The organism is Acidovorax sp. BL-A-41-H1 (assembly GCF_051942715.1).
Genome location: NZ_JBPVJQ010000003.1, coordinates 1,595,616 through 1,793,363, shown reverse-complemented (window position 1 = coordinate 1,793,363; position 197,748 = coordinate 1,595,616). Strand labels below are relative to the sequence as shown.

At 64.5% G+C, this 197,748-nt stretch carries 172 protein-coding genes, 1 tRNA gene, 1 rRNA gene, 1 pseudogene and 1 other annotated feature (1 of these 176 cut by a window edge); of the genes and pseudogenes, 71 read left to right on the top strand and 104 right to left on the bottom strand.

The window, feature by feature from the left end; all coding sequences use genetic code 11:
- From ACTPOI_RS08980 to surE, 23 genes are all read right to left on the bottom strand, one after another.
- A 16S ribosomal RNA gene (locus ACTPOI_RS08980) occupies positions 1–1,504 on the bottom strand; the annotation flags it as partial.
- Positions 1,505–2,082: 578 nt separating this feature from the next.
- Positions 2,083–2,607 carry a phosphoribosyltransferase gene (locus tag ACTPOI_RS08975; protein WP_440108233.1) on the bottom strand — a complete coding sequence of 175 codons (525 nt, stop codon included), beginning with the start codon at positions 2,605–2,607 and terminating at the stop codon, positions 2,083–2,085.
- A gap of 41 nt (positions 2,608–2,648) precedes the next feature.
- On the bottom strand, positions 2,649–4,025 hold the full coding sequence (locus ACTPOI_RS08970) for an adenylosuccinate synthase (RefSeq protein ID WP_440108232.1): 1,377 nt from the start codon (positions 4,023–4,025) through the stop codon (positions 2,649–2,651).
- A gap of 12 nt (positions 4,026–4,037) precedes the next feature.
- Positions 4,038–5,201, bottom strand: a complete 1,164-nt coding sequence (locus ACTPOI_RS08965) for an ATP phosphoribosyltransferase regulatory subunit (protein WP_440108231.1) — start codon at positions 5,199–5,201, stop codon at positions 4,038–4,040.
- 220 nt (positions 5,202–5,421) lie between these two features.
- A complete protein-coding gene (gene hflC / locus ACTPOI_RS08960; RefSeq protein ID WP_440108230.1) occupies positions 5,422–6,336 on the bottom strand; it encodes a protease modulator HflC in 915 nt (304 codons plus the stop codon).
- Positions 6,337–6,345: 9 nt separating this feature from the next.
- Positions 6,346–7,725, bottom strand: a complete 1,380-nt coding sequence (gene hflK / locus ACTPOI_RS08955; RefSeq protein WP_440108229.1) for an FtsH protease activity modulator HflK — start codon at positions 7,723–7,725, stop codon at positions 6,346–6,348.
- Between the two features lie 51 nt (positions 7,726–7,776).
- Positions 7,777–8,943 (bottom strand): GTPase HflX, encoded by a 1,167-nt coding sequence (hflX, locus tag ACTPOI_RS08950; RefSeq protein ID WP_440108228.1) that lies wholly within the window; start codon positions 8,941–8,943, stop codon positions 7,777–7,779.
- A gap of 59 nt (positions 8,944–9,002) precedes the next feature.
- Complete coding sequence (gene hfq, locus ACTPOI_RS08945; RefSeq protein WP_440108227.1) at positions 9,003–9,257, bottom strand: RNA chaperone Hfq; 255 nt, start codon at positions 9,255–9,257, stop codon at positions 9,003–9,005.
- 106 nt (positions 9,258–9,363) lie between these two features.
- Positions 9,364–10,707, bottom strand: a complete 1,344-nt coding sequence (der, locus tag ACTPOI_RS08940; RefSeq protein ID WP_440108225.1) for a ribosome biogenesis GTPase Der — start codon at positions 10,705–10,707, stop codon at positions 9,364–9,366.
- 15 nt (positions 10,708–10,722) lie between these two features.
- Positions 10,723–11,862: an outer membrane protein assembly factor BamB gene (gene bamB, locus ACTPOI_RS08935; protein ID WP_440108302.1), complete on the bottom strand. Its 1,140-nt coding sequence runs from the start codon at positions 11,860–11,862 to the stop codon at positions 10,723–10,725.
- A gap of 29 nt (positions 11,863–11,891) precedes the next feature.
- The gene (locus ACTPOI_RS08930; RefSeq protein ID WP_440108224.1) at positions 11,892–12,578 is read right to left on the bottom strand and encodes a YfgM family protein; all 687 of its coding nucleotides are present in this window, start codon (positions 12,576–12,578) and stop codon (positions 11,892–11,894) included.
- Between the two features lie 14 nt (positions 12,579–12,592).
- A complete protein-coding gene (hisS, locus tag ACTPOI_RS08925; protein WP_440108223.1) occupies positions 12,593–13,858 on the bottom strand; it encodes a histidine--tRNA ligase in 1,266 nt (421 codons plus the stop codon).
- A 137-nt stretch (positions 13,859–13,995) separates the two neighbouring features.
- Entirely contained in the window at positions 13,996–15,279 is a 1,284-nt protein-coding gene (ispG, locus tag ACTPOI_RS08920; protein ID WP_440108301.1) for a flavodoxin-dependent (E)-4-hydroxy-3-methylbut-2-enyl-diphosphate synthase, read from the bottom strand.
- Between the two features lie 6 nt (positions 15,280–15,285).
- Positions 15,286–16,197 carry a helix-turn-helix domain-containing protein gene (locus ACTPOI_RS08915; protein WP_440108300.1) on the bottom strand — a complete coding sequence of 304 codons (912 nt, stop codon included), beginning with the start codon at positions 16,195–16,197 and terminating at the stop codon, positions 15,286–15,288.
- Between the two features lie 34 nt (positions 16,198–16,231).
- A complete protein-coding gene (gene pilW, locus ACTPOI_RS08910; protein WP_440108222.1) occupies positions 16,232–17,071 on the bottom strand; it encodes a type IV pilus biogenesis/stability protein PilW in 840 nt (279 codons plus the stop codon).
- Between the two features lie 36 nt (positions 17,072–17,107).
- Positions 17,108–18,232 carry a 23S rRNA (adenine(2503)-C(2))-methyltransferase RlmN gene (rlmN, locus tag ACTPOI_RS08905; RefSeq protein WP_440108221.1) on the bottom strand — a complete coding sequence of 375 codons (1,125 nt, stop codon included), beginning with the start codon at positions 18,230–18,232 and terminating at the stop codon, positions 17,108–17,110.
- Positions 18,233–18,319: 87 nt separating this feature from the next.
- The gene (ndk, locus tag ACTPOI_RS08900; RefSeq protein ID WP_069105307.1) at positions 18,320–18,745 is read right to left on the bottom strand and encodes a nucleoside-diphosphate kinase; all 426 of its coding nucleotides are present in this window, start codon (positions 18,743–18,745) and stop codon (positions 18,320–18,322) included.
- An 83-nt stretch (positions 18,746–18,828) separates the two neighbouring features.
- Entirely contained in the window at positions 18,829–20,418 is a 1,590-nt protein-coding gene (locus tag ACTPOI_RS08895; RefSeq protein WP_440108220.1) for a pseudouridine synthase, read from the bottom strand.
- Positions 20,418–21,143, bottom strand: coding sequence for an SMC-Scp complex subunit ScpB (gene scpB, locus ACTPOI_RS08890; RefSeq protein WP_440108219.1), 726 nt, complete (start codon positions 21,141–21,143; stop codon positions 20,418–20,420). Before scpB ends, ACTPOI_RS08895 begins: the two co-directional genes overlap by 1 nt.
- A gap of 144 nt (positions 21,144–21,287) precedes the next feature.
- Positions 21,288–22,271 (bottom strand): RluA family pseudouridine synthase, encoded by a 984-nt coding sequence (locus ACTPOI_RS08885; protein ID WP_440108299.1) that lies wholly within the window; start codon positions 22,269–22,271, stop codon positions 21,288–21,290.
- A 62-nt stretch (positions 22,272–22,333) separates the two neighbouring features.
- Positions 22,334–23,242, bottom strand: coding sequence for a peptidoglycan DD-metalloendopeptidase family protein (locus ACTPOI_RS08880; protein ID WP_440108218.1), 909 nt, complete (start codon positions 23,240–23,242; stop codon positions 22,334–22,336).
- 15 nt (positions 23,243–23,257) lie between these two features.
- Positions 23,258–24,019, bottom strand: a complete 762-nt coding sequence (locus ACTPOI_RS08875) for a protein-L-isoaspartate(D-aspartate) O-methyltransferase (RefSeq protein ID WP_440108217.1) — start codon at positions 24,017–24,019, stop codon at positions 23,258–23,260.
- Positions 24,019–24,807 (bottom strand): 5'/3'-nucleotidase SurE, encoded by a 789-nt coding sequence (gene surE / locus ACTPOI_RS08870; protein WP_440108216.1) that lies wholly within the window; start codon positions 24,805–24,807, stop codon positions 24,019–24,021. Before surE ends, ACTPOI_RS08875 begins: the two co-directional genes overlap by 1 nt.
- A gap of 122 nt (positions 24,808–24,929) precedes the next feature.
- Here surE and ACTPOI_RS08865 point away from each other — a divergent pair, with 122 nt between their 5' ends.
- The 9 genes from ACTPOI_RS08865 to ACTPOI_RS08825 all read left to right on the top strand — a co-directional run bounded on the left by ACTPOI_RS08865 (position 24,930) and on the right by ACTPOI_RS08825 (position 38,730).
- Complete coding sequence (locus tag ACTPOI_RS08865) at positions 24,930–25,904, top strand: NADPH:quinone oxidoreductase family protein (protein ID WP_440108215.1); 975 nt, start codon at positions 24,930–24,932, stop codon at positions 25,902–25,904.
- A 129-nt stretch (positions 25,905–26,033) separates the two neighbouring features.
- The gene (locus ACTPOI_RS08860) at positions 26,034–27,572 is read left to right on the top strand and encodes a GGDEF domain-containing protein (protein WP_440108214.1); all 1,539 of its coding nucleotides are present in this window, start codon (positions 26,034–26,036) and stop codon (positions 27,570–27,572) included.
- A 138-nt stretch (positions 27,573–27,710) separates the two neighbouring features.
- Positions 27,711–29,288 carry an alkaline phosphatase D family protein gene (locus tag ACTPOI_RS08855; RefSeq protein WP_440108213.1) on the top strand — a complete coding sequence of 526 codons (1,578 nt, stop codon included), beginning with the start codon at positions 27,711–27,713 and terminating at the stop codon, positions 29,286–29,288.
- Positions 29,289–29,472: 184 nt separating this feature from the next.
- The gene (locus ACTPOI_RS08850; protein ID WP_440108212.1) at positions 29,473–31,311 is read left to right on the top strand and encodes a gamma-glutamyltransferase family protein; all 1,839 of its coding nucleotides are present in this window, start codon (positions 29,473–29,475) and stop codon (positions 31,309–31,311) included.
- A gap of 77 nt (positions 31,312–31,388) precedes the next feature.
- Positions 31,389–32,384 (top strand): LysR family transcriptional regulator, encoded by a 996-nt coding sequence (locus ACTPOI_RS08845; RefSeq protein WP_440108211.1) that lies wholly within the window; start codon positions 31,389–31,391, stop codon positions 32,382–32,384.
- Positions 32,385–32,554: 170 nt separating this feature from the next.
- A complete protein-coding gene (locus ACTPOI_RS08840) occupies positions 32,555–34,168 on the top strand; it encodes an AMP-binding protein (RefSeq protein ID WP_440108298.1) in 1,614 nt (537 codons plus the stop codon).
- 170 nt (positions 34,169–34,338) lie between these two features.
- Complete coding sequence (locus ACTPOI_RS08835; RefSeq protein ID WP_440108210.1) at positions 34,339–35,565, top strand: acyl-CoA dehydrogenase family protein; 1,227 nt, start codon at positions 34,339–34,341, stop codon at positions 35,563–35,565.
- A 74-nt stretch (positions 35,566–35,639) separates the two neighbouring features.
- Positions 35,640–36,632, top strand: a complete 993-nt coding sequence (locus tag ACTPOI_RS08830; protein ID WP_440108209.1) for a tripartite tricarboxylate transporter substrate binding protein — start codon at positions 35,640–35,642, stop codon at positions 36,630–36,632.
- Between the two features lie 133 nt (positions 36,633–36,765).
- On the top strand, positions 36,766–38,730 hold the full coding sequence (locus ACTPOI_RS08825) for an alkyl/aryl-sulfatase (RefSeq protein ID WP_440108208.1): 1,965 nt from the start codon (positions 36,766–36,768) through the stop codon (positions 38,728–38,730).
- A gap of 128 nt (positions 38,731–38,858) precedes the next feature.
- Here the strand turns inward: ACTPOI_RS08825 and ACTPOI_RS08820 are convergent, their stop codons facing one another.
- Positions 38,859–39,419, bottom strand: coding sequence for a carboxymuconolactone decarboxylase family protein (locus ACTPOI_RS08820; RefSeq protein ID WP_440108206.1), 561 nt, complete (start codon positions 39,417–39,419; stop codon positions 38,859–38,861).
- Positions 39,420–39,572: 153 nt separating this feature from the next.
- On the opposite strand from ACTPOI_RS08820, the gene ACTPOI_RS08815 reads away from it, so the two are divergent.
- Positions 39,573–40,514 carry a cupin domain-containing protein gene (locus ACTPOI_RS08815; protein ID WP_440108205.1) on the top strand — a complete coding sequence of 314 codons (942 nt, stop codon included), beginning with the start codon at positions 39,573–39,575 and terminating at the stop codon, positions 40,512–40,514.
- Between the two features lie 198 nt (positions 40,515–40,712).
- Here ACTPOI_RS08815 and ACTPOI_RS08810 read toward each other — a convergent pair whose 3' ends face one another.
- Genes ACTPOI_RS08810 through ACTPOI_RS08800 form a run of 3 tightly spaced genes read right to left on the bottom strand, consistent with a single transcriptional unit; the run spans position 40,713 to position 43,289 of the window.
- Positions 40,713–41,309, bottom strand: coding sequence for a hypothetical protein (locus ACTPOI_RS08810; RefSeq protein WP_440108204.1), 597 nt, complete (start codon positions 41,307–41,309; stop codon positions 40,713–40,715).
- A 27-nt stretch (positions 41,310–41,336) separates the two neighbouring features.
- Complete coding sequence (locus tag ACTPOI_RS08805) at positions 41,337–41,633, bottom strand: hypothetical protein (RefSeq protein ID WP_440108203.1); 297 nt, start codon at positions 41,631–41,633, stop codon at positions 41,337–41,339.
- 9 nt (positions 41,634–41,642) lie between these two features.
- Positions 41,643–43,289: an acyl-CoA synthetase gene (locus tag ACTPOI_RS08800; RefSeq protein ID WP_440108202.1), complete on the bottom strand. Its 1,647-nt coding sequence runs from the start codon at positions 43,287–43,289 to the stop codon at positions 41,643–41,645.
- A 163-nt stretch (positions 43,290–43,452) separates the two neighbouring features.
- On the opposite strand from ACTPOI_RS08800, the gene dnaG reads away from it, so the two are divergent.
- The 4 genes from dnaG (at position 43,453) to ACTPOI_RS08780 (ending at position 51,267) form a co-directional block, all read left to right on the top strand.
- Positions 43,453–45,531, top strand: a complete 2,079-nt coding sequence (dnaG, locus tag ACTPOI_RS08795) for a DNA primase (protein ID WP_440108201.1) — start codon at positions 43,453–43,455, stop codon at positions 45,529–45,531.
- Between the two features lie 260 nt (positions 45,532–45,791).
- Positions 45,792–48,167, top strand: coding sequence for an RNA polymerase sigma factor RpoD (rpoD, locus tag ACTPOI_RS08790; RefSeq protein WP_440108200.1), 2,376 nt, complete (start codon positions 45,792–45,794; stop codon positions 48,165–48,167).
- 381 nt (positions 48,168–48,548) lie between these two features.
- Positions 48,549–49,586 carry a Bug family tripartite tricarboxylate transporter substrate binding protein gene (locus tag ACTPOI_RS08785; protein ID WP_440108199.1) on the top strand — a complete coding sequence of 346 codons (1,038 nt, stop codon included), beginning with the start codon at positions 48,549–48,551 and terminating at the stop codon, positions 49,584–49,586.
- Between the two features lie 85 nt (positions 49,587–49,671).
- Positions 49,672–51,267: a methyl-accepting chemotaxis protein gene (locus ACTPOI_RS08780; protein WP_440108198.1), complete on the top strand. Its 1,596-nt coding sequence runs from the start codon at positions 49,672–49,674 to the stop codon at positions 51,265–51,267.
- A 203-nt stretch (positions 51,268–51,470) separates the two neighbouring features.
- Here ACTPOI_RS08780 and ACTPOI_RS08775 read toward each other — a convergent pair whose 3' ends face one another.
- From ACTPOI_RS08775 to ACTPOI_RS08765, 3 genes are all read right to left on the bottom strand, one after another.
- Entirely contained in the window at positions 51,471–52,538 is a 1,068-nt protein-coding gene (locus ACTPOI_RS08775; RefSeq protein WP_440108197.1) for a tripartite tricarboxylate transporter substrate binding protein, read from the bottom strand.
- 65 nt (positions 52,539–52,603) lie between these two features.
- Complete coding sequence (locus ACTPOI_RS08770) at positions 52,604–53,743, bottom strand: CaiB/BaiF CoA transferase family protein (RefSeq protein WP_440108297.1); 1,140 nt, start codon at positions 53,741–53,743, stop codon at positions 52,604–52,606.
- A 200-nt stretch (positions 53,744–53,943) separates the two neighbouring features.
- On the bottom strand, positions 53,944–54,966 hold the full coding sequence (locus tag ACTPOI_RS08765) for a hydroxymethylglutaryl-CoA lyase (protein ID WP_440108196.1): 1,023 nt from the start codon (positions 54,964–54,966) through the stop codon (positions 53,944–53,946).
- 145 nt (positions 54,967–55,111) lie between these two features.
- Between ACTPOI_RS08765 and ACTPOI_RS08760 the strand changes: the two genes are divergently transcribed.
- From ACTPOI_RS08760 to ACTPOI_RS08750, 3 genes are all read left to right on the top strand, one after another.
- Complete coding sequence (locus ACTPOI_RS08760; protein ID WP_440108195.1) at positions 55,112–56,020, top strand: LysR family transcriptional regulator; 909 nt, start codon at positions 55,112–55,114, stop codon at positions 56,018–56,020.
- 216 nt (positions 56,021–56,236) lie between these two features.
- A complete protein-coding gene (locus tag ACTPOI_RS08755; protein ID WP_069105288.1) occupies positions 56,237–56,545 on the top strand; it encodes a winged helix-turn-helix transcriptional regulator in 309 nt (102 codons plus the stop codon).
- 172 nt (positions 56,546–56,717) lie between these two features.
- A complete protein-coding gene (locus ACTPOI_RS08750) occupies positions 56,718–57,077 on the top strand; it encodes an FKBP-type peptidyl-prolyl cis-trans isomerase (protein WP_069105287.1) in 360 nt (119 codons plus the stop codon).
- A 107-nt stretch (positions 57,078–57,184) separates the two neighbouring features.
- Here the strand turns inward: ACTPOI_RS08750 and ACTPOI_RS08745 are convergent, their stop codons facing one another.
- From ACTPOI_RS08745 to ppsA, 4 genes and pseudogenes are all read right to left on the bottom strand, one after another.
- Positions 57,185–57,664, bottom strand: coding sequence for a hypothetical protein (locus ACTPOI_RS08745; protein WP_440108194.1), 480 nt, complete (start codon positions 57,662–57,664; stop codon positions 57,185–57,187).
- A 233-nt stretch (positions 57,665–57,897) separates the two neighbouring features.
- Positions 57,898–59,997: a VC_2705 family sodium/solute symporter gene (locus ACTPOI_RS08740; protein ID WP_440108193.1), complete on the bottom strand. Its 2,100-nt coding sequence runs from the start codon at positions 59,995–59,997 to the stop codon at positions 57,898–57,900.
- Positions 59,998–60,103: 106 nt separating this feature from the next.
- Positions 60,104–60,430 (bottom strand): annotated as a pseudogene (locus tag ACTPOI_RS08735) (DUF4212 domain-containing protein); the annotation flags it as partial.
- A 50-nt stretch (positions 60,431–60,480) separates the two neighbouring features.
- Positions 60,481–62,874 (bottom strand): phosphoenolpyruvate synthase, encoded by a 2,394-nt coding sequence (gene ppsA / locus ACTPOI_RS08730; RefSeq protein ID WP_440108192.1) that lies wholly within the window; start codon positions 62,872–62,874, stop codon positions 60,481–60,483.
- A 192-nt stretch (positions 62,875–63,066) separates the two neighbouring features.
- Here ppsA and ppsR point away from each other — a divergent pair, with 192 nt between their 5' ends.
- Positions 63,067–63,888 carry a posphoenolpyruvate synthetase regulatory kinase/phosphorylase PpsR gene (gene ppsR, locus ACTPOI_RS08725; protein WP_300458768.1) on the top strand — a complete coding sequence of 274 codons (822 nt, stop codon included), beginning with the start codon at positions 63,067–63,069 and terminating at the stop codon, positions 63,886–63,888.
- Between the two features lie 32 nt (positions 63,889–63,920).
- On the top strand, positions 63,921–64,643 hold the full coding sequence (locus tag ACTPOI_RS08720; protein WP_440108191.1) for a formylglycine-generating enzyme family protein: 723 nt from the start codon (positions 63,921–63,923) through the stop codon (positions 64,641–64,643).
- 179 nt (positions 64,644–64,822) lie between these two features.
- Here ACTPOI_RS08720 and ACTPOI_RS08715 read toward each other — a convergent pair whose 3' ends face one another.
- The 9 genes from ACTPOI_RS08715 to ahpC all read right to left on the bottom strand — a co-directional run bounded on the left by ACTPOI_RS08715 (position 64,823) and on the right by ahpC (position 74,238).
- The gene (locus ACTPOI_RS08715; RefSeq protein ID WP_440108190.1) at positions 64,823–65,644 is read right to left on the bottom strand and encodes a heme ABC transporter ATP-binding protein; all 822 of its coding nucleotides are present in this window, start codon (positions 65,642–65,644) and stop codon (positions 64,823–64,825) included.
- The gene (locus ACTPOI_RS08710) at positions 65,641–66,729 is read right to left on the bottom strand and encodes a FecCD family ABC transporter permease (protein WP_440108189.1); all 1,089 of its coding nucleotides are present in this window, start codon (positions 66,727–66,729) and stop codon (positions 65,641–65,643) included. Before ACTPOI_RS08710 ends, ACTPOI_RS08715 begins: the two co-directional genes overlap by 4 nt.
- On the bottom strand, positions 66,726–67,610 hold the full coding sequence (locus ACTPOI_RS08705) for a heme/hemin ABC transporter substrate-binding protein (protein WP_440108188.1): 885 nt from the start codon (positions 67,608–67,610) through the stop codon (positions 66,726–66,728). Before ACTPOI_RS08705 ends, ACTPOI_RS08710 begins: the two co-directional genes overlap by 4 nt.
- A 19-nt stretch (positions 67,611–67,629) precedes the next feature.
- Complete coding sequence (locus ACTPOI_RS08700) at positions 67,630–68,751, bottom strand: hemin-degrading factor (RefSeq protein WP_440108187.1); 1,122 nt, start codon at positions 68,749–68,751, stop codon at positions 67,630–67,632.
- Entirely contained in the window at positions 68,748–69,125 is a 378-nt protein-coding gene (locus ACTPOI_RS08695) for a hypothetical protein (RefSeq protein ID WP_440108186.1), read from the bottom strand. Before ACTPOI_RS08695 ends, ACTPOI_RS08700 begins: the two co-directional genes overlap by 4 nt.
- 146 nt (positions 69,126–69,271) lie before the next feature.
- The gene (locus tag ACTPOI_RS08690; protein ID WP_440108185.1) at positions 69,272–71,434 is read right to left on the bottom strand and encodes a TonB-dependent hemoglobin/transferrin/lactoferrin family receptor; all 2,163 of its coding nucleotides are present in this window, start codon (positions 71,432–71,434) and stop codon (positions 69,272–69,274) included.
- Positions 71,435–71,688: 254 nt separating this feature from the next.
- Entirely contained in the window at positions 71,689–71,841 is a 153-nt protein-coding gene (locus ACTPOI_RS08685) for a hypothetical protein (RefSeq protein ID WP_440108296.1), read from the bottom strand.
- Between the two features lie 6 nt (positions 71,842–71,847).
- Positions 71,848–73,464 (bottom strand): alkyl hydroperoxide reductase subunit F, encoded by a 1,617-nt coding sequence (ahpF, locus tag ACTPOI_RS08680; protein WP_440108184.1) that lies wholly within the window; start codon positions 73,462–73,464, stop codon positions 71,848–71,850.
- Positions 73,465–73,662: 198 nt separating this feature from the next.
- A complete protein-coding gene (ahpC, locus tag ACTPOI_RS08675) occupies positions 73,663–74,238 on the bottom strand; it encodes an alkyl hydroperoxide reductase subunit C (protein WP_440108183.1) in 576 nt (191 codons plus the stop codon).
- Between the two features lie 567 nt (positions 74,239–74,805).
- Here ahpC and ACTPOI_RS08670 point away from each other — a divergent pair.
- The 3 genes from ACTPOI_RS08670 to ACTPOI_RS08660 all read left to right on the top strand — a co-directional run bounded on the left by ACTPOI_RS08670 (position 74,806) and on the right by ACTPOI_RS08660 (position 77,600).
- Positions 74,806–75,606: an FTR1 family iron permease gene (locus tag ACTPOI_RS08670; protein WP_440108182.1), complete on the top strand. Its 801-nt coding sequence runs from the start codon at positions 74,806–74,808 to the stop codon at positions 75,604–75,606.
- A 157-nt stretch (positions 75,607–75,763) separates the two neighbouring features.
- Positions 75,764–76,240 carry a bacterioferritin gene (gene bfr, locus ACTPOI_RS08665; protein ID WP_440108181.1) on the top strand — a complete coding sequence of 159 codons (477 nt, stop codon included), beginning with the start codon at positions 75,764–75,766 and terminating at the stop codon, positions 76,238–76,240.
- Between the two features lie 334 nt (positions 76,241–76,574).
- Complete coding sequence (locus tag ACTPOI_RS08660; RefSeq protein WP_440108180.1) at positions 76,575–77,600, top strand: TerC family protein; 1,026 nt, start codon at positions 76,575–76,577, stop codon at positions 77,598–77,600.
- 78 nt (positions 77,601–77,678) lie between these two features.
- Here ACTPOI_RS08660 and ACTPOI_RS08655 read toward each other — a convergent pair whose 3' ends face one another.
- On the bottom strand, positions 77,679–78,173 hold the full coding sequence (locus ACTPOI_RS08655) for a hypothetical protein (RefSeq protein WP_440108179.1): 495 nt from the start codon (positions 78,171–78,173) through the stop codon (positions 77,679–77,681).
- A 73-nt stretch (positions 78,174–78,246) separates the two neighbouring features.
- A complete protein-coding gene (locus tag ACTPOI_RS08650) occupies positions 78,247–79,683 on the bottom strand; it encodes an NAD-dependent succinate-semialdehyde dehydrogenase (RefSeq protein ID WP_440108178.1) in 1,437 nt (478 codons plus the stop codon).
- A 130-nt stretch (positions 79,684–79,813) separates the two neighbouring features.
- On the opposite strand from ACTPOI_RS08650, the gene ACTPOI_RS08645 reads away from it, so the two are divergent.
- A complete protein-coding gene (locus tag ACTPOI_RS08645; RefSeq protein ID WP_440108177.1) occupies positions 79,814–80,992 on the top strand; it encodes a pyridoxal phosphate-dependent aminotransferase in 1,179 nt (392 codons plus the stop codon).
- A gap of 269 nt (positions 80,993–81,261) precedes the next feature.
- Here ACTPOI_RS08645 and ACTPOI_RS08640 read toward each other — a convergent pair whose 3' ends face one another.
- Positions 81,262–82,140, bottom strand: coding sequence for an alpha/beta hydrolase fold domain-containing protein (locus tag ACTPOI_RS08640; RefSeq protein ID WP_440108176.1), 879 nt, complete (start codon positions 82,138–82,140; stop codon positions 81,262–81,264).
- Positions 82,141–82,308: 168 nt separating this feature from the next.
- Between ACTPOI_RS08640 and ACTPOI_RS08635 the strand changes: the two genes are divergently transcribed.
- Together ACTPOI_RS08635 and ACTPOI_RS08630 are read left to right on the top strand one after the other, a co-directional pair.
- Positions 82,309–83,226 (top strand): LysR family transcriptional regulator, encoded by a 918-nt coding sequence (locus ACTPOI_RS08635; protein WP_440108175.1) that lies wholly within the window; start codon positions 82,309–82,311, stop codon positions 83,224–83,226.
- Positions 83,227–83,264: 38 nt separating this feature from the next.
- Positions 83,265–83,639 carry a VF530 family DNA-binding protein gene (locus tag ACTPOI_RS08630; protein WP_440108174.1) on the top strand — a complete coding sequence of 125 codons (375 nt, stop codon included), beginning with the start codon at positions 83,265–83,267 and terminating at the stop codon, positions 83,637–83,639.
- A 43-nt stretch (positions 83,640–83,682) separates the two neighbouring features.
- Here the strand turns inward: ACTPOI_RS08630 and ACTPOI_RS08625 are convergent, their stop codons facing one another.
- From ACTPOI_RS08625 to ACTPOI_RS08610, 4 genes are all read right to left on the bottom strand, one after another.
- On the bottom strand, positions 83,683–84,642 hold the full coding sequence (locus tag ACTPOI_RS08625; protein WP_291516938.1) for an alpha-E domain-containing protein: 960 nt from the start codon (positions 84,640–84,642) through the stop codon (positions 83,683–83,685).
- Entirely contained in the window at positions 84,636–84,791 is a 156-nt protein-coding gene (locus ACTPOI_RS08620) for an alpha-E domain-containing protein (RefSeq protein ID WP_440108173.1), read from the bottom strand. The genes ACTPOI_RS08625 and ACTPOI_RS08620 overlap by 7 nt, the downstream gene beginning before the upstream one ends.
- Complete coding sequence (locus ACTPOI_RS08615) at positions 84,785–86,311, bottom strand: circularly permuted type 2 ATP-grasp protein (protein WP_440108172.1); 1,527 nt, start codon at positions 86,309–86,311, stop codon at positions 84,785–84,787. The genes ACTPOI_RS08620 and ACTPOI_RS08615 overlap by 7 nt, the downstream gene beginning before the upstream one ends.
- A gap of 218 nt (positions 86,312–86,529) precedes the next feature.
- Positions 86,530–89,091: a DNA internalization-related competence protein ComEC/Rec2 gene (locus ACTPOI_RS08610; RefSeq protein ID WP_440108171.1), complete on the bottom strand. Its 2,562-nt coding sequence runs from the start codon at positions 89,089–89,091 to the stop codon at positions 86,530–86,532.
- A 152-nt stretch (positions 89,092–89,243) separates the two neighbouring features.
- On the opposite strand from ACTPOI_RS08610, the gene ACTPOI_RS08605 reads away from it, so the two are divergent.
- On the top strand, positions 89,244–89,702 hold the full coding sequence (locus tag ACTPOI_RS08605; protein WP_440108170.1) for a RidA family protein: 459 nt from the start codon (positions 89,244–89,246) through the stop codon (positions 89,700–89,702).
- 288 nt (positions 89,703–89,990) lie between these two features.
- Here ACTPOI_RS08605 and ACTPOI_RS08600 read toward each other — a convergent pair whose 3' ends face one another.
- The 4 genes from ACTPOI_RS08600 to ACTPOI_RS08585 form a co-directional block, all read right to left on the bottom strand.
- Entirely contained in the window at positions 89,991–91,775 is a 1,785-nt protein-coding gene (locus ACTPOI_RS08600; RefSeq protein WP_440108295.1) for a methyl-accepting chemotaxis protein, read from the bottom strand.
- Between the two features lie 296 nt (positions 91,776–92,071).
- Positions 92,072–94,429, bottom strand: a complete 2,358-nt coding sequence (parC, locus tag ACTPOI_RS08595; RefSeq protein WP_440108169.1) for a DNA topoisomerase IV subunit A — start codon at positions 94,427–94,429, stop codon at positions 92,072–92,074.
- Complete coding sequence (locus tag ACTPOI_RS08590) at positions 94,426–95,274, bottom strand: lytic transglycosylase domain-containing protein (RefSeq protein ID WP_440108168.1); 849 nt, start codon at positions 95,272–95,274, stop codon at positions 94,426–94,428. The genes parC and ACTPOI_RS08590 overlap by 4 nt, the downstream gene beginning before the upstream one ends.
- A gap of 34 nt (positions 95,275–95,308) precedes the next feature.
- Complete coding sequence (locus ACTPOI_RS08585) at positions 95,309–97,291, bottom strand: DNA topoisomerase IV subunit B (protein ID WP_440108167.1); 1,983 nt, start codon at positions 97,289–97,291, stop codon at positions 95,309–95,311.
- Between the two features lie 121 nt (positions 97,292–97,412).
- Between ACTPOI_RS08585 and ACTPOI_RS08580 the strand changes: the two genes are divergently transcribed.
- The 6 genes from ACTPOI_RS08580 to ACTPOI_RS08555 all read left to right on the top strand — a co-directional run bounded on the left by ACTPOI_RS08580 (position 97,413) and on the right by ACTPOI_RS08555 (position 102,538).
- A complete protein-coding gene (locus tag ACTPOI_RS08580; protein WP_440108166.1) occupies positions 97,413–98,630 on the top strand; it encodes an MFS transporter in 1,218 nt (405 codons plus the stop codon).
- Positions 98,631–98,671: 41 nt separating this feature from the next.
- On the top strand, positions 98,672–98,851 hold the full coding sequence (locus ACTPOI_RS08575; protein ID WP_440108165.1) for a hypothetical protein: 180 nt from the start codon (positions 98,672–98,674) through the stop codon (positions 98,849–98,851).
- Between the two features lie 81 nt (positions 98,852–98,932).
- Positions 98,933–99,484 carry a class I SAM-dependent methyltransferase gene (locus ACTPOI_RS08570; RefSeq protein WP_440108164.1) on the top strand — a complete coding sequence of 184 codons (552 nt, stop codon included), beginning with the start codon at positions 98,933–98,935 and terminating at the stop codon, positions 99,482–99,484.
- Positions 99,485–99,518: 34 nt separating this feature from the next.
- On the top strand, positions 99,519–100,415 hold the full coding sequence (gene dapA, locus ACTPOI_RS08565) for a 4-hydroxy-tetrahydrodipicolinate synthase (RefSeq protein ID WP_440108163.1): 897 nt from the start codon (positions 99,519–99,521) through the stop codon (positions 100,413–100,415).
- A 51-nt stretch (positions 100,416–100,466) separates the two neighbouring features.
- Positions 100,467–101,570, top strand: a complete 1,104-nt coding sequence (gene bamC / locus ACTPOI_RS08560) for an outer membrane protein assembly factor BamC (protein ID WP_440108162.1) — start codon at positions 100,467–100,469, stop codon at positions 101,568–101,570.
- A 188-nt stretch (positions 101,571–101,758) separates the two neighbouring features.
- Positions 101,759–102,538, top strand: coding sequence for an MBL fold metallo-hydrolase (locus ACTPOI_RS08555; RefSeq protein WP_440108161.1), 780 nt, complete (start codon positions 101,759–101,761; stop codon positions 102,536–102,538).
- A gap of 110 nt (positions 102,539–102,648) precedes the next feature.
- On the opposite strand, the gene ACTPOI_RS08550 is transcribed toward ACTPOI_RS08555, so the two are convergent.
- From ACTPOI_RS08550 to ACTPOI_RS08540, 3 genes are all read right to left on the bottom strand, one after another.
- Positions 102,649–102,918 carry a hypothetical protein gene (locus tag ACTPOI_RS08550; RefSeq protein ID WP_440108160.1) on the bottom strand — a complete coding sequence of 90 codons (270 nt, stop codon included), beginning with the start codon at positions 102,916–102,918 and terminating at the stop codon, positions 102,649–102,651.
- Between the two features lie 316 nt (positions 102,919–103,234).
- Positions 103,235–103,768 carry a hypothetical protein gene (locus ACTPOI_RS08545; protein ID WP_440108159.1) on the bottom strand — a complete coding sequence of 178 codons (534 nt, stop codon included), beginning with the start codon at positions 103,766–103,768 and terminating at the stop codon, positions 103,235–103,237.
- Positions 103,769–103,777: 9 nt separating this feature from the next.
- Complete coding sequence (locus ACTPOI_RS08540) at positions 103,778–104,902, bottom strand: JmjC domain-containing protein (RefSeq protein WP_440108158.1); 1,125 nt, start codon at positions 104,900–104,902, stop codon at positions 103,778–103,780.
- Positions 104,903–104,952: 50 nt separating this feature from the next.
- Here ACTPOI_RS08540 and ACTPOI_RS08535 point away from each other — a divergent pair, with 50 nt between their 5' ends.
- The gene (locus tag ACTPOI_RS08535) at positions 104,953–105,477 is read left to right on the top strand and encodes an FKBP-type peptidyl-prolyl cis-trans isomerase (RefSeq protein ID WP_440108157.1); all 525 of its coding nucleotides are present in this window, start codon (positions 104,953–104,955) and stop codon (positions 105,475–105,477) included.
- Positions 105,478–105,543: 66 nt separating this feature from the next.
- Here the strand turns inward: ACTPOI_RS08535 and ACTPOI_RS08530 are convergent, their stop codons facing one another.
- The 5 genes from ACTPOI_RS08530 to coaBC all read right to left on the bottom strand — a co-directional run bounded on the left by ACTPOI_RS08530 (position 105,544) and on the right by coaBC (position 109,957).
- Positions 105,544–106,092 carry a glycine zipper 2TM domain-containing protein gene (locus ACTPOI_RS08530; protein WP_440108156.1) on the bottom strand — a complete coding sequence of 183 codons (549 nt, stop codon included), beginning with the start codon at positions 106,090–106,092 and terminating at the stop codon, positions 105,544–105,546.
- A gap of 196 nt (positions 106,093–106,288) precedes the next feature.
- Positions 106,289–107,514, bottom strand: a protein-coding gene (locus ACTPOI_RS08525) for an IS3 family transposase (protein WP_440108155.1) whose coding sequence is annotated in 2 segments (ribosomal slippage) — positions 106,289–107,226 and positions 107,226–107,514 — 1,227 coding nt in all. Because the reading frame shifts where the segments join, the coding sequence is not laid out codon by codon here.
- Positions 107,120–107,236, bottom strand: a sequence feature (AL1L pseudoknot). It overlaps the preceding gene by 117 nt.
- A gap of 86 nt (positions 107,515–107,600) precedes the next feature.
- On the bottom strand, positions 107,601–108,047 hold the full coding sequence (gene dut / locus ACTPOI_RS08520; protein ID WP_440108154.1) for a dUTP diphosphatase: 447 nt from the start codon (positions 108,045–108,047) through the stop codon (positions 107,601–107,603).
- A gap of 11 nt (positions 108,048–108,058) precedes the next feature.
- Positions 108,059–108,538, bottom strand: coding sequence for a hypothetical protein (locus tag ACTPOI_RS08515; protein WP_440108153.1), 480 nt, complete (start codon positions 108,536–108,538; stop codon positions 108,059–108,061).
- 207 nt (positions 108,539–108,745) lie between these two features.
- Positions 108,746–109,957: a bifunctional phosphopantothenoylcysteine decarboxylase/phosphopantothenate--cysteine ligase CoaBC gene (gene coaBC, locus ACTPOI_RS08510; RefSeq protein WP_440108152.1), complete on the bottom strand. Its 1,212-nt coding sequence runs from the start codon at positions 109,955–109,957 to the stop codon at positions 108,746–108,748.
- Between the two features lie 247 nt (positions 109,958–110,204).
- Between coaBC and ACTPOI_RS08505 the strand changes: the two genes are divergently transcribed.
- From ACTPOI_RS08505 to ACTPOI_RS08480, 6 genes are all read left to right on the top strand, one after another.
- Positions 110,205–111,863 carry a CTP synthase gene (locus tag ACTPOI_RS08505; protein ID WP_440108151.1) on the top strand — a complete coding sequence of 553 codons (1,659 nt, stop codon included), beginning with the start codon at positions 110,205–110,207 and terminating at the stop codon, positions 111,861–111,863.
- Between the two features lie 10 nt (positions 111,864–111,873).
- Positions 111,874–112,731, top strand: coding sequence for a 3-deoxy-8-phosphooctulonate synthase (gene kdsA / locus ACTPOI_RS08500; protein WP_440108150.1), 858 nt, complete (start codon positions 111,874–111,876; stop codon positions 112,729–112,731).
- Between the two features lie 3 nt (positions 112,732–112,734).
- Positions 112,735–113,025: a DUF1330 domain-containing protein gene (locus tag ACTPOI_RS08495; protein ID WP_056061699.1), complete on the top strand. Its 291-nt coding sequence runs from the start codon at positions 112,735–112,737 to the stop codon at positions 113,023–113,025.
- Between the two features lie 149 nt (positions 113,026–113,174).
- Positions 113,175–114,461: a phosphopyruvate hydratase gene (gene eno, locus ACTPOI_RS08490; RefSeq protein WP_291516915.1), complete on the top strand. Its 1,287-nt coding sequence runs from the start codon at positions 113,175–113,177 to the stop codon at positions 114,459–114,461.
- A gap of 179 nt (positions 114,462–114,640) precedes the next feature.
- Positions 114,641–114,919 carry a septum formation initiator family protein gene (locus ACTPOI_RS08485; protein ID WP_440108149.1) on the top strand — a complete coding sequence of 93 codons (279 nt, stop codon included), beginning with the start codon at positions 114,641–114,643 and terminating at the stop codon, positions 114,917–114,919.
- Position 114,920: 1 nt separating this feature from the next.
- Complete coding sequence (locus tag ACTPOI_RS08480; protein ID WP_440108148.1) at positions 114,921–115,577, top strand: hypothetical protein; 657 nt, start codon at positions 114,921–114,923, stop codon at positions 115,575–115,577.
- Between the two features lie 165 nt (positions 115,578–115,742).
- Here ACTPOI_RS08480 and ACTPOI_RS08475 read toward each other — a convergent pair whose 3' ends face one another.
- From ACTPOI_RS08475 to ACTPOI_RS08465, 3 genes are all read right to left on the bottom strand, one after another.
- Complete coding sequence (locus tag ACTPOI_RS08475) at positions 115,743–116,231, bottom strand: CZB domain-containing protein (protein ID WP_440108147.1); 489 nt, start codon at positions 116,229–116,231, stop codon at positions 115,743–115,745.
- A gap of 299 nt (positions 116,232–116,530) precedes the next feature.
- On the bottom strand, positions 116,531–117,523 hold the full coding sequence (hslO, locus tag ACTPOI_RS08470) for an Hsp33 family molecular chaperone HslO (RefSeq protein WP_440108146.1): 993 nt from the start codon (positions 117,521–117,523) through the stop codon (positions 116,531–116,533).
- 27 nt (positions 117,524–117,550) lie between these two features.
- Positions 117,551–118,075: a gamma carbonic anhydrase family protein gene (locus tag ACTPOI_RS08465; protein ID WP_440108145.1), complete on the bottom strand. Its 525-nt coding sequence runs from the start codon at positions 118,073–118,075 to the stop codon at positions 117,551–117,553.
- A gap of 109 nt (positions 118,076–118,184) precedes the next feature.
- Between ACTPOI_RS08465 and ACTPOI_RS08460 the strand changes: the two genes are divergently transcribed.
- From ACTPOI_RS08460 to ACTPOI_RS08450, 3 genes are all read left to right on the top strand, one after another.
- The gene (locus tag ACTPOI_RS08460; protein ID WP_440108144.1) at positions 118,185–118,988 is read left to right on the top strand and encodes a ferritin-like domain-containing protein; all 804 of its coding nucleotides are present in this window, start codon (positions 118,185–118,187) and stop codon (positions 118,986–118,988) included.
- Positions 118,989–119,074: 86 nt separating this feature from the next.
- Entirely contained in the window at positions 119,075–120,343 is a 1,269-nt protein-coding gene (locus ACTPOI_RS08455) for an EAL and HDOD domain-containing protein (RefSeq protein WP_440108143.1), read from the top strand.
- Between the two features lie 94 nt (positions 120,344–120,437).
- Positions 120,438–121,718, top strand: coding sequence for an EAL and HDOD domain-containing protein (locus ACTPOI_RS08450; RefSeq protein ID WP_440108142.1), 1,281 nt, complete (start codon positions 120,438–120,440; stop codon positions 121,716–121,718).
- 165 nt (positions 121,719–121,883) lie between these two features.
- Here ACTPOI_RS08450 and ACTPOI_RS08445 read toward each other — a convergent pair whose 3' ends face one another.
- The 3 genes from ACTPOI_RS08445 to ACTPOI_RS08435 form a co-directional block, all read right to left on the bottom strand.
- The gene (locus ACTPOI_RS08445; RefSeq protein ID WP_440108141.1) at positions 121,884–122,870 is read right to left on the bottom strand and encodes a Bug family tripartite tricarboxylate transporter substrate binding protein; all 987 of its coding nucleotides are present in this window, start codon (positions 122,868–122,870) and stop codon (positions 121,884–121,886) included.
- 62 nt (positions 122,871–122,932) lie between these two features.
- Positions 122,933–123,832 (bottom strand): site-specific tyrosine recombinase XerD, encoded by a 900-nt coding sequence (xerD, locus tag ACTPOI_RS08440; RefSeq protein WP_440108140.1) that lies wholly within the window; start codon positions 123,830–123,832, stop codon positions 122,933–122,935.
- A 75-nt stretch (positions 123,833–123,907) separates the two neighbouring features.
- Entirely contained in the window at positions 123,908–124,873 is a 966-nt protein-coding gene (locus tag ACTPOI_RS08435; protein WP_440108139.1) for a tripartite tricarboxylate transporter substrate binding protein BugE, read from the bottom strand.
- Between the two features lie 124 nt (positions 124,874–124,997).
- Here ACTPOI_RS08435 and ACTPOI_RS08430 point away from each other — a divergent pair, with 124 nt between their 5' ends.
- Both ACTPOI_RS08430 and ACTPOI_RS08425 read left to right on the top strand, forming a co-directional pair.
- Positions 124,998–125,903 (top strand): AEC family transporter, encoded by a 906-nt coding sequence (locus tag ACTPOI_RS08430; RefSeq protein WP_440108138.1) that lies wholly within the window; start codon positions 124,998–125,000, stop codon positions 125,901–125,903.
- Positions 125,900–126,586: a GDSL-type esterase/lipase family protein gene (locus ACTPOI_RS08425; RefSeq protein ID WP_440108137.1), complete on the top strand. Its 687-nt coding sequence runs from the start codon at positions 125,900–125,902 to the stop codon at positions 126,584–126,586. The genes ACTPOI_RS08430 and ACTPOI_RS08425 overlap by 4 nt, the downstream gene beginning before the upstream one ends.
- 149 nt (positions 126,587–126,735) lie before the next feature.
- Here the strand turns inward: ACTPOI_RS08425 and queG are convergent, their stop codons facing one another.
- On the bottom strand, positions 126,736–127,824 hold the full coding sequence (queG, locus tag ACTPOI_RS08420; RefSeq protein ID WP_440108136.1) for a tRNA epoxyqueuosine(34) reductase QueG: 1,089 nt from the start codon (positions 127,822–127,824) through the stop codon (positions 126,736–126,738).
- A 12-nt stretch (positions 127,825–127,836) separates the two neighbouring features.
- Between queG and tsaE the strand changes: the two genes are divergently transcribed.
- From tsaE to ACTPOI_RS08405, 3 genes are all read left to right on the top strand, one after another.
- On the top strand, positions 127,837–128,373 hold the full coding sequence (tsaE, locus tag ACTPOI_RS08415) for a tRNA (adenosine(37)-N6)-threonylcarbamoyltransferase complex ATPase subunit type 1 TsaE (RefSeq protein ID WP_440108135.1): 537 nt from the start codon (positions 127,837–127,839) through the stop codon (positions 128,371–128,373).
- Positions 128,374–128,489: 116 nt separating this feature from the next.
- Positions 128,490–129,926, top strand: coding sequence for an N-acetylmuramoyl-L-alanine amidase (locus ACTPOI_RS08410; RefSeq protein WP_440108134.1), 1,437 nt, complete (start codon positions 128,490–128,492; stop codon positions 129,924–129,926).
- 173 nt (positions 129,927–130,099) lie between these two features.
- Positions 130,100–130,330 (top strand): glycine zipper 2TM domain-containing protein, encoded by a 231-nt coding sequence (locus ACTPOI_RS08405; protein WP_440108133.1) that lies wholly within the window; start codon positions 130,100–130,102, stop codon positions 130,328–130,330.
- A 179-nt stretch (positions 130,331–130,509) separates the two neighbouring features.
- On the opposite strand, the gene ACTPOI_RS08400 is transcribed toward ACTPOI_RS08405, so the two are convergent.
- Positions 130,510–131,163, bottom strand: a complete 654-nt coding sequence (locus ACTPOI_RS08400; protein WP_440108132.1) for a DedA family protein — start codon at positions 131,161–131,163, stop codon at positions 130,510–130,512.
- Between the two features lie 104 nt (positions 131,164–131,267).
- Between ACTPOI_RS08400 and mutL the strand changes: the two genes are divergently transcribed.
- The gene (mutL, locus tag ACTPOI_RS08395; RefSeq protein WP_440108131.1) at positions 131,268–133,325 is read left to right on the top strand and encodes a DNA mismatch repair endonuclease MutL; all 2,058 of its coding nucleotides are present in this window, start codon (positions 131,268–131,270) and stop codon (positions 133,323–133,325) included.
- Positions 133,326–133,499: 174 nt separating this feature from the next.
- Here the strand turns inward: mutL and ACTPOI_RS08390 are convergent, their stop codons facing one another.
- On the bottom strand, positions 133,500–134,669 hold the full coding sequence (locus tag ACTPOI_RS08390; protein ID WP_440108130.1) for a glycerophosphodiester phosphodiesterase: 1,170 nt from the start codon (positions 134,667–134,669) through the stop codon (positions 133,500–133,502).
- A gap of 246 nt (positions 134,670–134,915) precedes the next feature.
- Between ACTPOI_RS08390 and gdhA the strand changes: the two genes are divergently transcribed.
- The 13 genes from gdhA (at position 134,916) to ACTPOI_RS08325 (ending at position 150,769) form a co-directional block, all read left to right on the top strand.
- Entirely contained in the window at positions 134,916–136,259 is a 1,344-nt protein-coding gene (gene gdhA / locus ACTPOI_RS08385) for an NADP-specific glutamate dehydrogenase (RefSeq protein ID WP_440108129.1), read from the top strand.
- 111 nt (positions 136,260–136,370) lie between these two features.
- Entirely contained in the window at positions 136,371–137,249 is an 879-nt protein-coding gene (locus ACTPOI_RS08380; protein WP_440108128.1) for an alpha/beta hydrolase, read from the top strand.
- 133 nt (positions 137,250–137,382) lie between these two features.
- Entirely contained in the window at positions 137,383–138,624 is a 1,242-nt protein-coding gene (locus tag ACTPOI_RS08375; protein ID WP_440108127.1) for a multidrug effflux MFS transporter, read from the top strand.
- Entirely contained in the window at positions 138,611–139,621 is a 1,011-nt protein-coding gene (miaA, locus tag ACTPOI_RS08370; RefSeq protein WP_440108126.1) for a tRNA (adenosine(37)-N6)-dimethylallyltransferase MiaA, read from the top strand. Before ACTPOI_RS08375 ends, miaA begins: the two co-directional genes overlap by 14 nt.
- Positions 139,618–140,295, top strand: a complete 678-nt coding sequence (locus tag ACTPOI_RS08365; protein WP_440108125.1) for an ABC transporter ATP-binding protein — start codon at positions 139,618–139,620, stop codon at positions 140,293–140,295. The genes miaA and ACTPOI_RS08365 overlap by 4 nt, the downstream gene beginning before the upstream one ends.
- Positions 140,296–140,369: 74 nt before the next feature.
- Positions 140,370–141,566, top strand: a complete 1,197-nt coding sequence (locus ACTPOI_RS08360) for an AAA family ATPase (RefSeq protein WP_440108124.1) — start codon at positions 140,370–140,372, stop codon at positions 141,564–141,566.
- Between the two features lie 35 nt (positions 141,567–141,601).
- On the top strand, positions 141,602–142,123 hold the full coding sequence (locus ACTPOI_RS08355; protein WP_440108123.1) for a DUF4276 family protein: 522 nt from the start codon (positions 141,602–141,604) through the stop codon (positions 142,121–142,123).
- A gap of 16 nt (positions 142,124–142,139) precedes the next feature.
- Complete coding sequence (locus tag ACTPOI_RS08350) at positions 142,140–144,893, top strand: FtsX-like permease family protein (RefSeq protein ID WP_440108122.1); 2,754 nt, start codon at positions 142,140–142,142, stop codon at positions 144,891–144,893.
- A 213-nt stretch (positions 144,894–145,106) separates the two neighbouring features.
- Positions 145,107–145,820, top strand: a complete 714-nt coding sequence (locus tag ACTPOI_RS08345; RefSeq protein ID WP_440108121.1) for an IPTL-CTERM sorting domain-containing protein — start codon at positions 145,107–145,109, stop codon at positions 145,818–145,820.
- A gap of 830 nt (positions 145,821–146,650) precedes the next feature.
- Complete coding sequence (locus tag ACTPOI_RS08340) at positions 146,651–147,304, top strand: tail fiber protein (RefSeq protein ID WP_440108120.1); 654 nt, start codon at positions 146,651–146,653, stop codon at positions 147,302–147,304.
- Between the two features lie 76 nt (positions 147,305–147,380).
- A complete protein-coding gene (locus ACTPOI_RS08335) occupies positions 147,381–148,430 on the top strand; it encodes a glycosyltransferase (protein ID WP_440108119.1) in 1,050 nt (349 codons plus the stop codon).
- Between the two features lie 42 nt (positions 148,431–148,472).
- Positions 148,473–149,537: a PLP-dependent cysteine synthase family protein gene (locus ACTPOI_RS08330; protein WP_440108118.1), complete on the top strand. Its 1,065-nt coding sequence runs from the start codon at positions 148,473–148,475 to the stop codon at positions 149,535–149,537.
- A gap of 86 nt (positions 149,538–149,623) precedes the next feature.
- The gene (locus ACTPOI_RS08325) at positions 149,624–150,769 is read left to right on the top strand and encodes a lipocalin-like domain-containing protein (protein WP_440108117.1); all 1,146 of its coding nucleotides are present in this window, start codon (positions 149,624–149,626) and stop codon (positions 150,767–150,769) included.
- A 172-nt stretch (positions 150,770–150,941) separates the two neighbouring features.
- Here the strand turns inward: ACTPOI_RS08325 and ACTPOI_RS08320 are convergent, their stop codons facing one another.
- From ACTPOI_RS08320 to ACTPOI_RS08300, 5 genes are all read right to left on the bottom strand, one after another.
- Positions 150,942–151,946 carry a branched-chain amino acid ABC transporter permease gene (locus ACTPOI_RS08320; RefSeq protein WP_440108116.1) on the bottom strand — a complete coding sequence of 335 codons (1,005 nt, stop codon included), beginning with the start codon at positions 151,944–151,946 and terminating at the stop codon, positions 150,942–150,944.
- 14 nt (positions 151,947–151,960) lie between these two features.
- Positions 151,961–152,845 (bottom strand): branched-chain amino acid ABC transporter permease, encoded by an 885-nt coding sequence (locus ACTPOI_RS08315; protein ID WP_440108115.1) that lies wholly within the window; start codon positions 152,843–152,845, stop codon positions 151,961–151,963.
- Between the two features lie 146 nt (positions 152,846–152,991).
- Positions 152,992–154,188 (bottom strand): ABC transporter substrate-binding protein, encoded by a 1,197-nt coding sequence (locus tag ACTPOI_RS08310; protein WP_440108113.1) that lies wholly within the window; start codon positions 154,186–154,188, stop codon positions 152,992–152,994.
- 68 nt (positions 154,189–154,256) lie between these two features.
- Positions 154,257–154,970: an ABC transporter ATP-binding protein gene (locus tag ACTPOI_RS08305; RefSeq protein ID WP_440108112.1), complete on the bottom strand. Its 714-nt coding sequence runs from the start codon at positions 154,968–154,970 to the stop codon at positions 154,257–154,259.
- On the bottom strand, positions 154,970–155,740 hold the full coding sequence (locus ACTPOI_RS08300; protein ID WP_069105217.1) for an ABC transporter ATP-binding protein: 771 nt from the start codon (positions 155,738–155,740) through the stop codon (positions 154,970–154,972). Before ACTPOI_RS08300 ends, ACTPOI_RS08305 begins: the two co-directional genes overlap by 1 nt.
- Positions 155,741–155,938: 198 nt before the next feature.
- On the opposite strand from ACTPOI_RS08300, the gene ACTPOI_RS08295 reads away from it, so the two are divergent.
- On the top strand, positions 155,939–157,888 hold the full coding sequence (locus ACTPOI_RS08295) for an ABC transporter transmembrane domain-containing protein (protein WP_440108111.1): 1,950 nt from the start codon (positions 155,939–155,941) through the stop codon (positions 157,886–157,888).
- Between the two features lie 471 nt (positions 157,889–158,359).
- On the opposite strand, the gene ACTPOI_RS08290 is transcribed toward ACTPOI_RS08295, so the two are convergent.
- The 23 genes from ACTPOI_RS08290 to ribD all read right to left on the bottom strand — a co-directional run bounded on the left by ACTPOI_RS08290 (position 158,360) and on the right by ribD (position 180,925).
- Positions 158,360–158,899 (bottom strand): DUF1178 family protein, encoded by a 540-nt coding sequence (locus tag ACTPOI_RS08290; RefSeq protein WP_440108110.1) that lies wholly within the window; start codon positions 158,897–158,899, stop codon positions 158,360–158,362.
- A gap of 36 nt (positions 158,900–158,935) precedes the next feature.
- Positions 158,936–159,241 (bottom strand): DUF2818 family protein, encoded by a 306-nt coding sequence (locus ACTPOI_RS08285; RefSeq protein WP_440108109.1) that lies wholly within the window; start codon positions 159,239–159,241, stop codon positions 158,936–158,938.
- 181 nt (positions 159,242–159,422) lie between these two features.
- The gene (gene nuoN, locus ACTPOI_RS08280; RefSeq protein ID WP_069105214.1) at positions 159,423–160,916 is read right to left on the bottom strand and encodes an NADH-quinone oxidoreductase subunit NuoN; all 1,494 of its coding nucleotides are present in this window, start codon (positions 160,914–160,916) and stop codon (positions 159,423–159,425) included.
- Between the two features lie 29 nt (positions 160,917–160,945).
- Positions 160,946–162,421, bottom strand: a complete 1,476-nt coding sequence (locus tag ACTPOI_RS08275) for an NADH-quinone oxidoreductase subunit M (protein WP_440108108.1) — start codon at positions 162,419–162,421, stop codon at positions 160,946–160,948.
- A 12-nt stretch (positions 162,422–162,433) separates the two neighbouring features.
- The gene (gene nuoL, locus ACTPOI_RS08270; RefSeq protein ID WP_440108107.1) at positions 162,434–164,473 is read right to left on the bottom strand and encodes an NADH-quinone oxidoreductase subunit L; all 2,040 of its coding nucleotides are present in this window, start codon (positions 164,471–164,473) and stop codon (positions 162,434–162,436) included.
- A gap of 31 nt (positions 164,474–164,504) precedes the next feature.
- Positions 164,505–164,813 carry an NADH-quinone oxidoreductase subunit NuoK gene (gene nuoK, locus ACTPOI_RS08265; protein ID WP_069105211.1) on the bottom strand — a complete coding sequence of 103 codons (309 nt, stop codon included), beginning with the start codon at positions 164,811–164,813 and terminating at the stop codon, positions 164,505–164,507.
- Positions 164,810–165,478 carry an NADH-quinone oxidoreductase subunit J gene (locus ACTPOI_RS08260; RefSeq protein ID WP_440108106.1) on the bottom strand — a complete coding sequence of 223 codons (669 nt, stop codon included), beginning with the start codon at positions 165,476–165,478 and terminating at the stop codon, positions 164,810–164,812. The genes nuoK and ACTPOI_RS08260 overlap by 4 nt, the downstream gene beginning before the upstream one ends.
- Before the next feature lie 50 nt (positions 165,479–165,528).
- Positions 165,529–166,041 (bottom strand): NADH-quinone oxidoreductase subunit NuoI, encoded by a 513-nt coding sequence (gene nuoI / locus ACTPOI_RS08255; protein ID WP_291519228.1) that lies wholly within the window; start codon positions 166,039–166,041, stop codon positions 165,529–165,531.
- 12 nt (positions 166,042–166,053) lie between these two features.
- A complete protein-coding gene (nuoH, locus tag ACTPOI_RS08250) occupies positions 166,054–167,136 on the bottom strand; it encodes an NADH-quinone oxidoreductase subunit NuoH (RefSeq protein WP_440108105.1) in 1,083 nt (360 codons plus the stop codon).
- Entirely contained in the window at positions 167,133–169,268 is a 2,136-nt protein-coding gene (gene nuoG, locus ACTPOI_RS08245) for an NADH-quinone oxidoreductase subunit NuoG (protein WP_440108104.1), read from the bottom strand. Before nuoG ends, nuoH begins: the two co-directional genes overlap by 4 nt.
- Before the next feature lie 14 nt (positions 169,269–169,282).
- On the bottom strand, positions 169,283–170,641 hold the full coding sequence (gene nuoF / locus ACTPOI_RS08240; protein WP_440108103.1) for an NADH-quinone oxidoreductase subunit NuoF: 1,359 nt from the start codon (positions 170,639–170,641) through the stop codon (positions 169,283–169,285).
- On the bottom strand, positions 170,641–171,156 hold the full coding sequence (nuoE, locus tag ACTPOI_RS08235) for an NADH-quinone oxidoreductase subunit NuoE (RefSeq protein ID WP_440108102.1): 516 nt from the start codon (positions 171,154–171,156) through the stop codon (positions 170,641–170,643). Before nuoE ends, nuoF begins: the two co-directional genes overlap by 1 nt.
- Positions 171,153–172,406, bottom strand: coding sequence for an NADH-quinone oxidoreductase subunit D (locus tag ACTPOI_RS08230; protein ID WP_440108101.1), 1,254 nt, complete (start codon positions 172,404–172,406; stop codon positions 171,153–171,155). Before ACTPOI_RS08230 ends, nuoE begins: the two co-directional genes overlap by 4 nt.
- Positions 172,407–172,433: 27 nt before the next feature.
- Complete coding sequence (locus ACTPOI_RS08225) at positions 172,434–173,042, bottom strand: NADH-quinone oxidoreductase subunit C (RefSeq protein ID WP_440108100.1); 609 nt, start codon at positions 173,040–173,042, stop codon at positions 172,434–172,436.
- A gap of 10 nt (positions 173,043–173,052) precedes the next feature.
- Positions 173,053–173,532 carry a NuoB/complex I 20 kDa subunit family protein gene (locus ACTPOI_RS08220; RefSeq protein ID WP_007849129.1) on the bottom strand — a complete coding sequence of 160 codons (480 nt, stop codon included), beginning with the start codon at positions 173,530–173,532 and terminating at the stop codon, positions 173,053–173,055.
- Between the two features lie 24 nt (positions 173,533–173,556).
- On the bottom strand, positions 173,557–173,916 hold the full coding sequence (locus tag ACTPOI_RS08215) for an NADH-quinone oxidoreductase subunit A (protein ID WP_069105203.1): 360 nt from the start codon (positions 173,914–173,916) through the stop codon (positions 173,557–173,559).
- Positions 173,917–173,989: 73 nt separating this feature from the next.
- Positions 173,990–174,074: transfer RNA gene (locus tag ACTPOI_RS08210), tRNA-Leu, on the bottom strand.
- A 113-nt stretch (positions 174,075–174,187) separates the two neighbouring features.
- On the bottom strand, positions 174,188–174,556 hold the full coding sequence (gene secG, locus ACTPOI_RS08205) for a preprotein translocase subunit SecG (protein WP_440108099.1): 369 nt from the start codon (positions 174,554–174,556) through the stop codon (positions 174,188–174,190).
- Between the two features lie 41 nt (positions 174,557–174,597).
- Entirely contained in the window at positions 174,598–175,347 is a 750-nt protein-coding gene (gene tpiA, locus ACTPOI_RS08200) for a triose-phosphate isomerase (protein WP_440108098.1), read from the bottom strand.
- Between the two features lie 16 nt (positions 175,348–175,363).
- On the bottom strand, positions 175,364–176,350 hold the full coding sequence (locus ACTPOI_RS08195) for an NAD(P)H-quinone oxidoreductase (RefSeq protein WP_440108097.1): 987 nt from the start codon (positions 176,348–176,350) through the stop codon (positions 175,364–175,366).
- 107 nt (positions 176,351–176,457) lie between these two features.
- A complete protein-coding gene (gene pnp / locus ACTPOI_RS08190) occupies positions 176,458–178,698 on the bottom strand; it encodes a polyribonucleotide nucleotidyltransferase (protein WP_440108096.1) in 2,241 nt (746 codons plus the stop codon).
- Positions 178,699–178,905: 207 nt separating this feature from the next.
- Positions 178,906–179,172, bottom strand: coding sequence for a 30S ribosomal protein S15 (gene rpsO, locus ACTPOI_RS08185; protein ID WP_005793232.1), 267 nt, complete (start codon positions 179,170–179,172; stop codon positions 178,906–178,908).
- A 637-nt stretch (positions 179,173–179,809) separates the two neighbouring features.
- A complete protein-coding gene (gene ribD, locus ACTPOI_RS08180) occupies positions 179,810–180,925 on the bottom strand; it encodes a bifunctional diaminohydroxyphosphoribosylaminopyrimidine deaminase/5-amino-6-(5-phosphoribosylamino)uracil reductase RibD (protein ID WP_440108095.1) in 1,116 nt (371 codons plus the stop codon).
- Positions 180,926–181,019: 94 nt separating this feature from the next.
- Here ribD and pilV point away from each other — a divergent pair, with 94 nt between their 5' ends.
- From pilV to ACTPOI_RS08140, 8 genes are all read left to right on the top strand, one after another.
- Positions 181,020–181,676, top strand: coding sequence for a type IV pilus modification protein PilV (gene pilV / locus ACTPOI_RS08175; protein WP_440108094.1), 657 nt, complete (start codon positions 181,020–181,022; stop codon positions 181,674–181,676).
- 2 nt (positions 181,677–181,678) lie between these two features.
- Positions 181,679–182,695: a PilW family protein gene (locus ACTPOI_RS08170; RefSeq protein WP_440108294.1), complete on the top strand. Its 1,017-nt coding sequence runs from the start codon at positions 181,679–181,681 to the stop codon at positions 182,693–182,695.
- A gap of 1 nt (position 182,696) precedes the next feature.
- Complete coding sequence (locus ACTPOI_RS08165; RefSeq protein ID WP_440108093.1) at positions 182,697–183,329, top strand: pilus assembly PilX family protein; 633 nt, start codon at positions 182,697–182,699, stop codon at positions 183,327–183,329.
- A gap of 7 nt (positions 183,330–183,336) precedes the next feature.
- Positions 183,337–187,743 (top strand): pilus assembly protein, encoded by a 4,407-nt coding sequence (locus ACTPOI_RS08160; RefSeq protein WP_440108092.1) that lies wholly within the window; start codon positions 183,337–183,339, stop codon positions 187,741–187,743.
- Positions 187,744–187,747: 4 nt separating this feature from the next.
- Complete coding sequence (locus ACTPOI_RS08155; RefSeq protein WP_440108091.1) at positions 187,748–188,266, top strand: type IV pilin protein; 519 nt, start codon at positions 187,748–187,750, stop codon at positions 188,264–188,266.
- Complete coding sequence (locus tag ACTPOI_RS08150; RefSeq protein ID WP_440108090.1) at positions 188,263–188,865, top strand: GspH/FimT family pseudopilin; 603 nt, start codon at positions 188,263–188,265, stop codon at positions 188,863–188,865. The genes ACTPOI_RS08155 and ACTPOI_RS08150 overlap by 4 nt, the downstream gene beginning before the upstream one ends.
- A 575-nt stretch (positions 188,866–189,440) precedes the next feature.
- On the top strand, positions 189,441–190,643 hold the full coding sequence (locus tag ACTPOI_RS08145; protein WP_440108089.1) for an ammonium transporter: 1,203 nt from the start codon (positions 189,441–189,443) through the stop codon (positions 190,641–190,643).
- Between the two features lie 210 nt (positions 190,644–190,853).
- Positions 190,854–192,899, top strand: a complete 2,046-nt coding sequence (locus ACTPOI_RS08140) for a phospholipase D-like domain-containing protein (RefSeq protein WP_440108088.1) — start codon at positions 190,854–190,856, stop codon at positions 192,897–192,899.
- A gap of 85 nt (positions 192,900–192,984) precedes the next feature.
- Here ACTPOI_RS08140 and ACTPOI_RS08135 read toward each other — a convergent pair whose 3' ends face one another.
- Positions 192,985–193,938 carry a tRNA dihydrouridine synthase gene (locus ACTPOI_RS08135; RefSeq protein WP_440108087.1) on the bottom strand — a complete coding sequence of 318 codons (954 nt, stop codon included), beginning with the start codon at positions 193,936–193,938 and terminating at the stop codon, positions 192,985–192,987.
- Positions 193,939–193,950: 12 nt separating this feature from the next.
- Positions 193,951–194,199 carry a hypothetical protein gene (locus ACTPOI_RS08130; RefSeq protein ID WP_440108086.1) on the bottom strand — a complete coding sequence of 83 codons (249 nt, stop codon included), beginning with the start codon at positions 194,197–194,199 and terminating at the stop codon, positions 193,951–193,953.
- 16 nt (positions 194,200–194,215) lie between these two features.
- On the opposite strand from ACTPOI_RS08130, the gene ACTPOI_RS08125 reads away from it, so the two are divergent.
- Complete coding sequence (locus tag ACTPOI_RS08125) at positions 194,216–194,875, top strand: hypothetical protein (RefSeq protein WP_440108085.1); 660 nt, start codon at positions 194,216–194,218, stop codon at positions 194,873–194,875.
- 245 nt (positions 194,876–195,120) lie between these two features.
- Here the strand turns inward: ACTPOI_RS08125 and ACTPOI_RS08120 are convergent, their stop codons facing one another.
- The 3 genes from ACTPOI_RS08120 to ACTPOI_RS08110 form a co-directional block, all read right to left on the bottom strand.
- The gene (locus tag ACTPOI_RS08120) at positions 195,121–196,284 is read right to left on the bottom strand and encodes a methyltransferase (RefSeq protein ID WP_440108084.1); all 1,164 of its coding nucleotides are present in this window, start codon (positions 196,282–196,284) and stop codon (positions 195,121–195,123) included.
- A gap of 13 nt (positions 196,285–196,297) precedes the next feature.
- Positions 196,298–196,816 (bottom strand): GNAT family N-acetyltransferase, encoded by a 519-nt coding sequence (locus ACTPOI_RS08115; protein WP_069105191.1) that lies wholly within the window; start codon positions 196,814–196,816, stop codon positions 196,298–196,300.
- A 360-nt stretch (positions 196,817–197,176) separates the two neighbouring features.
- A protein-coding gene (locus ACTPOI_RS08110) for a hypothetical protein (protein ID WP_440108083.1) crosses the window boundary here: on the bottom strand, positions 197,177–197,748 show its 3' portion. Its footprint extends 88 nt past the window's final position; the window shows 572 of its 660 coding nt (coding positions 89–660); the start codon falls outside the window, past its right edge — the gene reads right to left on this strand; its stop codon occupies positions 197,177–197,179.

Below are 197,748 nucleotides of genomic sequence, written 5' to 3'. Positions count from 1 at the left end.
TACGGCTACCTTGTTACGACTTCACCCCAGTCACGAACCCTGCCGTGGTAAGCGCCCTCCTTACGGTTAGGCTACCTACTTCTGGCAGAACCCGCTCCCATGGTGTGACGGGCGGTGTGTACAAGACCCGGGAACGTATTCACCGTGACATTCTGATCCACGATTACTAGCGATTCCGACTTCACGCAGTCGAGTTGCAGACTGCGATCCGGACTACGAATGGCTTTATGGGATTGGCTCCCCCTCGCGGGTTGGCGACCCTTTGTACCATCCATTGTATGACGTGTGTAGCCCCACCTATAAGGGCCATGAGGACTTGACGTCATCCCCACCTTCCTCCGGTTTGTCACCGGCAGTCTCATTAGAGTGCCCAACTAAATGTAGCAACTAATGACAAGGGTTGCGCTCGTTGCGGGACTTAACCCAACATCTCACGACACGAGCTGACGACAGCCATGCAGCACCTGTGTTATGGCTCTCTTTCGAGCACTCCTCTATCTCTAAAGGATTCCATACATGTCAAAGGTGGGTAAGGTTTTTCGCGTTGCATCGAATTAAACCACATCATCCACCGCTTGTGCGGGTCCCCGTCAATTCCTTTGAGTTTCAACCTTGCGGCCGTACTCCCCAGGCGGTCAACTTCACGCGTTAGCTTCGTTACTGAGTCAGTGAAGACCCAACAACCAGTTGACATCGTTTAGGGCGTGGACTACCAGGGTATCTAATCCTGTTTGCTCCCCACGCTTTCGTGCATGAGCGTCAGTACAGGTCCAGGGGATTGCCTTCGCCATCGGTGTTCCTCCGCATATCTACGCATTTCACTGCTACACGCGGAATTCCATCCCCCTCTACCGTACTCTAGCTATACAGTCACAAATGCAGTTCCCAGGTTGAGCCCGGGGATTTCACATCTGTCTTATATAACCGCCTGCGCACGCTTTACGCCCAGTAATTCCGATTAACGCTTGCACCCTACGTATTACCGCGGCTGCTGGCACGTAGTTAGCCGGTGCTTATTCTTACGGTACCGTCATGGACCCCAGGTATTAACCAGAGTCTTTTCGTTCCGTACAAAAGCAGTTTACAACCCGAAGGCCTTCATCCTGCACGCGGCATGGCTGGATCAGGCTTTCGCCCATTGTCCAAAATTCCCCACTGCTGCCTCCCGTAGGAGTCTGGGCCGTGTCTCAGTCCCAGTGTGGCTGGTCGTCCTCTCAGACCAGCTACAGATCGTCGGCTTGGTAAGCTTTTATCCCACCAACTACCTAATCTGCCATCGGCCGCTCCATGAGCGCAAGGCCTTGCGGTCCCCTGCTTTCATCCGTAGATCGTATGCGGTATTAGCAAAGCTTTCGCTCCGTTATCCCCCACTCTCGGGCACGTTCCGATGTATTACTCACCCGTTCGCCACTCGTCAGCACCTTGCGGCCTGTTACCGTTCGACTTGCATGTGTAAGGCATGCCGCCAGCGTTCAATCTGAGCCAGGATCAAACTCTACAGTTCGATCTTGATTTTTTTCGCTCTTTCGAGCAACTCATAATTAAGAATTGAAGTGAACTTCACTTCTCTCTCATGAGCGTTTGTAGTGCTAAGCACTAGTTCCAAAGAACTTGGCACTCGCCATCAAACGCCCACGCTTATCGGCTGTATGTTTTTAATGAACCGGATCACATTTCAGACCGAAGTCTTTCTTTGCTTTCCTGACTTAGCTGCGATCAGCTAAGCCTTGAATTCTAGCACGGTTTTTAAAGCACCGTCAAAACTTTTTTCTTTCTCTTCAGATTTTTGATCCCGTCGCAAGCCGCCGTAGCAACCCAAAACAACACCAAACATCCGCTGAGCGAAGCCTTGAATTATATACCGGTTTTTATCCCGCTTGCAACTCAATCGCTTCCTTTTTTGCACCACCGCCAGACAAGGACTGACTTCAGCACAACCACCGAACACGCCCCGGAATCAAGCCCCAGAGCACCTTCAGCAGCCCCGCCGCTTTGATCAACCCTTGCAGGTAGCTCTTAGTAGCGAAGCCCTCGACTATAGCACTGAAATTGTCTTTCGCTGTGCCAAGGCCAGAAATTTTTTCAGAGCCGCCATTTTTCCAGAAGCTTCTCCGGTCCTAGGCTGTCATAGCTCTCGAACGGCTGGTGGATCCAGGGGTTGGACGGCAAGAACTCGACTGAGTAGTCTGCTGTAAACGAGGAAATGCCCTTGGTCCAGATGACCGCACTCCGCAACTCGCTAATGGGCGCGTAGTTGGTCTTCAACATGTCAATCACTGCATGCAAGGTGTGACCGGAATCAGCCAAGTCATCTACCAGCAAAACCCTGCCAGCGATCTCGCCCTTAGGAGTGGTTATGAATCGAGCGATGTCGAGGTGCCCTTGGACAGTCCCCGCCTCAGCTCGGTATGAACTGGTAGACATGATCGCCAGAGGTTTGTCAAAAATACGACTGAGAATGTCTCCAGGACGCAGGCCGCCCCTGGCCAGGCATAGGATGGTGTCGAACTCCCAACCCGACTGGTAGACCTTGAGCGCAAGCTTTTCGATCAAGCTATGGTACTCATCGTAACTAACGTAAAGGTGCTTGCCGTCTTCGGTCAACATGTGGGCTCCGTATCAAGTGAACTGCAGTAGCGACGTGCGGTTCAAACCGCTACGTATGGATGACGCATCATGATGGTGTGATCGCGATCCGGACTCGTCGAGATCATGTCAATGGGAACACCAGTAACCTGTTCAATGCGTTCAAGGTAGGCACGGGCCGCGTGCGGCAGCTTGTCATAGTCAGTGATGCCAACGGTAGAGTCAGACCAACCAGCAAGAACTTCGTACACCGGCTTGCATCGCGCTATGTCCTCAGCCCCCATGGGCAGCAGATCAATGCGTTCGCCATCCAGCTCGTAACCCGTGCAGAGCAACAGTTCTTGAAGACCGTCAAGCACGTCCAATTTGGTGATGCACAGGCCCGAAAGGCCGTTCACCTGAGCACTACGTTTGAGCAAAGCTGCATCAAACCATCCGCAGCGACGACTTCTGCCAGTGGTCACGCCCTTTTCGGCCCCCACGGTACTCATGTGATAACCCGGAGTGCCGGGGCTTTCCCAATCAAGCTCTGTCGGAAACGGGCCACCGCCTACCCGCGTACAGTAAGCCTTTGTGATGCCGAGTACGTAGTGAAGCATTCCGGGCCCAACGCCTGCACCTGCAGCCGCATTGCCCGCCACACAGTTGCTAGAAGTCACATAAGGGTACGTACCATGATCGACATCCAGCAAGGTGCCCTGCGCGCCTTCGAACAGCAGATTAGCTCCCGCTGCATTTGCCTCATTCAACTCCCGCGATACATCAGCCATCATTGGCTTGAGCAGCTCCGCGTGACGCATTGCCTCCGAGTACACTGCCTCGAATTGCACCCGCCCTTCAACGATGTAGGGGCGAAGCGCATCGCCAAAAAGGAACGCGCCGGAATTCAGGTACGTAGTCAGGACGTGGTTGTGCAGGTCCAGCAGCTCTTTCAGCTTTGCCGCAAAGCGGTCTGGATACTTGAGATCCTGAACACGCAACGCACGACGCGCGATCTTGTCCTCATATGCTGGACCAATACCTCGACCGGTGGTACCAATCTTCTCGGTGCCGCCCTGCTCGCGTGCGGCCTCCCGCGCCACATCGATCGCTGCATGAAAAGGCAGGATCAGAGGACACGCCTCACTGATACGAAGACGTGAACGCACCTCCACGCCCGCCTTCTCCAAGCCTTCGATTTCCTCAAACAGCTTGGCGGCAGACAGAACCACGCCGTTCCCGATGTAACACTTCACCCCGGGACGCATGATCCCGCTCGGTATGAGATGCAAGGCCGTCTTCACGCCATTGATAACGAGCGTATGACCAGCGTTGTGACCACCTTGAAACCGCACAACACCTTGCGCACTTTCGGTCAGCCAGTCGACAAGCTTGCCTTTGCCTTCATCGCCCCACTGCGTGCCCACCACAACAACGTTGCGACCTTTGGTTGCTTTCATCTCAAACCCAATTCAGTTTTCAAAACAATCGATTGGCTGGACCACCCATTGGCCGGCCTTACAAACAAGTTCGCGGTCGTAGCAGAATTCGTCCACTTCGCTTTCCCTTCCAGGAAGCACACACACAACGGTCTCCCCGGATTTACGCAATACGGCAATTGCGGCACTTGTACCAGCGTCTTCGCCCCATGGCGCCCGAATGGCCGCGCGTAACGCCCTCGGCGCAACAACAGATACCAGCTGCTTGATATCGAGGCTGAAACCAGCCGCAGGACGATTGCGCCCAAAAACAGCACCTACCTCGTCATACCTTCCGCCCCGCACCAAAGCGTCACTAGCGCCCGGTGCATAGATCGCAAAGCGAGCGCCGCTGTAGTACGCGTAACCACGCAGATCCGCCAGATCGAAACTGACCGTCGCACCTTCAAGGCGAGACGCGAGCCACCTTAGATTCGACAGTACGACCTCGACGCCAGGGATATCTTTCAAAACTTTCTGCGCTTCGTCGAGCACAGAAACATCGCCATAAAGCTGGGGTAGCGCCAAAAGCGCCTCCCTGGAATGGCGAGGAAACTCCTTGGCCAGCTCGGTTAGCGCAGCGGTGTCCTTGGCGGCCAGCGCGCTGTGGATACTTGCAATATGACTAGCCGGAAGAACCACCTCCTCAAGCAGCGCACGAACAATGCGAACGTCTGCAAGATCAATCGTGGTTTCATAAACGCCGGCGATACCCAGACACTCACGTGCCAGCTGCAGGGCCTCTAGGTCTGCCTCCAACCCGGAATGCCCGTATATCTCTGCACCAAACTGAAGAGGCTCCCTGGTCGCATGTGGTCGGTCGGGGCGGGCATGTAAAACAGGGCCGCAATAACAAAGCCGGGTAACACCTTTGCGATTGAGCAGATGAGCGTCAATGCGTGCAACCTGAGGCGTCGTATCAGCACGCAACCCCATAGATCTGCCAGAAAGCTGATCGACCAGCTTGAAGGTCTGCAGATCCAACGCTTCACCCGTACCCGTCAGCAACGACTCCAGATGTTCAAGCAGCGGAGGCATGACGAGTTCATAGCCATAACAGCGGGCTGTGTCTAGCAGCCCGCGGCGCAATTCTTCGATGTGCCTTGCTTCAGAAGGAAGCACATCGGCAATGTGATCCGGAAGGACCCAAGCGGACATGAGAAATGGGGAGCTGTTAAAACCGCGATTCTACCGGTAGCCGGCAGTAGCTGCGGGAGCGCCGAGCGCACACGCGCTAGGTTACAGGCGGCCAGCCCAACCCGCTCCGAGCAAGAGGACGACCCCATGTGCTAAGGCGGCGGCGCTGCTGTGCAGCACAACAACCTCTCGAACTATAGGGCAACAATCCGACCCGAGACGGGTCGGATAGAGCGCTCAGTTACTTGCGAACGGCGGCGGCGGAGTTCCCACCAGAAGGAGCGGCGCCCCGAAAAGTCTTAAAGAACTCGGATGTCGAAGGATCCACCACCATGACATCCCCCTTCTTGCTAAAGGTCGTCTTGTAGGCTTCAAGGCTACGGTAGAACTGCGCAAACTGAGGGTCCTTACCAAACGCCTCCGCGTAAATCCTGGCCGCCTCAGCATCACCCTCACCCTTGAGCTTTTGCGCGTCGCGATATGCGTTGGCAATAGTGATTTCGCGCTGGCGGTCTGCATCGGCCCGAATCTTCTCGCCCTCTGCCGCGCCCGTAGAACGGAGCTCGTTCGCCACACGCTTGCGCTCAGCTTCCATCCGGCGGTAGACAGATTCAGTGATCGATTCGACGTAGTCCACTCGCGTAATCCGCACATCAACCACATCAACGCCCCACGGTTTCTCACCGCGCACGGTTTCGAGCACCTCACGCTTGACGTCAGCCATCAAGGCTTCGCGCTTCGCGGAAAGCAGCTCATTTACGGTACGCTTATTGATCTCTCCCTGAAACGCATTACGAACGACCCGGTTAAGTTGCATTGCACCGGCGCTCTCATCCAGGCCGACGTTGCGAATGTATTCAGTGGGTTCCGAAATCCGCCACCGTACATACCAGTCAATCACGACGCGCTGCTTTTCTGCGGTCAGCATTGGCTCCGTATCGCTGCTGTCGAGCGTCAGCAGACGCTTATCGATGTAGGAAACGTTTTGAAAAGGCGGCGGGAGCTTGAAGTTCAAACCAGGCTCGGTGATGACTTCCTTGATCTGGCCGAGTGCATACAACACCCCAAACTGACGCTGGTCGACAACAAAGAGCATCGAGCTCATGAGGGCGAGGGCCACCAGGAAGGTGGTCGCGATAAATCCAAGTCTGTTCACAAGTAGCTCCTATCGCGACTCACGGTCACGGGTCCGGCTGCTGTCGCGCGCACGGGAATCATTGGGTATCGGGGGTGCAGGGAGGGCGATCGTGGGACCTCCACTCACTCCTAAGCTCGAGCCCGCAGCATCAGTGGGGGTGCCGGCAACGGCGCTTTGCATAATTTTGTCCAAGGGCAGATACAGCAGGTTTGAACCCTGTCGAGACTCCACCAAAACCTTGGTCACATTGCCATATATTTGCTGCATGGCGTCCACATACATACGATCCCTCGTCACCTGCGGCGCCCGCTGGTATTCGGCAAGAATCGAGGAAAACCGCTGCGCATCACCCTGCGCCTGCGCAACGATCCGGGCCTTGTAGGCCGCAGCCTCCTCATTCAGCCGCGCGGCTGAGCCAACTGCACGCGGAATCACGTCGTTCGCATAGGCCTGAGCCTCATTCTTGGCACGCTCACGCTCTTGCCCAGCCTTCAGCACATCATCGAAGGAAGCCTGAACCTGCTCCGGCGGACGCACCCCGCCCTGTTGCAGATTGATACCGACCACCTCGACGCCTACCTTGTAGCGATCCAGGATGGTCTGCATCAAAGCACGTACACGAGGGGCAATCTGGTCACGCTCTTCGGCAAGGGCCGTGTCCATGCGCATTTTTCCGACGACCTCCCGAACGGCGGTCTCTGCTGCCTGAACAACTGCCGCCGATGGGTTCTTGCTCTCAAAAAGCCAGGCTCGCGCGTCATTGAGCCGGTACTGAACAGCAAACTTGATCTCGACGATGTTCTCGTCTTCGGTGAGCATGGCTGATTCACGGAGACCCGTACTCTTGATCACCGTATCACGCCCCACGTCAGCAGAACGGATCTGCGTTACGAATACGAGCTCATGACGTTCGATCGGATACGGCAAGCGCCAATTAAAGCCGGCGCCCACAGTGCTTTTATATTTACCGAACTGAGTGATGACAGCCTGCTGGCCTTCCTGAACGATGAAAAATCCAGTGCCCATCCAGATCAGGAACGCGATACCAGCTATCACACCAATACCAAGCCCTGCGCTTTTCATGTCAGGCTGAAACCCGCCACCCGAGTTGCCGCCGCCTGGCCCGTTACGACCTCCTCCACCACCGCCCTTGGTACCAAAAAGCCCACCCAGCTTGCGATTTAGATCTCGCCACAGTTCGTCGAGGTCAGGCGGCTGCCCTCCGTTGTTGGGCCTCTGCTCGGTCCCACGCTGACCTCCTACAGGTCCTGTAGGACGGGGGTCGGTCTTGGAATCGTCCTCGGACTTTTCGTCACCGCGTCCCCAGCGGGGATCATTCAGGTTGAACATGCCCCGAATACGCGCTGGGAGCAACGCCAGACGTGGGAAACTGTATGGAAGATTCATGCGCGATTCTCTGGTTTTCTATCTGCGTCTGGAGGCTACCATTGTGCCTAATCAAGGCTCGTCGGCAGCCAATTCAGTCTCTTGGGATGGGGGCATGCTGGTAGCCGACATCAAAGCCCGGCCAGACAATACATTTCTCAGTACATCCAAACCTGCGCCCGAACGAGCGCTGACAAAAACGCGCGGCGTCGGATTGCCATCAACGTCAAACTCATCAAGCGGCTTGAGAGGACGCTGGCTCAATTCAAGCGAATCAATCTTGTTGAATACCAACAGCTGCGGGACATCTGCCGCCCCTATCTCGTGCAAGACCCGCATTACCTGCGCCATCTGCTCAGGGAATGCCTGATTGGATGCATCAACCACGTGTAGCAACAGGTCTGCATCGACGGCCTCCTGTAACGTTGCCTGAAACGCATCCACCAAACCGTGTGGCAGGTCACGAATGAACCCCACCGTATCCGACAACGAAACCGATCTTCCCGCACCAGCGAGATATAGCTGACGCGTGGTCGTATCCAAGGTGGCAAACAGCTGGTCAGCCGTATAAGCCTGTGCTTTCACAAGCGCGTTGAAGAGTGTCGACTTGCCTGCATTCGTATAACCGACCAAGGAAATATTGAACGTCTCACGTCTATCTCGCTGCCGACGCTGAGTCGAGCGCTGACGCTTGACCTTGACCAATCGTTCACGGGTGCGTTTGATTGCTTCACCAATCATCCGACGGTCCAGTTCAATCTGCTTTTCCCCAGGGCCGCCTCGCGCTCCAATACCGCCCGTCTGGCGCTCAAGGTGAGACCAGCGACGCACGAGGCGCGTACTAAGATACTGCAGCCTAGCAAGCTCGACCTGCAACTTGCCCTCGTGGCTACGCGCCCTTTGTGCGAATATCTCAAGAATGAGCAGCGTCCTGTCGTTGACAGGGAGTTCAAGATGGCGCTCCAAGTTGCGCTGCTGAGCCGGACTGAGCGATTGATCGAAAAGCACTTCGGTCGCCCCGTGCATGTGAGCAAGTGTGCGGATCTCATCTGCTTTCCCACTGCCCACAAACAACGCTGCATCAGGGGCCTTGCGCTTGCAGGTGAGTCGGGCTACAGGGTGCATGCCAGCCGTTGCAGCTAACAAACCCAATTCTTCCAGATCCCCGTCAAAATGGGAGGCGCCAAAGTCGACGCCCACTAGCAGCACTGGCGCCGTACCTGGCCCCGGGACATTCATCGGGAAGCCCCCAATACCGAACGAGGCAGCCCGTCAATTGCCCAAGACAACGGCGCCACCTAAGCGCCGCCGCCTTCGGCTTCCGAACTGTCAGTCGTCGCGAAATTCACCGCACGACCTGGAACAATTGTGGAAATCGCATGTTTGTAGACCATCTGGGTCACGGTGTTGCGAAGCAAAACCACGTATTGGTCAAACGACTCAATTTGCCCTTGAAGCTTGATGCCATTGACTAGGTAGATGGAAACTGGAACGTGCTCCCGACGAAGAGCGTTCAGGAAGGGGTCTTGCAAAAGCTGGCCTTTATTGCTCACGATATGCTCCGTGTTCAGAATGTTGTTGTAAAACGTCACCTTACCACAGCGATCTACGCTCTTCGCTGAACTGGACGATGTCCCTGCCGGACGCGCGACTTTGAGCCTAATCGCTGTCTTTTTCAGCGAAGGGGTTGCTCGACGTTTTCATTTGTATCCGAAGCGGTGTCCCTACCAAGTCAAACTCTTTCCGAAAACGACCTTCGAGAAATCGTTTGTAGGCTTCTGTCACGTGTTCTAGAGAATTACCGTGGACGATGATCACCGGCGGGTTCATGCCACCCTGATGGGCATAGCGCAGCTTTGGGCGGAACATGCCTGCCCTCTTCGGACTTTGAAACTGCACGGCTTCCAGCAAAAGCCTCGTCAACACGGGAGTCGACATCTTGCACGTGGCCGCACGGTGGGCTTGGGCAATGGAACTCCACAAAGGACCGAGCCCCTGTCGCTTCTTGGCAGAGATGAAGTGCATGGAAGCGAACTTCAGAAAAGCAAGTCGCGTCTCGATAGAACGCTCAAGCAATTGGCGCTGGTATTCGTCCACCGCGTCCCACTTGTTTACAGCTACGACGACCGCCCGACCACTCTCCAGGATGTAACCTGCGATGTGCGCATCCTGATCAGTGACCCCTTGGGTAGCATCCAGCAGTAACAAGACCACGTTGGCCGACTCGATCGCCTGGAGTGTCTTGACCACCGAAAATTTTTCGATAGCCTCAAACACTTTGCCTTTGCGCCGCAGGCCGGCAGTGTCTACAAGCTCGAATCGCTGCCCATCACGCTCAAAAGGCACGGTGATTGCATCGCGCGTGGTCCCGGGCATATCGAAGGCAACCAGGCGCTCCTCGCCCAGCCACGTGTTGATCAACGTTGACTTTCCAACGTTGGGTCTGCCCGCCACGGCCAGCTTGATAACGCTTTTGTCGACAGAAGTGTTCTCTTCGTCAGGGTCTGGCAAATGAAGAGGCTCAAGCGCAACATCGACCAGCCCGCGAATACCCTGCCCATGCGCCGCCGAGACCGGATACACGGCTCCCAGTCCCAGTTCGTAGAACTCGGCAAGCTGAACACCTTCAATCATGCCCTCTGCCTTGTTGGCAACCAGCACGCAGGGTTTGCCTAGCCGACGCAGATAGTTGGCAATGTCGTGGTCCTGCGCAGATACGCCAGCCCGTGCGTCGACCACAAAAACTACGACATCAGCCTCTGCAACCGCCTGCTGCGTCTGCTTGGCCATCTCGCGGTAGATGCCGCTCGACGCATCTGGCTCGAACCCCCCGGTATCAATCACGATGTACTCGTGCTTGCCCTGCTTCCCGTTGCCGTAATGGCGGTCTCGAGTCAACCCTGCAAAGTCGGCAACGATGGCATCGCGTGATTTGGTCAGGCGATTGAAAAGCGTGGATTTCCCGACGTTGGGACGCCCCACGAGTGCGATAACTGGCTTCATTGGATAACCAACCGATCAATCAGGACGGAATCCGTAGACACTGCCATTACGAGAAACAACCACCAACGTATCCGACGCCACTGCGGGTGCAGCGGCAATGCCAGATCCATCGGTCGAGATGCGATTCAGAGGCGCGCCATCATCACGCGACACGAGGTGTACCGTTCCTGAATCGTCACCAAAAACGATTGAACGCCCCAGGAGCAGCGGAGCCGTCAGCTTGCGATGCTTGTAGCGGTCCATGGACCACAGACGCGATCCATCCACCCTGCTCCAGGCCGTTACCACACCATTGCCTTCCGTGCCGAACACGGCACGGTCGTCGCCGTGGATACCTTCCGAGCCACTGGCTACCTGGGTCCACGCGACGGCACCACGCGCAGTGTTGACACATCCCACGGATGCCTGGAACGCGCGCGCGCAAACACTATCGCCAACGCGGCTGACGCGCCCCACCAGCTCCACCAGACGTTCGACATCATTGGTACCGCGTGGCGACGCAAGCGGGAGCTCCCACTGCGTGACGCCCGTATTGGGATTCATCCCGACCATACGGCCCGAAAGCCCCACTACCAGCGTATCCCCCAACGCCAAGAGGACACCCGCCTGCCGAAGCACAAGCGGCTCCCCCGGGCGTTGCTGAGTCCAAAGACGGCGACCTGTGGCTCCGTCATAGGCAGCCACAGAGCGATCGGAGGACAGCACAAAGACACGCCCTCCAGCCACAAGAGGCGGCGTGAATACCTGCGCTGGAAGCTGCTGACGCCATTTTTCCCTGCCCGATTCGAGCGCGACCAACGCATTGGCGCGAGTCACCACCGCAGCGGTCTTGCCATCACTCCCCGGGCCGGTCGACAATGGTTCGCCCAGCATCGCACGCCATACATCACTCCCCGTCTTTGCATCCAAAGCTGCAACGACCCCATCCGATGACGCAAGGGTGACAACGTTGCCATTCACGTGGAGCTCGAGCGGCAACTCGATCTTGCCCACCCGCGCCGTCCACGCCTGACGTACGCCAAGTACAGCCACGTTGGGCCCGAGTTCCGCGGCAACCGGTTTTGCGGCGCGCCCGCCCCAGAGCGAGCACGCAGACACCGACGCAACGAGCACTGCAGCGGCCACCGACCGCAGCAAGACCGATCGACACACCATTTGCACTCCAAAACGCCGTATCGCCATGCTTATCGCACTCCCTGGACAGAAGAGACCTTCTCCAAGACGGACGCTTGCGGCGACACGCCCAGCGCTCCCAGCTTGATTTCCACGAGCCGACGATATTCAACCTTTTCGTCCATGGTCTTGTACGCTTTCGTGTACTCAGCAATCGCTTCTGCTCGCTTGTCCTGAAGCATCAGGATGTCACCACGGCGATCTGCAAACACGGCCTCAAACTCAAGCGGAGCGCTGGCAGAAAGCTGCTTCAGCGCTTCGTCAAAATTCTTCTGATCCAGCAACAGACCCGCGAGCCTCAACCTTGCGATCGCCTTGAGGCCCTCATCGCGAGCATTCATGCCGACCCAGGTCAATGCCTCTTTCGCGCCGTCAAGGTTGCCTGCATCCACCATGGCCTTGGCGACCGCAAGACCAGCCTGTGCAGCCTGCGCGGTCCCGGCATACTTGTCTCGGATATCGCCAAAAGCCTGAGCCATGCGCGCCTGGTCACCACCGCGCACTGCAACATCCACAGATTCGAAGAGCGCCGCCGCCTGACTGGCCTGGCGGTTTTGCCAGAACTGGTAGCCATTCCAAGCCGCCACGGACCCGGCAACTACGATGACTACGCAACTGATGAGCGTGCCCCAGGTGTTCCAAAAATGCTTGAGCTGGTCAAGCTGTTCCTGTTCTTCGAGATCTAGATGTTTTGCCATGAAATAACCTGTGCTTATCCGTTGGATTGTAGGGTTGGCGCCCATTGATCGATGGAAGCCAATGGATGTTCGGATTGGGCGCCCGCGCCGTCCCGCAATGCCTTGACCGTAACCATCCCTCGCGACAACTCGTCGTCGCCGAAGATCAGGGCGCGAATTGCACCGCTGGCATCCGCCTTCTTGAACTGCGATTTCATGCTGCCCATGCCCTCCACGCCGGCAGCCGCAGCATGCATTTGCACAGAAATGCCCGCGCGACGCAGTTGCTCAATCACTTTCATTGCAGCCGGCACCACAGCGGAAGAAGGTATGACGGCATAAACATCAGCACACACCCGCGGTTCATCGCTGGCCTGCTCCTTGAGCAACTCAAGTACTCGCTCAACACCAAGCGCCCATCCGACTGCTGGAGCCGGCTTGCCGCCGACCTGCTCGATCAGGTAGTCATACCGCCCGCCTCCGCAAATGGTGCCCTGTGACCCGAGTTGATCCGTCACGAACTCAAAGACAGTGAGGTTGTAGTAATCCATCCCTCGGACAAGCCTGGGATTGAAGCTCCACTGCACACCATTTGCTGTCAAGATGGCTTTCACGCCATCAAAATGTGCAATCGATTCAGGCCCGAGGAAATCAACAAGGCGCGGGGCGGCATCAACAATCGCCTGCATAGCCGGGTTCTTGGTGTCCAGAATACGCAGCGGATTGCTATGCAACCGCCGACGTGCATCATCGTCCAGTTCATCGGCATGTTGCTCAAGATAAGCGATCAGTGCTTCACGATGAGCCATGCGCTCATGGGGCTCTCCCAGACTGTTGAGTTCCAGACGCACACCCTTAAGACCCAGCTCCCGCCACAGGGCGTCAGCGAGCAGGATGAGTTCGGCGTCCACTTCAGGGCCAGGAAAACCAAGCGCCTCTGCACCTATCTGATGAAATTGCCTGTACCGTCCGCGCTGTGGCCGCTCGTGCCTGAACATGGGCCCCATGTAGTAAAGGCGCTTACCGCCCTCGTAGAGCATGGAATGCTCCACCACTGCGCGCACCACTCCCGCGGTCGACTCCGGGCGAAGTGTCAAGTGTTCACCGTTGAGCCGGTCCTCGAAGGAATACATTTCCTTTTCGACGATGTCTGTCACCTCCCCAAGGCCGCGGACGAAAAGCGCGGTGGGTTCTACGATCGGCGTACGAATATTGCGGTATGCATACTGCGCCATCAGACGGCGGACCTTATCCTCAAGCCACTCCCACCGCGCGGACTCCGGCGGAAGAATGTCGTTCATGCCTTTCACGGCTGTCAGCTTGCCCGCCTTTTGGAAGGGAGTGCTCTTATCGTTGCTCACAAGTGTTACGTTCCTGCATGGTGATTGCGGAGGTCTTCCGTGGTGCACAACAGACCACGGCAAAACGAGGTCCGAGATTACGGCGTTGGCTCGGATGTACGTAGCGCACCGAAGCGTCGCTCGACATACTGCTCAACAAGCTGGTGAAATTCTTCTGCGATGCGATCGCCACGCAAGGTCATCGCTTTCTCACCGTCAATGAATACAGGCGCTGCGGGCGCCTCTCCGGTACCGGGAAGACTGATACCAATATCGGCATGTTTGCTTTCGCCCGGCCCGTTAACGATGCACCCCATCACGGCCACGCGCAAAGTCTCGACTCCTGGATATCGCACACGCCAGACAGGCATCTGCGCACGCAAAAAGTCATCAATCTGCTTGGCCATCTCCTGGAAGGTGGTGCTGGTCGTTCGCCCGCAACCCGGGCACGCGGTGACGCTGGGTACAAAAACGCGCAGGCCTAGCGACTGCAGTATCTCTGACGCAACGACCACCTCCTGCGTCCGGGCTTCGCCTGGCTGGGGCGTCAGCGAAACACGGATCGTGTCACCGATGCCCTCCTGCAACAAAACCGACAGCGCTGCAGCAGAAGCGACTGTACCCTTTGTCCCCATTCCAGCCTCGGTCAGCCCCAGGTGCAGTGCGTAGTCACAGCGCCGCGCCAGTTCCCTATAGACAGAGATCAGATCCTGCACACCACTGACCTTGCAGGAAAGGATGATCTGGTTGCCATCAAGGCCCATGCCCTCGGCACGACGCGCAGACTCGATCGCTGAGGTGATGAGCGCCTCGTACATAACCTGGCGGGCATCCCAGGGCGCTGCGCGTCTGCTGTTCGCATCCATCAGCTCAGCAAGCAGCTCCTGGTCGAGGCTGCCCCAGTTCACGCCGATCCGTACGACCTTGTTCCAGCGCATCGCCGCATCAATCATCTGGCCAAACTGGCGGTCGCGTTTGTCGCCTTTGCCCACGTTGCCTGGATTGATGCGGTACTTGGACAGCGCCTGCGCGCAGTCTGGGAAGTCCGTCAGAAGGCGGTGGCCGTTGTAATGAAAGTCCCCCACCAATGGCACGGTCTCGCCCATCCGGTCAAGTTGCTCCCGGATGTAGGGCACCGCCGCCGCTGCTTCTGGCGTGTTGACGGTGATCCGGACGAATTCGGACCCGGCCTGCGCAAGCTCCTTGACCTGAATCGCCGTTGCGATGGCGTCCACCGTATCGGTATTGGTCATCGACTGAACCCGAACAGGAGCGTCACCGCCCACAGTCACGATCCGCGATCCCCAAACTACTTTCGCTTGACGCGAGCGCCTCGGCAGCGGGGACGAAATGGCGATTGGTGCACCGCTGTGGTCTTGGATTTCCACTTATTTCACCTCGAAACGCGCCACGTTTTCACGCGATACCGGTACCAGATCAAAGGCTTTGCCACCCACGAACACGTCCGTGGCATCTGCCCGCCCCACCACCACAGCCATCGGCAGCGGACCGGAAACATCCACAGTCTCACCGGCAGACAACTTGCGTTGCAAGGCCAGCGCCCCGGTGGCATCGCGAACCTGGACCCATGACTCTGCACGGGCACGCAAGGTGAGTGGGCCAACTGAACCATTGGACGCCAGGGGAGCACTCGTCGCGGCGGCGGCGGGCGCAGCAGCGGCGGCGGGCGTGGCAGAGGCAGCGGGCGTGGCAGAGGCAGCGGGCAAAACCAACGCAGCCGCGGCATTCCCCTGGGCTGCCGGCGCATCCACCGGGGTCGAGGGAGGAACAGTCGTCGTAAGGGCCGACTCGCCTGCGGTTGCTACCGGGTTGACAGGCATCGCTGCCGTTTCTGCGCTTTGCGAATCGGGTGGCGGCGGCGACGACTGCAGTCCGGCCACATCAGGTATAGCCGGGACTCGACCCCGAGGGAAATAGAGCACAGCCAAGGCACCCAGCAAAAGCGCGCCCACCACCATCACTACGGACCGCGGAATAGCTGCGCCACCAACACCCGAACCTGCTGTACGAACGCTTGTGCCTTTCACCGGAGCGTTGAGCCCGGCACTATCACTGGCAAGGCTTGGGCTCTTGCTCTGCGGCAGCAGCGACAACACTTGTGCCGGATCGATTTTGAGTGTCCGACAAATACTTGATGCCAGAGCCCGGACAAATACGGTATCGGGCAACGCGTCATAGTCATCAGACTCCAGCGCTTCCAGCTTGCTCACCGGCACTTTCAGCGCGACAGCCAAGGCTGCAATATGCAGTCCACTCGCCTGTCGGGCTTGCCTGAGCATTCCCCCCGCAGTCATTACGACCGACTCCACCGCCTCACTCATTGAAAGCTCCACGCTCGTATGCGCCCATCTCGCGCGACTCGGGAAAACGCCGACGCAGCTGGTCGGCAAGTTGACGCATGGCGACCGTATCACCCAGCGCGCGCTCCACCTTGATTCCCAGCCACAGGGATTCCGAATTGGCGAACTGACTGTTGTTCAGGCGCCGAATATAAAACTGGGCACGCGAAAGCTCGCTGCGCCGCAGCAGCAGGGCCGCCATATGGTAGGCCACCACTGGATTGGCAGCATCGAGTTCGTAGGCCCTGGTCAGCGACTGCTCCGCCTCTGCAAAGTGGCCCGCTCCGGACTGGCAAAGACCCCGTGCCATGAGTGTCTTGGCTCTTGCGCCGTAGGCCGGGTTAGCCAGCGCTTTCACGAATTGCTGGTCTGCATCTGCGTACTTTTTTTGCTGACAGAGCAACCATCCGTAATTGTGAAGCACGTTCGAGTCGCCAGACTTGAGCGCCAGCGACCGCCTGAAGCTCTCCTCCGCCTGGCCGAAATCATTGACCCGCATGTAGATGAGTCCGCGCAGGTTGAATGCATCCGCGTAAGTCGGATCAGACGCCAACGCCTGCTTCACTTCATCCAACGCCACCGCCGTCTGGCCGTTCTCAAAATAATTGGCAGCCAGCTCGAGGCGAATGCGGGCCCGCCGCCGGGATTCAGGCTCATCTGACGGGGTTATCAAACCTGCATCGGCATCCCGGTCCACGGAAGTGCTGCTGCCAGAAGTTGCACAGCCTTGCAGTGCGGCACTCGCTACAACGAGACCACATGCCATGAGCGCGCAACGGCCCGCATGCCGCCAGCTATCGATCAAACCTGCCATGTGGTGTCTCCTTGTTTTTGCCGCCAGCCCCGAAGCTCAGAAGATCGGCTTGAGGGGGATTGTCCGCTGCTTTGCCATGCGTTCCGCGGCTCGCGTCCTGTCTTTCACGTCCCCTGCAAGCTGGCCGCAGGCAGCGTCAATGTCGTCGCCTCGGGTCTTTCGAACCGTCGTCACGATACCGGCGTCGCCGAGCATCTTGGCAAAGGCGAGAACGCGATTTTGAGGCGAACGCAGCAGACCCGACGCAGGGAAGGGATTGAAAGGGATGAGGTTGAACTTGCAGCGCACGCCAGTACGCCCTCCAGGTTTTACGAGCCTGATCAGTTCCTCGGCATGCTCTGGCTGATCGTTGACGCCGTCCAGCATGCAGTATTCAAACGTGATGAAATCCCGCGGCGCGTGCTCCAGATACCGGTTGCAGGCCTCCAACAGTTCGGCCAGAGGGTACTTGCGGTTCAGAGGAACCAGGTTGTCCCGCAGCGGATCATTCGGCGCATGCAGCGACACCGCCAGCGCCACCGGACAGTCGTCGCCAAGACGGTCGATCATCGGGACTACGCCCGAAGTAGAGACGGTCACCCGCCTGCGCGACAGGCCGTAGCCATGGTCGTCAAGCATCGCCTTGAGGGCCGGCACGAGCGCCGAGTAGTTCTGCAGCGGCTCGCCCATTCCCATCATGACCACGTTGGAAATAACTCGCTCGTCCAACTGGAGACGTTTGCGCAGCGAGTGCTCTGCGAACCAGAGCTGGGCAATGATCTCGCCCGTGGTCAGATTGCGGCTGAAGCCCTGGTGCCCCGTAGAGCAAAACCGACAGCCCACGGCACAGCCGGCCTGCGAGGAGATGCACAGGGTGCCTCTATCGTCCTCGGGGATGAACACCGATTCGACCGCATTTCCATCGCCCACATCGAACAGCCACTTCACCGTGCCGTCCGAAGAAACATGTTCCGAGACCACCGGCAGAGCCTGCACATGCGCACAGCCCTTGAGCTTCTCACGCAAGCTCTTGGCGAGGTCGCTCATTGCATCGAAGTCGCTGGCACCCCGCTGATGAATCCAGCGAAAAAGCTGCGTGGCTCGGAAGCGCTTCTCGCCCAGCCGCTCGCAAAAGGCTGCGAGGCCGTCGAGATCAAATTCCAGAAGATTCGTCGCGGTCATCAGAATGACCCCGGGATCTGCCGCGCGGGCACCCCCTGCGACTCAGGCATCCTCAACGAGGCCGGCGTGAGCAGGGGGTAAGTCATCTCAACGCGAGTAGACGTTCATGCCAGGGAAGAAGAATGCGACTTCTGCCTGGGCGGTTTCTGCGGCGTCGGAGCCGTGCACAGCGTTGGCGTCAATGCTGTCAGCGAAGTCAGCGCGGATCGTGCCGGCTTCAGCCTTCTTGGGATCAGTGGCGCCCATCAGCTCACGGTTCTTCAGGATCGCGTTTTCACCTTCCAGCGCCTGGATCATCACCGGGCCGGAAATCATGAAATCCACGAGATCCTTGAAGAAAGGACGCTCTTTGTGCACTGCGTAGAACTGCTCAGCTTCCAGGCGCGACAGGTGAGCCATGCGCGCAGCCACAACCTTCAGGCCGGCAGCTTCAAAACGGGCATAGATCTGGCCGATGACGTTCTTGGCCACTGCGTCAGGCTTGATGATGGAGAGAGTGCGTTCGATTGCCATGTTGATTCCTCAATGGTTGTTGCTGTAATTCGTTTGCCCGGCAGGCAAAGCCTTTGATTCTAACCGGGCGCCGATGGCCCCACTCAGCGGCCGCCACCGCGGCGCGGACCGCCGGGCGGGCGCTTCTTGGCGTCCTGACGGTGTCGCGTGAGGCTGTCCACCCCGATGTAACCGACAGAGGTCTTCATGGGGTCCGGCTGGCTCGACCGCTGCCTGTCCGCGTTACCGGCACCCTTGCCACGTGCGCCCTGCCCCTGGGTCGTGCCATCGCGGCGCGGCTTGTTTCCACGCGCTGCTCCCGGCTGCCCCGGGGCGCCATCGCGACGGAAGCCGTCACCGGCCGAGCGCTGGCCACCACGCCCGCGATCGCCCTGACGACCTCCCGATCGAGCATCTGCGCCCTGTCGGGTTTCCTGACCGGCTTCGGATGGGACGGAATTCGCACGTCCTGCGCTGGCAGCCTGTACCAGCGCACGGATATCACTGTCATCCAGCTCCAGCCATGCGCCACGCTTCAGGCCGCGGGGCAACATCATGGCGCCGTAGCGGATGCGGATAAGACGGCTGACCGCGTGGCCCACGGCCTCCAGCATGCGGCGCACTTCGCGATTACGCCCTTCGGAAATCGTAACGCGATACCAGCAATTCGACCCCTCGCCGCCGCCGTCCTCAATGGAGCCGAACGACGCCATGCCGTCATCAAGCCGTACGCCGTCAAGCAGCCGCTGCTTCTCTTCGTTGCTCAGCGCGCCCAGCACCCGCACTGCGTACTCACGCTCCAAGCCAAAGCGTGGATGCATGAGCTTGTTGGCCAGCTCGCCCGAACTGGTAAACAGAAGCAAGCCTTCGGTATTGAGGTCAAGGCGCCCTACCGACTGCCACTTGCCCTGCATCAGCCTGGGCAGCTTGCGAAACACCGTCGGTCGGTTTTGCGGGTCATCGTGCGTGACCACCTCGCCCACAGGTTTGTGATACGCGATCACGCGTGCCGGCGGGGGATCGATGCGGTAACGGATAGGCTTGCCGTTGACCTTGACCTGGTCACCGAACTGGATGCGCTGGCCGATGTGTGCGGGTTCGTTGTTGACCGAAATGCGCCCTTCCAGAATGAGCTGCTCCATCTCCAACCGCGAACCAAGACCCGCCTGCGCAAGTACCTTGTGCAGCTTGGGCGTTTCGACCTGCGGCAAGAGCACGCGCTTTGCCGGTACAGCTTCGGGGGATGTTTCATCCTCGTCGAACCGCCCTGACACCACATCTTCGAAGTGGTAACCCTCCACAACGGGCGAAGACCCGCGCTTTGCGCCACCATCGGCTCTCGGGCGCGGAGCACCAGTCCTGCCGTCACGACCTCGCGCCTGAGCGCGCGGTTCACGATCCCCATGCGTACGCGGCTGTCGCTCCGCTTCGACAGCAGGGGCTGCCTGGGCTGCCTCAGCACCCACTACCACTAGCGCGTCTGAAGTAGCAGGACCTGACACCTTTTCATTCGCCGTCTCTTGCGCCGCAGCCGCGTGCAAAGGCTTTTCGGCCGTTTGATCGACGACGTCCGGAACTGGCTCCGCCTTCTTGCGCGGCGCGCGTTTGGCCGGCGCCTTCTTTGGCACCAGCGCTGCATCAACTTCGGCGGGCTGCGACTGTCCTGCTGTCGCTTCGGAGGCTGAATCGTTCATCAAGTAGTTCCCTCGATACCGCCTGGGGTATCACTGTTCGTATCGTCGTTGCGAAGCTCAGTCTCCGCATTTTCAAAAAGTGCCCCGTCAGACAACGAAGCCATTGCACCGCCCTGAACATCGTCGCCCGCGGCTGCAATCGCAGCCTCGGGCTCGGGCTCAATGACGCCTTGTGCGGCTGCTGCCATGGCCTCCAGCGCGTTGGCACTGCCTGACGGGTCGTCCAGCACCGGCAGCTGGTCCAGCGACTGCAGGCCCATGTCGTCCAGGAACTGCCGCGTGGTGGCAAACAGCGATGGTCGCCCGACCGTTTCGCGATGCCCGATGACCTCCACCCAGCCGCGGTCCTCGAGCTGCTTGATGATCAGACTGTTCACCGTGACGCCCCGGATATCTTCAATGTCCCCCCGGGTGACTGGCTGGCGGTAAGCAATGATGGCCAGCGTCTCCATCGTGGCCCGCGAGTAGCGGGGCGGCTTTTCAGGGTGCAACCGGTCCAGGTACTCGCGCATCTCCGGCCGGCTCTGGAAGCGCCAGCCGCTGGCCACCTGAACCAGTTCGACACCGCGCTGCGACCACTCGAGCTGAATATCCTGCAAGAGCAACTTGATCGTGTCGGAACCCAAGGCGTCCCGGAACAGCACGCGCAGCTCTCGCAGGGGCACGGGCTGCTGGGCGCAGATCAGCGCGGTTTCGAGGACCCTCTTGGCATCCACCGTGTTCATGGTTCAATGATTCCTGGAAAGTGCCACGCGTCGCAACGCGGGTCACGTCAACAGCAGGTGCAATCAGTGGTGCGCGGTGCAGAACTGCAGCGCTGCGCGAGAGCCCGGCGGGAATCCGTCTTCGGGCTGCGGCCTGTCGGGCCGTTATGCCGGATTGTAGCTGAGGCCCCATGAAGCCAACGCACCGCGCATGTCTGCGGGCACCGGGGCAAAAAACTCCAGGGGCGCGCCAGAGACCGGATGATCAAAGGCAAGCCGGAACGCGTGAAGCGCCTGGCGCTGCATGCCTTCCAGCGGCGCCCCGCCGTACAGGGTATCGCCCACCAGCGGATGGCGAAGCGTTGCCATGTGCACCCGGATCTGGTGCGTGCGTCCAGTGTGCAGCGTGCATTTCACCCAGCAACCCTGATCGGCACCATCGAGCAGCAGCACGTCGGTACGGGCCGACTTGCCCGCGTGCGACGCCAGGTCCACCACCGCCATGCGCAGCCGGTTCCTGGGGTCACGGCCGATCGGTGCGTCTACCGTCACCGACTTTTGTCCCGTCCAAGCGCCATGCGCCAGGGCAACATACTGGCGCTGCACCTTGCGCGCCGCAATGAGGGCGACCAGCGCATCCATGGTCGCGCGATCACGGGCCACAACCATCAGGCCGCTTGTATCTTTATCCAGCCGGTGCACGATGCCAGCACGCGGCACCAGCAAGGCCTTGGTGTCACGCGCCAGCAGCCCATTGAGCAGCGTCCCGCTCCAGTTTCCCGGAGCCGGGTGCACCACCAGCCCGGCAGGCTTATTCACAATCAACAAATGCTCGTCCTCGTAGACGATGTCGAGCGCCATGGCTTCCGGACAAAACGCCTGGCTCTGCAGCGTAGGCCGCATCTCCAGCGTCACCTGATCGCCCACCTTGACCTTGGTAGACGCCTTGGTTGCAGGGCGGCCTTGCAGGGTCACGCAACCCAGTGCCATCAACTGCTGCAGGTAGCTGCGCGACAGCTCGGGGACGAGGTCGGCCAGGGCGCGGTCCAGCCGCTGCCCATGCTGGACCTCCCCCATCGTCATGGAACGGAGTTCACTGGCGCCAGCGTCTGCCGGCTCCTCGGACTCTTCCTCGGCCCAGCCCTCCAGCGCGCGGGCAGTCGGCTCGGACAGCGCCTCGGGCGGCGCTTCCGGGTGGTCGGGCCTGGAGATCAACGTGCGGGCAGGTAGCGCGATGGATCCACCGGCTTGCCCTGGCGGCGGATCTCGAAATGCAGCTTCACCCGGTCTGCATCGGTACTGCCCATCTCGGCGATCTTCTGCCCCTTGCGCACCGCCTGGTCTTCCTTTACGAGCAGCGTCTGGTTGTGCGCATAAGCGGTGAGGAAGGTGTTGTTGTGCTTGAGGATCACCAGGTTGCCGTACCCGCGAAGGCCGGCACCCGCGTACACCACGCGTCCGTCAGCAGCGGCCAGCACGGGGTCGCCTGCCTTGCCTGCGATGTCGTAGCCCTTGTTGCGGGCCTCGTCAAAACCGGCAATAAGCGAGCCCGAAGCCGGCCAGATGAAACCCAGGTCGTCGTCGCCCGCGGCAGCAGGCGCTGCAGCGGGCGCTGCCACGGCGGAGGCAGCAGGCTTGGCGCCACTAGCAGCGGGCAAGGGCGCGCTGGCAGGGCTCGACGCGGCACCGGCAGCAACCGGCGACGAGGTCACGGGTCGCGTTACCACACCTGTATCAGAAGCCACCACCTGCGATGGCGGCGCAGGGGGTAGCACGCGCAGAACCTGCCCCACCTCAATCAGGTTGGCGTTTTCCAGGTTGTTCCACCGGGCGATGTCTTTCCAGCTCTGGCCTGATTCGAGCCCGATGCGAATGAGGGTATCCCCCTGCTTGACGGTGTAGTAGCCGGGCTTGCCGGCGTTCTCGGCACCGGGCAAGGGCTTGATGGGTGTGACCACGACCTCGCCGCTGTGCGACGCCGCAGGCGCTGCCGGAGCTGCAGAGGTGGATGTGCCTCGATCTTCCACTGGTGCCCTGTTCAGACGGGTGCCACAGCCGGTGAGCGCCAGGCCCGCCAGTGCAACAGTCAACCCGACCACAAGACCACGCGATACGAACATAAGCATTCTTCCCCTTTAGGCAATCCCCGATTTTAGGGGGACAAAATGCACGGGCTCGAGCACGTTTTGTTTCAATCCGTGCGGGGTTTTGTCGATCACAAGCAACATTTGCTGCCCGCCCGAGACCGCCATGGGGGCCACCAGCCGGCCGCCAACGGCCAATTGGTCGCACCACTCCTGGGGCACAGCCTCACCACCGGCGGCTGAAATGATGGCTGCATAGGGCGCGCCCTTGGCATAACCGATCATTCCGTCACCCAGCAGAAGATGCACATTGGCCAGCCGAAACGGCCGCAGGTTGTCGCGTGCCTTGTCGTGCAGCGCTCGGAGGCGCTCCACCGTGTAGACCTCGCGGGCCAGGTGGCTGAGCACGGCCGCCTGGTAGCCGCATCCGGTACCGATCTCCAGCACACGACCCAGCCCCTGGGCCCGAGCCGATTCAGCGCCCAGCAGTAATTCGCACATGCGAGCCACCACGCTGGGCTTGGAAATTGTCTGCGCCAGCCCGATGGGCAGACTGGTGTCCTCGTACGCCTGGTTCACCAGCGCACTGTCCACAAAACGGTGCCGCTCTACCGCGGCCATGGCCTGCAGCACCGCAGCCGACGTGATGCCGCCTGCCGCCAGCTTGCTGATCATGCGCGCGCGGACCGCAGCAGAATCCAGCCCCACACCAGACGGCGCGGCCGACGCAACGACCAGCGCTCCGGAAGCCCGCGCGGGTGCAGGGGCGCCAGCACCCGGCAGGCGCGCAGGAAAGCCGGGGCGTCGCTGCATTAAGCAGCCGGGGCGGCTACCGCCCCCGAGGCAATGGCCGACGCAGTCTGGGCCCAGTACCCCAGGTTGTCGTGGTCGGTCAGATCCACCTTCAACGGCGTGATCGACACGTGGCCCTGCGCCGTGGCATGAAAATCAGTGCCTTCGGCATCGTCCTTGGCCGCACCCGCGCCACCGATCCAGTACATGGCCTCGCCGCGCGGGCTTTCCTGCACGATCACGCGTTCTGCCGCATGGCGCCGCCCCAGGCGGCACAGCTTGATGGGCTGCATGGCCGCGAGCGGCATGTTGGGGATGTTCACATTCAGCAGCCAGGGGGTTTCGCCGATGAGGCTCTGGGCATGCATCTGCGACACGATCTCGCGTGCCTTGGCTGCAGCCGCCTCCAGTTCTCCCCAGCCTTTGTCCACTTGCGAAAACGCAATGGCGGGGATGCCAAACAGGTAGCCTTCCATCGCAGCGCCCACGGTGCCTGAATAGATGGTGTCGTCACCCATGTTGGCGCCGTTATTGATGCCCGAAACCACCAGGTCGGGCCGGTAGCCCAGCAGGCCCGTCAGTGCAATGTGCACGCAATCGGCCGGGGTGCCATTCACGTAGCGAAAACCGTTGGCAGCCTTGTGCACATACAGCGGCGAGTGCAGCGTGAGCGCGTTTGACTTGGCGCTGTTGTTGTGCTCGGGTGCGACCACCTCGACCTCGACGCCGGGCAGCGTTTTAAGCGCGTCATGCAGCGCCACGATGCCGGGCGCCTGGAAACCGTCGTCGTTGGAGATCAGGATTTTCATGGGTGATGCAGAAGGTTGCAACGGATTGTAGGTGCGCCCTGCCGCAGTCGTCGCCCGTGGGACATTGCCTGCCGGAGGGCCGCGCCTATCATGCCGACCACCACAGACAGGAGACTTTTTCCATGCACGCTTGGCTTTGCACAGACCCTACGGGTGTCGACGCACTCAACTGGACAGAACTGCCCACCCCGACCCCGAAGGCCGGCGAAGTGCTTATCGAGATCAAGGCCGCCAGCCTGAACTTCCCCGACCTGCTGATCGTACAGAACAAGTACCAGATGAAGCCGCCGCTGCCGTTTGTGCCCGGCTCCGAATATGCGGGCGTGGTGGTTGCCGTGGGCGAAGGCGTCAAGCACCTGCAGGTGGGCCAGAACGTCGCCTGCCTGTCGGGCACGGGCGGTTTTGGCACGCACACCCTTGCGCCTGCTGCGCTGTGCATGCCTTTGCCAGAAGGCTTCTCGCATGTGGATGCGGCCGCATTCATCATGATCTACGCCACCTCCCACCACGCGCTGGTCGACCGGGCGCAGCTCAAGGCGGGCGAGACAGTGCTGGTGCTGGGCGCAGCGGGCGGCGTAGGAACAGCCGCCATCCAGATTGCCAAAGCCATGGGCGCGCGGGTGATTGCCGCCGCCTCCAGCGACGAAAAATGCGCGCTGTGCACCTCCATCGGCGCCGACGCAGTCATCAATTATTCGAAGGAAAACCTGCGCGAAGCCATCAAGGCCCTGACCGACGGCAAGGGCCCCGACGTGATCTATGACCCGGTGGGCGGTGACTTTGCCGAGCCAGCCTTCCGCTCCATTGCCTGGCGCGGCCGCTACCTGGTGGTGGGCTTTGCTTCGGGCCCCATCCCCGCCCTGCCGTTCAATCTGGCATTGCTCAAGGGCGCGTCCATCGTGGGCGTGTTCTGGGGCGACTTTGCCAAGCGCGAACCCAACGCCAACGCCGCCATGATGGCCGAGCTGGCCCGGTGGTATGCCCAGGGCAAGATCAAGCCCGTGATCGACCGCACCATGCCCATGGCCGAGCTGCCGGCGGCCTATGCCCACATGGGATCGCGCGGGGTGATGGGCAAATTAGTGATGGTGAACTGACCGACAGTGCGCGGCTTGCAGGGCGCCCACACCCTCTGCAGGCCTGCGTGCCCCCCGGGCCAACCCGCGCCGCACGGTGCGTAACGCTGTGTCACACTCGCGTTTTCGCTCCGATCTTGCTGTCTGCACATGGCCGACCGACCACCTTCCGAAATCGCCCGCGAGACATTGAAGCAACTGGCTGCGCGCCGCTTGCCGCCTACGCCCGACAACTATCTGGCGATCTACGACGAAATCGCAGGTACCCGCAGCGCCCAGCCGTTCCCCGACGGCCCGCTGCACCACATCCTGCGCATCCTGCCCGGGCAGACACCCGCCCAGAAGCGGTTGCTCGGCCAGTTTGAACGCGCCGTCAATCAAAAGGACTGGTCCGCCCTGCAGAGCGTGCTGGTCGGCTATGCCAACCTGGGATTGAACCCCGCGGCCGGAGCCGCTGCAGACAAGGCGGCCGAAGGCACGACGCAGCCCGCTGGCGTGATCCCGGAAGAGTTTGCCCAGACCCTCGCCCGCGTGATCGACAACACGCTGCCTGCCCTGGGCGAAGACGATCCCCGCGTCATCGACATGGCGCAGCAGCTCATCACCTTCCTCAAGGACCCGTCACCGCCCATCAGCACGGCACAGCTCATGCTGGGCAACTTTGCCTACCGGCTGTCGTTTGCCACCGAAGAGCAGGCCGCCATCCGCGCCAGCCTGTTGCAGCTGCTGCAGATGGTGTTCGAGAACATTGCAGTGCTCAGCGCTGAAGACCGCTGGCTGCTGGGCCAGGCCGAAGCGTTGATGGCAGCCTCGACCCCGCCACTCACGCTGCGTCGGCTCGACGACGTACAGCGCCGCCTCAAGGACGTGATCTTCAAGCAGACAGAGGCCAAGGCCCGCACCGTCGAGGCGCAAGAGCAGATGAAGGAAATGCTGGCCGCGTTCATCGAGCGCCTGGCCCGCATCACGGCCTCGAGCACCACCTACCAGGGCACCATGGAGCGCTGCGCCGAACTCATCGGCAAGGCCAGCTCACTGGAGGAGATTGCCCCCGTTCTGCAGGAAGTGATGGGCGCCACGCGCGCCATGGCGCTCGACAGCCGGGTGGCGAACGAAGAACTGAGCGACCTGCGCGAGCGCACCGAACTCAAGCGCGCCGAAGTGGAACGCCTGCAGCAAGAGCTGGACCGCGCCAGCGCCCAGGCCCGGCACGACCCGCTCACCGGCTCGCTCAACCGCAAGGGGCTGGACGAAGCCATGGAGCGCGAGATCGCCCGCGCCCGCCGCCTGGGCTCGCCGCTGTGCGTGGCACTGCTCGACGTGGACAACTTCAAGACCATCAACGACCGCTTGGGTCATGCCGGTGGCGACGCGGCCCTGCAGCACCTGGCAGAGGTGACACGTTCGGTCATGCGCCCGCAAGACCTGCTGGCCCGCTACGGCGGCGAGGAATTCGTGCTGGTGCTGCCCGACACCACGGTGGAAAGCGGCGTGGCAGCCATGACGCGATTGCAGCGCGAGCTGACCACAAAGTTCTTCCTGCAGGGCGCCGAAAAAGTGCTGATCACGTTCAGTGCCGGGGTCGCCCAGATCCACGACAGCGAAGACAGCAGCGATGCGATACGCCGGGCCGACCAGGGCATGTACCTGGCCAAGCGCTCGGGGAAGAATCGGGTCACGGCTGCATGACCAGAAGCCCCCCTGAGTCGCCTGCGGCGCCTTCCCCCGAGGGGGACGCCGCCAGCGCGGCGGGGCGGCCCTTGCGCGGCGGCCGCGCGCCTGTGCCGCGCCGGTTTTGACCGCCGTGCCCGGCAGCGACCTCCCACGATGACCCCGGCGCAAAGACGGTCCTTTCTCCAGCGCGCAGCTTGGGCCGCAACTGCAGCCGCCCTGCCCCGCTGGGCGTGGAGCAACCCGCCCGCGCTGCAATCCAACCCGTTTGCACTGGGCGTGGCCAGTGGCGACCCGGCCCCCGATAGCGTGGTGCTGTGGACGCGGCTGCTGCTGGCCGACCCGGCGCAGATGCAGACCCCGCACACCGTGCGTTGGGAGCTGGCGCACGACGCGCGATTTGCGCAGATCGTGCAGAAAGGCCAGGCCACCGCCAGCCCTGGCCTTGGGCACAGTGTGCATGTGGAGGTGGCGGGCCTGGCGCCCGACCGCTGGTACCACTACCGCTTCATGCTGGGCGATGCCGTGAGCGCCACCGGGCGCACGCGCACTTCGCCGACTGCCGATGTCCTCACCCAGAAACTCCGGGTGGCGTTCGCGTCTTGCCAGCGCTGGGAGCACGGGCACTATGCCGCGTGGCGGCACCTGGTAGCGGATGAGCCCGACCTGGTCCTGTTTCTGGGCGACTACATCTACGAATACGCCACCCCGCGCAACACCGAGGGCCTTGCCCGCACGCACAGCCTGCGCCACGCCAGCACGCTGGCCGACTACCGCGACCGCTACGCATTGCACAAGAGCGACCCGCACCTCCAGGCGGCCCACGCTGCCTGCCCCTGGGCGGTGACATGGGACGACCACGAAGTGCAAAACGACTACGCCGCCGACGCAGAGCGCGCCAGCGACCCTGCCACCTTTGGCGCGCTGCGCAGCGCCGGGTGGCAGGCGTTTTACGAAAACATGCCGTTGCGTACGGCCTCGCTGGCCAGCGCCGCAGGCGGCCCGGCGTGGAACACCCTGCAGGTGTACCGCCGCCTGCGCTGGGGCCGGCTAGCGCACATCCACCTGCTGGATGCACGCCAGTACCGCAGCTGGCAGGCCTGCCGCCAGCCGGACACCACAGGCGCAGGAGCAGTGCGCCCCGCAGACTGCCCTACGCTGGCCGACCCGGCACGCACACTGCTGGGCACCGCGCAGGAGCGCTGGCTTGATGCCGGCCTGGCCGCGGATGCGCGCACCACCGATGCCACGCGCTGGAGCGTGATCGCGCAGCAGACGCTGTTCTCGGCCCGCCAGTACCCCTCGGGCCTCGTCCCCACCGACAGCTGGGACGGCTACCCCGCCGCCCGCGCACGCATGCTGCAGTCGGTCGCGGCCCATGCGCCGCGCAACACGGTGCTGCTGGGCGGCGACATCCACCAGAACTACGTCTGCCGCGTGCAGGCCGAGCCACTGCGCGCTGGCTCGCCGGTGCTGGCCAGCGAGTTCTGTGGCACTTCCATCAGCTCCCGCGCGGGCACCACGCAGGACAAGGTCGACGCCATTGCCCGCCTGAACCCCCATGTGCTGCTGGCGCGGCCCGACCAGCGTGGATATGGCCTGGCCGACATCACCCCCGCCCGCTGGACCACCACCCTGCGCGTGGTGGACGATCCGCTGCGCGCCGGCAGTGGCGTGAACACCCAGGCGCGCTTCGTGGTGGAAGACGGCCACGCAGGCCCCGTGGCTGCCTGATCCACATCTATTGCTATCATTTAAATAGCAACCAGGGCAATCAATACCCGGACCTCAGGCCAAAAACACCTGAAAAGATCCAAAAAGATCCAAAAACCGTGCCCTGTATGTTGGTGTAACTCGCCCGGCCGCCAACCCAGCCCCGCTTACGATGACCGCTTCCGCCATTGAAGGAGACCTCCCCATGCCGAAGAACAACCCCCACCTGCCCACCACTTCCCTGCGCATGACCGCCCCGGTCGTGCTGGCCATCGCGGCCGTGCTGGCCGGCTGCGCCAGCGCCCCCGCCACGGCACCGTTTGCCTACACCGTGCCGGCCCAGCCCGAGGGCTCGTCGGGCTACACCGAAAAGCCGGGCTGGGCCACTGAAACGTTTGCCGTGGCTGCCGCCAACCCGCTGGCCACCGATGCCGGCTACCAGATCCTCAAGGCCGGCGGCTCGGCAGTGGATGCGGCCATTGCCGTGCAGATGGTGCTGACGCTGGTGGAGCCGCAGTCCAGCGGCATCGGTGGTGGCGCCTTCCTGTTGCACAGCAGCGGCAAGGCCGTGCAGGCCTACGACGGGCGCGAGACTGCACCTGCTGCTACCGATGAAAAACTGTTCATGGGCGCCGACGGCAAGCCCATGCCCTTCATTGATGGCGTGGTGGGCGGCCGCTCGGTGGGCGTGCCCGGCACTGTGCGCATGTTGGAGCTGGCCCACAAGGAACACGGCAAGCTGCCCTGGGCCACGCTCTTCCAGCCGGCCATCACGCTGGCGGAAGGCGGCTTCAAGGTCAGTGCGCGGCTCCACACCCTGGTCAAGGCCGACGCCCACCTCAAGAAGGACCCGGTGGCCGCCGCCTACTTCTACAAGCCCGATGGCGACGCGCGCGACGTGGGCTTCAACCTGCGCAACGCCGAGCTGGCGGCCGTGCTGCGCCGCATTGCCACCGAAGGCAGCAAGGCCCTGCACGAAGGCGAGATCGCCCAGGCCATCGTCGACAAGGTGCAAAAGCATCCCATCAACCCCGGCAAACTCAGCATGGCCGACCTGGCCGGTTACCAGCCCAAAAAGCGCGATGCCCTGTGCCACGACTACCAGGTGCAGACCAAGGACTACCGTGTGTGCGGCTTCCCGCCCCCCAGCTCGGGCGCCATCGCTATCGGTCAGATCCTGGGCATCCTGAAGAACACCGACGCGGCCGCCAAGCCCTTGCAGGACGGCATCCCCAGCGCTGACTGGCTGCACCTGTACACCGAGGCCGCACGCCTGGCCTTTGCCGACCGGGGCCTGTACGTGGCCGACCCCGACTTCGTGCAGCCCCCGGGCGGCAGCTGGACCAGCCTGCTGGCCCCCGCCTACCTGGCCGAGCGCGCCAAGCTCATCGGCACGCAGAGCCTGAAGGTGGCCCAGCCCGGCAACCCCGGCGCCGTCAAGACCAGCTACGCCCCCATGCCCGACCAGCCCGAGTACGGCACCAGCCACATCAGCATCGTTGATGCATATGGCAATGCGGTGGCCATGACCACCACCATTGAGGACGCCTTTGGTGCGCGGCAAATGGTCAAGGGCTTCCTGCTGAACAACGAGCTCACCGACTTCAGCTTCGCCCCCACTGACGCCCAGGGCCAGCCCATTGCCAACCGCGTACAGCCCGGCAAGCGTCCTCGCTCGTCCATGGCCCCCACGCTGGTGTTCGACAAGGCCACTGGCGAGCTGCTGATGAGCGGTGGCAGCCCCGGCGGCGCGGCCATCATCCACTACACCGCCAAGACGCTGTACGGCGTCTTCAACTGGGGCCTGATGCCCCAGCAAGCGATCAACCTGCCCAACTTCGGCTCCATGAACGGCCCCACGCTGCTGGAAGAAAAGCGCTTCCCGCCCGCCACCGTCGAAGCCCTGCGCGCCCGCGGCGCCGAGGTGCGCGAACAGGCCATGACCAGCGGCCTGCAGGCGATCACGCGCGGCAATGCGCACGGCAAGAAGCTGTGGATGGGCGGGGCCGACCCGCGGCGTGAAGGCGTGGTGATGGGGGATTGAGCAGTTCCACTGCCTGGCGGGCTGCAGCTTTCGCGCGGGCCCGCCGCGAACAGGGGTCGGCCCGCTAAAGTCGCGCCATGGATTTAAGAAGCCTGCGCTACTTTATCGCCGTGGTCGAAGCCGGCAGCCTCTCGCGGGCGGCCGGCAGTCTGTACATCGCGCAGCCTGCCCTCACCGCCCAGATCAAGAAACTGGAATCGGAGCTGGGCGCGCAGTTGCTGGAGCGGTCGCACGCAGGCGTGACGCCCACACAAGCGGGTGTGCTGCTGTACCAGGACGCGCGGCGCCTGCTGAGCGATGCGGTGGCGATGCGCGAGCGGTTCCGGCGCCTGCCTGATGGGCTGGAGGGCTCGGTCACCATTGCCGTGCCGTTTTTGCTGTCGTCGCTGCTCATGGGCCCCTTGCTCGCGCACCTCAAGGACACCCATCCGCGCATCCGCGTGTTCGTGCTCGACGATCTCAGCCTCATGGTCCGGAAGGCCATGCTCGACCGGCGTGCCGACATCGGCCTTCTGGTCGATACGCCGCAGGTCGAAGGGCTGGCATGCCGCCCCTTCGCTCACGAATCCATGTATTTCTGTGGGCACGACCCGGATGGCCGCGTGCACGCGCTACTCCAAACGCCACCGCCCGCGGGCTCTGGCGCCCGCCCTGACATCGACTTCGCCGTGGCGGCGGCGCAGCCACTCGTGCTCCAGTCACGCCGCTACTCCATCCGCCAGCAGGTAGAGGACGCCGCATCCCGACGCGGCACCCCGCTTAACATCGTGCACGAGCACGACTCCGCCCGCGTGATCCGGTCCCTCTACGCCTGCGGCGCGGGCTTCACCTTCACCCCGGCCTGCGCGATGGGCGACACACCCGCCATGGGGCCGGACTGGCTGGTGGCCCGCGTGGTCAACCCCCAGATGACCCGCATGTACACCCTGGCCACAGCCCCCGATCGCGACCGCGACCCCGGCGGGAGCGGCGTGCTGCATGCCGTCTTGCAAACCCTGGCCGAAGTGACGCAACGCCTGGTGGCCACCGGCCGGTGGGACGCCGAGATCGCCGACGCCAGTCCATCCCCTTGATGCGGGCGGGTGGCGCGCGCCAGCCGCTCCGCCAGGGCGAGCCCCCCAGGCTGGGCACTTGGCGTCAGTCATCAATCCGATTGATAGGCGCCGATCAGCAAACCGTATTTCCCTGATACCCCCGTCTTCTGGAACAGTGACCCCATGCCCCGCACCCGACGGGGCAGGTGATCCAGGAGACAGCCATTACCACCTCGCTACCCATTCCCCCCCGCGTGATCGCCAACGTCGGCGCCCTGGTGGCCCGCAGCGCGCGTGCCCATGCCCGCCGCATCGCCGTCAAGAGCCCCGCGCGCAGCATCACCTACGCCGAGCTGGAGCAGCGCTCCAACCGCCTGGCCAACGCCCTGCTCGGCATGGGTCTGTCGCGCGGTGACCGCGTGGGCATCTACCTGCCCAACTGTGTCGAAGTCGTCGAGATCGAGATCGCCTGCTACAAGGCCGGGCTGGTCAAGGCACCGTTCAACGCACGCCTCTCCCCCGCCGAAGTCGGTGCCATCGCGGACAACAGTGGCGCCGCGCTGATCGTGACGACCACCGGCCGGGCAGAGGCCATCCGCCCGCATGTGACGCAGAGCATGCCCGATGCAGTGCCGCGCCTGCTGCTCACCGACGACGCAGGCTCCGCAGGCTATGAATCGGCTCTGGACCGTGCCCTCGACACGTTTTCCCCGGTGGCTGTGTATGAGGACGAAGTGGCCGTGCTGCACTACACCTCGGGCTCATCCGGTGTGCTCAAAGCGGCCATGCAGACCTTTGGCAACCGCCTCGCGCAGCTTCGCAAGTTCCTCACGCGCTCGGACGGGCAGCAGCCCGGGCACATCCTGGGGCTGGTGGGGCCCATCACCCACGCCTCGGGCATGCAGATGGTGCCTGCGCTGTGCCAGGGCGTCACGATCCGGCTGTTCAACGGCTTCGAGCCCGCGCGCTTTCTTGCCGACATGCGGGCCGACCGCGTGACGCATACCTTCATGGTGCCCACCATGATCAACATGCTGCTGACCGAGCTGGAAGGCCAGTACCGGCCCCTGCCCGACCTGCTGCGCCTGGGCTACGGCGCCGCCCCCATGGCGCCCGCGCGCATCCTTCAGGCCATGGACGTGTTCGGCCCCATCCTGCAGCAGGGCTACGGCGCAGGGGAGACCACCTCGGGCGTTTGTGGCCTGTCGGTGGAGGACCACCTGTTTGCGCGCGCCGCGCGGCCAGAGCGGCTGGCCTCGTGCGGACGTCCGTTTCTGGAATGCGATGTGCAGATCCTCGGTGACGACGGCCAGCCCGTGGCCACCGGCGAGATCGGCGAAATCGTGGTGCGTGGCGACGACATCTTTGCGGGCTACTGGCGCGCCCCCGAGCTCACGGCCGAGGTGCTCAAGGATGGCGCCTACCACACGGGGGACCTGGCCCGCATGGACGACGAGGGCTACGTCTACATCGTGGACCGCAAGAAGGACATGGTGATCAGCGGCGGCTTCAACGTGTACCCGTCCGAGGTGGAGGCAGTGCTGTACCAGCACGAGGCCATTGCAGACGCCTGCGTGTTTGCCGTGCCCGATGACAAGTGGGGCGAGGCCGTGGCCGCGCACGTGGTGCTCAAGCCCGGCCGCGCGGCCGGTGCCGACACCACCGCCGCCATCGACGCGTTCTGCGTGCAGCACCTGGGCGGCTTCAAGCGGCCCCGGCGCATCGAGTTCGTCTCCGCCCTGCCCAAGAACCCCAACGGCAAGGTGATGCGCCGCGCCGTGCAGGCCCCGTACTGGGAGGGGCGTGGGCGGATGGTGAACTAGAGGGCATCCCCCTGAGCGGCTTGCCGCTTCCCCCTTCTCTCTTAGCGCTGCGCGCTGCGGGAAGGGGGACGACGCCATCGCTGCGGGGCGGCCCTTGCTCGGCGTCTCTCGCCGGGGCCTGCGCCAGTCTCCACGGCCCGCTGTCACAGCCAACGACAAGGAATCCTGACATGAACAACGACATCACATCGCCCCTCCCCGCGCCGCTTTTTCCCGGCATGCCTTTTGAGGGTTCGCCCCAGGCGGCCGAGCTGATCGGGCGCATCAACGAGTTTCTGTACGGCGAGCTGGCCGCCCTGGCGCGCGAGCACGGCATCGACCATGAGCACGCGCCCGACAAGGCCCTGCTGCAGCAGGTGTGGAAGCGCTCGCACGCGCTGGGCTTTTACGGCATGACGCTGCCGCAGAAGATGGGGGGCCTGGGCCTGTCCACGCTGGACCACGTGCTGGTGAAGGAAGCCATCTACGCCAGCGGCTCGCCCTTCGCGCCGCATGTGTTCGGCGAGCTGAGTGGCCCGCCGCGCGTGGGTGCGCTGGCGCGCATGGCCACGCCGCACCAGATGCAGCACTTCATCCTGCCGGTGGCCCGGGCCGAGATGGCCATCTGCTTTGCGCTGACCGAGGCCGAGGCCGGATCGGACGCGGGCAACGTGCAGACGCGCGCCGTGCGCGACGGCGACGACTACGTCATCACCGGTACCAAGCGATTCATCTCGGGCTCGCCCTTTGCCGACTACGCAGTGCTGATGGCTTCCACCGCCACGCATGACGACCCTGATCCGAAAAAGCGCGAGGTCACCGCGTTCTTTGTGGACCTGCACGCGGCCGGGGTGCGCGTGGAATCTGACTACAAGACCATGGCCGGGCAGACGAGCACCGGCAACATCGTGCTGGAAGGCGCGCGCGTGCCCGCCGCCAACCTGATCGGCGAGCCCGGGCGCGGCCTGGCGCTGGCGCTGGGCCGCATCAGCGTGAACCGCCTGCTGCACTGCCCCGCCATGCTGGGCCTGGCCCAGGTGGCGCTGCGCGATGCGCGGGACTATGCCCAGCAGCGCCACCAGTTCGGCCGCGCCATTGGGCAGTTCCAGGCCATCCAGCACATGCTGGCCGACATGGCGACCGACTGGGCCGCTGCACGCGGGCTGATGCTGGCGACGGCCCGCGCTATCGACGCCGGTGCCGAGCCGCGCGCCGAGTCGTCGATGGCCAAGCTGTTTTGCTCGGAGGCCGCGTTCCGCATTGCCGACCGCGCCGTTCAGATCCACGGCGGCGAAGGCATCGTGCAGGGACGGCGCGTGGAGTTTCTCTTCCGCATGCTGCGCATGTACCGGGTGCTGACCGGCACCAGCGAAATCCAGCGCAACACCATTGCCAAAGAACTGCTGGCATCCCCCTGAGCGGCTGAACGGCCGCACGCGCTTAAGAGCCATCAAGACCGCATACCTAAAAGACAATTACCAGGAGACAAGACATGACACACCACTGCACCCCATCTCTGCGCCGCCGCACCCTGCTGGCCGCAGGCCTGCTTCCGCTGCTGACCGCGGCCCCTGCCCTGGCCGCCGATGCGTGGCCGGTACGGCCCATCAAATGGGTCGTTCCCTACCTGGCCGGCACGGGGCCTGACACCACGGCGCGCATCATGGCCGAGGCGGTCTCCAAGGAGCTGGGCCAGCCTGTGGTCATCGACAACAAGGGCGGCGCTGGCGGCAACCTGGGCGCACGCCAGGCGGCCAAGGCGGCGCCCGATGGCTACACCTGGGTCTACGCCGGGTCACCCATGGCGGCCAGCATGCGCATGTACCGCCAGCCTGGCTACGACGCCCTCAAGGACTTTCGCCATGTGATCGGGCTGACCAGTTCCGACACGGTCGTCGTCGTCAACGCACAGAGCGACATTCGCAACCTTGCGGATCTGCTGGCGCGCATGCGTGCGCAACCTGGCAAGCTGGACTACGCGTCGGGCGGCGTCGGCACGCCCTCGCACCTGGGGGTGGAGATGATGCTCAGCGTCAGCCATGCACAGGCCACGCATGTGCCGTACAAGGGTGCGTCTGAAATCGTCAACGCGGTGCTGGGCCAGCAGGTCACGTTTGGCGCTCCCATCACGGCTGTGGCCTACTCGAACATCATGGCTGACAAGCTGCGCCCGCTGGCCGTGACCGGGCCGGCGCGCAACCCCAAGCTGCCCAACGTGCCCACGCTGGCCGAGGCGGGCCTGCCCGGCGTGGAGCTGACCTCCTGGGGCGGCGTATCCGTGCCTGCAGGTACGCCCGATGCCATCGTTTCGCGCGTGCGCACCGCGTTCGAATCCGCCCTGCGCCAGCCCGCCGTAGTGGCGGCACTCGAGGAGCAAGGCGGCATGGTTCACCTGCAGGACAGCGACACGTTCACGCGCGCGTTCGTCAAGGAAATCAGCTTCACCGAAGGCATGATGAAGCGCATCAAGCTCGAACCCATGTAAGGGGCGCCCTGGCCAGCGCCTGCCTGTATCAGCCTGCGGGCAGGCACCACCATCACGTCAATTTTGATAGCTGCTAGCGCTTTCACCGCAAGCGCCTGGTGCTGTTTTGACTCTTAACATAGAGATATCTCCCATGCGAACCCTTCCAACGTGGGCGGCGATCGCCCTGCCGCTCTTGCTGGGCCTGGCCCCTGCGTCCCACGCAGCCGATGCCCGCCAGGACGCCACGGCTGTCACCCGTGCCCGCCAAGCTGCCAGCCTGGGCACCCTGGACGTGAACGCCCCCGAGAGCTTCGAGGACGCGCGTCGCGGCCTGATCGCCGCACCCAGTGGCCAGGTGCGCAATGCCCAGGGCCAGGTGGTGTGGGACTTTGACGCACTGCAGTTTGCGCAGGGCGACGCACCCGCCACGGTACACCCCAGCCTGTGGCGGCAGGCGCGCCTGAACCAGACGCCCGGCCTGTACCGGGTGCGTGAGGGCATCTGGCAGTTGCGGGGGTTCGACCTGGCCAACCTCACGCTCATCCAGGGGCGCACCGGCTGGATCGTGGTGGACCCGCTCACCACGCAGGAGACCGCGGCCGCCGCGCTCGCGTTCGCCCGCCAGCACCTGGGTGCACAGCCCGTGTCGGGCCTGGTGTTCACACACAGCCATGTCGATCACTTTGGTGGCGCCCTGGGTGTGCTGACCGCACAGGACGCAAAAGCGCGCGGCGTGCCCATCGTGGCGCCTGTGGGCTTCATGGAGGAAGCCACCAGCGAGAACATCCTGCTGGGCCCGGCCATGTCGCGCCGCGCCAGCTTCATGTACGGCAGCCATTTACCGCGCGATGCGCGCGGCGTGGTGGACAACGGCCTGGGCATGGCCGTGGCAACCGGGCGCATCGGCATCCTGCCGCCCACCGTGCTCATCGACCAGCCCGTGCAGTCGCTGGACATCGATGGCGTTCGCTTCGTGTTCCACAATGTTCCGGGATCCGAAGCACCGGCCGAGATGACCTTCGAGCTGCCCGACCTGCGTGCCTTTGGCGCGGCCGAACTGGTCTCGCAGACGATGCACAACCTGTACACCCTACGCGGCGCGAAAGTGCGCGACGCGCTGGCATGGTCGCGCTACATCGACAGCGCCATCGAGCATGCCGGCCGGGCCGATGTCGTGTTCCTGCAGCACGGCTGGCCCGTGTGGGGCCGCGAACGCATCGACACCTTCATGACCACGCAGCGCGACACCTATCGCTACCTGCACGACCAGACGGTGCGCCTGCTCAACGCCGGCCTGACACCGGGCGAAATCGCCGAGACGGTGCAACTGCCGTCCACGCTCGCCGCGCAGTGGGCGTCGCGCGGGTACTACGGCACCGTCAGGCACAACGTGCGCGCCGTGGCGCAGTTCTACCTGGGCTGGTTTGACGCGCACCCCGCCACGCTGGACCCGCTGCCCCCGGTGGAGGCCGCACGCCGCTACGTGGCGCTGGCTGGTGGCACGGACAAGGCCGTGGCCGCCGCACGCCAGGCCCACGACGCGGGCGACTACCGCTGGGCGGCCGAGCTGCTGCGCCACGTGCTGCTGGCCGACGGCAAGAACGCGGCCGCCAGCAACCTCATGGCGCGCAGCTTCGAGCAGCTGGGCTATGCCGCCGAATCCGCGCCCTGGCGCAACTTCTACCTGACTGGTGCGCAGGAACTGCGCCACGGTGTCGCCGCCCGCCCATCCGCCGCGCGCGGTGCGCTGGCCGACATGCTCATGCAGACGCCCGTCCCGCAATTCCTCGATGCCATGGCCGCTTCGCTCAACGGCCCGCGCGCCGACGGGGTGCGCCTGGCCGTAGCGCTGCGCCTGCCCGACGTGGACGAGACACACAGCCTGTGGGTCGACAACGCCGTGCTCCACCACCGCCGCGGCATGCCGCCGCAAGCACCGGCCGCCACGCTGGTGCTCAACAAGCCGGCCTTCCTGCGACTGGTCAACGGGCAGGCCTCGGCGCAGGAGTTGGTCACATCGGGCGTCTTGCGCATCGAGGGCGATGCCGAGGCCGTGGCCAAACTGATGGCCCTGCTGGACAAGCCGGCGCGCGACTTTTCCATCATGACGCGCTGATGCGGATGGCTTCTGCCAAGCGAAGCCATCGGGGAGATCACGCCCGCCACGCATCCCCTGCCCGGGGTCAAGCAGCCGCTACGCGGACGGGCCGTGGCGCCTGCGCCGCTCAGGCGAGCGCAGCGCCTTCAGCGCGCAGCCCTCAGCGCCACACCCGGGAAGTCCACTGGCACCGTCAGCGCTACGTTCACGTAGTTTGTGAACAGGTTCAGCGCCACATGCGCCACGATCTCGACGATGTACTCATCGGTAAAGCCCTCTGCGCGCAGCGCCTGCACGTCGTTTGCGCTCACCTGGCCGCGCGCCTCGACCAGCCTCAGTGCGAAGCGCAGCGCGGAGGCGGTGCGTGGGTCGGATGACTCGCCCAGCTGCGCCGCTGCGAGGGCCTCGCCGCTGACGCCGGCTTTGCGGCCCAGCGCGGTATGCGCCGCCAGGCAGTAATCGCATCCATTGCGGTTGGCCACGGCCACGGCGATCTGCTCGCCCAGTGCCGCGCCGATCACTCCGCCGCCCAGCGCACCAAAGGCGCTCCACATGCTTTGCAGCGCAGCCGGCGAATGGGCCACGGCGCGAAACATGTTCGGGATGGTGCCGAAGGCGCCCTGGATCTGGTCGAGCAGCGCGCGGGCCGGGCCGGTGGCAGCGGTTCGGTCTACAAGGGCTACGCGGGGGGTGTTGCTGTGGGACATGGTGATTCCTTCAAGGTTGGTCAAATAGATAAACGCAAGGTGCCGGTGGCCTGGACCGCGCCGGCTGTGCTGTCTGGCACCGCTGAACTTTCCGCTTTACGGTTGCACCATTGGTCATTAATAATCCACGTTTGATACCCAATCGTCCATATCATGCTCCCACCGACTGAACCCGCTGCGCCGCCCTCCTCTGCAGCCAAGGCGGCGACAGACCCGCAAACCCGCGATGGCGCCGCCGCCAGCTTCGACCGGCTTTCGTCGCTGCTGGAGCGGTTTCGGGTGCGCGCCCACCTGTTCCACAGCGGCCCGCTGTGTGGGGTCACGCACTACGCGGCGGCGCCGGGCCGGGGCTTTTTGCACGTGCTGCGGCGTGGCGAGATGGTGGTCACGCACCAGCCGCACGCGGGCCCGCCGGAGCGGCTGGAAGTGTGCGAGCCCAGCCTACTTTTTTATCCCCGCCCGCTGGAGCACTACTTTCACAGCGCCCCTGCGGAGGGCTCCGACTTCACCTGCGCGGCGCTGGACTTCGACGGCGGTGCCAGCCACCCGCTGGCCCGCGCACTACCCGCCTTGGTAGTACTGCCACTGCATGCGGTGCCGGGCCTTCAGCAGTCACTGGACCTGCTGTTTGCCGAGACCGACCGGCTGCGCTGCGGCCATCGCGTGCTGGCCGACCGGCTGTTTGAGGTGGTGCTGCTGCAGCTGCTGCGCTGGCTGCTGGACCACCCGCAACAGGCACAGATGCCGCCGGGCCTGCTCACCGGGCTGGCCGACCCGCAACTGGCCCGGGCGCTGACAGCCCTGCACGACGCACCGGGCCAGCCATGGAGCCTGGCGCAGATGGCGGCTACGGCGGGCATGTCGCGCAGCGCGTTTGCCGCACGCTTCAAGGCCGCCGTGGGCGACACCCCCGCCGACTACCTGGCGCACTGGCGGCTGACGCTGGCGCAGTCGCACCTGCGCGCGGGGCGCTCGCTCAAGTCGATTGCGGGGGAACTGGGCTACGCCAACCCGTCAGCGCTGTCGCGCGTTTTTGCGCAGAAGCTGGGGATGCCGGTACGGGCGTGGCTGGCGGCGCAGGATCTACGCCCCTGAGCGACGTGGGCCACGTTTAGCGGAAGCGGCCCCGCAGACGTACTTGACTCCAATATTGCGCACCAGAGGCTGTTCACGGCACTTGGTGCGCCCCGCTTCGTGGGTTACAACACCGCTCCGCAGATTGGAACCATCGCTGACGGCTCCGGCTGCAACCGCATCCAAAGCGTCAGTAGCATGGCCGGCTCAACCCTGTGCCTACAGGCCCGCCCTGCCCAGGACATCGCGCAGTACGTCCTTGGACACCCGCGTGGTTTCCTCGGGCATCGACACCGGCATCCCAAACCAGTGCGCAAAAGGCGTCTCAAAAGCAAACTCCACGGCCTTGTCATGGCGCGTGTCCTGAAAGGCTGCGCTGCTTTCGACGGCTTTCCAGGTGTCCTCAAACGCGGCCAAAGCAACGGGCAGGTTCTCAATGCGCAGGGTTCCGATGGAACGCCAGGCGTTCACACAGCCCAGTTCAGCAAAAGACACCGATGACTGGCACCTTGGCAAGTGCAGATGCTCGTACAGCACCGTGAGAAATCGGGGCGACCTGTCGGCGTGCATCGCCCGGACGCACTGCAGCGCAAACCACTCGACCTCTCGCGGCTGTCCGGTCATGCGCGCACCGAAGAAGCTGGGGCCAAAGAACGCCTCGAAGGCCACCTCGGTACTGCCGCCGAGATACTCGCGGACCGCGTCCTCGCTGGGCAGCGCATCCGGCGAAAAACTCCACGCAGATTCCCACGCGCCGCCCTTTGCGAATTGGCCTGATGTGGGGCTGCGGCTGAACTGGGGTGAATCAATAAGCAAGGCACACTCCGAAAATTTGCGAGCGGCTCACTGCACCTTCGCAGGGTAGATGAAGAATTGATCGTGCGTGGCGATCACGCCAAACCTGGCGCGAGCGACTCCCGCGATCACAAGCCCGAGAACCGCGTCCACAGCCACGGCAGACAAGACAACCGCCCCGGCATGACCGCTGGCCCGCTCAGGAATGCCGGCAACAGCTGTGGCGCGATGATCCGGGGGGGCCTGCACAAAGCACAGCAGTGTCCCAAGCACCGAAACCATCTCAAGAGCGAATCGATCGGCCAGGAGTGTACGGGCGGGCACCCGCGCCAGGCCGCCGGGCACGCAAACCTCTCACACATCAATGGCTGCGGCCGACCCCGCCTGCTTGCGCAGTTCGAACTTCTGGATCTTGCCGGTGCTGGTCTTGGGCAGCTCGCCAAACACCACGGCGCGCGGCACCTTGAAGCCGGCCAGGTGCTTCTTGCAGTGCGCCACGATGTCTTCGGGCGTGGTCTGCGCGCCGGCCTTCAGCTCTACAAACGCGCACGGCGTCTCGCCCCACTTGGCATCGGCCTTGGCGACCACGGCGGCGGCCAGGACGTCGGGGTGGCGGTAGAGCACGTCTTCCACCTCGATGGACGAGATGTTCTCGCCGCCCGAGATGATGATGTCCTTGCTGCGATCCTTGATCTTGATGTAGCCGTCAGGGTACTGCACGGCCAGGTCACCGCTGTGGAACCAGCCGCCGGCAAAGGCCTCTTCGGTGGCCTTGGGGTTCTTCAGGTACCCCTTCATGGCGATGTTGCCCTTGAACATGATCTCGCCCATGGTTTCGCCGTCCTGCGGCACGGGCTGCATGGTTTCGGGGTCGAGCACGCGCACGTCGCGCTCCAGGTGGTAACGCACGCCCTGGCGGGCGTTGAGGCGGGCACGCTCGCCAATGTCGAGCGCATCCCACGCCTCGTGTTTGGCGCACACGGTAGCGGGGCCGTACACCTCGGTCAGGCCGTACACGTGGGTCAGGTCGAACCCCATCTTTTCCATGCCTTCGATCATGGACGCGGGTGGCGCGGCGCCCGCCACCATGGCCTTCACGCCCGCGGGCACGCCCTCTTTCATGGCGGCCGGCGCATTGACCAGCAGCCCATGCACGATGGGCGCGCCGCAGTAATGCGTGACGCCATGGTGGCGGATGGCGTCGAAGATGGCCTGCGCGTCCACGCGCCGCAGGCACACGTTGACGCCCGCACGGGCCGCCACCGTCCACGGGAAGCACCAGCCGTTGCAATGGAACATCGGCAGCGTCCACAAATACACCGCGTGCTTGGGCATGTCCCACTCCAGCACGTTGCTGATGGCATTGCTGGCCGCGCCGCGGTGGTGGTAGACGACGCCCTTGGGGTTGCCGGTGGTGCCGCTGGTGTAGTTCAGGGCAATGGCGTCCCACTCATCGGCCGGCAGCTCCCAGGCAAACTGCGGGTCGCCGCTGGCCACGAAGTCCTCGTATGCGGTGGCGTCCAGCGCCTGCGCGGGCGGGCCGTACAGGTCGTCGTGCACCTGCACGATGAAGATGGGTGCAGTGGACTGGCGCAGCGCCAGCGCCTTGGCCATGGTGCCGCTGAACTCAGGGTCCACGATCACGGCCTTGGCCTCGCCATGGTCGAGCATGAAGGCGATGGTTTCCGGGTCAAGCCGGGTGTTCAGCGCATTGAGCACAGCGCCCGCCATGGGCACGCCAAAGTGCGCCTCGACCATGGGGGGCGTGTTGGGCAGCATCACGGCCACGGTGTCGTTCTTGCCGATGCCGGCGCGCTGAAGGGCGCTGGCCAGCTGGCGGCAGCGGGTGTACGTCTGCCCCCAGGTCTGGCGCAGGCTGCCGTGCACGATGGCCAGGCGGTCGGGGTAGACCTCGGCCGTGCGTTCGATGAAGCCCAGCGGCGACAGCGGCGCATGGTTGGCCGCGTTGCGGGGCAGGTTCTGGTCGTACATGGAGGTCATGGCACTGGTCCTCTGAAAAACGGGGTTGCGCGGCATTACAACGGCCGGGGCTGACTGCGTGCTGAACGGGCCACCTGTGGCTCGCAATGCATCGCAGCTTGCAGTTGCGCAGGTTTTTGCTCCACCCGCCCGGCAAGCGCCGGCAGTGGTCCAAAATACGCCGGTGTCCATTCCCCAGTCATTCATTCAAGAGTTGCTCTCGCGCATCGACGTGGTCGAGATCGTCGGGCGCTACGTGCAGCTCAAGAAGGGCGGGGCCAACTTCATGGGGCTGTGCCCCTTCCACGGGGAGAAGTCACCGTCGTTCAGCGTCAGCCCCTCCAAGCAGTTTTATCACTGCTTCGGTTGCGGAAAGAACGGAAACGCCATTGGCTTCCTGATGGACCATGCGGGCATGGGCTTTGTCGAGGCGGTGCAGGACCTGGCCCAGCAGGTGGGACTGCAGGTGCCCGACGACGATATCTCGCCCCAGGAAAAGGAACGCGCCGCCGCCGCCCGCCAGAAGCAGGCCACGCTCACCGATGTGCTGGAGAAGGCGGCCGACGCTTACCGCCGCCACCTGCGCGAATCGCAGCGGGCCATCGGCTACTTCAAGGCTCGGGGCGTGTCGGGCACCGTGGCCAAGCGCTACGGCCTGGGCTACGCCCCCGAGGGCTGGCGCAGCCTGGCCAGCGTGTTCCCGCATTACGACGACCCGCTGCTGGAAGAAAGCGGCCTGGTGATCGTGAGCGAGGACGACGGCGGCAAGCGCTACGACCGGTTTCGCGACCGCGTGATGTTCCCCATCCGCAACGTCAAGGGCGAGTGCATCGGCTTTGGCGGCCGCGTGCTGGGCGACGAAAAACCCAAGTACCTGAACTCGCCCGAAACGCCCGTGTTCCACAAAGGGCGCGAGCTGTACGGCCTGTTCGAGGCGCGCACTGCCATCCGCGAAGCCGGCTATGCGCTGGTGACCGAGGGCTACATGGACGTGGTGGCGCTGGCGCAGCTGGGTTTTCCCAACGCGGTGGCCACGCTGGGCACAGCCTGCACGCCCGACCATGTACAAAAGCTGCTGCGCTTTACCGAGTCGGTGGTCTTCAGCTTTGACGGCGACGCCGCTGGTCGCCGTGCCGCCCGCAAGGCACTGGACGGCGCCCTGCCCCACGCCAGCGACACGCGCAGCATCAAGTTTCTGTTTCTGCCGGCCGAGCACGACCCCGACAGCTTCATCCGCGAGCACGGCACCGACGCGTTTGCCCGCCATGTGAGCGATGCCGTGCCGCTGAGCCGCTTCCTCATCGAGGCCGCCAGCGACGGCTGCGACCTGGCCACCGCCGAAGGCCGTGCCCGCATGGCCAGCCAGGCGCGCACCCTGTGGACAACCCTGCCCGACGGCGCGCTCAAGCGCCAGCTGCTGGGCGAGCTGGCCCAGCTCACCCAGCTCAAGGCGCAAGACCTGTCCGACCTGTGGGGCCAGGCCGCCGCACGCGAGGCACCGCGCGTGCCGCAGCAGCCGGCAGCGAGCATGGGGCAACGGCCCACACAGCAGTACAGCACGGCACCGACCGGCAGTGGCGCCATGCAGGATGGCCCGCCCGACTGGGGCGACATCCCGCCCGACATGGGGGCTCCATCCAGCCACTGGCAGCCCGAGCCCGCGGGGGGCTACGGCGCCTACGCCGCCTACGGCAAGCCGCCGTTTCGCAAAAGCTCCGACTGGAAAGGCAGCGGCGGCAACTGGAAAAAGAAGGACCGCGACGCCCCCTGGCCGCCGCAGCCGCGCCTGCCACGCACCCCGGCCGTGAGCCGCGCCGACCATGCCGCGCGCCTGCTGCTGTCGCACATGGCGTTTCTGGAGGACCTGACCCACGACGACCACGATGCCCTGTGCGCGCAGCCCGCGCCCCACGGCACGCTGTTTGCCTGGCTGGAAGCGCAGTTCCACGAGCACGGCCCCCTGGCCTGGGCCGTGCTCCGCGAAAGCCTGCGTGACCACGAGTGCGAGGCATTTGCCGTGAAGATGATGACCGGCTCGCACGCCCAGACCGAGGGCGACCTGGCCGAGCTGCGCCGCGAGCTGCGCGACCTGCTGTGCCGCATGCAGATCGAGGCCATTGAAGAGCAGCAAAAGGTGCTGGTGCTGCAGGCCGAGCAGGACCCCACCGCGCTCGACCGTTACCGCGCCATGGAACAAAAACGCACGGTTTTGCGCGCCACGTTGCGCGATGGACTAGACAAGAACCTGTCGAAGACCACTTGAAATCACCCCGCGCGGTATAATGTAAGGTTAGTTATCGGCAAGAGCGACAGCAGCACCTCCGAGCCGGGCCACCGTGACACACGCGCACACAGAGCCCAACCATCGCAAGGACTGCACACCAAATGTTCGCCCAGACATCTTGCCCCTGAGGACCTCTCCTCAAAGCGCGAAGCCCGTTGTTCAGCTTCGCGTCGCCACCCGCGCCGGGACCCAAGGCGCTTGCGTTTTCTTTGTGTCCGTTTTTGATTCTGAGGTTGCCCATGCCCGCTCAAAAGTCCGCGAAGCCACTCAAGTCAACCCCGGGAACCGCCGCCAAGGCTGTGTCCACCCCTGCTGCCAAGGCCCCCGCCAAGGCCGCGCCCAAGAAGGCCGCGCCTGCGCCCGCTGCAGCAGCCAAGAAAGTCAAAACCGTGTCCGTGAAAAGTTCTGCCGAGCTGACCAAAGCTGCCGATGAATTGCTGAAGAAAAAGCCTGCCCGTGCCAAGGCAGTTGCTGTGTCTGACGAAGAAGAAGCCCCGAAGAAAAAGCCTGGCCGTCCGGCCAAGGCCGCTTCCGCCACTGGCGAAGCCAAGGTGCCTGCCAAGCGCGGCCGCAAGCCCAAGGCAGCCGCCGGCGATGACGTGAGCTCTGACGATGCCGATCTGTCGGACATCGAAGCCGACCTGGAAGGCGAAGTCGAGGAAACCACCGAGGTGGCGGCCACGGTCGAGAAGGTCAAGCCCCTGCGCATGAAGATCAGCAAGGCCAAGGAACGGGCCTTGATGAAGGAATTCGGCCTGGACGAGACCGTCCTGTCCGAAGAAGACATGCAAAAGCGCCGCCAGCGCCTGAAGGCCCTGATCAAGCTGGGCAAGACCCGCGGCTACCTCACGCACGTTGAAATCAACGACCACCTGCCCGACAAGCTGGTCGATGCCGAAACCCTTGAAGCCGTCATCACCACCCTGAACGACCTGGGCGTGGCGGTGTATGAGCAAACACCTGATGCCGAAGCGCTGATCATCACGGACAACGCCCCCGCTGGCGCCACCGAGGAAGAAGCCGAAGAAGCCGCCGAAGCCGCACTGTCCACCGTGGACTCGGAATTCGGCCGCACCACCGACCCCGTGCGCATGTACATGCGCGAAATGGGCACCGTGGAGCTGCTGACGCGCGAAGGCGAAATCGAGATCGCCAAGCGGATTGAAGGCGGCCTGATGGCCATGATGGAGGCGATCAGCGCATCGCCCGCCACCATCGCCGAGATCCTGAACATGGGCGAGGACATCCGCGAAGGCAAGGTTGTCATCTCGACCATCGTCGACGGCTTCTCCAACCCCAACGAGGCCGACGACTATGTGGCCGAAGAAGACTTTGACGAGTTCGACGAAGCTGACGATGACGACGGCAAGGGCGGCAGCAAGGCCCTGACCAAGAAGCTCGAAGAACTCAAGAAGCAGGCGCTGGAGCGCTTTGACAAGCTGCGCGAGCTGTTTGAAAAAGTGCACAAGGTGTACGACAAGGAAGGCTACGGCACCCCTGCGTACGTGAAGGCCCAGCAAGCCCTGTCGGCCGAGCTGATGACCATCCGCTTCACCGCCAAGACCATCGAGAAGCTGTGCGACATGGTGCGCGGCCAGGTGGACGACGTGCGCAAGAAAGAGCGCGAGCTGCGCCGCATCATCGTGGACAAGTGCGGCATGCCCCAGGAAACCTTCATCAAGGAATTTCCGCCCAACCTGCTCAACCAGAAATGGGTCGAGAAGCAGGCCGCCGCCGGCAAGCCCTGGAGCACGGTGATGGCGCGCAACATCCCGCCCATCCAGGAACTGCAGCAAAAGCTGACCGACCTGCAGGCGCGCGTGGTGGTGCCCCTGGCCGAGCTCAAGGACATCAACAAGCGCATGAACGAGGGCGAAGCCACCTCGCGCGATGCCAAGAAGGAAATGATCGAGGCCAATCTGCGCCTCGTGATCTCCATTGCCAAGAAGTACACCAACCGCGGCCTGCAGTTCCTGGACCTGATCCAGGAAGGCAACATCGGCCTGATGAAGGCGGTGGACAAGTTCGAATACCGCCGCGGCTACAAGTTCTCGACCTATGCAACGTGGTGGATCCGCCAGGCCATCACAAGGAGCATTGCCGACCAGGCGCGCACCATCCGTATCCCGGTGCACATGATCGAGACGATCAACAAGATGAACCGCATCAGCCGCCAGCACCTGCAGGAGTTTGGCTTTGAGCCCGACGCGTCCATCCTGGCCGCCAAGATGGAGATCCCGGAAGACAAGATCCGCAAGATCATGAAGATCGCCAAGGAGCCGATCTCGATGGAAACGCCCATCGGTGACGACGACGACAGCCACCTGGGCGACTTCATCGAGGACGGCGCCAACACCGCCCCCATCGAAGCCGCCATGCAGGCCGGCCTGCGCGACGTGGTCAAGGACATCCTTGATGGCCTCACGCCGCGCGAAGCCAAGGTGCTGCGCATGCGCTTCGGTATCGAGATGACCAGCGACCACACGCTGGAAGAAGTGGGCAAGCAGTTTGACGTGACGCGCGAGCGCATCCGCCAGATAGAAGCCAAGGCGCTGCGCAAGCTCAAGCACCCCTCGCGCTCGGACAAGCTGCGCAGCTTCATCGATTCGCTGTAAGCAACGTCAAGCCAGGCCCACGGCCTGCGCCTGATCAGCCCGCCTCTGCATTGCACGGGCGGGCTTTTTTACGCCTGTGCAACAGCGCGCAGGCGTGGCGCGAATCGCTGCACTGCCGCGGGCACTGCGGCAGTGCCGTCATCTCCGCGTCGTGGGCCACCTTCATCATGGCCTGCTGGTTAACCCTGAGACCAGCGACAGCGCTTTGACAGTTTGAACCTCGACCATCGGCCCCACGGGTACGTAAAAGCACTTATTCCGGCTCCAGAAGCCGGCCGCCGTGCAGCACTGCAAAGGCAACGACCCGGTTTGCCAGCAAGCCCCGCAGGCCCGTGCACGGCTGGCGCGGCCCCCCAGCGACCTTTCACCACAAGGCTTTCCATGACCTCCATCGACCGCCGCAAGGCACTGACCTTCGCAGCTCTCGCGGCAACCGCGTGGGGCACCGCCAGCCCCCTGGCCTGGGCACAGACGCCGGCCGCTGCCGCGCCGCAGCGCACGGGCGCAGCACCGTCTGCGGCCAAGGCCCCGCGCCTGGCTGGCACGCTGCGCATCGTCATCCCGGCCAACCCCGGGGGCGGCTGGGACCAGACCGGCCGCGCGCTGGGCGCCGCGCTGCTGGCCGTGGGCGCGGCCGAGCAGGTGGAATACGAAAATATCGGCGGCAAGGGCGGCACCATCGGCCTGGCCAAATACGCCGAGAAGTACAGCAACGATCCCAACACCCTGCTGATGGGAGGCATGGTGATGGTGGGCGCGGTGGCGCTGCAAAAGCCCGCTGTAGATATGACGCAGGTGCAGCCGCTCGCGCGCCTGACCAGCGACTACCTGGTGGCTGCGGTGGCAGCCAACTCCCCCATCAAGACCGGCAAGGACCTGGCCGATGCCATGCGGGCCGACCTGAAGGCGATGCCCGTGGCCGGGGGCTCCGCGGGTGGTGTGGACCACATGTACGCCGGCGTGCTGGCGCGGGCCGCCAAAGCCAGCCCCGAGGCGCTGGTCTACAAGCCCTTTGCTGGCGGTGCCGAGGTGGTCGAGGCCGTGGTGTCGGGCAACGCGGCGGTGGGCCTGTCGGGCTACAGCGAGTTCGCCGATGCCATCGCGGCTGGCAAGCTGCGGGCTGTGGGCGTATCGTCCCGCCGGGCCGCGTTTGGCATACCCGCGCTGCGCGATCAGGGTGTGGATGCGGTGATGGCCAACTGGCGCGGCGTGTTCACCGGCAAGGGCGTGCTGCCTGCGCGCACGGCCGAGATGCTGGCCGCCATCGACGCAGCAGCGCGCCACGAGTCGTGGGCCCGCACGCTCAAGCAAAACCGCTGGGAGCCATCATGGCTGACCGGCAAGGACCTGGCGGAGTTCATGGAGCTGGACCTGACCACCGCGCGGGTGATGGTGTACCTGCTCAAGCTGAAGGCCTGAACCCGGCGGCGGCCACCGCGTGTGGCCCCGCTCAAGAGCCAGCGCCCGGCTGGCGCCCCCTTCCCTGCAAAGCGAGGAGCTTTTGATGAACATCATGTCCAACCATTCCATTGGCGCCCGCATGGCGACCGCGCTGGGCCTGGTGCTGGCCCTGCTGCTGGGTGCCGCCCTGTTCGGCATTGCGGCGCTGTACCGCAGCCTGAACACGTACGACACCACCGTGCAGCAGCGTGTGGCGCAGGAGCGCGCCGTGAGCCGCATGGAAAGCGACTTCAAGACGCAGGTGCTGGAGTGGAAGAACACGCTGCTGCGCGGCGAGGACTCGCGCAAGCGTGAACTGCACTGGGCGGCCTTCCAGGCCAGCGAAAAGCGCGTGGCCGATGCCGCCAGCGCCCTCAAGCCGCAGCTGGCCGACCCCGCCGAGCAGGCTGCGCTGCAAAAATTCACGGCGGCGCACGCCGACATGGCCCAGGGCTACCGCAAGGGCTTTGAGGTGTTCCAGTCGCTGGGCTTCGTGCCCGCCGCAGGCGATGCCGACGTGGCCGATATCGACCAGGGTCCGGCGCGGCTGCTCACGGCACTGAGCGAGCAGGTGGCGGCCAGCAGCGCCGCCATTGCCCGCGATGCGGCGCGCGATGCGCAGCGTGCGCTGGTCAGCAGCCTGGTGGCGCTGGCGCTGGTCACCGCACTGGGGGCCGTGGCGGGCCTGCTGCTCACGCGTTCGGTGGTGCGGCCGCTGCGCGTGGCGGTGTCGCTGGCCAACAAGGTGGCTGCGGGCGACCTGACCACGACCATTGTGGTCAACGGCAACGACGAGCCGGCCCGCCTGCTGCAGGCGCTGCGCGCCATGCAGGACAACCTGCAGAATGTGGTGTCGGGCGTGCGCATCAGCGCCGAGGGCGTGGCCAGTGCCAGCGCCGAGATCGCACAGGGCAATGCCGACCTGAGCCACCGCACCGAAGAGCAGGCCTCGTCGCTCGACGAAACCACATCGTCCATGCAGCAACTGCAGTCCACAGTACAGCAGAACGCATCGAGCGCCCTGCGCGCCAATGAGCTGGCCCGCAACGGTGCGCAGGTAGCGCAACGCGGCGGCAGCGTGGTGACGCAGATGGTGGAGGTGGTGCAGGGAATCCAGGACAGCTCGCGCCGCATTGCCGACATCATCGGCGTGATCGACTCCATCGCGTTCCAGACCAACATCCTGGCGCTGAATGCTGCCGTGGAGGCTGCGCGTGCTGGCGAGCAGGGCCGCGGCTTTGCCGTGGTGGCCAGCGAGGTGCGCAACCTGGCCACGCGCAGCGCCGACGCTGCCCGCGAGATCCGCCAGCTCATCCAGACCAGCGTGGAGCGCGTGCAGGCGGGCTCCGACCTGGCGCGCAACGCGGGGACCACCATGGCCGAGGTGGTCACGTCCATCCAGGGCGTGAGCGCGCTGATGGAAGAGATCAGCCAGGCGAGCGCCGAGCAGACGCGCGACATGCTGCGCGTGACGCAGGCCATCGTGCGCATGGACGAAACCACGCAGCAGAACGCTGCGCTGGTGGAAGAAAGCGCTGCCGCCGCAGGCAGCCTGAGCGGGCAGGCCCGCCAACTGGTGCAGGCCGTACAGGTGTTCCGCCTGCGCCAGGGCGCTGGCGCCCCCGCCCTGCCGCCGCCCTCACAGTCGTCACCCGGGTAGTCGGGCTAAACCCTGCGGCATACCCGGCCTGCAAAGCCGCGCGGGCATGCACTGGGAGCGTGGCGCGGCCGGTCAGGGCAGCGCCCTGCGGGCACCCCGCAGCCTGATTTCAAGCGTTTTAGTGCTGAGGTGCTAGTGGAATCATGCCTGACAGCTATTATTTTTATAGCATTTACACCGACTGTAAGGTACGCACCCATTCCTCAGTCGATCTTCAGCCCTGACTGCTTGACTAGCCGCGCCATGCGCGCCACTTCGGTCCGGAAAAACGCCGCCGTGGGCTCGGGCGCGGTGGCCTGCAACTGGTAGCCCTGGGCCAGCAGCGCATCGCGAATCTCGGGCACAGCCAGCGCAGACACCACGGCCTGGTGCACGCGCTCGGCCTCGGCCTTGGGCAGCCCCGCGGGGCCGACCATGGCCACCCAGCCATCCAGCGCGTATTGCGGCAGGCCTTGCTCGGCAATGGTGGCCAGGTCGGGCAACAGCGGCGAGCGCGTGGTGGACGACAGCCCGATGGCCTTGAGCGTGCCCGCCTTCACATGCGGCGCGGCCACGGCCACGGCAATGAACGCCATCTGGATCTGCCCGCCCAGCACGTCGGCCGTGAGCGGGCCCATGCCACGATAGGGGATGTGCTTGATGTCCACCTGGGCCTCGTGCACAAACATCTCGGCCGCCAGGTGCAGGATGGTGCCGTTGCCCGACGAGCCGTAGTTGAGCGTGCCGGGCTGCGCCTTGGCCAGTGCGATCAGCTCGCGCACGTTTTTCGCGGCCACCGAGGGGTGCGCCACGAGCACGAACGGGGTCGCCCCGATGACGGTGATGGGCGTGATGTCCTGCACCGCGTCGTACGGGATGTTCTTGTAGACACTGGGGTTGACCACATGGTTGTTGGACACCATGCCCAGCACCGATCCGTCCTTGGGTGCCTTGACGATCACCGACGTGCCGGTGATGCCGCCCGCGCCCGGAAAGTTTTCGATCACCACGCCGCGGCCCAGCGCCTTGCCCAGGCCCGGCCCGAACGCGCGGGCCAGCCCGTCCACCCCCGAGCCGGCGCTGACGGGCAAGACCAGGCGCAGCGGGCGGTCGCTGGCGGCCTGGGCCCAGGCTGCACCAGGGGCGGCCAGGCCGGCTGCCGTGGCGGCCAGCGTTGCCAGTACCGTGCGTCGGTGCAGCGTGCCAGCGCCGCTCGCAGGGGCGGCTGGCCCCGGGTGGCATGGCGAAGATTCAGTGAGGAAACGCTGCGAGAAATCGGTGGTGCGTGGCATTGGGTTTGTCTCCGTTGTCGTTGTGGTGTCGGATCGCGGCGCTGTGGGCGCCGCGTGGGCGCTGGTCAGGCCACGGCGCGGCTGCTGCGCAGCGCGGCCACCTGCTCGGGGGTGTAACCCAGCTCCTGCAGCAGCTCGGCGGTGTGCTGCCCCAGCACGGGCGGATGCAGGCGCACGCCCAGGCGCCGGCCGTCCATGGCCACGGGCAGCAGCGTGGTGCGGGCGGTCTGCCCGGCGCGCTCGCCATCGGGCAGCGTGATGTCGGCCAGGCCGCCGGTGGCGTTCAGGTGCGGGTCGTCCAGCAACTGCTCGGGCCGCGAGATGGGAGCAAAAGGCAGACCGTGCTTTTCAAACACGGCGGCCAGCTCGGCTGCGCTGTAGGCGGCCAGGCGCGCACGCAGGTCGGGCATCAGCGTGGGGCGGGCGCGCACACGGTCGTTGTTGGTGGCCAGCCGCCGGTCGGCCTTCAGGTCGGCAAAGCCCAGCGCATCGCAGAAGGTGACCCACTGCGCATCGCTCACCGCGGCCAGAAAGATCTGTTCGCCGTCCTTCACGCTGAACACGTCGTACAGCGCCCACGACGAGATGCGGTCGGGCATGGGCGCCGCAGGCTGGCCCGTGACGGCGTACTGCATCATGTGCTGGCCCACCAGGAACACGTTGTTCTCGAACAGGGCCGAGTCCACCTCCTGCCCGCGCCCGGTGATGCCACGCTGCATCAGTGCGGCCATGGCGCCGATGGCACCGAACATGCCGCCCATGATGTCGTTCACGCTGCTGCCCGCGCGCAGCGGGTCGCCGGGCCGGCCGGTCATGTAAGCCAGGCCGCCCATCATCTGCACCACTTCGTCGAGCGCCGTGCGGTGCTCGTAGGGGCCGGGCAGAAAGCCGGTGTGGTTCACGTAGATGAGGCGCGGATTGAGGGCGCTCAGCGCGGCGTAGTCCAGGCCGTACTTGGTCATCACGCCGGGCTTGAAGTTCTGCGCCACCACATCGGCCGACGCCGCGAGCTTGCGCGCCACCTCTAGGCCTTCGGGCCTTCGCAGGTCCAGCGCAATGCTCTTCTTGTTGCGGTTGAACATGGGGAAGAACCCCGCGCCCGCGCCCAGCAGATGGCGCGTGCGGTCGCCCTCCACTGGCTCCACCTTGATGACTTCAGCCCCCAGGTCGGCCAGCACCATGCCGCAGGTGGGGCCCATCACCATGTGGGTGAACTCGACCACGCGCAGGCCAGCCAGCGGCAGCGCGCGTGGCGGAGCAGCGTCAGCACCCAATGTGGACGAAGGCGTTGAAGTGAAGGGGGTTTCTGAAGCGTTCATGGATGGACAGACGGGTTGGGTGCGTGGCGCGGGTGCAGGGCCTGATCAAGCGATGACAAGGCAAGCCGTGCCGTACGGATGTGCGTTCAGTGTGCCGCTTCGCAGGGCTGCGCAATGGCGGCCACCCCTTGCAAGCGCGGCAGGCCCGCCTGCCAGAGTGCGCCGTGCAGGGTTTCGCCCGCCAGCCAGCGAGCCACGCGGCTGCGCAATGCCAGCAGTGCCGAGACGTCGATGCCGGTGGCCACGCCCATGCGTTCGAGCATGTAGACCAGGTCTTCAGTGGTGACGTTGCCGCTGGCACCCGGCGCGTGCGGGCAGCCGCCGATGCCGGCCAGGCAGGCATCAAACCGCGTGACGCCGGTCTGCCAGGCAGCGTAGGCATTGGCCAGCCCCATGCCGCGCGTGTCGTGGAAATGTGCGCAGCACAGACGGTCGCCCACCAGGGCACGGGCGGCGGTGAACAGGCGGTCCACCGATGCTGGGTCGGCAAAGCCCACGGTGTCGGCCAGGCTCACGCGGTCGGCGCCGGCATCCAGCAGCGCCTGCATCAGGCGCAGCACCTCGGCCTGGGCCACCTCGCCCTGCAGCGTGCAGCCAAACGCCGTGCCCACGCCACCCTCGATCAGCGTACGGCTGCCGCTGGCATCGCGTACGGCGCGGATGCGCGCCACCTCGGACACCACCTCGTCCGGCGTCTTGCGCAGGTTGGCCACGCTGTGCGCGTGGCTGGCCGACAGCGGCACCACCATCAGGTGCGCGCCACCGGCCATGGCGGCTTCGGCACCGCGCAGGTTGGGCACCAGCACCGATGCCTGCAGGCCCGGCAGCGTGAGGGCATGGGCCAGCACCTCGGCGGTGTCGGCCAGCTGGGGCAGCAGCCGGGCGGGCACGAAGGAGCCGACCTCGATCTCGCGCTGGCCTGCGGCGTAGGCCGCATCGACCCACGCCAATTTGTGGGCGGTGGCGACCACAGTCGCAATGCTCTGCAGTCCGTCGCGCAAGCCTACTTCGCGCACCACCGCCGCGCTGGGTCCGGCGGGAGCGCGCACCGGCGCGGCTGCTCCATCAGCGGTGGAGAAGGAGGATGCTGGCGATGGCGTCGATGTCATGGGCGGCAGACGGGCAAAGGGTGATGGGCGAACGTGCAGCGAGAGGGTTTGAACGTATTCACGGATTTTAGAAATTCCCAAACCTGCGCGTAACGATATTTGGGAAGCCTTAACATTCCCAACCGGAACATCTAATCTGCCAGCCATGCGCGACCTTGACCTGCTGACCCTTCGCCTGTTTGCCGCCGTGTGCGAGCAGCGCAGCATTGCCCGCGTGGCCGAGCAGGAGGCCATTGTGGGCTCGGCCATCAGCAAGCGGCTGGCGCAGTTGGAAGACGCGGTGGGCACGCCGCTGCTGGTGCGCAAGCGCCGCGGCGTGGTGCCCACGCCGGCGGGCGAAACACTGCGTGAACACGCGCTGGCCATGCTGGCGAGCGCCGCACAGATCGAGCGCGACATGGCCGCCTATGCCACCGGCACGCGGGGCCATGTGCGCATGCTGGTCACCGCATCCGTCATGGCCGAATCGCTGGCCGATGACGTGGCTGCCTTTTTGCAGAACCCGGCCCACCGCGACATCCAGGTGAGCATGGAAGAACGCGTGAGCCCCGACGTGGTGCAGGGCATTCGCGACGGCAGCGCATCGGTGGGCATCTGCTGGGACGCGGCCGACCTGTCGGGCCTAGCCACCTGCGGCTACCGGCACGACCACCTGGCCGTGGTGGCGCACGCATCGCACCCTGTGGCGCAGCTGGCATCGGTGCGCTTTGCCGATGTGCTGGACCATGAGTTCGTGAGCATGCCCGCCCTGAGCGCCGTGCAGGTGCTGCTGGCCCGCGCGGCGGCGGTGGAGGGCAAGCTGCTCACGCACCGCGTGCTGGTGTCCAACTTCGACGCGGCGCTGCGCGTGGTGCGGGCCAACCTGGCGATCAGCGTGGTGCCTGCGGAGGTGGCACAGCCGTTTGCCGACACCGCACCGGTGCGCGTGGTACCGCTGAGCGACGCCTGGGCCCAGCGGCGCTTTGCCATCTGCTACCGCGATGCGCAGGCGCTGTCGCCCGCGGCCCGGCTGCTGGTGGAGCACCTGCGGCGGGCGGGGCACAGCAGCGTTTAGCAGCCCAGGGGCCCGCGCCCATGCCCCCGTGGCCGAGTTGCAACAATTTGCAGCCAGAGATTGTCAATTTCAGGGCTTCACGCATGTGTGGTGTGTGTTCCGAGCTACCAAACTTGTAGCAAAATCGGTTCCGCGCTATAGTCGGAACGCACTAGCGGGCGCGGCACGGGCCACCCGAATGAACATGACCCAACACTTGCGATAGGAGAAGCGTCCATGAGCTCCAAAGAGAATGCCGCCATCAACCAGTTGTTTGAGCGGCTCGAATGCCGCTACGCGCTGCGCGTGCTCTGGGCCCTGAAGGACGGCCATCCCCAGACCTTCCGCCTGCTGCAGGACAGCGTCGGCGGCATCACGCCCAACACCCTGAACACCCGCATCAAGGAACTGCGCGAAGCCGGTTTCCTGGACCACGGCAGCGACGGCTACACCGTCACGCCGTCGGGCACAGACCTGCTCAAGCGCCTGTCGGACGTGCAGGCCTTTGCCACCCGCTGGGTGGCAGGCCGGGCCAAGAAGGCCTGAGCCAGAGCCGGCGCCCCGCCCTCCGGTGTAGGGGCCGCAGCCGGCGTCCAAAGGGCCTTCCAGGTCCTTTTTTACGCCAAATGTGCTCCAGGCGCACGTCTCATAAGCACTGGTAGCTATCAATATTGCAGCAGTCGCTGCAGCATCCATTTTTTGAAAAGAAGACACCACCATGGCAATCCAGACCACAGCCTCCGGCCTGCAATACGAAGACACCGTTGTCGGTGAAGGCGCAGAAGCCACCAAGGGCCAGAACGTGTCGGTGCACTACACCGGCTGGCTCTACAACGACGGCCAGCAAGGTGCCAAGTTCGACTCCAGCCGCGACCGCAATGACCCGTTTCAGTTCTCGCTGGGCGGCGGCATGGTCATCAAGGGCTGGGACGAAGGCGTGCAGGGCATGAAGGTGGGCGGCCAGCGCACGCTGATCATCCCTGCCGCCCTGGGCTACGGCGCCCGTGGCGCTGGCGGCGTGATCCCGCCCAATGCCACGCTGAAGTTCGACGTGGAACTGCTCAAGGTCGGCCGCTGAACGGCGGCGCCTGCGGCGCCAGACCCCATGAAAAAAGCGGCTTCAAGCCGCTTTTTTCATGGGTGCACGTTATCTAGCGCGCCGCAGGGCAATGGAAGCCCCCAGGCTCATCCAAACAGCGCTTTTTCCAGCCGGGCAAACTTTGCATCGCCCACGGCCTCGCGGATCTTGGGGGCCAGGGCCGACAGGTCTGAAAAGCTGCCAGCGCCCTCCACCGCCAGGTTCAGGCGGAACCCGCGCAAGCCCAGTTCGGCGGTGAGTGCGGTGGCAATCGGGTACGCGTCCTTGTAGCGGTCGACGGCCGACCGGCCCGAGTCACCGGCATCGCTGCCGACGGCGGGAGCGTCTGCCCCGCTGGCGGCAGGTGCCGGTGCAGGCGGCTGACCCGACAGCGACACCAGCAGGCCCTGGTCGATCATGGCCTGCACATCGGTCTGCGTGATGCCCATGGCCGCAGTGGCCGCCAGGATCTCGGCCGTACTGCGCTTGCCATCAAAAAGGATAAAGGCCGAGCGTTGACGCGAACTGAGACTTCCGTGCCGGTCTTTGAGCGCTTCCTGTCCAGCCTGGGTCTTGACGAGAACCATGAGTCTCCTGAATGTGAGCAATGGTGGGTGCTGCCACGATAACAGCGTTCCACGCCAAGAATCCCATGTTTGTGCCGCCGTGCAAATCCGGGTTTACACATAACGGCGCGCAGGGCACCCAGTGCAGGGAATGCGCGGTAACCAAGGCGGTGCAACCGCTTTGCCAACGCACGCACCGGTAGGGCTTGCACCACGCGCTAACAGCGCCGTGCAGCCTGCGCATCAGTGCGGTGCTACATCTCCAGGCGTATTGCCGGTTGCGGTGGCGCAGGCCGTGTGATCCAGCTCACCAGCAGCGTGAGCGCCACGCCGCAGGGCACGCCAAAGACGCCTGCAGATATCGGCTGTATGCCAAACCACAGCCCGTCGGCCATCAGCCAGCGGGGCAGAAATTGCAGCGCCTGTACGTGCGACAGCATGTAGTACACCGCAATGCCCAGCCCGCCCAGCATGCCCGCCACCGCGCCTTGCCGGGTGGTGCCGCGCCAGAAGATGCCAAGCACCATGGCAGGCACAAAGGCCGAGGCTGCCAGCGAGAACGACGCCGACACCATGGGCAGGATTTCGGACGGCTTGAGCGCCGCCACGAACGCGGCCGACAGCGCCACCGCGAGCAGTGTGAACTTGGTCAGGATCACGCGCTGCTCGGGCGACGCGCGGCGCTGCGGGTCGTGAAAGTACAGGTCGCGCACCAGGGCGTTACTGATGGTCAGCAGCAAGCCATCGGCCGTGGACAGCGCCGCAGCGAGCCCGCCTGCGGCCACCAGCCCCGACACCACATACGGCAGGCCGCCCAGCTCGGGCGTGGCCAGCATGATGAGGTCGGCGCCCAGCCGGATCTCGCCAAACTGCACGATGCCGTCGCCGTTGACGTCCTCCACCGACAGCAGCGAGCTGTCCACCCGGGCCCACTGCGCCATCCAGGTCGGCAAGGCCTCAAAGCTGCTGCCCACCAGGTTCTGCATGACCTCGAACTTGACCAGCACGGCCAGCGCCGGCGCGCTGAGGTACAGCAGCGCAATGAAGAACAGCGACCACCCCACCGACGCCCGCGCGCCCGAGACCGTGGGGGATGTGTAGTAGCGCGTGAGCAGGTGCGGCAGGCCCGCCGTGCCCACCATCAGGCAGAACATCAGCGCCAGAAAGTTGCGGCGCGAGAGCTCGTAGTCGCTCTGCTCCTGGGGCGTACCGTTGGGGTCACCGGCGTAGGCCTGGCTGTGCTGCGGCAGGCCGCCCAAGGGGCGCGCCCGTTCGTAGTTCTCGCGCATCTCGCGCGTCCAGCGCTCTCGGGCAGCGGCAGCATCGCGTGGCAGCGAGCTCAGCTCGCGGCTGGCCGTGACGATGAGGCCCACCTCTGCATTGGCAGCACGCAGTGCGCGGATGCGCTCGCGGCCCTTTTCTCGCTCGCGCTCCAGCGCCAGCTCCACGTCCATCAGGCGCTCTTCCAGGTCGCGCGCGCGCTGCAGGTACGTCAGCATCACCTGGTGCTCTGCAGCCGAGTCGAGCAGTTGCGCCTCCAGGTCGGCGATCTTGCCGATCTGGGTGCCGTAGACCAGCGGGGCGAGCGGGTTGCCCAGCTGCTTGTACGCCAGCCACGACACCGGGATCAGGAACGCCATCAACAGCACCACGTACTGCGCCACCTGCGTCCAGGTGATGGCGCGCATGCCCCCCAAAAACGAGCACAGCAGCACGCCGCCCAGCCCCAGCATGATGCCGATCTCAAACTGCACGCCCGTCAGGCGCGATGCGATCAGCCCCACGCCATAGATTTGCGCCACCACATAGGTGAACGAGCACAGCACCGCCGCCAGCGCAGCAATGATGCGCGGCCAGCGCCCGCCAAAGCGCACATGGAAGAAGTCGGGCACCGTGTAGAGCCCCATGGCGCGCAGGTGCGGCGCGATCAGCATGGCCACCAGGCAAAAGCCCCCCGTCCACCCCAGCAGGTAGGCCAGCCCGCCCGCCTGCCCCGGCGTGCCCGCAAAGCCTTGGAGGTACAGCGCGCCCGAGAGGCTGATGAACGACGCCGCGCTCATCCAGTCGGCGGCAGACGCCATGCCGTTGTACACGGGCGGTATGCGCCGCCCGGCCACGTAGTAGTCCTCCGGGTCGGACGTGCGGCCGTACACGCCGATGCCGGCGTAGACCATCACGGTCAAAAACAGAAAGATTGGTCCGATCCAGTGGCGCGACAGGCCCTGGCGCTCGGCCCAGGTCATCAGCGCCAAAAAAGCGAGCACGCCCACTACATAGAGTGCCAGGATGCGGTGCAGGCGCCACATGTATGCGCGCTCCTCATCCTTCACGGTGGCGGGCCGGCGCTCACGCATCACGCCGGACCTTGCGGGATGCCAACAGGGCGTCGGGATCGACGCTGCCATCGCCTTGCATGACGGCAGATTGCGCTGCTGCTGCAGCAGCCTCGGCATCCGCCAGCGCAGCCGCCGCAGCGGCCTCCTCGGCGGCGCGGCGGGCGTCCTGCCGCTCGAAATGGTTCATGGCCCAGGCGTACACCACCACGATGGCTATAAACACCAGCACGGCCCCCTGGGCGGCCACCCAGTAGCCAAAGGGCCAGCCACCGGCCATCACAAACTGCAGATCGCGCGCAAAGTAGGCCGCCCCGAACGACACCACCGCCCACACCAGCAGCAGCCACGCCTTCAGGCGCAGGTGCCGCACGTCATGCAGGTCGGGTGGAAACGGCCCCGCCATCTCCGCGTCGTGCGACTGGCGGAGCAGCGTGGGCGCGGGTGGTGGCATCGCGGGCACCAGGGCGGCGAAAGCTTTGCGCGTGGCAGGCAGTGCTGCGGTCAGCCCGCAGCCAGTTGCTGCCAGGTCGCCATCACGCTGTCGGGATTGAGCGAGATCGACGAAATGCCTTCCTTGGCCAGCCACTGTGCAAAGTCGGGATGGTCGCTGGGGCCCTGACCGCAGATGCCCACGTACTTGCCTTGCGCAAGGCAGGCCTTGATGGCCTGGTGGATCAGCGCCTCCACGGCTGGGTCGCGCTCATCGAAGTCCTGCGCCAGCAGCTCGAGGCCCGAGTCGCGGTCCAGGCCCAGGGTAAGCTGGGTCAGGTCGTTGGAGCCGATGGAGAAGCCGTCGAAGAATTCGAGGAAGCGGTCGGCCAGGATGGCGTTGCTGGGCACCTCGCACATCATGATGACCTTGAGGTCGTCCTTGCCGCGTTGCAGGCCGTGGGCGGCCAGCAGATTGGTCACGCGCTCGGCCTGGCCCAGCGTGCGCACAAACGGCACCATCACCTGCACATTGGTCAGGCCCATGTCATTGCGCACGCGCTTCAAAGCCTCGCATTCCATCGCAAAGGCTTCGCCGAAGTCTTCGCTGATGTAGCGTGCCGCACCGCGGAAACCCAGCATCGGGTTTTCTTCCTCGGGCTCGTAGCGGCTGCCGCCAATCAGCTTGCGGTATTCGTTGGACTTGAAGTCCGACAGGCGCACGATGACGGGCTTGGGCCAGAAAGCAGCGGCAATGGTGGCCACGCCTTCGGCCACCTTGTCCACGTAGAAAGCGCGCGGGCTGGCATGGCCACGGGCCACGGATTCCACCGCCTTCTTCAGGTCAGCGTCGATCTGCGGGTAGTCGAGGATGGCCTTGGGGTGCACGCCGATGTTGTTGTTGATGATGAACTCCAGCCGGGCCAGGCCCACGCCTTCGTTGGGCAGCTGGCAGAAGTCAAAAGCCAGCTGGGGGTTACCCACGTTCATCATGATCTTGGTCTTGATGGCGGGCATTTCGCCGCGCTGGACCTCGGTCACTTCGGTTTCGAGCAGACCGTCGTAGATCTTGCCCGTGTCGCCCTCGGAGCAGCTCACGGTGACCAGCGTGCCGTCTTTGAGCAGCTCGGTCGCGTCGCCACAGCCCACCACTGCCGGGATGCCCAGTTCGCGCGCAATGATGGCCGCGTGGCAGGTACGCCCGCCGCGGTTGGTGACGATGGCGCTGGCGCGCTTCATCACGGGTTCCCAGTTGGGGTCGGTCATGTCGGTCACCAGCACATCGCCAGGCTGGACCTTGTCCATCTCGGAAATGTTGTGCACGAGGCGCACGGGGCCGGTGCCGATCTTCTGGCCGATGGCGCGGCCTTCGGCCAGCACGGTGCCGTGGCCCTTGAGCTTGTAGCGCAGCTCGGCCTGGCCCTTGGCCTGGCTCTTCACGGTCTCGGGCCGGGCCTGCAGGATGTACAGCAGACCGTCGGTGCCGTCCTTGCCCCACTCGATGTCCATGGGGCGGCCGTAGTGCTGCTCGATCACCAGCGCGTACTGGGCGAGCAGTTCCACATCGGCGTCCGTCAGCGAGTAGCGGTTGCGCTGCTCGGTGGGCACATCAATGGTCTTGACCAGGCGGCCAGAGGCGGCCTTTTCTTCGGGCGTGGAGAACACCATCTGGATCAGCTTGCTACCCAGATTGCGGCGGATCACGGCCTTCTTGCCGGCCTTGAGCATGGGCTTGTGCACGTAGAACTCGTCGGGGTTCACGGCGCCCTGCACCACGGTTTCTCCCAGGCCGTAGCTGCTGGTGATGAACACCACGTCTTCAAAACCGCTTTCGGTGTCGATGGTGAACATCACGCCTGCGGCGCCCAAGTCGGAGCGCACCATGCGCTGCACGCCGGCCGACAGGGCCACCACGTCGTGCTCGAAGCCCTTGTGAACGCGGTAGGAAATGGCGCGGTCGTTGTACAGCGACGCGAACACTTCCTTCATCTTGTGCATGACTTCCTCGATGCCCACCACGTTCAGGAAGGTCTCCTGCTGGCCGGCGAACGATGCGTCGGGCAAATCCTCAGCCGTGGCAGACGAGCGCACGGCAAACGATGCGCTGGGGTTGCCCGCGCTCAGCTTGGCAAACTCGTCGGCAATGGCTTTTTGCAGGTCGGCCGGGAAAGGCTGGGCCTCGACCATGGCGCGGATCTCGGCGCCCACTTGCGCCAGGGCACGCACGTCTTCGGTGTCCAGGCTCTTGAGCTTGGCGCTGATGCGGTCGGCCAGGCCGTCGTAAGCCAGGAATTCGCGGAACGCGTGGGCGGTGGTGGCAAAACCCGTGGGCACGCGCACGCCCTGGGGCAGCTGGGAGATCATCTCGCCGAGGGAGGCGTTTTTGCCGCCTACCGACTCGACATCGGTCATTCTCAGGTTTTCAAACGGTACGACCAGGGCGGTCGGGCTGAAAAGTGCAGACATGGGAAAGCTCCAGAAGTTGAAACCGGGTCTGCGTGCCGGGCCCTGGATGGCCTCTGGCAGGCGGCCATGCACGGCCTGGGGCTTTGTCGTTGTGGTTGTGGGCCGACGCGGTGCATGGTAAGAATTTGGATAATCGAGGCATTGTAGGCCCGGGCTTCTGGCAGCGGGCTGACGCTTTCAAAAAGGGGCCCCATGCACTCGCGCACCGTATTTTTCGTCTCGGACGGCACCGGCATCACCGCCGAAACCTTCGGCAACGCCATCCTGGCCCAGTTCGAGATGAAGCCTCGCCATGTGCGGCTGCCCTTCATCGACACGGCCGACAAGGCCCACCAGGCCGTGCGCCAGATCAACCACACCGCCGAGGTCGAGGGCAAAAAGCCCATCGTGTTCACCACGCTGGTCAATATGGAAGTGCTCAAGGTCATCCAGGAAGGCTGCAAGGGCATGCTGCTGGACATGTTCGGCACCTTCGTGCACCCGCTGGAGGAAGAGCTGGGCATCAAGTCGCACCATCGCGTGGGCCGCTTTTCGGATGTGAGCCGCAGCAAGGAGTACACCGACCGCATCGAGGCCATCAACTTCAGCCTGGCCCATGATGATGGCCAGAGCAACCGCGACCTGGCCGGTGCCGACGTGATCCTGGTCGGCGTGAGCCGCAGCGGCAAGACGCCCACCAGCCTCTACCTGGCCATGCAGTGCGGCCTGAAGGCGGCCAACTACCCGCTGATTCCCGAAGATTTCGAGCGCCGTCAGCTGCCACCGGCGCTGGTACCGTTCCAGAAGAAAATTTTCGGGCTGACCATCAGCCCCGAGCGGCTGTCGGAGATCCGCAGCGAGCGCCGGCCCAACTCGAAATACGCGGATCTGATCAACTGCCGCAACGAAGTGGCCGAGGCCGAGGCCATGATGCGCCGCGCGGGTATCCGCTGGCTGTCCACCACCACCAAGTCGATCGAAGAGATCGCCACCACCATCCTGCAGGAGATCCGGCCCGAGCGGCTGGTGTACTGACCCCCGCGCCACATTCCGAGGGCCTTGCCTCCATGAACGCACCCCGACTTGCCACGGCACTGGCCTGCTGCGCTGCGGCACTGGCCGCCCTGCCCGCGCTTTCCGCCACCGCACGCGATGCCGTGGCCCTGCCCGGCTTTGCCATCGACCGCAATGAGGTCAGCATCGCGCAGTTTGCCGAGTTTGCCCGCGCCACCGGCCGCACCACGGCGGCAGAGCGCGAAGGGGGCGGCTTTGAATGGGGCCAGGGCTGGGAGCGCCGCCCGGGCTGGACCTTTCGCCAGCCCTTTGGCGAGGCGCCTGCCAGCCCGCAGTGGCCCGCCGTGCATGTGAGCTGGCAGGAAGCCAGCGACTTTTGCCGCCACGCCGGCGGCCGCCTGCCCACGCGCGCCGAATGGACGCTGGCCGCCTACACCGAACAGGGCCCGGGCGTGGCCGGTGGCTTGAAGGCGGGCCAGACCTACCCCTTCCCCACCGGCGGCACGCCCGCGGGCGCCAACACCAGCGGCAGCGACCCCTGGCCCCGGCTGGCCCCCGTGGCCACCACGCGGCGCGGTGTGAACGGCCTGCACGACATGGGCGCCAACGCGTGGGAGTGGCTGGCCGACCGGGAGGCCGACAAGGCGCTGACGGCCGGAGGCTCGTGGTGGTACGGCCCTGAGCAAATGCGCGCGGCCGGCATGCAGTGGAAACCCGCCGACTTCTACGTGGTCTACATCGGCTTCCGCTGCGCCTACGACAACGCCGCCAGATAAGGCCCCGGCGTGCCACGCAGGCCGGACCGGGTGAGCCCGCCGATCGGATTGCTATTATTTATATAGCATCAGGGGCAATCAAAACCTGGACTTCAGGCCTAAATGACCCCAAATTGCACCCACCGGCATCCACTGGCATCGACACGGGCCTGCGCAACGCCCCACCCGGGCTTCCTGCATCACGCTGCCGCGGCAAGGGTTGAGGCCGTCATGAGGAGCTGACGCACCCCATCGGCCGACCGCACCGGCGTGCACTGCACTTGCCAGATGCGGGCCACGGCGTCCGGCGTCAGGATGTCATCCACAGGCCCCGCCACACCACCCTGGGCCGCGAGCAGCAGCACATCGTCGGCATAGCGCAGCGCCAGGTTCAGGTCGTGCAGAACGGCCACCACGCCCACGCCCTGCTCCAGTGCCCAGCGGCGCACCAGCTGCATGGCATGGTGCTGGTGCGCCAGGTCAAGTGCGGCGGTGGGCTCGTCCAGCAGGAGCCAGCGGGCGGTGCCATCCGGGCGCGGCTCCCACACCTGCGCCAGCGCGCGGGCCAGGTGCGTGCGGGCGCGCTCGCCCCCCGACAGGGTGTTTACGCTCTGCCCCGCCAGGTGCACCACCCCGGTGGCCTGCATGGCATCGCGCACGATGCGCGCCTCGTGCGGGCTGGGTGCGTGGCGGTGCGGGTAGCGGCCCATGTCCACCACCTCCTGCACCGTGAAGTCGAACGCCACCGCGGTGTCCTGCGCCAGCACGGCCCGCTGGCGCGCCAGCTCCAGCACGGGTAGCCGGTGCACGGGCTGACCGCCCATCAGTACCCGCCCGGCGCGCGGCGTACGCTGGCCCGACAGCATCGACAGCAGCGTCGATTTGCCCGCCCCGTTCGGGCCCAGGATGGCGGTCACGCGCCCGGCCTGCAGCTGGGCATGCACGGTGGCCAGCAGCGGCAGGCCCGGCAAGCCCACGGCAACCTGGTCGCACTCCAGCATGTTTGAATGCACCGGCTTCATACCTTGCCCCTGAACTGCCGCAACATGGCCAGAAACAGCGGCACCCCAATGCAGGCGGTGAGCACACCCAGGGGCAGTTCGGCCGGCTGCACCGCCGTGCGCGCCACTGCATCGGCCGCCAGCACCAGCGCCGCGCCCAGCAGGGCCGAGCCCGGCACCACCACCCGGTGATCGGGCCCGGCCACCAGGCGCACCCAGTGTGGCGCCACCAGGCCAATGAAGCCGATGATGCCGGTGGCCGCCGTCACGGCACCCACGGCGAGTGCCGTCACCAGCACCGCCAGGCGCTTGGTGAGCTCCACCGGCACGCCCATCAGCTCGGCCTGCGCCTCGCCCAGCGCGATGGCGTTGAGCGGCCGCGCCAGCGCCATACCCGCCGCCACCGCCGCGGCCACCACGGTGCTCACCAGTGCCACCGCGCTCCAGCGCGCGCCGCCCAGGCTGCCCATCAGCCACATCTGCAGGTTGCGCAACTGTTCGTCGGTGGAAATGAAGTTGAGAAAGCCCAGGCCCGACATGGCCAGCGCATTCACCGCCACACCGGCCAGCAGCATCAGCCCCATGCGGGTGGTGCCGCCCACCTGGGCCAGCGCGTGGATGAGCGCCGTCACGGCCAGACCGCCGGCAAAAGCCATGGCCACCAGCGTCCAGCTGCCCAGCGTGCGTGGCAGCTCAGGGAACCACTGGGCCCCGAGCACGATGGTGACGGCTGCCGCCAGCGCCGCGCCGCTGCTCACGCCGATGAGCCCCGGGTCTGCCAACGGGTTGCGAAACAGCCCCTGCATCAGCGCACCGGCCAGGCCCAGGCCCGCGCCGGCTGCCACGCCCATCAGCAGCCGCGGCAGGCGGATGTTCATGAAGACCAGGTATTGCGCCGGCGGTTCTGCCGCCGCATCGCTGGCGCCCACCGCCTGCAGGCCCACCTGCCACAGCTCGGGCAGCGTGATGGCATAGGCGCCGCGCGTGCTGGCCCAGCCCAGCGCCAGCAGCACCAGAGCGACGCCAGCCAGCAGCGCCGTGCGTGGCGCCAGCCGCGACAGGCGCCGCGCTGGCGAACGTGGCTCGCCCAACACGGCCGTGCTCATGCGACCAGTGCCTGCATGCGCGCGTGGAGCTCGCCCACTGCGCCGGGCAGGCGCGGGCCAAAGCCCAGCAGGTGGCTGGCCTCCATCGACACCAGAGCCTTGCGCCGGAAGGCGGGTGCCAGCGAGAGCTCAGGGCGCTGCCAGAAGGCCTGCTCGCCACCCAGCGCTGCGATGCCTTGCGCGGTGTTCACCAGCACCTGCGGCGCCGCCTGCGCCATGGCTTCGGCGGTCAGCGGCCGGTAGCCTGCAAACTGCGTGATGGCGTTCACGCCACCCGCAAAGCGGATCAGCGCGTCGGCCGCGGTGCCGGTGCCCGCCACCATCGGGCTGCCGCCGTGCGACAGGATGAACAGCGCCCGCGGCCTGCGACCCGTGGCAGCCACCGCCTGCTGCACGCGCTCCCACTCGGCATCCAGCCGCGCCTGCAGCGCCTGCGCCTGCCGTTGCCGCCCCGTGACCCCGCCCACCAGAGCCACCTTGCGCCGCACCTCGTCCCACGAATGGTCGGCCGCGACCAGCTCCACCCGCACGCCGGCGCTGCGCACCTGGTCGAGCACCACGGCGGGCCCGGCCTCGGTCGTGCCCATCACGGCATCGGGCCGCAGCGACAACAGCCCCTCGGCCGACAGCTGGCGCATGTAGCCCACCTTGGCCGTGCGCTGCGCCGCATCGGGGAACAGACTGGTGGTGTCGGTGCCCACCAGCTGGCCCTCTGCGCCCAGCAGGTAGACCACCTCGGTCAGCGCGCCGCCCAGCGCCACGATGCGCGCGGCGGGCACCGGCGAAGGCGTTGCCGCGCGGGCTGCAAGCGCCGTACCCAGCGGCCAGGACGCCAGCGCGCGCAACACTGCGCGCCGCTGCCTTGCGTGCGCTGGCGCCATCCCGCGCGCGCCGGGTGCATCACGCCGCATGTTCCACCTCCCGCTCGCCGGGCAGCCGCGCCACCAGGTCGCGCCAGCCTTGCAGTTCCGCCTGGCCGGGCTTGCGCGCGCCAAAGAACATGGCCATCAGCTCGCCGTCTGTGTCGAACACCTCCACCGAGGTCACCACGCCATCGGCCGTGGGCTTTTGCACCACCCAGGCATGGGCCACCAAGTCGCTGCGCAGGTGCAGGTTGAAGCCCTCGTCCAGCACATTGATCCACTGCGCGCCGGGCGTGTCCATGGGCTTGATGTGGCGTACGGGCCCGGTGTGGATCTGGATGCAGCCTGCGCTGCCCACAAACACCATGATGGGCAGGCCCTCCATCGCGGCCTCGTCCAGCAGCAACGTGACTGCATCGCGCGAGGTGCGGTGCGCAAACTCGCCTTCGACCAGGCGCAGGCTCTGCTGGCGCTCGGCACCAAACCTGCGCAGCAGGCCGAAGAATTCGTGCGTGTCCTGCATGGCCGCCCAGGCGGCGCGCAGGCCGGGCGCATCGATGGTGGCGTCGGGTTGAGGCGCAGTGCGCGGTGCGGGCGCCGTGAACACATAGCCCGCACCCGGCTGCGCAAACTGCGCGACCACGGCATCGAAGGCCGCGCGGTCGGTGGCCTCTCGCACAAACACCTTGTGCACCGCCAGGCCGCTCGCATCAAAGAACTGCAGGCTTTGCGCCGGAGGTTGTCCTGCGTTGGCTGCAGCCTCGCTCACGGCAAAGCCTGCGTGCCAGTAGCTGAAGAACAGGCGCAGGTCGATGTCGTGCCCCAGGGCGATGCCCATGGTGGCCGAGCCCGACACGTTGGCATACACGCCCGTCTTCTCGTGCACCACGCCGTTGTTGCGGGTCAGCGCCATCAGCGGGCCGCAGAACTCCAATGCCTGCAGCAGCGCCAGCCAGTCGCAGCGCAGCGGCACGACCTTCAGCGGCTCGGCATGCTCGCCTGCGTGGGCGGCAACCACTGCGCCTTCAGAAAGGCCCAGGCTGTGCGCCGCGTCGCGCGCGCGCAGGCCGCTGGCGCGGGCTGTGGCAAACCGGGCGCGGATGCCGGGCGCGCCGTGCAGGGCTGCGCCGGGGGTTGGAGTGAGCAGCGCGGCGGTCATTGCACCACCTCCGGGGCGGGAACCCACAGCGCACGGCGCTGCTCGGCCGCCGACAGCGCGCGGGCGGGCGCATCATGCGCTGCCCCGGCGTCGGGCCGCGCATTGCACGCGAGTGCACTCCAGCGGTCCTGCAGGTTGCGCAGCATGGTGCCAAAGTGCGGCGTGAACATGCCCGTGTGGGCCAGCACCTGCAGGTTCGACACGATCTTGCGCCCCATGGCCTGGCGGTGCGTGTCGCAGCAGGCCTGGGCGTGGCCCGTCATCAGGGCCAGCGTGCCGGCCAGCAGCGCTTCGGCGCGGGGCAGGCTGTATTCCTCGTCGAGCAGTGCGTCGTGCACGTCCGGTGCGCCGGTGGGCGGCAGTGGGTGGGTCATGGTGTGGTCTCCCGGGGTCAGAGTGAAAAAGATGCAGGTGTCAGGCCTGCCAGTTGCCGTTCGGACTGAGTCCCACGCAGACCTGCGCAGCGCTTGGGCAGGCTCAGCGTGAACGGCTGGTGTGTTTGTTTGAAGGCGGCCAGGGCTCAGAAGTCAGCCACCAGCGACACGCGCACGGCGCGGCCGGGCTGCGTGTACGCATCGGTAAAGCTGGCGTTCGCAGCCAGCCCGCGCACATCGGCCCAGCGCCAGTGCTTTTTGTCGGTGAGGTTGTAGATGCCCGCGTTCAGGCGCAGGTCCTTGCGGATGCGCCACTGGCCCGCCAGATCGAGCACCGTGTACGAAGGCGCCAGGAACTGCGATGCACCCGTGGCCACGTACACGTCGCTCCCCTTCTTGGCCGCGCTGTGCGTGGCGTCCAGCCGCACATGCCAGCCCGCGGTTTCATAGCGCACCCCGGCCATCAGGCGCTCTGGGTCCACCGAGTTGACGGGGCGGCCCGTGGCGCTGTCACGCCCGCGCGTCTGCCCGTAGGCAAAGGGCGTGCTGATGCGCCCGCCAGCCCAGTCGCCCCAGTCCATGCGGCCCTTGACCTCGAACCCGCTGAGCGTGACGCGGCCGATGTTGACGGACTGGAACACCAGCGGGTTGCCCGGCGCGCCCGTGCCCGCCACCTGCTGCAGGTCTTCGATGAAGTCCTTGTAGCGGCCGGTGAAGACTGCGGCCTCAATCTGCAGCGCCTGCAGGCGGCCGCGCACGCCCAGTTCCAGGTTCTGGCTTTTTTCGGGGCGCAGGCTGGCATTGGGAATGGTGCGGTAGTTGCCCACCGGGTTTTCAAAGAATGCGTTGACCTGCCCTGCATTCGGCGCACGGAAACCCGCGGCGTAGTTGCCGAACAAGGTCCACGCATCGGTGGCGCGGTACAGCACGCCCAGCTTGGGCGACGTGGCATGGCCCGACAGCGACACGGCTGTGGCACCAAAGCCCGCCTGGTCGGCACGGATGCGGTAGCTGTCGAAGCGCAGGCCGGGCGTTACGCTCCACGAGCCGTGCATGACTTCGTCCTGCAAGTACAGCGCGGTGCTGGTTTCGGTGGTGTCGGGAAAGCGCTTCAACGGAAAGGTCTCGCCCACCGGCGGCGTCACGCCCGTCTGCAGGTTCTTCACCTCGGCGGAGGTGTGGTCGAGCCCGTAGGTGAGCTTGTGCGCCCAGGCGCCATCGCCTTGCCCCATGCGCAGCAGCTTGCTGCCCTGCAGGTTGGCCTGCCAGGTGCGCTCGTCGTAGGTCACGTCACGCACACGGTCGGCGGCGGTATTGCGGTCTTCGGTGATGTACTCGCGCGAGTGGGCGTCCTGGTAGCTGAGCACGGCCTTCACGTCGTCGGCCCAGGCGGTATTCACGCGCCAGCTGCCTTCCCAGGTGCCGCGGGTGCGCTGCATGTCGGTAAAGGATGTGGACGCCAGCGTGGAGGTGGCGGCCAGCGGCGGCTTGGCGCGGGCCGACAGCAGGTCGTAGTCGGCGGTCTTGTCGACATGCTCCAGCGTGAACACATGGCGTTGGCCGCCGCCGGGCGTGAGCACCACCTTGCCCAGCACCGCACCGCTGCGGTCCTTTTGCGGATTGGGGCGGGTGCGGTCGACATTGGCCGCACCGTTGGTGCCCATGTTGTCCAGCTCGCTGGAGCGCGAGGCGCTGGCGCCCAGCAGCCACTGCACCGTGTCGCTAGTGCGGCCCGCCAGCGTGGCGCCCAGCCGCGCGCCCTGGTCATCGCCGTCGTAGCCGACGCTGGCGCGGCCCCCGAAGGTTTTTCCGTCTGCCAGAAACGACGATGGATCGGCTGTGATGAAGTTGACCAGCCCGGCCATGCCGTCCGAGCCGTACAGCGCCGACGTGGCACCGCGCACCACCTCGATGCGCTGCAGCAGGCCGATGTCGAGGTAGTCGCGCCCGAACGCATTGGCGCTGAAGGCGTAGCTGCGTGGCAGGCGGATGCCATCGACCAGCATCAGCACGCGGTTGCCCTCCAGCCCGCGGATGTTGAACCCCGCGTTCTGGTCGCGCCCCGTGGAGCCACTGGCCAGCGAGAAGCGCGCCGGCGAGCGCGTGACCGACACATTGGGCAGCTCGCGCGCGGCATCGCGGATGTCGCGCACCTGGCCCTCTTCCAGCGCCTGGGTGTTGATGACGTCGATGCTCATCGGCAGGTCCTCGGCGTGCTGCTCGCTGCGCGAACCGCTGATGACGACTTCCTTGAGCGCGGGGCCGGCAGCGATCACCACGGGCGCATCGGCACCGGGCTGGGCGGCCATGGCCGCGTGGCCGCAGGCACAGGCGGCAAGCCATGCCAGCGGCCGCAGTGCAAAGCGCGCAGAGGCCGAAACCAACAAAGGGGGAAATGCAAAAACCTGCGCCACAGCAGCTGTCCTTCTTTTGAAACGACGGTGAAAAACCGAAAAGCACGTGAGCTGGCTCGGTGATCACGGACATCGCTCCTGCGGGCAGAAGGCGCCGGTGTGGCTGGCTGACGAGAATTATTGTATGCGAATAATTCTCAATACGAAAATTATTTGACGCAGGTCAGGCACGGGTTTTCTGCCCCCCGGCACCAGCGCCCGACAAGTCCAAAACAAAAAGCGCGCAGCCACCGAAGTCGCTGCGCGCTCTTGAATTGATAGCTGCTAGCGCTTTTTATACAAGCGCTACACCCCGTTTTGATCTCTGATCAGGCCGGCACTGCCACCCGCTCCGCTGCGGGCGCCGCTGCCGAAGCCGCGGGCACCGCGGGCTGTCGGATGAGGTGGTCGAACGCGCTCAGCGCCGCCTTCGACCCATCGCCCGCCGCGATCACGATCTGCTTGTACGGCACCGTGGTGCAGTCGCCCGCCGCAAACACGCCCGGCACGTTGGTGTGGCCCTTGGCGTCCACCACGATCTCGCCGAACTTGCTCAGCTCGACCGTGCCCTTGAGCCACTCGGTATTGGGCACCAGGCCGATCTGCACGAAAACGCCTTCCAGGGGCACCAGGTGTTCCACGTTGGTCGCGCGGTCCCTGTACTTGAGGCCGTTGACCTTGCCGTCGGCGCCGGTGATCTCGGTGGTCTGCGCATTAGTGTGGATGGTCACGTTGGACAGGCTCTTGAGCTTGTTGACCAACACGGCGTCGGCCTTGAGCTGGTCGGCAAATTCAATCAGCGTGACGTGGGCCACCACGCCGGCCAGGTCAATGGCCGCCTCGACACCCGAGTTGCCGCCGCCGATCACGGCCGTGCGCTTGCCCTTGAACAGCGGGCCGTCGCAGTGCGGGCAGTAGGCCACGCCCTTGTTCTTGTACTCGGCTTCGCCGGGCACGTTCACATTGCGCCAGCGCGCGCCGGTCGACAGGATCACCGTCTTGGCCTTGAGCGAACCGCCGTTGGCCAGCACCACCTCGGTCAGCCCGCCGGGCTGGGCCGGGGGGATGATCTTGTCGGCGCGCTGCAGGTTCATGATGTCCACGCCGTAGGAGCGGGTCTGCGCCTCCAGTGCAGCAGCGAACTTGGGGCCGTCGGTTTCCTGCACCGAGATGTAGTTCTCGATGGCCAGCGTGTCGTTGGTCTGCCCGCCAAAGCGCTCGGCTGCCACGCCCACGCGGATGCCTTTGCGGGCGGCGTACACGGCCGCTGCAGCGCCTGCGGGGCCACCGCCCACGATGAGCACGTCGTACGGGTCCTTGGCCGACAGCTTGGCGGCTTCACGGGCGGCAGAGCCGGTGTCCAGCTTGGCCACGATCTCCTCGATGGTCATGCGGCCCGAGCCGAATACCTGGCCGTTGAGGAACACCATGGGCACGGCCATGATCTCGCGGTCGGTCACCTCCTGCTGGAACGCGCCGCCTTCGATCACGGTCGTCTTGACCTTGGGGTTGACGATGGCCATGAGCGACAGCGCCTGGACCACGTCCGGGCAGTTGTGGCAGGTCAGGCTCATGTAGACCTCGAAATTGAAGTCACCATCGAGGACCTTGATGGAGTCGATCACGTCCTGCTCGACCTTGGGCGGGTGGCCGCCCGTCCACAGCAGGGCCAGCACCAGCGAGGTGAACTCGTGGCCCAGCGGCAGGCCCGCAAAGCGCAGGCTGTTGGTGGCGCCCACGCGCTGCAGGCTGAACGATGGCTTGCGCGCATCGTAGCCATCGGTGCGCAGCGTGATCTTGTCGGCACGCAGCGACTGGATGGTTTCCAGCAGCTCGCGCATGTCGCGCGCCGTCTCGCTGTCGTCCAGGGAAGCCACCAGTTCAAATGGCTGCTGCACGCGTTCGAGGTAGGCAGAGAGTTGCGATTTGAGTTGGTCGTCGAGCATGGTGGCTTCCTTTGGTGATATTCGAATGTTGATGCATCAGGGCGGTGGGCAGTTGTGCTGCAGGTCAACCCCGGCTGAATCAGTGGCCCGGATTGCGGGCGAAAAAAAGCCGGACGGCATGGCGCGCACGCGCCATGGCCCTGTCCGGCCGGGGAGCGCCGCACCGCGTGCGTGCGCTCAGCCGAAGCAGCGTACTGCTTAGATCTTGCCGACCAGGTCCAGCGAAGGCGTCAGGGTCTTGGCGCCTTCCTTCCATTTGGCGGGGCAGACCTGGCCAGGGTTGGCGGCGGTGAACTGAGCAGCCTTGAGCTTGCGCAGGGTTTCCGACACGTCACGGGCGATTTCGTTGGAATGCACTTCCATGGTCTTGATCACGCCATCGGGGTTGATGACGAACGTGCCGCGCAGTGCCAGACCTTCTTCAGCGATGTGCACGCCGAAAGCGTTGGTCAGCTGGTGCGTTGGGTCGCCAACCAGGGGGAATTTGGCCTTGCCCACGGCGTCGGACGTTTCGTGCCATACCTTGTGCGAGAAGTGCGTGTCGGTGGTCACGATGTAGACCTCGGCACCAGCAGCCTGGAAGGCTGCGTAGTTGTCGGCAGCGTCTTCGATTTCGGTGGGGCAGTTGAAGGTGAACGCGGCTGGCATGAAGATCAGCACGGACCACTTGCCCTTCAGGTCGGCTTCGGTCAGGTCGATGAACTCACCCTTGCCGCTGCGGTTGACGAAAGCGGTGGTCTTGAAGGGCTGGACTTGCGTGTTGATCAGGGACATGGTTGTTTCCTCTTGGTGGTTTGTGAACAGAACGAAGCGAAGTTTAGGTCGGGCAGGGCCATCAATCCAATTAATTGATTTGATACAACCAATTGATTCAGGCTATAGCAAGCCAAAGGTACCGGGCGAACCCGCAGCTGCACGCACTGTTCTTAGATGGGGTCGATCGTCGCGGGCACAAGACGAGAGAACGGCCGCACCGGCAGCGGTCCCGCTTCGGGCGCAGGTTCGGCACACGCTAACCCAGCCATTTGCACCCGATCTGCACACAGTAGATTTGCGAAGGATCAATAACATCAATGATATTGATTCGCATTTGTGCCTATGATCGCCCAATGCAAACCTCGCTGCCCCCGCCCGGCCCGCGGCGCTTGCGGCGCAACGGTCCGTTCCGTCGCGGCGCGCCCCTAGGCGGCGCTCGGCTGCGCCACCGTCCGGCCACGGGGTGCGCCAAGCGGGCCAGTTATTGGCCAAAACCGGCTGTAGCGCTTGTTTTGATTGCACTGATAGCTATTCATTAAGTAGCACCCACCACCTCTACCCTCACGCCTGTCCCGGCCAACTTCCATGTTCCAGACCTTCCTCATCTGTTTCCGCGAGGGGCTTGAAGCCCTTCTGGTGGTGGCCATTGCCACCCTGTACTTGCGCAAGACCGGCCGCCTGCAGTTGCTGCTGCCGCTGCGCGCCGGCGTCGCCCTGGCGGTGCTGATGTCGGTCGTGCTGGGCTGGGTGCTCTCGCGCGTGGGGGCCCTGTCCCCGGCGGCCGAGGGCACCATGGCGCTCGTGGCGGCAGTGGCGGTGGCCTGGTGCGTGGTCCACATGCAAAGCGCGGGCAAGGGCATGGGCAGCGAGATCGCCCAGCGCATGGACCGCGCCAGCCTGCTGCAGGGGCCACGCGCTGCTGCCACCGTGTTTCTGTTTGCCCTGTTCATGGTGGGGCGTGAGGGCGTGGAGACGGCCACCATGCTGGCGGCACTGGCAAGCAGCGCCGAGCTGGCGTACATGGCCTGGGGCGGCCTGGCCGGGCTGGTCGTCGCCAGCGCCATTGCCTGGGCCTGGACGCGCTACGGCCGCGCCGTGAACCTGGGGCGGTTTTTCCGCGTGACATCGTGGTTCATGGCCGTGTTTGCCGTGCAGCTGGTGGTGTACGCCTTCCATGAATTCACCGAAGGCGGTCTGGTACCCGGCGTGGACAACGCCTGGTGGCACGCCGCCACCGAAGACCTGGCCGAGGGCGCGGTGGCGCAGGCCCTATCGCTGGCGCTGGTGCTGGTGCCCACACTGTGGCTCGGCGTAGCCCACTGGCGCGACCGGAGCGGCGCGCAAGCCGCACCCGGGGCCACCGGCGCAGCCAGCACTGCCCGCTGACAGACGACGCCGCGGCCGCCGCTGCGCGCGACGCGGATGCGAACCGCAATCAGCATCACACGCAGCCCGTCCGCGCCTGCATGGCTTTGTGTTGCCTTCGCGGACCCGCGTCACTCACAATCGGGCTCGAATCAACGCAACGAACAAGGAGTCCCCCATGAAAGGCGACGCACAGGTCATCGGCCATCTTCAGGCCCAGCTCAAGAACGAGCTCACCGCAATCAACCAGTACTTCCTGCACTACCGCATGCTCAAGCACTGGGGCTTCGACAAGCTGGCCAAGAAGGAGTACGAGGAATCCATCGGCGAGATGAAGCACGCCGACTGGCTGATGGACCGCATTTTCATGCTCGACGGCCTGCCCAACCTGCAGGACCTGGCCAAACTGCAGGTCGGCGAGGACGTGCCCGAAGTGCTGGCATGCGACCTGCGCTCCGAGCTGGGCGCCCAGGCCACCATCAAGGAGGGCATTGCCCACTGTGAAACGGTGCGTGACTACGTCTCGCGCGACCTGCTGCAAAAAATCCTGGACGATACCGAAGAGCACATCGACTTTCTGGAAACCCAGATCGATCTCATCGGCAAGGTGGGCCTGCAGAACTACCTGCAGTCGCAGATGGGTGACGCCAGCTGAAGGGCCGGGTGACGGTTTGGACGGGCTGCTTCGGCAGCCCTTTTTTTTGGCCAGGCGGGGACAGCAGCACCCAGGTTCGGCCGGGCCGATGTGTGGTTCACAAAAACAGTGCTTTGCCGGTGGGAGCGCTGGTTTCACATTTGGGGCTCATCACCACAAGGAGCACCATGCCACCGCATTGAGACGCCAGCCACCCACCCCGACGAAGGCCTGCCGCCGAATGCAGACCGACAGAGGGGCCGGTGCGGGCCCGGCCCCGGCCACCGATCCGCCGCAGGCGCTGCGACGACACCGCCGCCCTGCGACCTCTCGTGCATAGAGACACCGCAAAACCATGGACACATTCACTCCCTTTCTGCTTGCCGATTTCATGGGGCACCCGGCCTGGATATGGCTGGTGTTCATCACCATCGTCGTCGCCCTGCTGGCTTTTGACCTGGGCGTGCTCCACAAGGACGACCACGAGATCGGCGTCCGCGAGAGCCTGCTGCTGTCGTCCGGCTACATCAGCGTCGCACTGCTGTTCGGGGCGTGGGTCTGGTGGTACCTGGGTGCCCAGAGCGGCATGGACTACTACACCGGCTTCATGATCGAGAAGTCGCTGTCAATGGACAACGTGTTCGTCATCGCGCTGATCTTCACCTATTTCGCCATTCCGCGGCAGTACCAGCACCGGGTGCTGTTCTGGGGCATCCTGGGAGTGATCGTGCTGCGCGCCATCATGATTGGGCTGGGTGCTGCGCTGGTCAGCGAGTTCAGCTGGGTGCTGTACCTGTTTGGCATCTTCCTGGTGTTCACCGGCATCAAGATGTGGATCATTGCCGACCATGTGCCCGACATTGCCAGCAACCCGCTGCTCAAGTTCCTCAAGCGGCGCATGCGGGTGACCGAAGGGCTGCGGGGCAATGCCTTCTGGGTGCGTGAGCCCGACCCGGCCACCGGCAAGGTCGAACGCTTTGCCACCCCGCTGTTCCTGGCACTGGTGCTGGTGGAGGCTGTCGACCTCGTGTTTGCCGTGGACTCGGTGCCCGCGATCTTCGCGATCACGGACGACCCGTTCATCGTCTACACCAGCAACATATTTGCCATCCTGGGCTTGCGGGCGCTGTACTTTGCGCTGGCAGCCATGATCCACCGCTTCAAGTACCTCAAGTACGCGCTGGCCCTGGTGCTGGTGTTCATCGGCAGCAAGATCTTTCTGGTGGGCATCATCGGCAAGATCCCGCCGGTGATCTCGCTGAGCGTGACCTTCGGCCTGATTGCTGGGGGGGTTGCCGTCTCGCTGTGGAAGACACGGGGCCAGGCGGGCGACGCACCGGCAAGCCTGCCGCCACCCGCACCGTCCAGCACCAAAGGCTGACCGGCGCCCTCGGCCCCGGCATTGACGAAGGCCCGCCCACTGCGCACCGCGGTGGGCGGGCCTTTTTTTCGGATGCCTTCAGGGCTGCGGTGGCCCGCTGCTGCGCGGCACAGCACCCGCAGCGGCCGCCACCAGCAGGCCCAGAAACAGCACACCGCCCCACAGCATCCACAGCAGATACGCAGGCGGTTCCACCTCGATGTGCACAGCACCAGGCTGCCCTGCTGCAAACAGCGTGTTGAGCTGCTCCGCCGCCGCCTGGGCCTGCGTGTAGGCATCGGTGCCTTCAAACTCGGCGGCAAACACCTCGTGAGGCGGCGAAACCAGGTAGAGCAGGATACGGTCTGGTCCGCGGCGCACGGGCTGCACGCGCACATCGGCTCTCGCAGGCGAAGCCAGTGCAAACGAATGCGACGTAACCCCCGATGATGTATCGCGCCCCAGGGTGCAGGTGATGCGGGCCTCTTTCGCGCAGCGCACGTCGTAGCCCCGCACCGGCCCCCAGAACGCCAGTGCAGCCGCCCCCGCCAGCAGCGGCACCAAAAGCACCAGGGCCACATGGCGCATGGTCAAGCGCACAGCCCTCGCGCCCTTGCAGGCAGGCGCCGCGTGCGCGTTGCAGCGAGCCGCACGGCAGCAGCCCTGGCTACACGTTCATGATGGACACGAGGCGCGTGTTCAGGTGCGCCTCGATGGCCTCGGGCCCACCTTCCGACCCATAGCCCGAATCCTTGAGCCCGCCGAACGGCAGCTCGGCCGCAGGTGCGGCAGCCTGGTTGATCCAGAGCATGCCCACTTCCAGCCGCTGGGCCAGCAGGTGCGCGTTTTTCAACGACCGCGTAAAGGCATAGCCCGCCAGGCCGAACGGCAGGCGGTTGGCTTCGGCGATGGCGTCTTCGATCTTCTCGAACCCGCGCACGGCGGCCACGGGGCCAAAGGGCTCTTCATTGACGATGCGAGCCGACAGCGGCACGTTGTCGAGCACCGTGGGCTGGAAAAAATTGCCTTCGCTGCCGATGCGTTCGCCGCCGGTGACCAGCGTGGCGCCCTGTTGCACGGCATCGGCCATCAGGTCGGCCATGGCGGTGATGCGGCGCGGGTTGGCCAGCGGGCCCATCTGCGTGCCGGCGGTCAGGCCGTCGCCCACCTTGAGGCCCTGGGCGTATTTGCCGAACGCGGCCACGAACTCGGCGCGAATGCTTTCGTGCACCAGGTAGCGCGTGGGCGAGATGCACACCTGCCCGGCGTTACGGAACTTGGCGCCGCTGCCGATCTTGATGGCCAGCTCCAGGTCGGCGTCTTCGGCAATGATGACCGGGGCATGGCCGCCCAGCTCCATCGTCACGCGCTTCATGTGCTTGCCCGCCAGCGCCGCCAGCTGCTTGCCCACGGGCGTGGAGCCGGTGAAGGTGACCTTGCGGATGACGGGGTGCGGGATGAGGTAGCTCGAGATTTCGGCCGGGTCGCCATACACCAGGCCCACGGTGCCTGCGGGCACGCCCGCGTCGGCAAACGCGCGGATCAGCTCGGCCGGGCTGGCGGGCGTTTCCTCAGGCGCCTTGACGAGGATGGAGCAGCCTGCGCCCAGCGCGGCGCCCAGCTTGCGCACCACCTGGTTGATGGGGAAGTTCCACGGCGTGAAGGCCGCCACGGGGCCCACCGGGTCCTTGAGCACCATCTGCGTGGCCTTGAGGTTGCGCGACGGCACGATGCGGCCATACACGCGCATCGACTCGTCGGCAAACCATTCAATGATGTCGGCCGACGCCATGGTTTCCACCTTGGCCTCGGCCAGCGGCTTGCCCTGCTCCTGCACCATGATGGCGGCAATCGACTCGGCCCGTTCGCGCATCAGCGCAGCGGCGCGGCGCATGGTCTTGGCGCGCTCGGCGGCGGGCATGTCGCGCCAGGCTTCAAAGCCCTTTTGCGCGGCGTCCAGGGCACGGTCCAGGTCGGCCTTGCTGGCATGGGCCACGCGGCCAATTTCCTTGCCGGTGGCGGGGTTGTGCACGGCAATGGTCTTGCCGTCTGCGGCGTCCTGCCATTGGCCTGCGATGAAAAGCTGGGTGTTGGGGTACGTCATGGATGGGTAGCTGAGCGGGTGGACAAAGATGCTTTTGACTATACGCCCGCACGATTTTTTGTGCTGCCAACCGGCGACACCCCGCCGCGGTTCATAGGATGATGTGCACCATTGATCCCAAGGAGATTGCATGAGAGCCGTGGTCGAAAGCCTGGAAGAGTCCCGCATCCGCGAGGTGGCCAATGAGGGCCTGGGGCGCAGCGATGTGCTGAAGTTCTGGTTTGGCGAGAGCGACGAGGTCACGCCCGATTTCATCCGCGAGGCCGCCATTGCATCGCTGCAAAAAGGCGAGACGTTCTACGCGCACAACCTGGGCCTGCCCGAGCTGCGCCATGCCATTGCCGGCTACATGCACGGCCTGCACCCGCAGCAGCACACCGATGCATGGTTTGACCGCATCGCGGTCACCTCCGGCGGCGTCAATGGCCTGATGGTGGCCGTGCAGGCGCTGGTGGATGCGGGCGACGAGGTGGTGCTGGTGACGCCCGTGTGGCCCAACCTGGTGGCACAGCCGCGCATCCTGGGCGCGCGGGTACGCACCGTGCCGCTGGTGGCCGATGCGAGCGGCGCGTGGCGGCTGGACATGGATGCGCTGCTGGGTGCCATCACGCCCGGCACGCGCCTGCTGATCGTCAACGCCCCCAACAACCCCACCGGCTGGACGCTGACGCGCGAGGAGCAGGCCACCATCCTGGCGCACTGCCGCTCCACCGGCACCTGGGTGCTGGCAGACGAGGTCTACGAGCGGCTGTACTACGCGCGCGACACGGCCAATGGTGCTGCGCCCAGCTTTCTGGACGTGGCCGAGCCCGAAGACCGGCTGGTCGTCACACACAGCTTTTCCAAGAGCTTCCTCATGACGGGCTGGCGTCTGGGCTGGCTGGTGCTGCCGCCCTCGCTCACGCACGCGGTGGGCAAGCTGATCGAGTTCAACACCTCGTGCGCGCCAGTATTTGTGCAGCGCGGCGCCACGGTGGCGCTGCAGCGCACCGATGAGCTAACGCCTGCGCTGGTGGCCCACCTGAAGACCTGCCGCGACACGCTGGTGCCCTTGCTGGCTGCCGTGCCCGGTGTGTCGGTGGCCCTGCCCCGGGGCGGCATGTACGCCTTCTTTCACATCGACGGCCACGACGACTGCCTGACGCTAGCCAAGCGCCTGGTGCGCGAGGCGGGGCTGGGCGTGGCGCCCGGCAGCGCCTTTGGGGGCGAGGCGGCGGGCTGGCTGCGGTGGTGCTTTGCCAGCCAGGATCTGGGGCGGCTGAAGGCGGGGGTGGATCGGTTGCACGGCTGGCTGGCTGCGCAGCAGTGAGCCGGGTCGCCGTGAGGGGCATTTGGCGCGTTTTCAAGCGTTTTCAAGCGTTTTCAGCCTGTAGCCCCCGTTTTATTTGCCTGATTAGCTATTATTTATATAGCAAACATCGATTCTACTGGGTAAGCGGTGTACAGCCGCTTTCAGGCAGAGCGCGACCGCCAAAGGCCTGCGTTTGAGGGTACACGCGGGTGCGCGGTGGGCTGGGCTGGGGCCTTGATGCATAACAACTGCCGGTGGCCCGCCGTGCCCACCGCCCGCGCCTCTCCTCAGACCGGTTCGGCCGTGCGGGTCGCTTCAAAAAACAGCTCGAACTGCGCCTGGGCTGCGCCTGCGCACGGGCACCCAGCCGGTGCGGGCTGCTGCTGCAGCAGCGCGTCGGGCCAGGTGGCGTTTTTGCTGAAGACGTGCTGCGTGACCGGCAGGCCCGCTGCGCGCAGCCGGGCCGCATAGGCCAGCGCCTCGTCGTGCATCGGGTCGGTGTCGCCGACCAGGATCAGGGTGGGCGGAAGGCCGGCAAGGCGCTGCGCGGCCGCGGGCACGGCATAGGGGTGCTCGGCATCGCGCGGGCTGCGCAAGAACTTGCGCCAGCCCTCGGCCCACTTGCATCCCGTGGCGTCACCCGTGGCCTCGCGCAGCGATGCGGTGCCGGCGCAGGGGTCCAGCATGGGGGACAGCAAAATCTGCCCGGCCAGCGGCGGGTGCAACTGGTCGCGTGCCATCAGCGACACTGCGGCGGCCAGGTTGCCGCCCGCTTCTTCCCCCGCCAGGTATAGCAGCGCGCCCTGCCCGGCCAGCCGGGCTCGGTTGCGGTACGCCCACTTGAGCACGCCGTAGCCGGTGTCCACCGGCTGCGGAAACGGGGTGAGCGGGTATGCCACCGACACCACCAGCGCACCCGCGCCCTCCAGCAGCGCAGCCACGGTGCACCCGTTGTCTAGCCCGCCCGAGGTGAAGGCGCCGCCATGGAAATGCACGACCAGCGGCAGGCGCTGCCCCGGCTTCTTGCGGCCATACAGGCGCACGGCCACATCCTGGCCCGGCGCCACCTCAATGGTGGAATCACAGGGCTGTGCGGCTGCCGCGCCAGGCGCGGCCTGCGGCAGGGAGTCAGGAGACAGAGACAGGGAATCGGGCGGCAAGGCCATGGCAATACCCAGGTGGGTGGACGATGGAGAGACTGTAGTACCTGCCGGCTACGGAATAAAGCCTTGCCCGGGCCCTGCAGTGTTTCCAAAACGCCAACAATGGCGATGCCCTTGCGTGTGAGAATTCTTCGGCACCCACTGGTGGGTGCCGAGATTCAAGGAGAAGCCATGGACCAGATACAGGCCATGCGCATATTCGTGCGGGTGGTGGAGGCCGGCACGTTCACCCGCGCGGCAGATTCGCTGTCATTGCCCAAGGCCACCGTCACCAAGCATGTGCAGGCCCTGGAGGCGCGCCTGCGCGTGAAGCTCCTGAACCGCACCACGCGCCGCGTGACGGTGACGCCCGATGGCGCTGCCTACTACGACCGCACGGTACGCCTGCTGACCGATCTGGACGACATCGAGGCGAGCATGACCAACGCGCGCGCCAACCCGCGCGGCCGCTTACGGGTGGATGTGGGCACAGCCGTGGCACAGCTGCTCATCCTTCCACACCTGGCGGACTTCCATGCGCGCTACCCCGACATCCAGGTGGACCTGGGCGTAAGCGACCGCATGGTCGACCTGATCGGCGACAACGTGGACTGCGTGATCCGCGGCGGCGAGCTGACCGACCAGTCGCTGGTGGCGCGGCGCATTGGCAGCCTGGAGTTCATTACCGTGGCATCGCCCGACTACCTGGCGCGCCATGGCACGCCCGCCCATCCGCTGGAGATCGAGCAAAAGCACATGAGCGTGATCTACTCGTCGCCCCAGACCGGCCGCCACTACCCGCTGGAGTTCCACAAGGGCGATGAATCCATCGAGATCACCGGGCCCTACCGGCTGAGCGTGAACGAGAGCAACGCCTACCTCACGTCGCTGGTGGCGGGCCTGGGCATTGGCCAGATCACCACATTCCAGGCGGTGCGCCATTTCGAGGCTGGCACGCTGGTGCAACTGCTGCCGCAGTGGACGCAACCGCTGCTGCCCGTGTACGTGGTGTACCCGCCCAACCGCCACCTGAGCGCCAAGGTACGGGCGTTTGTGGACTGGGCTGCCGAGCTGTTCGAGCGCGAGGCCAGGCGCCAGGGCATGCGCTGACCCGCAGCACAACGCGTGGCAGCGATATGCTTGCAGCCATGAACCCATCGACCGAGCCCCCGGCCCCAGCGGCCCCACTGCCCGATGCGCCGCCGCAGGCCGACGCGTCTGCCAATGCAGCGCCCGCGGCCACGGCAACGCCTGCTGCCACCGGCGTGACCAGCGCCCCGTCCCGCCGCAGCCAGCCCCACAACCCCCTGCACGGCGTGACACTGCAAGCCATGGTGGAGGCGCTGCACGCCTACTTCGGCTGGGAAGAGCTGGGCCGCCAGATTCCGGTGCGCTGTTTCCAGATCGACCCCAGCGTGGGCTCCAGCCTGAAGTTCCTGCGCAAGACCCCATGGGCGCGCGAGAAGGTCGAGAGCCTGTACCTTTTCATGCTGCGCGACCAGCGCCGCAACGCGGGGGGCTGAGGCCCCCGCCGTGTGCAAACCGCGGTCCGCGCGGTCTGGGCAATCAGTCGCCCGAAGCGACCAGAAAGTCGCGACTGATGCCGCCACCCAGGTCGTTCACCCGATCCAGGAACTGCGTGAGGAAGGCATGCAGCCCGGTGGCCAGGATCTCGTCGATGCGACCGTATTGCAGGTCGGCCAGCAGGCGGCCTGCGCGGCGCTGCGTCTCTTTGGACTGGTCGTTGGCGACCACGGCCAGGTTCTCCACCACCTCCAGCAGACAGGCATGCAGTGAGCGCGGCATGTCGCGCCGCAGGATCAGCAGCTCGGCCACGCGGCCGGGGGTGATCACGTCGCGGTAGACCTTGCGGTAGATCTCGAAGGCCGACACGCTGCGCAAAATGGCGCTCCAGTGATAGAAGTCGTTTTCCTGGTTGCGCTCGCTGGCGCGGCCGAAAAAGTCGTTCTTGACCGCGTGGAACTTCACGTCCAGCAGGCGCGCGGTGTTGTCGGCCCGCTCCAGGAACGTGCCCATGCGCAGAAAGTGAAAAGCCTCGTCTTGCAGCATGGTGCCCAGCACCACGCCGCGCGAGAGGTGCGAGCGGTACTTCACCCATTCAAAGAACTGCCCCGGGTCGCGCTCGAAGGCACCGGCTTCGAGCTGGCGATGCAGTTCCAGCCAGGTCTGGTTCTGGGTTTCCCACAGCTCGGTCGTGAGTGCACCGCGCACGGCACGGGCGTTTTCGCGGGCGGCGCGCAGGCATGACAGGATCGACGACGGGTTGTTCCCGTCGCGCACCATGAACTCCAGCACGTTTTTAGGCGTGACCTCGCCATGGCGCGCGGTGTAGGCCGGGATGAGCTCGCTGATGGACAGCAGGCCTTCCCAGCCCTTTTGCGCGACGTCGGCAGACTGGGGCAGCAGCGATGTCTCGTAGCTCACGTTGAGCATCCGGGCGGTGTTCTCTGCCCGTTCTGTGTAGCGAGACATCCAGAACAGGTGGTCGGCAGTACGGCTCAGCATGCGGCCTCCTTGATCGAACAGGGCAGAGAACCCCGCGCGTGCTGCGCACGCTGGCTGTGTTGTGGCGAATCTCCGCCTGCGGAGGCGGTTTCTGCCCGTTCGGTGTATCGGGACATCCAGAAAAGATGGTTGGCAGTGCGGCTCAGCATCTCAATATCCCCCCTGTGTTTGTGTCATACCGCCCATCGACTGGCTTTGGGTCTGCGACTGCGTCTGCTGCGTTGCACTCGCCCAGCACCCAGGTGTCCTTGGTACCGCCCCCTTGCGATGAATTGACCACCAGCGAGCCCTCCTGCAGCGCCACGCGCGTGAGGCCGCCGGCCACCATCTGCACTTCGCGGCCGCTCAGCACAAAGGGGCGCAGGTCGATGTGGCGCGGGGCGATGCCGCTCTCGACATACGTGGGGCAGCTCGACAGGCTGAGCGTGGGCTGCGCGATGTAGCCCGCGGGGTTGTCCAGCAGCGCGCGGCGGAAGTCCTCGATCTCGGCGTGCGTGGCCGCGGGGCCGATCAGCATGCCGTAGCCGCCTGCACCGTGCACTTCCTTGACAACCAGGTCCTTGAGGTTGGCCAGCACATACTGCAGGTCGTCCTGCTTGCGGCACATCCAGGTGGGCACGTTCTTCAGGATGGGCTCCTGGCCCAGGTAGAAGCGGATCATCTCGGGCACGTAGGGGTACACCGACTTGTCGTCGGCCACGCCGGTGCCCACTGCGTTGCAGATGCCCACGTTGCCGGCGCGGTAGGCCTCCATCAGGCCGTAACAGCCCAGCGTGGAGTTGCGGCGGAAAGCCTGCGGGTCCAGGTAGTCGTCGTCCACGCGGCGGTAGATCACGTCCACACGCTGCAGGCCGCGCGTGGTGCGCATGTAGACGAACTTGTCCTTGACCACGAGATCCTGGCCCTCGACCAGCTCCACGCCCATCTGCTGCGCCAGGAAGGCATGCTCGAAGTAGGCGCTGTTGTGCATGCCCGGAGTGAGGACCACCACCGTGGGTTCATCTGCGGTGGGTGGTGCGCTGGCGCGCAGGGTATCGAGCAGCATGTCGGGGTAGTGGGCCACGGGCGCCACCTTGTGCAGGCTGAAAAGCTCGGGAAACAGCCGCATCATCATCTTGCGGTTTTCCAGCATGTAGCTCACCCCGCTGGGCACGCGCAGGTTGTCCTCCAGCACGTAGTACTCACCCTCGCCCTGGGCGTTGGGGGCGCGCACGATGTCGATGCCGGCGATGTGCGCGTAGATGTTCTTGGGCACGTTGACACCGGCCATCTCGGGGCGGAACTGTGCGTTGTGCAGGATGAGATCGGCAGGCACGATGCCGGCGCGAATGATGTCCTGCCCGTGGTACACGTCGTGGATGAAGCGGTTGAGCGCCGTGACCCGCTGGACCAGGCCGGCCTGCATGCTTGTCCACTCGTGGGCCGGGATGATACGGGGGATCAGGTCAAACGGGATCAGCCGCTCGTTGCCAGCCCCTCCCTCGTCCTTGGCGCCGTACACGGCAAAGGTGATGCCCACGCGTCGGAAGATCATCTCCGCCTCGGCCCTTCGGGCCTGCATCACATCGGCGGGCTGCTGGGCGAGCCACTGGGCGTAGCGCTTGTAGTGTTCCCGCACATCGCTGCCATCAAAGGGCAGCATGGCGTACATCTCATCGAATTTTTGCATCAACGGCCTCCTGGTTACAGGATAGCAAGTTGTGCGCCTGCGGCCGCGCAACCAGCGGGCGTCTGACGCAATTCCTACAGGTCCACGCGCCGGCTGCGCACGCAGCGGCCCCTGGCGCCAAGGTGTGCCGGGGCGCGGCAAATCCTGCAGCGCTGCAAGCATCAATGCAGCGTGGCCTCGCTGGCTGCCCATCCGGCAACGTTTCGGCTTTGCCCCGCTCAGGGACCTGCCTGATGGTGCCAGTAGCGGCGCGCGCGATCACGCTCGCAGGCCTGCAAAGCCGGCTCGGCAGATCGCCAGGTGGCGGCGCCGCACACCGGCGACTCGACCAGCGCAATGCCCCGCTCGCGATAGCGTGCTGCAACCTCGGGCGCGGGATGGCCGAAGCGGTTGCGGTAGCCAGCTTGCACCAATGCGGTGCGTGGTTGCACGGTATCCAGAAAGCCTGCGGACGACGATGTCTTGCTGCCGTGGTGCGGCACGAGCAGCCAGTCGGCGCGCAGCCGCGGCGCGTTTCGGGCCAGCAGTGCGGCCTCTTGCGGCGCCTCGATGTCGCCCACCAGCAGAGCGGTGCTGCCGCGCCCGCCGTCGGCCGCAATGCGCAGCACGCAGCTCAGCGCATTGGGCTTGCCAGCCAGCGCTGCATCGCCCTCGCGCGGGTGCAGTACCTCAAACTCCACGCCGTCCCAGTGCCAGCGCTGGCCTGCCAGGCAGGGTGCCACCGGGCGCAGCGACTGCAGGGCGTTGTCTGCCTCGATCGAACCGGTGACCCGGGCCAGCGGCTGCTGCGCCAATACGGCCGCCGCGCCGCCGGTATGGTCGGCATCCCGGTGGCTGAGCATGAGCACATCCACCTTTTCGCCCAGGGCACGCAGCAGGGGCACCACCACCCGGTGGCCGGCATCGCTTTCACGGCTGAAGCGGGGCCCGGCGTCGTACAGCAGGGTGTGCTTGGCCGTGCGCACCAGCACCGCATTGCCCTGGCCAATGTCGGCCGCCAGCAGTTCGAACTGCCCGGGGGCCGGGCGTGCCGGCTGCCAGCCGATCACCGGCATCAGCAGCGGCAGTGCCAGCAGCCGCAGTTGCCACGGCAGGCGCATCGCCAGAATCACCCCCGCCGCCACCGCCGCCACGCCGGCCCACCAGGGCGCCGCAGGCACAAAGACCACCGCCCAGGGCCACTGCGCCAGCCATTGCAGCAGCGCGGCCAGCGGCTGCAGGCTCAGCGCCGCCAGGCTCCACAGCGGAGCCCAGACCACGCCGCCCAGCGCCAGCGGTGTGACCACCAGCGTCACCCACGGTATGGCCACCAGATTGGCAGCAAAGCCCACCACAGACACCTGTCCGAACAGCAGCAGCGTGAGGGGCGTGAGGGCCAGCGTCACCACCCACTGTTCGCGCAAAAGCGCATGAAAATGCCGCAAGGCGCTTGTATTTATTGCCCCTGTTGCTATCGAACCCGTAGCAAACAGGATCCCCACCGCCACAAAGCTCAGCCAGAACCCCGCCTGGGCCAGCGCCCACGGGTCGGCCACCACCACCGCAGCGCAGGCCAGCAGCCATACTTGCGGCCACGGCCAGCGGCGCCCGCTGAGCGACAGCAGTGCGATGGTGGCCAGCATGATCACCGTGCGCTGGGCCGGCACGCCCCAGCCGCTGAAGACGGCATACGCCGCCGCCAGCGCCACCCCGGCCACCAGTGCGGCCGCGGGCGCAGGCACCGCCAGACACAGCCGCGTGGACCGACGCCACAAAGCGCCCACGCACAGCGCCGCCAGCCAGGCAAACAGCGTGATGTGCAGGCCTGAAATGCTCATGAGGTGGGCCACGCCGGTGGCACGGAACACATCCCAGTCCGCCCGGTCGATGGCGCGCTGGTCTCCCGTGACCAGGGCGGCCACCACGCCGGCGATGCGGGCACGGGCGGTGTCATCGGTATCGCCCGCATGTACCAGGCGCTCCACGATGGCGTCACGTACCGACTGCCGCGCCTGCTCGACCGGATGCTGCCAGGTGGCGGCCAGGCGCACCGGCGCTGCATCCCTGGCACCGGCCCGCACATAGCCGGTGGCCTGTACGCCCTGCTCCCAGGCCCACAGCTCAAAGTCAAAGCCGTGCGGGTTGCGCAGGCCGTGCGGCGCCTTCAGGCGCACTGTCATCTCCCAGCGCTCTCCGGCTCGCAGCGGCTGGGGCTGCCGCTGCAGCGCAACCTCGCCAGCGGCTTCGCGCCACACCCCGGCATACCAGGCCACATCGATCAGGGGTGGCAGGCGCACGGGCACTCCGTCCAGCTGCGCCGCACCCACCCGCAGCCGCAGCCGCGTGCCCGCCTCGCTGACCTGCGGCATGGCAGCCACCACGGCCGAAATACGGATGTCGCGCCCCTCCAGCGCGGGGTCCAGCCGGTCGGCCAGGATGCTGTGCGCGCGCAGGCCGCACACGGCGAACATCAGGACCAGGCCTGCGAGCGCAGCCAGGCCGTGTACCGCGTAGCGCCATCGCGGTGCGCCCCGGGTGCGCGCCGCCGCACGGCACGCCAGTGCCCCTGCGGCACCGGCGGCCACCAGCGCCCCATACGCAGATTCCCGCCAGAGCATAGGCTGCTGCAATTGGAGCCCGGCTCCCACCACCAGGCCCGCCAGCCAGGCCGACACAGGCCAGATCGGCCAGGCTGCGTTTTCCGGTGCATCGCCGGCGTCTTGCCCTGTGGCCGCCGTGGCCCCGCTACCGCCCACAGATGCGAGGGTGGTCAGCTCATTAGGCGCACTTATGGGAGACATGGGCTGATGCTAATGCGCCGACCTGCAGCGCCGGGATGCCCGGCCCGAAGGCTGCTGTGTAACACTCGCGAGCGTTGCCCCTCAGAGCGCTGCCCAACCGTGGCAACGCCCCGGACGGGCCCACATCTACCCCGCACCCTCCAAGGAAAATCATGAGCGTTTACGACAAGCTGAATGAACTCGGCATCACCCTGCCCCCCGTCTCCGTGCCCGCAGCGGCCTACGTGCCCTACGTGCAGACCGGCAAGCTGGTGTTCCTCTCCGGTCACATCGCCCGCAAGGACGGCAAGCCCTGGGCAGCGCAGTTTGGCCGCGACATCAGCACCGAAGAAGGCAAGGTCGCTGCGCGCGCTGTGGCTATCGACCTGATGGGCACGCTGCAGGCGGCCTGCGGTGGCGACCTGAACAAGGTGCAGCGCATCGTCAAGGTGATGAGCCTGGTGAACTCCACCGGCGACTTCACAGAGCAGCACCTGGTGACCAATGGCGCCAGCGAACTGCTGGGCCAGGTCTTCGGTGAAAAGGGCGTGCACGCACGCAGCGCCTTCGGCGTGGCGCAGATTCCCATGGGTGCGTGTGTGGAAATCGAACTGATCGCCGAACTGGCCTGATCCCCCGGCCAGCCAGGCGCTGGCCCCAGGCCCCTGCAGCGCGGCAGCAGTGCCCGGCAGGGGCTTTTTCATGGGCGGGTGCAGCGCGTAGCCGGACGACGACAGCGGGCGCGACCCTGGACACCCGTCAGGCCCCGGGCAAGGCCTTGATGCCGCATCGACACGCTGGCCTGACTGTGGACATCCGGGTTGCCGTCGTTGTCACAGGCGCCGCCATAGCGCCAGCAAGCGTTGCCTCCATGCCCCCAGCGCACTGCGGCGCAAGATGGGTCAGAGGCTTCGGGCGCGTCAGAATGACTCCCAGTCGGCATCTGCCCCGGCTGCCGGTGCGGCGCGCTGGGCGCTGCCACCGGCCGATGCGGGTGGTGCCGTGATCGCCGCAGGGGCCGGCGCGGCTGCCGCTGTCTTGCCGGCGGCTGGAGCCGCCTTGGCCCGCAGCCCTGGCAACGTCTTTGGCGATGGCTTTGCCAGGCTTGCGGCAGGCCGGGACGGCGGGGGCGCCACCGACGAGGCTGGCGCCGGCGCAGCACGTGCAACGCCGTAGCCCGATGCATCGACCTTGAAGCGGGAAACCACCTGGGCCAGCTGCTCGGCCTGTTCGCGCAGGCTCTGTGCTGCCGCGGCGCTTTCTTCGACCAGCGCGGCATTTTGCTGCGTCATCTGGTCCAGGTTGCCAATGGACTGGTTGACCTGCCCCACGCCCGCGCTCTGCTCGGACGATGCGGCCGTGATCTCGCCGATCATGTCGGTCACACGCTGCACCGACTGCACGATGTCATTCATGGTCGTGCCCGCATCGGTCACCAGGCGCGAACCGGTTTCCACCTTTTCCACCGACGCGTTGATCAGCTGCTTGATCTCCTTGGCAGCATCGGCACTGCGCCCGGCCAGGCTGCGCACTTCGCTGGCCACCACCGCAAACCCCCGGCCCTGCTCGCCCGCACGGGCGGCTTCCACCGCGGCGTTCAGGGCCAGGATGTTGGTCTGGAAAGCGATGCCGTCGATCACGCCGATGATGTCCGAGATCTTCTTGCTGCTGTGGTTGATGTCCTCCATGGTGGACACCACCTGGGTCACCACTTCGCCCCCGCGGCGGGCGACGCCTGTAGCACCGGCCGCCAGGCTGCTGGCCTGCTGGGCGCTGCTGGCGCTTTGCTGGATGGTGCTGGTGAACTGCTCCATGGCAGCAGCCGTCTGCTGCAGGTTGCTCGACGTCTGCTCGGTGCGGACCGACAGGTCGTGGTTGCCGGTGGCGATCTCCGCACTGGCGATGGCGATGCTGTCAGTGCTCTGGCGCACCTGGTGGACCATGCGGCCCAGCGCGTCGCTCATCTGGTACAGGGCGCGCAGCAGGTCACCAAACTCATCCCCGCGCGTGACGGTATCCCGGGCACTCAGGTCACCCTCGGCAATCCTCGCGGCCAGCCCGCTTGCCTGCTCCAGGGGCCGCTGGATGCTGCCAATCAGGAAATAGGCGCCGCCCACAATGGCCAGCAGCATCAGCAATACGGCGGCTGCTCCGACCTTTACCGTCCACATGCGCGATGCGGCAATTTCTTTCTGGATCGCCTGGGCCGTATCCTGCTGCTGCTTCACAAAGTCGCGCAGCGTGGCAATGTAGGCCGCCACTGCAGGGTTGTATGACTGCTTGACCAGCGCCACGGCCTGGTCCTGCTGATTGTCCGCCTTGAGCTTGCGCGCCTGGCCGCGCAGGTCCACCATGAGCTTGCGCGCCTCGGCAATCTTGGCCATCTGGGCCTTGTCTGCGTCGGACAGGGCCATGGACTCCAGCGACTTCTGCACTTCCGTGATCTGGGCCGAGGTCGAGGCGATCAGGTCCTTGAATTCGGCCTCGACCGCTGGGTCGCTGCTGACGATGAGTGCCAGCGTGCGGGCTGCGTTGGTTTCGGTCAGGCCCGTCCAGCGCAGGGCGGCCTGCACCCGCGCATCCATGTCGCGGTTGGCCGCATCGGCCTGGGCCTGGACTGCCGCAGAACGGTACGCGGCAAAGCCCACCACGGCTACCTGCATCACCACGATGAGCACCACGGCCAGCCAGAGTTTCTGGGCCATTCGAAGGTGTTTGGGCACGGTTGCCTCCTAGGAAAGTGTTGCAAACAAAGTGTTACGAAAAGCCCACTATCGCACGGCGACGGTCTCGCAACACGAGGGGTTATCCCAAAGGACGCATGCGGCTTCCACGGTGCCGCGCAGGCACAAATGGCTTTCCTAGAGCCGCTGCGAGCCCAAAGCGGGCCTGCAGCAGTCCGCAACGACAGGTAGCGCGCGATGGATGGCCGCAGCGCGCGGGTCCATGGTCGCACTGCCGCCCTGCACCGCCCTCCGCTCCAGCGGCGGAGGCCGCGGTATCACTCTACCCGTGACACCGCCGCGGGTTTGAAGCCCAGGTCCGCCGCCTTGCCCTTGCGGCCGCGCAGTGCGCGGGCGTTGTTCAGCGAGCGGATCTCAAGCGTCTCATCGCGCTCCTTGCCGCCACGGCCGATGCCCTCGATGCGGATGCTGCGCGTGTAGGCCGCAGCACCCGCCAGCGTGTCCTTGGGCTCCAGGTCGATCAGCATCAGGCCGCGCCCGCCGTTGGCCAGCGTCTTGAGCTCGCTGATCTCGAACGTCAGGATACGACCGCCGGTGGAGGCACAGGCCACATGCGTGGCCGGTGCCAGCGGCTGGCTGCCGGTGGTGCCGGCGGCGTGCGATGGCGCACACAGCGTCTCGCCCTCGCCCAGCGTCACAAAGGCCTTGCCACCCTTCTGGCGCGAGACCATGCTTTCGACCGCTGCCACAAAGCCATAGCCCGCCGAGCTGGCCAGCAACAGCTGGGCCTGCGCGGGGCCCGCAAAATAGTGCAGCAGTTGTGTGCCCGACTCCAGCTCGATCAACGTGGTCACGGGCTGTCCGTCGCCCCGCCCGCCTGGCAGCGCTGCAACGGGCACCGAATACACGCGGCCGTTGCTGCCAAACACCAGCAGCGTATCGATGGTGCGGCACTCGAACGTGCTGTACAGGCCATCGCCCGCCTTGAAGGCAAAGCTGGCGGCCTCGTGGCCATGGCCGTTGCGTGCGCGCACCCAGCCTTTTTGCGAGACAACCACCGTGACGGGCTCGTCCACCACCTTCACTTCTGCCACGGCCTTTTTCTCGGCCTGGATGAGCGTACGGCGCGGGTCGGCGAAGGTCTTGGCGTCGGCCTCAATCTCCTTGACCATGGTGCGGCGCAGCGAGCCGGGGTTATTCAAAATATCTTCGAGCTTGCCCTGGCTTTCGCGCAGCTCTTTCAGCTCCTGCTCGATCTTGATGGCTTCGAGCCGCGCGAGTTGGCGCAGGCGGATTTCAAGAATATCTTCGGCCTGCCGGTCGCTCAGGTTGAAGCGCGCGATCAGGGCGGCCTTGGGCTCCTCGGCCGCGCGGATGATGGCGATCACCTCGTCAATGTTGAGCAGCACGGTCTGCCGCCCTTCGAGGATGTGGATGCGGTCCAGCACCTTGTCGAGCCGGTGCTGGCTGCGCCGGGTGATGGTGGTCTGGCGGAAGGCAATCCACTCTTCCAGCATCTGCCGCAGCGACTTCTGCACCGGCTTGCCGTCGAGCCCCACCATGGTGAGGTTGATGGGCGCCGACGTTTCCAGGCTGGTGTGCGCCAGCAGCGCGGTGATCAGCTCCTGCTGCGGGGTCTTGCCCGTCTTGGGTTCGAACACCAGGCGTACCGGTGCATCCTTGCTCGATTCGTCGCGCACCACGTCCAGCACGGCCAGCATGCTGGCCTTCAGTTGCGTCTGGTCCTGGCTCAGCGCCTTCTTGCCGGCCTTGACCTTGGGGTTGGTGATCTCCTCGATCTCTTCCAGCACGCGCTGGGTGCTGACGCCGGGCGGCAGCTCGGTAACCACCAGCTGCCACTGGCCGCGGGCCATGTCCTCGATTTTCCAGCGTGCGCGCACCTTGAGGCTGCCGCGGCCCGTGCGGTACGCATCGGCAATGTCGCCAGGGCTGCTGATGATCTGGCCGCCGCCGGGGTAGTCGGGCCCGGGCACGATGGCCAGCAGGTCTTCGGGGCTGAGGGACGGCGTCTTGATCAGCGCGATGCAGGCGTCGGCAATCTCGCGCAGGTTGTGGCTGGGGATCTCGGTGGCCAGGCCCACGGCAATACCGCTGGCGCCGTTGAGCAGCGCGAACGGCAGGCGCGCGGGCAGCTGGCGCGGCTCCTGTGTGCTGCCGTCGTAGTTGGGCATGAAATCGACCGTGCCTTCGTCGATTTCGTCGAGCAGCAGGCTGGTGATGCGCGACAGGCGGGCCTCGGTGTAGCGCATGGCGGCGGCACCATCGCCATCGCGGCTGCCGAAGTTGCCCTGGCCATCGATCAGCGGGTAGCGCTGCGCAAAATCCTGCGCCATGCGCACCAGCGCGTCGTAGGCAGACTGGTCGCCGTGCGGGTGAAAACGGCCGAGCACATCACCCACCACGCGGGCGCTTTTCACGGGCTTGGCCGCCGTGTTGCGCGTGGGGCCGCTGTACCCCAGGCCCATGCGGTCCATCGAATACAGAATGCGCCGCTGCACGGGCTTCAAGCCATCGCACACATCGGGCAGCGCGCGGCCCTTGACGACCGACAGCGCGTATTCTAGGTACGCACGCTGGGCGTAGCCCGCCAGGCCCAGGGAGTCGCCTCCGTCATCGCCGGCGGTCGTGAAGTCGAGAGTGGGTTGGTCGCTCATTCGTTTGTTACGGTTCTTGAATCACGTTCACGGAAAGGCACGGAGCCCTGTAGCGCCGGCACGGCTCCCGGCAGGTTGCCACGGTTGGCGGCGCCGCCCTGCAGTTCCATGCGTACGCGGCCGGTGGCGGCGCGCTGCGCCTGTACGGCAGCCGGCGGCTTGAGCTGGGCATACAGGCCCATCACGGTGCGCACATAGTTCTGCGTTTCCTTGAAGGCCGGGATCTGGTTGCCCGCCCGCTGCACAGCGCCCTCGCCCGCGTTGTAGGCGGCCAGGGCCAGGTCGGTGCGGCCGGGAAACAGGTCCAGCAGGTAGCGCAGATAGCGCGTGCCCGCCGGCACGTTCACTGCGGGGTCGGCCAGCTTTTGCTCGACCGTGCGGCGGGCGTCGGGGCTCACGCCAAAGCGGCTGGCCGTTGCGGGCATCACCTGCATCAGCCCCACGGCGCCCTTGGGAGACACTGCGCTGGCATCGAAACCCGATTCGGTCGCAATCACGGCCTGCAGCAGTTCGTAGTCCACCCCATGCTGGCTGGAGGCGGCCCGCAGGTGGTGTTTGACGCGCTTGTAGCCCGGCGCCACATCGAAAAACGCCAGCAACTGCGCCCCCGCTGAGGGCACCGACAACGCCCTGGAGCTGGGGCTGGCCGCGAGGTCGCGCGTCGAGTCGAACTCGGTGCCCTTGAAGAACAGCTGGTAGCGGCTGTCCACCTGCTCGGCCGCGAAATGCGTCACGCCGCGCTCATCCACACGCGCCCACAGGTCTGCCCAGGCCAATTGCTGCGAAAAGCATAGCAACAAGCCCAGACAAATCGTGCGACAGAGGCGGTTTTCAATCAAATTCATCAGGCAAACAGGCCGGTGAGGCCCAAGCGGTGGTTCAGATGTCCACCTCGACGTCGTCGCCGTGCAGCTCCATCAGCTCGCGGCGAGCTGCCGCCTCGCCCTTGCCCATCAGCTTGGTGATGAGGCCTTCGGTGGCAGCAAAGTCCATGTCGCCCAGCTGTACCGGCAGCAGGCGGCGGGTGTCAGGGTTGAGCGTGGTTTCCCACAATTGTTCCGCGTTCATTTCGCCCAGGCCCTTGAAGCGGCTGATCTGGCACTTCTCCTTGGGCACGCCGTCCTTGGCGCATTTGTCGAGGATGGCGGTGAGTTCGCCCTCGTCCAGCGCATACATCTTGGCGGCCGGCTTCTTGCCGCGGGCGGGCACGTCCACCCGGAACAGCGGCGGGCGAGCCACGTAGATGTGGCCCGTCTCGATGAGCTTGGGGAAGTGGCGAAAGAACAGCGTGAGCAGCAGCACCTGGATGTGCGAGCCGTCCACGTCAGCGTCACTCAGGATGCAGACCTTGCCGTAACGCAGGCCGCTCAGATCCGGCGTGTCGTTGGGGCCGTGCGGATCCACGCCGATGGCCACCGAAATGTCGTGAATTTCGTTGTTGGCAAACAGCCGGTCGCGCTCGACCTCCCAGGTGTTGAGCACCTTGCCGCGCAGCGGCAGGATGGCCTGGCTTTCCTTGTCGCGGCCCATCTTGGCGCTGCCGCCTGCCGAGTCGCCCTCGACCAGGAAGACTTCGTTGTGGGCCAGGTCGCGGCTTTCGCAGTCGGTGAGCTTGCCAGGCAGCACGGCCACGCCCGAGCCCTTGCGCTTCTCGACCTTCTGGCCGGCCTTCTGGCGCGTTTGCGCGGCCTTGATGGCCAGCTCGGCCAGCTTCTTGCCGTAGTCCACATGCTGGTTCAGCCACAGTTCGAGCGCCGGGCGCACAAAGCCGCTGACCAGGCGCACCGCGTCACGCGAGTTCAGCCGCTCCTTGATCTGGCCCTGGAACTGTGGATCCAGCACCTTGGCGGAGAGCACGTAGCTGGCGCGGGCAAACACGTCTTCGGGCAGCAGCTTGACGCCCTTGGGCAGCAGGCTGTGCAGTTCGATGAAGCTCTTGACGGCATTGAACAGGCCGTCACGCAGGCCGCTTTCGTGGGTGCCGCCGGCGCTGGTGGGGATCAGGTTGACGTAGCTCTCGCGCACGGGCTGGCCGTCTTCGGTGAAGGCCACGCACCACGAGGCGCCCTCGCCTTCGGCAAAGCTCTCGTTGTTGCGGTCGGCAAAGCCCTCGCCTTCAAACAGCGGGATGACGGGCTCACCGTTCAGCGTCTGCATCAGGTAGTCGCGCAGGCCGCCCTTGTACTGCCAGGTCTGGGTGTCGCGCGTCTTCTCGTTGATGAGCGAGACCGAAACGCCGGGCATCAGCACCGCCTTGCTGCGCAGCAGGTGGGTGAGTTCGCCCATGGGCAGCGCACTCGATTCGAAGTATTTCGCGTCGGGCCACACACGCACCGTGGTGCCCTGCTTGCGCTCGCCGGCCTCCAGCGGGCGCGCCACGAGCGGCTCGATCACATCACCGGCGGAGAACACCAGGCGCGCCGACTGCCCTTCGCGGTGGCTGGTGGCTTCGAGCCGCGTGGCCAGTGCGTTGGTCACGCTCACGCCCACGCCGTGCAGGCCGCCCGAGAAGCTGTACGCCCCCCCCTTGCCCTTGTCGAACTTGCCGCCCGCGTGCAGGCGGGTGAACACCAGCTCGATCACCGGCGCCTTCTCTTCGGGGTGCATGCCGAACGGGATGCCCCGTCCATCGTCCTCGATGCCCACCGAGCCATCGGCATGCAGCGTGACCTTGATCTTCTTGCCGTGGCCGGCCAGGGCCTCGTCGGCGGCGTTGTCCAGCACTTCCTGGATGATGTGCAGGGGGTTGTCGGTGCGGGTGTACATGCCCGGGCGCTGCTTGACGGGCTCCAGGCCCTTGAGCACGCGGATCGAACCTTCGGAATATTCGCTGGCAGAAACAGAAGACGGTTTGGCAGACATAGCGGCGGATTGTAGTGCTGCAGCGCTCCAAAGGCTGGATAAAACAACAGCCTGCAGGGCGCCTGGCCGCTGTGGGGATGCCGTCAGGCAAACCGCAGCCATATTCGCTACATTCGTGCGTATGCATACGAATCCTCCCAAACTGTCCATGTTCCAGGTGCTGGCATGCGGCGCAGCCATCGTCACGCTGTCCATGGGCATCCGCCATGGTTTCGGGCTGTGGCTCCAGCCCATCACGCAGGAAATGGGCTGGACCCGGCAGTCCTTCGCCCTTGCCATTGCCATCCAGAACCTGTCCTGGGGCCTGATCGGCATCTTTGCCGGCATGGTGGCCGACCGGTTTGGCGCCTTCCGCGTGTTGATGGGCGGAGCGGTCCTGTACGGCCTGGGGCTCGCGGGCATGGCGCTGTCGCCCACGCCGTTGCTGTTTGCCCTGACGGCCGGCGTGCTGATCGGCGCGGCGCAGGCGGGCACCACCTATGCCGTCATCTACGGCGTGCTGGGGCGGCAGATTGCCCCCGAGCGCCGGTCGTGGGCCATGGGCGTGGCCGCGGCCGCGGGTTCCTTTGGCCAGTTCCTGATGGTGCCGGTCGAAGGCTGGCTGATTGCCGGCCTGGGCTGGCAGCAGGCCCTGCTTGCGCTGTCGCTGATGGTGCTGCTGATCGTGCCGCTGGCCTTTGGCCTGCGCGAACCCGGTTTCAAGGGCACGGCGCCCCCTAAACGCGAGCAGACCATCACGCAGGCGCTGGGCGAGGCCTTCCGCTATCCCAGCTTCAACCTGCTGATGGCGGGGTACTTTGTGTGCGGGTTCCAGGTGGTGTTCATCGGCGTGCACATGCCCAGCTACCTCAAGGACAACGGTCTGTCGCCCCAGGTGGCCAGCTACGCGCTGGCCCTGATCGGGCTGTTCAACGTGGTGGGCACTTACGTGGCCGGGTCGCTGGGCCAGCGCATGCCCAAGCGGCATATCCTGGCGTTCATCTACTTCGCGCGGGCCGTGGCCATCAGCATCTTCCTGATCGTGCCGCTCTCGCCGTTGTCGGTGTACATCTTTTCGGCCGTGATGGGCACCCTGTGGCTCTCCACCGTGCCGCCCACCAACGCCACCATCGCGCAGATCTTCGGCGTGCAGCACCTTTCGATGCTGGGCGGGTTCGTGTTCTTCAGCCACCAGATCGGCAGCTTCCTGGGCGTGTGGCTGGGCGGCTATCTGTATGACGCCACGGGCAGCTACGATGTGGTGTGGTACATCGCAATCGCGCTGGGCGTGTTTGCCGGGCTGGTCAACCTCCCGGTCAAGGAAAGCCCTATCCAGCGCGGTGCGCCGCAGCCAGTCTGACACCACCACTCGCCTTAAGCACGCTTTCCATGGGCACCTGCATGATCAACACCGCCACCGACCCTGCTGCCACCTCAACCGCCCCAGCCGCACCCGTGCCGCGGGCGTTGCGCTGGGCTGCGTGGGTGTTGGCCACGCTGGTGTGCCTGCTGGTGTTTGGCATGTACACCGCGCCCGACTTCATGGTGATGCTGGCCGACCAGATGTGGGCGTGTTTCTGAGCATTGCAGCCATTTTCCAAGCCTTTTTGGCCGCAAGCCCTTTATCCAAAATACCTGACAGCTATCATTTTTGACAAAAACATGCACGGTACCGAAGCCCCGTCCGACTGGGTACGCCGCTGGACGCCGCTGATTCCTGCCGATGGCGCGGTGCTGGACGTGGCTTGCGGCGCGGGGCGCCATCTGCGCTGGCTCCATCAGAGGGGCCACCAGGTCGTGGGCGTGGACCGGTCTGAACCTGCGCTGGCCGCCTGCGCCGGGCTCGGCGAGCTGGTCTGTGCCGACATCGAGAACGGCCCCTGGCCGCTGGCGGGCCGGCAATTCGACGGGGTCGTGGTCACCAACTACCTTTGGCGACCGCTGTGGCCCACGCTTGTTCAAAGCGTCGCGCCTGGCGGCGTGCTGATTTACGAAACCTTTGCCAGCGGCAACGAAACCGTGGGCCGGCCGGCACGGGCCGACTTTCTGCTGCAGCCCGGGGAGCTTTTGCGCGTCTGCGCGGGGTTGCGTGTGGTGGGCTATGAAGACGGGTTTCTGGACCACCCCGCCCGTTTCGTGCAGCGTATTGCCGCTGTGCGGGAACTCCCTCAGCCAGCGGCGCCTGCGCGGTATCCGCTGCCGCTGAATGGCTAGTTAGAATGCCCCTTTACCGTTTTTCACCGCGGACATGACCTCTTCCTCCGTCGCCCTCACGGGCAGCATCGTCGCCCTCGTCACCCCCATGCACGAGGACGGTAGCGTGGACTACCCGGCGCTGCGCAAACTGATCGACTGGCACATTGCCGAAGGCACCGATTGCATCGGCGTGGTGGGCACCACGGGCGAGTCGCCCACGGTCAATGTCGAAGAGCACTGCGAGATCATCCGCGTGGCGGTAGAGCAGGCCGCCAGGCGCGTGCCCATCATGGCCGGCTGCGGTGCCAATTCCACAGCCGAAGCCATCGAGCTGGCGCGGTTTGCCAAGAAGGTCGGTGCCGACAGCCAGCTGCAGGTGGTGCCCTACTACAACAAGCCCACGCAAGAAGGCCAGTACCAGCACTTCAAAGCGATCGCCGAAGCCACGGGCGAGCTGCCCGTCATTTTGTACAACGTGCCCGGCCGCTCGGTGGCCGATATGCAGCACGACACCGTGCTGCGCCTGGCGCAGGTGCCCGGCGTGATCGGCATCAAGGAAGCCACCGGCAACATCGAGCGCGCGCAATGGCTCATCCGCGATGTGCCCCAGGGTTTTGGCGTGTATTCCGGTGACGACCCGACCGCGGTGGCACTGATGCTATGCGGCGGCCATGGCAACATCAGCGTGACGGCCAACGTGGCACCGCGCCTGATGCACGAGCTGTGCGTGGCAGCCCTGGCCGGCGATGTGCGCCGCGCCATGGACATCCAGCTCAAGCTCATGCCCGTGCACAAGAACCTTTTCATCGAAGCCAACCCCATCCCCGTGAAATGGGCGCTGTCCCGCATGGGCCTGTGCGGTGGCACGATGCGACTGCCCATGACGCCGCTTTCCGGCAGCAACGAGGCGGCTGTCGAGGCCGCCCTGCGCACAAGCGGCCTTCTCTGATCCGGGCCCAGCCCGATCTTTCCGACTGAGACACTCTCCAAGGATTTCCGCGTGAAAGCTGCATCCAACCGTCTGGGCCTGCTGGCCCTTGCCGTCGCCCTGACGGGCTGTGCCGCCCTGGAAGGCGACAAGATCGACTACAAGAGCGCCGCCAAGGGCTCCACCCTGGAAGTCCCGCCCGACCTGACCCAGCTGTCGCGCGAGACGCGCTATGCGATTCCGGGCGGCACGGTGTCGGCCGCTGCCATGCAGGCCGGCCAGGCCGCTGCGCAGCCCACGGGCACGGCCAACGCGGCGGCCGTGGCGCTGGGCGATGTGCGCATCGAACGCAATGGCACGCAGCGCTGGCTGGTCGTGAACCGCCCGGCAGACAAGCTCTGGGAGCCGGTGCGCGAGTTCTGGCTGGACAACGGCTTCACCCTGGCGCAGGCGGAAGCCAACGTGGGCATCATGGAAACCGACTGGGCTGAAAACCGCGCCAAGTTGCCGCAGGACATCATCCGGTCCACCCTGGGCAAGCTCATCGACTCGATCTACTCCACGGGTGAACGCGACAAGTTCCGCACCCGCCTGGAGCGCAATGCCAGTGGCGGCACGGAGATCTACATCACCCACCGTGGCATGCAGGAGGTGTACAGCACGATCACCAAGGACACCACCGTGTGGCAACCTCGCGCGGCAGACCCCGAACTCGAAACCGAATTCCTGCGCCGACTCATGGTCAAGCTGGGTGTCAGCCAGGAGCAGGCCAAAGCCGTCGTGGCGGCTGCCCCCGCAGCAGCCGCTGCGCAAGGTGCGCGCATGAGCACTGTGAACGGCGTCCCCGTGGTGCAGCTGGCCGAAGGCTTCGACCGCGCATGGCGCCGCGTGGGCCTGGCGCTGGACCGTACGGGTTTCACGGTTGAGGACCGCAACCGCAATGAAGGTACGTACTTCGTGCGCTACGTGGCACCCGACACCAACAAGAAGGAAGCCGGCTTCTTCGGCAAGCTGTTCAGCGGCTCTTCGCCTGCCACCCCTCCGCTGAAGTACCGCATTGTTGTCCGCAGCCAGGGCGAAGCAACGACAGTGTCTGTGCTCAACGAAGCAGGCGCGCCGGAATCGTCGGCCAATGCAGAACGCATCGTGCGGGTGATTGCAGACGACATGAAGTGACCCGGGGGGCAGGCGCTACGCGGTTGCACGCCCCGCGCGCGCTCCCGCGAGGGCCAGGCCGCCATTGAGTGCGCTGTGCCCTCCTTGGGCGCCCGACGCTGCGTATCGTCTGCAAAGGCGTGGCCCAGCCCCATCCCCACACCTGCGGCCACCGCTCGGCGGCCCATTCACCGCACATCCCCCCGACCATGCTGCGCTTCAAGAACCTGGGCAGCGGCAGCACGGGTAATGCCACGGTCGTCGAAGGCGGCAGCGGCAGTCAGGCGCGAAGGCTCCTGATCGATTGCGGTTTCGGCATCCGCCAGCTTCAGTGGCGGCTGGAGGCAGCCCAGCTCGGGTACGCCGACATCCACGCCATATTCATCACACACGAGCATTCGGACCACATTGGCTGTGCCCAGACCATGGCCGTGCGCCACCGCATTCCGGTGTGGATGAGCGAGGGCACCCACGCTGCGCTAGGCGCTCCCGATTTCGACGGAATGCTGCGCATTGCACACGACATGGAAGCGATCGACATGGGCGAATTCAGCGCCCTGCCCTTCACCGTGCCCCATGACGCACGCGAACCGCTGCAACTGCGGTGTTCGGATGGCGCAGCGCATCTGGGTGTGCTGACTGACCTTGGGCATGCCAGCGCCCATGTGCTGACGCAGCTGGCAGCGTGCCATGCACTGCTGATCGAGGCCAACCATGACCCGGCGCTGCTGGAAGCCTCACGCTACCCCACCTTCCTCAAGCGCCGTGTGGGCGGCCCCTACGGCCATCTGGCCAATGCCGCCACGGCAGAGATACTGCGGGCGGTGCGCCACCCAGGACTGTCGCGCGTGGTGGCGGCCCACCTCAGTGCCCAGAACAACCTTCCAGCACTCGCACAGGCTTGCTTGGCGGACGCATTGGGCTGGTCCGATGACGCCGTCACTGTCGCAAGTCCCACGGAGGGGACCCGCTGGATCGACGTGGGCTGATCCGTCCCGGCCAAACGCTCTGGCCATAAAAAAAGCCCCGTACCGTGAGGTCGGGGCTTGTCGGCTGACCGGGCCAGCATGCGCTGGCTCAGGCGGCGCGAAAAATTCGCTTACTTGGCAGCAGATGCGCCCGTTGCAGCAGCAGCAGCGGCGTCAGCAGCAGCCTTGGCAGCGTCAGCAGCAGGAGCTGCGTCGGAAGCAGCTGGAGCAGCTGCAGGAGCAGCAGCGTCGGAAGCGGCAGGAGCAGCTGGCTCAGCAGGTGCAGGAGCAGGTGCAGCCACGGGAGCTGGTGCAGGTGCAGGTGCAGCTTCTTCCTTCTTGCCACAGGCGGCGAGTGCAGCAGCGGCGATCAGGGTAGCCAGTACGAGCGAGTTCTTCATTTTGATTTCCTAATAAGTGAGACAAACAAGAGAGACAAACCTGAGAAGCCACGGCGCAAGTCCTGAAGCAAAGTACTGGCGCCGTTGGCACCTGTCACTTGACTTGCACCTTTCTGGCGCAGCCACTGATTATATTGGCATTTAGTCAATACTGACTAACACTGACGAAACCATTACGTCCCGGGCCGGAATTGGCCTGGGAGCAACGCTCGAACCACTCGCCACGGTGTGTGCGCCAGTTGCAAGCCGGACGCGGCACCTTGGGCCGGTCGCCGAGCGCAGGGGAAGCGGCACGCGCAGCACTATGCCGCCGCGGTCAAAGGCCCAGGGTGGTGGAGGGGAAACCCGGTGCGCTTTTGCTGCGTGCCCACTCCTGAAGGGTTTCGCGGAGCAGCACACGACGGTCTGCCTCGACGCCCGACACACCCACGCAGCGCTCCGGATCAAGGCGGTGCATGACCCATCCGGGGGACCACAGCGCGCTTGGCAAGTCAAGCGGATCGGCACTGGGGCTCCGTCGGCAGGTGATGATGTGGTCCCACGTTCCGCGCCAGCGCACAAAGCGAGCGTGACGGCGAATCACTTCGTCATAGCTGCAGGCCAGCATGGTGAAACGGCGGCCACCGCGGGCCCACGCCTGAAGCGACTCGGTCACGGCACGCTCACCTAGCGGCCAGTCGTGAAAGTTGGCGTCGCTGATGAAGATTTCCTCCCAGCCCTCGCGCGCGGCCGTGGCAAAGGCGTCGCGCACCATCTGCTGGAAGAACTCCCGCCCGGTGAACCGCCCTGCAGGCAGCTCGCCTGAAGGTTGCGGCGATGCCGCGCCAGCCATACTGGAAGCATCCGTCATGGCAGTTGCCTACGCTTTCCAGGAATGGGCCCAGCCTGCATCGCACCACGACGAGAGCAGCTCCAGTGCATCGTCGCTGGCGCGCGCCAGTTCGCGGGCCGACAGCTGGCGCTGGTCGGCCAGCTGGCGCATCAGCGTGGCGTCGCGGCCGCCTGCACGATAGCTTTCGCCATTGATGAACACATGGTGGGTGTCGTACATCATGCGGCTGCGCCGGTCCAGGCGCACGCCTTCCAGCATCACGCCCGCAGCACCAGGCTCGAACCAGACGTTTGACTTGGGCTCGGTGAGGTATTCACCCAGCGCGCGCTCCAGCACCAGCGGCTGGGCCAGCGCGCGCGCCAGCGCTTCGCGTGCAAAGTCCTGCAGCTGCGCCGGGATGGCGGCGGGCTGCGCCACGGCGGCCTGGGTGGCGTCGCGGTACATGAGCGAAGGGCCTTCTTCCCCGGCATCTTCCGCAAGGCGCCCGAGCAGTTCCTGCGCCAGCTCCGCCCGTGCCGGCGACCGGAAACCGATGGAGTAGGTCATGCACTCGCCCTCGGCAATCCCGTCGTGCGCATAGCGCGGCGGCAGGTACAGCATGTCGCCGGGCTCCAGCACAAACTCCTCTTCAGGCTCGAATTGCGCCAGCACTTTCAGCGGAATGCCTTCGCGCAGCGTCAGGTCCTTTTGCCGCCCGATGCGCCAGCGGCGCTTGCCATGGGCCTGCAGCAAAAACACGTCATAACTGTCGAAGTGCGGCCCCACACCGCCGCCATGGCTGGCGTAGCTGATCATGAGGTCATCCAGGCGCGCTTCAGGCACAAACCGGAACTGCTGCATGAGCGCATGCACCGCGTCGTTGTGCAGATCCACCCCCTGCACCAGCAAGGTCCAGTCCGGCGTCTGCAGACCCGGCAGCGACCGGCGCTGGAATGGCCCGTGACGCAGCTTCCAAGCGCCCTTGGCCAGTTGCACCAGGCGGGATTCAACCCCTTCCTGCGCGGCCAGCGCAAACAGATCCTGCCGCCCCACAGGAGGCTTGAACTGGGGCATCGCCTGGCGTACCAGCAAGGGCTTTTTTTGCCAGTGGCGGCGCATGAACTGCGCAGGAGTAAGGCCGCCGAGCAGCGCCAGGGGTTGCTGGATATCCATGGAAGATCGAGCCCGCAGGGCCGTGTTGGTCAAACTGCGACAATTCTCCTATGGAAATTACCGAACAATGTGTGGTCGCGCTGACCTGGACGCTCAAGGACACCCTGGGCGAAGAACTGGACGTGCTGGACGAGCCCGTGGAGTTTCTGGTGGGGGGCAATGACCTGCTGCCGAAGATCGAAGAGGCCCTGCAGGGTTACGCGGCAGGCGCGTCCCTGTCATTGCATCTGGAGCCCGAAGATGCGTTCGGCGACTTTGATGACCAGTTGCTTTTTCTGGAGCCTCGCGATCTGTTCCCGGCCGAAATCGAGGAAGGCATGACCTTCGAAGGCTCTGCGCTGCCAGAAGGTTGCAACCCCGATGCACCCCGCACAGCGCTCTACACCGTGGCCGAAATCTATCCCGAGCATGTGGTGCTGGATGGCAACCATCCGCTGTCAGGCATCGCGCTGCGCCTGCATCTCACGGTGCAGGGCGTGCGTGAAGCCACCGAAGAGGAAATTGGCCGGGGCACCACCGGCACCGGTTTTTTCCGGGTGCAGCCGCAGGCACCGGGCAACAACTTGCTGCATTGAAAAAGGGCCTCCACGCGGAGGCCCTTTGAGCCCCTTCCAGAACGGGGCATCGTTCAAATACGCGCCTTACAGGCGAGAGATCTGCCCGTTGTACAGCCGTACGCGATCGCCCACGCGCAGGTCACCGGGATTGCTCACGTCGTAGGCGCGGTAGCCGCCTTGGTCCAACTGGATGGACACACGGTACCCCTGTTCCACATTCTGGTTATTGTTGCGACCTTCTACCGCGTTGCCGGCAACAGCTCCACCCAGTACACCCACGGCAGTAGCCGCAGCGCGGCCAGAGCCCTTGCCCACCTGGTTGCCCAGCACACCACCCACCACGGCGCCGATCACGGCGCCTGCGCCGCTGGTTCCACCCTGCGCGCGGCCCTGGAGCATTTCAATGTTGGATACCCGGCCGTATTCGGTACCCACGGGATTGTTGGGGTAGGCCGGAGCGGGCGCTGGCGTCTGGTAACCGCCGCCGTAGCCATACTGCGGGCCGGGGGGCGCCTGGTTGTACCCGCAGGCACCGAGTGTGATGGACAGCGCCACGGTGCCGATCACGGCCAGAGAACGCGTGAGGCTATGGGAGCGGGTGGAACGGTTGAGGCGGGCGGTTTGCAGTTGCATGCGGTTCTCCTTAAGTCGTTGAGGGCGCGCAGAGCTGGCAAATGACCGGCCCGCTGCGCAATATGCCCTCATTGAACAACGCCCGGCGCGGATCAAAGGTAGACCGGTGGAGTGCGAAGTTGTAAGCCAAAGTACGCTGCCGCTGTGGGACAACTGAACCGCCCCGGGTTTCGCGGAGGCTGTTTGGTTTAAGTGCTCATGCCACTGCAGCTGATTGCTCGACGAGTTGGCGGTAGTAGTTTGCCTCAGCTTCAGCAGGCGGGATGTAGCCCAGCGGCCCCATCAGACGATGGTTGTTGAACCACGAGACCCACGTCAGCGTGGCGAGCTCGACTGCCTCGCGGGTCTTCCAAGTCCGTCGGTGGATCACCTCGGCCTTGTACAGGCCGTTGATCGTCTCGGCCAGGGCGTTGTCGTAGCTGTCGCCTTTGCTGCCCACAGACGGCTCGACCCCTGCCTCTGCCAAGCGTTCCGAGTACCGAATCGAAACGTACTGCGAGCCGCGATCCGAGTGGTGAATGAGGCTGCTGTCGCGCTCGGGTTGCCGCTCGTACAGCGCTTGCTCCAGAGCATCGAGAACGAAGTCCGTGGTCATCGATGTGCTCACGCGCCAGCCCACGATGCGCCTGGCGAAGACGTCAACGACGAATGCCACATAGAGCCAGCCCTGCCAGGTAGAGACATAGGTGAAGTCCGAGACCCACAGCTGGTTCGGCCGCTGTGCATGGAACTGCCGATTCACCTTGTCCAGCGGGCACAGTGCCTTACGGTCACTGATGGTCGTGCGAATCACCTTACCGCGTCTGACACCCTGCAGCCCCATTCGCTTCATCAGGCGCTCGACCGTGCACCGAGCAACGACCTCGCCCTCGCGGTTCAGCTGCATCCACACCTTGTCGGCGCCGTAGACCTGCAAGTTGGCGTTCCACACCCGCTCGATGGTCGGCATCAACACCGCATCGCGCCGGGCCCTGTGGCTGAGCAGGCCGGTGTCGCGCAACCGGGCTGCATGCCTGCGATAGGCCGACGGGGCGATCTGCAGCAGCCTGCACATCGGCTCGACCCCGTGGACTTCGCGGTGTTCGTCCACGAACCGGTACATCACTTCAACCGGCGGTCGAGCTCCGCCTGGGCGAAAAACGCGCTGGCCAGCTTCAATATCTCGTTGGCCCGGCGCAATTCTTTGACCTCGCGTTCCAGCTCCTTGACCCGTTGGGCTTCGGCCGTGGTGACACCTTCTCGCGTACCTGCATCAACTTCGGCGCGTTTGACCCATTCGTTCAGTGTCTGTGGCACGCAGCCAATCTTGGCGGCGATGGACTCGATGGCGGCCCACAGTGAAGGGTACTCCCCGCGCTGCTCCTGCACCATCCTCACTGCGCGCTCACGCACCTCAGGCGAGAACTTGTTCGTCTTCTTCATGGCTCAATCCTCTCAGAGTGTTGAGCCTCCTCGAAACCCGGGGCGGTTCACAACCGCTACCTCCCCATCCATCGCCGCGTCTTGCCTCAGGCCTTGCCAGTGGATCCGTACCCGCCCTCACCCCGCTCCGTGGCCACGAACTCCTCCACCACATTAAATTGGGCCTGCACGACGGGCACGATCACCAGTTGCGCCAGTCGCTCCATGGGTTGGAGCGTGAAAGCCACCGGGCTGCGGTTCCAGGCGCTCACCATGAGCTGCCCCTGGTAATCGCTGTCGATCAGCCCCACCAGATTGCCCAGCACAATGCCGTGCTTGTGGCCGAGCCCCGAGCGCGGAAGGATCAGCGCGGCATGGCCTGGGTCCTTGATGAACACCGCGATACCAGTAGGCACCAGTTGCCAGGCATTCGGCTGCAGGGTCAACGGCTCGTCAAGGCAGGCACGCAGGTCCAGCCCGGCACTGCCGGGCGTGGCATAAGCGGGCAACTGGTCCGCCATGCGCGGGTCCAGAATCTTCACATCAATCTTCATGGTCTTCCTGTTCAACGCTTGTCTGAAGGGCGCGCCGCACCCGTCTTCGGTGCTCCGGCTGCCGCGAGCTGCAACGCGGGGGCCAGACGGGCAGCGATTGTCCCCAAACCCCACCACATGGCCATGGTCACCATCAGCCACCACAGGGAACCCTGGCCGAAAACCAGGGCCACACCGTTGGCTAACGCCAGCAGCAAAAGCACCGCGCGCGCAGGGCGGATGAGGGCGCCCAGCGGCGCCAGCACCTGCGCCAGCTCGGGAGGCGCCTGAACGACTGCGTCGGCAAAGCCCTTGCCCATGGCGCGCTTTAGCCCGGCAGGCGCAATACCCGTGGGGGCGGGCGATGCAGGTGTCCGCGCCTCCACGGCAACCGCACGATGCGAGACCGTTTTTGCGCGGGTGTCCGGCGCAGCGGTCAGCCGCTCGACATAGCTCGCAAAATCGCCGTCGGCCGGGGTGTCCCAGTCGGGCCTGTGGGGGCCTTGTGTCATCGAAACCTCCTCGCACAGCGCAGCGATGGCCGCGCGCAACCGTTTCTAGTGTGGTGTTGCACGCTTGACGGCACATGCAAAACCGATGGATTTTTGGTCAGGGCAAGGCGCAAACCACAGCGATACCTGTAGGTATCGCGCGGATTTGCAACGTAGCCCGGGCCGAAAAGACGCGGTTTTAAGTGCCGGATAGCGCGCAACACCACACTATCGGCAACGCGCCGCAATGTCTTCGATCAGCTGCCGGGCCAGCACACGCTTGGATGCGCGTGGCAGCTCGCGATGGCCATCTGCATCGACCAGCAGCAAGGCGTTGTCGTCCTGCCCGAAGGTGGCCGGCCCGATGTTGCCTACCAGCAGCGGCACTGCCTTGCGCGTGCGCTTGGCCGTGGCATGCGCCAGCAGGTCGTGGCTTTCAGCCGCAAAGCCCACGCAAAAGAGCTGGCCTGCCAGGGCGCGCTCCGATCGGGCAACCATCGCCAGGATGTCGGGGTTTTCGACTAAAGCCAGACTCGGCGTGGCGCCAGTGCCGTCTTTCTTGATTTTCTGGTCGGATGGCGCCGCGGGGCGCCAGTCGGCCACAGCCGCTGTTGCTATGAATACAGTAGCTAACGGGGCATGTGATTGAACCGCTGCGGCCATTTCGAGAGCAGATTTGACATCCACACGACGTACACCGCGGGGGGTGCCCAGGTGCACAGGCCCGGCGACCAGCGTCACATCGGCACCGGCCTCGCGCGCGGCGCGTGCGACCGCAAAACCCATCTTGCCGCTGGAGAGGTTGGTAATGCCGCGCACCGGGTCGATCGCCTCAAACGTAGGGCCTGCCGTCACCAGCACCTTGTGGCCCGCCAGCACCTTGGGCGCGAAGAACGCCACCAGCTCGTCCACCAGCTCATGCGGCTCCAGCATGCGGCCGTCACCGGTTTCACCACAGGCCTGGTCACCATTTCCCACGCCCAGCACCACCGCACCATCGCGCGCGACTTGCTGCAGGTTGCGCTGCGTGGCCGGGTGGGACCACATCTCGCGGTTCATGGCGGGCGCCAGCAGCAGCGGCACGCTGGCCGCGGGCCGCGCCAGGCACAGCAGGCTGAGCAGTTCATCGGCCCGGCCCTGCGCCAGGCGCGCCACAAAGTCGGCGCTGCAGGGCGCGATGACGACGGCATCGGCCTCGCGGCTCAGGTTGATGTGGGGCATGTTGTTGGGCTCGCGGGCGTCCCACTGCGAGCCGTACACGGCGCGACCAGACAGGGCCTGCATCGTGACCGGCGTGATGAACTGCTCGGCAGCCTCGGTCATCACCACCTGCACGGTGGCGCCCTCCTTGATGAGCTGGCGGCACAGGTCGGCCGCCTTGTAGCAGGCCACGCCTCCGCTCAGGCCCAGGACGATGTGTTTTCCAGCAAGCTCATTCATCCGGCGAATTTAGCAGACGGGCTGCAATGGCTCGCGGTCGCGCCGAGGCCGCCATCTATAATCCCAATTTCCCACCACCAGGGGGCCTCTCGAAACCTGTAGCGACAGCAAGCGCTGCGGAACGGGATGGGCTGCTAGGCGCAAACCACAGCAATGGCCCTGCCATTGCGAGGATTTGCAACGCCGCAGACCGCACGAATCCGCAGATGCTCGCGTCGCTACAGGTTCCGAGAGTCCCCCTTTCGACATGACCAAATTTGTCTTCGTCACCGGCGGTGTGGTGTCTTCCCTGGGCAAGGGAATCGCCTCAGCCTCCCTTGCCGCGATCCTCGAATCGCGCGGACTCAAAGTCACCCTCATCAAGCTAGACCCGTACATCAACGTGGATCCGGGCACCATGTCGCCGTTTCAGCACGGCGAGGTGTTCGTGACCGATGACGGCGCCGAAACCGACCTAGACCTCGGCCACTATGAGCGTTTCATCGAAACGCGCATGAAGAAAACCAACAACTTCACCACCGGCAAGATTTATCAGTCCGTGCTGGAGAAGGAACGCCGCGGCGACTACCTGGGCAAGACCGTGCAGGTCATTCCCCACGTCACGAACGAAATCCAGGAGTTCATCAAGCGCGGCGCCGGCATCGGCACGCCCGATGCCGTGGATGTGGCCATCGTTGAAATCGGCGGCACCGTGGGCGACATCGAGTCGCTGCCGTTCCTGGAGGCAGTGCGCCAGATGAGCCTGCGCATGGGCCCCAACAACGCGGCCTTTGTGCACCTGACGTATCTGCCGTGGATTGCCGCAGCCGGCGAGCTCAAGACCAAGCCCACCCAGCACACAGTGCAGAAGCTGCGCGAGATCGGTATCCAAGCCGACGCCCTGCTGTGCCGCGCCGACCGCCGCATTCCGGAAGAAGAACGCGCCAAGATCTCGCTGTTCACCAACGTGCCCGAATGGGGCGTGATCAGCATGTGGGATGTGGACACGATCTACAAGGTGCCGCGCATGCTGCACGAGCAGGGCCTGGATGGCCTGATCTGCGACAAGCTGCGTCTGAACACGCCGCCCACCAGCCTCAAGCGCTGGGACGATCTGGTGTACGAAACCGAACACCCCAAGGGCGAAGTACGCATCGCCATGGTGGGCAAGTACGTGGAGCTGTCCGACAGCTACAAGTCCGTCAATGAAGCCCTGCGGCACGCCGGCATGCGCAACCATGTGCGCGTGCGCATCGACCACCTCGACTCCGAAGCCATCGAAGGGCAGGAAGCCGACAAGCTGGCGCAGTACGACGCCATCCTGGTGCCCGGCGGCTTTGGCTCGCGCGGCGTGGAAGGCAAGATCTGCACTGCCAAGTACGCACGGGTGCACAAGGTGCCCTACCTGGGCATCTGCCTGGGGATGCAGGTGGCCACCATCGAGTACGCCCGCCATGTGGCCGGCCTGCCCGGCGCCAATTCGACCGAATTCGACCCGTCCTGCAAGCACCCCGTGATCGCGCTGATCACCGAGTGGAAGGATGCCGACGGCACCATCAAGACGCGTGACGAGAACTCCGACCTGGGCGGCACCATGCGCCTGGGCGCGCAAACCTCCGATGTGGCCAAGGACACGCTAGCCCACAGCATCTACGGCGACGTGGTGACCGAGCGCCACCGCCACCGCTACGAAGCCAACGTGAACTACCTGGACCAGCTGCGCAAGGCGGGCCTGGTGATCTCGGCGCTGACGCAGCGCGAGCAGCTCACCGAGATCGTCGAGCTGCCCCAAAGCGTGCACCCGTGGTACATCGGCGTGCAGTTCCACCCCGAGTTCAAGTCCACGCCCTGGAACGGCCACCCGCTGTTCAATGCCTTCATCAAGGCGGCGGTGGAGCACCAGCAGGCCGCAGCGGCCAAAGCCTGAGGACGTGACGATGCAACTGTGCGGATTTCCGGTCGGGCTCGACCAGCGCTTTTTCCTGATCGCGGGCACCTGCTCCATCGAAGGCCTGGAAATGTCACTCGATGTGGCGGGCCAGCTCAAGGAAGCGTGCACCGCGCTGGGCATTCCTCTGATCTACAAGGGGTCGTTCGACAAGGCGAACCGGTCGTCGGGCACCAGCAAGCGCGGCGTGGGCATTGACGCGGGCCTCAAGATCCTGGACGAGGTACGCCGCCAGCTGCAGTTGCCGATCCTGACCGACGTGCACGACACCTCGCATGTGGCCGAAGTGGCCAGCGTGGTCGATGTGCTGCAGACCCCCGCCTTCCTGTGCCGCCAGACCGATTTCATCCGCGCGGTGGCGCAAAGCGGCAAGCCGGTGAACATCAAGAAGGGCCAGTTCTTGGCCCCTTGGGACATGAAGAATGTCATCGACAAGGCCCGCGACGCTGCGCGTGAAGCAGGCCTGTCTGAAGACCGGTTCCTGGCGTGCGAGCGCGGTGTGAGCTTTGGCTACAACAACCTGGTGGCCGACATGACCAGCCTGGCCGAGATGCGCAACTCGGGCGCGCCCGTGGTGTTCGACGTGACGCACTCGGTGCAAAAGCCCGGCGGCCTGGGTGCGGTAAGCGGCGGTGCGCGCGACATGGTGCCGGTGCTGGCCCGTGCTGGCGTGGCTGCAGGCGTGGCGGGGCTCTTCATGGAGACCCACCCCAAGCCTGCCGAAGCCTGGTCCGACGGTCCCAACGCCGTGCCCCTCAAGCACATGAAAGCGTTGCTGGAAACCCTGGTGGCGCTGGATGACGTCACGAAGAAAAGCGGATTCCTCGAAAACAATTTTGGAGCCTGAAACATGAGCAGTGGTTACGTCATCGCATCGGTCACCGTCACCAACCCCACGCAGTACGACGAGTACCGCAAGTGGAGCACGCTGGCCATGCAGGCCCACGGCGCCGAAGTGTGCGTGCGCGGCGGCAAGGTCGAGGTGCTGGAAGGCGACTGGAACCCAGGGCGTACCGTGATCCTGAAGTTTCCGAGCTTCGAAGCGGCCCGCGCCTTCTACGACACCCCCGAGTACCAGAAAGCCAAGGCCGCCCGCGAAGGCGCGGCCGTGATGCGCATGGTGTGCGTCGAAGGCGTCTGACGGCTTGTCGGGTTGTACCCGGTTCGTACCTGTCTGCCGGTTTACTATCAAATCGGTAGCATAAAATGACGACAGACGTGCCCTGGCGGGATATCTAGCGCAAAGAAGCCCGCCCGTCTGGATGAATTTCAAAAACCTGAAGGAAGACCATGAGTGCCATTGTTGACATCGTAGGCCGCGAAGTGCTGGACAGCCGCGGCAACCCCACCGTCGAATGCGACGTGCTGCTGGAATCGGGCGTGATGGGCCGCGCTGCGGTGCCATCGGGCGCATCTACCGGCAGCCGCGAGGCCATCGAAATGCGCGATGGCGACAAGAGCCGCTACCTGGGCAAGGGCGTGCTCAAGGCCGTGGAGCACATCAACACCGACATCTCCGAAGCCGTGCTGGGCCTCGATGCATCCGAGCAGGCCTTCCTGGACAAGACGCTGATCGACCTGGACGGCACCGACAACAAGAGCCGCCTGGGCGCCAATGCCATGCTGGCCGTGTCGATGGCCGTGGCCCGCGCTGCGGCCGAAGAGTCTGGCCTGCCGCTGTACCGCTACCTGGGCGGCATGGGCAGCGTGCAGTTGCCCGTGCCCATGATGAACGTGATCAACGGCGGCGCACACGCCAACAACAGCCTGGACCTGCAGGAGTTCATGATCATCCCGGTGGGTGCTCCCACCTTCCGCGAAGCCGTGCGCTGGGGCGCCGAGGTGTTCCACGCCCTCAAGAAGATCATTCACGACAAGGGCATGAGCACTGCCGTAGGCGACGAGGGCGGCTTTGCCCCCAGCGTCGAAAACCACGAAGCGGCCATCCAGCTCATCCTGCAGGCCATCGACGCTGCCGGCTACACCGCTGGTGAGCAGATTGCCCTGGGCCTGGATTGCGCGGCCAGCGAGTTCTACAAGGACGGCATGTACGTGCTGGAAGGCGAAGGCGGCCTGAAGCTGAGCGCCGAGCAGTGGACAGACATGCTGGCCACCTGGGTCGACAAGTACCCGATCATCAGCATCGAAGACGGCATGCACGAAGGCGACTGGGACGGCTGGAAGCACCTGACGGAACGCCTGGGCGACAAGGTGCAGCTGGTGGGCGACGATCTGTTCGTGACCAACACCAAGATCCTCAAGGAAGGCATCGACAAGGGCATCGCCAACTCGATCCTCATCAAGATCAACCAGATCGGCACGCTCACCGAAACGTTTGCCGCCATCGAAATGGCCAAGCGCGCCGGCTACACCGCCGTGATCTCGCACCGCTCGGGCGAAACCGAAGACAGCACCATTGCCGATATCGCCGTGGGCACCAATGCTGGCCAGATCAAGACCGGCTCGCTGTCGCGCTCGGACCGCATCGCGAAGTACAACCAGCTGCTGCGCATCGAAGAAGACCTGGGCGAGATCGCCCACTACCCTGGCCGCGCGGCGTTCTACAACCTGAAATGACGCTCCCCCTGAGCTGCGTCGCGTCTTCCCTCTCTCCTGCGGGAGGGGGACGCACCCGATGGCCCGGCCAAGCCGGCTCCATGGGTGCGATGGCGTGGAGTGCGCCCAGTGCGGACGACTGGGGCGGCGGTGAAACCCCCTTGGTCATGCGACGGCGATTGCACGACTGACCCGCCGCCATGGTCTCCCGCGTCGTACCCGTCATCTTGCTGGCCTTGTTGGCGGCATTGCACGCCCAGTTGTGGCTGGGGCGGGGCAGCGTGCCCCGCGTCAACGAGATGCAGCGCCAGATCGACGTGCAAAAAGCTGCGAACGAGCAGGCGCGCCAGGTCAATGCGCGGCTGACCTCCGAGGTTCAGGACCTCAAGGAAGGCCTCGACATGGTCGAGGAAAAGGCCCGCAGCGAGCTGGGCATGGTCCGCCCGAACGAGGTGTACGTGCACTTCACCCCGCGCTGACGTGCAAGACGCTGACGGCGCGCCGGCCCTGGCGCGGCACTCCCCTCCTCCTGAAATTTCCAGCTTGCCCGGCACTGCGCCGGCGGTGGTGACCATCACGGGCGCGCCCGGTACCGGTGTGGCCGAACTTGCCGCTGCCTTGCGCGCTCGGTTGGGTCCTGCAGTCACCATTGCCTTGGCTGCGCAGGCCGACGACAGCGCAGCGGAGCCAATGCCCGAAGCCGCCTCCGTAACAGGCGCGGCCGCGGCGCCTGTAGAGATGCCAGAGGCGGTCGCGGCTTCCGTGCACGCCGTGGGCACGCTGACGTTGCTGACGGGGCTGGACATCCACTGCCCCCCTTTCGCCCGGGCTGAACAGGAGGCTGCCGATGCCGCCCTGCGTGCAGCGCTTGCGCGCGCGGGCACGGACTTCCGGGTGGTTTACGGCACCGGTGAGCAGCGCATCGCACATGCCCTGCGCGCTATCAAATCCATTGCAGGAGAGGCATGTATATCAAGCGCTACAGGCCTTTTTGATGCAAAAATGTGCCCAGCGCCGCCCTTTGCGCAACCCCGGCGCGCCGCGTGGTCTTGCGAGAAATGCAGCGATCCGGAATGCGAGCACAAGCTCTTCACGTCGCTCATGGGTCGCGCTGCGGGCACCGAAGGCCTGACTTAGCTTTGCTGACGCGGCTTGCCCACCAGCCGAGCCCCAGCCCTGATGCACGGCCCACCCATGGTCCTGTCGGGAGGCCGGGACTTATTGAAACAAGGCACCAGGCGAGACTGTCACGACCTGAAAGGTGCCCAGAGCCGTCTGCGTCAACAGAGCTCCCCCCTTGCCTCAGGACTGCAGCGCCAGGCTCCGCTTGAGTTCCTTGAGCAGCAGTACCACCTGGCTGGACCCAAAACGGTAGCCGCCGTTGAGCACCTGCACGGCCTGGTCCCACTTGCCCTGCTGGGCCAGCTCGACCAGATCGCCGGCCTGTTCGTGAAAATACTGGTGGCGCGCCATCAGGAGCGGGTAGGCAGGCTGGTCGCCCAGCACTTCGGCGCCCACGCCGTGCAGCCAGCGGCCCAGCGCATCGTGGTCAGAGCGGCGCACCAGCTCCGGGTCCAGGCCAACCTTGCTGCGGCCTTCCAGGTAGTCCATCAGGCGTGTCTTCCAACGCTCGTGCGCCACGATGGCGGCTTCAATGTCGAGCGTGGCCAGGTAGGTGTCGGCGCGCACCGAATCCGGACCAGAGCGGCTGTCGCCGTACGCCAGCGCAGGCTGTTCCACAGGCAGGGGTACGGGGCGCCGGGGTTTGAGCGCCCGCCATAAGAATTCCATCTCTCGATCTCCGTGGGGTCGGGCTCAACGAGCATTGCAGCGAAATGAACGCGGCAGGTGCGGCGGCCGCGCGGTCACGGCAGGCACTCGACTCAAGAAAAACCCGGTGTCCCGATCTTAGGGATTGCCCGCGGTTTTGAATGTCAACGATGTTGAGCGAGCCTGCGCACGTCGGTATCGCTCCCGAACGCGCCAGACACCGTCCCGGACGGATGCCGCGGGAGGCACAAGAACGTGCAGGCGCGCCACGAGCGGATCCGACGGCAAGGCCAGAGCCGCCGCTGCGCTTTGGGTCACCCCTACTGGATGTTGGTCGGCCCGGGTGGCTGGCTCACCGCAGGCGAGACAAAAATCTGCGCGGCGTCCACCGCGTCAAATCGGTATTGCTGGCCGCAGAACTCGCAGCCGACTTCGATGTCCTCGCGCTCGGCCAGGATGCTCTCGGCCTCTTCCGCTCCCAGGCTGCGCAGCATGTTGCTCACACGCTCGCGGCTGCAGGTGCAGGCAAAGCGTGGGCCGCTGGCACCCTGCTGGGGCTCAAAGCGCAGCACCTTTTCTTCCCAGAACAGGCGGCGCAGGATGGTGTCCACGTCCAGCGTCAGCAGTTCCTCGCGGCTCAGGCTGGAGGCCAGGTGGGCGATGCGGTTGTAGTCCTCGTTGCGGCCGATCTGGTCTTCGTTTTCGCGGTGCGTCAGGCTGGCCGCCAGGTTGCCCTCGCCCTTGACGGGCATGCGCTGGATCAGCAGGCCGGCAGCGACCTGGTCGTTGGCGGCCAACACCAGCACGGTGTCGAGCTGTTCGGACTGCAGCATGTAGTGCTGCAGCACGTCAGAGAGCCGGTCGAGCTTCTCGCCCCGGTCGCCGTGCAGCGGCACCACGCCCTGGTAGGGCTGCTGGCCGGGGTGGCGGTCCTTGGGGTCCAGCGTGATGGCGCAGCGGCCGCCGCCGCCCACATTCACCATGTCGCTCAGCCGCGCGCCTTCGGCGACTTCACTGTTGAACGTGGCGGTGGCGCGCAGGCTCAGGTCGGACTGCACCTCGGCCACGGCCAGCTTCACGGGCCCGTCGCCAAACACCTGCAGCACCAGCGCGCCGTTGAACTTGATGTTGGACTGCATCAGCACGCCGGCAGCAGCCATCTCGCCCAGCAGTTCGCGCACCGGCGCCGGGTAGGCACCCGTGCTGGTGTTGCTCGCGCGGCGGCGCAGGATGTCGGTCCAGGCGTCAGTCAGGCGCACGATCATGCCGCGCACAGGCAGCCCATCAAAAAGAAACTTGTGGAGTTCAGACACGCAAGGGGTTCCCGGGGAATTCGGCCATCAGCCGATTTTGCGCAGGCCGTTCTTGAAGCGGCGCGCGTTGTCAATGTAGTGCTGCGCGCTCTGGCGCAGGCCTTCGATCTGCTCGGGCGTGAGCTCACGCACGGCCTTGGCAGGGCTGCCGATGATCATCGAGCCATCGGGGAACTCCTTGCCTTCGGTGACCAGCGCACCGGCACCCACCAGGCAGTTCTTGCCGATGCGCGCCCCGTTGAGCACTACGGCGCCAATGCCGATCAGCGATTCATCGCCAATGGTGCAACCGTGCAGCATGACCTGGTGGCCGACTGTCACGCGTTCGCCCACCACCAGCGGCTTGCCGATGTCGGCATGCAGCACGCTGGCGTCCTGGATGTTGGAGCCCGCGCCAATGGTGATGCTCTCGGTGTCGCCACGCACCACGGTGCCAAACCACACGCTGGCGTCTTCGCCCAGCACCACGTTGCCCATCACCTGGGCGCTGTCGGCCACCCAGGCGCTTGCTGCCATTTGGGGCGCCACGCCGTCAAGTTCATAAATCGCCATTGCCCACCTCTTTAGCCGAGATCAATTGGTTACCACCAGAATGCCGCCCTGGGCCGGCTCAGCCACGAGGGCAGCCGGCCCGCCCACCGAAACGGCCTAGAATTGTAGGATGGAGCTTCGCCACTGTGCCCTGCAGGCCCTGCGCCTGGCAGACCCTGAACAAAAAGTGGCTGCAGCGCTTGATTTGCATGCGCTAGCAGCTACAACTTCAATAGCGGATTCATCCCCCGAAGGCCCGAGCGACCCGGCCGAACTCCCGGGGCGCCCGGACCGCCCCGAACTGCTGGCCCACACCGCCGTCGCACGCCGCTCGCCCGCCACTCCTGCCGGCCGTGCCATCCTGATCCACGCCATCGCACACATCGAGTTCAACGCCATCAACCTGGCGCTCGATGCAGTGTGGCGGTTTGGCGGCATGCCCTGCGCCTACTACCTCGACTGGGTGCGCGTTGCTGCCGAAGAAGCCACGCATTTTCAGCTTTTGCGCAACCATCTGCGCGCGCAGGGGCATGACTATGGCGACTTCCCGGCCCACCAGGGACTGTGGACCATGTGCGAGAAGACCCGCCACGACATCGTGGCCCGCATGGCGCTGGTGCCCCGCACGCTCGAAGCCCGCGGGCTCGACGCCACGCCGCAGATCCAGGCCAAGCTGCGCAATGCCGGTGCACCCGATGCGGTAGCGGCCGCCGCCATCCTCGACACCATCCTGCATGACGAGGTCGGGCATGTGGCCATTGGCAACCACTGGTACCGATGGCTGTGCGACCGCGAGGGCATCGACCCCGAGGCACACTATGGACATCTGGTGCGGCAATACGAGGCCCCTCGCCTCAAACCGCCCTTCAACGACGCGGCCCGCCGCAAAGCCGGCTTCACAGAGACCGAACTTCGCTGGCTCCAGCAGGTCTGACACAGGGTCGCGGTCGCGCTACGATGCCTGAAAGCGTGCTTTTGGCGCCTACATCACCCACCGCACACCTGACGAAGCCCCATCCCATGAACTCCCCCACTGCCCATGAGTCCCCTTCCACACCACCGCCTGCCAGCGGCCCGTCACCCGTGGCCATGATCGCCCGCCAGGCCATCGTCAATGCGCAGCAGGTGGTGGTGGGGTACGAGCTGTTCAACCGCTCCCGCACCGCCAACGCGCACACGGCTGCGACCGACGTCACCCTCGTATTCAACGCCCTCTCGCACGCGGGAAGTGAAGAGCTGGTGGGCAAAAAGCTCATCTTCGTGAACTGCACCCACGAAAGCCTTGCCGGCGGCCACCTGGAGCTGCTGGACCCCGACAAGGTGGTGCTCGAGATACCCCCGCTGGGCCACGCCGCCAGCGAAGAAGTGGCCACGCGCACCCCCATCCTGACCGGGCTGCGCAACCGCGGGTTTCACCTCGCGTTCAACCACACGGTGCTGCAGTCGGCCTACGCGCCCTGGCTGCCGCTGGCCGACTACATCAAGCTCGATCTCTCCGTGCTCGCTCCCGACCAGCTGGCGGTCCTGATCAGCTATGCCGGGCGCCACTGCAAGGCAGAGCTGATTGCCGAAAAAGTGGAAACCGCACAGCAGTACGACATGGTGTCGACCCAGGGCGTGCAGCTGTTCCAGGGCTACTGGTTTGCGCGGCCCTCGCTGGTGGAGACCAAGCTTCTGGCACCGGCGCAGGCCAGCATCATCGAGCTCATCAACCACGTCCGCAACCAGTCGAGCACCGACGACATCGAGCAGGTGCTCAAGAAAGATGCCGGGTTGGCGTTCAACCTCATGCGGCTGATCAACTCGGCCGGCTTTGGCCTGAACCGCGAGATCACGTCCTTCCGCCAGGCGGTCATGCTGCTGGGGCTCAAGAAGCTGTTCCGCTGGGCTGCCCTTCTGCTCACCGCCTCGCGCACCGGCGGTGCGCCCTCTTCCCTGGGCCAGACGGCCGTGGTCCGCGGGCGGCTGATGGAACTGCTGGCCCTGGAAACCCTGCCGCCCGAGGATGCCGACCAGGCCTTCGTGGTGGGGATCTTCTCGCTGCTAGATGTGATGCTGTCGATGCCGATGGACAAGGCGGTGGGACTGCTGAACGTACCCGACGCCGTCTCGGCTGCCTTGCTGCGCCGTGAGGGCTTTCTGGGCGATCTGCTGACCCTGGCGGAGGCCTGCGAGTCCAGCGACGATGCAGTCTTCAACCGTACTGCCGGGCTGCTGCACCTCACCAGCCAGCAGATCAACCTTGCGCATCTGCAGGCGCTGGCCTGGGCGGACCAGTTGGGGGACTGAGCAGTTCGTTACCGCTGTATCAGAGAGTTCGCTTTGGTAACCTGCGGGTCTAGAATCGGACTCCCGTCCAGACCTTACCCCTAGCGAACCCTCCATGTCGAGCACACCCGAACACGTTGCCCCGGAAGTCACCCTGCCTGAGGTCGCACCGGTGGACGAGAACCTTGCCGTCATTGCGCGCCAGGCCATCGTGGACGAATCGCGCGCCGTGTATGGCTATGAGCTTTTCGACCGCTCCACTGCCTCCCAGACCCACACGGCGGCCAGCGATGCAGCACTGCTGTTCAATGCGCTCTCGTACGCAGGCACCGAGGCACTGGTTGGCAAGAAGACCGTCTTCATCAACTGCACGCACGACAGCCTTTCGGGTGGTCACCTGGAGCTGATCCACCCCGAGAAGGTGGTGCTTGAAGTACCCCCGCTGCCCGACACGGCCACCGCCGACGAGATCGAGGGCCGCGTGCCCACACTGCAGGCACTGCGCACGCGGGGCTTTCGCCTGGCGTTTGACCAGCAGGCGCTGCGCCGTGCTTACACCAGCTGGCTGCCGCTGGGTGCATTCGTCAAGTTGGACATGCAGGCCTTCAAGCCCGAGATGGCCCCGGCCCTCGTGAAGTTCGCCACCACTCATAGCCAGGCCACGCTGGTGGCCGAGAAGGTGGAAACTGCCGAGCAGTACGAGCTGATGCGCGACCTGGGCGTGAAACTGTTCCAGGGCTACTGGTTTGCCAAGCCAGCGCTGGTCAAGGCAACCACCATTCGGCCCTCGCAGGCGACCATCATCCAGCTGATCAACCTGGTGCGCAAACAGGCCAGCACGGCCGAGATCGAGGACCTTCTCAAGAAGGACCCTACGCTTTCCTTCAACCTGCTGCGGTTCATCAACTCGTCGGGGTTCGGCCTGTCGTGCGAGATCACGTCGTTCCGCCACGCCGTGATGATCCTGGGGCTGAAAAAGCTGTTCCGTTGGGCTGCGCTGCTGATGACCACCTCCAAGGCCGGGGGCGCACCACCCGCCGTGGGCCAGACCGCCGTGGTGCGGGGCCGCCTGATGGAACTGCTGGCCGCGGAACTGCTGGAGCCCGAAGATTGCGACAACGCCTTTGTGGTGGGCGTGTTCTCGCTGCTCGACACGATGTTGGGTGTGCCGCTGGAAAAGGCGCTGGAATCTGTGGCCCTGCCCGAACCCGTGATGGATGCCCTGCTGCGCGGCACCGGGGTGTTCGCGCCGTTCCTGGAGCTGACCAAAGCCTGCGAAAGCGGGGATGAAGTCGCGTTTGCCCGTTCGGCCAACGCGCTGCACCTGTCGAACCGCCAGGTCAACTGGGCCCACCTGCAGGCACTGACCTGGGCGGAAACCCTGGACGGGGAGTAAACACAGGGCGCCCACAGCGCCGCTCTCCCGCCCCGCCAAAGGCCCTGCCACGCAGGGCCTTTTTCATGGCCGCGTCGGTGTCATCACCATCGGCTTATGCCCTGCCACACGCGCCGGCAGCGCGATCACCTCGCAGCATCCGGGGCTGGGAGCCAGCGCGGCGACTCAATTCCCCTGGATGCCCGCCGCGCGGATGATGCGGGCGTTGTTGTCCGACTCGCGCGCGATCTGCCGCGCAAACTCGGCTGCACTGCCGCCCGTGGGCACGTTGTCGGTCGCGTCCAGCCGCGCCTTCACATCTGGCAGGGCCAGGGCCTTGTTCACCTCGGCGTTGATGCGGTCCAGTACGGCTGGCGGCGTTCTGGCCGGGGCGAACAGGCCGAACAGCGACGACAGGTTGGCGGCGGGCTGTCCCAGCTCGGCCAGTGTGGGCACTTGCGGCAGCGAATCGAGCCGCGCTGGCGCGCCCACCGCCAGAGGCCTGAGCTTGCCCGCCTTGATGTGCTGCAGCAGCGCAGGCCCCGCGTTGGTGGAGAGCACCTCGAACTGCCCGCTCAGCGCGTCGGTCATCTGCTGGCCGCCGCCTTTGTAGGGGATGTGGGTGATCTGCACCTGGCTCTTGCCCGCGATCTGCTCCAGCATGATGTGCCCCAGCGATGCCTGCCCTGAGGTAGCCCAGCGCACCAGCCCCGGCTGCGCACGGGCGCCGTCGACCAGCGCGGCAAAGTCCGCGGCCTTGGTCGCAGGCGTGGCCAGCAGCACCACGGGCGAATACATCACGCTCACCACGGGCGCGATGTCCTTTTCCGGGTCAAACGGAGACTTGCCCAGGTGCGGGTTCAGCGCCAGCGGGCTGATGGCGGCAAACCCCAGCGTATAGCCGTCTGCTGGCGCCTTGGCCACGGCATCCACGCCGATGCTGCCGCTGGCGCCCGCCTTGTTCTCGATAACGACGGGCGTGCCCAGCTGCACGGCCAGCTTGTCGGCGAGCGCGCGGGCCACGTTGTCGCTCACGCCACCGGCCGGGTAGGCCACGATGATGCGGATGGGTTTGGCGGGCCATGCCTGGGCCAGTGCTGCGGCCGGCAACGCTACAGCGAGGGCGGCAGCGGCGGCCAGGTGGTGAAAGCGGCGTCGGTCGATGGAGCGCATGGAAAACCTTGAAAACGTCATGGGGAGTAGAGGGCCACCGGGCGGCTGCAGTTCTGCGCCCGTCAGCCCCGGGGATGATGCTGGGCGTGCAGCGTCTTGAGCCGCTCGCGCGCCACGTGGGTGTAGATGGTGGTGGTGGAAATATCGGCATGCCCCAGCAGCAGCTGCACCACGCGCAGGTCGGCGCCGTGGTTGAGCAGGTGGGTGGCGAACGCATGGCGCAGGGTGTGGGGTGACAGCGGCGCATGGATGCCCGCCACCTGCGCCCATTTCTTGACGATCATCCAGAACATCACGCGTGTCATGCCGCTGCCGCGTTGCGTCACGAACAAATCGTCCGTCTGCTGCCCACCCAGGATGGGCCCGCGCGCTTCGGCCAGGTAGCGCTCCAGCCACTGGCGCGCCACCTCGCCAAACGGTACCAGGCGCTCCTTGCTGCCCTTGCCCATCACGCGCAGCACGCCTTCGTTCAGGCCCACCTGAAATGTTTTAAGCGTGACCAGTTCCGTCACACGCAGGCCGCTGGCATACATCAGCTCCAGCATGGTGCGGTCGCGCAGGCCGAGCGGCGTGGCCACATCGGGCGCGTCCAGCAGGGCTTCCACCTGCGCCTGCGACAGTGTCTTGGGCACGCGCAGTGGCTGGCGCGCGGCCTGCAGCCGCACCGTGGGGTCGGCTGCAATGCGCCGCTCGCGCAGGGCCCAGTGGAAATAACGGCGCAGCACCGTGAGCCGCCGGTTGGCCGACGTGGCGCGGGTCTGCGCATGGCGGGCCGCGAAATAGCCGTGCAGGTGGTGTTCAGCCGTGCCGTCTAGCCCCAGCGGTTCGGGTTGCTCCGCCAGCCACTGCGCGTACAGCGTGAGGTCGCGACGGTAGGCCGCCAGCGTGTTGCGCGAGAGCCCGTCCTCCAGCCAGACGGCATCGACAAACTGATCAATCGCACTCAGGCTTGCGTTCAACATGCAAAACCATAGCACGTAAAAAAACCGCCCGGTAAGGGGCGGTCTTGCGTGGGGAGATGGTGGCTACCCGCGCGGTCACTCCAGCGTGAGCTTCTGCTTGGCAACCACATCCTTGTACACGGCCAGTTCGGCCTTGATCTGCTCGGCGAACTGCTCGGGCGTGTTGCCCACCACCAGCGAGCCAGTGTCTTCGATGCGCTTTTTCACGGCCGGGTCTTCCAGCGCCTTGCGCACGCCCGCGTTGATCTTGTCGACCACTTCCTTGGGCAGGCCCTTGGGGCCGACGATGCCGTAGTAGGCCATGCGGTTCACCGGCTCCAGGCCCAGTTCCTTGAACGTGGGCACATTGGGCAGGGCTGCCACGCGCTGGGGGGCTGCCACGGCAATCGCCACCAGGCGGTTGTCCTTGATGAACGGCAGGGCCGACGGGATGTTGTCAAAAATGATCGGCACCTGGCCGGCCACGGTGTCGTTCAGGGCCGGGCCCGCGCCGCGGTAGGGGATGTGCGTGACGAAGGTGCCCGACAGGTTCTTGTACAGCTCCATCTGCAGGTGGCCGATGCCGCCCGTGCCCGACGATGCGTACGAATACTTGCCGGGGCTCTTTTTCACCTCAGCCACGAACGACTTGTAGTCCTTGGCCGGAAAGCTGGGGTTCACCGCAATCAGGTTGGGCGTGGCCGCAATGTTGATGATGGGCGTGAAGTCCGTCAGCGGGTTGTACGGTGTCTTGGGGTTGATGGCGGGGTTGGCCGCCGTGGTGGACACGGTGGCCACACCCAGCGAGTACCCGTCGGGCGTGGCGCGGGCAGTCTCGGATGCGCCCACGACGCCACCGCCACCGGCCTTGTTCTCCACGATCACGGTCTGGCCCAGGGCCTTGCCCAGCGGGTCGGCAATCACGCGGGCGATGATGTCGGTGGTGCCACCGGGGGCAAACGGAACCACCAGGCGGATCACCTTGTTGGGGTAGGCCTGGGCGGCTGCAGTACCGGCAGCAGCTGCCAGAACGGTCAGCGCGAGCCATTGACGACGGTGCATGGAGTCTCCTTACAGTGGGTTCACAGATGTCGCAAATGGTAGGGGCAACCGGGCCGTTGCAGCACTGCGGATTCCACATAAGGGCTAACCCGCATGACTGACGAGCATCAAGTATTCTCGGCCGGTGAATTACGCCCAGCTCCTGCTTCCTGATTTCTCGCTCATCCTGCTCGGCTACCTGCTGTGCCGCTTCACCGCCCTCAACCGCGCCGTGTGGCAGCCGGTGGAGGCACTGGTGTACTACCTGCTGTTTCCGGTGCTGCTGTTCCAGTCCATCGTGCGCAGCCCGATGGACATCCAGGCCGCGTCGGGGCTGATTGGCGCGGGGCTGCTGTCGGGCATTGCGGGTATTGCGCTGGCTTACAGCCTGCCGTACTGGCCCTGGCTGGGACGGCAGTTTGACCGGCGCGACCACGCGGCCAGCGCGCAGGTGGCGTTTCGGTTCAACTCGTTCATTGGCCTGGCGATTGCCGAGCGGCTGGCGGGCGCGCAGGGGCTGCTGATGATTGCCGTGCTCATCGGCGTGTGCGTGCCGCTGTTCAACGTGGCCGCTGTGTGGCCCATGGCGCGCCATGGCCAGCAGGGATTTCTGCGCGAACTGGTGCGCAACCCGCTCATCATTGCCACGGCCTCAGGCCTCACGGCCAACCTGCTCGGGTTTCAGATGCCGGTGTGGGCCGAGCCCACCGTCACCCGCATCAGCGCTGCATCCCTGCCGCTGGGGCTCATGGCGGCCGGCGCGGGCATGCAGTTTGGCCTGCTCACGCAGAGCAAGGCGCTGGGCACCTCGGTGCTGGCCATTCGCCACCTGGTGCAGCCGCTGATTGCGCTGGGCATGGCACGGCTGTTCGGCCTCAGCGCCGCGCAGACCACCGTGCTGCTGGCATTCTCGGCCCTGCCCACCGCTTCCACCTGCTATGTGCTGGCTGCGCGCATGGGCTACAACGGGCCGTACGTGGCGGGCCTGGTCACGCTGTCGACTTTGCTGGGCATGGCCAGCTTGCCGTTTGCCCTGGGGGTCCTCCAATGAACCACATCACCACGCCACCTCGCACCGACCGCAGCCGTACCCATTCCCGCCGCTGGCTGCTGCTGGCCGCACTGACTGCCGTCACCGTGGCCCCCTTGGCGGCCTGCAAGGGCAAGCCCCCGAAGGCCAGGGCCGTGCCCGCGGGCGCCACGGTCCTGGCGCTGGGCGATTCGCTCACCTCGGGCGTGGGCGCCACGCCCGACACGGCCTACCCTGCGCGGCTGGCACAGCTCACCAGCTGGAACGTGGTCAATGCAGGCGTGTCGGGCCACACCTCCGCTCAGGCGCAGGAGCGGCTGGCCGCGCTGCTAGCGCAGCACAGCCCCGCGCTGGTGATCGTGAGCATTGGCGGCAACGATTTCCTGCGCCGCCAGAGCGCTGCCGACACCCGCGCCAACGTGCGGCGCATCTGCGCCGAGGCCCTGGCCAGCGGCGCACAGGTGCTGCTGGTGGCCGTGCCCGAGCTGTCGCTGCTGGCCGCAGCGGGCAGGCTGAGCGACCACGCGATGTACGAAGAGATCGCGGGTGAACTCAAGATACCGCTGCACCGCAAGGGCTGGGCTGGCGTGCTGGCCAACGAAAGCCTGAGGGCAGACAACGTGCATGCCAACGCGGCAGGCTACGAGCAGTTTGCCCTGGGGCTGACCGAGACGCTAAGGGAAACGGGGCTGCTGGTACGATGACGAAATTGCTATATATTTAATAGCTATCAGGCATTGATTTACCTGCACCTGCGGCACTTTTGACCTGAAAACGCCCCCTGAAGGCGGTTTGAGCACCCCGACGGGCAGCACGCACCCTGCACCGTGCAGACGCCGCCCGGGCAATACGGCTACGCAGCCTGCGCACCTTGTGCCAGCGCCCACGCCACGTGCTCCCGCACCAGCGCGCTTTCGTCCTCAGCGCGTGCCTGCAAGGCCGCGCGCAAGGCGTGCACATCAACCACACCGGCCGACCCCCGATCGACAGCCGCACGCAGTGCATTGCCCAGCGCGACTGCAACGTTGCGCAACCAGCGCTCGTGCCCGATGCGGCGGATCGGCCCGCCCTCTGTCATGCGCAGGAATGTGGCCTCGTCCCACGCAAAAAGATGCACCAGCTGCTGGCCCGCCAGCCCCTGGCGCTCGTCAAAGTCGGGCAGGCGGCTCACCTGCGCAAACTTGTTCCACGGGCAGATCAGCTGGCAGTCGTCGCACCCATAGATGCGGTTGCCCATCAGCGGCCGCAGCTCCAGCGGGATGGGGCCGGCATGTTCGATAGTGAGGTAGGAGATGCAGCGCCGCGCATCCAGCCGGTGCGGCGCAATGATGGCCTGCGTGGGGCAGATATCGATGCAGGCGGTGCAGCTACCGCAGTGGGCCGTGACGGGCTCGCTTTCGGGCAGCGCCATGTCCACATAGATCTCGCCCAGGAAAAACATCGACCCAGCCTCGCGGTTGAGCACCAGCGTGTGCCGCCCGCGCCAGCCCTGCCCGCTGCGCGCGGCCAGTTCGGCCTCCAGCACGGGGGCCGAGTCGGTGAACACGCGGTGACCAAACGGGCCCACCTCGGCGGCAATCCGGTCGCTGAGCTTTTGCAGGCGGGCGCGCAGCACCTTGTGATAATCGCGACCCCGGGCATAGACGGAAACAATGCCCTCACCCGGCCGGGCGAGGCGCCCCAGCTCGAACGCCTGCCAGCTGTCAGGCGCACGCTCGCCCGTGTGGCGCGGCAGGTAGTCCATGCGGGCGGTGATCACGCTCACGGTGCCGGGCACCAGTTCTGCCGGCCGTGCGCGTTTGAGGCCATGCGATGCCATGTAATGCATGTCACCATGAAAACCCTGCGCAAGCCATGCCGCAAGGCCCGGCTCTGCGGCAGACAAATCGACCCCTGCCACGCCGATTTGGGAAAATCCCAGTTCGCGGGCCCACTCCTGCATTTGAGGAACGAGTTGACTGCTGCACCACATATCCCTCCGATTGTAGAAACGCCCCCCGCCGCTGATGCCGCAAAACCGGCACGCACCCTGTCGTGGCATACCGAGGACGACACCGCCGCCTTCGCACAGCGGCTGGCCGCGCAGCCCGGGCTGGCCCACGCATTCATCACGCTGCATGGCGCCCTGGGCGCGGGCAAGACGACGCTGGTGCGCCACCTGCTGCGCGCGCTGGGCGTGCAGGGCCGCGTGAAAAGTCCGACGTATGCAGTGGTCGAACCGCACGAGGCTCCGGGCCTGGCGCCGCATGCCACCACGGTGTGGCACTTCGACTTCTACCGCTTTGACGATCCGCGCGAGTGGGAAGACGCAGGCTTCAGGGACATCTTTGCCAGCCCCGGCCTCAAGGTGGCAGAATGGCCAGAAAAGGCCGCAGCGCTTATCCCGCCTGCAGATCTTGCTATACACATTGAAGCAATTGATGACAACCAAAGACGCGTCACGCTGCAGGCCGGCACCGCCGCAGGGCGCCGCCTGCTCGTGGGGCTCTGAGTGGTTGCCCCGCGCTGCACCATGCACTGCTGCCTTGTGATGACACGCTCGCTGTTCCCCCGCCCCGGCACGCGTGCCCCGTTCTCTGCTGGCACCTGCGCCACGCTGATGCACGCATGACCGGCAAGGCGCCTTCTACCTCCCGACGCGCGCTGCTGCAGACCGGCAGCCTGGTGCTGCTGCTGGGCACGCAGCAGATCGCCCGCGGCGCCACCATCCTGGCCGTGCGGGTGTGGCCTGCGCCCGAGTATTCGCGCGTCACCATCGAGTCCGACGGCGCCCTGGTGGCCAAGCAGTTCTTTGTCACTTCGCCGCCGCGGCTCGCGGTGGACATCGAAGGCATCGACCTGAGCCCCGAGCTGCGCGAGCTGGTGGCCAAGGTCAAGCCCGACGACCCGAACATTGCGGGCATCCGCGTGGGCCAGAACGCTCCTGGCGTGGTGCGCCTGGTAGTCGACCTCAAGCAGCCCGCCATGCCGCAGGTGTTCACCCTGCCGCCGGTTGCAGCGTACCGTCACCGGCTGGTGTTCGACCTGTACCCGGCCGACCCGGTGGACCCGCTGGAAGCACTGATTGCCGAGCGGCTGCGCGATGCGGGTAACCCTGCCCCAGCAGCGGGCCGCGCCGCGCCGCCAGCGCCCGCCGTGACCGCCAATGCCAAGTCATCTGCAGCCCCCGCCGCTGCAGACCCGCTGGGCGACCTCATTGCGCAACGCGCCCAGCGCCCTGGTGCCGGCGAAGCCAGCGCCCCCCCCGTGGCCGCAGCCCCACCCGCGGCCGATACGGCTGGTACGCGCGCCGGAGGCAACCAGCCCACCGCCACCCGCACCGACCGCATCATCATCGTGGCGCTGGACCCGGGCCATGGTGGCGAGGACCCCGGCGCCATCGGCCCCGCCGGCACGCGCGAAAAAGACGTGGTGCTGCGCGTGGCCTACCTGCTGCGCGACCGCATCAACGCCACCACCGTGGGCGGCAACCCCATGCGCGCCTACCTCACGCGCGATGGCGACTTCTTTGTCCCGCTGGGCGTGCGTGTGCAAAAGGCCCAGCGCGTGCAGGCCGATCTGTTCATCAGCATCCATGCCGATGCCTTCACCGTGCCCACCGCACGTGGCGCCAGCGTGTTTGCGCTGAGCCAGGGCGGCGCATCCAGCACTGCGGCGCGCTGGCTGGCCAACAAGGAAAACCAGGCCGACCTGGTGGGCGGCATCAACGTCAAATCGCGCGACCAGCATGTGCAGCGCGCCCTGCTCGACATGAGCACCACCGCGCAGATCAACGACAGCCTCAAGCTCGGCTCGGCCCTTCTGGGCGAGATCGGCACCGTGGGCCGCCTGCACAAGCCGCGCGTCGAACAGGCCGGGTTTGCCGTGCTCAAGGCGCCCGACATTCCCAGCGTGCTGGTCGAGACGGCCTTCATCAGCAACCCCGAGGAAGAGCAGCGCCTGCGCAGCAGCGCCTACCAGGAGCGGCTGGCCGATGCGCTGATGCGCGGCATCACACGCTACTTTGCCCGCAACCCGCCGCTGGCGCGCAGCCGGTCGGTATGACGCCGCGGCCGACGCGGGCGGCCCGATCGGGCCCCGCGTCCTACACCCGCTGAACGGGGCTGCCTACACCTGGCGGCACGCCGCGGGCCGATAGTGCAGGTACAGGCTGAAGCACACACGCACCGCGTCTGGTCTCTCAGGGCTGACCCACTCACTATTGAAGGAACACTGCCATGAACATCCGTCACATTATTCTCGCGACCACCTGCACCGCAGCCCTCGCATTGGGCGGCTGCGCATCCAACCCGAGCAATACCCAGGTCGGTACCGGCGTGGGCGCCGTGGTCGGCGGCGTGGCTGGCAACGCCATCTTTGGCGGGGCCGTCGGCACCATCGGCGGCGCTGCTGCAGGCGCCCTGGTGGGCCATGAACTTGGCGAGGACCGCGACCAGCGTCGTCGTTGATACGCATCGCGCGGCACAGGGCCAGCAGCCCGCCGCGTGCCGAGAACGGCGCCCCAGTGGCTGGGCGCGTTGTTTGAGGCCAAAGAAGCTCCCAGCGCTTATTCCATAAGCACTGGGAGCTTCTTTTTTGATAGCAACCTGGATGCAGCCGGGTTGACTTCGTTCCCGTGGCTCGCGGGTCAGGACGATGCTGCCTTGGCCTGACGCCCGGCGCGCCACGCGCCGAAGATGGCAATCAGGCCGGGGATGAAGATCATGGCCCAGATGATCTTGTCCAGATGCTCCTGCACCCATGCAAAGTTGCCAAAGAAGTATCCGGCGCTGCAAATGCCCAACACCCACAGCAGCGCACCACCCACGTTGTAGGCCGTGAACTTGGCGCGGTTCATTTCGGCCACACCCGCTACAAACGGGGCAAACGTGCGAACGAAGGGCATGAAGCGTGCGATCACGATGGTGATGCCGCCGTAACGCTCGTAAAAATCATGTGCCTGGTTGAAGGCACGCCTGTTGAACCAGCGCGAGTCTTCCCACTGGAACACCTTGGGCCCAAAGAAACGGCCGATCGTGTAATTGGTCTGGTCGCCCAGGATGGCCGCCACGATCAGCACTGTGCAGGCAATCGGAAAACTCATCATCCCCGCGCCGCACAGCGCGCCCACGATGAACAGCAGCGAATCACCGGGCAGAAACGGCATCACCACCACGCCCGTTTCCACAAACACGATCAGGAACAGCAGCGCGTACACCCAGGCGCCGTACGCGGTGACGAAGTTCTCCAGATACCGATCCACATGCAGGATGAAGTCGATCAGGAAGGTGACAATTTCCATTGCGGGCGGGCCAGAGGCTGGGTGGATGAAAAGCGCGCATTATCCCCACCGGGATGCGCCGCCCCGCCAAAACCCCTTCGGCCCGGGCACCTAGAATTGCCTGGGTGAACGACCCCACCCTGCCCACCGCGGCTGCCGCGCCGCTGCCCGCCGCCACCCCCACCCGCCGCCCCATCCGCGACCTGCCCGACGAGCTCATCAGCCAGATTGCTGCGGGCGAAGTGGTGGAGCGCCCCGCCTCGGTGGTGCGCGAGCTGGTGGACAACGCGCTGGATGCCGGTGCCACGCAGATCACGGTGCGGCTGCTGGCGGGCGGCGTACGGCTGATCACGGTGGAAGACGATGGCGGCGGGATTCCCCACGACGAGCTGCCCGTGGCGCTGCGCCGCCACGCCACCAGCAAGATCACCAGCCTGACCGACCTGGAAACCGTGGCCACCATGGGCTTTCGCGGCGAGGCGCTGGCCGCCATTGCGTCGGTATCGGAAATGGCATTGCTCTCGCGCCCTGCCGCCCAGGGCAGCGCCTTTTTGCTGGACGCCCGCAGCGGCGAGTTGCGCCCTGCCGCGCGCAGCACGGGCACCACGGTGGAGGTGAAGGAGCTGTTCTTTTCCACCCCCGCACGCCGCAAGTTTTTGAAGACCGACGCCACCGAGCTGGCCCACTGCGTGGAATCGGTACGGCGCCATGCGCTGGCGCGACCCGACGTGGGCTTTGCCATCTGGCACGAAGGCAAGCTGGTGGAGCAGTGGCGCGCCACCTTCACGCCCGGCCAGCCCCAGCAAGCACAGGACGGGCAAGACGCGCTGGCCCGCCGCCTGGCCGACGTGCTGGGCGAAGACTTCGTCACGCAATCGGTGGCCGTGCAGCACCGCGTGGGCCCCGTCACCGTCACCGGCCGCGCGGGCCTGCCCGACGCCGCCCGCTCGCGCCCCGACCACCAGTACTGCTACGTCAACGGCCGCTTCGTGCGCGACAAGGTGCTGACCCACGCCGCCCGCAGCGCCTACGAAGACGTGCTGCACGGCCACAAGCAGCCCATCTACGCGCTGTACGTCGAGATCGACCCGGCGCGCGTGGATGTGAACGTGCACCCCACCAAGATCGAAGTACGCTTTCGGGACAGCCGCGAGGTGCACCAGGCCGTGCGCCATGCGGTGGAAAACGCGCTGGCTGCACCCCGTGCCGCTGCGCTGGCCGCGGCCGCTACTGCTGCCACGGCAGGCGCGGAGCCCGACACGGCGGCTGATGGTGGGCATTTCAAGTCAAATAGGCCGCCAGCGCAGAACTGGCAAGCGCAAGCAGCTATCAAATTTGATGAACGTGGCCACCATGTGGCAGACCTGCAGGCGTTGTGGGGGCCGCGCAAAGACACCCCCGACGCACTGGTCGCAGCGCCGGAAGCCCCGTTGGCCTACGGGGGCGATCCAGCATCCGCCGCAGGCCCATCGTCTTTCGCCGCGCTGCCCTCGTCAGCAGCCCCCGCATCCACGTCACAAGGCGCTGCAACAGGGTCCGCCACACCTGCCAGCGCAGGCCATGAAGCCGCGTGGCCCCAGGTGCAGGACCAAGGCAACTGGCCGCTGGGCAAGGCCGTGGCCCAGCTGCACGGCGTGTACATCCTGGCGGAGAACGCGCACGGCATGGTCATCGTCGACATGCACGCCGCGCACGAACGCATCGTGTACGAGCGCCTCAAATCCCAGGTGGACAGCGGTGCGCGCATTGCCAGCCAGCCCCTGCTGATCCCGGCCACCTTCGCTGGCACGCCGCAGGAAGTGGCCACCGCGGAAGAGTCTGCCGAGGTGCTGTCCACGCTGGGCTTGGAAGTTGTCCCCTTCTCCCCCAAAACCCTGGCCGTGCGTGCAGTGCCCACCACGCTGGCGCAAGGCGACCCGGTGGAGCTGGCCCGCAGCGTGCTGGCCGAGCTGGCCGCGCACGACGCCACCACCGTGGTGCAACGCGCCCGTAATGAAATCCTGGGCACCATGGCCTGCCACGGCGCCGTGCGCGCCAACCGCAAGCTCACCATCGACGAGATGAACGCCCTGCTGCGCCAGATGGAAACCACCGACCGCAGCGACCAGTGCAACCACGGGCGGCCGACCTGGCGGCAGCTGTCGATGCGCGAGCTGGACGCGCTGTTCCTGCGGGGCCGGTAAGGTCACCGGCACCGCAAAAAATCGGCCTCGCGGGCCGATGGACTACCCCCCAATCAAGCCCAAGGGCTGCCGCAACCGGCGCGCCCCCAGGCCAGTGCACCCGTGGAACCGGCTTTGCCGGGCCACCGGGTGCGTCCCCCTCAGGGGGATGGCGCGCAGCGCCTCAGGGGGAATTCAATTGTCCCGGGCCGCCTTGGCAACATCCGGGAAGTCGCTGAACACCCCGTCTACGCCCAATTCATAGAACAGCTTGTACTCGGCCTTCGGGTCGCCCTTGAAGTCCGACGCAAGGCGACGCGCCTCGCTGCGGAAGGTGTAGGGGTGCACCATCAAGCCCACGGCGTGGGCGTTTTTCACCACGTCGGTGGCGGGCATCATCACGCGGTCGCGGTCGTCGATCTTGCCGTCACCGTTGAGGTCGTCGGCCTTGCCGTCGCGGTTGGCGTCCACCTGCTTCGAAGGGATCAGGTACGGCTTCCAGGGGCCGATGCCGTCGGCATACGTCTTGACTTCCTTGAGGCCATCGGGCGTGAGCAGGCTGGCAAAAGTGCGGCGGTCGCCGGCCACGGCAAAGTCATACGGCTTGTCGTACGGTGCCACCAGCGACATGCTGCCGTCGGGGTTCACGTCGTCGGCATCCACCAGCTGCACCAGGCGCACCTGGGTCTTGGTGCGCAGGTACTTGAGGTTCGACACCTCGAACGACTGCACGATCACCGGCGAAGCCTTGGTGGTGTAGCCGTACTTGGCCAGGATGGCCAGCAGACGGTCCTCGAGCTGCAGGCCCAGGTTGACGTGGTAGGTAGGGTGCTTGGTCTCGGGGTACACCCCCACCGTGCGTCCGGCCTTGGTGCCTTCGGCCTTGGCCAGGTCCAGCACTTCTTCCAGCGTGGGGATCTGGAACCTGCCATTGAACGACTGGTCGCGCTCGGCCATGGGCTGCACGGCGCGCAAGGTCTTGATCTCGGCCAGGGTGAAATCAGAGGCAAACCAGCCTTCTTCTTCCACGCCATCCACCACCTTCTTGGTCTTGCGCGACGCGAACTCCGGGCGAGTAGATACGTCGGTAGTACTGGTGATGTTGGGTTCGTGGCGCGCCACCAGCACGCCATCCTTCGTGGCCACAAGGTCGGGTTCGATGAAGTCGGCGCCCAGCTCCACCGCGCGGCGGTAGCTCTCCAGCGTGTGCTCGGGCAGATAGCCGCTGGCGCCGCGGTGGCCAATGACCAGCGGCTTGCTGCCGTCCAGCGTGGGGTAGCGGCTGTCGTCGTTACCGCCGCAAGCGGCGAGCAGCGCCGCCACGGCCAAAGCACTCCATCGCGCACCGGTTGTGTATCTGTGCATGCCTTCTCCTCGGTTGTTGTAGGGGGAAGCCATCGACTCTAGCCCCACGCCATGACGGAGTGGTGACATCGTGTGACAGCACCAATAAAGGGCAAATCACGCGTCAGCGCACAAACACAGGGCAAGCATCAATGACCAAAACTGAGATTGCACGACTTTGGTGCATCCGGCAATGCATTTTTGACATAATTTGGTGCGCAGCGCGCTCTTGCCTACCCCTTTTTTTGATCGCAGAAAGCCTTTGTCATGAAACACGAGTCCGTAGGCAGCTTCCTCTCGCAGGTAGCGCTTCGCAACCCTGGCCAGCCTGAATTCCTCCAGGCGGTCACGGAAGTCATGGAGAGCCTGTGGCCGTTCATTGAACAAAACCCGCGCTACGCCGAGCACGGCCTGCTGGAGCGGCTGGTGGAGCCCGAGCGCATCGTGATGTTCCGCGTCTCATGGGTGGACGACCACGGTAGCGTGCAGGTCAACCGCGGTTACCGCATCCAGCACAGCATGGCGATTGGCCCCTACAAGGGCGGCCTGCGGTTTCACCCGTCGGTCAACCTGTCCGTGCTCAAATTCCTGGCGTTCGAGCAGACCTTCAAGAATGCGCTGACCACGCTGCCCATGGGCGGCGGCAAGGGCGGCTCTGACTTTGACCCCAAGGGCAAGAGCCCCGGCGAAGTGATGCGCTTTTGCCAGGCGCTCGTGTCCGAGCTGTTCCGCCATGTGGGCGCCGATACCGACGTGCCTGCGGGCGACATCGGCGTGGGCGGCCGCGAGGTCGGCTACATGGCGGGCATGATGAAAAAGCTGAGCAACCGCGCCGACTGCGTGTTCACCGGCAAGGGCCTTTCGTTTGGCGGCTCGCTCATCCGCCCCGAAGCCACGGGCTATGGCACGGTGTACTTTGCCGACGAAATGCTCAAAACGCGCGGCCGCTCGTTCGATGGCCTGCGTGTGTCGGTCTCGGGCTCTGGCAACGTGGCGCAGTACGCGGTCGAAAAGGCCATGCAGCTGGGCGCCAGGGTGATCACCGTGTCGGACTCCAGCGGCACCATCGTGGACGAAGACGGCTTTACGCCCGAAAAGCTGGCGATCCTGATGGACGTGAAGAACCACCACTACGGCCGCGTGAGCGACTACGCCGCCCGTACCGGCGTGCGTTTTGAAGCCGGGGTGCGCCCCTGGCATGTGCCTGTGGATGTGGCCCTGCCCTGCGCCACGCAAAATGAGCTGGACGCGAACGACGCCGCTACGCTCATCCAGAACGGCGTGCTGTGCGTGGCCGAAGGCGCCAACATGCCCTCGACCATCGAAGCCGCCAAGGCCTTTGAGGCTGCCGGCGTGCTGTACGCACCGGGCAAGGCCAGCAACGCCGGTGGCGTGGCCACCTCAGGCCTGGAGATGAGCCAGAACTCGGCCCGCCTGTCGTGGCCCCGCGAGGAAGTGGACGCTCGCCTGCTGCAGATCATGCAGGGCATCCACGCAGCCTGTCTGCGCTACGGCAAGCGCGCCGATGGCAGCGTGAGCTACATCGACGGCGCCAATATCGCCGGTTTTGTGAAGGTGGCCGACGCGATGCTGGCGCAGGGTGTGGTCTGAGACCGGAACGCCGGGCGCACACGGACCCGGCGCCTGACGGCAGATGTAAAACACGGGCAAAGACAAGGCTGTGTGAGAACTTTCCGACACGGGCCGGAGTCTTTGACCTGAATGAAACGATCTGCCCTCCTCGTCTCGCTGGCCCTGGCCGTGCTTGTCTCTGCCGGCTGCGCCACCCTCGATGCCAAGCAGCGCGAGTGGATCTTCCAGCCCAGCGACCGCAGCTGGGGCGGCGCATCCTCCACCGAGGGCATGCAGGATGTATGGATCACGTTTGATTCGGCCAGCAGCGGCAAGGCAGAAAAGCTGCACGGCCTGTGGCTGCCACACGAGCGGGCCGATGCGCCGGTGATGCTGTACCTGCATGGTGCGCGCTGGAACGTCTCTGGCTCGTCGGGTCGCATCCGGCGCATGCAGGAGCTGGGCTTTTCGGTGCTGGCTATCGACTACCGCGGCTTCGGGCAAAGCAGTGCAGGCCTGCCATCAGAGACCATGGCTGCCGAGGACGCACGCGCAGCGTGGGACTGGCTGGCGCAGCAACAGCCCGGTAAGCCCCGCTACATCTTCGGCCACTCGCTGGGCGGGGCCATCGCCATCGACCTGGCGCGTGAGGTGCAAGACGAGCAAGGCACCATCGTCGAAGGCACCTTCACCAGCATCGCCGACGTGGTCAGCACCTTCAAGTGGGGCTGGCTGCCGGTGTCGGGGCTGATCACGCAGCGGTTCGAATCGGTTCGCAAGGTCTCGCAGATCGGATCGCCGCTCCTGGTGGTGCACGGCAGCGAAGACCGGTTGATCCTTCCTTCGCTCGGGCGCAAGCTGTACGAGGCCGCGCAGGAGCCCAAGCGATTCGTGCTGGTGGAAGGCGGCTCGCACCACAGCACCAATTCGGTGGGCCAGCCGCTGTACCGCGAGGCAGTAGCCTCGCTGTTCAGGCTGCCGCCCGTGGCCACGGGCGGGGGCGCCGCCACGGCCGCCCTGCCGCGATAACGGCCTGATGGCGGGTACCCTCGGCGCTCTGCAAAGCAGCTGACACCCACAGGCCGCGCGCCTGTCCACGCAGCTCTCTGCCGCTGGCCGCGCAGGCCCTGCGGGCGGCTCCATCTGGTACCCTCAAGTGGATATGTCTGCCCCCTCCGCCACCGCACTGCCCGCGGCTGCTCCGGCTTCCATGCAGCCCGGCCTTGCCATCCTGGTGCTGGCCCTGTTGCTCAGCATCCAGCCCGTCACCACCGACCTGTACCTTCCGGCACTCCCGGCACTGACCCGCAGCCTCGGCGCGCCGCTGTCGGCTGCGCAGCTCACGCTCAGCGGTCTGCTGCTGGCGTTTGGCTGCTCACAAATGGTGTGGGGCCCGCTGTCCGACCGGTTCGGGCGCCGGCCCGTGTTGCTGGCGGGGCTGGCCATCTATACCGCAGCATCGCTGGGCGCCGCGTTTGCGCCGTCCATGCCGCTGCTGATCGTATGGCGCGTTGCGCAAGGCGCCGCCATGGGGGCCGTGGTGATGTGTGCGCGCGCCATCGTGCGGGACCTGTACACCCCGGTCGAAGGTGCACGCGCCATGTCGAAGGCGCTGACCGGACTGGGCATCGTTGCCTGCATCTGCGCGCCGCTGGGTGGCCTGCTCAGTGAATGGCTTGGCTGGCGCGCCGCACTGCTGGCCCTCACCGTCTATGCCAGCGTCACGCTGGCGCTGGTGGCCCTGCGCATGCCCGAGACGCTCGTGCAGCGCAATCCCCAGGCGCTCCAGCCGCGCGCGCTGGTGGGCAACTGGGCCATGGTGCTGCGCAGCCCGACCTTCTGGGCCTTCTCGCTGCAGACCACAGCCAGCTATGGCGGCCTTTTCACATTTCTGGCGGCCTCGTCATTTGTGTTCATCGATGTGCTGGGCCTATCGCGCACCTATTACGGCGCGGTCATGGCATCGGCCTGCGCAGCGTACTTTGCGGGCACCTTTTTATGCCGCAGCCTGTTGGGTAGGTACGGCCTCAAGCGCACTGTCGCCATTGCCGGGGCCCTGAGCATGACCGGCGGCACCCTGATGGCCGCCGTGGCCTATGCAGGCTGGCACCACCCATGGGCGCTGATGGCGCCGTTTTATCTCTTCATGCTGGGCCACGGCATTCACCAGCCCTGCGGGCAAAGTGGCGCGGTGGGGCCGTTTCCGCGTTCGGCGGGCGTGGCCTCGGCGCTCAATGGTTTCATGATGATGCTGGTGGCCTTTGCCATTGGCGGCTGGCTGGGCACCCACCTTGACGGCACGGTGTGGCCGCTGGTAGGCGGCATCTGGTTCTGGTCGGTGGCCCTGGCCGCCATTTCGTGGACCCTGGTGCAGAAGTTTGGAGAGACCCGTGAGCGCGCCTGAAGCACTTCCTGCCATCGCCCTCGCCGGCCCCACCGCGTCAGGCAAGACCGCGGGCGCCCTGGCGCTGGCTGCCGTGCTGGGCCGCCAGGGGCAGCCCGTTGAAATCATCAGCGTGGATTCGGCCCTAGTATACCGCGGCATGGACATCGGCACCGCCAAGCCCACCGCCGACGAGCTGGCTGCCGTGCCCCACCATCTCATCGATATCCGCGACCCGCTGCAGGCCTACAGCGCCGCCGAGTTCGTGCAGGACGCCAACGGCCTCATGGGCGAGATCCGCGCCCGCGGGGCGATGCCCCTGCTGGTGGGCGGCACCATGCTGTACTTCAAGGCGCTGTTTGATGGCATCGATGACATGCCGGCCGCCAACCCCGACGTGCGCGCGCGCCTGGAAGCGCAGGCCCGCGAACACGGCTGGCCCGCCCTGCACGCCGAGCTGGCCCGGGTAGACCCAGCCACCGCTGCCCGCCTGGCGCCCGCCGACAGCCAGCGCATCCAGCGCGCGCTGGAGGTGTGGCATGTGTCGGGCAAACCGCTGTCGAGCTTTCACACTACAAAATCTGTAGCAGACAAGGCAAGTAAATCAAGCGCTACAGCACTATTTTCTTTGGAACCGGACGACCGGGCCTGGTTGCACGAGCGCATTGCCCAGCGTTTCGATGCCATGCTGGAAGCGGGCCTGGTCGACGAAGTGCGCAGCCTGCGCGCGCGCGGCGACCTGCACCCGGACCTGCCCTCCATGCGCTGCGTGGGCTACCGCCAGGTGTGGGATGAACTGGACTTCCAGGCCGCCCGCGCGCCCGGTGCGCCGCCCAACGTGGCCCACCTGCGCGAGCGCGGCATTGCCGCCACGCGCCAGCTGGCCAAGCGGCAAATCACCTGGCTGCGCAGCATGCCGCAGCGCCATGCCATTGCCTGCGACCAGCCCCACGCCGTGGCCGCGCTGGTGCAGGCCGTGCTGCAGCACCTGGCCCAGCTGAAAGAGGCCACCGCATGACCGCAGCAGCACCTGAACGCAGCGCCTTGCGGGTTGCGCAACTGGGCAAGCACTACGGCGATATCGCCGTATTTGCGAATGTCGACTTTGAGGTGGCCCCGGGCGAATTTGTCGCCATCGTGGGCGACTCGGGCGTGGGCAAATCCACCCTGCTCAACTGCCTGGCGGGGCTGGACCACTGGGACCGGGGCCACATCACCCACGGCGGGGTGGACCTGGGCACGCTGGACGACACCGCCCGCGCACTGTGGCGTCGCGGACATGTGGGCTTTGTGTTCCAGGCGTTTCATGTGCTGCCGCACCTGGACGTGGCGCAGAACGTGGCCCTGCCGCTGATGCTGCTGGGCCAGCAAGATCCGGCCCGCGTCGACCAGATGCTGGACGCCGTGGGGCTGGCAGGGCTGGGTGCAAGACTGCCGCAGCAGCTCAGCGGCGGGCAGCTGCAGCGCGTGGCCATTGCCCGCGCACTGGTGCACCGCCCCGCCCTGCTGCTGGCCGACGAACCCACCGGCAACCTCGACCCCACCACGGCGGCCCGCGTCATGGATGTGCTGGTGGCGCAGACGCGCGAGCATGGCGCATCGCTGGTGCTCGTCACGCATTCAGAGGTAGCGGCCGCACGGGCCGACCGGGTGCTGCGGCTAACAAGCAGAGGGGCTTCCCCACCACAATAGCGGTGTGTCTTTGCGCTGACTTCAGCGGGTACACGCCACCCAACATTTTTCAAGTAGACCGAGCGAGGGCTTGCATGCAAATCGAATCGATCGAAATCCGCAATTACCGACTTTTCCGTCATGCCAAACTAGAAAAAATCCCACGTCTTTGCGTGTTGGTAGGGGCGAACGGCACAGGGAAAACCACACTTTTCGATGTGTTCTCATTCTTGAAGGATGCACTATCGATGAACGTCGGTAAGGCGGTCTCCAAACGCGGCGGCTACCGAGAGGTCGCTAGCAGAGGGTTTAGCCACGAGCCCATCGAATTGACGCTGCAATTCCGAATGGAAATAACTGGCAAAGAAAGACTCGTTACTTACGCTTTAAAAATAGGCCCCGACAAAGAAGGTCGCCCCATCGTAGAGCGCGAAGTGCTCAGGTACAAACGTGCGGCGTACGGCGCGCCATATCGGTTTTTGGACTTTTCATGTGGCAAAGGTTATGCCATTACCAATGAAGAAAATTTCTCAAAACCGGACGAAGAGCTAGATCGCGAAGAGCAAGAGTTGGATGCGCCGGACATTTTGGCGATCAAAGGTCTCGGTCAATTCGACAAGTTCAAAGCTGCAAGCGCTTTTCGACTAATGATCGAGAACTGGCATGTCTCGGACTTTCACGTATCCGAGGCGCGCCCAAGTCAAGAGTACGGGGTTGAAGAACATCTCTCCACCCGTGGCGACAACCTACCCTTGGTCGCGAACTACCTGTTCGAACACCACCGGGATCGTTTCGACAGAGTGCTGGACTCAATGCAACGCCGTGTACCAGGGGTGTCGGTTGTAGAGCCGCGGCAAACAGAAGACGGGCGCCTAGTGCTCCGCTTTCAAGACGGAAGCTTCAAGGACCCGTTCATTGCCCGATATGTGTCCGATGGAACCATCAAGATGTTTGCGTATTTGGTGCTGCTGAACGATCCAAAACCATACCCCCTGCTTGCGGTGGAAGAGCCGGAAAACCAACTGTACCCAGAGCTCCTACCAGAGTTGGCGGAAGAATTTCGCGACTACGCGCGTCGCGGTGGACAAGTCTTCATATCTACGCATTCGCCCGATTTCCTGAATGCATTGGAGTTGCAAGAGATCTATTGCCTTCGGAAGGAGGGTGGTTTCACCTCTGTCACGAGCGCAAATGCATCCGCCAACCTTAGAGCCCTGATTGAGGCGGGGGACTTGCCGGGATTTTTATGGAAGCAAGGGCTATTTGACTATCTGAACAGGAACGTCGGTTGATGGGCCGAGTCATATTTCTGCTTGAGGAGCCATCAATGAAAGCGCTCCTTGATGTTTGGTTGCCCAGGCTGATGCCAGGATGGATTGAGGGCGAACACTTCCAGTGTGTCCCGCACGAAGGCAAGACAGACTTAGATAGAAGTATTCCTCGAAAGCTGTCCGCATGGCGAGAACCCGGAGTACGATTTTTTATCGTTCGCGACAATGATGGGGCGGATTGCATCGCAGTCAAAGCACGTCTGCAGCAAATGTGCTACCAAGCGGGACGCACTGACACAGTTGTTCGGCTCATCTGTCAAGAACTGGAAAGTTGGTACTTGGGAGACCTTGCAGCACTTGGCGCCGCTTTGCGTGAGGGCAACATAGCTACGCCAGCACACCGCAAGCGCTACGCAAATCCGGATGACTGGCGCAAACCCTCCATCGAAGTCAAAAAACTTGCTCCATCGTTTCAAAAAGGCAGCGGTGCCCGTGCAATGGCTGTGCACCTGAGCGATTCCGAAAATCTCTCGCGCAGTTTTCAGGTCTTCGTGAGCGCCGTGCGCGCGTTGGCCTGACCTGGGCCGGTCGCCCATGCTCGCCCTGCTCCGGACCTTCTCCTGGCAGGACCTGCGCCACCACCCCTGGCGCAGCGCCGCCGCCGTGACTGCCGTGATGCTGGGCGTGGCACTGGCGTTTGCCGTGCATGTCATCAACGCGTCGGCACTCGACGAGTTTTCGCAGGCCGTGCGCGCCGTCAACGGCCAGCCCGACCTGGAGCTGCGCGCCATGCAGGGCAGCCTGCCCGAGGCGCTGTACGAGCGCGTGGCCACCCACCCTGGCGTGACCCGCGCCAGCCCCCTGCTGGAGCTTTCGGCGCTCGCGCAGGCGGGCTCCGCAGGCACTGCGCCGCCCACGACGGGCCATGTAGCAAAGGCCCCGGCCCGCATACCCCTGCGTGTGCTGGGTGCCGATGCACTGCTGGTGCCCGCCATGGCCCCCGCGCTGGCGCCGCGCCCCTGGCCAGGGGCCGACCGCATGGTGCTGTTTGCACCCGCCACCGTGTTCCTCAACGCCGCCGCGCTGCAGGCGCTGGGCCTGCCCACCGAGATTGGCGATTCGCCACTGCGCATCACCTTGCTGGCCGGTCTGCAAAGCCTGGAGGTAGAGGTGGGCGGCACTGTCGCCGCAGGTGGCGCACCGCTGGCCGTGATGGACATTGGCGCCGCGCAAGACCTGTTTGGCCGCGCCGGGCAGCTCAGCCGCATCGACGTGCAACTGCGCCCCGGCACCGACCGCGCGGCATGGCAGCGCGACATGCAGGCCCAGGCGGGCTGGCCTGCCAACGCCAGCTTTGCCCAGCCCGGCGACGCAGCCCAGCGCATCAGCAACCTCTCGCGGGCGTACCGCGTCAACCTGACCGTGCTGGCGCTGGTGGCGCTGTTCACCGGGGCCTTTCTGGTGTTCTCGGTGCTGGCGCTCAGCGTGGCGCAGCGGGCGCCGCAGTTTGCGTTGCTGGCGGTGCTAGGCACCACGCCCCGGCAACGGCTCGCGCTGGTGCTGGCCGAATCCGCCGCGCTGGGGCTGGTGGGCAGTGCGGCGGGCATTGCCCTGGGTACAGCGCTGGCAGCCACCGCCCTGCGGCTGCTGGGCGGCGACCTGGGCGGTGGCTACTTCTCGGGTGTGCAGCCCGCGCTGCAGTGGAGCGCGCCTGCCGCCCTCGTTTACGGCGCGCTGGGCGTGGCCGCCGCCCTGATCGGCGGCTGGTGGCCGGCGCGGGCCGCGCAGCAGCTGCCGCCCGCGCAGACCCTGAAGGGCCTGGGCGCTGCGGCCAGCGTGGCCGAAAAGCCCTGGCTGGGCGCTGGCCTGCTGGCCACCGGCGGCCTGCTCACTCTGGTGCCGCGGGTGGAGGGCATACCGCTCGCGGCATACATCGCCATCGCACTGCTGCTGGTGGGCGGCATTGCACTACTGCCTTGGGCCATGGCACGCGCCCTGCACTCTTTGCAGCCGCTGGCCGCACGGCACGTGCTGCCCCTGCTCGCGCTGGAGCGCGCCCGCCGTATGCGCGGCAGCGCGGCCATTGCCGTGGGCGGGGTCGTTGCCAGCCTGAGTCTGGCCGTGGCGCTGACGGTGATGGTGTCGAGCTTTCGCGGCTCGGTCACGCAATGGCTCGATGCCGTGCTGCCGTCACCGCTGTACGTGCGCTCTGCGCAGAGCGAGGCCGGCAGCGAAGCCGCTCTGCTGCCCGCAGGCTTTGCGGAAGCCGTGGCCCTTCTGCCAGGACTCGACCGCGTGCAGCCACTGCGCGCCAGCCCCTTGCAGCTGGAGCCCACCCGCCCCGCGCTGATGGTGCTGAGCCGCCCGCTGGGCACCGACCCCGGCCAGCACCTCCCGCTGGTGGGCGAGCCGCTGGCCGTGCCCGCCGGGCGCACCGCCGTGTACATCAGCGAGGCGGTGGTCGACCTGTACGGATTGGCCCCTGGAATGGACTGGCCGGCACTTTCAAGGTCTTTTGGCGGTGTAGCCCAGGAATCAAAATCCCCTGCAGCTATGTTTTTCATAGCGGGCGTATGGCGCGACTATGCCCGCCAGTCCGGTGCGGTCGTCATGGACCGCACCGTCTGGCTGGCGCTCACCGGCGACGCCCGCACCAGCGACCTGGCGCTGTGGCCCCGCGAAGGGATGGACCTGGCAGCACTGCAGCAGTCCATTCGCACGCAGGCCGCACAACTGGCTGCGGCTCCCACCGGTCCGGGCGGGAAGGCCGCTACAGATGTGCCGGGCGCATCATCGGGCACGTCGGGTGCCATGCCAGCCTACCCTGCGCGTTCGGCAGGGCAAAGCGCATCAGCGGGCGACGCACAGCCTGGCGCCGCGCTGGTGGAGTTCGTTTCATCGTCCACCATCCGCGAGCGGTCCCTGCACATCTTCGACCGTAGCTTTGCCGTCACCTACTGGCTGCAGGCCGTGGCCATCGGCATCGGCCTGTTTGGCGTGGCCGCCAGCTTCAGCGCCCAGGTGCTGGCCCGCCGCAAGGAATTTGGCCTGCTCGCCCACCTGGGCCTCACCCGGCGCCAGATCCTGGCGGTGGTGGCGGGCGAAGGCGCTGCCTGGACGGGCGTAGGCGCGGCCGCGGGGCTGGCGCTGGGCATTGTGGTTTCAGTGGTGCTCGTGCATGTCGTCAATCCGCAGAGCTTTCACTGGACCATGGACCTGAGCCTTCCCGGGCCGCGGCTGTTTGCGCTGTGCCTCGCGGTGATCGTGTCGGGCACCGTGACGGCGTGGCTGGCGGGCCGCGCGGCAGCAGGGCGGGATGCGGTAATGGCAGTGAAGGAAGACTGGTGATGTTGCGAAAATCAATATATATGGTTAAAATGATTTTCACAATTTCATATCTATCAGTAGATCGCCATGCCGCACCCTGCCCGGACGTACGCGGGTACCGAACCGACCAGTGCGAGCATTCGCTCCGCCGAGGGACGACGCCTGGGCATCCAGGGGTGGGCCACTCAAGCCACATCCACCGCGACAAAGCGCGCGACGGTATGGCAGCGTGCGTTGCCCATACTCGCGATGGCGTGGTTGATTGCCGGTGGTGACGCCCAAGGGCAATTCGTCGTTTCGAGCCAGAGCTCCATGGATCTGCCCTCCGGGTCGTCCATCGATACCGCCTGCATACCGGTGGAAGTGCATGGGACCCTCACACTGGACTCCGCGGCATTCTCCACGGGCTCCAGCCTGAGCATCGCCGGAAGCGGCTATCTCACTGGTCGTGCAGGCCGGCTTGAGGTGGGCGGCAACCTCACCTCGGCAGGTACGCTCGATGCACGCACGAGCACGGTAGCTCTGGTGGATGGCTGTGCGGGCAATACGACCATGGTGTCCGGGACCATGGTGGTGGGCGATCTGACGCTTCAAAGCAGCACAGGGCGTACCTTCATGTTCTCCAATGACAGCCAGATCACGGTGCTCGGCACGCTCAGCCTGCTGGGTGTGGCCGGGGCCGAGATAAAGCTGGCCTCCTCCGGGCCCGGCACATCCACCATCAACCTGGGGCCGAACGCCACGGTCAGTCAGACCTTCGCCAGCGTGGGCACGGGCGTGCATCTCGGGGCTCCCGTACCCCACGCCGCACAAGCCATCCCCACCCTCGGTACCTGGAGCCTGCTCGTGACGGCCCTGCTCCTGAGCCTGGCGGCACTGCACAGAGGCATCCCCACGGGCGTCGCGTCAGGACGCGGTCACCCGCGACCACCGGAGGAGACCCCATGACACCCGAAGGTCGCCACGCCGCCCGCTTCACCCGCCTGAGCCGACAACTCCAGGCCGCAGGGGGAGCGCTTGGCGCACTGTGCGCCATGCAGACCCTGCCGGCTCTGGCAGCCGACGTGTCCACCACGGTGCCGGGGGGCGGCGGATTCGTGATCCGCAACGCCACGGGCTCTGCAGAGCGGTTTCGGGTACAGGACTCGGGAGCAGTGCTGGCGCCAGGGCTTAATGCTTCAGCGCCGACATCGACACCCACATGCTTTGATGCCCCCACCGGGCGGCTTGGTCCGTGCGCGGCTGGCGTAGCGACAGGTGCAACTGGCGCTACGGGGCCTGCTGGCGCAACGGGTGCCGCGGGCCCTGCGGGAGCCACCGGAGCGCCTGGACCCACAGGCGCAACCGGCGCGAACAGCACGGTGGCAGGCCCCACGGGACCCACTGGGGCCACCGGTCCGGCGGGCGCCACAGGACCAGCTGGAGCCACAGGACCAGCTGGAGCCACAGGACCAGTTGGGGCCACAGGCTCGCAAGGCACGCAAGGGGCGACGGGCCCCACGGGCCCTCAGGGCAGTACCGGCACTGCGGGCCCGACCGGTCCCGCAGGACCCGCAGGACCCGCAGGACCCGCAGGACCCGCAGGCCCTACAGGCGCGCAAGGAGCCCAGGGCGCCCAAGGCCAGCAGGGTTCTGCCGGAGCGACAGGCCCGACGGGCCCTGCCGGGGCGACAGGAGCCACCGGCGCCAGCAGCACAGTACCCGGCCCTGCCGGCGCAACTGGAGCGCAAGGCGCCCAGGGCACCCAGGGAGCGACCGGCGCGACCGGACCGGCGGGTGTGCAAGGCCCCTCCGGCGCACAAGGTCCAGCTGGCGCTACCGGCGCCACGGGCGCGGCAGGCCTGAACAGCACCGTACCGGGTCCGACCGGACCTGCTGGCGCCACTGGCGCACAGGGCGCGCAAGGTCTGCAAGGCGCTGCCGGTTCGCAAGGGCCGGCCGGGGCCACCGGCCCAGCCGGGGCCACAGGTGCCACAGGCCCAGCTGGAGCCACAGGGGCCACAGGAGCCAGCAGTACCGTCGCGGGGCCTACGGGCCCGGCGGGACCCCAAGGCACTTCGGGCAGCACAGGAGCGACCGGCGCCACGGGCGCTACCGGTGCAGCCGGCGCAACCGGGGCGACCGGCGCCACGGGCGCATCGGGCACAGCCACCCTTTTCGGAACATCCACCAGTCAGGCACAGGCAGGTCCTGCTGCACTCGATTGCACTCTGGGCCAGGTATGGCTGGTTGCCGGCACCCGCGCAGGTGGCACCCCGGCCGCCGGCCAGGTGCTGTCCATTGCGTCCAATACCGCCCTGTATTCGCTGCTGGGCACCATGTACGGAGGGAACGGGTCCACCACCTTCGCGTTGCCCGATCTGCGCAACGCTGCGCCTAACGGGCTGACCTACGTGATTTGCACCTTCGGGCTGTATCCCGCGCTCAACTGAGGTACGCCGCTGTCGCCTGCGCCATAACACCGTGTCTTGCCCTGCCCGTCCCCATCACCCCATCACCGTCCTCAACATGATCGTGAGGGACGAGGCGCCCGTGATCGCGCGATGTCTCGCGTCCGTGCAGCCCTGGATTGACCATTGGGTGGTGGTTGACACCGGTTCCACCGATGGCACCCAGGACCTCGTGAGGCAATGCCTGCAGGGCATTCCCGGCGAACTGCATGAACGACCCTGGCACAACTTTGCGCACAACCGCAACGAGGCGCTCGAGCTGGCACGCCCTCTGGGCGACTACATGCTGTTCATCGATGCCGACGAGCAGCTTGAAGCGCCGCCTGGCTTCGGGTGGCCGTCGCTCACGGCCGATGGCTACACCCTGACCTGCCACATGAATGGCTGGGAGTACCAGCGCAACGCACTGGCTGCAGCACATGTCGGGTGGCGCTGGGAGGGCGTCCTTCATGAGTACCTGACGGCACAGCAACACGGGCCATGGCAAAGGTTGCCGGGGCCCGTGATTCGGGTCTCGCACGACGGCGCGCGCGCGCGGAACCCCCAGACCTATCTGGCCGACATTGAGCTGCTCCGGCAGGCCGTCGAGGACGCACCGGCGAACGCGCGCAACGTCTTCTACCTGGCGCAGAGTTTTCGCGACGCAGGCCTGCTGCAGGATAGCCTGCGCTGGTACCGGCACCGCGCTGCCATGGGCGGCTGGGAGGAGGAGCGCTGGTGCGCGATGTTCCAGGCGGCCCTGCTGCAGGAGAGACTCGGCGCATCCCCGCCCGAGGTGAGGGAGGCGTACCTGGCTGCATACGCGGCCCGTCCTGCACGCGCAGAGCCGCTTTGCGAACTGGCCAGATTTCACCGCATGCGCGAGGAATACGCCGCAGCCACCCTCTTCGCCTTACAGGCCGCGGGCATGATGCCGCCAGAGGACACCTTGTTCGTTGACATGCAGGTGTACGCCTGGAGAGCTCTTGACGAGCTTGCGGTGAGCGCGTTCTACACCCCGCACCGGGAGCTGGGCCGCACCGCGCTGCAGCAGCTTTTGCGGCGGCGAACCTACCCAGCCTCCGAGGCAGCAAGGATCGAAAGCAACCGCACGCACTACGGGTTCTGACCGGCTTCGCGGCAGCGGCAACGCCCCTGCGACAATCCTGGCATGCCGATCCCGCACACAGTGACACCCTGGCTCCACGAAGCCATCGCCCGCATCGAAGCCGACTACCAGCGCAGTGCCGATACGCACCTGATCCCGCTGCGGCTGCCCGCCTTTGCCGCGCACGGCATTGACCTGTACCTCAAGGACGAGTCCACCCACCCCACGGGCAGCCTCAAGCACCGGCTGGCGCGGTCGCTGTTCCTCTACGCCCTGTGCAATGGCTGGGTGCATGAGGGCTCCACCATTGTCGAATCCTCCAGCGGCTCCACGGCAGTGAGCGAGGCCTACTTTGCACGCCTGCTGGGGCTGCCGTTTGTGGCGGTGATGCCGCGCACCACCTCGCCCGAGAAGGTGGCGCAGATCGAGTTCCACGGCGGGCGCTGCCATTTTGTGGACCGTGCCGGCGATGTGTACGACGCGGCCCGCGCGATTGCGCAGGAGACGGGCGGGCACTACATGGACCAGTTCACGTATGCCGAGCGCGCGACCGACTGGCGCGGTAACAACAACATCGCCGAGAGCATGTTCACGCAGATGGCGCGCGAGCGGCACGCAGTGCCGCGCTGGATTGTGGTGGGCGCAGGCACAGGCGGCACCAGCGCCACCATTGGCCGCTATGTGCGCTACCAGCGCCATGCCACGCAGGTGTGCGTGGCAGACCCTGCGGGCTCGGTGTTCAGCGCGTACCACCGCACGGGCGATGCGCAGCTCACGGCACCCGGCTCGCGCATCGAAGGCATCGGCCGGCCGCGGGTGGAGCCCAGCTTTGTCCGCACGCTGGTGGACCGCATGATCGACGTACCCGACGTGGATTCGGTGGCGGCCATGCGCGCGCTGTCGCATCTGCTGGGGCGGCGCGTAGGGCCTTCTACGGGCACCAATTTTGTGGCCATGCTCACGCTGGCAAACGAGATGCGCGCGGCGGGCGAGCGCGGCTCCATCTTGTCGCTGCTGTGCGATGCGGGCGAGCGGTACTTGCCCACGTATTTCAACGCGGATTGGGTCGCCAGCAGTTTTGGCGACTGCAGTACGGCCGAAGCGCGGCTGCAGGCGCTGATGGGTTGACGCAAGCGGCCCACAGCATCTGCGCGCCCTCGCACTGACCGACTGACATGCCCACGCGCCCACTTCTTGGTCCACCCGCGCCGCACATGGCTGCTGTGACACCAGAGCACGCCGGGCCTTCGCGCCGCCAGGCGCTCGCGCTGGGCCTGGCGGGCGCGTTGGCAGCACCGTGGCCGCGCAGTGCCCATGCCCTGCCGGTGCGCACGCTGCAGTTTCCGCGCGACCACGGCAGCCACCCTGACCTGCGCACGGAGTGGTGGTACATCACGGGCCACGCATTGGCCGGTGGGCGCGAGTGGGGTTTTCAGGTGACGTTTTTCCGCTCGCGTGTGGATGCCACGCAGGGCATGCGCTCGGCGTTCGCGGCGCGGCAACTATTGTTTGCACATGCGGCGGTCACCGACCTCAAGGGCCAGCGGCTGCTGCACGACCAGCGCATCGCCCGCGCGGGCTTTGGCGTGGCGCAGGCCAGCGAGGCCGATACGGCAGTGCGCCTGCAGGACTGGAGCCTGGTGCGCAACAACATCGACCCCGCCGCAGGCCCCGACACCACGGGCGTGCGCAGCCGCTACAGGGCCAGCATCCAGGGCGAGCAGTTCGGTCTGCAATTGCAGTTCGACTCCACGCAACCCGTGCTGCTGCAGGGCCGCGAGGGCCTGTCGCGCAAAGGGCCCGATGCCGAGCAGGCCAGCTACTACTACAGCCAGCCGCAGCTGACCGTGAGCGGCACCATTGCGCTGGGCAGCGAGCGCATGGCCATCAACCCCGCGCAGGCTCGGGCGTGGATGGACCACGAGTGGAGTGAGGCCCTGCTGCACCCCGAGGCCCAGGGCTGGGACTGGATCGGCATGAACCTGCTGGATGGGAGCGCGCTGACGGCGTTTCGCCTGCGCCGCGCAGATGGCACGGCGCTGTGGGCGGGTGGATCGTGGCGGGCAGGCAGCCAAGCGGCTACCAAAGCCTTTGATGCGAGCGAGGTGGTGTTCACGCCCCTGCGTTTCTGGACCAGCCCGCACAGCGGCGCACGCTACCCGGTGCAATGGCGGGTGCAGACGCCCGCAGGACGCTTTGAGGTGCACAGCCTGCTCGACAGCCAGGAGCTGGACAGCAGCGCATCCACCGGGGCCATTTACTGGGAAGGCCTGTCCGAGCTGCGCGCGGCAGACAGCGGCAAGGTGGTGGGCCGCGGCTACCTGGAGATGACGGGCTATGCCAAGGCGTTGCGGCTGTAGAGCTGACAGCGCGGGCGGATCAGGCGGAGGCTGGCTTTCCGTTCCACCAGCCCTGAGGTCAGCCGCGTACGGACCTCCCCCATGAAAGAGACCGGCAATAGCGCCCATGCAGTGATGCAGGGCACTGGCCGGTCACCCGATCAGCGGATCAGCGGATCAGCGGATCAGCACGTCAGTGTGCGTTGGTGCCACCACCCGCGCGGCGGCGGGCCATCCAGGCAATGATTTCGCCCATGATGCCGCGGCGGAAGGCCAGCACGCAGATCACGAAGATCAGGCCGGTGACCATGGTGACCGATTCGCCCAGCGTCTTGAACCATTCCACACTGGTCAGCGCGGCCAGCAGGTTGCCGAATTCGCCGATCTTGTTTTCCAGCAGCACCACCACGGCCGAGCCAATCAGCGGGCCCGACAGTGTGCCGAGGCCACCCACCAGCGTCATCAGGATGACCTGGCCAGAGGCCGTCCAGTGCACATCCGACAGCGTGGCAAAGCCCAGCACCAGCGTTTTGAGCGAACCGGCCAGGCCGGCCAGCGCGGCGGAGATCACAAACGCCAGCAGCTTGAAGCGGTGCGTGTCGTAGCCCAGCGAGATGGCGCGGGGCTCGTTTTCCTTGATGCCCTTGAGCACCTGGCCAAAAGGCGAGTGGATGGTGCGCACGATAAGCAGGAACGCCACCACCACAATGACCAGCGCCACGTAGTACATGACCAGATCGCTCTTGAGGTCGATCACGCCAAACAGCTTGCCACGCGGCACGCCCTGCAGGCCGTCTTCACCGCCCGTGAACGGCGCTTGCAGGCAGGCAAAGAACAGCATCTGGGCCAGCGCCAGTGTGATCATCGAAAAGTAGATGCCCTGGCGGCGAATGGCCAGCCAGCCAAACAGCAGCCCCAGCAGCGCGCCGCCGGCTGTGCCCAGCAGCAGCCCCACCTCTGGGGTAAGGCCCCAGACCTTGATAGCGTGGCCGGTGACGTACGCCGCACCGCCCAGAAAAGCCGCGTGCCCGAACGACAGCAGGCCCGTGTAGCCCAGCAGCAGGTTGAAGGCAGAAGCAAACAGTGCAAAGCACATGAGCTTCATGACGAAGATGGGATAGGCGCCGAGGAAGGGCGCAGCAATCAGCCCCAGCGCGAGGATGCCGTAGCCGATGTTGGCGAAAGTCTTGGTGTTCATGCGGTCGGCCCCTGTTATTTCTCTTTGCCGAACAGGCCGGCGGGGCGGATGAGGAGAACGATCACCATGATGACGAACACCACGGTGGACGATGCTTCAGGGTAGAAAACCTTGGTGAAACCTTCGATGACGCCCAGGCCCAGCCCGGTGAGGATGGAGCCCATGATGGAGCCCATACCGCCGATCACCACCACCGCAAACACCACGATGATGAGGTTCTGGCCCATGAGCGGCGTGACCTGATAGACCGGCGCAGCCAGCACGCCGGCAAACGCAGCAAGACCGGCACCGAAGGCATAAGTCAATGTGACCATCACAGGCACGTTGATGCCGAAGGCTTCTACCAGCCGCGGATTCTCGGTACCGGCGCGCAGGTACGCGCCAAGCTTGGTCTTTTCAATCACGTACCACGTCGCCAGGCACACCACCACCGACGCCACCACGACCCATGCGCGGTAGTTCGGCATGATCATGAAGCCCAGGTTGGTCGCGCCTTCAAGGATTTCGGGGGTGTCGTAGCCCAGGCCCGATACCCCATAGATGGAGCGGAACACGCCTTCGATCAGCAGCGTGAGCCCCAGGGTGAGCAGCAGGCCGTACAGGTGATCGAGCTTGTAGATCCAGCGCAGCAACAGCCGCTCGATCAGCACGCCGAACAGCCCGACGATCACCGGCGCCGCGAACAGCATCACCCAGTAGTTGACGCCGAAGTAGTTCAACGCCATCCACGTGATCAGGGCGCCCGTCATGAAGAGCGCGCCGTGCGCAAAGTTGATGACGTTGAGCAGCCCGAAAATCACGGCCAGCCCGAGGCTGAGAATTGCGTAGAACGACCCGTTGACCAACCCCAGGAGGAGCTGACTCAACAGGCCAGGCAGTGAAACACCAAAGATTTCCATGGGGGCGACGGCAGAAGGTGAGGTTTCGGGTCAGGCGAGGACGAGGCCGCGGCGATGCTCCACCGCAAAGTGCAGCGAAGAGAACCCGTGCTGCAACGCATCCCGCGCGGGTTGCGTTGCAGCGCCGGGTTACAGGCGCCTGGTGTTTACTTCCAGAGCGGGCACTTGCTTTCGGCCTTGGTCGTGAAGACCTGGTCACCTGGCAGCTTCTTGACGAGCTTGTAGTAGTCCCATGGCTTGGTGGACTCGGAAGGCTTCTTCACTTCCATCAGGTACATGTCGTGCACGTAACGGCCGTCGGCGCGGATCTGGCCCGAACCGAAGAAGTCGTTCATCTTCATGCCCTTCCAGGTGGCCATCACCTTATCGGCATCCACCGTCTTGGCGGCTTCCACGGCCTTGAGGTAGTTCATGGTGGCCGAGTAATCAGCGGCCTGGATTTCGGTAGGCATGCGCTTGGTCTTCTCGAAGAAGCGCGCTGCAAACTTGCGCGTGTCGTCGTTCAGGTCCCAGTACCAGCTGGTGGTGAACTGCAGGCCTTCGGTGTTGCGCAGACCCAGGCTGTGGATGTCGCTCAGAAAGATCAGAAGGCCGGCGAGCTTCATGTTCTTGCCGATGCCGAATTCCTTGGCGGCCTTGATCGAATTGATCGTGTCGCCGCCCGCATTGGCCAGGCCCAGGATCTGTGCCTTGGAGTTCTGTGCCTGCAGCAGGAAGGACGAGAAGTCCGACGCGTTGAGCGGGTGGCGCACCGTGCCCACCACCGTGCCGCCCTTGGCCTTGACCACGGTGCTGGTGTCGGCTTCGAGTGCGTGGCCGAAGGCGTAGTCAGCAGTCAGGAAGTACCAGCTCTTGCCGCCGCCATCCACAATGGCCGAGCCCGTGCCCTTGGCCAGTGCGACGGTGTCGTACGCGTAGTGCACGGTATAGGGAGTGCACTGCTCGTTGGTCAGTGCGGAGCTGGCGGCGCCGTTGTTGATGTACACGCGCTTCTTCTCGGCAGCCACCTTGGCGGTGGCCAGTGCGGTACCCGAATTGGTGCCCCCGAAGATCATCGTCAGGCCTTCGGTGTCGATCCACTCGCGGGCCTTGGAGGCCGCGATGTCGGCCTTGTTCTGGTGGTCGGCGCTCAGCAGCTCGATGGGCATGCCCAGCACCTTGCCGCCGAAGTCGTCAATGGCCATCTGGATGGCCAGCGCACCGTTCTTACCTTCCACGTCGGCGTACAGGCTGGACATGTCGGTGATGAAACCGATCTTGACCTTGTCTTGTGCATGCGCTGCCGAGGTGGCCAGGCCTGCTGCGCCCAGCATCAATGCGAGCACTTTCAGTTTGTTCTTCATGGCTTGTCTCCTGTTGGAATGGTGGTGGTGGGAAAACACAAAAACCGGGAATGCGTGCGGGGCGCGGCTCACACGCCCAGCAGTTCGCTGAGTACGGGCATCTTTTGCTCCAGCTCGGCAGCACCGAACTGCTCGACGATGCGGCCGTGCTCCATCACATAGAAGCGGTCGGCCAGCGGGGCGGCAAAGCGGAAGTTTTGCTCAACCATAACCACCGTGAAGCCTTTTTGGCGCAGCATCATGATCATGCGGGCCAGCGCCTGGACGATGACCGGCGCGAGGCCTTCCGAGATCTCGTCGAGCAGCAGCAGATTGGCCCCCGTGCGCAGGATGCGGGCCACGGCCAGCATCTGCTGCTCGCCGCCCGACAGGCGCGTGCCCTGGCTGTTCTTGCGCTCGGCCAGGTTGGGGAACATGGCGTAAATCTCTTGCACCGACATGCCAGGCTTGTCGGTCTTGAGCGCGGGCGGCAGCATCAGGTTCTCTTCGCACGACAGGCTGGAGAAGATGCCCCGCTCTTCCGGGCAGTAGCCCACGCCCAGGTGCGCAATGCGGTGCGTGGGCATGTTGATGGTTTCCACGCCGTTGATCTTGACCGACCCCTTGCGCGAGCCCGTGAGGCCCATGATGGCGCGCATGGTGGTGGTGCGGCCTGCGCCGTTGCGGCCCAACAGCGTGACTACCTCGCCCGGCTGCACGACGATGTCGACGCCGTGCAGCACGTGCGATTCGCCGTACCAGGCTTCGAGGTTCCGGATTTCGAGTGCGGGAGCGGATGCCATCAATGCGCTCCTTGCAGTTGGCCGTCAGTCGTGCCCATGTAGGCTTCCATCACGAGCGGGTTGCTCGACACCTCCGCGTACGGGCCTTCGGCCAGCACGGCGCCGCGCTGCAGCACCGTGATGCAGTCGGCGATGGTGGAGACCACTTTCATGTTGTGTTCGACCATCAGAATGGTGCGACCCACAGACACTTTCTTGATGAGCTGTGTGACGCGGTCCACGTCCTCGTGGCCCATGCCCTGGGTGGGTTCATCCAGCAGCATCAGCTCGGGCTCCATCGACAAGGTGGTTGCAATTTCAAGCGCGCGCTTGCGGCCGTAGGGCAGGTTCACCGTGACCTCGTCGGCCAGGTCTTCCAGGCCCACTTCGGTCAGCAGCTGCATGGCCCGGTCGTCCAGCTGGCGCAGGGTGCGCTCGCTGCGCCAGAAATGAAACGACGTGCCCAGCTTGCGCTGCAAGCCCAGGCGCACGTTTTCAAGCAGCGTGAGGTGCGGGAACACGGCCGAGATCTGGAACGAGCGGATGACGCCGCGGCGCGCGATCTGCGCGGGCTGCTCGCGGGTGATGTCGTGGCCGTTGAAACGGATGACGCCCGAGGTGGGCTCGAGAAACTTCGTCAGCAGGTTGAAGCACGTGGTCTTGCCCGCCCCGTTCGGGCCGATCAGGGCGTGGATGGAACCACGGCGCACAGCCAGGTTCACATCGCTTACCGCGGTGAAGCCTTTGAACTCTTTGGTCAGGCTTTTGGTTTCAAGGATGACGTCGCTCATTGCGCCTGGATTGCTCCGTAAAGGTGCTGGTGTTGGAGTCACGCTGCAGGGGCAGCGGCTCATCGCGGGATGGTCGTGCAGGCCAATCACTATGCATGCATTCGGTCTGCATGGTATGCCGCGGGAGCCGTGTGTAGATACTGGGACTAATGCCTATGTATTAATGCCTACTGTCCACGTCCGGTCTCATTCCCATCCATGCAAACCATGCCCACACGGCCTTCCACTACCGCAGAGCGCGGGGCTCCGCGTTCACTTTCGGGGCTGCTGCCCTTTCTGCGGCCCTATCGCGGGCGCATTGCACTCGCAGGCGTTTTTCTGGTGCTTGCGGCACTGGCCACGCTGGCCTTCCCGATGGCCCTGCGCGGGCTGATCGACGGCGGTCTGCTGGCAGGCGACCGGGGTGCCCAGACCATGGCGTTGCGTGAACATTTTGAAGCGCTTTTTGCAGTGGCAGTCGCCTTGGGCGTGTTCTCTGCCGCCCGCTTCTACATGGTGAGCTGGCTGGGCGAGCGCGTGACGGCCGACCTGCGCAATGCCGTGTACGGCCATGTGCTGCAGCAGAGCCCGGAATTCTTTGAAACAACGCAAACCGGCGAGGTGCTCTCGCGACTGACGACCGACACCACCCTGGTGCAGACGGTCGTCGGCTCGTCGCTGTCAATGGGCCTGCGCAATGCCGTCATGGGCGTGGGTGCGCTGGCCATGCTGGTCTGGAGCAACCCGTACGTCATGGCGCATGTGCTGCTGGCGGTGGTGCTGGTGGTTTTGCCCACGATGTGGATCGGCCGGCGCGTGCGCCGCCTTTCGCGCGACAGCCAGGACCGCGTGGCCGACTCCAGCGCCATTGCCGCCGAGGTGCTCAACGCCGTACCCGTGGTGCAAAGCTACACCGCCGAGCCGCGCGAGGCAGCGCGTTTCGGCCGGGCCACCGAGAACGCATTCCAAGTGGCCGTGCGCCGCACCAGCGCCCGTGCGTTGCTGGTGGCGTTCATCATCATCGCCAACGCGGCACTGCTGCTGTGGGGGCTGTACCGCGGCACGCAGGCCGTGCTTGCCGGTGACATGACTGCAGGCCATCTCGGGCAGACGGTGGTCTACGTCATCCTGCTGGCCGGTGCCGTGGCGGTGCTGGGCGAGGTATATGGCGACCTGCTGCGCGCGGCTGGTGCCACAGAACGGCTGATGGAACTGCTGGCGAGCCGTTCGCCAGTGGCCAATCCGCCCAAGCCTAAAGAACTGCCGCTCTCGGGCCAGGGGCTGGCGGTGGAATTTGACGGCGTCAGTTTTCACTACCCCTCCCGCCCTGCCCACCCGGCCCTGCGCGGCTTTTCGCTGACGCTGCGGCCGGGCGAGACCGTGGCGCTGGTGGGGGCCAGTGGCGCCGGCAAGACGACGGTGTTCCAGCTGCTGCAGCGGTTTTATGACGTGGGCGACGCGCAGCAGCGGCAGCAGCCTCAGACAGGCGCCCCCTCCGCGGTGGAAGGTAGCAGCGCGCCAGCCTATGGAAGCACCTTACCCGGCGAGGTCGAGCACGGGTCATGCAGCAGCGGCATGTCAGCAGCGCCACCGACGTCCAGCGGCGCCATTCGCCTGAACGACGTGGACATTCGGGCACTGCGCCTGTCCACCCTGCGTGCGGCCATCGGCACCGTGCCGCAGGATGCTGTGATCTTCTCGGCCACCGCGCTCGAAAACATCCGCTACGGCCGGCCCGATGCCACCGAAGCCGAGGTAACCGCTGCCGCACAGGCCGCGTTTGCGCACGACTTCATCACTGCGCTGCCTGAAGGCTACGAAACCTTTCTGGGCGAACGCGGCGTGCGCCTTTCGGGCGGCCAGCGCCAGCGCATCTCGATCGCCCGCGCCATGCTCAAGGACCCACCCCTGCTGCTGCTGGATGAAGCCACCAGCGCGCTCGACGCCGAGAGCGAGCGCATGGTGCAGGCCGCGCTGGACACCGCCATGCAGCGCCACACCGGGCGGAGGACCACGTTGGTGATCGCCCACCGACTGGCCACCGTCCAGAACGCAGACCGCATCGTGGTGCTGGAGCATGGCCAGATCGTCGAGGAGGGAACCCACGCGGCGCTGATCGAGCGCGCAGGCGTTTACGCGCGCCTTGCGGCGCTGCAGTTCACCGCGTGAGGAGCTGGTGGCGGCACAGCGCAGCGCGAGAAGGGTAGACCGTGTTCTGCACGCTCAGACCGAGGGCAGCGGTATCGGTTTTGACTCACTGAGGGCCTTCCGTTGGCCACAGGCCATGAGGATCCCCTTCGTCGAAGCGCTACAGCCGCGGAGGCGGCTACATGGGAACAGCGCGACGCGCCGGATGCAATGAAAGCCGACGGGGATCGCGAGGCGGCCCGTCGCACGGCACTCCGCGGGAGACTCGGTTTGCTATCATATAAATAGCATTAGGTGCAATCAAATCGAGCGCCACAGACCGATTAGACTCAAAAATTGTCCGAGATGATGCCCCAGCCCGCTCCGGGAGAGCGCCGCAGCGTGCCCACGGCATCCGTCCGGGGCCAGGACAATGCGATCCCGCAGACAGGGAGCCGGTGTCAGAAAGCGCCTGTGCTGCAGCCGACGCCGCGAAGGATGCCCCCGGCCGCGTTACTGCAACGTTTCCTTGGCAGAGACCGGTAGCGGCAATGGCAGGACGGCGACACCCTCTTCCAGAAGCTCCAGGGCTTCTTCGGCCGTGGCCTGGCCGCGAATGCCGCGTTCGGGCGCTTCCCCATGGTGGATGCGGCGCGCCTCCTGTGCGAAGGCAGCGCCCACGTCCTCCGTGTTGCTGGCAATGTGCCGCGCCAGGCGCAACCACGCGGCCTGGATGGCTTGGGGGAGCAAGGCGGCATCGCCTTGGTCGAATGGGACGACAGCCGTGGTCAGAGCCCCCTGTGCGGATCCGGAAGAGCCGCCTCCGGCATCCGGGTGCGCGGGCTGATTCGCATCATGCCCAGAACGCGCCGGCCCGGGCGGGCGCGCCCCCAGGTTCAGCCGTGGCGCACTCAGGAGTTTGTGGACCTGATGGTCATTGCAAAGGGGGCATTGCACCAGGTCGCACTGCTTTTGCGACTGGAAGTCCTCTTCAGAGGCAAACCAGCCCTCAAAGACGTGGCCCTGGCTGCACTGGAGATCGAGAACCTTCATGGCGGGCGAAAGCCTGGCGTGCCGGACAGTGCGCGACTAACCGTGGCGGCGCAGAAGGTAGCGATACACGAACCCGGGAAACGCGAGGGTCAGGAACAGGGTGCCGGTGACGGCATAGAACTCCCAGCCCTGCGGCGCGATCTGCCCGGCCCGGCGCTCCAGCAGCAAGGCGAACCCGCCCACCAGCAGGTACAGCACGAATAGTTCAACCAGCCGCACCACCAGCTTTTTCTGCGGCAGGGCCACGGGGCCCACTACCAGCCAGCGGTGGTTGATGAACGGCAGGTTTGCAGCAATCAGTGCTGCAATGATCACCAGCCAGACAGATGCGGTCAGAGACACGGGAGTGCAGGTCCGAAAAGGGACAGAGAGTGCGACACCGGACGCAGGGCTGGCGTGGTGGTGGAGCCGTGCGCCGCACGCCCCTGCACCGCTTGCGCGGCCACGCCGGTAGAACCAGCAGCGGCCGAGGACACAGCAATAAAAGGCGCGCAGAACATACGGATCAAATCAGACCGGCTGATCAGGTGGCCAGTGCGCGGACTACCGCGTCGGCGCACAGCGACATCAAACCGCCAGGCAGCAGGCCGAGGCCCAGCACCAATGCGCCGTTGATCGTCAGGACCACGCGCACGTCTAAAGGTGCCGATACGTGCGTCACCGTCAGCGGCGGATCAAAGTACATGACCTTGACGACGCGCAGGTAGTAGAAAGCGCCGATCAGCGACATGATCACGGCGAACACGGCGAGCGCAATGTAAAGGCCCTGGCCCGAAGCAATGAGCGCCTGCAGCACCGCCAGCTTGGCGTAGAAGCCCACCAGCGGCGGGATACCAGCCATCGAGAAAAGGCAGACTGCCATGACGCCTGCGTACAGCGGGCTGCGCTGGTTCAGGCCAGCCAGGTCCGAGATCTCTTCGCTCTCAAAGCCTTCGCGCGCCAAGAGCAGGATCACGCCAAATGCGGCCAACGCGGTCAGCACGTAGGTGATGACATAGAACATCGACGCGCTGTAGGCGTTCTCGACCGCCGTGGCGTCCACATTGCCGTTGATCACACCCGACATCAGGCCCAAGAGCACAAAGCCCATCTGAGAGATCGTGGAGTACGCCAGCATGCGCTTGAGGTTGGTCTGTGCGATGGCGGCGAGGTTACCCACCAGCAGCGAACCGATCGCAAGCACCCCCAGCATCTGTTGCCAGTCGATCGCCAGCGGCAACAGGCCATCCACCAGCAGGCGGATCGTGATGGCAAACGCAGCCAGCTTGGGCGCACTGCCAATCATCAGCGTGGCAGAGGTCGGAGCGCCCTGGTAAACGTCGGGCACCCACATGTGGAAGGGAACCACGCCCAGCTTGAACGCCAGACCGGCGACCACAAACACGAGGCCGAACACCAGCACCTGGTGGCGGATCTGGCCGGAATTGACGGCCTTGAACACCTGGCCGATGTCGAGCGAGCCCGTGGCACCGTAGATCATCGACAGACCGTAGAGCAGGAAGCCGCTGGCCATGGCACCCAGCACGAAGTACTTCATGGCTGCCTCGGTGGCGGTGGCGTTGTCTCGGCGCAGCGCGACCAGCGCATAGCTCGACAGCGTCATCAGCTCAAGGCCCAGGTAGATCACCAAGAAGTTGTTCCCGGAGATCATGATGAACATGCCCAGCAGGGCGAACATCGACAGGGTGAACAGCTCACCGCCGTGCATCATCTGGCGGTCGGCAGCGTAGGGGCGGCTGTAGACCAGCGTCACCATCACGGCAATGGTGGCAAAGCACTTGAGCCAGTTGCCCATGGCGTCGCTCACCACCATGTTGCCAAAGCCGTAGAACGTGTTGCCACTGGTGGCGTACATCGCCTGCAGGGCTGCGACTACCGCCAGCGTGAGCATGGTGAGCACATAGGTGCCCGTGCGGTACTTGCTCTGAACGCCCAGGTCGACCAGCGCAATCACGCAAGCCATGGTCAACAGCACGATCTCGGGGTAAATCGCAAGCCAGCTGATGTTGTCAATCATCTCGAATCTCTCAGTTCAGTCTGGTCTGGTCAGTTCAGCTTGGTCAGCGCGACATGCTTGAGCAGTTCGGCCACCGAGGTGTCCATCACGTCCGTGAAGGGGCGTGGGTACAGGCCCATGGCCAGCACGGCGATACCCAGCAGCGACAGCACGAGGAATTCCCGGCTGTTGATGTCAGTCAGGCCCTTGACGTTGTCGTTGCCCACAGGGCCGAGGTACACACGCTTGAACATCCACAGCGTGTAGGCCGCGCCGAAGATGAGGGCTGTAGCTGCTGCAAAGCCGACCCAGAAGTTGGCCTTGACGGCACCCAGGATCACCATCCATTCGCCCACAAATCCGGCCGTACCCGGCAGGCCGCAGTTGGCCATTGCAAACAGCAGGGCAAAAGCGGTGAAGTTGGGCATAGTGTTGACCACGCCTCCGTAAGCTGCGATTTCACGCGAATGCACGCGGTCGTAGAGCACACCGATGGACAGGAACATCGCGCCTGACACGAAGCCGTGCGCAATCATCTGCACCAGGCCACCGGACACGCCGAGGTCGTTGAAAATGAAAAAGCCCAGCGTGACGAAACCCATGTGCGCCACAGACGAGTAAGCCACCAGCTTCTTCATGTCCTTCTGGACCATGGCCACCAGACCCACGTAGATCACGGCGACCAGCGACAGCGCAATCATGAGCCAGGCCCATTCGCGTGCGGCGTCAGGAGCGATCGGCATCGAGAAGCGCAGGAAACCATAGGCACCGAGCTTCAGCATGATGGCGGCCAGCACGGCCGAACCACCGGTAGGCGCTTCAACGTGCACGTCAGGCAGCCAGGTGTGCACGGGCCACATCGGCACCTTGACCGCGAACGCTGCGAAGAACGCGAAGAACAGCAGTGTCTGTGCGGTACGGCTCAGCGGCAACTGGTGCCAGGTGGCAATGTCGAAGCTGCCACCCGACTGGTTGTACAGGAAGATCAGCGCGATCAGCATCAGCAACGAGCCGAGCAGCGTGTACAGGAAGAACTTGAACGCCGCGTAGATCTTGTTGGGGCCGCCCCAGATGCCGATGATCAGGTACATCGGAATCAGTGTGGCTTCGAAGAAGACGTAGAACAGGATGCCGTCGAGCGCGCTGAACACGCCAATCATCAGACCCGAAAGGATCAGGAACGCACCCATGTACTGGTTCACACGCTCGGTGATCGACTCCCACGACGCGATGACCACGATGACCGTGATGAATGCCGTCAGCGGCACGAACCAGAAGGAAATGCCGTCGACCCCGAGGTGGTAGTTGACGTTGAACCGTTCGATCCACGCAGCTTTTTCGACAAACTGCATGGCAGCTGTGCCGAGTTTGAAGCCGTCGTACAGCGGCAACGTGACCAGGAAGCCGATCAGGGCACCGAGCAGTGCAAGCCAGCGCACCGCACGGGCGTGCTCATCCCGCCCCAGAGCGAGCAGCACAGTACCGAAAGCGATCGGCGTCCAGATGGCAAGACTCAACAGACCCATTTGTTGTTTTCCTTATTTGATGAGCTGCACCAGGGCATCGCCCCAGACGAACCACGTCATCAGGGCGAACACGCCGAGAATCATTACCAGCGCGTAATGGAACACGAAGCCGGACTGGATCCAACGCACTGCGCCAGAAATACCGCGCACCAGTTTCCAGGAACCGTTGACCAATGCGCCGTCAATGATGGCCTGATCGCCGCCCTTCCACAGACCGACACCCAGTGCACGCGCACCGCGCGCCAGAATGTTCTCGTTGATCCAGTCGAGGTAGTACTTGTTTTCCAGCAGCGTGTAGATGGGCTGGACGCGCGCCTTGATGGCGGCCGGCAGCGCCGGATTGACCATGTACATGTAGTACGAGGCCGCCACGCCAGCGAGGGCCAGCCAGAACGGTGCGGTCTGCAGGCCGTGCAAGGCCATGCCGACCGGGCCGTGGAAGATCTCGGCGAGCTTGGTCATGGCGGGGTGCTTGGCCGCATCCACAAAGATCACGTCCTTGAAGAAGTCACCAAACAGCATGGGCTGGATGAACATGAAGCCGACGACGACCGACGGGATGGCCAGCAAAACCAGCGGCACCGTGACCACCCACGGCGACTCGTGGGGCTCGTGGTGGTGGTGATCGTCATGACCGTGGTGGTCGTCGTGGTGGGCATCCGGGTTCTGGTCAAAGCGTTCCTTGCCGTGGAAAACAAGGAAGTACAGGCGGAACGAATAGAACGCCGTGATGAAGACACCGGCCAGCACGGCAAAGTACGCAAAACCGGCGGCGGGCAGATTACTGAAATGCACGGCCTCAATGATGCTGTCCTTGGAGTAGAAGCCCGAAAACAGAGGCGTACCGATCAGTGCCAGCGATCCCAGCAGCGACGTAATCCAGGTGATCGGCATGTACTTGCGCACGCCGCCCATCCAGCGAATGTCCTGGTTGTGGTGCAGGCCCATGATGACGGAGCCCGCAGCAAGGAACAGCAGCGCCTTGAAGAATGCGTGCGTCATAAGGTGGAACACCGCCACTGAATAGGCCGAGGCGCCCAGGGCGACCGTCATGTAACCCAGCTGGGACAGCGTGGAATACGCCACCACGCGCTTGATGTCGTTCTGGATGATGCCGAGGAAGCCCATGAACAGCGCGGTGATGGCACCGATCACCAGGATGAAGTTCAAAGCGGTATCCGACAGCTCGAACAGCGGCGACATGCGTGCCACCATGAAGATGCCTGCCGTCACCATCGTGGCGGCGTGGATCAGGGCCGAAATGGGGGTAGGACCTTCCATCGAGTCGGGCAGCCACACATGCAGCGGAAACTGTGCACTCTTGCCCATCGCGCCGATGAAGAGGCAGATGCAGATCACCGTGATCAGCATCCAGTCGGTACCCGGGAACGCCATGCCGCCCAGCTCGCCCGATTTGGCAAACACTTCGCCGTAGTTCAGAGTGCCGGCATACGCCGCAATCAGGCCGATGCCCAGGATGAACCCGAAGTCACCTACGCGGTTCACCAGGAACGCCTTCATGTTCGCGAAGATGGCCGTAGGCTTGTTGAACCAGAAGCCGATCAGCAGGTACGACACTAGGCCCACCGCCTCCCAGCCGAAGAACAGCTGCAGCAGGTTGTTGCTCATGACCAGCATGAGCATCGAGAACGTGAACAGGGAGATGTAGGCAAAAAAGCGGTTGTAGCCTTCATCCTCTTCCATGTAGCCGATGGTGTAGATGTGCACCATCAGCGACACGAAGGTCACCACCACCATCATCATCGCGGTGAGGCTGTCGACCAGGAAGCCGACTTCCATCTTCAGGCCACCAACGACCATCCACGTGTAGAGGGTTTCGTTGAAGTAGGCACCGTCAACCGCTACGCTCTTGAGCGTCATGGCGGACAGTACGAAAGCCACCAGCACGCCAAGAATCGTCAGCGTATGGCTGAGCCGGCGGCCAATCCAGTTGCCGCCGAACGTGGTGCCGAAAACGCCGGCCAGCAGCGCGCCTGCCAGCGGGGCCAGCGGAACCGCCAGGAGCGTTGATGCAGAGAGGGTTTGACTCATTCTTGAGGACCTTGCGAATACCGGTAGCTCATCAACCCTTGAGGGTGTTGAGGTCTTCAGCGTTGATGCTGGTCTTGTTGCGGAACAGCAGCACCAGGATGGCAAGCCCGATGGCCGACTCGGCCGCAGCCACGGTCAGGATGAAGAACACGAATACTTGGCCGTGCATGTCACCGAGGTAGTACGAAAACGCCACGAAATTCATGTTGACCGCCAGCAGCATCAACTCGATGGCCATCAGCAACACGATCAGGTTCTTGCGGTTGAGGAAGATGCCGATCACGGACAAGGCGAACAGCATTGCGCCCAGCGACAGGAAATGGCCCAGTGTCAAAGTCATGCCTTCTTCTCCTCGGCTGCAGCCGCTGCAGGCTCTTCAGGAAGCGGCTTTTGCGTGGCGGCAACCTTCACCACCGCCAGGCGGTCGGCAGCGCGAACGCGGATCTGTGCCGACGGATTGATCGCCTTGCTGTCCTTGCGCTCACGGAGCGTGAGCGCAATGGCTGCGATCATTGCCACCAGCAGGATCACAGCTGCAATTTCAACCGGGTAGAGATACTCGGTGTAGAGCAGCTTGCCCAGCGACTTCGTATTCGAATACTGAACGACCTGCCCCGCTGCATCGAGCACGGGTGCCAGCGCCTTAGGCTCTTCCATGCCGCGGAAACCGCCCATCAGCACAGCCGCCATCTCCAGAGCAATCAGTGCACCCACGGTGGCCGCCAGCGGGAAGTTCTTCCAGAAACCCTTGCGGACAGTGTCGATATGGATATCGAGCATCATCACCACAAAGAGGAAAAGCACCATCACCGCGCCCAGGTACACCAGCACCAGCGCAATGGCCAGAAACTCAGCCTTCAGCAACAACCAGACGGCGGCCGCCTGCGAAAACGCAAGGATGAGATAGAGCACTGCATGCACAGGATTGCGCGCAGTGATCACCCGGAAGGCTGCAAACAGCAGCACAACCGAGAAGAGGTAGAAGAAACCAGTCTTGGCGTCCATGAATCGGGTCTTTATAGAAGTTCTGGCAGGAAGGCTGTACCAGACACCGCTCAGCGGTACTTGGCGTCCGCAGCCTTCGCTGCAGCGATCTCGCCTTCATACCGGTCGCCCACGGCCAGAAGCATTTCCTTCGTGAAGTACAGGTCGCCCCGCTTTTCGCCGTGGTATTCCAGGATCTGTGTTTCCACGATCGAATCCACCGGGCAACTCTCTTCGCAGAACCCGCAGAAGATGCACTTCGTCAGGTCGATGTCGTAGCGCGTGGTGCGGCGTGAGCCGTCTTCGCGCACATCGGATTCGATGGTGATGGCCAGCGCCGGGCAGACAGCCTCGCACAGCTTGCAGGCAATGCAGCGCTCTTCGCCGTTCTCATAGCGGCGCAGGGCGTGCAGGCCACGAAAACGCGGCGAAAGCGGCGTCTTTTCTTCGGGAAACTGAACGGTCACCTTCCGACGGAACGCGTACCGGCCGGTCAGGGCCATACCCTTGAGCAGCTCCACGAGCATGAAGCTCTTGAAGAAGTCCTTCAGCGAGAAGGGAGCAGCAGCAGCAACAGCAGTCATTTCGCGTTCCGCCTATTTCCAGATATTCCAGGGCGACAGCAGCCACCCACCGACAAAGACCAAATACACCAGCGTGACCGGGATGAAGATCTTCCAGCCCAGACGCATGATCTGGTCATACCGGAACCGGGGGAAGGTCGCCCGGATCCAGATAAACATGGACACCACCAGGAACGTCTTCAGACCCAGCCAGATCCAGCCTGGGATCCAGTTGAAGAACGCACTGTCGATCGGAGGCAACCAGCCGCCCAGGAACATGATCGCGGCCAGAATAGACACCAGCCACATGCTGGCGTACTCGGCCAGGAAGAAGATGGCAAAGCCCATGCCCGAGTACTCGACCATGTGGCCGGCTACGATTTCCGCTTCGCCTTCGACGACGTCGAACGGATGGCGGTTGGTTTCAGCGACACCCGAGATCAGGTAGACGAGGAAGATGGGCAGCAGCGGCAGCCAGTTCCAGGACAGGAATGTGAGACCGTTGTCAGCCGCCATGCCCCTGCCCTGGCTCATCACGATCTCGGTCAGGTTCATGCTGCCCGACACCATGATCACGACGAGGAAGCAGAAACCCATGGCGATTTCGTAGCTCACCATCTGTGCCGAAGCCCGCAGCGCGCCGAGAAACGCGTACTTCGAGTTGGAGGCCCAGCCTGCAATGATCACGCCGTACACCTCGATCGAGGTGATGGCCATGACCAGCAGCAACCCTGCGTTGACGTTGGCCAACGCCACGTCAGGACCAAAAGGAATCACCACCCAGGCTGCCAGCGCTGGCATGATCGCCATGACCGGGCCGAGGACAAACAGACCTTTGCTGGCGGCGGCAGGCTGGATGATTTCCTTGGTCAGCAGCTTGAGCGCGTCGGCAATGGGCTGAAGCAGACCAAAAGGACCTACGCGGTTGGGGCCGTGGCGAACCTGCATGAAGCCTAGCAGCTTCCGCTCCCACAGCGTGAGGTAGGCGACAGCGCCCATGAGCGGCGCAAGAATGCACACGATCTTGAGCAGGATCCAGAGAACCGGCCAGGCCATGGCAGCCCACCAGCCATACGGCAGGAGCGTCAGACCACCGTTGTACAGCGCGTCAATCATGCGGCCACTCCTTCACGGGCCAGGCGGGCATCCGCCGTCAGTTGCAGCGAGGGCGAGCGGCGCACCAGACCATCGAGTTGATAGATCGACGCCACCACTGGGTCGGCAGCGGTGACTGCCGCGGCAGGGACAGCCGCGCTTACGGCGTTCGACAACTGCTCGGCGGGGATGTGCGTCACCGAACCCGCGGCCGCATTGGTCGCGCGCGCCAGCACATCGGTCGATGTCTCGAAATCAAAACCAGCCACACCCAGAAGGTTGGCGAGCACGCGCAAGACCTTCCACGCAGGGCGCGTTTCGCCCAGTGGACGCACGACGGCGTGAAAGCTCTGCAAGCGCCCTTCGGCATTCACAAACGTGCCCGACGTCTCGGTGAACGGGGCAATCGGAAGCAGCACATCGCTGAATTCAAGATTGCACTTGAAGGGACTCAATGTGACCACCATCTCGGCGCCAGACAGCGCCTGGACGGCCTGCTGACCGGCAGCCGAGTCGGCCACGGGCTCGGTGTTGAGCAGCAGGGCTGCCTTGAGCCCGCCTGCCAGCATCTGGCCAGCGTTCAGGCCGCCGCTGACAGGATGTGCCCCAGCAAACTGTGCGCCGACGGTATTGGCAGCTTCAGTGAGGAAGCCCACCGTGGCGCCCGTCTGGCTGCCGATCCAGTTGGCCAGAGCGAGCAGCTCGCTGGCATGCGCATGGTGTGCGGCAGCGTTGCCCAGGAGAACGGCCTTGCGCTCGCCACCCAGCAGGGAGCGCGCAATCGCCATTGCGTTTTCGTCACTGGCAGCTGCGCCCGCAGGGGCTGCAATACCCTTTTCTTGAGCGACTGCAGAAGCAATGGCACCGAGAACGGAAACCCACTGCGCCGCAGGCTGTACCAGCGACCGATGAAGAGGCATCGCCCATTCGGGCTCCCGCGCAGCGATGGCCGTAACCTGTGCACCATGGCGGACCGCTTGGCGCACGCGCAGCGCAAACAGGGGATGATCCTTGCGGAGGTTGGACCCGATGACCAGTGCGCGCTGCAGGGTGGACAACGATGCAATCGAGGTACCCAACCAGCGAACGCCCTGCGGCGCTGCAAAGTCTGCATTGCGCAAACGGTAGTCAACGTTGTCGCTGCCAAGGCCGCGCACCAGCGAAGCTGCCAAGTACAGCTCTTCCAGCGTGCTGTGCGGGCTCACCAGCGCACCAATGCTTTGTGCGCCGTGGTCGTTCTTGATGTTCTTGATGCCGTTGGCGACGTATTCCAGCGCCGTCTGCCAGTCCACTTCCTTCCACACCCCGCCCTGCTTGAGCATGGGCTGGGTGAGGCGGTCGTCGCTGCTCAGGGCCTCGTACGAGAAACGGTCGCGGTCCGCAATCCAGCATTCATTGACGGCTTCGTTTTCAAACGGAAGCACGCGCAGGACCTTGTGGTTCTTGACCTGAACAATCAGGTTGGCGCCCGTGGAATCATGAGGACTCACCGAGCGGCGTCGGGACAGCTCCCACGTGCGCGCGCTGTAGCGGAACGGCTTGCTGGTCAGCGCACCCACCGGGCAAATGTCGATCATGTTGCCCGACAGCTCGGAATCTATCGTGTCACCGGCCACCGTCGTGATCTCGGAATGTTCACCGCGGTGAATCATGCCGAGCTCCATCACGCCGGCCACTTCCTGGCCAAAGCGCACACAGCGGGTGCAATGGATGCAGCGGCTCATCTCCTGCATGGAGATCAGCGGGCCGACGTCCTTGTTCAGGACGACGCGCTTTTCTTCGGCATAGCGCGATGCAGAGCCGCCGTAGCCGACGGCCAGATCCTGTAGCTGACACTCGCCGCCCTGATCGCAGATGGGGCAATCCAGCGGGTGATTGATCAGCAGGAACTCCATCACGGACTGCTGGGCCTTGATCGCCTTTTCGCTCTTCGTGCGGACGATCATCCCTTGCGTCACTGGCGTGGCGCAGGCAGGCATGGGCTTCGGAGCCTTCTCCACTTCTACCAGGCACATGCGGCAGTTGGCAGCGATGGAGAGCTTCTTGTGATAGCAGAAGTGGGGAATGTAAGTACCGGCTTTTTCGGCTGCATGCATCACCATGCAGCCTTCGGCGACTTCCACCTTCTGACCGTCAAGTTCTATTTCAACCATATGTTTTCCCGCGATCAGACGGAGGCCGCAGTGCGCGACGCCCCGTTCTGGATCATTGCCTCGAACTCGGGGCGGAAGTGCTTGATCATTGCGCGGACCGGCATGGCTGCGGCATCGCCCAGTGCGCAAATCGTGCGCCCCTGGATGTTGTCAGCCACCGAATTGAGCAGGTCCAGATCGGTATCGCGTCCGTGACCGTGCTGAATACGGTCAATCACTCGCCACATCCAGCCTGTGCCCTCACGGCAGGGCGTGCACTGGCCACAGGATTCATGCATGTAGAAGTAGGAGAGTCTGAGCAGGCTCTCCACCATGCAACGCGAGTCATCCATCACGATCACCGCGCCGGAACCGAGCATGGAGCCGGCCTTGGCAATGGAGTCATAGTCCATCGTGCAATCCATGATGATGGAGGCCGGCAGCACGGGCGAAGACGATCCACCGGGGATCACGGCCTTGAGCTGACGCCCCTTGCGCACGCCGCCGGCCAGTTCCAGCAGCTTGGAGAACGGGGTGCCCAGTGGAACCTCGTAGTTGCCTGGCTTCTCGACGTCACCGGACACCGAGAAAATCTTGGTACCGCCATTGTTTGGCTTGCCGCAGGCAAGGTAAGCGGCGCCGCCGTTGCGGATGATCCACGGTACCGCAGCAAACGTTTCGGTGTTGTTGATCGTGGTCGGCTTGCCGTAAAGCCCGAAGCTGGCCGGAAATGGCGGCTTGAAGCGGGGCTGCCCCTTTTTACCTTCGAGCGACTCCAGCAAAGCCGTTTCTTCGCCGCAGATGTATGCACCAAAACCATGTGCGGCGTGCAGCTGAAAGCTGAAGTTGCTGCCGAGGATCTTGTCGCCCAGATAACCGGCGGCGCGAGCTTCTTCCAGAGCCTCTTCAAACCGGTCGTACGTCTGGAAGATTTCGCCGTGGATGTAGTTATATCCCACCGAGATACCCATCGCGTAGGCCGCGATGATCATCCCTTCAATCACGATATGCGGATTGAACTGCAGTATGTCGCGGTCCTTGCAGGTGCCCGGCTCGCCTTCATCGGAATTGCAGACCAGGTACTTTTGCCCAGGGAAAGAGCGGGGCATGAAGCTCCACTTGAGACCAGTCGGAAAACCCGCGCCGCCGCGACCACGGAGTCCAGACTCCTTGACCGTCGCGATCACCTGATCCTGCGTCAGACCTTCGGTGCCGTCCTGGCCAAGAATGCGGCGAAGCGCCTGATAGCCATCGCGGGCCTCATAGTCTTTGAGGCTCCAGTTGGTTCCATCAAGGCCCGCATAGATCTGCGGCTCAATGTGGCGGTCGTGGAAACAGGTCTGTACGCCTGTCGCCTGGAACTGCGAAAGAATCTGTGCTGCGGTGGTGGTCATCACTCGCCCTTTGCCTGGGTCGCCGAGACAGCCTCTTGGCTGCCGCGGAGCCCGTCAATGAGTTGGTCCAGCTTGTCGTTGTCCATGAAACTGCACATTGCGCGATCGTTCACGAGCATGACGGGCGCATCAGCGCAAGCGCCCAGACACTCCGACTGCTGCAAGGTGAACAGGCCGTCGGCTGTGGTTTCACCAGCCGAAATGCCCAGCTTGTGTTCAAGGTGGTGCAGCGCCTTTTGACCGTCACGCAGCTGGCACGGCAGGTTGGTGCACACGTTCAGCTTGAACGCGCCCACCGGCCGCTGGTTGTACATGTTGTAGAACGTCGTGACTTCGCGCACGGCGATCTGCGGCATGCCCAGATACTCGGCGATGACAGCTTCGCTCTCGGTGCTGACGGAGCCTTGTTCCTGCTGGACGATCGCCAGGCAAGCCATGACCGCCGATTGTTTTTGGTCGGCGGGGTACTTGGCGACCTCACGGGCAAAGCGTGCGCGCGTGGCTTCGGTAATCATCGGTCAATCTCTCCGAACACGATATCCATGGTGCCAATGATGGCCACCGCGTCCGCGATCATGTGACCGCGTGCCATCTCATCGAGCGTGGCCAGATGGGCGAAACCGGGCGCGCGGATCTTCAGGCGGTACGGCTTGTTGGCGCCATCGCTCACGATGTAGATACCAAACTCACCCTTGGGATGCTCGACGGCCGCATATGCCTCGCCTTCGGGCACACGGAAACCTTCGGTGAAGAGCTTGAAATGGTGGATCAACTCCTCCATGTTTGCCTTCATCGATTCGCGGGCTGGCGGGGCAATCTTGTGGTTGTCGGTGATCACCGGGCCGGGGTTCGCGCGCAGCCAGTCCACGCATTGCTTGATGATGCGGTTGGATTCGCGCATTTCCTGCACGCGCACCAGGTAGCGGTCGTAGCAGTCGCCGGTCTTGCCCACGGGCACGTCAAAGTCAACGCGGTCGTATACATCGTAGGGCTGGGTCTTGCGCAGATCCCATGCGATGCCTGAGCCACGGAGCATCGGGCCAGTCATACCAAGGTTCAGTGCGCGCTCAGGCGGCACCACGCCAATGCCAACCGTGCGCTGCTTCCAGATCCGGTTGTCCGTGAGCAGCGTTTCGTATTCGTCCACGCACGCGGGGAAGCGGCGTGTGAAGTCGTCGATGAAATCCAGCAGCGAACCCTGGCGGTTCTGGTTCATCGCCTCCAGTGCCTTGGCGTTCTTGATCTTGCTGACCTTGTACTGCGGCATGCTGTCCGGCAGGTCGCGATACACACCACCCGGACGGAAATAGGCGGCGTGCATGCGCGCGCCCGAGACTGCTTCGTACATGTCGAACAGGTCTTCACGCTCGCGGAAGGTGTAGATCAGGATGGTGGAGCTACCGCAATCGTTGCCGTGCGAACCCAGCCACATGAGGTGGTTCAGCAACCGCGTGATTTCCGAGAACATCACGCGGATGTACTGCGCACGCACGGGCACTTCCAGCCCCAGCAGCTTTTCGATGGCCAGGCAGTACGCATGCTCGTTACACATCATGGACACGTAGTCCAGACGGTCCATGTACGGTAGCGACTGGATGTACGTCTTGTGCTCCGCCAGCTTTTCGGTCGCACGGTGGAGAAGACCGATATGCGGGTCTGCACGCTGCACCACTTCGCCGTCGAGCTCCAGCACAAGGCGCAGCACACCGTGCGCGGCCGGATGCTGCGGCCCGAAGTTCAGGGAATAGTTCTTGATTTCAGCCATGATGGATCACTTGAGGCGCGGGGCGACTCAGTGCAGGCCTCCATATTTTTCTTCGCGGATGATGCGCGGAGTGATTTCACGCGGCTCGATGGATACCGGCTCGTACACCACGCGCTTTTGTTCGGCGTCATAGCGCATCTCGACGTGTCCCGACAACGGGAAGTCCTTGCGGAACGGGTGCCCGATAAAACCGTAGTCGGTCAGGATGCGGCGCAGGTCGTTGTGGCCATCAAAAACGATGCCAAACAGGTCGAAAGCCTCGCGCTCGTACCAGTTGGCTGAGTTCCACAGCTCTGCCACCGAAGGCACCATGGGGAAATCATCATCCGCGCAGAACACCTTCACGCGCACGCGCTGGTTGAGGCTCACCGACAGGAGATGGGAAACCACGCAGTAGCGCGCGCCCTCGTTGGGCACATCGCCGTACGAAGAGTAATCGACGCCACACAGGTCGACGAGTTGCTCGAAGCGGCAACCCTCAGCATCGCGCAAAAGCTGCATGGCTTCCACGTAATCGGACGCCGCGACCACAACCGTCACCTCATCGAGGGCCACATTGATTTCGCGAAACCGGGAGCCAAGCGCAGCGGTAATGTTGTCCTTGAGCTTTTCAGGACGAATGGCAAATGCAGACATCATCAACCCTTCAGACACGCGCAATGGTGTTGGTACGCCGGATCTTCTGCTGCAACTGGATGATCCCGTAGATCAGAGCTTCTGCAGTGGGTGGGCAACCGGGCACGTAGACATCCACAGGGACGATACGGTCACAGCCGCGAACCACGGAATAGCTGTAGTGGTAATAGCCGCCACCGTTGGCACAGGAGCCCATTGAGAGAACCCAGCGGGGTTCGGACATCTGGTCGTACACCTTGCGCAAGGCCGGTGCCATCTTGTTGCAAAGCGTGCCCGCAACGATCATCAGGTCAGACTGCCGGGGACTGGCGCGGAACACCTCTGCGCCAAAGCGGCCGATGTCATAACGAGCGGCAGCCGCATGCATCATTTCGACCGCGCAGCACGCCAGGCCGAAAGTCATTGGCCAAAGCGAGCCAGTCTTGGCCCAGTTCACCACCGAGTCGTAACTCGTGGTGATGAAGCCTTCCTTCATCACGCCTTCAATCATTGCATCATCCTTGTTGCAGCCTGCTCATTCCCAATCGAGCGCGCCCTTTTTCCATTCGTAGGCAAAACCCACGACCAGAATGGCCAAGAAAATGACCACCGCCACAAAACCGGTCATGCCGACTTCATGGAGAGCGATAGCCCAGGGGAACAGAAAGGCGATTTCGAGATCGAAAAGAATGAAGAGGATGGCCACCAGGTAGTAGCGCACATCAAACTTCATGCGGGCGTCTTCGAAGGCCTCGAAGCCGCATTCGTAAGGGGAATTTTTGGCGTCATCAGGCCGGTTGGGGCCAAGGATGTAACCCAAAGCCAGGGGCACTACGCCAACGGCGATGCCAACCAAGATGAACAAAAGGACGGGGAGGTACTGATCGAGGTTCATCTTGAGGATGTGCTCACCGCTGTGGCCTTACCCGTCAGACCCCTCGTGCGGGGCGTGCAGGCAGGCCTTTGTTTGGTGCCGTCGGCGAGACTCGAACTCGCACAGCTTTCGCCACTACCCCCTCAAGATAGCGTGTCTACCAATTTCACCACGACGGCTGATTTTTGTATCTGGATGGCATGAGGACCTTGCGGTTTTGGCTTTCCAGACAATCCGGAATTCTACTCCGGAAAAACCCTGCTCCGGTTCGGAGCAGGCAATTTTGTAAAGTTTATTTGGTGGGGATCTGGGCGGCACCAGATGCAGGTGCAGCAGGCGCAATGGCGGCATCAGAAGCTGGAGCGCCAGCTGCCGGAGCCACTGCTGCAGGCGTCTCGAGCACGCTACCCGCGCCAGCCGGGCGCGCATTGCCAAAGTAAGCCAGGGCCAGCGTTGCCACGAAGAAGACCGCCGCCAGCACAGCCGTTGTACGCGAGAGGAAGTTCGCGCTGCCGCTGGCACCGAACAGGCTGCCCGAGCTGCCGCTGCCGAAAGCCGCACCCATGTCAGCACCCTTGCCATGCTGGATGAGGATAAGACCAATCATCCCGAGGGCCGTCAACATCTGGACAGCCAACACCACATTCACGATCACGTTCATTCTCTGTTCACTCCTGATTGAATAATTTGTGCACCGCGGCTTCAGCGCGCTGCGTGGATGATCTGCAAAAAGTCTGGCGCCTTCAGCGACGCACCGCCGACCAGCCCGCCATCAATGTCCGGCTGGGCCAGCAGTTGGGCTGCATTGGCCGCGTTCATGCTGCCACCGTACAGAAGGCGGATGCGGTCTGCGTGCTCGCTCGCGGCTGCAAGCTGCTTACGCAGCACGGCGTGAACGGCCTGCGCTTGCTCGGGTGACGCCGTGCGCCCGGTACCAATCGCCCACACTGGCTCGTAAGCCACCAAGATTTCGCTGATGCAATGCCCGTTGAGGTGAATGACTGCGGCCAGCTGACGCTTGACGACAGCCTCGGTCTCGCCGGCCTCACGCTCTTGCAGCGTTTCGCCCACGCAGACGATGGGCGTGATACCGGCCGCCAGTGCACGCTGCGCCTTCTGGGCCACATCGGCGTCGGACTCGTAGTGATACTGGCGGCGCTCGGAATGGCCGACCAGCACATAGCGGGCACCGAACTCCTTGAGCATCGACGCCGAGACCTCGCCGGTGTAGGCACCGGATTCATGGGCCGATAAGTCCTGCGCCGCAACGCCGATGACCGAACCGGACACCTGCGCCTGAACCTGTGCCAGATAAGGAGCAGGCACCGCCACTGCGACATCGCACTGCGCATCAGCAAGGCCGGCAGCAATGGCCGTCAACAAGGCCTGGTTGGCAGCCAGGCCGCCATTCATCTTCCAGTTGCCTGCTATGAGTTTTTTCTTGGACTGCATGGTTGGCTCCGTGGGGTTACCACGTCAAAACGATCTTGCCAGTATGTTGGCCGGATTCCATCAGCGTGTGGGCCTGGGCCGCGTCCGCAGCTGCAAACGTGCTGTGAATCACCGGCTTGACCACGCCCGATTCGAGCAGGGGCCAGACATGCTCGCGCAGGGCGCGTGCGATGGCGCCTTTGAACGCGACCGGACGCGGCCGCAGCGTTGAACCCGTGATGGTCAGCCGCCGACGGAGCACCAAGCCTGCGTTGAACCCGCTCTGGATGCCCCCCTGAACCGCGATGATCACGATGCGCCCGTCTTCCGCGAGGCACTCGACCTCACGGGCCACGTAGTCTCCGCCGACCATATCGAGCACGACATCCACACCCTTGCCGGCGGTGATGCGCTGCACTTCGGCCACGAAGTCTTGCGACTTGTAATTGATGGCGTGGTGAGCGCCCATCGACAGGCACGCCGCGCACTTGGCGTCGCTGCCGGCAGTGGCGATCACCGTCGCACCAAAAGCGCGCGCCAGCTGGATGGCCGTCACACCGATGCCACTGGTGCCGCCCTGAATCAGCAGGCTTTCCCCGGGCTGCAGGCGTCCGCGGTCGAACACGTTGCTCCACACCGTGAAAAACGTCTCCGGCAGCGAGGCCGCCTCCACTTCACTCAGCCCTTCAGGCACTGGCAGACACTGTTCAACCGGGGCTACGCACCACTGCGCATAGCCGCCGCCCGCCACCAGTGCACAGACACGGTCGCCAATGCGGAACCCCGCCTCGGCCATCGCAGCTGCATCGCCCGCCTCAATGACCCCAGCGACCTCCAGACCCGGCAAGTCAGACGTGCCCGGCGGCGGGGCATAGTGTCCCAGCCGCTGCAGCACATCCGGGCGGTTGATGCCACTGGCGCTGACGCGGATAAGTAGCTCGCCCGCGCCCGCCTGCGGCACTGGCCGCTCGCCAAGACGAAGGACGTCGGGCGCTCCAAACGAAGTGATTTCTACCGCGTGCATGTGGCCATTCATGGGTTTTTTGAATGATATTACCGCCTGGTGCTTATGCTATAAGCACCGGCAGCTATCAAATCAATAGCAGATGTTGACGAGCGCCCTGCCCTCGATCAACCAGCCAGCTGGTCGGACGAACCGCCGACTGGCATGCCCTGTTGCTGCTGCTGCTGCTCAGCAGGCTGACGGTCACGACCGTGGTCGCGGCGTGGTTCGCGGTCGCCGCGCTCGGCAGGGGCCGGACGATCACTACCGCCTGCTGGACGGTCTGCCAGAACCTTCATCGACAGCTTGACACGGCCCTTTTCGTCGGTTTCCATGACCTTGACCTTCACGATCTGGCCTTCAGTCAGGTAGTCAGACACCTTCTCGACGCGTTCGTGTGCGATCTGGCTGATGTGCAGCAGGCCGTCCTTGCCGGGCAGCAGATTGATCAGTGCACCGAAGTCCAGGATCTTGGTCACGGGGCCTTCGTAGATCTTGCCGATTTCGACTTCGGCCGTGATCTGCTCGATGCGGCGCTTGGCCTCATCGGCCTTGGCGTTGTCGGTGGCCGCGATGGTGATGGTGCCGTCTTCTTCGATATTGATCTGGCAACCGGTTTCCTCGGTCAGCGCACGGATGACCGAACCGCCCTTGCCGATCACGTCGCGGATCTTCTCGGGGTTGATCTTCATCGTGTACAGCTTGGGCGCGAAGTTGGAGACCTCAGTCTTGGCTTCGCCCATGGCTTCCTGCATCTTGCCAAGGATGTGGATGCGGGCTTCCTTTGCCTGGGCCAGTGCCACCTGCATGATTTCCTTGGTGATGCCCTGGATCTTGATGTCCATCTGCAGCGCAGTGATGCCTGCGGTGGTACCGGCCACCTTGAAGTCCATGTCACCCAGGTGATCTTCGTCACCCAGAATGTCGGTCAGCACAGCAAAGCGGTTGGCATCCTTGATGAGGCCCATCGCGATACCTGCGACGTGCGCCTTCATGGGCACGCCAGCGTCCATCAGCGACAGGCAGCCGCCGCAGACCGAAGCCATCGACGACGAACCGTTGGACTCGGTGATCTCCGAGACCACACGCATGGTGTAGGGAAACTCTTCCTTCGTCGGCAGCACGGCAACCAGGGCGCGCTTGGCCAGACGGCCGTGGCCGATTTCGCGACGCTTGGTCGAACCCATGCGACCCACTTCGCCCGTGGCAAAGGGAGGCATGTTGTAGTGCATCATGAAGCGGTCTTCGTATTCGCCAGCCAGTGCATCGATGCGCTGCGCATCGCGCTCGGTGCCGAGCGTGGTCACCACCAGCGCCTGGGTTTCGCCGCGCGTGAAGAGCGACGAACCGTGGGCACGTGGCAGCACGCTGCCGCGGATCTCAATGGGGCGCACGGTACGGGTGTCGCGTCCGTCGATACGCGGCTCGCCGGCCAGAATCTGGCTGCGCACGATGCCCGCTTCGATGTCGAACAACATGCCTTCGACCTTGACTGCGTCAAACTCGACGCCTTCAGCTTTCAGGGCCGACATGACCGCGGCATACGACTCGCGGCACGCCTGTGTACGGGCCTGCTTGTTGCGGATCTGGTAGGCAGCACGCAGCTTTTCGTCAGCAAGGGCCCCCACCTTGGCAATCAGGGCCTCGTCCTTGGCAGGAGCTTCCCATTGCCACACTGGCTTGCCAGCATCACGCACCAATTCATGGATCGCGTTGATGGCCACGTTGCCCTGCTGGTGACCGAACACCACAGCGCCCAGCATGATCTCTTCAGACAGCTGCTGCGCCTCGGACTCCACCATCAGCACAGCGGCTTCGGTACCGGCCACCACCAGGTCCATCTGCGAATTCTTGCGAGCCGTCTGACCGGGGTTCAGAACGTATTCACCATTGATGTAACCCACGCGGGCTGCACCGATCGGACCGTTGAACGGGATACCAGAGATGGCCAACGCGGCGCTGGTGGCGATCAGGGCGGCGATGTCGGCGTCCACCTCAGGATTGAGCGAAACCGTGTGGATGACCACATGGACTTCGTTAAAGAAACCTTCTGGGAACAGCGGACGGATCGGGCGGTCGATCAGGCGGCTGGTCAGGGTTTCGTGCTCGCTGGGCTTGGCTTCGCGCTTGAAGAAGCTGCCGGGGATCTTGCCTGCGGCGTATGTCTTCTCGATGTAGTCGACCGTCAGCGGGAAGAAGTCTTGCCCTGGCTTGGCACCCTTGGATGCCACCACCGTGGCCAGCACAACGGTGTCATCAATATTGACGAGCACGGCCCCGGAAGCCTGGCGTGCAATCTCTCCCGTTTCCATGAAGACGGTCTTGTCGCCCCACTGGAATGTCTTGGTAACTTTATTGAAAATGCTCATGTTCAGCTCCTTTTTTGATAGCTGGCAGTCTTGTGCCAGCCTGAACTGGAAACGAATTCAGAACACGATGCCATTCCAGTGAAACCATCTGCACCCCCCGGGCGATGACGTCACTGGAATGACACAGCTTCGCTCTGTTTTCCGTCTCCGAAGTAAAAAACGCCTGAGCTAGCGGACTAACCCAGGCGTTTTCGCGTGCGATACAGCTTACTTGCGCAGACCCAGCTTCGCGATCAGGGCGGTGTAGCGGTCAGCGTCCTTGGCCTTCAGGTAATCCAGCAGCTTGCGGCGACGGCTGACCATGCGCAGCAGACCGCGACGACCGTGGTGGTCCTTGGCGTGCGTCTTGAAGTGGGGGGTCAGTTCGTTGATGCGAGCGGTCAGCAGGGCCACTTGCACTTCTGGGCTACCAGTGTCGTTAGCGGCACGGGCATTGGCCTTGACAACTTCGGCCTTGATGGAGGATGCGATCATTTTTTTCCTTTGAGAGGCCGAGCAGCGAAAACTGCAGGCCATGATTTACTTGCGCAAGCGGCTGGAAAGGCTGCGTGCGTGCGTCTTGCACTGTGCAAAACCTTTCCATTGTACCGCATCCATGTTGCTAACCCAGCGGCTGCGCTGAGGTGAACGTATCCGAGCCGCCCATACCGCCACGCCCCACCGAGCAACCGTTATGGATAAACCCCACCCCATGGCGCGGAGCCCAATCAATCGGCCCAGCCACAGCCCCTTTTTTACGCCACTCCAATCGGACAACGTAAACTTCGCGCACCTAGAAAGGGGCATACATGCAGCAGGGAAACAGACACAACACTACTGCTATCGGATTGATTGCCAAAGCAGTGTTGCTAGCCTGCACCGCTCTTGCCGCGATGGCGTTGGCGCCTGATGCTGCAGCCAAGCCCAACGATAACAATGAGACAGCTGCAAGGTCTGCACAGCCTCTCAAGAAACCTCCGCAGCCCAAAGTGAAGGTATACAAAAGCTCTTCAGAGGAGACTGAAGCAGAACGGAGTCGCCGGTTATACCGAGAATGCAAGGGTATGAACAATGCAGGCGCTTGCAAAGGTTTCACGCGCAAATAGAGACCAATAGGATCTCGCAGTCGCGGTCAAAAATCATCGCTTCCAGCAATACGCGCCACGATCCGCAAGTCTGGCCCCAAGCAGTCGACTGATCTGAACTGCAGCGACTCGCCTTGGGCAAGACTGTCCATAACCCCGAGGTCGGCCATACCGTAGCCATTTCCGAGCAACGTTGGCGCGAGGTACACCAGCAACTCGTCCGCAAGCCCACGTTGAATGAAGCCCCCATTCACGCCGCGCCCCGCCTCCACATGGAGTTCGTTAACGCCCCGCCGAGCCAGGTCCGACAGCACCGCCTGAAGATCCAGCCCCGACTCAGCGCCTGGAGACGGAATGACAGTAGCGCCGCGCTCCTCCAACTCCCGCCTTCTGTCACCGCCATCGGCAACCGACGTGTAGATGTAGTGCTCCCTGCCGGTTGTGAACAGCTTTGAACTTGGCGGGGTTCGCAGCCTACTATCGAGGACCACCGCATGAGGCTGCCGGCTTGCGCCAGGGTGACGAACAGTCAAGCGTGGATCATCAGCGAGCACCGTCCCGGTACCAGAAAGGATGGCACATGCACGCGCCCTCCAGACATGCCCATCGGACCGGGCCGCCTCCGATGTGATCCATTGGCTCTTGCCATTGTTCAGCGCTGAGACGCCATTGAGCGACGCTGCGATCTTCAGCCGCACCCAAGGGCGCTGACGCACCATGCGGGAGAAGAACCCGATGTTCAGTTCGCGCGCCTCTTCTGCGCGCGGGCCAATCAACACCTCGACACCTGCCGCCCGCAGCCTTGCAAAGCCCTGCCCAGCAACAAGCGGGTTGGGGTCGCTCACCGCAGCAACGACCCTGCCTATCCCGGCCCGAATCAACGCGTCGCAGCAGGGGCCGGTTCTGCCAAAGTGTGCACACGGCTCCAACGTGACGTATGCAGTTGCGCCCTCGGCAGACACCCCACGCGACTCCACCTCGCGCAAGGCCATCACCTCTGCGTGCGCTTGCCCAGCTGATTGCGTGCTGCCAGAGCCAAGTACCTGCCCGTCGGCCGAAACGATGACACAACCCACCCTTGGGTTGGGCGAGGAAATATTCATCGCCGCTTGCGCACGAGCCAAGGCCTCATCCATCCACCGGAGATCGTTTGGCAATTCCATCCCGGCAATGTTACCGCTCCAGCACAGTCAAACGGCAGCCTTGATCCGCCAAACGGCACAACGACCAAAAGCCAACCTTCATAAAATCAAGACCATGACAGCTCACCCCCACACAGCCAAAACCTTCACGCGAAGCAAGAGCCGCGATGGCCTTCGGGGCTTCTCGCTTGTCGAAGTGCTTGTATCGATTGTTGTCCTCTCGTTCGGTCTGCTGGGAATGGTGGGACTGCAAGCGTTTGCACTCCAGTCCAATCGGGAGGCCAGGCAACAAGGCCAGGCAGCAGTGCTCGCGAGGGAGCTTGCCGAAATGATGCGAGGCAACAAGGTGGTCAGCACTGACCCTGATGCCGCAGACAACCCCTACTTGGGCGCGTTCGCCGTAGGTGCACTGACAATGGGCACGAATGCTGCCTACTGCTCCGGCGCCGGAACTTCGACACCATGCACGACACCGCTGGCGGTGGCCAGGGCCGAGATGACAGACTGGCTCAATCGTGTAGACACAGAACTTCCTGGAGCGAGGGTAAGCATATGTTTTGACGCTGCCCCTTACGACAGTGCGGGGATGCCGCAATGGACCTGTAATGCAACCGGGGCAAATGAAATTGTGGTGATCAAAATCGGCTGGACCCGAAGCTCAACAGATCGAACAAAAACTACAGCCGACGCGTTCGAACGAGCGTCCGACGTTAATAGTGTCCCGAATATCATTTTCCCTGTCACCGGCGGGAACGCCACAAGCGGAACTTGATCATGAAAGCTCCCATGACCGGAAGAGTGCACCTGCCTATCCACCAACAGGGCTTCACGTTGGTGGAATTGCTCGTCGCCATGACGCTCGGCCTGCTGATAACGCTGGCGGCATCTACCGCTTTATACGTATCGCGCCAAGGATTCTTTTCCGTAGATGCAGCGTCGCAACTGCGTGACAACGCACGCTACGCACAAGACATCATTCAGCGCCTCGGCGTCCAGGCAGGTTTCAAAAATGTGTTCTACATGAAGGGAGGGGCGGGAGCCGCCAGCGGGCTTGATCCCAATCCGCCCCCGCATGTTTTCGGGATCAATAACCGAAAACGGGCCTCGACGTCGGCTTGGGACGCGGGGACAACCTGGGGCTCAACTGACGCAGGCGTAAATAGCGATATTCTGGTTCTGCGCGCTCAAGTCAGTACAGCTGCCGAAACGTCAGCAGCGTCGGATGGCACCATGATCGATTGCTTGGGAGTGCCTCCCGCCGCGATCCCCACAAGCCGTGACGACAGGTTTATCAGCATTCTTCATGTCCAGGCCTCATCTGATGGCGAGCCTGCGCTAATGTGTAGCAGAGGGACGGCAGCGCCGTTTGACGTCCAGCCTCTGGTGCAAGGCGTTGAAACATTTCAAGTGCTCTATGGGGTGGATAACGTCGTCCCTGGAACCGCTCCGTCGGGAACGACTGACTCCATTCCAGAGCGATATCTGCGTGCCGACCAGTTGACCGTATCAGGAAATGATGTCGCTACGTATGCAAACTGGAGGCGCGTTCGCAGTATACGAATCGGAATGGTGCTGCGATCAAAGCCAGGTTCCGCGGTAGATCCACAAACGCAGGTTTTTTACCCGCTAGGAACAAGCAAGAATTCCGCCACAGGCGTCATTGGCTCGGCATTTGCGAATGCGACGAATGATCCTGGAACCGAGTTCACGGCGCCAGCAGACGGAAGGGTTCGCCAAGCCCTGACCTTCACGGTGCACCTGCGTAATTTCCAAGATCTCGAGACAAACTGACATGACGCATGCACCCGAGACGCTACTGATGACACGCCAGCACGTCCGCATACAACCGCAGACGGGAGCATCACTGATTGTAGTGATGCTGATCCTTGTAGTCGTTTCAATACTTGGCGTTAGCGGTATCCAGATTGCCATGATGGGTGAACGCGGAACTAGAAACGACCGTGACCAACAAGTGGCATGGCAGGCGGCAGAAGCTGCACTGATCGATGCGGAATTCGATATCGAAGGATTGCCGGCTGCCTCAACGACAAAGCGCAACGCCATTTTCAAATCTGAAGATACCGATATCGCGAAATTCGAAACGGATTGCGGAGCCAGCGGACAGAGCAGAGGTTTATGCGCGCTTAACGCGACTGGAAAACCTGCGTGGTTGACCGTGAACTTCACTACCACCGGTAACAGTGCCCCCACCGTGCAGTTCGGCACCTTCACCGGTCGAGCATTTCCGTCTGGAACGAATGGCGTCCAACCCTCCAGGCCTCCCCGTTATGTCATTGAGCCAATTCCAGACCCACTGGTGTCGAGAACGAAACCACAGCCAAGGTATGTGTATCGCGTTACAGCGATGGGTTTTGGCCCCAATCCGGAAAGTCAGGCAGTGGTCCAAATGATTTACCGCAATTGAGAAAATTATGATCCAAGCAAAATTTGGCACTCACTCTCGACTGCGTCGGCTGGGCGCGGCAATCGTAGCAACCTTACCTGCGACGCCGGTTGGTTGGTTTGGCTGGACTGCTTTGCCGCTCGCTATCGTTGCTTCGTTTGTTGCTTTCAGCCAGTCGACTCCGCCGGCGTTCCCGGCGGTGAATCTCGCGAACCAGCCTTTATACGCTGCTACTACAGTAGACAAACCCACTCTTGCACTTGCCTTGTCGGTGGAATTCCCGACGGTAGGTGCGCAATACTTGGATGGCACATACAGTAGCGCAAATGAATACCTTGGGTATTACGACGCCGAGTCTTGCTATAACTATAACAATGCGCCAACCGAAACCGCGACCAGCCCCCTCACCACGGCTGATTACAAGCGGTTTGATCGCTCAGGGCCTGCGACTAACCGAACTTGCGCGAACGCCTTCAGTGGCAATTTTCTCAACTGGGCATCGAGCTCTGCCATTGACATGCTTCGCCTTGCCCTGTCGGGTGGCGATCGCTACATCGACACGCCGGATTTGACCATTCTTCAGCGGGCCGTGATTCCCAATGGCGATCCCATCTGCATGTGGAACTCAGGGAACTTCCCGGCCAAGCGGCTTTTGGCGAGCGGCGGGGGTGCAGGTGCTTACTGGGGAGCTGTCCCGACGGCCATGATTACACAGGCCAACGGCAATGATATCTGGGTCGCAAATACACTCAACCGTATTTACTTCAAGGCAGGAACAGCCGCTGACGGCGGCTGTGGCAACACCGGAACATACACACTTGGTGGGCCCGTTTCAGGAAATCAAATTGAATCTCCAATCCGCACTGCTACTGCATTACCATTAACCGGAATGACCCTGTGTATTGCCGGAGAGACTGGCACATGCAGCTTTTCTGGAATCAAGGAAGTTTGGTACGGAGCTGGTACTAGCTGGCGTGTCGCTGCTGCAAACAATGGTGTGAATTGCACAAGCGGATGCAACGCTGTATTTGGCGACCCAGCGCCAGGGTTGCCCAAAACCGTCTACTTTCGAAACTACACCGGCACGTGGACACCGCCAACCACTGGCACTTTGAACTCGGATGGCTTTTTCTACTCCCGTGTTCAAGTGTGCAATGTGAACGGCAGTGGTGTACTCCAGGATTCGCGCGATTATGGGCTGTGCAAGCAATACCCCAACGGCAAGTACAAGCCCGTCGGCGTTATTCAGAAATATAGCGATCAAATGCGTCTTGCTGCGTTTGGCTATTTGATGGATCAAACCGCGAGCTACAACGCCGGCCGTTACGGAGGAGTCCTTAGGGCTCCAATGAAATATGTCGGAACAAAAACTTTCGACATCAATGGCAACGACAATACACCGAGCGGCGGCAATGCCGCCGCCGAGTGGAGCGCGACGACAGGTGTTTTCACCTCAAATCCTGACGGTGATACAACCCAGAATCCTCCTATCAGTGGCGTCATCAACTACCTCAACAAGTTTGGCAGAACGGGTCCGGTTCCGGGCCGGTATAAGCGTTTTGACCCGGTAGGTGAACTTCACTATGAAACGTTGCGCTACTTGCAAGGCTTACCGCCGAGTGCAGATGCCATCAGTAATATGACAGCGGCCATGCAAGACGGTTTTCCGGTCTATACGACCTGGGATGATCCCTACGGCAATGGCAGGACAAATGCGTCGGACTACTCATGCGTGAAAAGCAATATCGTTGTGGTTGGCGATGTGAATACCCATGACGGAAATCGACTTCCTACCCCAAGCGCTGCCAACAATATTCCAGACATTGCCGGATGGCGAGGAATAGCTGACAGATTTGAAAGAAACTCGGGAGGCACATATGTAGATGGTCAAGGGGTTACACGGACGATTACAAATCCAAATCCCGCGAATACGAGCATGCCGACTGGTTCTCAGACCAGCCAGATCATTGGCTCAGCATACTGGTCTCATATCAAGGATATCCGTGGCTCGGATTGGACCGATGCAGCCAAAAGAAGGCCAGGCCTGCGGGTCAAAACAATCATTTTCGACGTAAACGAAAATGGCGGGGCTACCTCCTACGCCACGCGGAGTACACGCAACCAGTTCTTTATGGCTGCCAAATATGGAGGCTTTGAAACCGATCCAGCAAACCAGGGGGGGCGGCCCTATAACACGTACGGAAATCCGTTCAAACGCCAAGATGGAACGGATGATAATGCCGTATGGCGTAAAGCTGCTGCTCCAGGTGATGCATCCTCGTATTATTTACAGAGTAACGCTCGGGGCGTTTTGAGCGCCTTTGATGAAATTTTTAGCCGTGCAGCTTCGGCAGCTCGAAGTATTGCGGGCAGCGCAGCCTCGGGCGACACTGTCTCGTCAGGCACTGCGCGATACACTGCGCGTTTTGACACGAGCAACTGGAGTGGTGATGTCGTCGCCGAGCCTATCAGCGTAAACACCACCACGAATGCGCTGGTGGTAGGCGCCCCCATTTGGAGTGCAGCGAATCGCTTGGATACCAGGACATCCCCTGCCACTACACGAAATATCGTAGTTGGCAAGGAAAGCGGGACGGCTAACCCCCCAGCTATGGACTTCACGTGGGGGGCTATTGACACCACGCTTCAAACGCATCTTGGAAAATTGACGCCTGCATCGGCGGTGGACACACTGGGCGAAGACCGTCTCAATTACATACGGGGAAGCCGTATTAAGGAGGGCAACCCCTTCCGTGTACGTAGTTCATTGATGGGGGATGTGGTCAATTCCACCGTTGCCTACTCAGGGCCACCGAGCCTGGATTTTTCTGGCGCAGGATATGTGGCTTTCCGGACTGCGAATGCCAACCGCACACCAGCAGTGTTCGCTGGAGCTAACGATGGCATGTTGCACGCTTTCAATGCGACCAACGGGGATGAGTTGTTTGGATATATCCCCAGTTGGCTGGGGCCGAAGCTGTCAGCATTGCCTGATCCAGGGTTCGCCACGAGCCATCAAAACTATGTGGATGCACCGATTGCCGTTGGAGAAGCCCAGGTCGCATCGGCTGGTCTAGCGACCGACTGGAAAACAGTCTTGGTCTCTGGCACGGGCGGTGGCGGTTCGGGAGTGTTTGCTCTCGATGTGACGGATCCGACGGCCTTCAGCGCATCCAAGGTGATGTGGGAGTTCAAGCGGACAGACGATCCAGATATCGGGCAAGTCATCGGGCAGCCTCGCATCATGAAGTTCAAGATCAGCGGTACCGCCAGCACTCCAACATACCGTTGGTTTGCAGTGGTAGCTAGCGGTGTGAACAATTACGTACCCGATGCCGGAAACCGCTTTAGTACCAATGGCAAGCCTGCGATCTTTTTGCTCGCTCTCGATAAGGCACAGGGTACGGCTTGGGCAGAAGGTACGAACTATTACAAAATTCCCGTACCTGTAAACACCACGCTTGCTGCCACTCTGGCTCCAGGGGTAGTGAACTTCAACGCTTTGTACGGTAGCGCCGGTGAAGTGACTGATATCTATTTTGGCGACATGCACGGCAATTTTTGGAAATTGAGCTTTGCACCAGCGAATGTGGCGTTGTCTCCAAGTGACTGGACGATGGACAAACTGTCTTTCTTCAACAAGGGTACTGCTGCGGCGCCGATTCCTTACCCAATGTTTATTGCTAAAAATGCAGCGGGCACGAGCGTGCAGCCCATTACAGCCGCCCCCACAATATTTACCGGGCCCGTGGTAGGAGGGGTAGAAACTTTCTATGTGTCGTTTGGCACCGGAAAGTATTTGGAGGCCTCCGACAACACGTCTACACTGACCAACAGCTTCTATACCATCTATGACAACGGCTCATCGGCGGCAGACTCATCACCAGCTGGTGATGCAGCCATCAGCGGGCGCGGCAGACTTATGGCGGGTTCCGTTAACACCACTACAAAGGCCATTACGGTATCGGCATTCACCTGGGGGCGGCCGGCCTCGGATGCCACGACGACCTCAAGAGCAGGCTGGTATTTCGACCTGCCCAGCACCGGAGAGAAGGCAGTCAGTCGTATTCTCGACCTTAGTCCGAGAAACGGCACCTTCAACACGGTAATTCCTGGAGCTGCTGGGAGCACGGCAGGGTCCTGCTCGAACGCCCCGGGCACTGGAAATCGATATGCCATCAATATACAAACCGGTGCAAGTACATTCGTCACATCGACTTTGGGAATTCCTGGCCCCTCTATCTTCTTCGTCAACTCGGCAGAAATCACTGAAACGAAAAGTGACAGCACGGGCCGACGCATAAGGACTATCGTCAAGCGCGAGATAGCGGATGGGACCGAGGGGTCGGCGCCGGGCAGCACGGTGACCGTGAACGAAACGGTTGGCCGACTCGTTTGGCGGCAGATCTATAATTATCAAGATATGAAAAATTAGTATCATGCGAAACTCTTATTCCAGAGGGTTCACTCTGATTGAGCTCATGATTACCGCAGCCATCATCGGGATCTTGGGTGCGGTCGCCTATCCGCTGTACACGGATGCTGTCTTAAAGGGACGGCGCGCAACGGCCCGGACCGCTTTAACAGAACTCATGCAGCAACAGGAACGGTACAAGACCCAACGAAATTGCTACATCGGTTTCACGACAAACACCTCAACCGGAATCCCAACAGCGTCGGCTCCGTCCCCATCCACTGCATGTGGAGGAGTCACTCCGGGAGCCGTGCCGATGAAAGCCTTTTCGGGAGACACTTTTGTGGGCGCGCACTACTTGCTTGAGGCGGGCACTTGCAGCGATGGGGCAAGCGGAACGCTCTCCATTGCAGACTGTGTTCGAGTTACAGCAATTCCCCGTCGAACAGATACGGTAGTAGGCACACTGTCTCTTACCAGTACCGGGGCTAAGGACTGCTCTGGCACGGCTGCGACGACGAACAAAAAGCTTTGCTGGCCATGATTGCGCCTCCATTTCCGAGCCAGTCGCAGACTGGTTTCACCCTCATTGAGTTGGTGGTAACTATCGCGATTGCAGCAGTGCTGATGGCGGTAGCGGCGCCCAGCTTCATTGGATTTCAACGAAATTCCGAACTAACCTCGGTGACAAATTCGTTGATTTCTGCAACAAACGCGGCGCGTGCCGAGGCGATGAAGACTGGCATGAACGCGTTCGTGGTTCCTACGGCAAACGGGAATGACTGGAGTGCCGGCTGGGTGGTCTTTGTAGATCGCGACAGGAGTAACAGTTACTCTGCAGCCTCCGACACTACGGTGCTGGAACAGGGCGCCATCGCAAGCTATCTAAGCATTACCGGTACAGGTAACGCAGCACTATCAACATCCCCATACATCATGTTTGATAACTCGGGGTACGCAAAGAGCTATGGCACCACCCCAGGCGTACCGAACCTGACCTTGTCGATCGCGCGAAATGATGTGCCGGCGGCCCAAGCCGCCACTGAAACCCGGCGGGTGGTAGTTGCACGCACCGGGCGAGCCCGGTCTTGCCGCCCAACCTCTTCATCGGATACATCCTGCTCCGCAACAACCGCTGATTGACAGTACTTTTTGCAAACATCCAACTTTGCACAGCTGCCGTGGCGCAGTGTGAATCTTGATCTGCATCTCACACGCGAGATGTTGAGTCGACTGATCCGCAGTGGAGACAAGCTGCTTCACACTTTACGGCGCTCAGGAGCAGCGCCACTGCGAACTCCCTGCACGGGACTTTAGAGCCGCGTTGAGCTAATCAGCGCGCTGTTTTCATCTGCGGCCGGGGGCGGTCAGCCGCGAAAAAAATACTCGCCACAGCTGGGCTATGGTTGCGTTTTGCGCCTTGCTGCCTATCCCGGTCGACAGTGCTCGAACGCCGCTTGAGTGGTGCGGAGGATCCTTGACGCAAACCAATTGCGCCACCGTCCGCAACACCGCTAAGCGTCAGTAGGCACATCCTCACCGCTCTCAAGTGTTGACAGCCCCGTTGGCAGAGATTGGTAATGACCGCGCACAAACATGGGTCGACCAACGCTAACTTGGTGCTTTGTTGGCCTGTTATTTGCTTCACATCGGTGCAAAAGCGGTCTGCCTGAACATGCAGCACCAATAGCATCACCAAAAAGCACTCGAGGACAGGCATGGACGCACCCAATCAGGGCACAAACGCCCTTTTCATACTTTTAGGCGCCATCATGGTGCTTGCAATGCACGCTGGGTTCGCGTTTCTTGAACTGGGCACCGTGCGCAAGAAAAACCAGGTCAACGCCCTGGTCAAGATCCTTGTGGACTTCTCGGTCTCCACGATCGTCTACTTCGCGGTGGGGTACAGCGTCGCGTATGGCACCCACTTCTTCATCAGTGCCGAATCACTGGTGCAACAAAACGGCTACGCGCTGGTCAAGTTTTTCTTCCTTCTCACATTCGCAGCCGCCATTCCAGCCATTGTTTCGGGCGGTATTGCCGAGCGCGCAAAGTTCTGGCCGCAGCTGATGGCCACGGCCGTGATCGTGGGGTTTGTGTACCCGTTCTTCGAGGGCATCGCTTGGAACCAGCACTTTGGCGTACAGGCCTGGATCAAGGCACTCACAGGGGAGGAGTTCCATGACTTTGCGGGCTCGGTCGTCGTGCATGCGATGGGCGGCTGGATAGCGCTCCCCGCTGTGATTCTGCTTGGATCACGGGCCAATCGTTACCGCAAGGATGGGGCGATTTCTGCCCACCCTCCGTCAAACATTCCCTTTCTGGCACTCGGCGCCTGGATCCTGGTCGTGGGATGGTTCGGCTTCAACGTCATGAGCGCGCAGACGGTCGACAAGATGTCCGGGCTGGTAGCCGTCAATTCGCTGATGGCCATGGTCGGCGGCACCTTGGCAGCACTGGTTTTTGGCAAGAACGACCCCGGGTTTGTGCACAACGGCCCCCTGGCTGGGCTGGTGGCCGTATGCGCAGGGTCTGATCTGATGCACCCGCTCGGCGCGTTGCTAGTGGGTGCGGTCGCAGGCGCGATCTTTGTGGTGACGTTCACCCTGACGCAAAACCGCTGGAAGATTGACGATGTATTGGGCGTTTGGCCACTGCATGGCCTGTGCGGTACCTGGGGTGGCCTGGCGGCAGGCATTTTCGGGAGCAAAGCGTTGGGAGGGCTCGGCGGGGTGAGCTTCCCGGCGCAGCTCATCGGCACTTCGCTCGGCGTGCTGTGGGCAGGTTTTGGCGGTCTCCTCGTCTACGGCCTGCTCAAGTACACGGTGGGCTTGCGGCTTACGCAGGAAGAAGAGTTCGACGGTGCTGATCTTTCGGTACACAGGATCAGTGCGACGCCAGATCGTGAAGTGAACTGGTAAGGACGGGCGCCGCACGGGTGGCGGGTGCATCTGTATGGGCACCTCGCCGCACTGCAAGGGCCATGCTCCCTACCAGGCAGCGCAAACAGGCCAGACAGTCACGATAAGCGGCTTTGCTTGCGCACTGTGCCAGCGGGCCGTCACCTCAAGCAGGGCTCGACGGCTCTGCGTCCGACAGTAACCCTGTGCAAGCACGGTCACAATCGCGCCATGCTTGCGCGCACCGCTTCCCACACACTCCTCGCCTCGGCCGCCCGTTATGGCTGGCTCGCACTGGCGGCCATGATCGCGGCGGGGCTGATCACAGGCTGTGCCGGGTTGCCCAAGGACGTCCATCGGCCCGTATCAGTGGCCATGGCTTCGCCTGCCGACACTGCGCTCGGACAGCTCGTCATAGAACGGCGCGCAGCCGACGGAGCAAGGAATGCTTCGGGCTTTCTGTTGCTGAACGGCCCGCAGGCGGCCTACGGCAGCAGGTTGGCACTGGTCAATGCCGCTCAGCGCACCCTCGACATCCAGTACTACGCCATTCATGCCGACACCAGCACCGAGCGGCTGTTGCTCAGCGTGGTAGAAGCCGCACGGCGCGGCGTGCGCGTGCGCGTGCTGCTCGACGACTTTCACACCACGGGTCGCGATGCCCAGGTGATGCGCCTTGCGTTTGTTCCCAATATAGAAATGCGCATGTTCAACCCCCTCACAGGTGCACGCGCGTCGCAGCTGGGGCGCATGCTGAACCTGGTGACAGACTTTTCGCGGGTGCAGCAGCGCATGCACAACAAACTGTTCATTGCGGACAACGCGATGGGGGTGACGGGAGGCCGAAATCTGGGGGATGCGTATTTTGGGCACGCCGAAACGGGCAACTTCGTGGACCTGGATGTTCTCGCCGCGGGCCCGATAGTGCAGGAGCTTTCGCGCAGCTTTGACAGCTACTGGAACAACGAGCGTGCCTACCCTGTGCAGACGCTGGTCACAAAGCAGGAGCTTGACGCCATGCGGGCACAACTGGCGCCGCGCGATACCGGCGAGCATCAAGGGGCCAGCCCTTCGCAGCGTGGAGCGGCGGCAGGCACGCCAGTTCCGGCGGCGGCGACGCCTGCCCCCACCGATGCACCGGATGCCGCTGCCCGGCAACGCGCCCGCGTGTGGGACCAGCAACCCATGCAACTTGCACAGGCCGGCTTCACATGGGCGGCGGCCGCGGTGCTGGCGGACAAACCCGCAAAGATTCCGACTGATAACACTGGTGCAGGCTCATACCTTGCCGATGCAGCTGCCACTAGCGGCCAAGCCGAGGGCAGCATGGCAGAAGGTGGCCGCCCGGATGGAGCGCCCTCCAGAGAGACTACGTTGCCGCCCCCGGGCGCGGCGGCGGCTAGCACAGTAGCTGTGCAGGCCGCTCCGACGGCCACTACGGCCATCGAGCCGCCGTCCAAGGCAGTGGTCAGCCCATCACAAACCGCGCTGCCTGCTCCGGCCAGACGCCTTCTGCAACGCAGCTCCGTGAAAGCCCACGAAACCCAGCCACCGGCCAACGCGGGGTCGCCGGAACAAGGACAGGACGGCGAGACCGTCGTGGACGGCCTGTTGCAGCTGATGGGGCACGCGCGGCGCGATGTGCTCATAGTGTCGCCCTACTTTGTGCCTGGCTTGGACATGAAACAGGCGTTCGCAGACGCCCGCGCCCGGGGGGTGCGGGTGCGGGTGCTGACCAATTCGCTCGCATCCAACGATGCGCCCATTGCCCATGCAGGTTACGCGCGCCACAGACCCGATTTGCTTGCGATGGGCGTGGAACTGTTCGAAATGCGCAGCGAGTTGCCAGCGGAATTGCGCGGCAGCCTCGGATCCACCGGCAGCATGGGCGGCAGCGCAGGCAGGTCCAAGGCTGCTGATGAAGACGGTGGGCCCGGTGCATCCCGGGCCATGCTGCATTCAAAGCTGCTGGTGCTGGACGGCAGGCTTTTGGCCGTGGGTTCGATGAACCTTGACATCCGCTCGCAGCGGCAAAACACAGAGATCGCCTTGCTCATCCGCAGCCAAAGCCTTTCTGCCCGCGCCACAAGCCAGATCGAGGCTGCGCTGAAAACAGCCGCCTGGCGGGTCGAGCTGGACCCCACAGGAAACCGGCTGGTATGGCGGGCGCCCGAAGGTAGCGGACGCGAGGATGCGATCACCGAGCCCGATGCCAGCATGCCCCTTAGGTTGATGCTGATGCTGCTTGGACCGCTGGCACCCGATCACCTTCTGTAGCCTGCCGCCCACCGCAAACGCTGCAGAACCCGGGCGCACCGCGACCGGGCACTGCGGCCCCACAGGCTCAGCCCTGCCCCTGCAATCAGGCCTGCCGGGCTGCCACCCAGGCGCTGATGACCCGCTGGTCCGTGAGCGTGCGCACTTCCTGGTAAGCCTGCTCGGCTTCGGGGAAACGGCGCCGCAGCAAATTCAGCCACTGCTTGAGGCGCCCTGCCCGCTGGCGCGGTTCCAGGTCGTCGCACACCAGTTGCCAGAACGCGGCGATGTACGGGAGCAGGTCGTTCCACACGACCGTGACCTCATCGCGACGCCCTGCATCCGCGGCGCGGATCGCCAGGGCCAGGCCCGGGTCGGCCACCATGCCCCGGCCCAGCATCAGCGCATCGCAGCCCGATACGGCCCGGCAACGCAGCGCATCGGCCACCGTCCATATCTCGCCGTTGGCCACCACCGGTATGCGCACCGCAGCGCGGATGGCAGGGATGTGCTCCCAATACGCAGGGGGTCGGTAGCCATCGGCCTTGGTGCGCGCGTGCACCACCAGCTCTGCTGCGCCGCCCGATTCCATGGCCTGTGCGCACTCACGCATCAGGCCGTGGTCGTTGTAACCCAGCCGCATCTTGGCGGACACCGGCAGGTGCGCTGGCACGGCGCGCCGAACTGCTGCCACCACCGCGGCAATGCGCTCGGGCTCCTGCAGCAGTGCAGCGCCGCCGCCATGCCGGTTGACCACCTTGGCCGGGCAGCCGAAGTTCAGGTCGATCCCCTCCGGGCCCAGCGCCGCCAGGCGGGCTGCGTTTTCTGCCATGCAGACCGGGTCCGAGCCGAGCAGCTGTGCACGCACCGGCACGCCAGCCAGCGTGCGGCTGCCGTTGCGCAGCTCGGGCAGGTAGCGCAGAAACACCTTGTCGGGCAGCAACGTGCCGGTGATGCGGATGAACTCCGAAACGCAGCGGTCTACCCCGCCCACGCGGGTGAGCACGTCGCGCAGCACAAAATCCAGAAGCCCCTCCATCGGGGCCAGCAGCAGGCTCATGGGTTCAATCCGTCAGAACAAGCAGGTGTGGGGCACCGTGACAGCGCCAGGCACACCACCACCGGCAAAAAGTCCGTTTACAGCCAGAATTTGATAAAAACCGGCTGTATCCCTCTGATTTATTGCCTCCATTGCTATTATTTTGATAGCAAATTCGCGCAGGGCATATCGGTCAGCAGCGATGGCTGCGGCCCAGCCGGGTATTGTGCTGCAGCCGGTCATCACGGCGTCATGGCAAGGCATTGCAATGGCAGGCTGCATCTGCCCAGGAACCGCCATGCTGCTGCAACGCACCGAAAAAGCACGACTCGAACTCTCGCCCGGGGTTCGCACCCTGAGCCTGCGCGAGCGATCCCTGCTCTTGCTGGCCGATGGCAAGCCCCTGCATGACCTGCAAGCCATGTACCACGGCCTGGGTGCCCAGATGGTCGAGCAGCTCGTGGACCAAGGCTACCTGAGCAAACCGGCCATCCATCAGGCCGACCACCCTTTCACCGCACCAGCGGGCCATGCAGCCATGCAGCAGGGCCTGCCGGGCGTCACAGCCATGCCACAAGCGGCCGAGATGGTGCTCAGCCCCGGACAACCCGACCCAACGCTTCGGTCACTGGCAGGCGCGCGCATGTACCTGTTTGACACCTGCGAGCGCCTGTTTGCACGCCGCGATCCGGTGCTGGCAGAGCACTTCCGCAACGCACTGCGCGCGGCCCGCGACGCCACCAGCATGGTGGATGTGGGAGAGGCGATGTTTGAAGAAGTGGCGATGGCTGCCGGTGCCGAACGCGCCGCCACACTGCGCGAGCGGCTGGACCAGTTGCTTCCCCGCACCGAGCAGCCGTCACTGCGCCAGCGGGCTGCAGCGGCGGCCAGACACCCGCGGGTACAGGACCACACAGGGGGCGTCATCAATACGCTGCCTGCCAGCCTGGTGGCATGACGTTGCGCAGCAAACACGTCAATCAATGCACGTACATATGCGGGACGAGCGTGACGTCGGTGCGCCTGGCCACGCAGGGCGGCCAGGGACGCTGTGCACGAATCAGGCGGTGAAAGAGCGCTGCGTATCGGGATGGGCTGCATGGCGCAAAACGCAGCGGTAGCCCAGCCATTGCGAGTATTTGCTTGCGCAGCAGACCGACCATGACCGCATGGGCACGGTGCGCTGATGCGTGCAGAGGCTCCCTAGGTAGCAGCGGCCAGGCGCCACAGCGAGGTGACTTCGACCGCACGCGCAGCGTGGAGCGCATCCGTCACATCGACCGTCTTGCCATGGCGGGGCTTCACATCCTGGCGGCCCAGAACCACCAGCCCCGCCCCGGCAATCCATTCGAGCAACTGCGCACGCGGACGCAGTCCCAGGTGCTCGGCCAAGTCCGACAGGATCAGCCAGCCTTCACCGCCTGGTTCGAGATGGGCAGCCAGACCCGACAGGAACCCGCGCAGCATGGCACTGCCTTCGTCGTACACGGCACGCTCGATGGGCGAGCTGGCACGTGCAGGCACCCAGGGCGGGTTGCACACCACCAGCGGAGCACGGCCATCCGGGAACAGGTCAGCCTGCACCACTTCGACCTTGGCTGCCACGCCAAGGCGCTGCAAATTCTCACGGGCGCACGCCAGCGCGCGCGGGTCCAGCTCGGTAGCCACCACACGCTGAACGCCGCGGCGGGCCAGCACCGCAGATAGCACGCCGGTGCCCGCACCGATGTCAAACGCCAGCGTGCTGGCGGGCAGGGGCGTGGCCGCCACCAGGTCCACATACTCGCCGCGCACAGGCGAGAAGACGCCGTAGTACGGGTGGATGCGGTTGTTCGGCGCTTCCCCCAGGGCAGGCACTTCCACACCCTTCTTGCGCCACTCGTGCGCGCCCACCAGGCCCAGCAGCTCGCGCAGCGTGGCCACAGAAGGCTTGCCATCGGCAGGGCCCCACGCCTCGGTGCAGGCCTGGCGCAGGTCGGGCGCGCGCCGCAAGGCAATGCCGTAGTCGCCATCGAGCGGAATCAGCACCGACGCCAGCACGCGGGCGCGCTGCGACTGCGCCTGCCGGTGCAGGTGGAATGTCTCGGCAGGTGTGGCCGCAGCGGCCTTTTGTGCCGCCTTGGCGGCGGCTGCCTTGCGCGGCTTGCTGCCGCGTGTGTCGATGCGGCGCATCAGCGCCTGCACCAGCATGCGGGCGTTCTGGAAGTCGCCCTGCCAGAGCAGGCCCGTGCCTTCACAGGCCATGCGGAAGGCGGTGTCCGCCGCCAGCGTGTCATCCGCCACCACAATGCGGCGAGGTGCCGGTGCGCCGCTTTCGGAGCGCCACAGGGCTTGTCGATTCTGGCCCTGATGGCTCCATTCGATCATGTGCAATACCGGGTTAGTTGATGGGGCGCTTCAGGCGCACTTCTTCGATCTTCACGCCACCCACCACGGCCGTCTTGGCCGTGGAAAGCTCGCGCTTGAAGCCGGCGAGCTCGTGGAAACGGATGGCGCGCTCGTTGCGCAGCGGCACCCAGGCGGTCACGTTGGTACAGCCTTCTTCCTGAAGGCCGTCGCGGGCGGCGTCCCACAGGGCCAGGCCTACGCCCTGGCTCCAGTGCGTGGGAGCGGCATAGATGGCCCAGATCTCACCCGTGGTGGGGCGGGACTTTTCATCGCGCGAGCGGTCGTAGCCCACAAAGCCGACGATCTTCTCGCCGTCCACGGCCACCTGGACCTGGGGCTCGCAATATTCAATGGCTTCGCGCCAGTAAGCCTGGCGCTTTTCAACCGACATGGATTTCAGCTGCTCGTCTGGCACCAGCCCCTTGTAAACCTCTTGGGCAGAGACGGTGTGGATCTGGGCGATGGCTTTGGCATCGCGAAGCGTAGCGGGACGAACCTGGATACTGGACATGGGAAAACCGAACGAAAACGGGGAATGAAAAAACGAAAGGACCGGCATTGTCGCCGCAAACGGTTTTTGCCCCCTCTGGCGACGGCCCCCGGGGCCCGCAGTCGCAGTCGTAGCACTGGGCGCGCGCCACACCGCTCACGGCTTGTGCCTGCCGCCCGTGCAGGTCCGCGCACGCGCAATGCGTCCGGGGCTGCTGCCGTGCACAGATGACTATCAGGATGTGGCGGAAAAGCCCGGAAAATCAGAAGACCTGCACCCCAACGCACATGACGCCATGGCTACCGCAGCGGCCTTGACGCTGCGCCGCCCAACCCAACACAGTGGGCGGACCAAGGCCACATCAGCGCAGACCGCACCGGGCTATGCAGCAGCCCCCTGGGCTGTACCCGCACCACCCTGCCCTGCGGCGGCCGATGTGGCAGCCGCTGCAGCCAGCGCAGCGTGCTTGACCAGCGCCCGCTTGTTGCGCGGGCGCGGCACATGCACGGCAGGTGGGGTCCCATTGATGGCGCCCATCGTCAGCACGAGGGCAATGGTGGCCGAGCCCTCTTCATGCTCGTCGCGCTCCTCGCAGGAGTAAGCCCGGTAGCTGCCGCTTTCAGCCCCGTGGCTGCGCTGCACGGCATGCAGCGACAGCCGCACCCCCGGCACGCGGTGGCCGCTGAACGGCAGCACGCGCAGCCGCGCCGTGCGGTCCAGGGCCAGGCCCATGTTGCCCGGACGGTTGACGAGGTCGGTGCGCACAGGCCTCCAGCTGCGTCCCTCGTCCAGCGACATCTGCCAGGTGCCCGCCTGTGCATCCAGCCGCTCGACCACCACAGCGGGCGCATGGGCCAGGTGCGGTGCGCGCAGTGCCGGGGCGCAGTGCAGCTCCAGAAGACCTGCCACCGTGGTGCCGCCCACGCCGGTAGGGCAATGCGGCTGGCCACCAG

Excerpts from the sequence above, each read along its gene's own strand:
- ACTPOI_RS08400 (WP_440108132.1), bottom strand. The coding sequence starts at position 131,163 with ATGGAAATTGTCACCTTCCTGATCGACTTCATCCTGCATGTGGATCGG.
- ACTPOI_RS08580 (WP_440108166.1), top strand. The coding sequence starts at position 97,413 with ATGCATACGAATCCTCCCAAACTGTCCATGTTCCAGGTGCTGGCATGC.
- ACTPOI_RS08165 (WP_440108093.1), top strand. The coding sequence starts at position 182,697 with ATGACGCATGCACCCGAGACGCTACTGATGACACGCCAGCACGTCCGC.
- ACTPOI_RS08225 (WP_440108100.1), bottom strand. The coding sequence starts at position 173,042 with ATGTCTGCATTTGCCATTCGTCCTGAAAAGCTCAAGGACAACATTACC.
- ndk (WP_069105307.1), bottom strand. The coding sequence starts at position 18,745 with ATGGCAATCGAACGCACTCTCTCCATCATCAAGCCTGACGCAGTGGCC.
- ACTPOI_RS08915 (WP_440108300.1), bottom strand. The coding sequence starts at position 16,197 with ATGCTCAGGCAAGCCCGACAGGCGAGTGGACTGCATATTGCAGCCTTG.
- ACTPOI_RS08660 (WP_440108180.1), top strand. The coding sequence starts at position 76,575 with ATGGACACATTCACTCCCTTTCTGCTTGCCGATTTCATGGGGCACCCG.
- ACTPOI_RS08650 (WP_440108178.1), bottom strand. The coding sequence starts at position 79,683 with ATGACGTACCCCAACACCCAGCTTTTCATCGCAGGCCAATGGCAGGAC.
- ACTPOI_RS08325 (WP_440108117.1), top strand. The coding sequence starts at position 149,624 with ATGGCTGCTGTGACACCAGAGCACGCCGGGCCTTCGCGCCGCCAGGCG.
- ACTPOI_RS08405 (WP_440108133.1), top strand. The coding sequence starts at position 130,100 with ATGAACATCCGTCACATTATTCTCGCGACCACCTGCACCGCAGCCCTC.
- ACTPOI_RS08380 (WP_440108128.1), top strand. The coding sequence starts at position 136,371 with ATGAAACGATCTGCCCTCCTCGTCTCGCTGGCCCTGGCCGTGCTTGTC.
- ACTPOI_RS08820 (WP_440108206.1), bottom strand. The coding sequence starts at position 39,419 with ATGTCCCACAGCAACACCCCCCGCGTAGCCCTTGTAGACCGAACCGCT.
- ACTPOI_RS08140 (WP_440108088.1), top strand. The coding sequence starts at position 190,854 with ATGCTTGCGCGCACCGCTTCCCACACACTCCTCGCCTCGGCCGCCCGT.
- ACTPOI_RS08610 (WP_440108171.1), bottom strand. The coding sequence starts at position 89,091 with ATGTCTCCCATAAGTGCGCCTAATGAGCTGACCACCCTCGCATCTGTG.
- ACTPOI_RS08450 (WP_440108142.1), top strand. The coding sequence starts at position 120,438 with ATGTCGAGCACACCCGAACACGTTGCCCCGGAAGTCACCCTGCCTGAG.
- ACTPOI_RS08625 (WP_291516938.1), bottom strand. The coding sequence starts at position 84,642 with ATGCTGAGCCGTACTGCCGACCACCTGTTCTGGATGTCTCGCTACACA.
- ACTPOI_RS08930 (WP_440108224.1), bottom strand. The coding sequence starts at position 12,578 with ATGGCAAAACATCTAGATCTCGAAGAACAGGAACAGCTTGACCAGCTC.
- ACTPOI_RS08775 (WP_440108197.1), bottom strand. The coding sequence starts at position 52,538 with ATGCCACGCACCACCGATTTCTCGCAGCGTTTCCTCACTGAATCTTCG.
- xerD (WP_440108140.1), bottom strand. The coding sequence starts at position 123,832 with ATGTTGAACGCAAGCCTGAGTGCGATTGATCAGTTTGTCGATGCCGTC.
- ACTPOI_RS08495 (WP_056061699.1), top strand. The coding sequence starts at position 112,735 with ATGAGCAGTGGTTACGTCATCGCATCGGTCACCGTCACCAACCCCACG.
- ACTPOI_RS08305 (WP_440108112.1), bottom strand. The coding sequence starts at position 154,970 with ATGGCATCCGCTCCCGCACTCGAAATCCGGAACCTCGAAGCCTGGTAC.
- ACTPOI_RS08620 (WP_440108173.1), bottom strand. The coding sequence starts at position 84,791 with ATGCTGAGCCGCACTGCCAACCATCTTTTCTGGATGTCCCGATACACC.
- ACTPOI_RS08605 (WP_440108170.1), top strand. The coding sequence starts at position 89,244 with ATGAGCGTTTACGACAAGCTGAATGAACTCGGCATCACCCTGCCCCCC.
- ACTPOI_RS08295 (WP_440108111.1), top strand. The coding sequence starts at position 155,939 with ATGCAAACCATGCCCACACGGCCTTCCACTACCGCAGAGCGCGGGGCT.
- ACTPOI_RS08360 (WP_440108124.1), top strand. The coding sequence starts at position 140,370 with ATGCAAATCGAATCGATCGAAATCCGCAATTACCGACTTTTCCGTCAT.
- ACTPOI_RS08710 (WP_440108189.1), bottom strand. The coding sequence starts at position 66,729 with ATGAGCACGGCCGTGTTGGGCGAGCCACGTTCGCCAGCGCGGCGCCTG.
- ACTPOI_RS08855 (WP_440108213.1), top strand. The coding sequence starts at position 27,711 with ATGACCCCGGCGCAAAGACGGTCCTTTCTCCAGCGCGCAGCTTGGGCC.
- ACTPOI_RS08290 (WP_440108110.1), bottom strand. The coding sequence starts at position 158,899 with ATGAAGGTTCTCGATCTCCAGTGCAGCCAGGGCCACGTCTTTGAGGGC.
- ACTPOI_RS08485 (WP_440108149.1), top strand. The coding sequence starts at position 114,641 with ATGGTCTCCCGCGTCGTACCCGTCATCTTGCTGGCCTTGTTGGCGGCA.
- ACTPOI_RS08230 (WP_440108101.1), bottom strand. The coding sequence starts at position 172,406 with ATGGCTGAAATCAAGAACTATTCCCTGAACTTCGGGCCGCAGCATCCG.
- ACTPOI_RS08260 (WP_440108106.1), bottom strand. The coding sequence starts at position 165,478 with ATGGACGCCAAGACTGGTTTCTTCTACCTCTTCTCGGTTGTGCTGCTG.
- ACTPOI_RS08220 (WP_007849129.1), bottom strand. The coding sequence starts at position 173,532 with ATGATTGAAGGCGTGATGAAGGAAGGCTTCATCACCACGAGTTACGAC.
- parC (WP_440108169.1), bottom strand. The coding sequence starts at position 94,429 with ATGAGCGACCAACCCACTCTCGACTTCACGACCGCCGGCGATGACGGA.
- surE (WP_440108216.1), bottom strand. The coding sequence starts at position 24,807 with ATGAAAATCCTGATCTCCAACGACGACGGTTTCCAGGCGCCCGGCATC.
- ACTPOI_RS08315 (WP_440108115.1), bottom strand. The coding sequence starts at position 152,845 with ATGGAAATCTTTGGTGTTTCACTGCCTGGCCTGTTGAGTCAGCTCCTC.
- eno (WP_291516915.1), top strand. The coding sequence starts at position 113,175 with ATGAGTGCCATTGTTGACATCGTAGGCCGCGAAGTGCTGGACAGCCGC.
- ribD (WP_440108095.1), bottom strand. The coding sequence starts at position 180,925 with ATGGAATTGCCAAACGATCTCCGGTGGATGGATGAGGCCTTGGCTCGT.
- ACTPOI_RS08575 (WP_440108165.1), top strand. The coding sequence starts at position 98,672 with ATGATCAACACCGCCACCGACCCTGCTGCCACCTCAACCGCCCCAGCC.
- ACTPOI_RS08815 (WP_440108205.1), top strand. The coding sequence starts at position 39,573 with ATGCTCCCACCGACTGAACCCGCTGCGCCGCCCTCCTCTGCAGCCAAG.
- ACTPOI_RS08445 (WP_440108141.1), bottom strand. The coding sequence starts at position 122,870 with ATGCGCTCCATCGACCGACGCCGCTTTCACCACCTGGCCGCCGCTGCC.
- ACTPOI_RS08880 (WP_440108218.1), bottom strand. The coding sequence starts at position 23,242 with ATGTTCGTATCGCGTGGTCTTGTGGTCGGGTTGACTGTTGCACTGGCG.
- ACTPOI_RS08555 (WP_440108161.1), top strand. The coding sequence starts at position 101,759 with ATGCTGCGCTTCAAGAACCTGGGCAGCGGCAGCACGGGTAATGCCACG.
- ACTPOI_RS08410 (WP_440108134.1), top strand. The coding sequence starts at position 128,490 with ATGACCGGCAAGGCGCCTTCTACCTCCCGACGCGCGCTGCTGCAGACC.
- nuoG (WP_440108104.1), bottom strand. The coding sequence starts at position 169,268 with ATGGTTGAAATAGAACTTGACGGTCAGAAGGTGGAAGTCGCCGAAGGC.
- ACTPOI_RS08300 (WP_069105217.1), bottom strand. The coding sequence starts at position 155,740 with ATGAGCGACGTCATCCTTGAAACCAAAAGCCTGACCAAAGAGTTCAAA.
- ACTPOI_RS08700 (WP_440108187.1), bottom strand. The coding sequence starts at position 68,751 with ATGACCGCCGCGCTGCTCACTCCAACCCCCGGCGCAGCCCTGCACGGC.
- queG (WP_440108136.1), bottom strand. The coding sequence starts at position 127,824 with ATGCAGGAGTGGGCCCGCGAACTGGGATTTTCCCAAATCGGCGTGGCA.
- nuoH (WP_440108105.1), bottom strand. The coding sequence starts at position 167,136 with ATGATTGACGCGCTGTACAACGGTGGTCTGACGCTCCTGCCGTATGGC.
- ACTPOI_RS08505 (WP_440108151.1), top strand. The coding sequence starts at position 110,205 with ATGACCAAATTTGTCTTCGTCACCGGCGGTGTGGTGTCTTCCCTGGGC.
- scpB (WP_440108219.1), bottom strand. The coding sequence starts at position 21,143 with ATGAACACGGTGGATGCCAAGAGGGTCCTCGAAACCGCGCTGATCTGC.
- ACTPOI_RS08585 (WP_440108167.1), bottom strand. The coding sequence starts at position 97,291 with ATGTCTGCCAAACCGTCTTCTGTTTCTGCCAGCGAATATTCCGAAGGT.
- ACTPOI_RS08975 (WP_440108233.1), bottom strand. The coding sequence starts at position 2,607 with ATGTTGACCGAAGACGGCAAGCACCTTTACGTTAGTTACGATGAGTAC.
- rlmN (WP_440108221.1), bottom strand. The coding sequence starts at position 18,232 with ATGACCGCGACGAATCTTCTGGAATTTGATCTCGACGGCCTCGCAGCC.
- ACTPOI_RS08845 (WP_440108211.1), top strand. The coding sequence starts at position 31,389 with ATGGATTTAAGAAGCCTGCGCTACTTTATCGCCGTGGTCGAAGCCGGC.
- ACTPOI_RS08550 (WP_440108160.1), bottom strand. The coding sequence starts at position 102,918 with ATGAAGAACTCGCTCGTACTGGCTACCCTGATCGCCGCTGCTGCACTC.
- gdhA (WP_440108129.1), top strand. The coding sequence starts at position 134,916 with ATGAAACACGAGTCCGTAGGCAGCTTCCTCTCGCAGGTAGCGCTTCGC.
- ACTPOI_RS08970 (WP_440108232.1), bottom strand. The coding sequence starts at position 4,025 with ATGAAAGCAACCAAAGGTCGCAACGTTGTTGTGGTGGGCACGCAGTGG.
- ACTPOI_RS08320 (WP_440108116.1), bottom strand. The coding sequence starts at position 151,946 with ATGAACACCAAGACTTTCGCCAACATCGGCTACGGCATCCTCGCGCTG.
- ACTPOI_RS08705 (WP_440108188.1), bottom strand. The coding sequence starts at position 67,610 with ATGGCGCCAGCGCACGCAAGGCAGCGGCGCGCAGTGTTGCGCGCGCTG.
- ACTPOI_RS08695 (WP_440108186.1), bottom strand. The coding sequence starts at position 69,125 with ATGACCCACCCACTGCCGCCCACCGGCGCACCGGACGTGCACGACGCA.
- ACTPOI_RS08635 (WP_440108175.1), top strand. The coding sequence starts at position 82,309 with ATGGACCAGATACAGGCCATGCGCATATTCGTGCGGGTGGTGGAGGCC.
- nuoF (WP_440108103.1), bottom strand. The coding sequence starts at position 170,641 with ATGACCACCACCGCAGCACAGATTCTTTCGCAGTTCCAGGCGACAGGC.
- ACTPOI_RS08545 (WP_440108159.1), bottom strand. The coding sequence starts at position 103,768 with ATGACGGATGCTTCCAGTATGGCTGGCGCGGCATCGCCGCAACCTTCA.
- ACTPOI_RS08195 (WP_440108097.1), bottom strand. The coding sequence starts at position 176,350 with ATGCACGCGGTAGAAATCACTTCGTTTGGAGCGCCCGACGTCCTTCGT.
- ahpF (WP_440108184.1), bottom strand. The coding sequence starts at position 73,464 with ATGCTCGACGACCAACTCAAATCGCAACTCTCTGCCTACCTCGAACGC.
- der (WP_440108225.1), bottom strand. The coding sequence starts at position 10,707 with ATGAAGCCAGTTATCGCACTCGTGGGGCGTCCCAACGTCGGGAAATCC.
- ahpC (WP_440108183.1), bottom strand. The coding sequence starts at position 74,238 with ATGTCCCTGATCAACACGCAAGTCCAGCCCTTCAAGACCACCGCTTTC.
- ACTPOI_RS08375 (WP_440108127.1), top strand. The coding sequence starts at position 137,383 with ATGTCTGCCCCCTCCGCCACCGCACTGCCCGCGGCTGCTCCGGCTTCC.
- ACTPOI_RS08120 (WP_440108084.1), bottom strand. The coding sequence starts at position 196,284 with ATGATCGAATGGAGCCATCAGGGCCAGAATCGACAAGCCCTGTGGCGC.
- ACTPOI_RS08590 (WP_440108168.1), bottom strand. The coding sequence starts at position 95,274 with ATGAATTTGATTGAAAACCGCCTCTGTCGCACGATTTGTCTGGGCTTG.
- ACTPOI_RS08600 (WP_440108295.1), bottom strand. The coding sequence starts at position 91,775 with ATGGCCCAGAAACTCTGGCTGGCCGTGGTGCTCATCGTGGTGATGCAG.
- ACTPOI_RS08800 (WP_440108202.1), bottom strand. The coding sequence starts at position 43,289 with ATGACCTCCATGTACGACCAGAACCTGCCCCGCAACGCGGCCAACCAT.
- ACTPOI_RS08760 (WP_440108195.1), top strand. The coding sequence starts at position 55,112 with ATGCGCGACCTTGACCTGCTGACCCTTCGCCTGTTTGCCGCCGTGTGC.
- secG (WP_440108099.1), bottom strand. The coding sequence starts at position 174,556 with ATGAACGTGATCGTGAATGTGGTGTTGGCTGTCCAGATGTTGACGGCC.
- ACTPOI_RS08275 (WP_440108108.1), bottom strand. The coding sequence starts at position 162,421 with ATGGGTCTGTTGAGTCTTGCCATCTGGACGCCGATCGCTTTCGGTACT.
- ACTPOI_RS08135 (WP_440108087.1), bottom strand. The coding sequence starts at position 193,938 with ATGAGCCTGCTGCTGGCCCCGATGGAGGGGCTTCTGGATTTTGTGCTG.
- ACTPOI_RS08825 (WP_440108208.1), top strand. The coding sequence starts at position 36,766 with ATGCGAACCCTTCCAACGTGGGCGGCGATCGCCCTGCCGCTCTTGCTG.
- ACTPOI_RS08335 (WP_440108119.1), top strand. The coding sequence starts at position 147,381 with ATGATCGTGAGGGACGAGGCGCCCGTGATCGCGCGATGTCTCGCGTCC.
- bfr (WP_440108181.1), top strand. The coding sequence starts at position 75,764 with ATGAAAGGCGACGCACAGGTCATCGGCCATCTTCAGGCCCAGCTCAAG.
- ACTPOI_RS08830 (WP_440108209.1), top strand. The coding sequence starts at position 35,640 with ATGACACACCACTGCACCCCATCTCTGCGCCGCCGCACCCTGCTGGCC.
- ACTPOI_RS08670 (WP_440108182.1), top strand. The coding sequence starts at position 74,806 with ATGTTCCAGACCTTCCTCATCTGTTTCCGCGAGGGGCTTGAAGCCCTT.
- ACTPOI_RS08145 (WP_440108089.1), top strand. The coding sequence starts at position 189,441 with ATGGACGCACCCAATCAGGGCACAAACGCCCTTTTCATACTTTTAGGC.
- ACTPOI_RS08125 (WP_440108085.1), top strand. The coding sequence starts at position 194,216 with ATGCTGCTGCAACGCACCGAAAAAGCACGACTCGAACTCTCGCCCGGG.
- ACTPOI_RS08465 (WP_440108145.1), bottom strand. The coding sequence starts at position 118,075 with ATGGCGATTTATGAACTTGACGGCGTGGCGCCCCAAATGGCAGCAAGC.
- pilW (WP_440108222.1), bottom strand. The coding sequence starts at position 17,071 with ATGGCAGGTTTGATCGATAGCTGGCGGCATGCGGGCCGTTGCGCGCTC.
- ACTPOI_RS08835 (WP_440108210.1), top strand. The coding sequence starts at position 34,339 with ATGAACAACGACATCACATCGCCCCTCCCCGCGCCGCTTTTTCCCGGC.
- ACTPOI_RS08570 (WP_440108164.1), top strand. The coding sequence starts at position 98,933 with ATGCACGGTACCGAAGCCCCGTCCGACTGGGTACGCCGCTGGACGCCG.
- hflK (WP_440108229.1), bottom strand. The coding sequence starts at position 7,725 with ATGAATCTTCCATACAGTTTCCCACGTCTGGCGTTGCTCCCAGCGCGT.
- ACTPOI_RS08435 (WP_440108139.1), bottom strand. The coding sequence starts at position 124,873 with ATGCACCGTCGTCAATGGCTCGCGCTGACCGTTCTGGCAGCTGCTGCC.
- ppsA (WP_440108192.1), bottom strand. The coding sequence starts at position 62,874 with ATGTCTGCACTTTTCAGCCCGACCGCCCTGGTCGTACCGTTTGAAAAC.
- bamB (WP_440108302.1), bottom strand. The coding sequence starts at position 11,862 with ATGGTGTGTCGATCGGTCTTGCTGCGGTCGGTGGCCGCTGCAGTGCTC.
- dapA (WP_440108163.1), top strand. The coding sequence starts at position 99,519 with ATGACCTCTTCCTCCGTCGCCCTCACGGGCAGCATCGTCGCCCTCGTC.
- ACTPOI_RS08780 (WP_440108198.1), top strand. The coding sequence starts at position 49,672 with ATGAACATCATGTCCAACCATTCCATTGGCGCCCGCATGGCGACCGCG.
- ACTPOI_RS08330 (WP_440108118.1), top strand. The coding sequence starts at position 148,473 with ATGCCGATCCCGCACACAGTGACACCCTGGCTCCACGAAGCCATCGCC.
- ppsR (WP_300458768.1), top strand. The coding sequence starts at position 63,067 with ATGCACTCGCGCACCGTATTTTTCGTCTCGGACGGCACCGGCATCACC.
- ACTPOI_RS08530 (WP_440108156.1), bottom strand. The coding sequence starts at position 106,092 with ATGCAACTGCAAACCGCCCGCCTCAACCGTTCCACCCGCTCCCATAGC.
- ACTPOI_RS08850 (WP_440108212.1), top strand. The coding sequence starts at position 29,473 with ATGCCGAAGAACAACCCCCACCTGCCCACCACTTCCCTGCGCATGACC.
- ACTPOI_RS08720 (WP_440108191.1), top strand. The coding sequence starts at position 63,921 with ATGAACGCACCCCGACTTGCCACGGCACTGGCCTGCTGCGCTGCGGCA.
- ACTPOI_RS08150 (WP_440108090.1), top strand. The coding sequence starts at position 188,263 with ATGATTGCGCCTCCATTTCCGAGCCAGTCGCAGACTGGTTTCACCCTC.
- pnp (WP_440108096.1), bottom strand. The coding sequence starts at position 178,698 with ATGAGCATTTTCAATAAAGTTACCAAGACATTCCAGTGGGGCGACAAG.
- ACTPOI_RS08365 (WP_440108125.1), top strand. The coding sequence starts at position 139,618 with ATGACCGCAGCAGCACCTGAACGCAGCGCCTTGCGGGTTGCGCAACTG.
- ACTPOI_RS08690 (WP_440108185.1), bottom strand. The coding sequence starts at position 71,434 with ATGGCCGCCCAGCCCGGTGCCGATGCGCCCGTGGTGATCGCTGCCGGC.
- ACTPOI_RS08865 (WP_440108215.1), top strand. The coding sequence starts at position 24,930 with ATGCACGCTTGGCTTTGCACAGACCCTACGGGTGTCGACGCACTCAAC.
- rpoD (WP_440108200.1), top strand. The coding sequence starts at position 45,792 with ATGCCCGCTCAAAAGTCCGCGAAGCCACTCAAGTCAACCCCGGGAACC.
- ACTPOI_RS08640 (WP_440108176.1), bottom strand. The coding sequence starts at position 82,140 with ATGGCCTTGCCGCCCGATTCCCTGTCTCTGTCTCCTGACTCCCTGCCG.
- ACTPOI_RS08515 (WP_440108153.1), bottom strand. The coding sequence starts at position 108,538 with ATGACACAAGGCCCCCACAGGCCCGACTGGGACACCCCGGCCGACGGC.
- ACTPOI_RS08540 (WP_440108158.1), bottom strand. The coding sequence starts at position 104,902 with ATGGATATCCAGCAACCCCTGGCGCTGCTCGGCGGCCTTACTCCTGCG.
- ACTPOI_RS08770 (WP_440108297.1), bottom strand. The coding sequence starts at position 53,743 with ATGGTGATGGGCCCCACCTGCGGCATGGTGCTGGCCGACCTGGGGGCT.
- kdsA (WP_440108150.1), top strand. The coding sequence starts at position 111,874 with ATGCAACTGTGCGGATTTCCGGTCGGGCTCGACCAGCGCTTTTTCCTG.
- ACTPOI_RS08740 (WP_440108193.1), bottom strand. The coding sequence starts at position 59,997 with ATGCGTGAGCGCCGGCCCGCCACCGTGAAGGATGAGGAGCGCGCATAC.
- ACTPOI_RS08785 (WP_440108199.1), top strand. The coding sequence starts at position 48,549 with ATGACCTCCATCGACCGCCGCAAGGCACTGACCTTCGCAGCTCTCGCG.
- ACTPOI_RS08130 (WP_440108086.1), bottom strand. The coding sequence starts at position 194,199 with ATGCAGCCTGCCATTGCAATGCCTTGCCATGACGCCGTGATGACCGGC.
- ACTPOI_RS08475 (WP_440108147.1), bottom strand. The coding sequence starts at position 116,231 with ATGGAATTCTTATGGCGGGCGCTCAAACCCCGGCGCCCCGTACCCCTG.
- nuoE (WP_440108102.1), bottom strand. The coding sequence starts at position 171,156 with ATGATTACCGAAGCCACGCGCGCACGCTTTGCCCGTGAGGTCGCCAAG.
- ACTPOI_RS08535 (WP_440108157.1), top strand. The coding sequence starts at position 104,953 with ATGGAAATTACCGAACAATGTGTGGTCGCGCTGACCTGGACGCTCAAG.
- pilV (WP_440108094.1), top strand. The coding sequence starts at position 181,020 with ATGACAGCTCACCCCCACACAGCCAAAACCTTCACGCGAAGCAAGAGC.
- ACTPOI_RS08455 (WP_440108143.1), top strand. The coding sequence starts at position 119,075 with ATGAACTCCCCCACTGCCCATGAGTCCCCTTCCACACCACCGCCTGCC.
- nuoI (WP_291519228.1), bottom strand. The coding sequence starts at position 166,041 with ATGACTGCTGTTGCTGCTGCTGCTCCCTTCTCGCTGAAGGACTTCTTC.
- ACTPOI_RS08350 (WP_440108122.1), top strand. The coding sequence starts at position 142,140 with ATGCTCGCCCTGCTCCGGACCTTCTCCTGGCAGGACCTGCGCCACCAC.
- ACTPOI_RS08215 (WP_069105203.1), bottom strand. The coding sequence starts at position 173,916 with ATGAACCTCGATCAGTACCTCCCCGTCCTTTTGTTCATCTTGGTTGGC.
- ACTPOI_RS08425 (WP_440108137.1), top strand. The coding sequence starts at position 125,900 with ATGAACCACATCACCACGCCACCTCGCACCGACCGCAGCCGTACCCAT.
- coaBC (WP_440108152.1), bottom strand. The coding sequence starts at position 109,957 with ATGAATGAGCTTGCTGGAAAACACATCGTCCTGGGCCTGAGCGGAGGC.
- ACTPOI_RS08460 (WP_440108144.1), top strand. The coding sequence starts at position 118,185 with ATGGAGCTTCGCCACTGTGCCCTGCAGGCCCTGCGCCTGGCAGACCCT.
- ACTPOI_RS08155 (WP_440108091.1), top strand. The coding sequence starts at position 187,748 with ATGCGAAACTCTTATTCCAGAGGGTTCACTCTGATTGAGCTCATGATT.
- rpsO (WP_005793232.1), bottom strand. The coding sequence starts at position 179,172 with ATGATCGCATCCTCCATCAAGGCCGAAGTTGTCAAGGCCAATGCCCGT.
- ACTPOI_RS08765 (WP_440108196.1), bottom strand. The coding sequence starts at position 54,966 with ATGACATCGACGCCATCGCCAGCATCCTCCTTCTCCACCGCTGATGGA.
- ACTPOI_RS08745 (WP_440108194.1), bottom strand. The coding sequence starts at position 57,664 with ATGGTTCTCGTCAAGACCCAGGCTGGACAGGAAGCGCTCAAAGACCGG.
- dut (WP_440108154.1), bottom strand. The coding sequence starts at position 108,047 with ATGAAGATTGATGTGAAGATTCTGGACCCGCGCATGGCGGACCAGTTG.
- ACTPOI_RS08645 (WP_440108177.1), top strand. The coding sequence starts at position 79,814 with ATGAGAGCCGTGGTCGAAAGCCTGGAAGAGTCCCGCATCCGCGAGGTG.
- ACTPOI_RS08630 (WP_440108174.1), top strand. The coding sequence starts at position 83,265 with ATGAACCCATCGACCGAGCCCCCGGCCCCAGCGGCCCCACTGCCCGAT.
- nuoN (WP_069105214.1), bottom strand. The coding sequence starts at position 160,916 with ATGATTGACAACATCAGCTGGCTTGCGATTTACCCCGAGATCGTGCTG.
- hisS (WP_440108223.1), bottom strand. The coding sequence starts at position 13,858 with ATGAACGACATTCTTCCGCCGGAGTCCGCGCGGTGGGAGTGGCTTGAG.
- ACTPOI_RS08750 (WP_069105287.1), top strand. The coding sequence starts at position 56,718 with ATGGCAATCCAGACCACAGCCTCCGGCCTGCAATACGAAGACACCGTT.
- nuoL (WP_440108107.1), bottom strand. The coding sequence starts at position 164,473 with ATGAGTCAAACCCTCTCTGCATCAACGCTCCTGGCGGTTCCGCTGGCC.
- ACTPOI_RS08895 (WP_440108220.1), bottom strand. The coding sequence starts at position 20,418 with ATGAACGATTCAGCCTCCGAAGCGACAGCAGGACAGTCGCAGCCCGCC.
- hflX (WP_440108228.1), bottom strand. The coding sequence starts at position 8,943 with ATGAATGTCCCGGGGCCAGGTACGGCGCCAGTGCTGCTAGTGGGCGTC.
- ACTPOI_RS08755 (WP_069105288.1), top strand. The coding sequence starts at position 56,237 with ATGAGCTCCAAAGAGAATGCCGCCATCAACCAGTTGTTTGAGCGGCTC.
- ACTPOI_RS08875 (WP_440108217.1), bottom strand. The coding sequence starts at position 24,019 with ATGCAGCGACGCCCCGGCTTTCCTGCGCGCCTGCCGGGTGCTGGCGCC.
- ACTPOI_RS08310 (WP_440108113.1), bottom strand. The coding sequence starts at position 154,188 with ATGAAGAACAAACTGAAAGTGCTCGCATTGATGCTGGGCGCAGCAGGC.
- ACTPOI_RS08860 (WP_440108214.1), top strand. The coding sequence starts at position 26,034 with ATGGCCGACCGACCACCTTCCGAAATCGCCCGCGAGACATTGAAGCAA.
- ACTPOI_RS08715 (WP_440108190.1), bottom strand. The coding sequence starts at position 65,644 with ATGAAGCCGGTGCATTCAAACATGCTGGAGTGCGACCAGGTTGCCGTG.
- tpiA (WP_440108098.1), bottom strand. The coding sequence starts at position 175,347 with ATGCAGTCCAAGAAAAAACTCATAGCAGGCAACTGGAAGATGAATGGC.
- ACTPOI_RS08615 (WP_440108172.1), bottom strand. The coding sequence starts at position 86,311 with ATGCAAAAATTCGATGAGATGTACGCCATGCTGCCCTTTGATGGCAGC.
- ACTPOI_RS08355 (WP_440108123.1), top strand. The coding sequence starts at position 141,602 with ATGAAAGCGCTCCTTGATGTTTGGTTGCCCAGGCTGATGCCAGGATGG.
- ACTPOI_RS08965 (WP_440108231.1), bottom strand. The coding sequence starts at position 5,201 with ATGTCCGCTTGGGTCCTTCCGGATCACATTGCCGATGTGCTTCCTTCT.
- ACTPOI_RS08115 (WP_069105191.1), bottom strand. The coding sequence starts at position 196,816 with ATGTCCAGTATCCAGGTTCGTCCCGCTACGCTTCGCGATGCCAAAGCC.
- ACTPOI_RS08390 (WP_440108130.1), bottom strand. The coding sequence starts at position 134,669 with ATGCACAGATACACAACCGGTGCGCGATGGAGTGCTTTGGCCGTGGCG.
- ACTPOI_RS08160 (WP_440108092.1), top strand. The coding sequence starts at position 183,337 with ATGATCCAAGCAAAATTTGGCACTCACTCTCGACTGCGTCGGCTGGGC.
- nuoK (WP_069105211.1), bottom strand. The coding sequence starts at position 164,813 with ATGACTTTGACACTGGGCCATTTCCTGTCGCTGGGCGCAATGCTGTTC.
- ACTPOI_RS08170 (WP_440108294.1), top strand. The coding sequence starts at position 181,679 with ATGAAAGCTCCCATGACCGGAAGAGTGCACCTGCCTATCCACCAACAG.